205 protein-coding genes, 3 pseudogenes and 1 riboswitch (2 of these 209 only partly in view) are annotated in these 230,686 nt (G+C 63.1%); of the genes and pseudogenes, 81 read left to right on the top strand and 127 right to left on the bottom strand.

Features of this window, described 5'->3' with window-relative positions; genetic code table 11:
* The 15 genes and pseudogenes from AQ12_RS10085 to AQ12_RS10015 form a co-directional block, all read right to left on the bottom strand.
* Positions 1–974, bottom strand: partial view of a glutamate synthase-related protein gene (locus tag AQ12_RS10085; RefSeq protein WP_048439720.1) — the beginning only. The gene continues 3,757 nt to the left of window position 1, outside the view; only the first 974 of its 4,731 coding nucleotides appear in the window; it begins with the start codon at positions 972–974; its stop codon lies off the left edge, out of view.
* 138 nt (positions 975–1,112) lie between these two features.
* A complete protein-coding gene (locus AQ12_RS10080; protein ID WP_048439719.1) occupies positions 1,113–1,805 on the bottom strand; it encodes a transposase in 693 nt (230 codons plus the stop codon).
* A 30-nt stretch (positions 1,806–1,835) separates the two neighbouring features.
* The gene (locus tag AQ12_RS10075; protein WP_048439718.1) at positions 1,836–2,672 is read right to left on the bottom strand and encodes an SAM-dependent methyltransferase; all 837 of its coding nucleotides are present in this window, start codon (positions 2,670–2,672) and stop codon (positions 1,836–1,838) included.
* Entirely contained in the window at positions 2,669–3,226 is a 558-nt protein-coding gene (locus tag AQ12_RS10070; RefSeq protein ID WP_048439717.1) for a DUF1415 domain-containing protein, read from the bottom strand. Before AQ12_RS10070 ends, AQ12_RS10075 begins: the two co-directional genes overlap by 4 nt.
* Positions 3,219–3,866: a hypothetical protein gene (locus AQ12_RS10065; RefSeq protein ID WP_048439716.1), complete on the bottom strand. Its 648-nt coding sequence runs from the start codon at positions 3,864–3,866 to the stop codon at positions 3,219–3,221. The genes AQ12_RS10070 and AQ12_RS10065 overlap by 8 nt, the downstream gene beginning before the upstream one ends.
* A gap of 58 nt (positions 3,867–3,924) precedes the next feature.
* The gene (locus AQ12_RS10060) at positions 3,925–5,133 is read right to left on the bottom strand and encodes a CynX/NimT family MFS transporter (protein ID WP_048439715.1); all 1,209 of its coding nucleotides are present in this window, start codon (positions 5,131–5,133) and stop codon (positions 3,925–3,927) included.
* A 15-nt stretch (positions 5,134–5,148) separates the two neighbouring features.
* Positions 5,149–6,279 (bottom strand): deoxyguanosinetriphosphate triphosphohydrolase, encoded by a 1,131-nt coding sequence (locus AQ12_RS10055; RefSeq protein ID WP_048439714.1) that lies wholly within the window; start codon positions 6,277–6,279, stop codon positions 5,149–5,151.
* A gap of 12 nt (positions 6,280–6,291) precedes the next feature.
* Positions 6,292–7,398: a 3-dehydroquinate synthase gene (gene aroB / locus AQ12_RS10050; RefSeq protein WP_048439713.1), complete on the bottom strand. Its 1,107-nt coding sequence runs from the start codon at positions 7,396–7,398 to the stop codon at positions 6,292–6,294.
* 9 nt (positions 7,399–7,407) lie between these two features.
* Entirely contained in the window at positions 7,408–7,935 is a 528-nt protein-coding gene (locus AQ12_RS10045; protein ID WP_048439712.1) for a shikimate kinase, read from the bottom strand.
* Between the two features lie 12 nt (positions 7,936–7,947).
* Entirely contained in the window at positions 7,948–9,975 is a 2,028-nt protein-coding gene (locus AQ12_RS10040) for an Ig-like domain-containing protein (protein ID WP_048439711.1), read from the bottom strand.
* Positions 9,976–10,012: 37 nt separating this feature from the next.
* Positions 10,013–12,124, bottom strand: coding sequence for a type IV pilus secretin PilQ (gene pilQ / locus AQ12_RS10035; RefSeq protein WP_048439710.1), 2,112 nt, complete (start codon positions 12,122–12,124; stop codon positions 10,013–10,015).
* Positions 12,121–12,663 carry a pilus assembly protein PilP gene (locus AQ12_RS10030; RefSeq protein WP_048439709.1) on the bottom strand — a complete coding sequence of 181 codons (543 nt, stop codon included), beginning with the start codon at positions 12,661–12,663 and terminating at the stop codon, positions 12,121–12,123. Before AQ12_RS10030 ends, pilQ begins: the two co-directional genes overlap by 4 nt.
* Positions 12,660–13,337 carry a type 4a pilus biogenesis protein PilO gene (locus AQ12_RS10025; RefSeq protein WP_048439708.1) on the bottom strand — a complete coding sequence of 226 codons (678 nt, stop codon included), beginning with the start codon at positions 13,335–13,337 and terminating at the stop codon, positions 12,660–12,662. Before AQ12_RS10025 ends, AQ12_RS10030 begins: the two co-directional genes overlap by 4 nt.
* Positions 13,338–13,513: 176 nt before the next feature.
* Positions 13,514–14,119 (bottom strand): annotated as a pseudogene (locus AQ12_RS10020) (PilN domain-containing protein); the annotation flags it as partial.
* On the bottom strand, positions 14,116–15,195 hold the full coding sequence (locus AQ12_RS10015) for a pilus assembly protein PilM (RefSeq protein ID WP_048439707.1): 1,080 nt from the start codon (positions 15,193–15,195) through the stop codon (positions 14,116–14,118). The gene AQ12_RS10015 and the pseudogene AQ12_RS10020, both read right to left, overlap by 4 nt.
* Positions 15,196–15,488: 293 nt before the next feature.
* Between AQ12_RS10015 and AQ12_RS10010 the strand changes: the two genes are divergently transcribed.
* Positions 15,489–17,990, top strand: coding sequence for a penicillin-binding protein 1A (locus AQ12_RS10010; protein WP_048439706.1), 2,502 nt, complete (start codon positions 15,489–15,491; stop codon positions 17,988–17,990).
* A gap of 117 nt (positions 17,991–18,107) precedes the next feature.
* Here AQ12_RS10010 and cyaY read toward each other — a convergent pair whose 3' ends face one another.
* The gene (cyaY, locus tag AQ12_RS10005; protein ID WP_048439705.1) at positions 18,108–18,434 is read right to left on the bottom strand and encodes an iron donor protein CyaY; all 327 of its coding nucleotides are present in this window, start codon (positions 18,432–18,434) and stop codon (positions 18,108–18,110) included.
* Between the two features lie 12 nt (positions 18,435–18,446).
* On the opposite strand from cyaY, the gene AQ12_RS23530 reads away from it, so the two are divergent.
* Positions 18,447–18,683 carry a lipoprotein gene (locus tag AQ12_RS23530; RefSeq protein WP_048439704.1) on the top strand — a complete coding sequence of 79 codons (237 nt, stop codon included), beginning with the start codon at positions 18,447–18,449 and terminating at the stop codon, positions 18,681–18,683.
* Positions 18,680–19,978 carry a diaminopimelate decarboxylase gene (gene lysA, locus AQ12_RS09995; RefSeq protein ID WP_048439703.1) on the top strand — a complete coding sequence of 433 codons (1,299 nt, stop codon included), beginning with the start codon at positions 18,680–18,682 and terminating at the stop codon, positions 19,976–19,978. The genes AQ12_RS23530 and lysA overlap by 4 nt, the downstream gene beginning before the upstream one ends.
* On the opposite strand, the gene AQ12_RS09990 is transcribed toward lysA, so the two are convergent.
* Positions 19,914–20,579: a sulfite oxidase heme-binding subunit YedZ gene (locus AQ12_RS09990; protein ID WP_048439702.1), complete on the bottom strand. Its 666-nt coding sequence runs from the start codon at positions 20,577–20,579 to the stop codon at positions 19,914–19,916. The two genes, lysA and AQ12_RS09990, sit on opposite strands and share 65 nt — an antisense overlap.
* 126 nt (positions 20,580–20,705) lie before the next feature.
* On the opposite strand from AQ12_RS09990, the gene AQ12_RS09985 reads away from it, so the two are divergent.
* A complete protein-coding gene (locus AQ12_RS09985; protein WP_048439701.1) occupies positions 20,706–21,158 on the top strand; it encodes a CesT family type III secretion system chaperone in 453 nt (150 codons plus the stop codon).
* Positions 21,159–21,167: 9 nt separating this feature from the next.
* Positions 21,168–23,075 (top strand): hypothetical protein, encoded by a 1,908-nt coding sequence (locus AQ12_RS09980; protein ID WP_048439700.1) that lies wholly within the window; start codon positions 21,168–21,170, stop codon positions 23,073–23,075.
* Positions 23,076–23,106: 31 nt separating this feature from the next.
* Here the strand turns inward: AQ12_RS09980 and AQ12_RS09975 are convergent, their stop codons facing one another.
* Positions 23,107–24,321 carry a DUF4382 domain-containing protein gene (locus AQ12_RS09975; RefSeq protein WP_048439699.1) on the bottom strand — a complete coding sequence of 405 codons (1,215 nt, stop codon included), beginning with the start codon at positions 24,319–24,321 and terminating at the stop codon, positions 23,107–23,109.
* Positions 24,322–24,542: 221 nt separating this feature from the next.
* On the opposite strand from AQ12_RS09975, the gene AQ12_RS09970 reads away from it, so the two are divergent.
* Positions 24,543–25,187 carry a hypothetical protein gene (locus tag AQ12_RS09970; RefSeq protein WP_152682743.1) on the top strand — a complete coding sequence of 215 codons (645 nt, stop codon included), beginning with the start codon at positions 24,543–24,545 and terminating at the stop codon, positions 25,185–25,187.
* Positions 25,188–25,293: 106 nt separating this feature from the next.
* Entirely contained in the window at positions 25,294–26,715 is a 1,422-nt protein-coding gene (locus tag AQ12_RS22090; RefSeq protein WP_161799010.1) for a tetratricopeptide repeat protein, read from the top strand.
* A 7-nt stretch (positions 26,716–26,722) separates the two neighbouring features.
* Here the strand turns inward: AQ12_RS22090 and msrP are convergent, their stop codons facing one another.
* The 4 genes from msrP to AQ12_RS09945 form a co-directional block, all read right to left on the bottom strand.
* A complete protein-coding gene (gene msrP, locus AQ12_RS09960) occupies positions 26,723–27,721 on the bottom strand; it encodes a protein-methionine-sulfoxide reductase catalytic subunit MsrP (protein ID WP_048439807.1) in 999 nt (332 codons plus the stop codon).
* Between the two features lie 72 nt (positions 27,722–27,793).
* The gene (gene ccsB, locus AQ12_RS09955) at positions 27,794–29,137 is read right to left on the bottom strand and encodes a c-type cytochrome biogenesis protein CcsB (RefSeq protein WP_048439697.1); all 1,344 of its coding nucleotides are present in this window, start codon (positions 29,135–29,137) and stop codon (positions 27,794–27,796) included.
* Positions 29,134–31,251 carry a cytochrome c biogenesis protein ResB gene (locus AQ12_RS09950; protein ID WP_048439696.1) on the bottom strand — a complete coding sequence of 706 codons (2,118 nt, stop codon included), beginning with the start codon at positions 31,249–31,251 and terminating at the stop codon, positions 29,134–29,136. The genes ccsB and AQ12_RS09950 overlap by 4 nt, the downstream gene beginning before the upstream one ends.
* 82 nt (positions 31,252–31,333) lie before the next feature.
* Positions 31,334–32,011, bottom strand: a complete 678-nt coding sequence (locus AQ12_RS09945) for a cytochrome c (protein ID WP_048439695.1) — start codon at positions 32,009–32,011, stop codon at positions 31,334–31,336.
* Between the two features lie 85 nt (positions 32,012–32,096).
* On the opposite strand from AQ12_RS09945, the gene yihA reads away from it, so the two are divergent.
* Positions 32,097–32,840, top strand: coding sequence for a ribosome biogenesis GTP-binding protein YihA/YsxC (gene yihA, locus AQ12_RS09940; RefSeq protein ID WP_048439694.1), 744 nt, complete (start codon positions 32,097–32,099; stop codon positions 32,838–32,840).
* Entirely contained in the window at positions 32,837–33,733 is an 897-nt protein-coding gene (locus tag AQ12_RS09935) for an alpha/beta fold hydrolase (protein WP_048439693.1), read from the top strand. Before yihA ends, AQ12_RS09935 begins: the two co-directional genes overlap by 4 nt.
* Here the strand turns inward: AQ12_RS09935 and AQ12_RS09930 are convergent.
* Positions 33,727–34,590 carry a lipid A biosynthesis acyltransferase gene (locus AQ12_RS09930; RefSeq protein WP_255352448.1) on the bottom strand — a complete coding sequence of 288 codons (864 nt, stop codon included), beginning with the start codon at positions 34,588–34,590 and terminating at the stop codon, positions 33,727–33,729. The genes AQ12_RS09935 and AQ12_RS09930 overlap by 7 nt on opposite strands.
* On the bottom strand, positions 34,587–35,432 hold the full coding sequence (locus tag AQ12_RS09925) for a lysophospholipid acyltransferase family protein (protein ID WP_048439691.1): 846 nt from the start codon (positions 35,430–35,432) through the stop codon (positions 34,587–34,589). Before AQ12_RS09925 ends, AQ12_RS09930 begins: the two co-directional genes overlap by 4 nt.
* A 155-nt stretch (positions 35,433–35,587) precedes the next feature.
* On the opposite strand from AQ12_RS09925, the gene metK reads away from it, so the two are divergent.
* Positions 35,588–36,769, top strand: coding sequence for a methionine adenosyltransferase (gene metK, locus AQ12_RS09920; protein WP_048439690.1), 1,182 nt, complete (start codon positions 35,588–35,590; stop codon positions 36,767–36,769).
* Between the two features lie 169 nt (positions 36,770–36,938).
* On the opposite strand, the gene AQ12_RS09915 is transcribed toward metK, so the two are convergent.
* Complete coding sequence (locus AQ12_RS09915; RefSeq protein WP_048439689.1) at positions 36,939–37,823, bottom strand: hypothetical protein; 885 nt, start codon at positions 37,821–37,823, stop codon at positions 36,939–36,941.
* A gap of 10 nt (positions 37,824–37,833) precedes the next feature.
* Positions 37,834–38,280 (bottom strand): hypothetical protein, encoded by a 447-nt coding sequence (locus AQ12_RS09910; RefSeq protein WP_152682742.1) that lies wholly within the window; start codon positions 38,278–38,280, stop codon positions 37,834–37,836.
* 176 nt (positions 38,281–38,456) lie between these two features.
* On the opposite strand from AQ12_RS09910, the gene AQ12_RS09905 reads away from it, so the two are divergent.
* Positions 38,457–39,008, top strand: a complete 552-nt coding sequence (locus AQ12_RS09905) for a PA2169 family four-helix-bundle protein (RefSeq protein WP_053076655.1) — start codon at positions 38,457–38,459, stop codon at positions 39,006–39,008.
* Between the two features lie 18 nt (positions 39,009–39,026).
* Complete coding sequence (ligD, locus tag AQ12_RS09900) at positions 39,027–41,588, top strand: DNA ligase D (RefSeq protein WP_048439687.1); 2,562 nt, start codon at positions 39,027–39,029, stop codon at positions 41,586–41,588.
* Positions 41,589–41,625: 37 nt separating this feature from the next.
* On the opposite strand, the gene AQ12_RS09895 is transcribed toward ligD, so the two are convergent.
* The 8 genes from AQ12_RS09895 to glmS form a co-directional block, all read right to left on the bottom strand.
* Complete coding sequence (locus tag AQ12_RS09895) at positions 41,626–42,399, bottom strand: DUF4198 domain-containing protein (RefSeq protein WP_161799009.1); 774 nt, start codon at positions 42,397–42,399, stop codon at positions 41,626–41,628.
* A gap of 144 nt (positions 42,400–42,543) precedes the next feature.
* On the bottom strand, positions 42,544–42,819 hold the full coding sequence (locus tag AQ12_RS09890; protein WP_152682741.1) for a hypothetical protein: 276 nt from the start codon (positions 42,817–42,819) through the stop codon (positions 42,544–42,546).
* 18 nt (positions 42,820–42,837) lie between these two features.
* Entirely contained in the window at positions 42,838–44,388 is a 1,551-nt protein-coding gene (locus AQ12_RS09885; RefSeq protein WP_053076654.1) for a DUF4331 domain-containing protein, read from the bottom strand.
* 135 nt (positions 44,389–44,523) lie between these two features.
* A complete protein-coding gene (locus AQ12_RS09880; RefSeq protein WP_048439684.1) occupies positions 44,524–46,743 on the bottom strand; it encodes a TonB-dependent receptor in 2,220 nt (739 codons plus the stop codon).
* A 95-nt stretch (positions 46,744–46,838) separates the two neighbouring features.
* Positions 46,839–48,248 carry an MFS transporter gene (locus tag AQ12_RS09875; protein ID WP_048439683.1) on the bottom strand — a complete coding sequence of 470 codons (1,410 nt, stop codon included), beginning with the start codon at positions 48,246–48,248 and terminating at the stop codon, positions 46,839–46,841.
* Positions 48,249–48,289: 41 nt separating this feature from the next.
* A complete protein-coding gene (locus AQ12_RS09870; protein ID WP_048439682.1) occupies positions 48,290–53,560 on the bottom strand; it encodes an AAA family ATPase in 5,271 nt (1,756 codons plus the stop codon).
* Positions 53,557–58,722 (bottom strand): AAA family ATPase, encoded by a 5,166-nt coding sequence (locus AQ12_RS09865; RefSeq protein ID WP_369799010.1) that lies wholly within the window; start codon positions 58,720–58,722, stop codon positions 53,557–53,559. The genes AQ12_RS09870 and AQ12_RS09865 overlap by 4 nt, the downstream gene beginning before the upstream one ends.
* A 225-nt stretch (positions 58,723–58,947) precedes the next feature.
* Complete coding sequence (gene glmS / locus AQ12_RS09860) at positions 58,948–60,798, bottom strand: glutamine--fructose-6-phosphate transaminase (isomerizing) (protein WP_048439681.1); 1,851 nt, start codon at positions 60,796–60,798, stop codon at positions 58,948–58,950.
* A gap of 121 nt (positions 60,799–60,919) precedes the next feature.
* Between glmS and AQ12_RS09855 the strand changes: the two genes are divergently transcribed.
* Positions 60,920–61,429, top strand: a complete 510-nt coding sequence (locus AQ12_RS09855; RefSeq protein ID WP_048439680.1) for an Lrp/AsnC family transcriptional regulator — start codon at positions 60,920–60,922, stop codon at positions 61,427–61,429.
* Positions 61,430–61,433: 4 nt separating this feature from the next.
* On the opposite strand, the gene glmU is transcribed toward AQ12_RS09855, so the two are convergent.
* Positions 61,434–62,840: a bifunctional UDP-N-acetylglucosamine diphosphorylase/glucosamine-1-phosphate N-acetyltransferase GlmU gene (gene glmU / locus AQ12_RS09850; RefSeq protein WP_048439679.1), complete on the bottom strand. Its 1,407-nt coding sequence runs from the start codon at positions 62,838–62,840 to the stop codon at positions 61,434–61,436.
* A 67-nt stretch (positions 62,841–62,907) separates the two neighbouring features.
* Here glmU and AQ12_RS09845 point away from each other — a divergent pair, with 67 nt between their 5' ends.
* Positions 62,908–63,726, top strand: a complete 819-nt coding sequence (locus AQ12_RS09845) for a DUF6279 family lipoprotein (RefSeq protein WP_238587692.1) — start codon at positions 62,908–62,910, stop codon at positions 63,724–63,726.
* A gap of 45 nt (positions 63,727–63,771) precedes the next feature.
* Here the strand turns inward: AQ12_RS09845 and AQ12_RS22740 are convergent, their stop codons facing one another.
* From AQ12_RS22740 to AQ12_RS22085, 4 genes are all read right to left on the bottom strand, one after another.
* Positions 63,772–63,960, bottom strand: a complete 189-nt coding sequence (locus tag AQ12_RS22740) for a hypothetical protein (protein ID WP_152682740.1) — start codon at positions 63,958–63,960, stop codon at positions 63,772–63,774.
* Between the two features lie 134 nt (positions 63,961–64,094).
* A complete protein-coding gene (locus AQ12_RS09840) occupies positions 64,095–65,084 on the bottom strand; it encodes an MBL fold metallo-hydrolase (protein ID WP_048439677.1) in 990 nt (329 codons plus the stop codon).
* A 60-nt stretch (positions 65,085–65,144) separates the two neighbouring features.
* Positions 65,145–65,741, bottom strand: a complete 597-nt coding sequence (locus AQ12_RS09835) for a TetR/AcrR family transcriptional regulator (protein WP_048439676.1) — start codon at positions 65,739–65,741, stop codon at positions 65,145–65,147.
* Between the two features lie 30 nt (positions 65,742–65,771).
* Positions 65,772–66,251 carry a DUF2917 domain-containing protein gene (locus AQ12_RS22085; protein WP_053076651.1) on the bottom strand — a complete coding sequence of 160 codons (480 nt, stop codon included), beginning with the start codon at positions 66,249–66,251 and terminating at the stop codon, positions 65,772–65,774.
* A gap of 146 nt (positions 66,252–66,397) precedes the next feature.
* Between AQ12_RS22085 and AQ12_RS09825 the strand changes: the two genes are divergently transcribed.
* Positions 66,398–67,378: a LysR substrate-binding domain-containing protein gene (locus AQ12_RS09825; protein WP_048439675.1), complete on the top strand. Its 981-nt coding sequence runs from the start codon at positions 66,398–66,400 to the stop codon at positions 67,376–67,378.
* Positions 67,379–67,390: 12 nt separating this feature from the next.
* On the opposite strand, the gene AQ12_RS09820 is transcribed toward AQ12_RS09825, so the two are convergent.
* On the bottom strand, positions 67,391–67,978 hold the full coding sequence (locus AQ12_RS09820; RefSeq protein WP_048439674.1) for a 5-formyltetrahydrofolate cyclo-ligase: 588 nt from the start codon (positions 67,976–67,978) through the stop codon (positions 67,391–67,393).
* A 9-nt stretch (positions 67,979–67,987) separates the two neighbouring features.
* On the opposite strand from AQ12_RS09820, the gene AQ12_RS09815 reads away from it, so the two are divergent.
* From AQ12_RS09815 to AQ12_RS09800, 4 genes are all read left to right on the top strand, one after another.
* On the top strand, positions 67,988–69,979 hold the full coding sequence (locus AQ12_RS09815) for a lytic transglycosylase domain-containing protein (RefSeq protein WP_048439673.1): 1,992 nt from the start codon (positions 67,988–67,990) through the stop codon (positions 69,977–69,979).
* Positions 69,976–70,491, top strand: a complete 516-nt coding sequence (locus AQ12_RS09810; RefSeq protein WP_048439672.1) for an MgtC/SapB family protein — start codon at positions 69,976–69,978, stop codon at positions 70,489–70,491. The genes AQ12_RS09815 and AQ12_RS09810 overlap by 4 nt, the downstream gene beginning before the upstream one ends.
* A 76-nt stretch (positions 70,492–70,567) precedes the next feature.
* Positions 70,568–71,251, top strand: a complete 684-nt coding sequence (locus tag AQ12_RS09805; protein ID WP_048439671.1) for a glutathione S-transferase family protein — start codon at positions 70,568–70,570, stop codon at positions 71,249–71,251.
* Between the two features lie 45 nt (positions 71,252–71,296).
* Positions 71,297–72,547: a multifunctional CCA addition/repair protein gene (locus AQ12_RS09800; protein ID WP_048439670.1), complete on the top strand. Its 1,251-nt coding sequence runs from the start codon at positions 71,297–71,299 to the stop codon at positions 72,545–72,547.
* On the opposite strand, the gene AQ12_RS09795 is transcribed toward AQ12_RS09800, so the two are convergent.
* From AQ12_RS09795 to AQ12_RS09785, 3 genes are read right to left on the bottom strand one after another with little or no spacing between them, the layout of a single operon-like run.
* Complete coding sequence (locus AQ12_RS09795; protein ID WP_048439669.1) at positions 72,520–73,443, bottom strand: ROK family protein; 924 nt, start codon at positions 73,441–73,443, stop codon at positions 72,520–72,522. The two genes, AQ12_RS09800 and AQ12_RS09795, sit on opposite strands and share 28 nt — an antisense overlap.
* Positions 73,443–73,637 (bottom strand): DUF2905 domain-containing protein, encoded by a 195-nt coding sequence (locus AQ12_RS09790; RefSeq protein WP_048439668.1) that lies wholly within the window; start codon positions 73,635–73,637, stop codon positions 73,443–73,445. The genes AQ12_RS09795 and AQ12_RS09790 overlap by 1 nt, the downstream gene beginning before the upstream one ends.
* Positions 73,638–73,657: 20 nt before the next feature.
* On the bottom strand, positions 73,658–74,707 hold the full coding sequence (locus tag AQ12_RS09785; RefSeq protein WP_369799007.1) for a class I SAM-dependent methyltransferase: 1,050 nt from the start codon (positions 74,705–74,707) through the stop codon (positions 73,658–73,660).
* A gap of 62 nt (positions 74,708–74,769) precedes the next feature.
* Here AQ12_RS09785 and AQ12_RS09780 point away from each other — a divergent pair, with 62 nt between their 5' ends.
* Entirely contained in the window at positions 74,770–75,555 is a 786-nt protein-coding gene (locus tag AQ12_RS09780; protein WP_048439666.1) for an SDR family oxidoreductase, read from the top strand.
* A gap of 24 nt (positions 75,556–75,579) precedes the next feature.
* Positions 75,580–75,948, top strand: a complete 369-nt coding sequence (locus AQ12_RS09775; RefSeq protein ID WP_048439665.1) for a dihydroneopterin aldolase — start codon at positions 75,580–75,582, stop codon at positions 75,946–75,948.
* A 4-nt stretch (positions 75,949–75,952) separates the two neighbouring features.
* Here the strand turns inward: AQ12_RS09775 and AQ12_RS09770 are convergent, their stop codons facing one another.
* The 34 genes from AQ12_RS09770 to AQ12_RS09610 all read right to left on the bottom strand — a co-directional run bounded on the left by AQ12_RS09770 (position 75,953) and on the right by AQ12_RS09610 (position 120,674).
* Positions 75,953–78,082, bottom strand: a complete 2,130-nt coding sequence (locus AQ12_RS09770; RefSeq protein WP_238587691.1) for an HlyD family efflux transporter periplasmic adaptor subunit — start codon at positions 78,080–78,082, stop codon at positions 75,953–75,955.
* Positions 78,067–79,416: an efflux RND transporter periplasmic adaptor subunit gene (locus AQ12_RS09765; protein ID WP_053076650.1), complete on the bottom strand. Its 1,350-nt coding sequence runs from the start codon at positions 79,414–79,416 to the stop codon at positions 78,067–78,069. The genes AQ12_RS09770 and AQ12_RS09765 overlap by 16 nt, the downstream gene beginning before the upstream one ends.
* A gap of 1 nt (position 79,417) precedes the next feature.
* Positions 79,418–80,233, bottom strand: a complete 816-nt coding sequence (locus AQ12_RS09760; RefSeq protein WP_082151509.1) for an efflux RND transporter periplasmic adaptor subunit — start codon at positions 80,231–80,233, stop codon at positions 79,418–79,420.
* A 40-nt stretch (positions 80,234–80,273) separates the two neighbouring features.
* Positions 80,274–82,178 (bottom strand): TolC family protein, encoded by a 1,905-nt coding sequence (locus AQ12_RS09755; protein WP_082151508.1) that lies wholly within the window; start codon positions 82,176–82,178, stop codon positions 80,274–80,276.
* 159 nt (positions 82,179–82,337) lie between these two features.
* Positions 82,338–90,341, bottom strand: coding sequence for a tandem-95 repeat protein (locus AQ12_RS22080; protein WP_053076649.1), 8,004 nt, complete (start codon positions 90,339–90,341; stop codon positions 82,338–82,340).
* A gap of 108 nt (positions 90,342–90,449) precedes the next feature.
* On the bottom strand, positions 90,450–96,347 hold the full coding sequence (locus tag AQ12_RS09745; protein WP_048439663.1) for a hypothetical protein: 5,898 nt from the start codon (positions 96,345–96,347) through the stop codon (positions 90,450–90,452).
* A 658-nt stretch (positions 96,348–97,005) separates the two neighbouring features.
* Positions 97,006–98,367 (bottom strand): type III secretion system ATPase SctN, encoded by a 1,362-nt coding sequence (gene sctN, locus AQ12_RS09740; RefSeq protein ID WP_048439662.1) that lies wholly within the window; start codon positions 98,365–98,367, stop codon positions 97,006–97,008.
* A complete protein-coding gene (locus AQ12_RS09735; RefSeq protein WP_053076648.1) occupies positions 98,364–99,209 on the bottom strand; it encodes an HrpE/YscL family type III secretion apparatus protein in 846 nt (281 codons plus the stop codon). The genes sctN and AQ12_RS09735 overlap by 4 nt, the downstream gene beginning before the upstream one ends.
* On the bottom strand, positions 99,179–99,859 hold the full coding sequence (locus AQ12_RS22075) for a SctK family type III secretion system sorting platform protein (protein WP_053076647.1): 681 nt from the start codon (positions 99,857–99,859) through the stop codon (positions 99,179–99,181). The genes AQ12_RS09735 and AQ12_RS22075 overlap by 31 nt, the downstream gene beginning before the upstream one ends.
* Entirely contained in the window at positions 99,856–100,668 is an 813-nt protein-coding gene (sctJ, locus tag AQ12_RS09730) for a type III secretion system inner membrane ring lipoprotein SctJ (protein WP_053076646.1), read from the bottom strand. The genes AQ12_RS22075 and sctJ overlap by 4 nt, the downstream gene beginning before the upstream one ends.
* Positions 100,665–101,108, bottom strand: coding sequence for a type III secretion system inner rod subunit SctI (sctI, locus tag AQ12_RS09725; RefSeq protein WP_048439661.1), 444 nt, complete (start codon positions 101,106–101,108; stop codon positions 100,665–100,667). The genes sctJ and sctI overlap by 4 nt, the downstream gene beginning before the upstream one ends.
* A gap of 82 nt (positions 101,109–101,190) precedes the next feature.
* Entirely contained in the window at positions 101,191–101,688 is a 498-nt protein-coding gene (locus tag AQ12_RS09720; RefSeq protein ID WP_048439660.1) for a M48 family metallopeptidase, read from the bottom strand.
* Positions 101,685–102,071 (bottom strand): hypothetical protein, encoded by a 387-nt coding sequence (locus AQ12_RS09715; protein WP_048439659.1) that lies wholly within the window; start codon positions 102,069–102,071, stop codon positions 101,685–101,687. The genes AQ12_RS09720 and AQ12_RS09715 overlap by 4 nt, the downstream gene beginning before the upstream one ends.
* Positions 102,072–102,238: 167 nt before the next feature.
* Complete coding sequence (locus AQ12_RS09710; protein ID WP_048439658.1) at positions 102,239–103,480, bottom strand: hypothetical protein; 1,242 nt, start codon at positions 103,478–103,480, stop codon at positions 102,239–102,241.
* 31 nt (positions 103,481–103,511) lie between these two features.
* Positions 103,512–104,759 (bottom strand): hypothetical protein, encoded by a 1,248-nt coding sequence (locus AQ12_RS09705; RefSeq protein ID WP_048439657.1) that lies wholly within the window; start codon positions 104,757–104,759, stop codon positions 103,512–103,514.
* A 2-nt stretch (positions 104,760–104,761) separates the two neighbouring features.
* Positions 104,762–105,295, bottom strand: coding sequence for a hypothetical protein (locus AQ12_RS09700; RefSeq protein ID WP_048439656.1), 534 nt, complete (start codon positions 105,293–105,295; stop codon positions 104,762–104,764).
* A gap of 5 nt (positions 105,296–105,300) precedes the next feature.
* The gene (locus AQ12_RS09695) at positions 105,301–105,903 is read right to left on the bottom strand and encodes a hypothetical protein (RefSeq protein WP_048439655.1); all 603 of its coding nucleotides are present in this window, start codon (positions 105,901–105,903) and stop codon (positions 105,301–105,303) included.
* Between the two features lie 17 nt (positions 105,904–105,920).
* Positions 105,921–106,694: a hypothetical protein gene (locus AQ12_RS09690; RefSeq protein ID WP_152682739.1), complete on the bottom strand. Its 774-nt coding sequence runs from the start codon at positions 106,692–106,694 to the stop codon at positions 105,921–105,923.
* A 20-nt stretch (positions 106,695–106,714) separates the two neighbouring features.
* Complete coding sequence (locus AQ12_RS09685) at positions 106,715–107,494, bottom strand: hypothetical protein (RefSeq protein WP_152682738.1); 780 nt, start codon at positions 107,492–107,494, stop codon at positions 106,715–106,717.
* Between the two features lie 3 nt (positions 107,495–107,497).
* Positions 107,498–108,340 carry a hypothetical protein gene (locus tag AQ12_RS09680; RefSeq protein ID WP_048439652.1) on the bottom strand — a complete coding sequence of 281 codons (843 nt, stop codon included), beginning with the start codon at positions 108,338–108,340 and terminating at the stop codon, positions 107,498–107,500.
* A gap of 17 nt (positions 108,341–108,357) precedes the next feature.
* Positions 108,358–108,654 (bottom strand): hypothetical protein, encoded by a 297-nt coding sequence (locus tag AQ12_RS09675; RefSeq protein WP_152682737.1) that lies wholly within the window; start codon positions 108,652–108,654, stop codon positions 108,358–108,360.
* A gap of 83 nt (positions 108,655–108,737) precedes the next feature.
* Entirely contained in the window at positions 108,738–110,255 is a 1,518-nt protein-coding gene (locus AQ12_RS22975) for a hypothetical protein (protein ID WP_048439650.1), read from the bottom strand.
* Between the two features lie 16 nt (positions 110,256–110,271).
* Positions 110,272–112,239 (bottom strand): GNAT family N-acetyltransferase, encoded by a 1,968-nt coding sequence (locus AQ12_RS09665; RefSeq protein ID WP_048439649.1) that lies wholly within the window; start codon positions 112,237–112,239, stop codon positions 110,272–110,274.
* Entirely contained in the window at positions 112,236–114,044 is a 1,809-nt protein-coding gene (gene sctC, locus AQ12_RS09660) for a type III secretion system outer membrane ring subunit SctC (protein ID WP_053076645.1), read from the bottom strand. Before sctC ends, AQ12_RS09665 begins: the two co-directional genes overlap by 4 nt.
* Positions 114,045–114,054: 10 nt before the next feature.
* Positions 114,055–114,453 (bottom strand): CesT family type III secretion system chaperone, encoded by a 399-nt coding sequence (locus tag AQ12_RS09655; RefSeq protein WP_048439648.1) that lies wholly within the window; start codon positions 114,451–114,453, stop codon positions 114,055–114,057.
* Positions 114,446–115,525, bottom strand: coding sequence for a type III secretion system export apparatus subunit SctU (gene sctU / locus AQ12_RS09650; RefSeq protein ID WP_048439647.1), 1,080 nt, complete (start codon positions 115,523–115,525; stop codon positions 114,446–114,448). Before sctU ends, AQ12_RS09655 begins: the two co-directional genes overlap by 8 nt.
* Positions 115,522–116,313 carry a type III secretion system export apparatus subunit SctT gene (gene sctT / locus AQ12_RS09645; RefSeq protein WP_048439795.1) on the bottom strand — a complete coding sequence of 264 codons (792 nt, stop codon included), beginning with the start codon at positions 116,311–116,313 and terminating at the stop codon, positions 115,522–115,524. Before sctT ends, sctU begins: the two co-directional genes overlap by 4 nt.
* 17 nt (positions 116,314–116,330) lie before the next feature.
* The gene (sctS, locus tag AQ12_RS09640) at positions 116,331–116,600 is read right to left on the bottom strand and encodes a type III secretion system export apparatus subunit SctS (protein ID WP_048439646.1); all 270 of its coding nucleotides are present in this window, start codon (positions 116,598–116,600) and stop codon (positions 116,331–116,333) included.
* A 10-nt stretch (positions 116,601–116,610) separates the two neighbouring features.
* Complete coding sequence (gene sctR, locus AQ12_RS09635) at positions 116,611–117,261, bottom strand: type III secretion system export apparatus subunit SctR (protein WP_048439645.1); 651 nt, start codon at positions 117,259–117,261, stop codon at positions 116,611–116,613.
* A gap of 4 nt (positions 117,262–117,265) precedes the next feature.
* Complete coding sequence (sctQ, locus tag AQ12_RS09630; protein ID WP_048439644.1) at positions 117,266–118,282, bottom strand: type III secretion system cytoplasmic ring protein SctQ; 1,017 nt, start codon at positions 118,280–118,282, stop codon at positions 117,266–117,268.
* Positions 118,279–118,815 carry a type III secretion HpaP family protein gene (locus AQ12_RS09625; protein WP_048439643.1) on the bottom strand — a complete coding sequence of 179 codons (537 nt, stop codon included), beginning with the start codon at positions 118,813–118,815 and terminating at the stop codon, positions 118,279–118,281. The genes sctQ and AQ12_RS09625 overlap by 4 nt, the downstream gene beginning before the upstream one ends.
* A gap of 1 nt (position 118,816) precedes the next feature.
* Positions 118,817–119,317 (bottom strand): YscO family type III secretion system apparatus protein, encoded by a 501-nt coding sequence (locus AQ12_RS09620; RefSeq protein WP_048439642.1) that lies wholly within the window; start codon positions 119,315–119,317, stop codon positions 118,817–118,819.
* 11 nt (positions 119,318–119,328) lie between these two features.
* Entirely contained in the window at positions 119,329–120,099 is a 771-nt protein-coding gene (locus tag AQ12_RS09615; RefSeq protein WP_238587690.1) for an RNA polymerase sigma factor, read from the bottom strand.
* Positions 120,100–120,176: 77 nt separating this feature from the next.
* Positions 120,177–120,674: a hypothetical protein gene (locus AQ12_RS09610; RefSeq protein ID WP_048439641.1), complete on the bottom strand. Its 498-nt coding sequence runs from the start codon at positions 120,672–120,674 to the stop codon at positions 120,177–120,179.
* A 140-nt stretch (positions 120,675–120,814) separates the two neighbouring features.
* Here AQ12_RS09610 and AQ12_RS09605 point away from each other — a divergent pair, with 140 nt between their 5' ends.
* From AQ12_RS09605 to AQ12_RS09565, 9 genes are read left to right on the top strand one after another with little or no spacing between them, the layout of a single operon-like run.
* Positions 120,815–122,011, top strand: coding sequence for a hypothetical protein (locus AQ12_RS09605; protein ID WP_048439640.1), 1,197 nt, complete (start codon positions 120,815–120,817; stop codon positions 122,009–122,011).
* The gene (locus AQ12_RS09600) at positions 122,001–122,309 is read left to right on the top strand and encodes a TyeA family type III secretion system gatekeeper subunit (protein WP_048439639.1); all 309 of its coding nucleotides are present in this window, start codon (positions 122,001–122,003) and stop codon (positions 122,307–122,309) included. The genes AQ12_RS09605 and AQ12_RS09600 overlap by 11 nt, the downstream gene beginning before the upstream one ends.
* Positions 122,309–122,692 carry a hypothetical protein gene (locus AQ12_RS09595; RefSeq protein WP_048439638.1) on the top strand — a complete coding sequence of 128 codons (384 nt, stop codon included), beginning with the start codon at positions 122,309–122,311 and terminating at the stop codon, positions 122,690–122,692. Before AQ12_RS09600 ends, AQ12_RS09595 begins: the two co-directional genes overlap by 1 nt.
* Before the next feature lie 9 nt (positions 122,693–122,701).
* Positions 122,702–123,103 (top strand): hypothetical protein, encoded by a 402-nt coding sequence (locus AQ12_RS09590; RefSeq protein WP_048439637.1) that lies wholly within the window; start codon positions 122,702–122,704, stop codon positions 123,101–123,103.
* 3 nt (positions 123,104–123,106) lie between these two features.
* On the top strand, positions 123,107–123,457 hold the full coding sequence (locus AQ12_RS09585) for a M48 family metallopeptidase (RefSeq protein WP_048439636.1): 351 nt from the start codon (positions 123,107–123,109) through the stop codon (positions 123,455–123,457).
* Positions 123,458–123,460: 3 nt separating this feature from the next.
* Entirely contained in the window at positions 123,461–125,572 is a 2,112-nt protein-coding gene (sctV, locus tag AQ12_RS09580; RefSeq protein ID WP_048439635.1) for a type III secretion system export apparatus subunit SctV, read from the top strand.
* A 57-nt stretch (positions 125,573–125,629) separates the two neighbouring features.
* Entirely contained in the window at positions 125,630–127,054 is a 1,425-nt protein-coding gene (gene sctD / locus AQ12_RS09575) for a type III secretion system inner membrane ring subunit SctD (protein WP_152682735.1), read from the top strand.
* A gap of 31 nt (positions 127,055–127,085) precedes the next feature.
* A complete protein-coding gene (locus tag AQ12_RS09570) occupies positions 127,086–127,319 on the top strand; it encodes a hypothetical protein (RefSeq protein WP_048439633.1) in 234 nt (77 codons plus the stop codon).
* Positions 127,320–127,373: 54 nt separating this feature from the next.
* Positions 127,374–127,598, top strand: coding sequence for a hypothetical protein (locus tag AQ12_RS09565; protein WP_048439632.1), 225 nt, complete (start codon positions 127,374–127,376; stop codon positions 127,596–127,598).
* Positions 127,599–127,752: 154 nt separating this feature from the next.
* Here AQ12_RS09565 and AQ12_RS22070 read toward each other — a convergent pair whose 3' ends face one another.
* The 5 genes from AQ12_RS22070 to AQ12_RS09540 form a co-directional block, all read right to left on the bottom strand.
* Positions 127,753–128,541, bottom strand: a complete 789-nt coding sequence (locus AQ12_RS22070) for a response regulator transcription factor (protein ID WP_161799008.1) — start codon at positions 128,539–128,541, stop codon at positions 127,753–127,755.
* Positions 128,542–128,740: 199 nt separating this feature from the next.
* Entirely contained in the window at positions 128,741–129,196 is a 456-nt protein-coding gene (locus tag AQ12_RS09555; RefSeq protein ID WP_048439631.1) for a type III secretion system chaperone, read from the bottom strand.
* 71 nt (positions 129,197–129,267) lie between these two features.
* On the bottom strand, positions 129,268–134,607 hold the full coding sequence (locus tag AQ12_RS09550) for an AAA family ATPase (RefSeq protein WP_048439630.1): 5,340 nt from the start codon (positions 134,605–134,607) through the stop codon (positions 129,268–129,270).
* 110 nt (positions 134,608–134,717) lie between these two features.
* Positions 134,718–136,163, bottom strand: coding sequence for a sensor histidine kinase (locus AQ12_RS22060; protein ID WP_161799007.1), 1,446 nt, complete (start codon positions 136,161–136,163; stop codon positions 134,718–134,720).
* 160 nt (positions 136,164–136,323) lie between these two features.
* The gene (locus AQ12_RS09540) at positions 136,324–137,523 is read right to left on the bottom strand and encodes an ATP-binding protein (RefSeq protein WP_238587689.1); all 1,200 of its coding nucleotides are present in this window, start codon (positions 137,521–137,523) and stop codon (positions 136,324–136,326) included.
* 365 nt (positions 137,524–137,888) lie between these two features.
* Between AQ12_RS09540 and AQ12_RS09535 the strand changes: the two genes are divergently transcribed.
* Genes AQ12_RS09535 through AQ12_RS09525 form a run of 3 tightly spaced genes read left to right on the top strand, consistent with a single transcriptional unit; the run spans position 137,889 to position 140,787 of the window.
* On the top strand, positions 137,889–139,541 hold the full coding sequence (locus tag AQ12_RS09535; protein ID WP_161799006.1) for a hybrid sensor histidine kinase/response regulator: 1,653 nt from the start codon (positions 137,889–137,891) through the stop codon (positions 139,539–139,541).
* Position 139,542: 1 nt separating this feature from the next.
* Positions 139,543–140,205 (top strand): response regulator transcription factor, encoded by a 663-nt coding sequence (locus AQ12_RS09530; protein ID WP_048439628.1) that lies wholly within the window; start codon positions 139,543–139,545, stop codon positions 140,203–140,205.
* A gap of 57 nt (positions 140,206–140,262) precedes the next feature.
* A complete protein-coding gene (locus AQ12_RS09525; protein ID WP_048439627.1) occupies positions 140,263–140,787 on the top strand; it encodes a gamma carbonic anhydrase family protein in 525 nt (174 codons plus the stop codon).
* 170 nt (positions 140,788–140,957) lie between these two features.
* On the opposite strand, the pseudogene AQ12_RS09520 reads toward AQ12_RS09525, so the two are convergent.
* The 3 genes and pseudogenes from AQ12_RS09520 to ttcA all read right to left on the bottom strand — a co-directional run.
* Positions 140,958–141,347: pseudogene (locus AQ12_RS09520) on the bottom strand (transposase); the annotation flags it as partial.
* A gap of 306 nt (positions 141,348–141,653) precedes the next feature.
* Positions 141,654–141,986, bottom strand: coding sequence for a hypothetical protein (locus AQ12_RS09515; RefSeq protein WP_152682734.1), 333 nt, complete (start codon positions 141,984–141,986; stop codon positions 141,654–141,656).
* Between the two features lie 427 nt (positions 141,987–142,413).
* Positions 142,414–143,274: pseudogene (gene ttcA, locus AQ12_RS09510) on the bottom strand (tRNA 2-thiocytidine(32) synthetase TtcA); the annotation flags it as partial.
* 42 nt (positions 143,275–143,316) lie between these two features.
* Between ttcA and AQ12_RS09505 the strand changes: the two are divergent.
* The 4 genes from AQ12_RS09505 (at position 143,317) to AQ12_RS09490 (ending at position 147,582) form a co-directional block, all read left to right on the top strand.
* Positions 143,317–143,913 (top strand): DUF4136 domain-containing protein, encoded by a 597-nt coding sequence (locus AQ12_RS09505; protein ID WP_048439625.1) that lies wholly within the window; start codon positions 143,317–143,319, stop codon positions 143,911–143,913.
* A 67-nt stretch (positions 143,914–143,980) separates the two neighbouring features.
* A complete protein-coding gene (locus AQ12_RS09500; protein ID WP_048439624.1) occupies positions 143,981–144,625 on the top strand; it encodes a histidine phosphatase family protein in 645 nt (214 codons plus the stop codon).
* Positions 144,594–145,796 carry a DSD1 family PLP-dependent enzyme gene (locus AQ12_RS09495; protein WP_048439623.1) on the top strand — a complete coding sequence of 401 codons (1,203 nt, stop codon included), beginning with the start codon at positions 144,594–144,596 and terminating at the stop codon, positions 145,794–145,796. Before AQ12_RS09500 ends, AQ12_RS09495 begins: the two co-directional genes overlap by 32 nt.
* Before the next feature lie 19 nt (positions 145,797–145,815).
* Complete coding sequence (locus AQ12_RS09490) at positions 145,816–147,582, top strand: lysoplasmalogenase family protein (RefSeq protein ID WP_082151500.1); 1,767 nt, start codon at positions 145,816–145,818, stop codon at positions 147,580–147,582.
* Positions 147,583–147,672: 90 nt separating this feature from the next.
* On the opposite strand, the gene ruvB is transcribed toward AQ12_RS09490, so the two are convergent.
* The 5 genes from ruvB to AQ12_RS09465 are packed head-to-tail and all read right to left on the bottom strand — an operon-like array spanning position 147,673 to position 154,510.
* On the bottom strand, positions 147,673–148,731 hold the full coding sequence (gene ruvB / locus AQ12_RS09485) for a Holliday junction branch migration DNA helicase RuvB (RefSeq protein WP_048439622.1): 1,059 nt from the start codon (positions 148,729–148,731) through the stop codon (positions 147,673–147,675).
* A 15-nt stretch (positions 148,732–148,746) separates the two neighbouring features.
* The gene (ruvA, locus tag AQ12_RS09480; protein WP_048439621.1) at positions 148,747–149,322 is read right to left on the bottom strand and encodes a Holliday junction branch migration protein RuvA; all 576 of its coding nucleotides are present in this window, start codon (positions 149,320–149,322) and stop codon (positions 148,747–148,749) included.
* Positions 149,323–149,356: 34 nt separating this feature from the next.
* Positions 149,357–150,016 (bottom strand): response regulator transcription factor, encoded by a 660-nt coding sequence (locus tag AQ12_RS09475; RefSeq protein WP_048439620.1) that lies wholly within the window; start codon positions 150,014–150,016, stop codon positions 149,357–149,359.
* Between the two features lie 40 nt (positions 150,017–150,056).
* Positions 150,057–152,273, bottom strand: coding sequence for an ATP-binding protein (locus AQ12_RS09470; protein ID WP_161799004.1), 2,217 nt, complete (start codon positions 152,271–152,273; stop codon positions 150,057–150,059).
* The gene (locus tag AQ12_RS09465) at positions 152,270–154,510 is read right to left on the bottom strand and encodes a sensor histidine kinase (RefSeq protein WP_152682733.1); all 2,241 of its coding nucleotides are present in this window, start codon (positions 154,508–154,510) and stop codon (positions 152,270–152,272) included. Before AQ12_RS09465 ends, AQ12_RS09470 begins: the two co-directional genes overlap by 4 nt.
* On the opposite strand from AQ12_RS09465, the gene AQ12_RS09460 reads away from it, so the two are divergent.
* Together AQ12_RS09460 and ybeY are read left to right on the top strand one after the other, a co-directional pair.
* Positions 154,496–155,431, top strand: coding sequence for a PhoH family protein (locus tag AQ12_RS09460; protein WP_048439617.1), 936 nt, complete (start codon positions 154,496–154,498; stop codon positions 155,429–155,431). The genes AQ12_RS09465 and AQ12_RS09460 overlap by 15 nt on opposite strands.
* 2 nt (positions 155,432–155,433) lie before the next feature.
* Positions 155,434–155,883, top strand: coding sequence for an rRNA maturation RNase YbeY (gene ybeY / locus AQ12_RS09455; RefSeq protein WP_048439616.1), 450 nt, complete (start codon positions 155,434–155,436; stop codon positions 155,881–155,883).
* 3 nt (positions 155,884–155,886) lie between these two features.
* Here the strand turns inward: ybeY and dtd are convergent, their stop codons facing one another.
* Complete coding sequence (gene dtd / locus AQ12_RS09450) at positions 155,887–156,327, bottom strand: D-aminoacyl-tRNA deacylase (protein WP_048439615.1); 441 nt, start codon at positions 156,325–156,327, stop codon at positions 155,887–155,889.
* A 162-nt stretch (positions 156,328–156,489) separates the two neighbouring features.
* Between dtd and AQ12_RS09445 the strand changes: the two genes are divergently transcribed.
* Complete coding sequence (locus AQ12_RS09445; RefSeq protein WP_238587688.1) at positions 156,490–157,140, top strand: ankyrin repeat domain-containing protein; 651 nt, start codon at positions 156,490–156,492, stop codon at positions 157,138–157,140.
* A gap of 21 nt (positions 157,141–157,161) precedes the next feature.
* Here AQ12_RS09445 and tyrS read toward each other — a convergent pair whose 3' ends face one another.
* Complete coding sequence (tyrS, locus tag AQ12_RS09440; RefSeq protein WP_048439613.1) at positions 157,162–158,394, bottom strand: tyrosine--tRNA ligase; 1,233 nt, start codon at positions 158,392–158,394, stop codon at positions 157,162–157,164.
* A 115-nt stretch (positions 158,395–158,509) separates the two neighbouring features.
* Between tyrS and AQ12_RS09435 the strand changes: the two genes are divergently transcribed.
* Positions 158,510–159,865, top strand: a complete 1,356-nt coding sequence (locus tag AQ12_RS09435) for a M23 family metallopeptidase (RefSeq protein WP_048439612.1) — start codon at positions 158,510–158,512, stop codon at positions 159,863–159,865.
* 38 nt (positions 159,866–159,903) lie between these two features.
* Positions 159,904–161,010, top strand: a complete 1,107-nt coding sequence (locus tag AQ12_RS09430) for an anhydro-N-acetylmuramic acid kinase (protein WP_048439611.1) — start codon at positions 159,904–159,906, stop codon at positions 161,008–161,010.
* Positions 161,011–161,022: 12 nt separating this feature from the next.
* On the opposite strand, the gene erpA is transcribed toward AQ12_RS09430, so the two are convergent.
* The 5 genes from erpA to rplM all read right to left on the bottom strand — a co-directional run bounded on the left by erpA (position 161,023) and on the right by rplM (position 163,514).
* A complete protein-coding gene (erpA, locus tag AQ12_RS09425; protein ID WP_048439610.1) occupies positions 161,023–161,388 on the bottom strand; it encodes an iron-sulfur cluster insertion protein ErpA in 366 nt (121 codons plus the stop codon).
* Positions 161,389–161,449: 61 nt separating this feature from the next.
* Positions 161,450–161,842 (bottom strand): polymer-forming cytoskeletal protein, encoded by a 393-nt coding sequence (locus AQ12_RS09420; RefSeq protein WP_048439609.1) that lies wholly within the window; start codon positions 161,840–161,842, stop codon positions 161,450–161,452.
* A gap of 22 nt (positions 161,843–161,864) precedes the next feature.
* Entirely contained in the window at positions 161,865–162,572 is a 708-nt protein-coding gene (locus AQ12_RS09415) for a DUF6776 family protein (RefSeq protein WP_048439608.1), read from the bottom strand.
* A 97-nt stretch (positions 162,573–162,669) separates the two neighbouring features.
* Positions 162,670–163,062 carry a 30S ribosomal protein S9 gene (gene rpsI, locus AQ12_RS09410; RefSeq protein ID WP_048439607.1) on the bottom strand — a complete coding sequence of 131 codons (393 nt, stop codon included), beginning with the start codon at positions 163,060–163,062 and terminating at the stop codon, positions 162,670–162,672.
* On the bottom strand, positions 163,059–163,514 hold the full coding sequence (gene rplM, locus AQ12_RS09405; protein WP_048439606.1) for a 50S ribosomal protein L13: 456 nt from the start codon (positions 163,512–163,514) through the stop codon (positions 163,059–163,061). The genes rpsI and rplM overlap by 4 nt, the downstream gene beginning before the upstream one ends.
* 206 nt (positions 163,515–163,720) lie before the next feature.
* Between rplM and AQ12_RS09400 the strand changes: the two genes are divergently transcribed.
* From AQ12_RS09400 to AQ12_RS09375, 6 genes are all read left to right on the top strand, one after another.
* Positions 163,721–164,644 (top strand): 23S rRNA (adenine(2030)-N(6))-methyltransferase RlmJ, encoded by a 924-nt coding sequence (locus AQ12_RS09400; protein WP_048439605.1) that lies wholly within the window; start codon positions 163,721–163,723, stop codon positions 164,642–164,644.
* Between the two features lie 63 nt (positions 164,645–164,707).
* Entirely contained in the window at positions 164,708–165,724 is a 1,017-nt protein-coding gene (gene paaA / locus AQ12_RS09395; protein ID WP_048439604.1) for a 1,2-phenylacetyl-CoA epoxidase subunit PaaA, read from the top strand.
* Positions 165,721–166,011: a 1,2-phenylacetyl-CoA epoxidase subunit PaaB gene (gene paaB, locus AQ12_RS09390; RefSeq protein ID WP_048439603.1), complete on the top strand. Its 291-nt coding sequence runs from the start codon at positions 165,721–165,723 to the stop codon at positions 166,009–166,011. Before paaA ends, paaB begins: the two co-directional genes overlap by 4 nt.
* Positions 166,011–166,811, top strand: a complete 801-nt coding sequence (gene paaC, locus AQ12_RS09385; RefSeq protein WP_048439602.1) for a 1,2-phenylacetyl-CoA epoxidase subunit PaaC — start codon at positions 166,011–166,013, stop codon at positions 166,809–166,811. The genes paaB and paaC overlap by 1 nt, the downstream gene beginning before the upstream one ends.
* Positions 166,805–167,314, top strand: a complete 510-nt coding sequence (gene paaD, locus AQ12_RS09380) for a 1,2-phenylacetyl-CoA epoxidase subunit PaaD (RefSeq protein WP_202967493.1) — start codon at positions 166,805–166,807, stop codon at positions 167,312–167,314. Before paaC ends, paaD begins: the two co-directional genes overlap by 7 nt.
* Positions 167,315–167,324: 10 nt before the next feature.
* The gene (locus AQ12_RS09375) at positions 167,325–168,419 is read left to right on the top strand and encodes a 2Fe-2S iron-sulfur cluster-binding protein (RefSeq protein WP_048439601.1); all 1,095 of its coding nucleotides are present in this window, start codon (positions 167,325–167,327) and stop codon (positions 168,417–168,419) included.
* 12 nt (positions 168,420–168,431) lie between these two features.
* Here the strand turns inward: AQ12_RS09375 and AQ12_RS09370 are convergent, their stop codons facing one another.
* The 5 genes from AQ12_RS09370 to ahcY form a co-directional block, all read right to left on the bottom strand.
* On the bottom strand, positions 168,432–169,040 hold the full coding sequence (locus AQ12_RS09370) for a hypothetical protein (protein ID WP_152682732.1): 609 nt from the start codon (positions 169,038–169,040) through the stop codon (positions 168,432–168,434).
* Positions 169,041–169,116: 76 nt separating this feature from the next.
* A complete protein-coding gene (locus tag AQ12_RS22450) occupies positions 169,117–169,668 on the bottom strand; it encodes a septal ring lytic transglycosylase RlpA family protein (protein WP_238587687.1) in 552 nt (183 codons plus the stop codon).
* The gene (gene metF, locus AQ12_RS09360; RefSeq protein ID WP_048439600.1) at positions 169,665–170,495 is read right to left on the bottom strand and encodes a methylenetetrahydrofolate reductase [NAD(P)H]; all 831 of its coding nucleotides are present in this window, start codon (positions 170,493–170,495) and stop codon (positions 169,665–169,667) included. Before metF ends, AQ12_RS22450 begins: the two co-directional genes overlap by 4 nt.
* A gap of 13 nt (positions 170,496–170,508) precedes the next feature.
* A complete protein-coding gene (locus AQ12_RS09355) occupies positions 170,509–171,252 on the bottom strand; it encodes a TlyA family RNA methyltransferase (RefSeq protein ID WP_048439599.1) in 744 nt (247 codons plus the stop codon).
* Positions 171,253–171,353: 101 nt separating this feature from the next.
* Complete coding sequence (gene ahcY, locus AQ12_RS09350) at positions 171,354–172,781, bottom strand: adenosylhomocysteinase (RefSeq protein WP_048439598.1); 1,428 nt, start codon at positions 172,779–172,781, stop codon at positions 171,354–171,356.
* Between the two features lie 60 nt (positions 172,782–172,841).
* Positions 172,842–172,911, bottom strand: a riboswitch (S-adenosyl-L-homocysteine riboswitch).
* Between the two features lie 45 nt (positions 172,912–172,956).
* On the opposite strand from ahcY, the gene AQ12_RS09345 reads away from it, so the two are divergent.
* From AQ12_RS09345 to AQ12_RS09325, 5 genes are all read left to right on the top strand, one after another.
* On the top strand, positions 172,957–173,511 hold the full coding sequence (locus AQ12_RS09345; protein WP_048439597.1) for a hypothetical protein: 555 nt from the start codon (positions 172,957–172,959) through the stop codon (positions 173,509–173,511).
* A gap of 97 nt (positions 173,512–173,608) precedes the next feature.
* Positions 173,609–173,923, top strand: coding sequence for a hypothetical protein (locus AQ12_RS09340; RefSeq protein ID WP_048439596.1), 315 nt, complete (start codon positions 173,609–173,611; stop codon positions 173,921–173,923).
* A gap of 55 nt (positions 173,924–173,978) precedes the next feature.
* Entirely contained in the window at positions 173,979–175,073 is a 1,095-nt protein-coding gene (locus tag AQ12_RS09335; protein WP_082151496.1) for an ATP-dependent DNA ligase, read from the top strand.
* A gap of 81 nt (positions 175,074–175,154) precedes the next feature.
* Complete coding sequence (locus tag AQ12_RS09330) at positions 175,155–176,789, top strand: peptide chain release factor 3 (protein ID WP_048439594.1); 1,635 nt, start codon at positions 175,155–175,157, stop codon at positions 176,787–176,789.
* 21 nt (positions 176,790–176,810) lie between these two features.
* Positions 176,811–177,623 carry an HAD-IIB family hydrolase gene (locus AQ12_RS09325; RefSeq protein WP_048439593.1) on the top strand — a complete coding sequence of 271 codons (813 nt, stop codon included), beginning with the start codon at positions 176,811–176,813 and terminating at the stop codon, positions 177,621–177,623.
* Positions 177,624–177,648: 25 nt separating this feature from the next.
* Here AQ12_RS09325 and AQ12_RS09320 read toward each other — a convergent pair whose 3' ends face one another.
* The gene (locus tag AQ12_RS09320) at positions 177,649–178,611 is read right to left on the bottom strand and encodes a tripartite tricarboxylate transporter substrate binding protein (RefSeq protein ID WP_048439592.1); all 963 of its coding nucleotides are present in this window, start codon (positions 178,609–178,611) and stop codon (positions 177,649–177,651) included.
* 113 nt (positions 178,612–178,724) lie between these two features.
* Here AQ12_RS09320 and AQ12_RS09315 point away from each other — a divergent pair, with 113 nt between their 5' ends.
* From AQ12_RS09315 to AQ12_RS09300, 4 genes are all read left to right on the top strand, one after another.
* The gene (locus tag AQ12_RS09315) at positions 178,725–179,444 is read left to right on the top strand and encodes a FadR/GntR family transcriptional regulator (protein WP_048439591.1); all 720 of its coding nucleotides are present in this window, start codon (positions 178,725–178,727) and stop codon (positions 179,442–179,444) included.
* A gap of 116 nt (positions 179,445–179,560) precedes the next feature.
* Positions 179,561–180,511, top strand: coding sequence for a dihydrodipicolinate synthase family protein (locus tag AQ12_RS09310; protein ID WP_048439590.1), 951 nt, complete (start codon positions 179,561–179,563; stop codon positions 180,509–180,511).
* 44 nt (positions 180,512–180,555) lie between these two features.
* Positions 180,556–181,473 carry a 2-hydroxyacid dehydrogenase gene (locus AQ12_RS09305; RefSeq protein WP_238587686.1) on the top strand — a complete coding sequence of 306 codons (918 nt, stop codon included), beginning with the start codon at positions 180,556–180,558 and terminating at the stop codon, positions 181,471–181,473.
* A 21-nt stretch (positions 181,474–181,494) separates the two neighbouring features.
* Complete coding sequence (locus AQ12_RS09300; RefSeq protein ID WP_048439588.1) at positions 181,495–182,481, top strand: tripartite tricarboxylate transporter substrate binding protein; 987 nt, start codon at positions 181,495–181,497, stop codon at positions 182,479–182,481.
* Between the two features lie 14 nt (positions 182,482–182,495).
* Here the strand turns inward: AQ12_RS09300 and uvrA are convergent, their stop codons facing one another.
* Entirely contained in the window at positions 182,496–188,231 is a 5,736-nt protein-coding gene (uvrA, locus tag AQ12_RS09295; RefSeq protein WP_048439587.1) for an excinuclease ABC subunit UvrA, read from the bottom strand.
* A gap of 142 nt (positions 188,232–188,373) precedes the next feature.
* Between uvrA and AQ12_RS09290 the strand changes: the two genes are divergently transcribed.
* Complete coding sequence (locus tag AQ12_RS09290; RefSeq protein ID WP_048439586.1) at positions 188,374–189,486, top strand: ABC transporter substrate-binding protein; 1,113 nt, start codon at positions 188,374–188,376, stop codon at positions 189,484–189,486.
* A 142-nt stretch (positions 189,487–189,628) separates the two neighbouring features.
* Here AQ12_RS09290 and AQ12_RS23135 read toward each other — a convergent pair whose 3' ends face one another.
* Positions 189,629–189,793 carry a hypothetical protein gene (locus AQ12_RS23135; protein WP_193387969.1) on the bottom strand — a complete coding sequence of 55 codons (165 nt, stop codon included), beginning with the start codon at positions 189,791–189,793 and terminating at the stop codon, positions 189,629–189,631.
* Between the two features lie 42 nt (positions 189,794–189,835).
* Entirely contained in the window at positions 189,836–191,494 is a 1,659-nt protein-coding gene (locus tag AQ12_RS09285; RefSeq protein WP_048439585.1) for an MFS transporter, read from the bottom strand.
* Positions 191,495–191,760: 266 nt separating this feature from the next.
* Here AQ12_RS09285 and AQ12_RS09280 point away from each other — a divergent pair, with 266 nt between their 5' ends.
* A complete protein-coding gene (locus tag AQ12_RS09280) occupies positions 191,761–192,288 on the top strand; it encodes a pyridoxamine 5'-phosphate oxidase family protein (RefSeq protein WP_048439584.1) in 528 nt (175 codons plus the stop codon).
* Positions 192,289–192,468: 180 nt separating this feature from the next.
* On the opposite strand, the gene AQ12_RS09275 is transcribed toward AQ12_RS09280, so the two are convergent.
* From AQ12_RS09275 to AQ12_RS09230, 11 genes are read right to left on the bottom strand one after another with little or no spacing between them, the layout of a single operon-like run.
* A complete protein-coding gene (locus AQ12_RS09275; protein WP_048439583.1) occupies positions 192,469–193,095 on the bottom strand; it encodes a 2-hydroxychromene-2-carboxylate isomerase in 627 nt (208 codons plus the stop codon).
* Positions 193,092–193,316: a DUF1289 domain-containing protein gene (locus AQ12_RS22445; RefSeq protein ID WP_082151495.1), complete on the bottom strand. Its 225-nt coding sequence runs from the start codon at positions 193,314–193,316 to the stop codon at positions 193,092–193,094. Before AQ12_RS22445 ends, AQ12_RS09275 begins: the two co-directional genes overlap by 4 nt.
* Positions 193,316–193,831, bottom strand: a complete 516-nt coding sequence (locus AQ12_RS09270) for a YbaK/EbsC family protein (RefSeq protein ID WP_048439582.1) — start codon at positions 193,829–193,831, stop codon at positions 193,316–193,318. Before AQ12_RS09270 ends, AQ12_RS22445 begins: the two co-directional genes overlap by 1 nt.
* Before the next feature lie 36 nt (positions 193,832–193,867).
* Entirely contained in the window at positions 193,868–194,776 is a 909-nt protein-coding gene (locus AQ12_RS09265) for a hydroxymethylglutaryl-CoA lyase (RefSeq protein ID WP_048439784.1), read from the bottom strand.
* 7 nt (positions 194,777–194,783) lie between these two features.
* Positions 194,784–195,704 (bottom strand): glyoxylate/hydroxypyruvate reductase A, encoded by a 921-nt coding sequence (locus AQ12_RS09260; protein ID WP_048439783.1) that lies wholly within the window; start codon positions 195,702–195,704, stop codon positions 194,784–194,786.
* Between the two features lie 35 nt (positions 195,705–195,739).
* Positions 195,740–197,758 carry an acetyl/propionyl/methylcrotonyl-CoA carboxylase subunit alpha gene (locus AQ12_RS09255; RefSeq protein WP_048439581.1) on the bottom strand — a complete coding sequence of 673 codons (2,019 nt, stop codon included), beginning with the start codon at positions 197,756–197,758 and terminating at the stop codon, positions 195,740–195,742.
* The gene (locus AQ12_RS09250) at positions 197,759–198,379 is read right to left on the bottom strand and encodes a DUF4126 domain-containing protein (RefSeq protein ID WP_048439580.1); all 621 of its coding nucleotides are present in this window, start codon (positions 198,377–198,379) and stop codon (positions 197,759–197,761) included.
* A 39-nt stretch (positions 198,380–198,418) separates the two neighbouring features.
* Positions 198,419–199,201 (bottom strand): enoyl-CoA hydratase/isomerase family protein, encoded by a 783-nt coding sequence (locus AQ12_RS09245; RefSeq protein ID WP_048439579.1) that lies wholly within the window; start codon positions 199,199–199,201, stop codon positions 198,419–198,421.
* A gap of 32 nt (positions 199,202–199,233) precedes the next feature.
* The gene (locus AQ12_RS09240) at positions 199,234–200,367 is read right to left on the bottom strand and encodes an acyl-CoA dehydrogenase family protein (protein WP_048439578.1); all 1,134 of its coding nucleotides are present in this window, start codon (positions 200,365–200,367) and stop codon (positions 199,234–199,236) included.
* Complete coding sequence (locus AQ12_RS09235) at positions 200,364–200,564, bottom strand: type II toxin-antitoxin system VapB family antitoxin (RefSeq protein WP_048439577.1); 201 nt, start codon at positions 200,562–200,564, stop codon at positions 200,364–200,366. Before AQ12_RS09235 ends, AQ12_RS09240 begins: the two co-directional genes overlap by 4 nt.
* 36 nt (positions 200,565–200,600) lie before the next feature.
* Positions 200,601–202,208: a carboxyl transferase domain-containing protein gene (locus AQ12_RS09230; protein WP_048439576.1), complete on the bottom strand. Its 1,608-nt coding sequence runs from the start codon at positions 202,206–202,208 to the stop codon at positions 200,601–200,603.
* A 120-nt stretch (positions 202,209–202,328) separates the two neighbouring features.
* On the opposite strand from AQ12_RS09230, the gene AQ12_RS09225 reads away from it, so the two are divergent.
* Together AQ12_RS09225 and AQ12_RS09220 are read left to right on the top strand one after the other, a co-directional pair.
* A complete protein-coding gene (locus AQ12_RS09225; RefSeq protein WP_048439782.1) occupies positions 202,329–203,360 on the top strand; it encodes an AraC family transcriptional regulator in 1,032 nt (343 codons plus the stop codon).
* An 18-nt stretch (positions 203,361–203,378) separates the two neighbouring features.
* A complete protein-coding gene (locus AQ12_RS09220; protein ID WP_048439575.1) occupies positions 203,379–205,163 on the top strand; it encodes a peptide ABC transporter substrate-binding protein in 1,785 nt (594 codons plus the stop codon).
* A gap of 97 nt (positions 205,164–205,260) precedes the next feature.
* Here AQ12_RS09220 and AQ12_RS09215 read toward each other — a convergent pair whose 3' ends face one another.
* Together AQ12_RS09215 and AQ12_RS09210 are read right to left on the bottom strand one after the other, a co-directional pair.
* On the bottom strand, positions 205,261–206,052 hold the full coding sequence (locus AQ12_RS09215) for a hydroxyacylglutathione hydrolase (RefSeq protein ID WP_048439574.1): 792 nt from the start codon (positions 206,050–206,052) through the stop codon (positions 205,261–205,263).
* Complete coding sequence (locus AQ12_RS09210; RefSeq protein WP_048439573.1) at positions 206,049–207,212, bottom strand: zinc-binding dehydrogenase; 1,164 nt, start codon at positions 207,210–207,212, stop codon at positions 206,049–206,051. The genes AQ12_RS09215 and AQ12_RS09210 overlap by 4 nt, the downstream gene beginning before the upstream one ends.
* A gap of 131 nt (positions 207,213–207,343) precedes the next feature.
* Between AQ12_RS09210 and AQ12_RS09205 the strand changes: the two genes are divergently transcribed.
* Together AQ12_RS09205 and AQ12_RS09200 are read left to right on the top strand one after the other, a co-directional pair.
* Complete coding sequence (locus AQ12_RS09205; protein WP_048439572.1) at positions 207,344–208,219, top strand: SDR family oxidoreductase; 876 nt, start codon at positions 207,344–207,346, stop codon at positions 208,217–208,219.
* Positions 208,216–209,730 carry an NAD(P)/FAD-dependent oxidoreductase gene (locus AQ12_RS09200; RefSeq protein WP_048439571.1) on the top strand — a complete coding sequence of 505 codons (1,515 nt, stop codon included), beginning with the start codon at positions 208,216–208,218 and terminating at the stop codon, positions 209,728–209,730. The genes AQ12_RS09205 and AQ12_RS09200 overlap by 4 nt, the downstream gene beginning before the upstream one ends.
* On the opposite strand, the gene AQ12_RS09195 is transcribed toward AQ12_RS09200, so the two are convergent.
* On the bottom strand, positions 209,727–210,626 hold the full coding sequence (locus tag AQ12_RS09195) for a MerR family transcriptional regulator (protein ID WP_053076636.1): 900 nt from the start codon (positions 210,624–210,626) through the stop codon (positions 209,727–209,729). The two genes, AQ12_RS09200 and AQ12_RS09195, sit on opposite strands and share 4 nt — an antisense overlap.
* Positions 210,627–210,872: 246 nt before the next feature.
* Here AQ12_RS09195 and AQ12_RS09190 point away from each other — a divergent pair, with 246 nt between their 5' ends.
* Genes AQ12_RS09190 through AQ12_RS09155 form a run of 8 tightly spaced genes read left to right on the top strand, consistent with a single transcriptional unit; the run spans position 210,873 to position 217,687 of the window.
* Positions 210,873–212,159 carry an NAD(P)/FAD-dependent oxidoreductase gene (locus tag AQ12_RS09190; protein WP_048439570.1) on the top strand — a complete coding sequence of 429 codons (1,287 nt, stop codon included), beginning with the start codon at positions 210,873–210,875 and terminating at the stop codon, positions 212,157–212,159.
* Positions 212,156–212,893: a DUF1365 domain-containing protein gene (locus tag AQ12_RS09185; protein ID WP_048439569.1), complete on the top strand. Its 738-nt coding sequence runs from the start codon at positions 212,156–212,158 to the stop codon at positions 212,891–212,893. The genes AQ12_RS09190 and AQ12_RS09185 overlap by 4 nt, the downstream gene beginning before the upstream one ends.
* Positions 212,893–214,107: a cyclopropane-fatty-acyl-phospholipid synthase family protein gene (locus tag AQ12_RS09180; protein ID WP_048439568.1), complete on the top strand. Its 1,215-nt coding sequence runs from the start codon at positions 212,893–212,895 to the stop codon at positions 214,105–214,107. The genes AQ12_RS09185 and AQ12_RS09180 overlap by 1 nt, the downstream gene beginning before the upstream one ends.
* The gene (locus AQ12_RS09175) at positions 214,107–214,616 is read left to right on the top strand and encodes a chalcone isomerase family protein (protein WP_161799003.1); all 510 of its coding nucleotides are present in this window, start codon (positions 214,107–214,109) and stop codon (positions 214,614–214,616) included. Before AQ12_RS09180 ends, AQ12_RS09175 begins: the two co-directional genes overlap by 1 nt.
* A complete protein-coding gene (locus AQ12_RS09170) occupies positions 214,613–215,875 on the top strand; it encodes an MFS transporter (protein WP_048439567.1) in 1,263 nt (420 codons plus the stop codon). The genes AQ12_RS09175 and AQ12_RS09170 overlap by 4 nt, the downstream gene beginning before the upstream one ends.
* Positions 215,872–216,426, top strand: coding sequence for a DUF3833 domain-containing protein (locus AQ12_RS09165; protein ID WP_048439566.1), 555 nt, complete (start codon positions 215,872–215,874; stop codon positions 216,424–216,426). The genes AQ12_RS09170 and AQ12_RS09165 overlap by 4 nt, the downstream gene beginning before the upstream one ends.
* On the top strand, positions 216,423–217,229 hold the full coding sequence (locus tag AQ12_RS09160) for an SDR family oxidoreductase (RefSeq protein WP_048439565.1): 807 nt from the start codon (positions 216,423–216,425) through the stop codon (positions 217,227–217,229). Before AQ12_RS09165 ends, AQ12_RS09160 begins: the two co-directional genes overlap by 4 nt.
* The gene (locus tag AQ12_RS09155) at positions 217,226–217,687 is read left to right on the top strand and encodes a nuclear transport factor 2 family protein (protein WP_238587685.1); all 462 of its coding nucleotides are present in this window, start codon (positions 217,226–217,228) and stop codon (positions 217,685–217,687) included. Before AQ12_RS09160 ends, AQ12_RS09155 begins: the two co-directional genes overlap by 4 nt.
* 24 nt (positions 217,688–217,711) lie before the next feature.
* Here the strand turns inward: AQ12_RS09155 and AQ12_RS09150 are convergent, their stop codons facing one another.
* Positions 217,712–218,323: a glutathione S-transferase family protein gene (locus tag AQ12_RS09150; protein WP_048439564.1), complete on the bottom strand. Its 612-nt coding sequence runs from the start codon at positions 218,321–218,323 to the stop codon at positions 217,712–217,714.
* Between the two features lie 55 nt (positions 218,324–218,378).
* On the opposite strand from AQ12_RS09150, the gene AQ12_RS09145 reads away from it, so the two are divergent.
* A complete protein-coding gene (locus AQ12_RS09145; RefSeq protein ID WP_048439563.1) occupies positions 218,379–219,188 on the top strand; it encodes a serine protease in 810 nt (269 codons plus the stop codon).
* A 158-nt stretch (positions 219,189–219,346) separates the two neighbouring features.
* Entirely contained in the window at positions 219,347–219,583 is a 237-nt protein-coding gene (locus tag AQ12_RS09140; RefSeq protein WP_048439562.1) for a hypothetical protein, read from the top strand.
* A gap of 21 nt (positions 219,584–219,604) precedes the next feature.
* On the opposite strand, the gene AQ12_RS09135 is transcribed toward AQ12_RS09140, so the two are convergent.
* Positions 219,605–220,768, bottom strand: coding sequence for an alanine--glyoxylate aminotransferase family protein (locus AQ12_RS09135; protein ID WP_048439561.1), 1,164 nt, complete (start codon positions 220,766–220,768; stop codon positions 219,605–219,607).
* Positions 220,769–220,912: 144 nt separating this feature from the next.
* Here AQ12_RS09135 and AQ12_RS09130 point away from each other — a divergent pair, with 144 nt between their 5' ends.
* The 7 genes from AQ12_RS09130 to AQ12_RS09105 all read left to right on the top strand — a co-directional run bounded on the left by AQ12_RS09130 (position 220,913) and on the right by AQ12_RS09105 (position 226,476).
* On the top strand, positions 220,913–221,686 hold the full coding sequence (locus AQ12_RS09130; RefSeq protein ID WP_048439560.1) for a ferredoxin--NADP reductase: 774 nt from the start codon (positions 220,913–220,915) through the stop codon (positions 221,684–221,686).
* A gap of 25 nt (positions 221,687–221,711) precedes the next feature.
* Positions 221,712–222,677, top strand: a complete 966-nt coding sequence (locus tag AQ12_RS09125) for a CvpA family protein (protein ID WP_238587684.1) — start codon at positions 221,712–221,714, stop codon at positions 222,675–222,677.
* A 4-nt stretch (positions 222,678–222,681) separates the two neighbouring features.
* Positions 222,682–224,112 (top strand): DHA2 family efflux MFS transporter permease subunit, encoded by a 1,431-nt coding sequence (locus AQ12_RS09120; protein WP_048439559.1) that lies wholly within the window; start codon positions 222,682–222,684, stop codon positions 224,110–224,112.
* A gap of 75 nt (positions 224,113–224,187) precedes the next feature.
* Positions 224,188–224,808, top strand: a complete 621-nt coding sequence (locus AQ12_RS09115) for a hypothetical protein (protein WP_082151492.1) — start codon at positions 224,188–224,190, stop codon at positions 224,806–224,808.
* Between the two features lie 158 nt (positions 224,809–224,966).
* Complete coding sequence (locus AQ12_RS22970) at positions 224,967–225,119, top strand: hypothetical protein (protein WP_161799002.1); 153 nt, start codon at positions 224,967–224,969, stop codon at positions 225,117–225,119.
* A gap of 248 nt (positions 225,120–225,367) precedes the next feature.
* Entirely contained in the window at positions 225,368–225,634 is a 267-nt protein-coding gene (locus AQ12_RS23130; RefSeq protein ID WP_048439558.1) for a hypothetical protein, read from the top strand.
* Between the two features lie 149 nt (positions 225,635–225,783).
* Entirely contained in the window at positions 225,784–226,476 is a 693-nt protein-coding gene (locus AQ12_RS09105) for a glutathione S-transferase family protein (RefSeq protein WP_048439776.1), read from the top strand.
* Between the two features lie 159 nt (positions 226,477–226,635).
* Here AQ12_RS09105 and AQ12_RS09100 read toward each other — a convergent pair whose 3' ends face one another.
* Positions 226,636–227,589 (bottom strand): aldo/keto reductase, encoded by a 954-nt coding sequence (locus tag AQ12_RS09100; RefSeq protein WP_048439557.1) that lies wholly within the window; start codon positions 227,587–227,589, stop codon positions 226,636–226,638.
* A gap of 184 nt (positions 227,590–227,773) precedes the next feature.
* Here AQ12_RS09100 and AQ12_RS09095 point away from each other — a divergent pair, with 184 nt between their 5' ends.
* Positions 227,774–228,076: a hypothetical protein gene (locus AQ12_RS09095; protein ID WP_048439556.1), complete on the top strand. Its 303-nt coding sequence runs from the start codon at positions 227,774–227,776 to the stop codon at positions 228,074–228,076.
* On the opposite strand, the gene AQ12_RS09090 is transcribed toward AQ12_RS09095, so the two are convergent.
* The 4 genes from AQ12_RS09090 to AQ12_RS09075 form a co-directional block, all read right to left on the bottom strand.
* The gene (locus tag AQ12_RS09090) at positions 228,077–228,739 is read right to left on the bottom strand and encodes an HAD family phosphatase (protein ID WP_048439775.1); all 663 of its coding nucleotides are present in this window, start codon (positions 228,737–228,739) and stop codon (positions 228,077–228,079) included.
* A gap of 5 nt (positions 228,740–228,744) precedes the next feature.
* Positions 228,745–229,098 carry a YchJ family metal-binding protein gene (locus tag AQ12_RS09085; protein ID WP_048439774.1) on the bottom strand — a complete coding sequence of 118 codons (354 nt, stop codon included), beginning with the start codon at positions 229,096–229,098 and terminating at the stop codon, positions 228,745–228,747.
* Positions 229,059–230,186 carry an acyl-CoA dehydrogenase family protein gene (locus AQ12_RS09080; RefSeq protein ID WP_048439773.1) on the bottom strand — a complete coding sequence of 376 codons (1,128 nt, stop codon included), beginning with the start codon at positions 230,184–230,186 and terminating at the stop codon, positions 229,059–229,061. The genes AQ12_RS09085 and AQ12_RS09080 overlap by 40 nt, the downstream gene beginning before the upstream one ends.
* Before the next feature lie 114 nt (positions 230,187–230,300).
* Positions 230,301–230,686, bottom strand: partial view of an acetyl-CoA C-acyltransferase gene (locus AQ12_RS09075; RefSeq protein WP_048439555.1) — the end only. It continues 796 nt past the right edge of the window; 386 of the gene's 1,182 nt are visible here — the last part of the coding sequence; its start codon lies off the right edge, out of view; its stop codon occupies positions 230,301–230,303.

Genomic DNA, 230,686 nt, shown 5'->3' with positions numbered 1-230,686 from the left:
ATCACGGCCTGGCTGATCGGGTAGCCGGCCATCGTGAGCAGTTCGAGACAGTTGTCGAATGTGGCGGTATCGGACTGGCTGGCGAAGCTGATGGGATAGAGCTTCTTCAGGTCGGGGCCGAGCACCGGCGACGACATCACGCCTTCGCGTGCCTTCATCCAGTTGTAGTTGCCCTTGACGGTGTTGATTTCGCCGTTGTGGGCGACATAACGATAGGGGTGGGCAAGCGGCCACTCGGGGAAAGTGTTGGTCGAAAAACGCTGGTGCACGAGGCCCAGCGCCGAAACGCAGCGCACGTCTTTCAGGTCGAGGTAGTAGGTTCCGACCTGGTCTGCGAGCAGCAGGCCCTTGTAGACCACGGTGCGGCTGGACATGCTGGGAACGTAGTATTCCTTGCTGTGCTTGAGCTTGAGGTTCTGGATGGCGGCGCTGGCGGTCTTGCGGATCACATAGAGCTTGCGCTCCAGCGCGTCCTGCACGATCACGTCGTGGCCGCGTCCGATGAACACCTGGCGCAGGATGGGTTCCTTCTTGCGGACGGCAGGCGACATCGGCATCTCGCGATCGACCGGCACATCGCGCCAGCCGAGCAGCACCTGGCCTTCGGCCTTGATCGCGCGCTCCATCTCCTGCTCGCAGGCCATGCGCGAGGCATGTTCCTTGGGCAGGAAGATCATGCCGACACCGTATTCACCGGGCGGCGGCAAGTTGACACCCTGCTTGGCCATTTCTTCGCGGTACAGCGCGTCGGGCAACTGGATCAGGATGCCGGCGCCATCGCCCATCAGCTTGTCGGCGCCCACCGCGCCGCGGTGGTCCAGGTTCTCAAGAATCTTGAGACCTTGCTGCACGATGGAGTGGCTCTTTTCGCCCTTGATGTGGGCCACAAAGCCGACACCGCACGCGTCATGTTCGTCCGCGCCTGAATACAGGCCGTGTTCTTGCAAGTACTTGATCTCTGCGTCCGTAGTCATGGCGCACTCCTGCTCGGGTTCTCTAGGGTTTTCGAGAATACCGCACCGCAGCATGATCGCCAAACAAATTAATTGGGGTCAGATTCCAATTAATTTGGTTGCACAGGTCGATGAATTTAATCGGGGACAGATTGATGCCTACTGCCGTTTGAGCGTAGGCCTGCCCGCCTGTCCGCGGCTGACTCGTCGCTCGGTCCGGCGTTGAAGATCGGCCACGTAGTCGGCCTCGCCCAATGCCCAGCCTCGCAGCGCCGAGTCAGTGAGTGCAGACTGCTGTTGGTTGCTGATTCCTGATGCGACGAGTTGACCGTAAGCTGCCTCTCGCGAAAAAGGCGTGTTTCCCAACTCCCAGTAGAGCGGGTGAGGTGTGATGAGCTTGTCGCTGCGCAAGCCGACATAGTGCGCGTGGCTGGACCACGGATACGCCGCCGGCGAAATCTCCATCCCGGCCCTGACCGGATTCAGGTCGATATAGACCATGCATGCCAGCAGGTAGCGCTCGGCCTGTATGAGGGTCGAGCGATACCGCCCTTCCCACAATGTCCCGGTGCGCGCCTGACGCTGGTTGAAGTAGCGCACATATCGCCGCCCGACCGCCTGCATCATCTGCGGGATGCCTTCGGTGGTTTCCGGGGTTGCCAGCAAGTGGAAGTGATTGCTCATCAACACGTACGAGTGGATCGCCACGTCCAGTTTGCGAGCATGTTCATCGAGCATCGCCAGCAGCGTCTCGTAATCCGCCGTCGCAGCAAATATCGCCTGGCGATTGTTGCCCCGCTGGATGATGTGGTGCGGATAGCCGGGGACGGTCAATCGGGGAAGGCGGGCCATCGAATCAAATTAATTGGAATCTGACCCCAATTATGGGAGTCCGGGGTAGCGCAGGGGCTCCAGGCCTTGCAGGCCGAATTCGGCCAGCACTGCTCGCAGGCGTTCGGCGGCGCTGCGCTTTTTCTGGCCGGTGCGGCGCGCGAGGATCAGCTCGTTCTTCATGCTGTGTTCCCAACCGACCAGCTCGGTCACGGTGACCTGGTAGCCGGATGCTTCAAGGTACAGGCAGCGCAGGACGTTGGTCAGCTGGCTTCCGAGTTCTCGGGTGTGCAGTGGATGGCGCCATAGCTCCGCGAGAGGGGTGCGTGAGAGCGCCGACGCCTTGTCCTGCCGCAGCACGCCCGCGATCTCGGCCTGGCAACACGGCACCAGCACCATGAACCGCGCGTGCTTTCGCAGGCCGAAAGCAATCGCGTCATCGGTGGCCGTGTCGCATGCGTGCAGTGCCGTGACGACATCGATCGAGTCGGGTAGCGCAGCGGCATCGGCCGCATCAGCAGCACTGATGTTGAGGAACGCCATGCGATCGAACCCCAGCTTCTCGGCCAGCGCCTGCGACTTCTGAACCAGGTCGGGTCGCGTTTCGATGCCGTAGATGAACCCATCCGTGCGCTGCTTGAAAAACAGGTCGTACAGGATGAAGCCCAGGTACGACTTGCCAGCGCCATGGTCTGCCAGCGTCGGGGCCGAACCACTTTCTGCCGCTTCAACCAGCAGCTTCTCGATGAACTGGTAGAGGTGATAAACCTGCTTGAGCTTGCGGCGCGAGTCCTGGTTGATCTTTCCTTCACGCGTGAGGATGTGCAGCTCCTTGAGCAGCTCCACCGATTGACCCGGCCGAAGCTCGAGTTGGGCTTCTGGTTTCATTCGTGCGGTCCTACGTCCAGTGCCGCCCAACCATCGGCACCAAGCTTTTTCATCGTTTGCATGTTGGTGTCGTAGATGGAGGCTGCATCCGGGAATGCCTCCACCGCGCGATCGATGCTGGTCTCACGCAGCAAGTGCAGCACGGGGTAAGGCGAGCGATTGGTGAAGTTGGTCACGTCATCTGCCTGCGTGCCGGCGAACTGGTAGTGCGGATGGAAGCTCGCCAGCTGGATCTCGCCATCCAGCCTGCGCTTTCGCAGCAGCCGTTCGGCGGAGCCGACAAAGTCGTTGAAGTCCAGAAAGTCATGCAGCATGTACGGCGCGATAAGCAGTGTGGTTTCGCGCACCGACGGATCGGTCGCTAGTAGCGCGTCAAGCTCTGCACCGAGGTCACCAAGCAGCTCGCCCGTATCGCGCGCAGTGCTCACCGCATAGTGAACCTGCTCCTTCACATGCACTGCCTTGGCGAAGGGGCACAGGTTCAGCCCGATGACTGCACGCTCCAGCCAGTTGCGCGTGTCGCGCACCACCGACCCGGCAGCAGGTTCATGCAAAACGGCTCGCCTCGCCGACGATCAGCTTTGCCAGTTCGTCCAGCACATCGACCTTGATCTTGTCGGCCGGCCAGGTGGTGTTGATGATGTCGAAGCCGTTGGCATTGAGCACCCGGAACGCAAGCTGGCCCTTGTCGTGATCGGGTGTCACGGTGACGTTGCCACGCGTTTCGGTGATGTAGTTGAAACGAATCGCCTGCAAGGTGTTCTTCTCGGGGTGCCGCACTTCCTTGCGCTCATGCTCCACCATGCCCGAGGCGAGGCGGGATTCCACTCGTTGAAGGTCGGGCGGGAAATTGACCATCACCTGCCCGCCCACCGGTTTGCCGACCTGCGGCACCACACGCCAACCCATCGCGATGTAGCTGCAGACCTCACGGTCGCGCAGCATCTTCTTGCGCGAATCGACCCGGAAATCGACGAACTTCATCGCGGGCCACGGCGTCTTGCCGTCGAGCGTGAAGCGCGGTGCATTGGGCTCTATGACATTGAGCTGGCGGGCCAGGTCTTGCACGTACTGAAGCGTGAACCGGCAGGCCTGCTCCGCCAGATTCGTGTTTTCCTCAAGGCCGGTCTGTACCTGCGTCTGCTGGGTCTGCAGCGCCTTGGCTTGTGTCTTGAGCTGGTTGAGGAAGGTCACGGCGTTCTGGGGACTGGGAGTGGCCGCAATTTTACGTGGCGAGCGCACCGACACCGATTCATTCGGTGTGATGTTTTTGCAAAAGCCGTCCGACCATGAATGCCGTGGCGATGCCCGCAAATGCACATCCAGCCGTAACCAGCCAGCTCCAGGTCCAGCCACCCACCCGCATCGCGACCCACGCCACTGCCGGCGGCCCCAGGAACTGCCCGAACGCCGACCACTGCTGCATCCAGCCCATCGTCGTGGAGATGGTGCGCTCGCCCGGCGACACCCGAACGGCCAGCGAGAACAGCGTGCCGGGGATCAAGCCGCCGATCATTGAAAACAGCAGCACCCCGGCAAAGCGGATCAGCGCCACCACTGCCGGGTCGCCAGGCAGTGCGGCAAACGTCAGGAAGCCGCCTGCGGCCATGGCCAGAAAGCCGGCATACAGCAAACGCTGGGGCTTGATACCCCGATGCAAAAGGCGCCCGGCAGCAACATTGCCAACGATATTGACCGCCGCCGCAAACGCCGTGGCCGCACCTGCGAGCGCTGGTGCGAGTCCGCCCTGCGTGTAGACCGACGGCAGGAATCCGATCACCGCCAGCCACTGGCTGGAATAGAACGCAAAGCTCAGGGCCATGAGCCACGGGCCTTGCGCCGACAGCGTGATTCGCAGGCGCTGCGGCCACCCGTTCCTGCCTGGCGATTCATCGGGCCTGTCCGCGATGTCATCTGCGGGGATCACCAGCCAGAGCCAGGCGCACATGGCCGCAGAGATCGCCCCCAGCAAGACCCACCACGCGTGCCAGCCGATCCACGCTATCGCCAGCGGCCCGAACAGGAGCGCCATCGCCGTGCCGATCGGCATGTAAGCACCCCAAAGGCCGAGTGAAAGCGTGATGCGCGACGGATCCACCAGGCGGCGGATGAGCCCCGGCGCGGGCATCGACGCCAGCAAGAATCCAAAGCCTTCTGCGGCACGCAACACCATGAGCGTTGCGGTGTCGGTCGCACCGGCACCCAGGAGACTGGCGACCGAAACGATAGCCAGCCCCCACACCATCGTGCGCTTCGTGCCCAGCTGATCGGCTGCGAGGCCCACCAGCAATCCGAGCGTCATTCCGGCCAGTTGCACCAGCGACAGCAGGAAGCCCGCTTCGACCAGCGTCACGCCCAGCGTCTCCTGCAGCACAGGCAACGCCGTGGGCAACTTGCCCACGTGAAGCGCCGCGCTCACCCCGCCGAGCACCACGAGGATCGCGGGATCTATCTTTCGCATCCGGCGTTCAAACTGTCATGCGATCAACTTGCGGCCGGTCACCCGCTCGTGTTCGCGGGCGGCAAACCGGTCGGTCATGCCTGCGATGTAGTCAGCGACCGCGCGCGGAAGATCGGCTCGCGAAGTGAAGTCGGCGGGCATGCGGCTGGGGTCTTCGAGGTAGGCGGAAAAGAGTTCGCGCACGACCTGCTTGGCCTGCCCTGTGGTCGTCATCACCTGCGGATGCCGATACAGGTTGTGCAGCAGGAATCGCTTGAGCGCGGCAGACTGCTCGCGCATGGCTGCGCTGAAGTTGACCAGTGCCTTGCTCGCGCGCGCCTGGTCCGCCGTTCCAGGCGCCTGCGTGTCGATAGCCGCCCGCGTGCAGTCGATCACGTCATAAACCTGCGCACTCAACATGCGACGGATCGATTCATAAAGCAGGCGACGGCCCTGCAGATCGGGAAACTCCCTGGCCGTGGCCCAGCGATATTGCTCGAACAGCGGCACTTCGCCGAGTTGCTCGATGGTGATGAGCCCCGAGCGCACGCCATCGTCGATGTCATGGGCGTTGTAGGCGATCTCGTCGGCCAGGTTGCACAGCTGCGCCTCCAGGCTGGGCTGGCTGCGATCGAGAAAGCGCCGACCCACGCCGTTCGGCTCTGCGGCTTCAAGCTGCTGCGCATTGACGCGCGAGCAGTGCTTGAGGATGCCCTCGCGCGTTTCGAACGTGAGGTTCAGTCCGTTGAACGACGGATAGCGCTCTTCCAGTTCATCGACCACACGCAGGCTCTGCAGGTTGTGCTCGAAGCCGCCCTTCCCGGCCATGCAATCGTCCAGCGCGTCCTGGCCCGCATGGCCGAAAGGCGTGTGCCCCAGGTCGTGCGCCAGCGCAATCGCCTCCACCAGGTCTTCATTCAAGTGCAAGGCGCGTGCGATCGAGCGAGCCAGCTGCGCCACTTCGAGCGAATGGGTGAGGCGCGTGCGAAACAGGTCGCCCTCGTGGTTGAGGAACACCTGCGTTTTGTAGACGAGCCGCCGGAACGCGGTCGAGTGCACGATGCGGTCGCGGTCGCGCTGGAATTCGGTGCGGGTGGGCGCCGCGCTCTCGGGGTAACGACGCCCGCGCGACTGCGCGGGGTCACATGCGTAGCGGGCCAGTGTCATCGCCTTGCCCGATCAGGCAACGCAGCACTGCTCGATCACCTGGCGCACCATGGCGTCAGGTGCCGGGCGCATCACCGCGCTGCCCGGCTTGTCGATCACGACGAAACGGATCTCGCCCGCTTCGGTCTTCTTGTCCACCTGCATCAGCTCCAGGTAACGGTCGGCGCCAAGCGCGGGGCCGGTGATGGGCAGGCCGGCCGCCTGGACGATGCGCGTGATGCGATCCACCAGCGCGGAGTCGATCAGGCCCAGCTGCTGCGACAGATGCGACGCCATCACCATGCCGCAACCCACGGCTTCACCGTGCAGCCATTGGCCGTAGCCCATGCCCGCCTCGATGGCGTGCCCGAAGGTGTGACCAAAATTGAGGATGGCGCGCAGGCCCGCCTCGCGTTCGTCCTGGCCCACGACCCAGGCCTTGATCTCGCAGCTGCGGCGCACCGCATGAGCCAGCAGTGCTGGATCGCGACTCATCAGGCCTTGCATGTTGGCTTCGATCCAGTCGAGGAACGCCATGTCGGCGATGGGACCGTACTTGATGATTTCAGCCAGCCCCGCACTGAACTCGCGGGCAGGCAAGGTGGCCAGCGTATCGAGGTCGCACACCACCAGGCGCGGCTGGTAGAACGCACCGATCATGTTCTTTCCCAGCGTGTGGTTGATCGCCGTCTTGCCACCGACTGACGAATCGACCTGCGCGAGCAACGTGGTCGCAACTTGCACGAAGGGAACGCCGCGCATGTAGCAGGCCGCTGCAAATCCGGTCATGTCTCCGACCACGCCGCCGCCGAGTGCGTAGAGCACCGTCTTGCGATCGGATGCTGTTTGCAGCAGTTCGTCGAAGATCAGGTTGAGGGTCTGCCAGTTCTTGTGCGCTTCGCCGTCTGGAAGTTGCAGGACATCAATGGTCTGGTGCTTGCCCGCAATCGCGCGACTGAGCGCCTGCGCGTAGAGCGGCGCGACGGTCGTGTTGGTGACGATGAGGGCGTGGGCTGAAGACGGCACGCCAGCCCAGGTGGACGCCGTGCCGATCAGGCCGGTGCCGATGCGAATCGGGTAACTGCGGTCGCCCAAATCGATGGGGACTTCGTGAAAAACGTTGCTCGTGGCCGGTGTCATCCGGCGAGTTTAAGGGTGGTCGGGTACCACGCCTGCGAGTTCGAGTTGCATGAGGATCATATTGACGAGCGTAGCGACCGAGGGGCGTCCGGTTTCGATCACGAAGTGCGCGGTCTCGCGATAGAGCGGATCGCGCTCTGCCTGCAAGGTGCGCAGCTTCACCATCGGGTCGCTCACCTGCAGCAGCGGGCGATTCTTGTCATGCCGCACACGCCTGTAGATTTCCTCGGGTGAGGAGTGAAGGTAGATCACATGACCGGATTCGCGCAGCACCTTGCGATTGGCGGCTCGAAGGACAGCGCCTCCACCGGTGGCGAGAACGCAATTGCCCCTGGTCGCCAGATCGCGGATCGTGCTTTCTTCGACATCCCGAAACGCAGCTTCGCCCTCACGGGCGAAGTATTCGCGAATCGAGCAGCCCAGAAGCTGCTCGATCACGTGGTCACTGTCGTTGAAGGGTACTCCGAGCCGCCGGGCGAGTTGCCGCCCGACGGTGGATTTACCGGACCCTGGCAGGCCGACGAGTGTGAGGAGCACCCGTCAGGCTCGTCAGTTCGGGCTGTTGCAGGAAGACGCGCCGTACGGAGCGGTAAGGAACGAGCCTCCGGCTTCATCGTCGCCAATGACGTACGAGGTGATGAAACTGCGCTCCACGCTGCCTTGCGAACCCGCCACGTTGGTCGTTCCACGGATGCGGTAGTGCAGCCAGGTCGCGTAGCGCTGCGAGTACTCGACCTTGATCAGCAGGATGCCGCTGGCGTTGGTCGTATTACCTGCGACATAGGACAGGATGATGTCCGAGCGACGGGGCTCCAGCGTTTCCTGGCCAAAACTGTCTCTGCTGGTATTGGTGTTGTCGCCCGCATCGACGAAGCCGTTGCGGTTGCGGTCTTCGTTGATGCAACTGACTCGTGAGCCGTAGTCGGCGGGCGTTATCGTCTTATTCGGAACATAGCCTTCCGGATCGAGAGTAGGTTCCAGGAAGCTATGAGACTGAGCGAACAGGCCCTTTCCATAGTGGGTGATATCCAGCGAGATATCGACCAGCGCATTGGGGACCGCGCGACCCGCCGCGTCGGCAACCGTCACCACGAACTGCTTGATGTAGGTGCCGTCACCCTTGGTCAACAGGTTGTCGTTGCCGATCGAGACAGCCAGCGCCTGTGCGGCGATCGTCAGCCTTGCCGTAACCGGGGGCCTCGGTCCGCAGCCAGGAGCGACGAAGTCCTTGTCGTCGTAGCACGCCGTGATGGTGATGCCGTCGGTAGGGCTGCCCGTCGATCCGGGAATGAATGCGGCAGTGGCCACGCCGGATGCGTTGGTGTAGACGGTCGATGTACCCGTGCTGATGGTGGAGTCAGTTGACCCCAGGCCGGTGCTGGTGATGAAGAATCGAACACGCACGTTGGGGATGGGCTCGTTCGCGGCGGTGAGGGCCAGGAATCGCAGCTGACTCTGGCTGGCCGTACTGCCGGAGGTGTTCGGCGCCAGGACATTCGGAGATGCAGCCAGCGAAGGCACCGCACCGAACGGAATCACGGCGTTGGGAATCACGTTGCTCGCGCCGACCTGGGCGGACGTCTGCTTGGTAATGCCGCTCGCAGCGGCGCGCACGATGTAGCTTCCGGCGACCGCAGGCGCGGTGAACGACAGCACGACCGTACCGGTAGCGTCGGTGTTGCCGCTGCGCCCGTTGATCGATGCGATATCGCCGCTGAAACTGACGGTTTTACCGGTGATGGGCGATCCGGCCGAATCGGTCAGTCGCGCCGTGACCGTCGATGCGGCTCCCTGCGCCAGAACCGGTGGGCTCATGGTCAGTTCGAGCTGCGATCCAACGATCTGGAAGCTGGTTTGCTTGACGATTCCGTTCACGGTGACGGTCACAGTCACTGCGCGGTCGTTCTTGTCGGAGCCGATGGAGATCGTGCCGGTGAATTCCCCCTGCGCGTTGGTCACGGTGCCACCCGGCACATAGACGGTATTGGCATCAGTCGCGACAGTAACCGTAGCACCAGGCACCACGTTGTTGTTGGCGTCGACCGCAACCACCGTCAGCTTGACCGTCGATGCACCCGAATTGGGCAAGGTCGACCTGTCCAGCAGCAATGCAAAGTTCGTCACGCGGCTGGTCGCCGTGTCCGAAGAACCCAGCGGTACCGAGAACGAGAGGCTGGTGCTGACCGTCGCCGTGCCGACGACGGTTTCGGCCTTCAAAGTGCCTGCGCCCGCCGAGGTGGAACTCGCTGGCAGGATCTGCACGGTGGCAACGCCGTTGGCATCGGTCAGTGCCGTGCCGCCCGCGGGGACGAAACGTGCAAGGCCGCCTTCCTGCGTGAATGTCACAACCTGCCCGGCAATGGGGGTGCCGCTCGAGTTGCGGACGGTCGCGCGCGCCGAGACGGTGGTGATGTTGTTGACAACTGTGGTCGAAGCGCCCGCTGCAGTCTGCAGTTCAAGCGTGATCGTCGGTTGTGCGGAGGTTCCGCCACCGGGGGTCGTGCCACTGGAGCCACCACCGCCGCCGCAGGCAGCCAGGACGGCGGCAATGAATACCCCGACCAGCAGTTTCAACATTTGAATCATTTCGGTTACTTCCTCTTCCTGGTTTGTATTAGCGGCCGGCCGTGCGGTCCGCAATCATTTTTGGCGTGATGAATACCAGCATTTCCTGCTTGTTCGAGGTGCGCGACTTCGACTTGAACGCGTTGCCCAGAACCGGGATGTCACCCAGCAACGGCACCTTGGCTTCGGTCTCGGATTCGGTCAGCTCGAAAATGCCGCCAATCACCACCGTGCCGCCGTTTTCGACGAGCACCTGGGTCTTGATGTGCTTGGTATTGATCGCAATGCCCGCCGCTGTTGTTTCACCACGGCTGTCCTTGCTCACGTCCAAGTCGAGAATGATATTTCCCTCGGGAGTGATCTGAGGTGTCACTTCAAGTTTGAGCGTGGCCTTGCGGAAAGATACCGATGTTGCGCCACTGGATGTTGCTTGCTGGTAAGGAAATTCCGTACCCTGCTCGATGATTGCCTTGGTCTGGTCGGCCGTCACGATGCGCGGGCTGGAAACCAGCCGCCCCTTGCCGTCGGCTTCAAGCGCAGACAGCTCCAGGTTCAGGAAGCGGTTGGCCGCCGAGCTGAAAAGCGAGATGGCAAAGCTCGATGCGCTGAAGCCGCCTTGTCCCGCTGCCGGCAGGTTCACGAATGTCGTGTTGTTGGTGTCCAGCGTCGCCGAACTCTCGCCTGTGGTTCCGCTCACCGCGTTGTAGGTTCCGCCCAGCGCGATGCGGTTTCCACCGCCCACACCGTAGCCTGCATCGCCCCCGCGCAAGCCGCGCAGGTCACTGCCGCCCAGGCGCACACCCAGCGACTTGCCGAACGTGTCCGAGGCTTCGACGATGCGCGCTTCGATCAGCACCTGCCGCACGGCGATGTCGAGCTTGCCGATCAGTTCCTGCACAGCCTCCAGCCGCGCCGAAATGTCGGTGACAAAGATCTGGTTGGTGCGTGGCTCGGCGATGACGCTGCCTCGTGTGCTCAGGATCCGTGCGGCGCCTGTGCCGGCCGTGATCTGCGCTGCGATGTCCGCGGCCTTCGTGTAATTGAGCTGGAACGATTGCGTGCGCACCGGCTCCAGGCTCTGGATGGCAACACGCGATTCGAGATCGAGCTTTTCCTTGGCAGCGATTTCATCCTTGGGTGCGATCCAGATCACGTTGCCCTGCTTGCGCATGCCCAGGCCCTTGGCCTGCAGCACGATATCGAGTGCCTGGTCCCACGGCACATCTTTCAGGCGCAGCGTGACGGAACCGGTCACAGAGTCGGACGTCACGATGTTGAAGTTGGTGAAATCGGCGATCACCTGCAGCAACGAACGCACTTCGATGTTCTGGAAGTTCAGCGACAGCTTTTCACCATTGAAGCCGACGCCCTGCGTCAGCTTGCCGGGATCGACCTTGACCTGGCGCACTTCAACCACGAACTGGTTGTCGCTCTGGTAGGCCGAATGTTCCCAGGCACCGCGCGGCTCGATGACCACGCGAACCCGGTCGCCCTGCTGGAAGGTGGTGACCGATTGCACGGGCGTGCCGAAGTCCGACACGTCCAGGCGGCGGCGCAGGCCCTCGGGCAGCGTCGACTTCAGGAATTCGACCACCAGGCTCTGGCCTTGCTGGCGAATGTCCACACCCACCTGGTTGTTCGGCAGTGCGACGATCACGCGGCCCGAGCTGTCGGTGCCACGGCGGAAGTCGAGGTCACGGATCGGCTGTGTTTCGGCGTTGCGGCTTTCGGCGAAGGCCGGCTGCGCCGCAGGGGCGGGGCTGGCCGTGGCGGTGCCGTCGAGCACCACCAGCAGCGACTTGCCCTGCAGCTGCGCGCGATAGGTCGCTGCGGTTTTCAGGTTCAGCACGACGCGTGTGCGGTCACCCGACTGCACCACGTTGACCGAACGCACATTGCCCTGGTTGATTTCGACAGTAGATCGACCCATGCCGTTGGTGGCATTGGGAATGTCGAGCGCGACTCTCGCCGGCGCCTGGATAGCGAAGCCCGCAGGGACCGCCTGCAGCGGCTGCGAGAAATCGATCCTCACAACTTCCACACCGCCCTGGATGGAGCTGGTCACGGCTTCGACCACCGTCTGGGCCCAGGCCCCGCTGGCGGCGAGAAGCAATCCCGCTACCGCGATCGCCCGTTGCCACTGGTTCCGGTTCTTGTTCATTTCGACCTCTCTTGCAATTGCAGTGTCGCTGTGCGCTCTATCCATTCACCCGCGGCGTCCTGCACGATTTCGCGCAGCGTCACCTCGGTTTCGCCCACTTTCACGATCTTTCCGTAGTTCTGGCCCAGGTAATTGCCCGGGCGCACCTGGTACAGCAGGTTGTCGACCTTCACGAGCGCAACCGGCAGGCCTTCCTTCATGAGGGTGCCGACCATGGACATCGCATCCAGCGGGAAGGCTTCAAGCGGCTCCTTGCGGCGGGCCAGTTCCGGCGCGACCAGCGCAGCGTTGGACGTGGACTGCGCCGATTCACGCTTGAGTGCCTGCGTGAGCTTCTGGTTGCTGAAGGGATCGGTCGCCGCTTCCTGCGTGTACGCCTGGGGTGTGAATTTCTTGGGCTCGGGAATGGGTTGCACGCGCGGCTTGGTCAAGGCGCGCTGCTGGTTCATCCATTCCTGCAGTTCTTCCTGACCGGAAGATCCGCACCCGGCGACCGCGAGGGCCAGCGCTAGCGCGGCCGTGATTCGGATGGTGCTCATTTCTTCGGCGCTCCCGGGGCTGGCGCTGCCTTGCGCTGCGCGGCGACCTCATCCTGGTCGAGATAGCGGAAGGTCTTGGCGGTTGCATCCATGACCAGCGTCCCATCCCTGCCGGGAACCACGCTCAAGTTGTTCAGGGTAACGATGCGCGAGAGATTGGCGATGTCGGACGCAAAGGAGCCGACATCATGGAAGCGGCCCGTCACGCGCAATGCGATCGGAAGCTCTGCGTAATATTCCTTGACGCTCACGCTGCCCGGGCGAAACAGGTCGAAGGCCAGGCTGCGGCCCAGGCCCGCCTGGTTGATGTCGGACAACAGCGCGTCCATTTCGGCCTTGCTGGGCAACTGCTTTTCAAGCTGGGTCACGTACTGCTGGACCTGCTCGCGCTGCTTGCGAAGCGCTTCGAGGTTCACGGCTTCGGTCAGCTTCTTCTGGTAGTCCGCCCGCAGCGCCACTTCCTTGGCTCGCTCGGCGTCGAGTTCGTCATTGACGCCGCTCAGCCACGCGAACCACAGTGCGCCGACGATCAGCGACATCAGTGCAAGGCAAAGAAGCGCGCGTGGAAGCAGCGGCCACGACGAAGGATCGTCCGGGCTCAGGCCGCGGAACTGGCGAACAAGCGCCTGCTGCATGGCAGCGGTATCGATCTTGGGTACCTGTTTGGTGGCCATGGCGATCAGGGTTTGACGGGTGCGGAACTACCTGCCGCGGGCCGGGCAGAAGCTGCTGCCACAGGAGGGGTCACAGCGACAGGTGCAGCGACAGGCACGCCGACAACCGGCGCTGACGGAGCGGCTGCAATCGCACCCGAAGCGGCGAAGCCGGGGCCCCCTGCAACAGCCGGCGCTGCGCCAGAAGCGCCACTGGCCGGCGCACCGGCCTTGGCAGCCTCGCTGGAGCGCAGCAGTCTTGCGCGCATGGTGAACGCCGATACGCGGCGGTTCTCGCGAGGACTGAGGGCCACGCTGGCGGCAGTAATTTCAATGAGGTCAGGTCTTGTGAGCCAGGCGCTCTTGTTGCCCAGGTTGCGCAGCAGTTCCGAGACGCGCTCGTTGGACTGGGCCATGCCCTGGATGGTGACGATCTGGTTCTCCTGCTTGACGCTGGTGACGTATACGCCGTCGGGCAGCTGGCCCACCAGTTCGTTGAGCAGGTGAACCGGCATGTTGCGGTCTGCCTGAAGATCTTCCACCGCCTGCTGGCGCGCGCGAAGGGCAGCGATTTCGGCCTGCAGGTTGGCAATGTCCTTGATCTGGGCTTCGAGCCGCTTGATTTCGGTCTGCAAGGTCAGGTTGCGGTTTTGCTGGCCGGAGATCTGCGCTGCGTACCAGAGGTAGATCGCGCCTGCGATCACGCCACCGGCCACGGCAGACGCGCCTAGCGCGGCATAAAACGCTTCGCGCCGGCGCTTGCGGGCCGCCTCGCGGTGCGGGAGTAGGTTGATCAGGATCACTGCAGGAACCTCCGCATGGCCAGGCCGCACGATGTGAGGTAGGAAGGCGCTTCACGCCGCATCTTCTTTTCGCGCACGCCATCGCCGACCTTCATGCCTTCGAAGGGGTTGGCCAGATTGCACGGGAAAGATGTCTGCATGGTGACCGCGTCGGTCAGGCCGGGCAGTGCTGCCGAGCCGCCGGCCAGCATGATGTAGTCCACCCGGTTGTGCGGTGTGCTCGTGAAGAAGAACTGCAGGGCGCGGGCGACTTCCTGGGCCATGCCTTCAACAAACGGCTTGAGCACGCCGCTGTCGTAGTCTTCGGGCAGGTCGCCGTTTCGCTTCTTGCCCTCGGCCTCTTCGGGAGAAAACCCGTACTGGCGCACGATGAGCTGGGTGAGCTGGGCACCGCCGAAGGCCTGGTCGCGGTCGTAAAGCACTTCGTCGTTACGGATGACCTGCATGCTGGTGGTGAAGGCGCCGACTTCAAACAGCGCCACCATGGTGTCCACGCCCTGGTTGGGCAGTGCCTGGATCAGGCGGCCGGCAGCGAGCCGCGATGAATAGGACTCCACATCGATGATCATGGGCTTGAGGCCCGCCGCCTCGGCCAGACCCTGGCGGTCCTGCACTTTTTCCTTGCGGGAAGCGGCGATGAGCACTTCAACATCGCCTTGCGAGCTGGTGCTGGGCCCGACGACGCAAAAGTCGAGGCTGACCTCATCAAGGGAAAACGGGATGTACTGGTTGGCTTCGGCCTCGACCTGGACTTCGAGCTCCTGCTCGCTCAGGCCGCCGGGCAGCACGATCTTCTTGGTGATGACCGCTGACGGCGGCAACGCCATCGCAACATTTCGGGTGCGTGTGCCGCTCTTTTTGACGACGCGGCGCATGGCCTCGGCCACTTCCTCGAACTTCTCGACGTTGCCGTCGGTGATCCAGCCGCGTTCGAGCGGCTCAATGGCGCAGCGTTCAAGGATGAGGGTTCCCTCCTTGTCGCGGGACAACTCGACCAGCTTGACGCTGGATGAGCTGATGTCCAAGCCCAGCAAGGGCGCCGGCTGCCGGCTAAACAACGAACTCAAGGCGCTCAATTAGGTCTCCTGTAACGCCGTGCATGAAGGCGTAACAAACTTAAGATTTCACTTCAATGCTAGCAGTAACGTCCTTGTCCCGCAAAGGAATTTTCCGTTTTGACCCCCTCGCAGCGTTGCCAAAAAAAGACGTGCTGACCTGCGATACTTCGCCCGAAGCAGGCGCCGGACACGTCGCAACAAGAGACGGCTTGCGCTGCCACGGAATCCCTTGAAGAGCGGTCCGCAAGAAAGCAGTGCGCCCCTCTGTCTCATTTTTATAATGGTCGCCAGCGACGCTTCCTGGAACCCCAATGCCTCCTGAATCCTCCGATGAGACCGGCGCGTCGAATCCCAAGCCTCGCTCCCGCCCGCCCCGCGCGCCATTGACCGGCTGGAAACGCGTACTGCTGCGCCTGATGCTGTGGACCGGCGGGCTCGCGCTTGCGGCTGGGTCGTCGATTGCCATCATCATCGGCGTCGCCCTGGCCGTCGCGTATCCGAATCTTCCCGATATCTCCGACCTGTCCGATTACCGGCCCAAGCTGCCCCTGCGGGTCTTTTCGGCCGAGGGCGTGCTGATCGGCGAATTCGGCGAAGAGCGCCGCAACCTCACGCCTATCGCCCAGATTCCCAAGGTCATGAAAGACGCGGTTCTGGCCATCGAGGACTCTCGGTTCTATTCGCACGGTGGCGTGGACTACCGGGGCCTCTTGCGGGCAGCGCTGGCCAACCTGGGTCGCGTGAAGAGCCAGGGCGCCTCCACCATCACCATGCAGGTGGCACGAAATGTTTACCTTTCGTCCGAAAAGACCTTCACCCGCAAGTTGTATGAGGTGCTGCTGACCTTCAAGCTCGAGCACGCGCTCAGCAAGGACCAGATCCTGGAGATCTACATGAACCAGATCTTTCTGGGCAACCGGGCCTACGGGTTTGCGGCTGCAGCCGATGCCTATTACGGCAAGGCGATGAAAGACCTGACCATTGCAGAGGCCGCCATGCTGGCAGGCCTGCCCAAGGCGCCGTCTGCCTACAACCCCATCAGCAACCCCACCCGGGCTCGGGCGCGGCAGCTCTACATCATCGAGCGCATGCAGGAAAACGGCTACATCACGGCCGAGGAAGCGATCGAAGCCAAGAAGCAGGAACTGAAGATCCGCTCGGGCATGGACAACACCAAGGTTCACGCCGAGTACATCGCCGAGACCGTGCGCCAGCTGGTTTATGCCCAGTACGGCGATGAGGCCTACACCCGCGGGCTGAACGTCTTCACCACCGTCAAGGCCGAAGAGCAGGACGTGGCGTACAAGGCGCTGCGCAAGGGCATCATGGACTACGAGCGCCGGCAGATCTACCGCGGCCCGGAAGAATTCATCGACCTGCCCGAGGGCTCCAAAGAGGCCGAGGAAGCCATCGACGATGCGCTGGCCGAGCACCCGGACAATGGCGATGTCGTGTCTGCGGTGGTGCTGGAAGCCACGCCCAAACGGATCATCGCCGTGCGCCTGAACAGCGACCGGATCGAAATCACCGGCGAGGGCCTTCGCCCCGCGCAATCCGGGCTGTCCGATAAGGCGCCCCCCAAGATCAAGCTGCGGCGCGGCGCGGTGGTCCGGGTCGTCAAGACGCCCAAGGGCACCTGGGAAATCACGCAACTGCCCGAGGTGGAAGGCGCATTTGTCGCGCTCGACCCGCGAGACGGCGCGATTCGGGCTTTGGTCGGCGGGTTCGACTTCAACAAGAACAAGTTCAACCACGTGACGCAGGCCTGGCGGCAGCCGGGCTCGTCGTTCAAACCTTTCATTTACTCCGCAGCGCTTGAAAAGGGCTTCACGCCCTCAACGGTCGTCAACGACGCGCCGCTGTTCTTCGACGCCGGCGTGACGGGCGGACAACCCTGGGAGCCCAAGAACTACGACGGCAAGTTCGAGGGGCCTATGCAGCTGCACACCGCGCTGGCCAAATCCAAGAACATGGTGTCGATCCGGGTCCTGCAGGCGGTCGGCACCCAGAACGCCCAGGACTGGATCAGCCGGTTCGGCTTCGATGCCGACAAGCATCCGCCCTACCTCACCATGGCGCTGGGTGCCGGCGCCGTCACGCCCATGCAGATGGCCACGGCCTATGCCGTCTTTGCCAACGGCGGCTACCGCGTGAACCCCTGGCTCATCACCAAGATCACAGACCAGCGCGGCAAGGCCATCGTCGAAAGCCAGCCGCCGCTGCCCAATGAATCCGTGCGCGCCATCGACGCCCGCAACGCCTTCATCATGAGCCGGCTGCTGCAGGAGATCACACGGTCCGGCACGGCTGCGCGGGCGCAAGCCACGCTCAAGCGGGTGGACCTGTACGGCAAGACCGGCACGACCAACGACTCCATCGACACCTGGTTCGCTGGCTACCAGCCAACCATTGCCGCCGTGGTCTGGATGGGCTACGACACGCCGCGATCCCTGGGAGACCGGGAGACCGGAGGTGGCCTGAGCCTGCCGGTCTGGATCACCTTCATGGAGACTGCGCTCAAGGGCGTGGCCGTGATGGAGCCGACTGCCCCCGAGGGCGTCGTCAACATGGGCGGCGAGTGGTACTACGAGGAATACGCGCGTGGCGGCGGTGTGAGCAGCCTGGGCGGCGCGTCCGTGGAGGGCGCGGCGCCTGCCGCCCCGAACGGAGCGCCTGCATCGCCTGGGGTGCCTGGGGCGCCAGCGGCCCCCCAGGACAAGAGCCTCATGAATTCCGATGGCCTGCCGCCGAGCCGCCCGCCCACGTCGCCAACGGACGAGCGCAAGAGCATCCTCGATCTGTTCAGGAACTAAAGGCAGTCATTGCGGACTTGATCCGCAATCCATCGTTGATCAAGCGCCGCGTCCGCTTCGCGGTGGATGCCGGATCGGGGTCCGGCATGACAGCCGAACAGCCGTGAGGCGCCTTGATCAAGCGAAGTCGAGTTCCGATCCAGCCTGCTCGCTGGCATAGCGGGCGAGGTTGGCAAAGAACTCGCCATTGCCCTTGGTGTCCATCCAGTTCGCGCCGTCGAACTTGTAGTGAAAGCCGCCGGCCCGGGCGGCCATCCACACCTCCTGCAACGGCTTTTGCAGGTTCACGATGATTTGCGTGCCGTTCGGAAAGGTCATCGTCACCATGCCACCGACCCGCTGGTTGTCGATATCGGCGTCCGATTCGTCATTGATCCGGTCGCACGCAGCTTCGAGGCGGGCCAGCAGCGCTTCGGCGCGATCCATGTATTCAGAGTCGGTCATTACAATTTCACAATGCTCCATGTTTCCCAAATTCTAGTGAGCGCCCGCTTGCGGCGCGTTGGCCTTGCTGCCGCTGTGGTCGCAATGCTCGCCGCTTGCGGCCAGAAAGGTCCCCTCTTCCTGCCGACCGGTGAGAGCGCGCAAGGTCGCGCCACCCTGCCGCAGATCATCAATCCCCAGGGGCCGGCGGCTGCAGCTTCTGCGCCGAACACACCGACGGGCACTGCCAACCCGGCACCCCGCCCATGAGCCAGTCAACCACGTCGCAGCACCACCTCCCCGGCCACCCGCACTTCCAGACCCGCGACGGGGAATTGTTCGCCGAGGATGTTTCGCTGGCGGGACTCGCCCGCGAGCACGGCACGCCCCTTTTTGTTTATTCGAAGTCGTCGATGCTGGAGGCGCTCGCGGCCTATCAGCGCGGCTTTGCGGGACGCAAGGCGAAGATCTGCTACGCGATGAAGGCCAACTCCTCGCTGGGCATCCTCCAGGTTTTCGCGCAGGCCGGGTGCGGCTTTGACATCGTCTCGGGCGGCGAACTCGAGCGCGTGCTGGCCGTGGGTGCCAAAGGCAGCGACATCATCTTATCCGGCGTGGGCAAGACGCGCGCCGAAATGCGCCGCGCGCTCGAAGTCGGCATCGGCTGCTTCAACGTCGAGAGCGAAGGCGAACTCGAAGTGCTCAACGAAGTCGCGATCAGTCTTGGCCAGGTGGCGCCCGTCAGTATTCGCGTCAATCCCGACGTCGATCCCAAGACCCATCCCTACATCTCCACCGGGCTCAAAGGCAACAAGTTCGGCGTGGCGCATGAGCGCACTGTCGCAACTTACCAGCGCGCTGCCTCGTTGCCAGGCCTGAAGGTCGTGGGTATCGACTGCCACATCGGCTCGCAGATCACCGATGAAAGCCCTTACCTCGATGCGATGGATCGCGTGCTCGACCTCGTGCAGGCCATCGAGGCGGCAGGCATCGCGCTGCAGCACATCGACTTCGGCGGCGGCCTGGGCATCAGCTACAACGGCGACCAGCCACCTGCCGCCGATGCGCTGTGGGCCAAGCTCCTGGCCAAGCTCGATGCGCGCGGCTTCGGCGACCGGCACTTCATGATCGAGCCGGGCCGTTCGCTGGTGGGCAATGCCGGCGTGTGCGTGACCGAAGTGCTGTACCTCAAGCCCGGTGAGCACAAGAACTTCTGCATCGTCGACGCAGCCATGAACGACTTGCCGCGACCCGCGATGTATCAGGCCTTTCATGCCGTGGTGCCGGTGAAGTCGGGCGATGCGCCGGCGCACACCTGGGACATCGTCGGCCCGGTCTGCGAAAGCGGCGACTGGATCGCTCGTGACCGCCTGCTGCACGTTCGACCGGGCGACCTGCTGGCCGTGATGTCAGCAGGTGCGTATTGCATGAGCATGGCCAGCAACTACAACACGCGTGGACGCGCAGCTGAAGTGCTGGTCGATGGCGCGAAGTCCTGGCTTATCCGCGAGCGCGAGACCGCGCAGGACCAGATGCGCCCCGAGCGCCTCGTACCTTCAACCTGAAGTAGTGAACGACGCGCCATCCAAGCAGCACAGCGAGGATGGCCGCGTACACGGCAACTTCTGCGAAGTCGTTCTTGCCCGCACGCATCCAGAAGAAGTGCAGGATCGAAAGACCTGCAATCACATAGACGAGCTTGTGAAGCATCTGCCAGCGGCGCGCGCCCATCGCTTTCACGGCCTTGTTCAATGAGGTCAGCGCCAGCGGCGTGAGCAGCAAAAACGCCGCGAACCCGACCAGGATGAACGGGCGCTTCGCGATGTCTTTGGCGATATCGCCCACATCGAGCTGCATGTCGAACACCGCGTAGCCCAGCAGGTGCATGAACGCATAGAAATAAACGAAGAGTCCGACCATCCGGCGAAAACGCGCGAGCGCAGGCGTGCCGGTGATGACACGTAGCGGCGTCACAGCGAGCGTGAGGCAGAGGAACCTGAGTGTCCAGTCGCCGAGCGAGCGGATGAGGTGCTCGGCAGGGTTGGCGCCGAGGTTGTCGGTGACGGCTGCATAGACGAGCCAGGCGAAGGGCAACAGCGATGCCATGAACAGCACCGGCTTGGCGGCCGGATGCATGAGGGCCTTGGAAACGCGGGGCAGATGCATGAGGGGTTGGTCCTTGGGAGTATCCGACTTTAGTCGGTGCGAAGCTGCTTTCCTTACCGGGCCGGCAAGCGCAATGGAACGCTATGGAACGCGGCGTTACCAACTGGCAGTCCTCAAGGAAATGCCGTGACCACCACCACCGCCAACACCTACAACGAGTTGATTCATGCGTTCGCAGCGCACGTCGGCCTGGATGGCAGCTTGCTCGCCAAAACCCAGGAACTGGTGATCGACGACCTGCTCGTCGGCCTGGCCTGCGAGGGTACGCAGGAGATGGGCGACCTCCTGTATTTCGTCAACCTGGGGGCACCATCGCCTGAAAGTGCGCCTGCTGTGTATCGCACTTTGCTGCATGCCAACAACATGTGGGCCGGCACAGGCGGGGCCACGCTGGGGGTGCAGGCCGATACCGGCGACGTCATCCTCGCAGGGCGCATCGACTTGAATGAAGTCACGGCCCAGGGGCTTGCCGCGATGCTCGATGGGTTTGCCGACACAGGCCAATTCTGGAAGAGATTCGTCGCCGGAGAAGTCGATCTGGGTGAAGAGACCACCATGCCAGTGGGCATGCGAGTCTGAGAGGCCGCCATGAACGCCAGCAACGACAACTTCCGCCTGCACCCAGGGCTCAGGCCCACTGTCGGCATAGCCGATGTCAGGAGCGTTTCGCTCCACGACATTCATGCGCCTGCGCCCGACGATGTCGTGCAGGCTCCACAAGCCAGCGGACTGCGCGGCAGGCAGATCAGGATCGGCGACGGCGTGGCTCGCAACCAGACCCTCAGCCTCGGACAAAAAGCGTGGACTTTCTTCAAGACGGCCATGAAGCCCATTGGCTTCGTCGTGGCCGCACCCCTGGTCGGCTCCCTGGTTGTCGCCCTGGGCGCAGCGGTGGTGGTGGTGAAGTCGGTCAATCTGGTCGGACGGCTGGCCAACCAGTACATCTTCGAGCCTCGGGCGGAGCGCAAGTATCGCCAGGCCAACCGCGCGTTGATCACCGAGCTTGAAAAACCGCGTCCAGGCAGTGTGCTCCAACGAACAGGGATCGCATCCAGCCTGCACATGCATGCGATCAAAAACGGCGACCGCCTCTCAAGAGAAGAGATCGAAAAGCTGGTTGCGATGGGCGAAAACATCGCCGCTGCGTTGCAGCACAGCGATGGCAGCTTGCCGCTGTTCTTCAATGGCTTCCCCGTCACCTCCAACACCTACACGACGCGCGCGCTCGCCTGGTACCTGATGGCAACCGCCGCCAGCCAGGACCTGGACCGCAAGGAAGATGGCCTCTTCGCCAAGACCAGCGACATGGTGAGCGCTGGCTCCATCCTGTTGAAGGACCCGGGCGGGAAGATCTACAACTTCAAGAACAGCGCGCCGACTTCCTGCTCGCGCATGTCCACGCATTTCGCCGAACGCACACTGCCCGGCGAGAAGCACAAGGCGCTCGGATTCATTCCGACCGGCAAGCCGCGCCAGCGCGGTATCGAAGACTACGCGAGCAAGCTGCCCGGCGAGGGCGGCTCGATGCTGTTCGACAGGCTGCAAGATGACGTGCTGTTCATCAAGATCGAGGAAGGAGGATGCCCCCCCTACTTCCAGCAGGAACCGGGTCAGGGCGTGCTGGCGCCTCTTGCGGGCATCTGCCGCTTCTTTCATGCGCTTGATCGCAATGTGGACCACAGCATCAGTTTCGCCACCACCAAACTGATTCCACCTTCCAGCGACCGCGTGGTGCGGCAGGAGCACCTGCACAAGGGCGCACTCAAGGCCACGGTCGACAACGAATTCAACTGCCTTGTTCAGGATGCCATCGCCAACGGAATCATCCAGGACGATGCGAAAGCGATCGGCAAGTCGGCTCACAGGTTCGGCCTGCCCTATGTGAATCAGGCGATCAGGCAAATTCGCGAACAGGCACTCAGGCTTGAGGCTGCGGGAACGGATGCAACTCGTTGCCAGGCTGTGATCCGCCAATGCGACGCCGCGCTTGCGCTGACGAGCAACGAAGCAGCCAAGGCAGGCGTCGACCGGGGGATCGAGCGCAAGGCCTTTGAAGTGCACATCACCCTGCCGGACTTCGGCCCAGGGAAAGAAGGAATCAGTGCGCCAATCGTCCCGCCGTCACCGGGCACCCCAGAGGGTGCCGCGTTCAGGTCGATGACTGCGGCGAACCTGGCGTTCACGCAGTTCAGGAAGAGAAGCAGCCGCGAGCTTGCCGAGACAGTCGTTCGCGCAACCGGGGACTTCGCCGCCTACAAAGCGACCGGAAGTCGCAACTCGCATGTCGACCGCGAGTCGTGGGCTTTCAGGCGCCAGCTGGCCATCAACCTGAAGCCTTCAAACTTCAGACAGTTTCTGGCCTGGCTGCCTGTCGAACAATACGCCAGCTTCAGCGCCGACCTGCGCTCCCTCAACCTGATCGAGGAAAGCAAGTTGGTCGCCCGAAGACTGGAGGAGGTGCAGGTGGACATTCCCCCTCCACCTCCGCTGCCATAAGAACAAAGAGGCGATGACCGGAACTTCCGGATCAGTAGCCGAAGTTCACCGTGACAGCCGAGCTTGCGCTCACGTCAGCTGGCTTGTCCTGCGTCGCGCGGCCGGGTGCCTGGATCTGGATCGTGTACTTGCCCGCACCTGCAGTGTCCGCCGTCCAGGTCAGTGCTGAGCCGGCAGCGTACGCAGCCTTCACAGGCGCAGCAACCGGCACACGGAACTGGTAGCTCGCCAGGAGACCATCGACCGGCTTGCTCGCCACTTCGATCGTCGGCCCACCCGTCAGTGCCTGCAGGGCGCGCGCGGTTGCGTCGGTGACCAACACCGGCGGTATCGCAGTCCCTGAGGTGACCACGCCGCCAATATCAGCCATCGTGCTCGTCGGCAAGGTGATCGCCGTGGTCGGGGTGCTCACGACCGTGGGTGTCGAGCCGCTCGGAACACCGGTGACGACGCCGGTTGCATGGGCATCCGACGTGATCACCAGCGTATAGGTCCCGATCGGCAGGTACGGAAGCGCGAAATTGCCGGTGGCGTCCGGTGTGGTGGAGCGAACGGTGACACCGTTTTGCTGCGCGGCCACGGTCGTCTTGGCGAGCGGCAGGGTCGTGGCGACCGCACCCTGGATGGTCGAGCTGGTGACGCGCGGCAGCACCGTCATCACGGGCTTGAGGATGTACTGCCCCGAGTTGCCTGCCTTCACGACCGACTTGCAGGCGTCGAAGTCAAGCACGAGGTCCGCTGTCTGACCGGAGGCCACGACGAAGTTCGCCTGCAGCTTCAGGCCGCTTTGCTGTCCGCTTGGCGTGGTGAGCGCAGTCACGGCGCCACCCGTCGGCTGGACAGCGTTGGCCGTGGCGTTCGTTCCTGAGTTAGCCGACAACACCAGCCGGATCTGCGAATACGAACCGGCTGCGAGTTGGGTGCTGCCCAGTTCCTCCAGCGCGCCATTGGTGAGCGCAAGCAGGTCGACCCGCCTGGGCGTGGCCAGCGTGATTTCGGCCCAGCCGGTGTCAGCGTCAGCAGCCGACGAACTCTGGTGGACGCGGACTTTCTCGACCGTGACCCACACATGGTCATAGCCACAGGACGGCGCATCGGTGAGCGCGACCCGCAGGGTTCCATCGGCAGCAGCGCTGCTGCCGCCTCCGCCGCCCCCGCCGCAGGCGGCCAGGACAGCCGCCGCAACCGCTGCAGCAGACCATTGCAGACCACGCACCCACCGCACTTTTGTGTTTTCGAATTCCATGACAACTCCATGTGTAGGGTCGCGATGGTGGGGGCAATGCCTGAGGCGCAGATTGCCGGATGTCACAAGACGATTCCGGCAGGAACAAGAGAGTGTTGCTTGCTTACAAGTGTCACGACGGCGAGCTACTTTCGCGCACGCCAACCTCTTGATTCAAGTCAAAGCGCGTCAACCCGCTCCACAGGAAGATGACTTTCGATACAAACGAAATGGAGACCACCATGACCCTTCAAGGCTTTTCGTCACCGATGCCCCTGGCGAGGATCGGCCTCGCCGCCCTGCTGCTCTCGGGTTGCGCGAGCGCGCCGCCCTCGGCCCAGCGCTACGTGCCGCCGCCGGTCGGCGCCACGGTCGAATACCGGATGGTCAACACGGGCAGTTTTGGCAGCACCAGCGGCCCGCTGATCATGAAAGTCTCCGAGGCCCCGTACGAAGGCCGCATGCTGCGCAGGTACGACACACCCAGCGGCTGGACACTGCAAAGCCCCCAGGCAGGCACCGTGGCCGCGTTCAATCCGCAGGGCCAGCCGTTGATGCGATACAACCCGCCGCTGGACTTCAACTTCCCGTTCTTCGTCGGCAAGACCTGGGCGGTGGACCACGAACTCACGGTTGGCGCCAGCAACAAGATGCCGATGAAGACTTCATGGAAGGTCGAAGCTTATGAAGACATCACCGTACCGGCCGGCACCTTCAAGGCGTGGCGGGTTGTGATGACCGACAACTTCGGCTTCCGGCAGACCAACTGGTCGATGCCCGACACGGTCGGCATGTTTGCCAAGCGCATCTCAGAGCGTCCACGCGGGCATCCACAAGGCGAAGGCACGCAGGTGCTGGAGATGACGAAGCTGCCTGCCGTGCGATAGGCGGGGCGGGCTCGCGCCCCAAAAATCCCGAGAATAGCTTAGGTCCGTTCGCAGCAATCTCTGGTAGCCTGCCCCACGCATCGACCCAACAATGGAGCGCACGGACATGGGCACACCCACAATCGAGCACGCGGAGGCCGGGAAAACCGGATGGGTGGGCCATTTCCATCGAGCCAAGGGGTGGGTCGTCGCCGTTGCCGGTGTCGGCGCCGTACTCAGTGGGCTTGTGGGCTACTACACCACCTACAAGACTGTTGCGGGCAAGCCGGAGACATCAGCCACGGTAACCCCGCCGGCCGCAGCCGCTGTCAATCCGCTGTCGGTCGCAGTGCTGCCGTTCAGCAACCTCACCGGCGATCCGGCGCAGAGCTACGTGGCTGATGGGCTCACGGCCAGCGTGACAGCCGACCTCGCGCGCATCCGCGATGCGTTCATCGTCAACGTCGCGACCGCGGCCGCTGCGGTGAAGGATAAATCCGCTACCGCGCAACAGGTGGGTCGTGAGCTCGGCGTGCGCTTCGTGTTGCAAGGCTCGGTGCAGCGCTCGTCAGACACGCTGCGCATCAGCGCCCAGCTGGCCGACACGCAATCGAATGCGCAGCTATGGACCGAGACCTTCGAAGGCCGCTCCAACGACTTGTTTGCGCTGCAGGACCAGGTGACCACGCGCATCGGCAACAGCATCGGGCGCGAGATGGTCATCGTGTCGGCCCGTGACAGCCAGATGCAAAAAGGCAGCACGCCCAAGGTGGCCGACCTGATGCTTCGCGCGATGGCGCTGCGCCTCAATCCCAGGACGCCGGATTTCTTTCCCAAGGTGCAGGCAGCGTGGCGCGATGTACTGGCGCTGGAGCCAAACAACCCGTCGGCCATGAGCGCCCTCGCAGCCTCCCTCGGCCTGCAGGCGCAGTACTTCAGCCATACCCTGGCTCCGGCGGCCCGCGAACCGCAGTTCCAGGAGTCACGCCGCCTCGCGCTGGCGGCGAAACTCATCGATCCTGACAACGCGCTCGTCTATGTGGCCCTCGCCATGTACGCGGAGGCACATGACGACTATCCCGGACAACTCCAGGCATCGGAAACCTACCTGGCGCTCTCCCCGAAGGAGCCCCTCGCCCATAACCTGCTGGGCCACACACTGGCCTTCGGCGGGCAGTACGAGAAGGCGCGCGATCTGCTGCTCAAGGGCATCGCCCTGGACCCGAAGCACCCCATCGACCAGCTCGCCTTCAACCTGGGATGGGTCAGCTTCATGATGGGCGACGATGACGCCTGCATCGGGTACTTCAGGCGGGTGGTCGAGAACAATCCGACCTTCTTCGACGCCCATGGCTGGATGGCGATGGCATATACCCGCAAGGGCGACGCGCCAAGGGCGAAAGAGGCCGCCGAAGCGCTGATGAAGGTGGACCCGAAGCGCAGCTTCCAGACGCGCCGCAAACCCATGGCATCAGCGCCACCCGATTACCGGAAGTTCTACGACGAGGTGTACCTGCCTGTCGGCCGGAAGGCGGGCGTGGTCGCGTGAAGGGTGACTAGAAATTCTTCTTCAAATCCATGCCCGCGTACATCTGTCCCACCTGCGCCTCATAGCCGTTGAACATCAGCGTCTTGTGCTTTTTGGCAAACAGGCCCGCGCCATCGCCGATGCGGCGCTCGGTGGCTTGCGACCAGCGCGGGTGATCCACGTTTGGGTTCACGTTGCTGTAGAAGCCGTACTCGTTGGCCGCTGACTTGTTCCAGGCGGTCTTCGGCTCGCGGTCGGTGAAGCGGATGCGCACGATGCTCTTGGCGCTCTTGAAGCCGTACTTCCACGGCACGACCAGCCGCACCGGGGCGCCGTTCTGGTTCGGCAGCACTTCGCCATACATGCCGAAGGTGAGAAGGGTGAGTGGGTTCATCGCTTCATCCAGGCGCAGCGCTTCCACATACGGCCAATCGAGCACGCGCGAGTTGATGCCCGGCATCGTCGCCTTGTCGGCCAGCGTGATGAACTCGACGTACTTCGCGTTGCCCAGAGGCTCGACCTTTTCGATCAGCTTGGCCATCGAATAGCCGACCCAGGGGATCACCATCGACCAACCCTCGACGCAGCGCATGCGATAGATGCGCTCCTCCTGCGCACTCAGCTTGATCAGGTCTTCAATCTGGTACTTCGCCGGCTTCTTCACCAGCCCGTCAACTTCGACGACCCAGGGTTTGGTCTTGAGCGTGTGGGCGTTCTCGGCAGGATCGGACTTGTCGGTGCCGAACTCGTAGTAGTTGTTGTAGGTCGAGGCGTCCTTGTAGTCGGTCACCTTTTCCATCGTCGCGGCGCCGGCGACTGCCGACTTGCCGCCTGGCAATGCGCCAAGCTTGTTGGGTCGCACGGTCTGCGCGAACGCTTCACGCGAGGCCCAGGTCGCCAAGGCGGCGCCAGCGACACCCGTCGCCATCAGCCGCAGGAGCTCGCGCCGGTTCTGGTAGGCCGAGATCGGCGTGATCTCGCTGGATACCGGGTGGATGAATCCGTTGTCGTGGCTCTTGATCAGCATCATGGTTTCCTTGTACTTGCCGTTGGTCTAAGTACGCACGGCATTCTTACAAGGATTCAGAATCCCTGCCGGCTACAACGTTCCGTAGCTATGCAGCCCCGACAGGAACATGTTCACGCCCAGGAAAGCAAACGTCGTCACTGCGAGCCCGGCCAGCGCCCACCAGGCAGACACGGTCCCGCGCAGCCCCTTCATGAGCCGCATGTGCAGCCAGGCCGCGTAGTTGAGCCAGACGATCAGCGCCCAGGTCTCCTTGGGGTCCCAGCTCCAGTAGCCGCCCCATGCTTCGGCGGCCCAGAGCGCGCCCAGCACGGTGGCGATGGTGAAGAACGCAAATCCGACCGCGATCGACTTGTACATCACGTCGTCGAGGATTTCGAACGAAGGCAGCCGTGCGGCGATTCGGCGGCGGCCCAGCAGGATGCCCGCGGCAATCAAGGACGAAATCAGCGCATAGCCGACCCAGTAGCTGCCGCCCGCCTCTGCGATACCACGCTGGCGGAATGCGATCGGCACGAAGCACAGCGCAAAGCCGAGCAGCCACAAAGGCGTGAGCTTGCGCCACTGCGTCTCGGTGGCTTGCTGCTTGATGAGGTAGGCGAATGCAACCATCGCCGCCAGCGAAAACGTGCCGTAGCCCACGAAGTTGGCAGGCACATGCAGCTTCATCCACCAGCTCTTCAGGGCCGGAACCAGTGGCTGGATTTCATGCGCCTCGCGCACGACCGTGTACCAGAGCAGGAAGCCGACGGCGGCACTGACCACCAGCATCACGAACGCGCCCAGCGACCGCGTGTCGTACTGGTCTTCAAAGTACAGGTAGAACGTGGTCGTCATCCAGCAGAACATGACGAAGACTTCGTAGAGGTTGCTGACCGGGATGTGCCCGACGTCGGCGCCGATCAGGTAGCTTTCGTACCAGCGAACCATCGTGCCGATAAGCGCCATGCCCACCGCAGCCCACGCGATGCGCGAGCCCAACCGTTCCATCGTGGCGCTCTCGCGCGGCGCAACCATGCCAATCCAGTAGAAGACGGTGCTCATGAAGAACAGCACGCTCATCCACAGGATGGCCGACTGGCTCGACAAAAAGTACTTCAGCCAGAACACGGTTTCGGCGCGCGCGAGGTTGCCGTCATAAGCCGCGATGGCCAGCAGCGAAAAGCTGGCAACCACCAGCATGAGCGAACGAAGCGGCCGCCAGAACCAGCCGACCCAGATGGCCGCCGGGACCGTGCCGATGAGAATGCCCTTCTCATAGACATCCATGTACGCCGCATATCGGGTGAAGGCAAAGAGGCCGCCCGCGATCACCAGCGCAGCAAACACCCAGTCGAACCAGTTGCGGCGCGACAGGAAGCTGTCGTTCAGGGAGATGGTGGTCGCGGAGGTCGTCGTTGAGGTAGCGGTGTTCATGGCTGGAGCCCCAATAGTTTTTGCTTGAGCCGGTCGAACTCGCGGTCGGTATCCATCATCTTGCGGTTGCTCGACAGCGCCATGCTGGCCTGAGTTTGCCCGTCCCGCTCGGACAACCAGATCCAGACCCGGCGCTCCCGAACATAAAGCATTGCGAATACCCCCAGTATCAACAGTGCGCATCCGAGGTAAACGATGTTCTTGCCCGGGCCGCGCGTCACCTGGAACACACTGGCCTGGACCTGCGTGAAGTCTTTGAGCTGGAAAGCCATCGGCACCGGATAAGCCTGTGCGTCACTGAGCGCGAGCACGGCCTGGTTCATGAAGCCCTGTGTCTTTTCGTTGGGTTCGAGCGGCTTTTGTCCCGAACGTTCACGCGACAGCTGCGCCAGTTCGAACAGCGCGCCGTTGAGGATTCGCACCAGCACCTCGCCGGCCCGGTTGCGTTCTGCTTCCGGAACGTTGGCTTCCATGAAGTCAGAGATCGCCTGCAGGCCGCCCGTGGGTTTGCCAGTTGCCGGCTGGCCGTCACCGGCAAACAGGCCGAGCGCCTTGCCCGCCGACGCTGCAAGCTGCGCCTGCAGTTCAGGGCGCGATGAATCGGTCGCCTTGGCCGAATAGCGCTTCACCGCGAGGTCGCGCATCCCGGGATCGGACAGCGCGGCGCGCAGCTGCACAAAGCCATCGATAGCGCCCTGGTCGTCGGCTGGGACGCGCAGATACCGAAACTGCTCGGCCGGTGTGTCGCGCACGCCCATGAGGTAGACGGGCACGCCATCGCCCATGTCCACCGGAAGCATGTAGTTGTGGAATTCGCGGGCCTGCCCCGCGCCGTCGCGCAGCTTGTAGCTGATGCTCGGGCCGACGTTGCGCAATTCTTTCTTCGTCGCCGTCTTGTTGGCGGCGCCCATGCGCGATTCGAGCGATGAGCGCAGGTCAACCTTGCGCGCATCAGCGCCACTGGCACTGTTGCCGCCGAAATTCTCGACATTGATGACACGCAGGCCGGTGTACTCCAGCGTCATCTTGTCTGCGCCTTCGCCGGGGCCTTTGGTGAGCTGCGAGGTACCGCCGATCACGCCTTCGATCTCGAACGGCTTGGCGCCGACGTGGATAGGCACGGACTTGAGTTTGACGCTGGAGCCGCCGTCATCAAAGCTGGATTGGTAGATCTCGATGCCGCGATGGCTGGCCGGATGGTTCACCTCGACGCGCGCAGGGATCTTTTCACCCGTCTCGCGGTCGTGGATCACGATCTCGCTGGCGAACAGCTTGGGCATGCCGGTGGAGTAGTGCTCGACGATGAACTTCTTGAGTTCGATCGAAAACGGCAGCTCCTGCAGCACGATGCCATCGGACTGGTTCAGGATGGCAGTGCCGGACTGCGTGCCTTCGGCCACCAGCAGGTTGCCGCGAAAGGTGGGATTGGTCGCCGGCAGCCGGTGCTCGGGCTTCACATCGGCGATCATGCCGCCGCCGGCATAGGGCGTGATTCCGCCGAAGAACATCTGGGCTCGCACGATCAGGTCGCCATCGAGCAGGCCGCCCAGGCACACCAGAACGATCGCGCTGTGCGCAGCGATGTAACCCAGCTTGTTGGCAGCACCGGCCTTGGCCGCCACCATCCAGCCGTTGTCGCGCGCCTGCAGCTTGACCTTCCAGCCGCCGCCGGCCAGCGTGGCCCCGATGCGCCGTGCGGCCGTTTCGGTCGGCTCCGTGCCCAGCGCTGCCTGCGCGCGATGGTGGAAAGCCTGCAGGCTCTGCTCGCGCAGGTTCTCCTTGTAGGCCTTGAGGTCGGAAACGATCTTGGGTGTGTTGCGCGCAATGCAAAGCGAAGTGCTGATCACCAGGAATGCCAGGATCAGCAGGAACCACCAGGCGCTGTAGACCGCATTGAGCTTGAGTGCCAGAAACAGCTCGGCCCAGAACGGCCCGAACTGGTTGACGTAGTTCGTGAGGGGTTCGGCCTGCTTGAGCACCGTGCCGATGACCGACGCGATGCAGATGACTGTCAGCAGCGAGATCGAAAACCGCATGGACGACAGCAACTCCACGGCGGTCCGCAATGCTTGCGATCCGGTGCGAATCTGGAGGCCCTGGGTGGAGACAGTCATCGGCTCTGGTGGTGAAATCGAAAAAAAGGCGGGCCCTCCACGGAGGCGCCCGCCTTTTTAGGTCTGGTTGGCGGCGCTTAGTTCAACGCAAGCCGGCGATGTAGTCAGACACCGCGCGAATTTCGCGGTCGTTCATGCGGGCGGCGATCAGCTTCATCTGGACGCTGTTGGGACGCTGGCCGTCACGGAAGCCCTTGAGCTGGGCATCGGTGTAGTCGGCATGCTGGCCAGACAGGCGCGGGAACTGCGCAGGGATGCCGGCGCCATTAGGGCTGTGGCAACCGGCACAGGCTGCGACCTGGCGATCGGGGATGCCGCCGCGGTAGATGCGCTCGCCCAGCGTGACGAGTTCCTTGTCCTTGGCGAAACCGGCCTTGCCCTTTTGCGAACCTGCCCAGTAAGCGATGTTCTTCATGTCCGCATCGGTCAACTGCGACGCCATCGGCTGCATGATTGCGTTGGGACGCTTGCCGGCCTTGAATTCCTGCAATTGCTTCAGGAGGTATTCGGGGTGTTGCTGCGCCAGCTTCGGGTTGACCGGAATCCCCGAGTTACCGTCGGCGCCGTGGCACGACGCGCAAACCGCTGCGTACTTGGCGCTGCCGGCATTGAGGTCTGGCTTGGCGGAGACAGGCGCTGCAGGAACTGCAGGGGCCGCCGGCGCAGCGGAAGCAGCGGGTGCGGCCGGAGCAGCTTGTGCGAAGACGGCGACAGGGGCTGCCAGCAAGGCGGCCAGTAGCAGGGAAGCGAGCGACTTCATATTCTTGGGGATCGTTTGGTGGCGCAAAACCTCAAGATTCTACAATGCGCTCTCGGGTTTCCCCGCGAACAAGCCAAGGCCCCCCATGACATCCGCACCGGGCAAGCCCGCCGGCACCAAACCATCCACTGCGCCAGCGGCCTCTCCAGAGGCCCTGGCACTGGGCTGGATGCACACCGCGCGCTTTCTCACCACAGCGCCCACACTTGAATTCCTGCCGCCTGCCAGCGTGCCGGAGATCGCCTTTGTCGGCCGATCCAACGCCGGCAAGTCGACCTGCATCAATACGCTGACCCAGCAAAAGCGCCTGGCATTCGCATCCAAGACGCCCGGCCGCACCCAGAGCATCAACCTGTTCACCCTGGGCAAGCAGGGCGTGACCGACGCGATCCTGGCCGATTTGCCCGGCTACGGCTACGCGGCGGTTCCAAAGCAGGACAAGCTTCGCTGGCAGCGCGTGATGGCGAACTACCTGGTCACCCGCGAGAACCTCACCGGCGTCGTCCTGCTGGTGGACCCGCGCCACGGGGTGACGGAACTCGACGACATCCTGCTGGAAGTGATACGCCCGCGCGTCGAGGAGGGCCTGAAATTCCTGCTCGTGCTGACCAAGGCCGACAAGCTCAATCGGGCCGAGCAGAACAAGGCCCTGTCGATCGCGCGCCTGCAGGCCGGCGGCGGAGAAGTGAAACTTTTTTCCGCCCTCAAGAAGCAGGGCGTGGGCGAGACCGCCCTCTTGCTATCGCAGTGGGCGCACGCAGCGCCGGCCGCGTCGGCACCCGACGCTCCTGCCACAAGCCCTGAACCAGACGAGGAGTCAGCGCCTTGATCGAAAAATTCCAGCAGGACCTGCCAAACGGCATCACCCTCAGCTGCCGCGTAACTGGCGCGCGAGGCCGACCGGTGATGATGTTCCTGCATGGTTTTCCAGAAGCGGCCTTCGTCTGGGACGAAATCCTGGAGCACTTCGCCCGGCCCGAAAACGGCGGCTACCGCTGCGTTGCGCCTAACCTGCGCGGCTATGAGCAGTCGAGTCAACCCACCGACATCAAGCTTTATCGCGCGAAGTACCTCGTGCAGGACATCGCAGCCCTGATAGCGATAGAGGGCTCGCCGGTCGAATGCCTGATCGCTCACGACTGGGGCGGCGCAGTGGCATGGAATCTCGCCAACCAGATGCCCGAACTGACGAAGCGGCTGGCCATCATCAATTCTCCGCATCCCAACACGTTTGCGCGCGAACTCGCCACCAACCCCAAGCAGCAGGCCGCCAGCGCCTACATGAATTTCCTGATTCGGCCCGACGCCGAACAACTGCTGCGCGCCGACGGATACAAGCGCCTGTTCAAGTTCTTCGTGAGTGGCGGCGATGCCGCCTGGCTTACCGAAGACGTGAAGCAGCAATACCGTGACATCTGGGACGCGAGCCTTTCCGGCGGGTGCAATTACTACCGGGCATCGCCGATTCGCCCGCCCAGCGAGACCGATCCTGGCGCCGCCGGCATCTCGCTACCCCGCGAAATGGGGACGATCGATCTTCCGACCCTGGTGCTCTGGGGCATGGACGACGTCGCGCTGGGGCCTGAACTCATTGAAGGACTCGGCGACTACATCGCCGATCTCACACTTGAAAGAGTCGAAGGCGTCGGCCACTGGATCATCCACGAGCGGCCCGCCTTTGTCGCCGACCGGCTGCAGCAATTTCTGGCCCGGGATCAGTAGAGCGCCGGCTCGCCCGGCGGTCGGGTCTTGAACCGCTTGTGCACCCAGTAGTACTGCTCGGGCATGGTGTCGATATAGCCTTGCAATCGCTCGTTCATGAGCGCCGTGTCAGCCTTGAGGTCGCCCGACGGGAAGTCAGGCCATGACGGCATGACACGCACTTCGTAGCCTTGCGGCGTCAGCCTCGTGGTCACCGGCACGACCTTCGCGCGACCGAGCTTCGCGAAGCGGGACAGCGAAGGAACGGTCGCAGCAGGCACGCCGTAGAACGGCACGAAGATCGATTCTTCCGGCCCGAAATTCATGTCGGGCAGCAGGTACAGCGGCTCGCCCGCGCGAAGTGAGGCGACGATCGCTTTCACCCCCTCGGCGCGGCTGAACAACCGTCCCGAACCGTAACGCTTGCGGCCCTGCAAAATCCACCGATCCAGCACCTGGTTGCTCTGGCCGGTGTAGATGGTGGTGAAGCCGCGCTGCAGTTGCTGCGTGAGCGCAGTCCAGCCCGCATCCAGCCCGACGAAGTGCGGCGCAAAGATCACCACCGGATCCTGGCCTTCAAACTCCTGCAGCGCGCCGACGATCTTCAGCCGCTCGCGTGCCAGCTGTGAATCGCCATGCCAAAGCCAGCTGCGATCGAGCCAGGCCTGCGCAAAGGCGACAAACACCCGTGGCACCAGCGCGGCCCGCGCAGCAGGCGTCATCGCCGGAAACACGGTTGCCAGGTTGACCCGGACCACACGCCGCCGCGGGATCACCACAGCGTACAAAAACCATCCGAGCAGCCAGCCGAGCGCGCGAATCCAGGCCAGCGGAAAGTGCGCGAGCAAGCGCATGAAAAGGACGCCCAGCGTGCTCAAGGGCGCACTCCGGCGGCGACGTCGCCAGCGCCGTCACGCGGCTGCTTGTAGCGAGCGTAGCCCCAGAGATACTGCTGCGGGCATTCGCGAATGAGGTTTTCCATCTCAGTGTTCACCTGCGCCGCGGCTTCGGTGGCGTCTCGAGACAATTCACCTGCAAACGGACGGACATGCGCGGTGTAGCCACGACCCCAGGACAGGCGCTCGGCCCACACCAGGAGCACCGTTGCGCCGGTCTGCTGGGCGAGCCGCGCGGACAGCGTCATCGTATAAGCGTCGCGGCCGAAGAACGGCGCCCACACGCCCATGCCTTCGGGCGGCACCTGGTCGGGCAACAGCCCCACGACCTCGCCCGCCTTCAAGGCCCTGAGCATCTGCCGCACGCCGGCCAGCGTGGTGGGAGCAGTGGCCAGTCGTCCCCGCCCGCGTGCCGTGTCGACGAGTTCGCGCAACCAGGCCTTGCGCGCGGGCCGATAAAGGACGGTGATGGCCCCATGCAGGACCGCAAAACTTTGCGCAGCGACTTCGAAGCAACCCAGGTGCGGCGTCAGGAGCACGACGCCCTTGCCCGTTGCCTGCGCCGCCCGGATGTGCTCATCGCCTTCCCAGCTGACGTGAATCGGGGGACCGAACCACAGGCGCGGCAACTCGGTCACGAGCTTGCCCGATTCGGCGACGGCGCCCAGCACCTCTCGCGTGCTGTAACCTGCCTGGTGAGCGTTTGCCATGAACCGGCGCCGATAGGTAGGCGATGCGAGCCACGACAACCAGCCGATCACGGTGCCGATGACGTGGAGCACTGGCAGTGGCAGTAGCGAAAGGGCGCGGAACAGGGTTTTCACAAACGTTTAAAATCCGCTCGTCGCCGAGTTATGAACTACTTGCAGGGCGACATTAAAAGAATTCTGCTAAAGCGTTCGCCCCAAGCTCCGGCGAGAAAGGCAACGCGCCTTTGGCTCAAGGCACCGTGCCTTATCAACCCGTGGAGTTTATTCAAATGGCGAACGACTTTCTTTTCACTTCCGAATCTGTCTCTGAAGGACACCCCGACAAGGTGGCCGACCAGATCTCCGATGCGATTCTCGACGCGATCTTCACGCAGGACCCCCGCAGCCGCGTCGCGGCCGAGACCCTGACCAACACCGGCCTGGTGATCCTGGCCGGCGAAATCACAACCAACGCGCACGTCGACTACATCCAGGTCGCGCGCGACACCATCAAGCGCATCGGCTACGACAACACCGAATACGGCATCGACTACAAGGGTTGCGCCGTGATGGTCTGCTACGACAAGCAGTCCAACGATATCGCCCAGGGCGTGGACCACGCGAGCGACGATCACCTCAACATCGGCGCTGGCGACCAGGGCCTGATGTTCGGCTATGCCTGCGACGAAACGCCCGAGCTGATGCCCGCGCCTATCTATTACGCACACCGCCTCGTCGAGCGCCAGGCCCAGTTGCGCAAGGACGGCCGCCTGCCTTTCCTGCGTCCCGATGCCAAGAGCCAGGTCACGATGCGCTATGTCGATGGCAAGCCGCACAGCATCGACACCGTGGTCCTGTCGACCCAGCACAGCCCGGAGCAAAGCGATGGCAAGCACATGCTGCCCTCGTTCAATGAAGCCATCATCGAAGAGATCATCAAGCCAGTGCTCCCCAAGGAATGGCTCAAGGACACGCGCTACCTGATCAACCCCACAGGCCGTTTCGTCGTCGGCGGTCCCCAGGGCGATTGCGGCCTGACGGGTCGCAAGATCATTGTGGACACCTATGGCGGCGCATGCCCCCACGGCGGCGGCGCGTTCTCGGGCAAGGACCCGAGCAAGGTCGACCGCTCGGCAGCTTATGCAGCGCGTTACGTTGCCAAGAACATCGTCGCTGCGGGCATCGCGCGCCAGTGCCAGATCCAGGTCGCGTACGCGATTGGCGTGGCCAAGCCGATGAACGTGACGGTGTACACCGAAGGCACGGGCGTCATTCCTGATGAACAGATCGCCGCGCTGATCAATGATCACTTCGACCTGCGCCCCAAGGGCATCATCCAGATGCTCGACCTGCTGCGCCCGATCTACCAGAAGACCGCCGCCTACGGCCACTTCGGCCGCGAAGAGCCGGAGTTCACCTGGGAGCGCACGGACAAGGCTGCTGCTCTGCGCGCTGCGGCCGGGCTGAAGTAACAACGGCGGATGTCATGCCGGACTGGTTCCGGCATTCACCGCGCGGCGGCAACGGCCGTCGAAGTCATGGATTGCGGGTCAAGCCCGCAATGACAGCTTTTGTGGCTGTCATGCCGGACTCGATCCGGCATCCACCGCGAAGCGGCAGCTACGTCTGCGCGACCAGCCGTCAGTTGATCGCTGCCTGCTGCCGCTCGTGCTCGCCACGCTTGAGCGCCACATAGGTCGCGCGGTCCATCTCATGGAGCTGCCGTGCGTACCGCTCGGTGGCGTTGAACCAGCCCACGATCTTCTTGTCCAGGCGTTGGTCGGCCGGTGCCGACATGGCAGCCAGATGCGAGTCGATCGCGAGGTAGTAGCGCATCGCATTGCGCTCGATGGCCCCGCGCGTTCCGCCGATGTACACAGGCTGTCCGCTGGCGTCCCTGCCCGTCACCGTAAAGCCGATCTTGCTCGCACCCACGGTTGACAGGTAGCCTTGCATCGCGAGCTTGCCGGCAAAGCCGTAGCCATAGGAATAGCGCAGGTGCATGAAGGTCTTGCCTGAATCCAGCGGCACCGCTTCGACGGCGATCCGGTAGTCCTTGGTGCCGATCGGCCCCACAGGCGCGAGCAGGCGGCTTTCGAAGTAGTCGCTGGTCGCAGCGACCGGCCTGAGTGCGAAGTTGATGCGATACGCGTCCTGCACCGGCTGATCCACCTTGCGACCGATGCGCACATCCAGGTTCGCGCCGCTTGCGGTCCCGCTGGCGTGGCAATACTTGGTGTTGAACGGCAGGATCATGATCTCGCACCAGTCGTCCGGGTCTTTCAGAGCGGCGCGCACGGCGTCGAAGGGATGATCGAGCACTGCGTACACATCGCCCGTCAGCGAGTCCCCGCTTTCGGTGGAGTCGATGTACAAGGCCCGGCCATAACTGTTGCTGCGCAGTTGCTCCTTGAGCTCTGCGTGCTTCGCGCGCAACGAACCCGCGTCAGCGCTTGCATGCAACGAAACCAGCGCCAGCATGCATCCAGCCGCAACACCTGCGAGCGTTTTCGCCAGAGTTCTCATTTCCAGGTTCCTAGTGTTCTTCGAGCGAGTGCTCAAGGCTTTGCAGCACAGCTGCGCTGTCCAGCACCTGCTGCACGTCCAGCTGAACGCCGCCCATGAACAGGGAATGCGGCAGCACGAAGTAGAGAAAGCGTCCGCGCTCACCGAGGTCCAGGCACATGCGCATGCGCGGATTCGCCACCTGCTCCCACGCACGGATGAGGCGTGTGCGAACCAGGTTGTCGGTGCATTGCAGGTAGCGCAGCTTGTGATGGTTGTGCGCCAGGTTGATCGCATCGACATAGGTCGAGGCGGACTTGTTGCGCGTGTGGAAATTGGGTGTGAGGTCGACGGTGAGCGTGAGCGTGTGCCCATCGACTTCGAGCATGAAATTGCGCCCGATCAAGCTGTCGCTGCCCTCTCCGTATTTGTAGGCGAGGTGCAGGTGCGACGGGGTCTTGCGCAGTGCGTGCTTCATGAAGCACATGATCGACACAGACATCGATCGCCAGGTGTAGGACAAGCATGGATTCACCTGTGGGGCGCGCCCCGTCGCGCTTCTCCTACAACCACTTTCCAGATCCGCCGACTCCTTCCACACGCGCCGAGCCCAAAGATCAGCACCTCACAAATTGCACAGCACAAGGAGCAACCATGGCCGCAGAAGACAAAGATTTCAACCTCCACTCCACCAGCGAAGGCACCGGCGCTGCCTCGGCACTCGGCTCAGCGCAGGTCGCAGGCAACAACACCGGCGACAAGGGCGACGTGATTGACGTGCTGCAGGACCTCGCGGAGTGCTCCCATGACGGCGAGTACGGCTTTCGCGCTTGCGCCGAACAGGCCGAGCGCTCCGACCTCAAGTCATTCTTCCTGCAGCGTGCCGACGAATGCCGCGCGGCAGCAGCCGAACTCAACGACCAGATTCGCACGCTCGGCGGCAACACCGCTGATCACGGCACGGCCGCCGCCGCGCTGCATCGCGGCTGGGTTGCTGTGAAGGCAACGCTCTCGACCTACGACGACAAGGCCGTGCTGGAAGAGTGCGAAAAGGGCGAAGACAACGCCAAGGCCCGTTACACGAACGCCATGAAAAAGCCGCTGCCCGGCCCGATCAAGGCCATCGTCGAACGCCAGCTGCAAGGCGTCCAGCGCAACCACGATCAGGTCAGGCAGATGCGCGACCAGGCGCGCGCTGCGTCCTGAGCCTAGGATTGAAAGCAGATGCTGCTCACCCCTTCCAAGGGCTCTGAAGCGGCATCCAGCGCCCTGAAGGCCTACCGCGACAAGCGCAACTTCGACGCGACGCCCGAGCCTGCTGACGGCGGCATTGCCAACGAGGCCGGGCGCGCATTCGTCATCCAGAAGCACTGGGCTTCGCGACTGCACTACGACCTGCGCCTGGAGCTGGGCGGCACCATGAAGAGTTGGGCCGTTCCCAAGGGGCCCAGCTACGATGCTGCCGACAAGCGGATGGCCGTCCATGTCGAGGACCACCCGATTTCGTACAACAGCTTCGAAGGCGAAATCCCCAAAGGCAACTACGGCGCGGGCAAGGTCATCATCTGGGACAAGGGCACCTGGACCCCGCTGGAAGACCCCGAACAGGGTTATCGCGACGGCAAGCTCAAGTTCGAGATGCACGGTCACAAGATGCACGGGCGCTGGACCCTGATTCGCATCAAGGGCAGGGGAAATGACCGGCAGGAGCCCTGGTTGCTCATCAAGGAAAAGGATGAACATGTGCGCCCTTCGTCCGAATTCAGTGTGGTCGATGAAATGCCGGACAGCGTGAAGTCACTGCCGCAGGCTGCGCCGCAGTCAGTGCCGCAGCCAGTGCAGTCTTACGGCCCACCTGCCGGTGCGAAGAAAGCGCCGTTTCCGAAGACGCTGCAACCGCAACTCGCCACGCTGGTGGACAAGCCGCCCGCTGACCCCGACAACTGGGTGTTCGAGATCAAGTTCGACGGCTACCGGATGCTCACCCGCGCCGAAAGCGGCAAGGTGCAGCTCTTCACGCGCAACGGCAACGACTGGACGCACAAGCTGCCGCATCTGGAGCAGGCACTCAAGGACATGGACCTGCCCGACGGCTGGTACGACGGCGAAATCATCATGCCGGGCGAAGCGGGGCCCGCCAACTTCCAGGCACTGCAGGGCAGCTTCGAGTCAGCGCGCACCGCCGGCATCGTCTACTACCTGTTCGATCTGCCGTGGTGCGCGGGCTACGACCTGCGCGAAGTGCCACTGGTGGAACGCCGCGCCGTGCTCCAGCGCATCGTGGAACGCAAGCCTCACCGCAATGTGCGGTTCAGCGCGGTGTTCGATTCGCCTCCTGGCGAGATCGTGGCGTCCGCTTGCAAGCTCGGGCTCGAAGGCGTCATCGCCAAACGCAAGGACTCGGCCTATGTGCTTCGCCGCTCCAGCGACTGGATCAAGCTCAAGTGCGGCCAGCGCCAGGAATTCGTGATTGGCGGATGGACCGACCCCAAGGGATCACGCGCAGGCATCGGCTCGCTGCTGCTCGGCGTGCATGACAAGGGCGGCAAGCTGAAGTACGCGGGCAACGTCGGCACGGGTTTCAGCGATGCCACCTTGCGGGACCTGCGGCAAAAGCTCGACGCACTGCAGGCCGATGCGCCGCCGTTCGCGCCCGATCCTGAACTGCCACGTCATGCGCACTGGGTCAGCCCGGAGCTGATCTGCGAAGTGGCGTTCGCCGAGTGGACCCAGAGCGGGCGGGTGCGTCACTCGGTATTTCACGGCCTGAGGACCGACAAGCCCGTCGACCAGATCGAGCGCGAGGAGCCGCAGCACAAGGCATCCGTGGACAGGCCCGCGAAGGCCTCCCGCGCGTCAGCGTCTTCACCTTCGCAGACCGCCGCCGCCCTGCCGTCCAGCTTGCGCGTCAGCAACCCCGACCGCGTGATCGACGTTCAGTCCGGCACGACCAAGATCGAGCTGGTGCGCTACTACAACCTCGTTGCGCCGTTGATGATGGAGCACCTCAAGGGCCGTCCGGTATCACTCGTGCGCGCTCCCAAGGGCATAGGCGGCGAGCTGTTTTTCCAGAAACATTCAGAGCGCTACAAGATGCCCGGCATCCAGGAGCTGCCCCGCTCGCTCGTTCCTGAACATGCGCCGATGCTGGAAGTGGCGCAGCCGCTGGGCCTGTTGTCAGCAGCGCAAATGAACGTCATCGAGTTCCACACCTGGAACGGCGTGAAGACGGCGATCGGCAAGCCCGACCGCATGACGTTCGACCTGGACCCCGGCGAAGGCGTGAGCTGGAAGCAAGTGCAGGAAGCCGCGCATCTGGTGCACGCTTTCCTGACCGAACTGAAGCTCCCCGCTTTCCTCAAGACCAGCGGCGGCAAGGGCCTGCATGTGGTCGTGCCGCTGAAAAGGCAGTTCGACTGGGACACAGTCAAGAGCTTTTCGCAGGCTGTGGTGCAACATCTAGCACGCACGCTGCCCGACCGGTTCGTCGCCAAAAGCGGCGGCAGCAACCGCATCGGCAAGATCTTTATCGACTACCTGCGCAACGGTTTTGGCGCAACCACCGTCGCAGCATGGTCAGCGAGATCGCGTCCGGGCCTGGGTATCTCTGTGCCTGTGCGCTGGGATGAGCTTGACGGCCTCACCAGCGGCGCGCACTGGACGGTGCGCACCGTCCACACACGCCTGGATCAAGGCAATGCACCGTGGTCCGAGTACGCATCCAGCAGTGCTGCACTCGCTTGGGCGATGAAGGCGCTGGGCTTCAAACCAGGAAACGCGGCCTGAGTGCCCAGACGCTTGCCAGAGACACCACGCGTCGCCATCAGTTGCGCAGTGCGAACGTCAGGTTGCCCCAGTAGCTGTCCCAGTCGTCTTCCCGTGAATCGCGTGCGGGCACCATGTGCACCACGCTCGCCATCCACGTCCCGGGCCAGGGCGGCGTGAACTGCACCTTGCCATCGGCATCGGTGACGGTGCGCACGATGGTCACCTGTCCATGGTCCTTGCTCCAGAATTTGAGCAGCGCGCCATGCAGCGGTTTGCTGTCGAAGAAGACCTGGAATGCGAGCGGCTTGCGGGACACCTGCACATGCGGATCGGCCATCGGCACGATCTCCAGCATCTGCCCGGTGCGGCGAGAAAAAGTTGCATCGGACTGCGCGCCCGCCTGCACCAGCACCTTCACGTTCCTGCGATATCGCTCGCGGCCCGGTGTGGTTGCGGTGCCAGACGCCTCGCGTGCTCTCGCGATGAAGTCCAGGCCCTCCTCGCGCAGGTAGGCGTGAAACTTGTCGGCGGACAGCGTGATGCGGCTCGGGTGCGAATCCATCGCGATGAGCTGCGTGCCGGCCCTTGTGATCGGCACATTGAATGTTCCTGTGGGAGCGCCTGCCGGAATGCGCGCGCCGAGATCGGTCACTCCTGCTGCGTTGTAGCTGCGAAGCGATGCCACAAGGTCTCTCGAAAAGCCCACCGGGTCCCCGTAGAAGTTTTCTCCCACGGCGAGTGTGAGTGACACGGGCGTGCCCACTGCCGGCGAGAACCGGTCGGGCAGCATCCAGAATTCGTGCGCTTGCGCTGCGAGATGAACAGCCATCAGCGCCATTGCACCGACGAGGGCTGCTATCCGTGTCCTTGTGCGTTCAGAAATTTGCATGCGTGCTCTTGATCGTTCAAGTCAAAAAGCGCCGGTGAATGCACAGGTGCAATCAACGGCGCTGGGGCTTTCAATCAGCTGCGATCAGGGCGATGGCTCGGCCGTCTCGCTCACCGGAAGCACCGCGTCACCGACCAGGACAGGCGAGCCGGTTTCATTGGTGCTGCCCGAGATCAGGCCGCTGATATAGGCGATCAGGCTATCGACGCTGGACTGCGCCGACTGCGGGATGTCGGTTGTAGGCGCTGGCGGTGGGGTCGTGACCCCGCCGTCATCGCCGCCGCCGCTGCTGCCGCAGCCCGCGAGGGCAACGACTGCAGCGCATGCGGCCAACGCAAGCCGTGGTGTGGATCTGGACATGATGTTCTTGCCTTTCGTTTATGGGAACACCGCACCGGCGGCAGGCGCCGGGTTGAAGTTGCCGTTGATTGGCGTCGTGAGGTACGGGAACGTCGTGCCGTAGTTGGCCGCTGTCTTGCGCACGCCGTCGGTCAATGCAAGGCCGCCAGCGGGCGCGTCAGAGGGCTTGCAACCCACCTTGAGGCTGTCGTTGGCGCCGGTGAGCACGCACAGCGCTCCCATTGCAACGCGCAGCGACACATCCACCACGTCATCCGCAGGGCGGCGACCATTCGGGAAGCCTGCGAGGTCTCCACCGGCAACGCCCAGTGCGTTCTGCATGGCAGGCGCAGTCGGGGCAATCGATGTGTTCAGGCGCAGCATCTCAGAGGCAACCACGTTCTTGGGCTGGTTCACGCCCTCGATGCCCTTGAGGAACGCCGTGACCAGGTCGGTGCGCGGGAAGTTCGTCGGCGCCTTGGCGGACGGGAAGAGCAACTCGATCAGCGCAGGCAATGCAGGGTTGGTGACGTAGTCGATGAACTGGCCGTCGCCTGTCGGTTTGGACGCATTGAACTTGTCCTTGTCCGAAAGACCGATCACCACTTCATTGACCAGTGGCATGCCCAGGCGCGAGACCTGTGCCCATGCGCCGCCTTCCTTGCTCGCCTTGTTCAGGCCAGTGGCAGGTGCGGCATTGATGAGGCGTGCCTGGCGGACGCTGGCGGTGGTGTACGCACTGATGACCGGGTCGGCGGATGTGGCAACGCAGTCGATGGGCAGTTCCATCGCGATGGTGCTCACGCTCTTGCCTTCAAGGTCGTTGTTGTTGCCGCCGACTTCAGGCCCGAGCGGGTTCAGGTTGATGAGGTCGAACACCTTGCCGATCGCAATGTAGAACGGCTCCTTGCGCTGGCCGACGAACACCTTGCCGGGTGTGGCGCAGCCAGGGATGGCGACGTTGTAGACGTGCTGCGCGGCGTAGTTGGCGTAGCCGTTCGGGAAGGACTTTTCGCCGATGTTGTCCACCGGCTTGTCGAAGGTGGTGGCGCCGCCGCTGCTGGCTGCCACCGATGTGCGCGCACCGGTGCGGCGGTTGCCGCGCACGAGGTCGATCGTGAACGTTTCGCGCACATTGAGCGAAGCAGGGTTCACGCCGGTGATAGTGCCACTGTTGATGAGCGGGATCTTCGTGGCCTTGCCGCCGACGGTGAGGGCCGTGTCCTTGGGCGTGCTGGTGAAGCGGAACTGGAAGGTCATGTCCTCGACCGCATCGCCGTTGTTGTCGATGTGGATTTCGTACAGGCCGTTCGGGTTGAACTGGTAGTAGTTCGGGCCGCCCTGCGGGTCCTGGAACGGAATGTAGTTGGCCAGCAGCGTCACGAAATTCTGGCGGCCCGATTCGTAACTGCGGAACATGTAGAAGTCGGTGGCGTCGGTCTGCGGCTGCCCCGCGATGAAGGGCGCTTCCCGGTGGCTCGATGCCATCGCTCCCGTGGTAACGCCAAAGGTCAGCGCAAGGCTGACGCTCAATGCAAGCCTGGAAAGGGACGGGCGCTGCGTGCCTCGACCGTATGCGGTTTCGCTCATGGGTGCTCCTGAATAAGGGTGAACACAACGAGGGCGATTGCCCCCGAGCCATGAGTACGCGGGTAGTTCCGCGTCGGTTTCGCTTTGGTTTGTAGGACGCGACGCCGTCGTGAACGGCCTGTGCCTTGCTGAGCTTTAGAACTTCGCGTCGAGGCTGACGCCCAGCACCCTTCGCGATTCGGGGCCCACGAACTGCATGTACGAGCGGTTGTCGCCCGTTGCAAAAGCGATGAGGTTACCGCTGCGGTACGTCGGGCTGAACTTGTCGAACAGGTTGCGGGCGTAGAGGGTCAACCCGACCTTGTCGTCGGCAGTGCGTACGCCAAACCGGGCACCCACGATGGTGGTTGCAGCCAGGTTGCGGGCGGGATCGGTCCGGTCGAACACCTTCTCGGAGGTGTACACCACATCACCGCCGAGCGAACCGCGCATCGAAGCCAGGGGAAAGCGGTAGTCGAACGCCAGCGTCGCGCGAACCTTGGGCGTGCCACCGGCCTGGTCGCCACCCGCATCGCGGGTGCATCCGGCAGGCGATCCCATGGCGCATTCCACCAGGAACCCCGATCCCAACTTGGCAACCGTGTAGGCCAGCCCGCCGTTGACAGTGAGCGCACTGGTGGGGTTGCCGTAGAAGTTGAGGGTCGCGCCGCGGCTTGCGAGCTTGGGCGCATTGGTAAAGATGAAGGCGACCGCAGCCGGGTCCCAGATCGTGGCCTGGTAATCCTTGATGTTCATGGCATACGCAGAGACGTTCACCCCGAGCCGGCCATCGAAAAACATGTTCTTCAGGCCAGCTTCCAGCATGGTGGGAATCTCTGCGCGCACCACCAGCGGTACCCTGATATTGGTGGCGTTGTGATTGACCGCGGGGGCCTTGTAGCCGTGCACATAGGTGAGGTAGGCCATGCGGCTGGGATCGAAGTCGTACTGCACGCCGGCGCGCCATGACGTGTAGTTATCCGCCGAGTCCCCGGTGACGGGAAGAAGCCGGGCCGGGGTGAGCGCTGCAACCGCGCCAGGAGACAAGGTGCCGGTTCGGGCAGTCGAGGCTTCTTCGCGTCCGATGCGTGCGCCCAGGTTCACCGACAGCGCCTTGTTGAACTTGTAAGTCCCCTGTCCAAACACGGCAGTGCTGATGTTCTCGCCGCTGACCAGGTTGCGCGTGCCCAGCTTGTACGGCGCCAGCGTGAGCACGTTGCTGATGTCCTGGTTGATGCGGCCCTTGAAGTAATAGGCGCCCGCCACGAAGTTGCCCCATTCGTAGTCCGGCGACGCAATGCGCAGTTCCTGGCTGACGTTGTGATAGGTCTTGAGTTCGGGCTGCGTGTAGTCCGGCGCGCGCACGCTCACCATGTCGTAGTCCGCGCCGGAAAGGTCGTTCTTCACGTCTCGCACGGCAGTCACGGACGTCAGGCGGTAGTTGCCGATCGCCCAGTCAACCTGCGCAGCGTAGCCCCCGACGCGGGTCGTGTTGCCGTTCTGGCCCGGGACTGCGCAGACGTCCGTGTTGTCCGGCCGTATCGTGACCCCGCATGCGCTCGAAGCCGTGGTCAGCAGCGAGCCGGGAGTCGACTGGTAAATGGTCCACAGCCCGCCTCCGTGAAGCGTCTTTTCAGATTGGTCCGCGCTCAGGTTGACGGTGACGTCGCTCGTGGGCTTCCAGAGCAGGCGCAATCGCGCGTTCGTCTTGCGCGGGCTGTCCCAGGCGCCATCGAACAGGTTGCGGGTGCTTCGCGGGTCGTCCTGCACGGTGCCGGACAGGCGCAAGGCCAGCACGTCGCTGAGTGGCACGTTGATCGCTGCCTGCACCGACTTGCCGTGACGGGTCTGCGCATCGAGGCGCACCACGCTCTCGAACTTTCTCGTGTTGGGTGCCTTCGTGACGATATTGATGATGCCGGCCGACGAATTCTTGCCGAACAAGGTTCCCTGCGGTCCTTCCAGCACCTCGACCCGCTCCACATCGAACAGGTTGGGCGGGAAGTCGCCGGCACCCGAGAGTGAAACGCCGTCCACCAGGATGCCCACGCTGCCTTCGGCGGTGAGCGAAAAAGACGTTCCGCCAAAACCGCGTATGCGAAAACCTGCGATCGACGCGTCGAGCGTGGGGATAGCCCGGGTCAAGTCCTGGACGGTGGAAATATTTTGCTGGTCCAGCTGCTGGGACTGGATGACAGTGGCCGTCGCAGGCACGTCCTGCAACCGCTCTTCGCGCTTGTTGACCGTGATCGTCACCACCCCCAGCGACGGGACCGGTCCCGATGGCGGTGGCGGGACGGTCTGCGCCGATACGGCGTGCGCGACAGCGCTCATCACGAACCCGCCAACAATCGCTGTCTTGCTCCTCGTGGCCATGCGAAATCTCCGTTTCATTCGAGAGTTGTTGTGTCTGACCACGGTACTGTCCGGCCTATTGACTTGTCAACCTGCTCATCAATGGGATAGCCCCACTATCGGGTTTTCACCGGCAGGAGCGCAAAAGCGGAGAGCACGAGGACCACCAGCGCAGCGGCCCAGATCATCCGGTAGCCGCCGGTTGCAGAAAATACGACGCTCGCCACGATGGGGCCCATCACCTGCCCCAGATTGATGGCGAACTGGCCGATCCCCATGTCGCGCCCGGCATGGTCCTTGTTGGGGAGCACGTCGATGAGCAGGGCCTGGTCCACCACGAGAAAGGTCCCCACTGCCATGCCGGCCAGCACGGTCTGCACGTAGAGCGCAGTCAGGGTGGGCCAGAACAGGGGCACGATCATCGAGGCCGCAAAAAGAAACGAAGCGCCGATGACAAAGGGCCGCCTGCGCATGATCCGGTCTGACCATCGACCCGTGATCACCATGGCAAGCAAGGTCCCGGGAAACGTGACGAGGTGCATGATCGCGACCGTTTTGGCGGCCTCCGCAGCACTGAGTGCAGGCTGTATGTACGACTGCAGCATGTACACGCTGTACACCGCGCTGGTCGACCAGCCGACCATCACGAGAACCCGCGCGACCCACACCCACCGGAAGTCTGGACTGCGCAAGGCGTGTGTGAACGACAGCAGGTGTTGCCGGGCGCTCACGGCCTGCTGGCGCATGGCGCTCGATGGGAGATCGCGCGACACCATCACGAACGACGCCGAGAACACGAACAGGGCGACCGCAAAGGCCAGGTAGCTGCCTACGCCGAACTTTCCGAACAGGGCGCCGGCGGTGACCGTGCCAAGCATGAATCCGACCAACAAGCCGACTCCTGCGACGGCGGACATCAGCCCGCGCTGCGCAGCCGGCATCCTGTCCGCGACAGTCGCCGCGAGCGGGCTCATGACCACGTTGCTTCCCACCTGGGTCACGACCCACGCCAGCAGCAGTTGCACGATGGACGTCGAGTATTTCATCCCGATCAAACCTGCCAGCGTCATGGCCGCTCCAACCAGGATCCAGGGCGCGCGGCGGCCCCAGCGTGATCGCGTGCGGTCGGATACGACGCCTATCAATGGCTGCATCAGCATCGTCGCTGCGAATGCGATGGACTTGAGCATCGAGAGGTTGCCTGCCTTGGCCGTCTCATACGCTGCCAGGGCGTCCAGCAAGCGCTGCTGCTCGGCGGTTGCTTTCGCGGCGCCTGCTGCGATCTGTGCCTTCAGTGCCACGAGTTCCTGAAGATTGACCGAAGCCATCGCGCCTGCAAAGAACTGCGCGAACTCGATCTGTTGCACATGCAGCGGGATCAGCACGCTGCCCACACCACCCCACAGCGCCGAGCCAGCCAGCGCGACAAGGCCGTAGGCGATCATGTAGCGGCGCATGTCCCGGCCGCGCTCGTAGGTAAAGGCATGCGACTGGTCAGGCGCAGCGGCGTTGTCGATCGTGTTCATGGGGATTCCAGACATTGAAGTGCGCCGCTCAGGTCCGTAACCTAGACCTGGAGCGGCAGATCGATGATGAAAGTCGCACCGCGTCCCGGGCCGTCGCTGTGGACGGCGAGCTTGCCGCCCATCTCTGCAGCAGCCACCGCGCTGCTGTGCAAGCCGAAGCCATGGCCGCTGGCACGAGTGGTGAACCCGTGGGCGAAGAGCCGAGGGAGGTTTTCGGGTGCAATGCCCTCGCCCGTGTCATGCACGGTGATGCGCAGGCGTTTGCCGTCCTGGGCCTGTGCAAGCCCGATGCCCAGGGTGAGCTGGCGCGCTGGCGCAGGCACGCGCTCCATCGCCTGCGCCGCATTGCGGATCAGGTTCATCAGGATCTGCACCAGCCGCTGCTTGTCCAGCGCAGAGGCGGGCACATCCTCGTACTGGCGCACCACCGCAGTGCCGCTGCGGCTGATGGTCTCGGCGCTCAGGTGCAAGGCTTTCTCGATCAGCTCCTGCGGCTGCGTCATCTCCAGCACGCTGGAAGGTCCGGCGTGCGCCTGTTGGGTGGCCACCACGTAGATGATGTGATCCACGCCCAGGGAAAGACGATCGAGGTCGCCCAGCGCCTGTTCCCGCTCCGAGCGAAGCGCTCCCACGAGCTGGTTCAGGTAGGGCCACAGCTGCTTGCCGCGAGGGTCGGTTTCGATGAAGCCGGACAGGTCGTGCTCGTGTTCGTTGATCAATTCGACAGCGCGGGTGAGGCCCTCGATCCTGGAGTTGCCCAGCGTGTTTCGCAGGACGTCAGTCGAAACGTTGATGCTATTGAGCACGTTGCCCACGTTGTGCAGCACGTTGTTGGCGATCTCGGCCATGCCGGCGCGCCGCGCAGTGGTGACGAGCTGGGCCTGCGTGTCCTCCAGTTCGCGGGTGCGTGCCTGCACCCGCTGCTCCAGGCTTTCATAAAGCTGGGCGTTGGCCAGCGACACGGCGAGTTGCCCGGCGACGAGCATCACCGCGTCCAGCCGCTTCGCATTGAATGCCGCCGCACCGAGCCGGTTTTCCAGCAGGAGCATCCCGCGGGCGAGCCCCTGGCTTGCGATGGGGACCAGTAGCAGCGAACACACCGGCACGCCCGCGAAATACGGGTCTCGCGCAAACCGGTCATCGCGCAGCGCGTCGTCCACCACGAGCGCCTCGCCGGTGCGCTGCGCATAAGCGAAGGCCGACAGCGGCAACAGTCCGCATTCGGCGGCCTGCGCCACGGGCATCGAGGGCTGGTCGAGCGCGTGAGACAGCAACCACCACTGCCCCTCGTTGCATGACAGGACCAGGACTTTACTGGCCCCGCTCAGGGCAGCCAGCACCTCGCTGACCCGGGCAGTGAGCCGCTCCAGGCTGGTCTCGGAACTGAGCGCCTGCGACGCCCGCAGCACGCCCACCAGATCCAGCACATCCGATGAGACGGCGCCGCTGCTCTGGATGGAATGTCCCGCGCTGCTACCAAGCTGCGACGTAAGGCTGCGAGCCGGCGCCTGCAAAAAAGAATGCGCGCGCTGCATCTGGTCGACCTTGGCCTTCGCACCCCACGCCGCGTAATGGTCACGCGCCCTCGCCAGCAAACCACGGCCAGTGCCGGTCATTGCCCGGTCCAGGTGGAACAGTCCTGCGCGTTCGGTGATCAGCGCCCGGTGCCACGGCCGCTGGCGGCTCTCGGCTTCAACAACGGCCGCATCAAAGGTGGTTGCTGCCTTCCAGAAGTCGCCCATCGCCCAGGCCTGCTCGGCATCCACCAGCAGCGACAGGTGCAGGAAGTTGTAGGGCTGGTCTGCAGCGCGGCCTGCCAGCCAGTTGCGCAGGGATTCAAGCTCGGCGATCTCTGCGTCGGTGCCCGCGTCGCCGCGCTGCATCTGCCACGCCAGCGCCAGCGCGACGAACAGAACGCTGTGCGCAGTCCGATACTGACCGAAATTCACCCCCTGCATTCCTGCCATCGCGTCAGGCCCGTACCGCTTCAGTCCGGCCAGGTCACCGGCGATCAAGGCCAGGAAGGCGCGGTGCGGCAAGAAGTGCATGAACGGGAGATGGCCTGCGCTTGCCTTGAACGCCTGTTCATTGAACTGCTCGTCGTCCAGGCTGGCCAGCGCGCGCGTCTGTCCGAGCAGGGCTCGCATCAGTTGCCTCTCGCCCATGTGCAGCCCCCCGGCAAGGCCGTTGCCGGCGCGTCGACACAGGGCAAGCCCCTCTTCTACCTGGGCTTCACAACGCTCCAGCGTTGACGCGGCGTCCAGCAGTACGGTGCATCGTGCAAAATTAAAATAGCACGCAAAACTGGCGTCTCCCTTTGCTTGCATGACTTCAAACGCGCGCGCAGCATGGTCGAGCGCATTTTCAAGAGGCTCGAACCACGGACATACGCTGCTGGCAAACAGGTATCGCGCGGTCGCCGTGCGCACCTCGAAGCCCAGTGCTTCACCCACAGCAATCAGGTGGCGGGACATGTTGTACCCGGTTCGATAGGCTTGCCGGACCCCAATCACCATATTGCCTATATTGCCCATGCAGCCCACCAGCTCCGCACAAGGGCCATGCTCGGCCCAATAGCGCTGCGCCTCCAGCAGTACCCAGGCTTGCGCATTCAAGTCCCTGGTAGAGACGGTCGAGCCCACGATTCGGCCGAACAACTTGTAGATGCCCAGCAGCCGCCGGTCCGTGGTCTGCGCTCGCCTCGAATGATCCAGCTGACTGTCCTGGCTGACCCACTCATCCAGGGCGTCCAGCCGCTGCTCCCTGTCGGGATGGCTGAAGTCCGCCGGCACGTGCACCCCCAATTTCGCCAGCAACCGTACGGCCAGCGCGATCGCCTGGTGCGCACGGCCGCGCATGTCCAGGCTCTTGATCTGCAGGCAGGCCGCTTCGATCAGGTCGAGCGGGTCCTGCACGCGCGACTCGATGCTGGCATAGAGAACATCGGCCTCGTCCGTACGGCCAAGGGAGTACAGGGCGCAATGGCGCGCCGTGTCGATCTCGCGTCGCAGCGCCGCGTCGCGAGGGTCATCAACGGCCGCGAACAACGCGCAGGCGGCCGCCAGGTAGCGTTCGGCCAGCAGGTAGGTCGCCGCGCTCGCGAAGGCTCGCGCAAGGCCGTGGAACAGGTGCGCGGCGCGCCGCTGCTCTTCGGGTTCATCCAGCAGGTCCACACAGGCCATGTACTGCTGGGCCGCCTCGCTTTCGAAGCCCCGGCCGTGCGCCAGTCGCCTCGCCATCGCGAGCTGGCGCTGGCCGCGCAGCGCGTGGTCCATCGCGCCCAGCATCGCCTGCTGCACGCGGTCATGCCGGAAGTTCACGGTGTTGTGCCCGCCCGTCTGGTCTGCCACCAGCAAGCCATCTTCCAGCGGGGCCTGCAGTCGGTGCAGGAGCTCACCACCGGTCAGTCCGACGGCGGCACACACCAGCTGGTCTTCCACCGCACTGCCCAGGCAGCTTATGAATTCCAGCAGCTCGCGCGAGGCCGCTGGCAGCCGGCTGATGCGCGCGGCCAGCAGGTCCACCACGTTGCCCCGGCCGATGAAGCGGCGCACCTTGACTTCGTCCCACTGCCAGCCCGATTCGGACAGGCGCAGCACGCCGTCACTTCGCAGTGCATTGATCATCTCGACCGTGTCGAACGGGTTGCCGCCTGTGAGCACGTTCAGGTCTTCGGCCAGCTTGCGGGCCTGCTCAGGCGCCAGCCGCAGCATCTGCCCGGCCAGCTCGCTCATGCCGGCCAAAGTGAGGTTGGCCAGCGCTATGCGCAGTGGTGGCCGGGCAAGCTGCTGCCACCGCACGAGCATGTTCGCCAGGTGGTGGTCTGCATCGACCTCGCCAGAACGATAGGCCCCGACCAGGAGCACGCCTCGCAGCTGCGGGTCCAGCATCAGGCGTTCGAAAACCCGCAGCGAAATGTCGCCGGCCCATTGCAGGTCGTCCACCACCACGACAAGCGGACACTCGGGTGAAGCGATCGCCAGGAGCAGGTCCAGCATGGCTTGCTGCAGTCGCAGTTCCGCCTGGCGTGGGTCAACCTCCGGCACTTCGGCCTGGGGCCCCAGCAACAGCGCAAATTCGGGTGACGCCAGGGTGACCAGGCCGGCATGGCGGCCCAGCCTTTGCAGGATGCGCTGCCGCTGGTCTTCTACCTTGTCGCCGGACTGGGTGAGCAGCAGGCGTCCCAGCGATCGCAAGGCCTGCGTCAGGGCCCCCGTCGCAGACCCGTCCTTCTGGTACTGGTCAAACTTGCCGTAAACGAACCAGCCGCCGGCTGCGGCCACGACGGGCCTGAGTTCGTCGATCAGCGCGTTCTTGCCCACACCGGCAGGGCCATCGATCAACACCGTGCGACCCGGTACTTGCATCGATTCGGCAAAGGCGTCCAGCAGCACGGCCCGCTCGACGTCGCGACCGACCAGCCGGGCTGGCGCCGTCAGCCGCGCTGGAAAATCGCGCTCGCCCAGTTCGAAGACGCCGCTGCGCCCCTGTTCAAGCTCGCCTCGCAAACGCTGCAGGTCGTGCAACAAGCCCTCGGCGCTCTGGAAGCGATGCTCCGGCGCCTTCGCGAGCAGCCGCAAGATGATGTTCGACAGCCCGCGAGGTACACGCGCATCGACCTGCCGCGGCGCCACGGGCTCTCGCACCAGATGGTCATGAATCAGTTGCAGTGGGTCAGCTTGCCCAAATGGCGGACGGCCGGTTGACAACTCATAAAGCGTCGCACCCAGCGCGTACAGGTCAGCGCGCTGGTCCACCGCGCGGCCGGTGCGCCCGGTCTGCTCCGGCGCCATGTAGCTCAGCGTGCCCACGACCTGGCTGTTCGGCTCCACGGCAAGATGTTGTCCAGCGGGCACCGCCAGGTCGAAGTCGATCAACAAGGCCCGCCCCGACGCGCACAACACGATGTTCGCCGGGTTGATATCGCGGTGTATGACCCCGGCCCGGTGAACGCCGGCCAGCGTGCGTGCCAGTTCACACGCCAGCGACAGGACCGTGTCGATGTCCAGCGGTGCGGCTTGCAGCGCCTGCGCAAGGCTGATCCCGCCGCAATCGCGCAGGGCCAGGATGTCGGCGCCATGCGCCCCGGGGTCCAGCTGGACGACGCCCTCGATACCTTCCAGCCGCATGAGCAACTTCTTTTCGTTGCGCAGGCGCTGCGCAGCCAATGGACCCAGGTGTTGCTTCCAGATCACACGGCCAGCCGCCGATCCGTCCGCCGAACGAACGATGCGCGTCGACGCACTTCCATACAGAGTCTCGTCGGGTCCATCGCCGTCTGTGGGCAGGGCAGTGATCGCGTACAGGGTCACGGCAATTCGATAGTGAAGGTCGCTCCGCGTCCCGGCCCGTCGCTGTGCACCATGAGTTTTCCACCCATCTCCTCGACTGCCACCGCACTGCTGTGCAGGCCAAAGCCATGGCCGCTGGCGCGTGTCGTGAAGCCGTGCGCAAATATCCGCGTGAGGTTCTCGGGCGCGATGCCCTCGCCGGCGTCCTGCACACTCAGGCGCAGGCGCGCAACGCCTTCGACGTCGGCCCGTGCAACGCCAAGTGTGAGCCGGCGCGCCGTGGCAGGCCCGGTTTCCATGGCCTGCGCCGCGTTGCCGATCAGATTCACCAGCACCTGTACCAGCCGCTGCTTGTCCAGCGCCGAGGCAGGCACTTCTTCGTAACGGCGCACGACCTCGATCTTGCAGCGATTGATGGTCCCTGCGCTCAGTTGCAGCGCTTTTTCGATCAGCTCCTGCGGCTGCGTCATCTCCACCACGCTCGACGGTCCGGCGTGCGCCTGCTGGGTGGCCACCACATAGATGATGTGATCCACGCCCAGCGACAGCCGGTCAAGATCGCTCAGGGCCTGTTCCCGCTCCGCGCGAAGCGCCCCCACGAGCTGGTTCAGGTAGGGCCACAGCTGCTTGCCGCGAGGGTCGGTTTCGATGAAGCGGGACAGGTCGTGCTCATGCTCATTGATCAACTCGACTGCGCGTGTGAGGCCGTCGACTCTTGATCTGGCAAGGGTGCCGCGCAGGACGTCGGCCGAGACGTTGATGCTGTTGAGCACATTGCCCACGTTGTGCAGCACGTTGTTGGCGATCTCGGCCATGCCGGCGCGCCGCGCGGTCGCTACCAGCTGGGCTTGCGTTTCCTGAAGCTCGCGGGTGCGCGCCTGCACCCGCTGCTCCAGGTTTTCATAAAGCTGGGCATTGCCCAGCGACACCGCCAGCTGCCCGGCGATGAGCATCACCGCGTCAAGCCGCTGCGAATTGAAGGCAGCCGCACCGAGCCTGTTTTCCAGCAAAAGCATGCCCCGCGCAGCCGCCTGTCCGGCGATCGGCACCAGCAGCAGCGAGCACACCGGCAGGCCGGCAAAGTACGGGTCGCGCGAAAACCGGTCGTCGCTGGTGGCGTCGTCCACGATGAGGGCCTGGCCGGTTCGCTGCGCATACGCAAAGGCCGACAGGGGCAGCAATCCCTGCTGCACGGCCTGCGTCACCAGCATCGACGGCTGGGTCGGCGCGTGCGACAAAAGCCACCACTGATCCTCGTTGAACGACAGCACCAGGACCTTGGTCGCGCCACTCAATGAAGCCAGCACCTCGCCGACCCGGGCCGTGAGCCGCTCCAGGCTGGTCTCTGAACTGAGGGCCTGGGACGCCTGCAGCACGCCCACCAGATCCAGCGTGTCCGGCGACACGGATGCGCTACTTTTGATCGATTGGCCCGGATTGCTACCCCTTTGCGAGGTCAGGCTACGCGCTGGTGGCTGCAAAAAGGCATGCTCGCGCTGCAGCTTCTTCACCTTGCCCATGGCACCCCACGCCTGGTAATGGTCGCGCGCCCTGGTCAGCAGGTGACGCCCGGCGCCGATGACTCCGGCGGCCAGGTTGAACAGGCCTGCGCGTTCGGTGATGAGGGCCTGATGCCAGGGTCGCTGACGGGTGTCGGCTTCGAGCACCGCATCATCGAAGGTGATGGCCGCTTTCCACAGGTCGCCGAGCGCCCACGCCTGTTCTGCTTCGACGAGCCGCAGCAGATGCAGGAAGTTGTAGGGCTGGTCGGTCGCGCGCGCCGCCAACCAGCTGCGCCACGACTCCAGTTCTTCGAGCAGGGGCTGCGCCTCTACGGCCGAAAGGTCGCCCACCTGAACTCGCCAGGCCCGCGCCAGGGCAATGCACAGGTACGAATGCATGGCCCGGAAACCGGCATGGATACCGTGCTCATGTGTCATGACGTTCTCGGCACGACGCACGAGTTCGTGGACTTCGCCTGATATCAGTGCCAGAAACACGTGGCCGCGAAGGATGTGCAAGGGCGACATCTGACCGATGTTCGCCATGAAGGTCTGCTCATTGAACTGCTCATCGTCCAGGCTGTTGAGAGCCCTGGTTTGTCCGCGCAGCGCGCGCAGGGTCTGCTTCTCGCAGGCATGAATCGCCGACGCCAGCGAGTTTCCGGTGCGTCGACAGATCGCCAGGCCGATATCGACCCTGGCATCGCAAATATCAAGCGTGCGCGTGACTTCCAGCGACAGCACATAGACCGGAATATTGAAGTAGCTCCCGAAAGAGGCGTCGGGGCCGACCTGCGCAACCTCGAAGGCTCGCGTTGCGTGTTCGAGGGCGTTTTCGAGCGGCTCGAACCAGGGACAGCTGCGACCGGAAAACAGGAACCTTGCCGTCGCGGTCTGCGCGTCGAAACCAAGCGCCTGACCCACGGTGATGACATGGCGCGAGGCCTCGTATGCCGTTCGGTAGTCCTGTCGCCTGGCAATCAGCATGCTGCCCAGATTGCCGAGGCATCCCACCAGATCGGCACTCGGACCGTGTTCGTCCCACAAGCGCTGACTCTCCAAGAGCAGCCAGGTGTACGCATTCGCGTCCGCAGCATAGTTTGCAGAACCCACCATCCGGGCCAGCAACTTGTGGATGCCCAGCAATCGGGGATCGTGCGGCTGCGCTCTTTTTGAATGATCGATCTGGCCGTCCTGCCTGATCCATTCACGCAGTGCGTCCAGCCGTTGCTCGGTGGCCGGGTCGGCATAGTCTGGCGGCACATGCAGCCCCAGTTGCTCCAGCAGGCTGCGGCCCAGCAACATGCCATCGACCATGCGTGCACGCATGTCCAGGCTTTTCATCTGCAGGCAGCAGGACTCCACCAGATCGAGCGGCACCCTCGTGCGAGCCTGGATCCTGTCAAACAGAGGGTCGGACTCCTTCACCCGCCCCATCCCATACAGCACGCGATGACGCGCCACATCGATCGCCAGGCGCAGCGCTTCGTCACCGGGTTCGTCAAGGGCGGCCAGCAAACCTTCAGCCGCCGCCATGTAGCGTTCGGCGAGCAGGTAGGCACCCGTACTGGCCAGCACCTGCCCAAGACCATGGAGCAGATGCGCAGCGCGCCTTTGCTCTTCGGGCTCATTGAGCAGGCCGAGACACGCCAGGTACTGTTGGGCCGCTTCGCTCGCATGGGCTGGCTCGAGCGCCAGTCGCCGGGCCATTGCCGCCTGGCGGCTGGCGCGCTGCGAATCGTCCATTGCGCCCAGCATCGCCTGCTGCACCCGGTCATGCCGAAAACGCACGCTGACCTGCCCGCCCGTCCGGTCTTCGACCAGCAAGCCGTCTTCCAGCGGTGCGCGCAGCCGCGATTGCAGTTCGTCATCGCTGAGCCCAATGGCGACGCAGAGCAACCTGATTTCGACCGCACTGTCCAGGCAGCTCATGAATTCGAGCAGCTCACGCGAGGCAGCTGGCAAACGGCTGATGCGCGCGGCCAGCAGGTCCACGACATTGCCCCGTCCGACGTAGCTGCGCACCTTGGCGTCGTCCCAGGTCCAGCCGGACTCGCCCAGCATCAGCAACCCGTCAGCGCGCAAGGCGTTGATCATTTCTACCGTGTCAAATGGGTTACCGCCGGTGAGCACGCTCAGCGCATCGGCCAGACCACGCGATGGCACAGGCGCCAGCCGCAACATATTGCCGATCATTTCGCTCACGCCGGCTGAGGTCAGGTTGGCCAGTGTGATCTGCAACGGCGGCGGGGCATGCTGTTGCCAACGCGCGAGCATCGGTGACAGAACATGTGCGGCATCGACCTCTTCCGGCCGGTAGATGCCCACCAGCAGCAACCCGCGCAATTGCAGGTCCGTCATCACGCGCTCGAAGACCCCCAGCGAAAACGAGCCCGCCCACTGAAGATCGTCCACCACGAAGACCAGCGGACACGCCGGTGACGCCACCGCCGCAAGCAGGTCCAATATGCCCTGCTGAAGTTGCGACTCCGCCTGTCGGGGCTCCACCTCCGGCACATCGCCAGGGGTTCCCAACAACAGCGCCAGCTCGGGTGACGCCGCCGCGATCAGCCCCACGTTGCGGCCTACGCTGTGCAGGATCTTCTGGCGCAGGTCGGCCACCTTCTCCGCCGACTGGGTCAGCAGCAGTCGGCCCAACGCCCGCAAGGCCTGGGTGAGAGCCCCTGCCGCGGACGCATCTCGCTGGTATTGGTCGAACTTTCCATAGACGAACCAGCCCCCAGCCTCTGCCACCACAGGCCGTAGTTCATTGACCAGCGCACTCTTGCCCGCACCAGTAGGGCCGTCGATCAACACGGTATGCCCGGGCGTGAGCATCGCATTGGCAAAAGCGGTCTGCAAGGCAGTCCGCTCGGCATCCCTGGCTACCAGCCGGACCGGCGCGACCAGTCGGGCCGGAAAATCCCGTTCGCCCAGCGCAAAGACGCCGCTGTGTCCCTGATGGAGCTCGCTGCGCAGCCGCTGCAGATCGTGCAGAAGGCCCTCGGCACTCTGGTAGCGCTGCTCCGGCGCCTTGGCCAGCAGGCGCACGATGATGTTGGACAAGCCATGCGGAATGCGCGCATCGACCTGCCACGGCGGCCTGGGTTCGCGCACCAGGTGGTCGTGAATCAGCTTGAGCGCGTCGGCTTGCTGGAACGGCGGGTGGCCGGTAGCCAGTTCATAAAGGGTGGCGCCCAGCGCATACAAATCGGCTCTCTGGTCTACTGCACGGCCGGTGCGCCCGGTCTGCTCCGGCGCCATATAGGCCAGGGTGCCCACGAGATGTCCGTCCGGCTCAACGTCCTGCTGGTGCGTGGCAAGCACCGCCAGGTCGAAGTCGATCAACACAGCCTGGCCGGTTGTGCACAGCAGGATGTTCGCTGGATTGATATCGCGGTGGATGACGCCTGCGCGGTGAACACCGGCAAGGGCGTGTGCCAGTTGGCACGCCAGCGACAGGACGGTGTCCATCGCAAATCTGCCCGGCTCCAGCGCCCGCGCATGCGCATGCGCATGCGCAAGGCTGATTCCGCCGCAATCGCGCAGGAAAAGAAAGTCTGCGGCGTTCGTCCCCTGGGCCAGCTGGACGACCCCTTCGATGCCATCGAGCCGCCTGAGCAAGCTCTTCTCGTTGCACATGCGCTGCGCTGCAAGAGCGCCTAGATATTCCTTCCTGATCCAGCGTCCTGCGGCCGACCCTTCTGCACAACGGACGATGCGTGTCGACGGACTTTCGTAAAGCGTCTCGTCTGGCCCGGCGCCATCAGAGAGCGCGGAATTGATCGCGATGGACGAAATGACAACTCCGGGCTGGAAGAGTTAAAACTGATCACTAGCGTACTCCAGCTCATCCGGCGTCGCAATCGCGTCAAACGCGATATGCACCTGTTACATCTGACCGGCTCACTCCACCGTCACGCTTTTAGCCAGGTTGCGCGGCTTGTCCACATCCGTTCCCCTTGCGCACGCCGTGTGATAGGCCAGCAGCTGCAGCGGCACCACATGCAGCATCGGGCTGAGCGGGCCGTAGTTCTCGGGCATGCGGATGACGTGGATGCCCTCTTCGCTTTCGATGCGGGTGTCGGCGTCGGCCAGCACATAAAGCACGCCGCCGCGCGCGCGCACTTCCTGCATGTTGCTCTTGAGCTTTTCAAGCAGGGCATCGTTGGGTGCCACGGTGACGACCGGCATTTCGCTGGTGACGAGCGCGAGCGGTCCATGTTTGAGCTCACCGGCTGCATACGCCTCCGCGTGGATGTAGGTAATCTCCTTGAGCTTGAGCGCGCCTTCCAGTGCAATGGGGTAGTGCAGGCCGCGACCCAGGAACAGCGCGTTTTCCTTGTTGGCGAAGTCTTCGGACCAGCTGATGATCTGCGGCTCCAGCGCGAGCACCGCCGAGAGCGCAGCAGGCAGATGCCGCATCGCTTTCAGGTGCTGCGCCTCCTGCTCTTCGCTGAGCAAGCCCTTGACCTGCGCGAGGACGAGCGTCAGCAGGAACAGTCCCGCGAGTTGCGTCGTGAAGGCCTTGGTCGATGCCACGCCGATCTCGGCGCCGGCACGCGTCACATACGACAACTGGCACTCGCGCACCATCGCCGAAGTGGACACATTGCAGATGGTCAGCGTCTTTGTCATGCCGTGGCCTTGCGCATGGCGCAGCGCGGCGAGGGTGTCTGCGGTTTCGCCCGACTGGCTGATCGTCACGACCAGGGTCCTGGGGTTGGGCACCGAATCGCGGTAACGGTATTCGCTGGCGATCTCGACCTGCGTGGGAATCTTCGCGATGCTTTCCAGCCAGTACTTGGCCGTGCAGCCGCTGTAGTAGCTCGTGCCGCACGCCAGGATCAGCACCGAATCGACTTCCTTGAAGACACGCAGGGCGCCGTCTCCAAACAGTTCGGGAACGATGCCGTGCACGCCTTCAAGCGTGTCTGCCACCGCGCGCGGCTGCTCGAAAATCTCCTTTTGCATGTAGTGGCGATAGGGGCCGAGTTCTGCCGCGCCGCTGTGCGCGTTCACGGTTTTCACTTCGCGCGTCACCGGCTTGTGCGACTTGTCCACCACCCAGTACTTGCCCAGCTGCACGTCGATGACGTCGCCCTCTTCCAGGTACAGGATCTGGTCGGTCACCCCTGCCAGCGCCATCGCATCGCTGGCCAGGAAGTTCTCGCCGCCTTCCTTGCCCACACCCAGGATCAGCGGTGAACCGGCACGCGCGCCGATGACACGGTGCGGCTCGTCCTTGCAGAACACGGCGATCGCGTAAGCGCCGTGCAGTTGGCCGACAGCCGCCTTCACCGCCTCGAACAGGTCGCCGTCATACAGGCTGTCCACCAGGTGGCAGATCACTTCGGTGTCGGTCTGGCTCGCGAACTCGTAGCCCTTGGCCTTGAGCGCGTTGCGCAGCTCGACATAGTTTTCGATGATGCCGTTGTGCACGAGCGCGATACGGCCTGGCCTGCTGCTCGCATCCTTGCCCGGGCCATGACTGAAATGCGGGTGCGCGTTGTGAACCGCCGGGACGCCGTGCGTGGCCCAACGGGTGTGGGCAATGCCGGTTGTGCCTTCGACGTGCTCGTCGCGCGTCTGCTCGATCAGGGTTGCGACACGGTCCGTGCTGCGCGCGCGCTTGAGGCCACCGGCATGGACGGCCACGCCGCAGGAGTCATAGCCCCGGTACTCCAGGCGCTGCAGGCCCTGCACGAGGATGGGGACGATATTGCGGGTTGAGACGGCGCCGACGATGCCACACATGTTGAGAACTCCTGGATTGAGGCGGCAACTGTAGGCTCGCGGCAAAGAAATATGTGATCTGAATAGTGGATTACATGGAATCCAATTTCATCGCTGCTCTACTGCAGAATATAATTTCAAAATGTCAAATAATTCGGAATCAACGATTGTTCTGGATGGTACCGACATCGCGCTGTTGAACCAGCTGCAGCTGGACGCGTCGCTGACCAACCAGGACCTCGCACGCCGGGTCCATGTCTCGCCTCCGACCTGCCTGAGACGCGTCAAGCGCCTCCACGATGCGGGATTCATCGAACGCCAGATCGCCGTCCTGAATGCAGACAGGCTCGCGCCGCAGCTGGGTCACGGCCTGCAGGCGGTCGTCGAAATCACGCTGGAGCGACAGGGGCAGGAACAACTCGAAGCGTTCGAAGCGCGGGTGATCCAGGACGACGCGGTGCAGCAGTGCTACCGCGTCTCTCCCGGCCCGGATTTCATCCTGATCGTGTTTGCGCACGACATGCCGGGCTACCTCGCGCTCACGCAGCGGCTGTTCACCAGCGACGCCAATGTGCGCAACGTCAAGGCGTTCTTCTCGGTACGCCGCGCCAAGTTTTTGCCGCGCATGCAGCTCACGCCCGGCAACGCGTAAAGACTCAGGACGGCTTGGGCGGTTTGGTCGGCCGCTTCCAGTTGCTGATGCTCACCTGCTTGCCGCGCGCCACAGACAGCGTGCCGGGTTCGGTGTCCTTGGTGATGGTCGAGCCGCCGCCCACGGTGCCGCCACGGCCGATCCTGACCGGTGCGACCAGCACGCAGTTGCTACCGATGTGCACGTCGTCTTCGATCACGGTCTGGCGCTTGTTGGCACCGTCGTAATTGGCGGTGATGGAACCCGCGCCGTAGTTCACGCGCTCGCCAACAGTGGAGTCGCCGATGTAGGCGAGGTGGTTGGCTTTCGAGCCTTGGCCCATCGTGGCATTCTTGATCTCCACGAAATTGCCGATGTGCACATCGGCTGCCAGGTTTGCACCGGGACGCAGTCGCGCGAACGGGCCGATCAATGCGCCGGCGCCGATGGCCACACCCGCGCTCTCGCCATCGATGTGCGTGAACGGATGGATCCTGGTGCCCGCGCCTATCGTCGCATTCGCAATCACGCAGTTCGCGCCAATCCGCACGCCCTCGCCCAGCGTGACCGAGCCCTCGAAAATGCAATTGACGTCGATCTCCACGTCCTGCGCGCAATCGAGCGAGCCGCGCACATCGAAGCGTGCCGGGTCTGCAATGCGAACGCCCGCTTCCATCATCGCGCGCGCCTTGCGCAACTGGTAGGCGCGCTCAAGTTCCGCGAGTTGCAGCGGGCTGTTGACGCCATCGACTTCGACCTTGTCTGCGGCCTTCACCGCGACCACGCCCGCGCCATCGTGCACCGCCATGCCGACGATGTCGGTGAGGTAGTACTCACCCTGCGCGTTATCGTTGGTCAGCTGGCCCAACCAGCGCTTGAGCATCGCGCTCGGCACAGCCATGAAGCCGGTGTAGACCTCGTGGATCTCGCGTTGCACGGCGCTCGCATCCTTGTGCTCGACGATGGCCTGCACCGCCTCGCCCTTGCGCAGGATTCGTCCGTAGCCTGTGGGGTCGGGCATGTCCACGGTGAGCAATGCAAGGTGCTTGCCGTCGCACGCATCGACGAGCGACTGCAAGGTGCCCGGCTGGATCAAGGGAACATCGCCGTTGAGGATGAGCGTGGTGCCGTCATCGGGCAACTGGGGCACGGCCTGCTGCACCGCGTGACCCGTTCCCAGCTGTGGCTCCTGCCGGGCGAATGCCACAGTCTGGAGTCCTGCCGCATGGGCCCAGCCGGTGACAGCCGCCTCGACCTCATCAGCGCCATTGCCTGTGATGAAGACAAGTTTCCGGGCCGCCAGCGGCTTCACGCTGTCCATCACATGGGCCAGCAGTGCACGACCGGCCAATCGGTGCAACACTTTGGGCAACCGGCTTTTCATGCGGGTTCCCTTGCCCGCAGCCATGATCACAACATCGATCGAACTCATGCATATTCCTTGTCGCTGGAACCTTGCGTCCAGGCTTGCCCGGATTATCGGGGGGCTGGTGCTCGCCATGGGGCTTGCCTCGTGCAGCGCCATCAAGCTGGGCTACAACAATGTCGATGAAATCCTGTATTGGTGGATCGACAGCTACATCGACCTGACCAACGTGCAGGACACACGCGTTCGCGAAGACCTGGACCGCCTGCACCTGTGGCATCGGCAGCGCGAATTGCCCGTGATCGCCGACACCCTGCGCGCACTGGAGCCCGTGATTGCACAGGACATGTCGCCGGCACAGGCCTGCGCCTATGTGCCGGCGATCCGCGAGCGCGTCAACGCTGTGCTGGACCGGGCCGAACCCGCGATCACCACCTTTGCAATCGGCATCGCGCCCGATCAGTTCACCCATCTGCAGGGCAAGTTCGAGCGCGTGAACCGGGATTACGAAAACGACTGGATCCAGAAGGACGCGGCGTCCCGCAAGGAAAAGCGGTACGAGCAGATGCTCGATCGCGGCGAAATGGTTTACGGCCGGCTGGACGATGCGCAAAAGGCGCTGCTGCGAGCGAGCATCGACAAGTCGATCTTCGATCCGGTCCGCGCCCTGGCTGAGCGCAAGCGCAGGCAGCAGGACGTGCTGCAGACCTTGCGCCGGGCAGCCACCCAGCCGGTGAACCTGGAGGCAGCGCGGCTGCAGGTTCGCGGCTACCTGCGGCGCTTGCAGGCTTCGCCAGATGCTTCATGGCGCGCGTACGAGCAAGGCCTCATCAACGAGAGCTGCGCCATGCTTTCCGCGCTGCACAACAGCACAAACGCCGCACAGCGGGAGTCCGCGGTACGGCGTCTGAGGGCCTGGCAGCGCGACCTTCGGGAGCTGGCCGCGCAATGATCCGGGCGAGGACCCGGGCGATGGACTGCAACAAGCCCCAGTGGCTCAGCGCACCTCGCCTGATTGCGCGATACGCGCAGCGCTAGCGCGAAAACCAGTGTCAGAGCCGTCGCCCAACTGGCGACTGCCGTGCCAAGGCGATTGACCGCTGGCCGCCTGCTGCTGCTTTTGCTCGTCGGAAATGCGCCGGGGCTGCTGCTGCAGCACGCCTGGCCTGCCGTTTTTTGGGGACATCTGAAAGCTCCTGGATGAGTCAGCGCCTCAAACTGGGGCGCTTTTCGGGGAGCTTAGGAGCCGGCATCGAGCCGGCGTGTCAGCGACCGTGCGACCGGCATGTCAGCGCCGGCCTACAGCACCAAAACCGCGCGTCAGGCCTGCAGCGCCGCCCACATTTCCTTGTCGCGATCAGCCGTCCAGATGCGTGGGTTCTTGATGCCTTTGGCTTCGTCGTAGGCGCGGCTCACGTCGAATGGCAGGCAGTGCTCATAGATGAACACATGGCCGAAGATCGGGTCCATGCTCTTGCGGGTGTGGGCCATCGCGGACTTCAGGTCCATGTTGGCGGCGGCGGCCTCTTTAGCCGCTGCAAAGAGCGTCTCGACCCAGCGCTTGGTGTAGTCGAGTGCCTTGTTGACATCGGCTGCACCCTTCATCGCCTCGCCGCGACCGGGGACGATGGCTTCGGCGCGAAGCACACGCAGCGCTTCCAGCGTGGCAGGCCACTCTTGAAGGTGCGCATCGCCGGTATAGACACCTGCTTCGTATTCGACCAGGTCGCCAGAAAAAAGAACCTTTTCTTCTTCAACCCATGCAATCGTGTCGCCGCGCGTGTGGCCCGGGCCTGGATGCCAGATCTGGACCTGGACGCCGCCGAGGTCCACCGTCAGCTTGCCGGGCACCTCGCCCTTCACCGGATTGCCGCCACCGATCACCATGGTCGGCCAGGTGAGGCCCGGCACGCTTTCGGCATTGCGAAACAGACGCGGAAAGCGCTCCATCTCCGACTGCATGTCTTCCTTGCCGCGCTCGATGATGAGGTCCAGCGTTCCCTGGCTGGCAATGATTTCGGTCGCGCCTTCTGCGACGTACGCACTGGCGCCGAGCACGCGCACCGCGTGGTAGTGCGTCAGCAGCACGTACTTGATCGGCTTGTCGCTCACTTCGCGGATGCGGGCGATCAGGTCCTGCGCCATCGCAGGGGTCGCGGTGGCGTCGCTCACCATGATGAATTTCTCGCCGATGATCACGCCCGAGTTGGGGTCGCCCTCGGCGGTGTAAGCCCAGCAATGCGCGCTGAGTTGCTCGAACGTGATCTTCTTGTCGGCCAGGTCGGCCTGGCTGGCGAATGCTTTGGACATAACGATTCCTCGGGTTACTTCACCAATCGTAATCAATTACGGATGGTTGAATTGGCGCGCTCAGGCAAGGCCCTTGTCGAGCAGCGCAACCACCTCTTCAGCAAAGTCCGCATAGCTGAGCGGCCCGCCGGGGCGCAGCCAGGTGAAGGTCCAGTTGATCATGCCGAACAGCATCATGGTCACCGGTGTCTGGTTTGTCGGCGTCACCCGATCGGGATAAGCGCGGCGCAGGAAACGGGTGACGGCAGATACGACATCGCGTTGCCGGTTCAGGATCAGGTCGCGTTGCACCTCACCGAGAAACTTGGTGTCGCTCAGAAGCGCCACATGCCGCGTTGCCGAAGTCTGGTACTCAACCAGGAAGCTGCGGATCAGTTCATGCAAGGCTGCGCGGTCGTCAAGGTTACGCCGCTGCGCCGTGGCCTCGGCCTGCCCGATCACCGCCAGCAGGCGCTGGGTGTATCGGTCGAGCAGGTCGAACAGGATCGCTTCCTTGCTTTCGTAGTAGTGATAGAGGCGCGCCTTGGAAGTGCCGCTCGCAGCCGCGATGTCGTTCATGCTCGCGGCCGGGTAGCTCTTGTCGGCAAAGCACTGCGCGGCGATGTCGAGGATTTCGTCTCGCTTGAGTTCGTGCTGTGAAGACCTGGGCCGCGCCATGCGGACGATTATGCGGGTGCGAAAGCCGATCTATGCGGGCGCAAAGACCGTGCCCCACGCCAGCGCTGCAACACCTGCGGCCAGTCGCGCCAGTGCACGTCCACCGAACGAGACGGCCACGCGCAGGTCGGCCAGCGGCTGCGTCACCGCGCTGATGCGTGGCGCCGTGGCGCGCACAGGCGCAGGCAGCGGCTCCCAGCTGAAATAGGAAGGTGAGCGGTGCGTCCAGTTGGACGACTCGACCACCAGGCGCTCGCCGGCTCGCACGCGAAGCGTCTGGCCGGTCGACACGAAATGGTCGCCCGACTGGTTGCCCGCGCCGTTGTGAGGGCCGTCCCACGTCACCCAGACCTGCCCGTGCGCAACCTTGAAGGTGCCTGCTTCGCGCGGCTGGAGCGTGATGGCGCGGCCATGCGAAAGCTTCCAGGTGCCGGGCAGGGAAGCAGCGGCCGATTGTTGCGTGGATTGTTGCGCGAATCGTGGCGTTTGGGGGCGGGTTTGCAGCTCCATGGTTTCTCTCCGGGGTTCGCCGATCTGGCTGGTTTTGGCAATGAATGATCGGCGAACCCGGCTTGGCAGTCCAATGAAATGCGGCTACGCTATTGATTCCGTAAACGCATCAATCGACAGAACGCTACTGACACAGATTGGCATCGATGCAGCACTCCCAGACCCACCTTCGCACCCGCCCGATATCGGCGGGACACCTGCGCGCTTTCGAGGCGGTCGCACGTCACCTGAACTTCCGCGCGGCGTCCGAGGAAATGGCGCTGACCCAGTCCGCCGTGAGCCGGCAGATCCAGGCACTCGAAGAAGAAGTCGGGGTGGCCCTGTTCCTGCGCCACACGCGCGCGGTCGAACTCACGAGCGCCGGCGCGCTCCTGCTGCTGGCCGTCACGCAGGCGCTGCCGCGCATTGACGCGGCCGTCCGGCAGATCCGGCAAACCGCAGGACGACGCGCTGTGGCACTCACCACCTTCGCGTCGTTCGCCTCGATGTGGCTGATCCCCCGGCTGGAGCAGTTCCAGCGCGACAACCCCGACATCGACATCCGCATCGACGCCTCCGACCAGGTGCATGACCTTGAAACTTCAGATGTGGATATGGCCCTGCGCTACGGGCCGATGGCTGCCATGCCGCCGAGTGCCATTCGCATGTTCGGCGAGCAACTCACGCCGGTGGCCAGTCCGTGGCTGCTCAAGGGCGCACCGCTCAAAAAGCCCGGTGACCTGACCCAATTCACGCTGATCGAGGCCGGCGATGCGCATCACACGCACCTCGAATGGCTGACCTGGCGCCGCTGGTTCGACGAGCACAACCTGCCCAAGCTGCAACCCAAGCGCTGGCTTTACTTCAACTACGCCTACCAGATGGTGCAAGCCGCACTCACGGGCCAGGGGGTGGTGCTGGCGCGCCTGCCGATGATTGCCGAGTCGCTGGCCAACGGCGACCTGGTCGAGCCCTTGCCCCACCACCGCATGGATTCACCGATGGCGTACTGGCTCGTGGTGGGACCGCGCAGCAGCAGCCGGCCCGAGATCAAGGCGTTCATCGAATGGCTGCTGCTGCAGAGCAAGGCCACGCGCGAAACGATTGGGGAAGTGCCCGATCCGGACACGGTCGATCACATCGACTGATCAATCGCCCGCTCAGGAGATCGGCCAGACCACGCCGTTGTCGTTCAGGATCGCGTCCAGCGGCATGTCGTGCGGTTCGGGCTCGAAGTCGTCGATGAAGCCTTGCGTGAAGCCCAGCCCAACCGTGAACGGCCTGGGTTCCAGCGTGGCCAGTGTGCGATCGTAGAAGCCGCCGCCGTAGCCCAGCCGATACCCGCCTGTGCTGTACCCGACGCAGGGCACGAACAGCAACGTCGGCACGATGACTTCGGTGTCTTTTGGCTTCGGAATGCCGTAGGCATCCTCTTCCATGTAACAGCCCGGGAACCATGCGTGGAACTTCAAGGTCCCATGCAGCTTGTCGACGACCGGCAGGCCGATGCGGCGGGGCTGCGGCTCATCGAGCAGCTCGCCGTCTTCCTTCCATCGGTGCAACGCAGGCAAGGGATCGAACTCACCCTTGATCGGCCAGTACGCACCGATCACGATGTCGGGACGATTGACGAGCCAGATGCGCATGACGCGCTGCAGGAGATCGCAGCGTTCCATGCGGTCGGTCATGGCGAGGCGCTGTTCGAGCAGCGACTTGCGTAAAGCCCTTTTTTCCTGTGACTTGTCCATAATCGTCCAATGAGATTGCCAAGAATTCTGACACTGATCGCCATTACATTGGCGTGCACCGGCGCACAAGCCCAGGCCCGGGGTGACGACGTCATCCTCGAAATGAACCAGGCCTTCCAGAAACGCGACCGTGCGCGCCTGGCCCAGTTGCTACCCGCTGCCCGCGGACACGCACTCGAACCCTGGGCCGCCTACTGGGAACTGCGGGCCCGCCTGGACACCGCGACTGCGCAGGAGATCCAGGACTTCCACACGCGTTTCGCGGGCACCTACCAGGAAGACCGCCTGCGCAACGACTGGCTGCTGCTGCTGGGCCAGCGCCGCGACTGGACCACCTTCGCGGCTGAACACCCCAAGTTCCGCATGAACGATGACCGCGAGGTGCGCTGCTACGCGCTGCTGGTGCAACACCTGCGTGAAGGTGCTGCGGCACCCGCGACGCTGGCCGATGAAGTGCGCCGCAACTGGCTGGCCGCGCGCGACGCCGATGACGGCTGCACGCTAGCTGCATCGCGCATGATTGGCGAAGCCGGCAGCAGGCGGATGACCCTTGATGACGCCTGGCGCAAGGCGCGCCTGTCGGTCGAGAACAATCGCGCCAAGGCGGCAGCCGCTGCGGTTGAAATTGCATCGCCCGAATCGCTGGGACTGTTTAACGAGATGATGGCGAGTCCGTCGAAATTCCTCTCGACCAAGGTCACGGCGGTGCGCAAGGCACGCAAGGAATTGATCACGCTGGCGCTCATCCGCCTGGCAGCTTCTGACGCCGACGGCGCCGCGCGCCAGCTCGACAGCAAGTGGGGTCCGCAGCTGTCGCCCGAAGAGCGCAACTGGATCCTGGGCGTGATCGGCAAGCTGCAGGCGCAGCGTTTGTCGATGGATGCGATGGAGCACTTCTCCAATGTCTCGCGCGACAGCGACCTCACCGACGACATGCTGCAGTGGAAGGTGCGCGCGGCGCTGCGCGCTTCGCCCCGGCCCCAGTGGCCCGCGGTGCTGGGCGCTGTCAACAGCATGAGCGAGGAAGCACGGGCAGAGCCGACCTGGGCTTACTGGAAGGCGCGCGCACTGCTCGCGCAGGGCAGCGAAGCCAACCGCGCCGAGGCGCAGCGCATCTTGCAATCGATCGCATCGGTGCGCGGCTTTTATGAAATGCTGGCGCTCGAAGAGCTGGGACAAAAGATCAGCGTGCCCGCACGGCCCGCGCCGCTTGCACCAGAAGAGAAAGAGGCAGCTCGCCTGAACGCCAGCCTCAATCGCGCAGTGATGGCGATCAAGCTGGGCATCCGCCCCGAAGGTGTGCGCGAGTGGAACTACGCAACCAACCTGGCCAAGCCCGGCGGCATGGCCGAGCGCGAGCTGCTGGCTGCTGCGCAGTTCGCCTGCGAACGCGAGGTCTGGGACCGCTGCATCAACACCAGCGAGCGCACCCGCACCGAGTTCGACGTGGACCAGCGCTTTCCGATGCCGTTTCGCGATTCGGTGGTCAGGCGCGCCCGCGAGATCAACCTGGACCCCGCCTACGTCTATGGCCTGATCCGCCAGGAAAGCCGCTTCATCATGGATGCGCGATCGCATGTCGGCGCGTCGGGGCTGATGCAGGTGATGCCGGCGACAGCGCGCTGGACGGCCAGGCGCCTGGGCATGAATACGTTCACCATCGAGCAGCTCAACGAGCGCGAGACCAACATCGCGATCGGGACGGGCTATCTCAAGATCGTGCTCGATGATTTCGAGGGCTCGATGCCATTGGCCGCAGCGGCCTACAACGCAGGCCCTGGGCGGCCGCGCAACTGGCGCAACGGTCCGGTGCTCGAAGCAGCAATCTGGGCGGAGAACGTGCCTTTTAACGAGACACGCGACTACGTGAAGAAAGTCGTGTCCAACGCCACGCTCTATGCGGCGGTGCTGACAGGCCAGCCGCAGTCGCTGAAAGCGCGGCTGGGCACCATCGGCCCGCGCGATGCGGCGCGGGCCGAGCCCAATCGCGAAATTCCATGAGCTGGTGGGATCGTGTCTGGGCGACCGTGATTTCGGAGTTCTCGGATCTTCCTGATGCCGAGGATCTGACGCGGCTGGTGTTGCGCCTGAGCCTGGCTGCGATTCTGGGTGCGTTGCTGGGCTTCCAGCGCGAAACGTCCGGCAAGGCGGCAGGGCTTCGCACGCACATGCTGGTCGCGCTGGGCTCTGCGCTTTTCGTGCTGATGCCCATGCAGGCGGGCATGGAAATGGACTCGCTTTCGCGTGTGATGCAAGGCGTGATTGCCGGCGTCGGATTTCTCTGCGCCGGAACGATCATGAAGCGCGACGAAGACGACCGGGTGCATGGCCTCACGACGGCGGCGGGCCTGTGGATGACGTGTGCAATCGGCATTGCCGCCGGCGCGGGACGCGAAATGACGGCAGTGCTCAGCACCTTGCTGGCACTGTCGATCCTCCTGATGGAAAAGCCGATCCAGCGCGCGCTGGGCAGACGCGGACACAAGACCCCCGAACCGGCTGCCGATAGCTGAGCATCAATTCCGGCTTTTTTTGCATCAATGATCGGAAGGCACGCCGTTAGCATGCGAGCTTCCTGCAGGAGAAACCATGCTCAAGCTCTACGTCGGCAACAAGAACTATTCGTCCTGGTCCATGCGCCCCTGGGTGCTGCTCAAGCAGGCAGGCATCCCGTTCGAAGAGGTGATGGTCTATTTCGACTCTTTCGACCGCGACTCGGTCTTCAAGGAAACCATCAACGCAATCAGTCCTGCCGGACGCGTGCCGGTGCTGGTCGATGACGGGTTCGCGGTATGGGACACGCTGTCGATCGCAGAGTACGTGGCGGAGAAATTTCCGGAAAAAAATGTCTGGCCGAAAGATGCGAAGGCACGAGCCCGGGCTCGCAGCGTGTGCGCGGAGATGCATTCGGGCTTCTCGGCGCTACGCGGCAAATGCCCGATGAACATCGAGGCGCAATTGCCGCAGATCGGCGCGCTGGTGTGGCGCGACCACGCCGATTTGCGAAACGACGTACAGCGCATCGTGACCATGTGGTCCGGTCTTCTTGAAGCGTCCAAAGGCCCGATGCTGTTTGGCGAGTTCTCCAACGCCGATGCGTACTTCGCGCCGGTGTGCATGCGCATCAAGAACTACGCATTGCCCGTGCCCGGCCACATCACGGACTATGTCCGCAGGGTCTGCGCATTGCCGGGCGTGAAGGCGTGGATGGACGATGCCCTGGCTGAAAAGAAGTTCGTCGATTTCGACGAACCGTATCGCACGGCGCGCTGACGGCAAACGCAAGGCAAAGCAAGACATGGCACTACACTGCCGACCATGAAAATCTACAGGGTCGGCGGCGCCGTCCGGGATGCCCTGCTGGGCTTGCCGGTGAGTGACCACGACTGGGTGGTCGTCGGTGCTTCGCCGCAGGAAATGATCTCGCTGGGCTACCTGCCCGTGGGCAAGGACTTCCCGGTCTTTCTTCACCCGCAAACGCGCGAAGAGTACGCACTCGCGCGCACCGAACGCAAGACGGCGCGCGGCTATCACGGCTTTGCCTTTCACGCGGAACCCGATGTGACGGTCGAGCAGGACCTGGGTCGGCGCGACCTCACGGTCAACGCGATTGCGCAGGATGAATCGGGCACGCTGATCGACCCGTACGACGGACAGGCAGACGTGAGGCGCCGCGTGTTTCGCCACGTCACCGAAGCCTTTCGCGAAGACCCGGTTCGCATCCTTCGCGTGGCTCGCCTGTCTGCGCGATTTGCGGACTTCACCATTGCACCCGAGACGATGACCCTGATGCGCGAGATGGTGCAGGCCGGCGAGGTCGATGCCCTCGTGCCCGAACGCGTGTGGCAGGAAATGGCGCGCGGCCTGATGGAGGCAACTCCGTCGCGCATGTTCGAGACGCTGCGCGCCTGCGGCGCACTCGTGCGGCTGCTGCCCGAAGTCGATTGCCTATGGGGCGTGCCGCAGCGCGCCGAATACCACCCTGAAGTCGATACCGGTGTTCACCTCATGATGGTGCTGGACATGAGCGCGCGCCTTGCCGCCTCATTGCCGGTGCGCTTTGCCTGCCTCACCCACGACCTGGGCAAGGGCACCACGCCCGCAGACGTTCTGCCCAAGCACATCGGCCACGAGATCCGCAGTGCGAAGCTGCTCAAAGGCGTATGCGAACGCCTGCGCGTGCCGGTCGAGTGCCGCGAACTGGCCGATGTGGTCGCGCGCGAGCACGGCAACATTCATCGCAGCGGCGAATTCAATGCGGCTGCCATCGTGCGGCTGCTCGAGCGCTGCGACGCGTTTCGCAAGCCCCTGCGGTTCGAGGCGATCTTGCTGGCCTGCGAATGCGATGCGCGTGGGCGAGGCGGTCTCTCGGAGTCGCCCTACCCCCAGCGCAAGCGACTGATGGCCGCATTGGCTGCGGCGCAATCGGTACAGACGCACGAGGTCGCAGCGCAAGCGCAACTGCTCGGGCGCAAGGGACCGCAGGTAGGCGAGATGATCCAGAAGGCGCGGATTGCGGCCGTTGCCACTGCGCCTGAAATTCAGACCAGCAGCGCCAGCGCCGCGTAATCGCCGACGCGATCGGACAGCCCCGCCGCCACCAGTTCACATCCGTCGGTGAGCGCGGGCAACTTGCCGCGCACCTGTGACTGCAACCGCGGCAACAGGTAGTCGATGTTGTTGTTGAACACGCTTCCACCCAGACTGATCCGCTGCAGGTCGAGCGTGACGGTGAGGTTGTAGAGCGCGCGGCCGAGCACACGGCACAAATCATCGACGATGACCTGCGATGGCACGTCGCCTGACTGCGCCTTTCCCAGCAGCGTGGCCGCGTCCTGGCTGAAGCGGCGCTCAATCGCACTGCCCGCGACGAGCGCCTCCACGTCGCCGATATTGCCGCAGCCGCAAAGTGCGTCGTCGTTGTCCGAGACGAACATGTGACCCGCATGGCCTGCATTGCCGTTCTTGCCGCGCAGCACATGGCCGTCGACGCACAGGCCCATGCCGATGCCCGTGCTCCAGGTGACATAGGCGCAGTGATCGAAGCCCTGCAATGCGCCCCAGCGCCGCTCGGCTTCCAGCGCGCCTATGCAGTCGTTCTCGACCCGCAGATCGTCGAATCGCTTGCGAAGGGGCGCTTCAAGCAGCGCGGTCTCCCAAGTGTTGGGCAAGCCGCGCTCGGGCCCGCGCAATCCGCCGCAGATGTTGGGCGCGGCAAGCTCCAGCAAGCCATCTCGCAGGACGAAGGGACCGCATGACGCCACCCCTGCCTGCCTGACCTCATGGGCCGGCACGCCCATCTCCGCGCAAGCCTCATCGACCATGCGAAGCACCTGCATGGCAAGGGCATCGTTGTTGCCGGTCTTGGCTGTCGGTTCACTGCGCCTGGCATGCAGTTCCAGGCCGTCGCCGCGGTTGAGGCTCACGGCGACCTTGGTGCCTCCGATATCGATGCAGGCCCTCATCAGAATGCCTTGGAGATGAAGCCCGCCACCAGACTGAGCAGGATGGTGGTCGTGAGCGGAATGAACCAGTCGCGCCCGAACAGCTTGAACCGGAAGTCACCGGGCAACTTGCCAAACCCCATGCGCTGCAGCAACGGGCTGAACCAGTTGATGAGCATCAATGCCAGGAAAATGACGATGATCCAGCGAATCATCTGGCGAGTTTACGGGTGGATCACAGCGTGTGGGTGCGATCGCCTTCGCGAAAGCCGAGCGCGTCCCAAAACTCGCCGCGATGAAAACCGATGACCTTGAACAACTCGCCCATTTCATGCTCGGTGATGAGACGCTGCCCCGCGATACGCTCTGCCAGCGGTGCTTGCGCCAGCAGGGGCACGATGCCGCAATTGATGAGAAAACGCGCCTGCGTCGTGTAGCCCAGCGTCTGCAGGCCCGACTCGCCAGCAGCGACTGCGAGCTCGGTGAAGTTGACATGCGCCGTGATGTCTTTCAGGCCGAGTTCAAGCAGCGGATTGGCATCGGCCATGTGAGCCTTGTGGCACATCAACGTGCCCATGTGGCGCTGCGGATGGTAGTACTCGCGCTCGGAAAATCCGTAGTCGATGAAGAACGCCGCGCCTTGCACCAGGCGGTCACCCAGGGTGCGGATGAATGCGTCAGCCTGCGGGTGGATTTCAGTGAGGTAGTCATGCTCGCCTTCGATTTCTGTCGGTGGTCGCAGCGTGGTGGGCCTATCCATGAACTGGAGCGCGCCTTCTACAAGCCCTACACCCCGCTCGAACCATTGCCCTGCCGCCCGCGCGAGCAGCTTCACCGGCATCGCATCGAGCACTTCGTTGCCGACGACGATTGCCTCCATTCGTTCGGGCAACTCGCTGACCCAGCGCACCTTGGCGCCGAACGCGACGAGCCTGGCCCGCTGGCGATCCCGCAGCGAAGATGACAACTCGACGATGGTGTACCGGGTGACCTTGTCGCCAAGCGCCTCCAGCAATTGCACCGCCAGCGCCCCCGAACCTGCGCCGAACTCCCAGACTTCGCGGGTGCCGGTCGCCTGCATCGCGTCCAGGACTTGCGCCGCCAATGCTTGCCCGAACAGCGGACTCATCTCGGGCGCGGTCACAAAGTCGCTGCCCGATGCCGGCATCGCGCCGAACTTGCGGGAGTCGTTGGCGTAATAGCCCAGGCCCGGTGCGTAGAGCGCGAGTGCCATGAAGCGGTCGAAGGGCAACCACCCGCCGGCTCGGCCGATTGCGGTTTCCACCAGGGCCCCCAGGGCGGTCGTTAAACTGTTTGCTTGCGAAGTCACCCAACGATTGTCCCCGAATGAGCGAACCCCTTGCGCCCCGAACCGTGCTCGTGACCGGCTCTGCCAGACGGCTGGGCCGCGAAGTCGTGCTGGCGCTGGCGGCTGCAGGTTGGCGGGTCGCGGTTCACCACCGCGGATCGCCCGATGAGGCACAAGCCACCGTCACCGATGCGCGTCGCCATTCGGCAGATGACGCCCACATCGAAGCCTTCCGGGCCGACCTTGACGATGAAGTGCAGGCCCGCAACCTGGTGCCGCAGGTGGTTGCACATTTCGGCTCGCTCGATGCGGTGGTGAACAACGCGTCGATGTTCGAGCACGACGGGTTCGCAAGCTTCAGCTATGACGCGCTCGCTGCCCACATGCGCAGCAACGCCGGTGCGCCGGTCGTGCTCGCCCAGGCGCTGCACGAGCATGTCATGGCGCGAAAGGGAGCAGCCGGCGCGTCCGTGGTGGTCAACATGCTCGACCAGAAGCTTTGGAACCAGAACCCCGACTTCGTGAGCTACACACTGTCCAAGGCCGCGCTGGAGGCGGCCAACACGATGCTTGCCATCGCGCTGGCACCCCATGTGCGCGTGGTGGGCGTCGCACCGGGGCTGACGATCACCAGCCACATGCTCTCGCAGGAAAAATTCGAGGCACTGCACAAGCTGTCGCCGCTGGGCAAGTCTTCGACTGTGGCCGATGTGGTCGCCACGGTGAAGTTCGCGCTGGAAACCTCGTCTGTCACCGGCACGACACTGCTGGTCGACGGCGGCCAGCACCTCATGAAATTTGAACGTGATTTTTCGCTCATGTGAGCTGATGAAAGCAAACGCCCCACCATGAACCAGGCTGGCTCACAGACTCTCGCCCTCACCGGCCTGTGCTTCGACGCAGCGCTGGGCATTCTCGACCACGAGAAGACCGCACCGCAGCCGATCCGTGTCGATGCCGAACTCAACCTCGGACCGCAACCGCTGCTGCCGCGCGATGACGACATCAGCCATGTGCTTGACTATCGCAAGGTGCGCAAGATCATCATCGACGAATGCACCGCCGAGCACGTGAACCTGCTCGAAAGCCTGATTGGCAAGCTGGCGCATCGGCTGATGCAGTTGCCGGGTGTTGTCGGTGTGCGCGTGAAGATCGCCAAGCTGGAAATATTCGACGACTGCGAAGTCGCCATCCGCGTCGAATCGGGGCTTTGGTGAGCGCCTAGAAGCCGCTCTCGCGAATCAGGACTGACGCGGCGTGATCGAACACGCCATGCAGAAGGGACTGCGGCGATCCGGAAATCGAAGCGGTACACAGCGCCATCTGCTGGCGCGGTGGCGCCTCTTCCAGCGCAATACGAACGCGGTACAGGCCGTCGCGCACGACGCGCTCGCCGTTGCGCTCATCAGTGCGCGGCAGCGTGACAATGGGTCCGCCAGAGGTCGCGTCCAACATGGAATACGCAAGTGAGGCGGTGCGCGATGTGTCGACCTGAAGCACCTTGCCATTGATCGCGCGAAGGCCCACGTACACCTTGGCCCTGTCGCCGGGCCGGATGCGCGCCACGTCTTCCTCAGCCACAAAAATTTCCGCGTTCCACTGGCTGGTGTCAATCAGCACTGCCAGCGGCTGGCGATGCTGCACCCACACGCCCAACTTCACCTGCGGGTCGATGTCGGCCAGCTTGCCGGCGAACGGGGCGACCAGTTGCATGCGCGATTGCTCGCTGCTGAACACGCTGGCTTCGGCCAGGAAGCGCTCACGTTCCGATTCGAGGATGGCGCGGCGCTCTTCGCCGTCCTTCACGCCTGCCAGGCCCAGCAGTTCCTGTGCGCGCGCATCGGCCGAGGCCTGCGCCCGATTCACGCCGCTGCGCAGGTCCGGCGCGGCCAGCGCAAACAGCAAATCGCCTTCGGCGACCTGCGTGCGTGCGGGCATGGACTTGACCTGGCCGGCCTTGGGTGAAAACACCAGATGCTGCCGCACCGCGCGCACGACGCCCGTGCCCTGCACCGCGGTATGCCACGGAAGCAGCAGCACCAGCAGAACGATCAGCGCTGCGAGTCCGGCCATCCACTTGCGCCTCGCGGTCACGCTTTCGCGCTGCACCCACCACGCCTTCAGTTCCAGGTAGATCGGACGGGCAATGAACCACCCCAGTTCGACCGCCATCAACGCGATGCCCAGCAGCTTGAAGAAGTAAAGGTAGACGAGGACCGCGATTCCGAGGAAGACGACGAACCGATAGGCCCAGGTGACCAAGGCAAATGCGATCAACCATCGACGCTGCGGCGCGGCAAGCGCCTCCGGCCACGGCGTTGCCAGGCCGAGCACCATGCGCCTAAGCCAGGCACGCGCGAAGTTACCGGCGCGCTCATGCAGATTCGGAAAGTTCAGCAGGTCGCAAAGAATGAAGTAACCATCGAACCGCATGAAAGGACTGGCGTTGATCGCGAGCGTCAGTACCCAGGAAGTCGTCGCCAGGAAGAACAGCGCCGTGCGAAGCGAACCATCGGGGGCCAGGCTCCAGAGCAGCGTCGCGAATCCCGCCAGAGCGAGCTCCGTCAAGATGCCCGCGCTGGCAATGGCCAGGCGCTGACGTGGGTTACTCAGTTTCCAGCTCTCGCTCGTGTCGGTGTAGAGCATCGGAAACATCACCACCATCGCCACGCCCATGTGCGCCACCCGCACGCCATAGCGTGTCGCGGTCAGGGCGTGCCCGAGTTCGTGCAACGTCTTGGCAAAGATGACCGCGAGCGTGAAGCCGAGTGCGCCGTGCCAGGTCAGGTGATCGACAAAGCTGCTTGCGAACGTGTCCCACTGGTGGAGCACGAGCGCCAGGCCCACCACGCTCGCCATCACGACCGCCATGACCATTGCAGACGAGAACAGCCAGCGAAGGTGCGGCAGCAGGCGTGCCAGCATGTCCTGGGGCCGCACCAGCGGGATGCGTACGAAGAGGTAGTTGTGCAGCAGCCACTGGCCGAAGCCTTTGACTTCTGCCTTCGCCCGCTCGCGCATCTGATCGACATCAGCAGCACCCGTGCCCTGCAAGAGGCCGTGCTGGCGCAGGAACATTTCGAGCGACTCGACATCGTCGGGCTGGACCTGCAACGTGGTTTCGCTCGATACCGATTGCGCGATTGCCGATGCGCTGCCTTCGTCCCAACGCGCCAGTATCTCGAAGTCCATCCATCCGATGCGAAAGAAGCGATTGGCGACGGGGTCCTGGATCATCCAGGCAGGTGAGCCATCGCGATTCTCGTCAGCGGGCAGCAACCGCAATTCTTCACGCAGCCGTCCAAATGCAGGACGCGCGATCAGTTGCTGCAGATTTACAGCCCGGTCCACTCGCGCACGGCAGCGATCGGTCGCCGCAAGAGGTAATACCCAAGCACCGTCCACTCGCCTGACACGCGCGCCGTGCCGCGAAGGCCGATGCGCGCGTGAGGGGTCGCCTGCTCGAAGCGGCCCCGCACCCGGTAAGACGACACGTTGGCCGGACTTTGCACCGGCTGGTAGCTTGTTTCCAGCAGCGTGGCCGACATGGGATTGAGCGGCTGGGTATGCAGAAAGAGGCGCATGGGCGCCCCGGGGTCGAGATTGATGGCATCGGCCACCGGCAACCACGCGAGCACCCCCGCATCGCGCGGATCGGCCAGTTGCATGATGCGTTCACCCGTTTGCACGGGGCGTCCGATCCAGTCGTTCGCATCGCCGAAGATCACGACGCCGTCGGCGGGCGCGCGTACGGTCACCCGTTCGAGCGTGCCGTCGATCAGCTCCAGTTCTGCTTCTTTTTCCTTGACGCGGCCATGCGCTGCGGCAAGGTCGCCCCGGCTCTTGGTGTCGTCAAACGCGCGTTGCTGCGCCAGCAGCGCATCGGCTCGGGCGGTCTGCAGGGCACGCGTCGCCACGGCTCGACGGCTTTCCAGTCCACGGTCATCGAGCGAGAACAGCCTGTCGCCGGCCTTGACCGAAGAGTTGGGCTGCACATGGAATGCGCCCACCACGCCATCTTGTGGCGAAGCAATCGCGACCGCGGACAGCGCAACCACTTCAGCGGGCGCAATTGCAGACAAACGCACGGGGATCAGCATGGCAAGCACAGCGATGGCCGCGATGGCGACCACCGAGCGCCGGCTGGTCACCCGTTTCACAAAGGATTTCCACGGTGCACGCGTGCGGGTGAGCGACTGTATGCAGTAGCCATAGGTTTCGTGGATGCGTTCGAAAAGGCCCAGGTCGCTCTCGCGCCAGGTATCGTCCCGTGCGTATATCGCCAGGCCGACGCGCGTGGAATCGTTGCCGTACAGATTGCAAACGAGCAGATGCTCAGGCAACCACTCCTGCCACCCGTCAACCAGCTCGGCTGGCGCTGCGGCGATCTCCATCAATTGAACGGCGGGTTTGTCGGCGATCGCGTTGGCCAGCTGTGTGATCCACACCGCATACGGTGTGTCGTCAGAGACGCTCACAAGGCCCGATGCATTGGCCAGCGCGAGCTTACCCAGCGCCGATACAGTAAAGAACGCGGCCTGCCTGTAGGGTGCAAGAACGCTCGTCTCGTTGACGATGGTGAAGCCAAGCGCCTGCGGCGTCAGGGCGCCGAACGCGCGCTTTTCCAGGTGGAGAAGGTCGCCAAGCGCAGGCACGCTGGCGCGCATGATCGCGCCACCGGTCATGTCAGCGCAGCGTGCTCAGCTGAGCCACGCCGCTCATGCCGGGGAGCAAGTCCGGGTAGGCCTGAGCGAGGACCGCTTCGATCTCGACCGTCTGGCTCACGGGATCGACACGGCTGTTGACGGCGTTCACGCGGGCCTCATAGGTTTTGCCCGTTTCGTCGATGGAAACACGCAGTGGCGCACCTTTCTGAACGCTCGCGAGCATCTTCGAAGGCAGGTTGAGTTTCAGGCGCAGGGGGCCGCTCTTGACCAGGTCTACCAGTGCGAGCCCCGGCGTCACGCTCATGTGGTTCTTGATATGGACCTTGGCCACACGGCCGGCCCAGGGCGCCTTGATCGTGCACTGACCGATCAGGGCTTCGTTCAGCTGGATCTGTCCCCGCGCCTTGTTCACGGCCGCGGATGCCAGTGCGACTTCAACCGCGCTGGCCTGCTCGAGGCCCTGCATGCGGACCTTGGCATCCATCGTTTCCTGCGCGGCGGTCAGTTCGGCTTGCGACATCTTCAGGCGTGCCTGGTGCTCTTCGCAGTCGAACGCGACGAGCGGCTGGCCCGCTGCAAACGGAACTCCGATGCTCGCGTTCAATTTGATGATGCGTGCGGTGGTCGGACTGGACAAGGTCGTTTCGAAATTGGCCACCAGCAACACACGCACCTGCTCGCTTCTCGCCGCACCCATTGCAGCGGTTGCAGCCGCTGCAGGTGGATCGTCCTGCGCTGCCCTGCCCTGCGCGGACTTGGGTTGCGCAGTCGCCGCAGCGGTGCACGCCATCAGCAGGCACAGGCAAAGGCGGGAAGCCACGGTGCGTGAAATCATGATCTTTCTTCTTTCAGGTGGGGCGCGTAGGCCCGTACGACTACGGCTTTTGTTGCGCGGCCGGCTCCATGGGGTCAACCCAGGTGCGCAAACGTTGCAGGTTGGATGTCATGGCAGCTGCGAGGGCTGCCTCGTAAGTGGCTTGACGTGAACTGGCAGGCAGGGTGACGTTATGTGTCGCCTCGCCGCGCACCTTGCCGGTGGTGTCGGTTGCCACGATGGCCCAGCTCACTTTTTCAAGGTCGCCGCTTTCGGTGCGCGAGAGCGTGAAGGTGAGCGGCATGCCCTTGTCATTCACTTCGATTTCATTGCGTTCGAGGAACTGCTTGACCTGAGCCGTCATTCGGACCTTGCCAACAGCATCGCCAACACCGGCCACAGTGACCGACACCATCGGCGCCTGAACGAAGAGATTGGAAGTCAGGGGCAGCGCGTCGGCCTCGACCGCCTTGATGTGGGCACGCACCCGCTCGGTCAAGGCAGCAAGGTCATCGCCCTCGAAGTTATCGGGCAGCGCATCGATACCTACCGAGCTGTACATGCGCGAGAACGCAACTTGCGCGGCGCCGTAGGCACTCATGCGCTGGTAGGCACCCAGCACGGCGCGCGCCTGCGTGCGCACGGCTTCGAGTTCACTGTCCAGGCGCGAGCTGACTGCGGCGCGGGTGTAGTCGGCCATGCGTTTGTCGACCTGCGCCGCGCTGTCCGCCAGGCGGTAGTCTTCGAGCGCAAGGCGGTAGCGCTCGGCGCTGATGCGTACCTGCGTCATGACGGCCATCGACAGGGCCATGCGGCGTGTCTGGTCGACGACTTCCTGTTGCTCCTTGCTGCGCTGGATGGCGGGAATCGAGAACAGCTTCATGAGGTTCCACGACAGGCGAATGCCGCCCTGGCTCCAGCTGTTGTTGTAGAGCAGGTTGTTGGTGTCGCGCTGGCTGCCGAAGTCCAGGCCCAGGTTGGGGAACACGCTGAGCATCTGCTTGCGCGCCTCGTCGCCAGTGATTCGCTTGCGGTAGTCTTCTTCGCGCAGCTCAGGGCGCTGCAGCAACGCCATCTCTTCAAGTTTGCGAATGTCCCGTGGCGCCGGCGGCAGCTTGCCTTGCGGCGAATCTGCCAGCGTGAAGTTCACGCCGGGCTCGACATTCATGAGCGCTGCCAGTTCGATCTTTGCGAACTCCAGATCCTGCCGGCGCTGGTTGAGCAACGTGATTGCATCGAGCAATGCGCGCTGGTAGGTCAGCGCCTGCACTGGGCTGATGAGTCGCTGCGTCTCGGCTTCGCGCGAGCGTCCCAACGCTGTGGTGGCGCGCTGCACGATGGCATCGGATTCAGCCAGCAGGCGCTGCGCACCGAGTGCACGCCAGTAGGAAATGCGCACGTCCTGGATCATGCTTTGCACGACCTTGCGGCGGCGCTCTTCGGCGATGAGGTACTGGTCGCCCTGCTGGCGGGCACGGTAATACGACACACCGAAGTCGAGCGCGTTCCACGAAAACTCGGCGCCACTGAGCGAATGGCGGCGCTCTTCAGACGTGGACGGGCGCAGCGACTGGATGCGGTCTTCAATGCCGATGCTGGTGCCGCCCGAGTCGTTGTTGCGCGTGCGGTAGCCGGCCGATGCGACCAGGCTGGGCAACATGTCGTTCATGGCCTGGTCAGCAACGCCCAGGGCGAGCGCCGACTCCATCTTCTTCAGGCGATAGTCCAGGTTGTACTTGAGCGTGCGCGCTGCCGCTTCTTCGAACGTGAGCGGACCGGAGATAGGCGCCTGGTTGACATGCATCTTCGACACATCGTCCTTGACGCGAGCAGTGACCTCATCTGGCGTTGCAAGCTTGGGCGTGACCGAGCAGGCACTCAGCACGACGAGCATTGACGCCATGGACGCGGCGATGGCCGTGCGAACGATGCGCGGGGATGCGGAGCAGGAATGGTTACGGTTCATTTGGTACCTGTAAAACCCCGAATTCGGGTTTGATCCACTTTGACAAAGATAAGAGTTGCGCCGCGAGGGCGCATCGGCCGGGGGACCTAAGACGAACGGCTTGGCAGTTGCTGTCTCAGGAGACTTCAGAAGGTTTCAGGAGTGTTCGGGCTCCATCGGCTACCTCGGGCCCGAGGGCCGCGCTGGTGCCGTGCGTTGATCGCGCTGGGTGGCGCGCTCGCCCGCTGTCCGAAGCGCATCACTTCCGCGCCGCAACTGCGATGTAAAACTTGCCGCTGCGCGCGGAGCTGTTGCGGGAGGCTTGACACCCTCAGCAGGCGCTGGTGCCTGGGTTGTAGCGGCCTCGGGCTTCGCGTCTGCGACGGACTTTTCGCCGGCACTTGATGCGATCTCCTGCTGCAACGGCGAGACGAATTCAGTCCGTGGAGCAGACAGTCCGAATGCATCGAACAGCGAGCTTCCCGACTCGGGGGCGCTGGCCATGTCGATTCCCAGGACGCGCATCTCTGCATCAAGTTGCGAAGCGCGTACGACAGGCTCGATGTAGGTCAGGTTCTCCCAGGACGTCACCTGGGCGTCCACGGTTGCGCGACTTGACCTGACCTCGGTGTACATGAGCTGGGTCTCAGCCACTGGCGCGGGCGGCGGCGACCCCTCGCCACCGGGCTTCACCTCGACCGTCACGGTCGCGGTTTCAGTCACGCCACCAGAGCTGACGGTGTAGCTGAAGGAATCGATTCCGCTGTAGCCGAGGTCCGGCTGGTAGCTCACCGTACCGTCCGCCGCGACGACCAGCTGCCCGTGCGAGGGGTTGGTATGGGCCGTCACGGTGCGGCCTGTGTCCTCGAACGAGTCAGCCTGTGCGCCACCGTCGCCGGTGAGTACGTTGAAGGTCAGTGCCTGGCCCGCGACCGTGCTCATGGTGTCGCCTGCGATGTCGGCCACTGCGTCAATCGTGATCGCGACCGCGTCGGCATCGGTGGCTGCACCATCGGTGGTCGAAACATTCAACGTGTCGGCGCCGTTGTAATCGGGTCGGGACGAATAACGCAGCGTTGCGAGCTTGTCGTTGATCTGGGCTGCGGTGCCGGTGATTTCCAGGGACCCGGTGCCATTGCCGGAAACACCCGCCAGCGCGGTGCTGCCACCTTCCACGGTGAGTGTGCCGTGCGCAACGGACAGCGTGCTGGTCAGCACGTCGCCATCGATGTCGGAGACGCTGATGTTGGAAATCACGAGCGAAGTGTCTTCGGTCGCGCTCAGTGACCCAGGCACGACTTGCATCGGCGCATGGTTCTGCGGCAGCGCCGGGGCCACAGTGATCGTGACGGCGGCAGTCTCGGTCACGCCGCCGGATGTCACGGTGTAGGTCAAGGTGACATCGCCGCTGAACCCTGCAGCTGGCGTGAAGCGCATAGCGCCGTCGCCATTGCCATTCAGGTTGCTGACCAGCGTACCGGCATCGGGGTTGCTGAGCTGGGTCACGTAGGCGACCGTTCTCCCCGCATCCTCAAAACTGTCAGCCACCGGATTGGCTGCAAACACATTGAAGGTGACGGGCGTAGACGCTGTCGTGTGGATCGCGTCTGGCGCGATGTCTTGTACCGCCTCCACGAGCAGAGCGAGCGTGCTCGAGGTGGTTGCGATGCCGTCGGTCGTGCTGACCGTCAGCGTGTCAGCCCCGTTGTAATCGGCGGTATTGGTATAGACCAGGTTGGCCAGTCGCGCATTGACGGAGGCGACACTGCCGCTGATCACCAGCGTGTTGGTACCGTTGCCTGAGGCGTCCTGACGATTGGCGCCCAGGCTCACGGTTCCGTGGAGCACGCTTACCGTTGTGGTGACGTTGGTGCTGTTGACATCGCCTACGCTGATCGTGGTGATGGCAAGTGGCGTGTCTTCCAGCGCTGTCAGCGAGGCCGGCACGTTCTGCGTCGGCGCTTCGTTAGGGGCTGGGTTGACGGTGACAGCCACCATGGCAGTTTCGGTCACGCCGCCGGAGGTGACAGTGTAGGTAAAGCCACCCTGGCCGCTGAAGCCCGGTGCAGGTGTGAATGTGATGTTGCCGGCCACCAGACTCACGGAGCCGTTGAGGGCGCCGCCCACTGCAGTCACGACTGGCGAGCCTTCGAAGCTGTCGGTGGCCAGCAGGCTGATCGCTGCGACCGTCAGGGCCGTGTCTTCATCGGTCATGAGCGTGTCGTCTGCGATATCCACGACCGGCGTCACGGTCAACGTGATCAGTTGCGTGCTGGTATTGCCGGCGTCATCGGTGATCGTCACGGTGAAGCTGTCGACTCCGTTGTAGTCCGCGTTGGGCGTATAGCTCCATCCGCCTGTTGCAGCATTGATGCTAGCGACGCCGTTGGACGCCGCCGTCGCCACGGCATAGACCGTGCCGTCGGCGAGGCCATCTGCATCGACGGCCACCAGCGTGTGGGTGATGGCGCCGCCGTCTTCGAAATTGGTGCCGCTTGTCCCTGCAGTGATTACCGTAGGATCGTCCACTGCTTTGACGGTGACCGTGACTGTCGCAGTTTCGGTGACACCGCCGGAAGTGACGGTGTAGGTGAAACTGCCCTGGCCATTGAAACCGGGTGCGGGTGTGAACGTGATGTTGCCGGCCACCAGGCTCACCGAGCCGTTGACGGCGCTGCCCACTGCAGTCACCACTGGCGAGCCTTCGAAACTGTCGTTGGCCAACAGGCTGGTCGCTGCTACCGTCACGGCCGTGTCTTCATCGGTCATGAGCGTGTCGTCTGCGATATCCACGACCGGCGTCACGGTCAACGAGATCAGTTGAGTGCTCGTATTGCCGGCGTCGTCCGTGATCGTCACGGTGAAGCTGTCGACTCCGTTGTAGTCCGCGTTGGGCGTGTAGCTCCATGCGCCTGTTGCCGCGTCGATGCTCGCAACACCGTTGGCCGCCGCCGTCTTCACGGCGTAGACCGTGCCGTCGCTGAGGCCATCCGCATCGGTGGCGATCAACACGTTGGCAATAGCCCCGCCGTCTTCGGCATGGCTGCCGCTCGTGCCGGCGATGACCACGGTCGGATCATTGACCGCATTGACGTTGACCGTCACCTTTGCTGTTTCAGTCACGCCACCAGAAGTCACCGTGTAGGTGAAGCTGCCCTGACCATTGAAGCCGGATGCAGGCGTGAAGGTGATGTTGCCAGCCACCAGGCCGACGGAGCCGTTGACGGCGCTGCCCACTGCAGTCACGACCGGCGAGCCTTCGAAACTGTCGTTGGCCAACAGGCGGGTCGCCGCCACCGTCACCGCCGCGTCTTCCTGGGTCGTCAGTGTGTCGTTGAAGGCATCCTTCACTGCACTCACAGCGATGGCAACGGTATCTGTCGCCCGGTTGGTGCCGTCCGTTGTCGTGATGCGCAATGTATCGGCACCGTTGTAGTCAGGCGTGTTGGCGTACACCAGATTCGCGAGGCGCGCATTGACTGAGGCGACGCTACCGCTGAGCACCAGGAAACTGGTGCCGCTGCCCGTGACGCCCGAACCATTGGCACCCACACTGACCGTACCGTGGAGCACGCGCACGGTGGTTTGAACCGTCGCACTGTCGGCGTCGGCCACACTGATCGTGCTGACTGCGAGTGGCGTGTCTTCAGGCGTCGTGAGCGTGTCAGGAACCTCCTGTGTCGGCGCAACCGTCTGTCCCGTCGCGACGTTGATGGTCACTGTCGCCGTCTCGCTGACACCGCCATGTGCTGCGGCAGAAGTGACGGTGTAGGTGAAGGAAACCGGCCCACTGAAACCCGCATTGGGCGTGAAACGCATGGTGCCGTCGCCATTGCCATTCACATCGGTGTTGAGCGTGCCTGCAGCAACGCTCAGGCCAGAGACCGAAGTGATGGCACGCCCAGCGTCTTCAAAGCTGTCAGCCGTCGGGTTGGCAGCAAACACATTGAAGGTCACCGGCGTGGCCGACGCCGTGTTGATCGTGTCGCCCTGGATATCCTTGAACGCCGTGACGGTGATGGCTACCGCGTCGGTCACAGTATCGGCGCCATCAGTGGTACTCACGCTGAGCGTGTCGCCACCGTTGTAGTCCGCAGCATTGGTGTAGGTCAGGCTCGCGAGGCGGCCGTTGACCTGCGTCAAGGTGCCCGAGATCGTGAGCGAGGCCGTACCGTTGTTCGAGACCAGGCCACCACTACCGCCGACACTGACAGTGCCATGCAGGACGTTGAGCGTCGTGGTGACGTTGTTGCCGTCGGTGTCACCAACACTGATCGTGGAGATGGAAAGCGGCGTGTCTTCGACCGCTGTCAGCGGGCCTGGAACTGTCTGCGTCGGCGCAACATTCGGTGCGTCGCTCACCGTGAGCGTCACCAGCGCCTCTTCAGTCACGCCACCGGAAGTCACCGTGTAGCTGAAAGTCACCTGGCCGCTGAACATTGCACCGGGCGTGAAGCGCATCGCGCCGTCGCCATTGCCATTCACGTTCCAGTCGAGCGTACCGGCGGCGGGATTACTGAGCGCCGTCACCGAGGTGACCCTGCGTCCCGCCGCGTCCTCGAAGCTGTCCGCCGCAGTCGGATTGGCGGAGAACACATTGAAATTCACCGGCGTGTCCATTGGCGTGCCAACGGTGTCGCTGAAGGCATCCTGCACCGCCGTCACTGTGATTGCGACCGTGTCGGTGACCGCATCCACGCTATCGGTGGTCCTCACCGTGAGCGTGTCTGCACCGTTGTAGTCGGGCGTGTTGGCATAGACCAGGGTGGAAAGCTGCGCATTGACCTGCGCCAACGTGCCGGAAATCGTGAGCGACGCCGTGCCGCTGTTCGATACGGTTCCACCGACGCCGGTGACGCTCACCGTGCCATGCAGCACGCTCACCGTGGTTGATACGCTCGCATGGCTGGTGTCATCGACGCCGATCCCACTGACAGCGAGCGGCGTGTCTTCGGCCGTCGACAGCGGGGCCGGCACGATCTGCGTCGGGGGGGTATTCACGATGAATGTCACCGTGGCCGTTTCAGTCAGTCCGGCAATCTGCTCGAATTCGGTGCCTCGCAGGTAGCCGGACTTGACCTGGTAGGTGAAGCTGGTGGTGCCGACGAATCCAGGATCGGGCGTGAACGTGTATTCGCCCGGCGCAGCGCCCGCCGTCAGCGTACCGTTGGCAGGCGATGTGACATCAATGATCTGCGCCTGCGGATCTTCGAACGAATCAGCAGTGGCTCCGCCGTCGCCGGTGAGGAAATTGAAGGTCCGCGACTCACCCGGCAGAAGGTGGATGGTGTCATTGGTCGCATCGCTGACAGGACGCACCTCGATATTGATCAGCGCAATCGCCTGCAATGGGCTGCCCGAGTTCTCGCCCTCAGGCAGCGCCGAGATCCTCAGGACCACATCACCGTAATAGTCCGGCGGCGGAGTAAAAACCAGACTGGCCAATGCGGCCTGCATCTGCGCTTCGGTACCGCTGATGTAGCCCAGCACATTGAGCGTATTGGTCGAAAGCCCGTCGCCGTTCTGGTCGATCAGATCAAAACTGAGCTGGAGATTTCCGTGGGCAACGCCGTCGGTCACGCTGATTGCGTTGGCCAGGTCAAATGCAAACGACGAGTCTTCATCCATGGCCACGCTCGCAGGCCCATCCAGAACAATGCGCTGAACCACGATGTTCACCGAGTCAGTGACTTCGCTTCCGGCATCGTTGACCACGATCGACAGCGTTGCCGCCGGGAAATGGCTTCCCGTCTGCGTGTAGGTCAGGGTGTCGAGCGTCGCCTGGATATCGACGAGGTCTCCGGTCAGCGTCAGCGTTGCACTGCCGTTGGCGCCTGCCGAAATCAGGGCTGTCCCGATGCCGGTCGTGACGTTGAGTGCGCCGTTATCAACCGTGAGCTCAACGCTTTGAACGTCGCCCTCGGGATCGGCGACGGTAATAAGGTCGACGCCATCAAACGCGTAGACCACGCCGAACGCTGCACGAACTGCATCAGGCGCCGTGATGACGGGCGGGTCGTTGAATTCGGTGACGTTCACCGTCACAACTGCGTCTTCATGCTCGCCGTAGGGGGTGTCGACTGTGTAGGTGAACGTCTCCGTGCCCATGAAGCCAGGGGCGAGCGTGAGTTCGATGTAGCCAGTGGCCGGATTGACGGCGACTGTGCCGTGCGCAGGATTCTGGAAACCCTGCGAGACACCCACCGTGTAGGCGACGTAGTCGGTGGTACCAAACGTGGCTGCACTGATGTTGACCCCGTCGAGCACGCCCAGGGACACCATGGGCGACCCTGCGACCAACGTGATCGACGTATCCGGTGTGTCCTCGGCGGGATCGACAGTCACTGCAATGTCAGCGCTGTCGGTCTGTCCATTGATATCGGTGGCATCGACTGTCACTGTGAACTGGCCGACGAAGTTGGCGACCGGCGTGATGCTCACTGTGGCAAGCCTGGCTTCGAGAGAGGTTTGGTCAGTATCGAAGATGGTCCACTTCACGACCGCACCAAGGGACTGAAAGGCGTCGAACGGGCCAGACAGGGACACCAAAGATGGATCGAAAGTAAACGACACATGATGGACGTCGTTGTCGGTGTCGGTCAGTGCAATGGCGTTGGCACCTGCCAGGGTGACGGTCGCGTCCTCGTCCATCTGGATGGTGCCGGGTACAACGATGACTGGTGGCGCGCCGATCACAGTCACAACGGCTGTCGCTGCCTCATCCACGCCGCCGGAACGCACGGTGTAATCGAAACTCGCAGGCCCGGTGAACCCGGCATCTGGCGTGAAAGTAACTTCACCACCTGATCCGATCGTCACGTTGCCACCGACAAAGTTGCTGACCGCCGTGATCACGGGCGTGGCCGAGAACGTGTCGTTCGCAAGCAGGTTGACAGTGAGTGACGCGGGCTTGGTGACCTGCAGATTCACATCCTCGACGATGTCGCCGACCGCTGTCACCTGGATCGGCACGGTGGCGGTTCCGGTCAGGTTCAGATCGGAAGTGGAGACGTCAATCGCGTCCGGTCCGTTGTAATCGGCATCAGGTGCATAGGCCAGCGATGCCAGCTTGTCGTTGATTTGCGCTGCGGTACCGGTGATGGTCATGGCATTGGTGCCGTCGCCGGAGACACCGCCCACATTGCCGCCCAACACACTCAGCGTTCCATGTGCAACGACCAGCGTAGTGGTCAGCGTGCCGCCCTGTGCGTCTTCGACCCTCAGTGCAGGTACACCGCGGGAAACGTCTTCATCCGTGGAAAGCGTGGTGAACGGGACCTCATGCGTGGGCGCGGTGTTCTGAAGCACCGTGATCGTCTTGGCGTCCGTGTCGGTCAAGACCAGATCGCTGGTAAAAATCTGCAGCGAGTCGGGGCCACTGTAGGCACTGCTGGGCGTGTAACTCAACGAAGCCAGCGTGCTATTGATTTGCGCGGCAGTGCCTGCAAGCTCCAGCGTGGCCGTGCCATCGCCCGACACAGCACCGGGAACATTTCCGCCAGCCACCGTGAGAGTGCCGTGTTGCACTGTGAGTGTCGAGGTGAGCGCATCACCATTGACATCATCGACGCTGAAACCTGGCAGTGCCAGCGGCATGTCGTTGTAAGTCGAGAAGGCGGCCACGGGCACCGTATTGACGGGCGCGGAGCCTGCACCGACCGTGACGGTGATGTCTCTGCGCCCGGTCTCGCTGGCCAGACTGGAACTGTCGTAGATGCCAATCGAAACGGTGGCCACGCCTTCAAAGCCAGCCGGTGGCGTGTATTGCAGGGTACCCAACCAGTTGGACATCGCAGAGAAGCTGGCACCCATGAGTGCGCCGGGGGTCACGCTTGAACGGCCGAACGGAGGTCCGAAGTCCATCGTCAGACTGCCTGCACTCACATTGATGCGCATGTAGCCCGAGGCGTCGTCCGGATCGGAAACGCCAATGCCAGAGAGAGCCAGCACACTGTCCTTGCCACCCGTGGCGGTCGTTGGTCCGGCAAAAACCGGTGCAGCGCCGGCTAGCGTACCGCTGAAGTCCGGTGCCGCCACGACACCCTTTTGGGCTTCCAAGGGCATCGACCGAAAAACGCTATCGGTGTGCGCGTCAGCGACAGAGGCGGCAACAGCCGCGTCGAACACGATTCGGGGCTCGAGAGCCAGTCGCGTGGCGACGCTTCGGATCAGACTTTTTTTCATCGGCGTACAGTAAGTGCTCGGTACTACGGGCGCATCAGACGTACGTATACGATGCGGAAACTACCTAGCTCGTGTTATTGGTCGGGGGCGATACGTCACCCTGCGTTATTACTGAAGGGCGGTGACCGATCCATCGCTTCGCAGTTCGATAGAACAGCTGAGACGAAGTGCCTCCCTGATCTTCTGGTTCTGAGCAGCCCGCTGAAGAGGCGAGTGGAGGGATTGCGAACTTGCCTCGGGGCTCCCGACCTCCGTGGGCGCAAGGGTCTTGAGGTAGGTGCGCATTTCCCTCAACACGTCGAGCTGCGATCGCAAGCGTGCAAGATACGGCGGCGGCTGGCTACCCGCAGCAACTGCGATGCCAGAGATGTCTGTCATGGCCGCTATCAGTAAACGCATCTCAGGGGTTTCGATTGCAGACCTCAGTTTTTTCTGATCCGCATCTCCGATTGCCGCCATGAACAGGCGACTACGGAGCAGTTGATCATTTCGAGCGTTGCCGGTCGTCCGAAATTTCACCCGCCCGGCATAGTCAAGCGCCTGGTCGAAGTCATTGCCGAGAATGCTCAGGATCATGTGCCCTGCGAGCTCAGCCTGCGCCTCGCTCTCCACCGTCTCGGCCAGGTGCTGCATTCCTAGTGTCCGTAACTGAACGACGAGCTGATCAGATTCCTCAGGGCTCAGCGCACCGACTTGCAAGTGAAGCCGCACCGCCAGTTCCAGTTTGCCGATCAACCGTTCATAGGGCTGTTTGTTCACCGTGCGGCCTATCGCCCGGCAATGCATCTCATAGCGCTCGAAGCTGGCGATCGCCTCGACCAGCGAGCGCACAAATTGACCCGGGCGGACTAACAGGCCGGCCTCATCAAGAGCTGCAGTTTCCGCTTCGCCAGAGGCAACTGCCGCCAGGTAAGCTTGCTGCGCGTTATCCGCTGTAGCAGCAGTGAATTCCTCGCTCGGTCGCAACTCGAATTCGGTACGCAAGGGAGCGCTCACTCGATGCTTGCCCGTTTGTGAGACTGACATCTCCAGTGTTGATCGAACATAGCCGCCAGCGGCCAACGGTACCTGCTGGCCGTTGTTGTCTGGAACGGTAAAGTTTTTTGGATCGGAGACGGTGTACACATAGCTGACCACCACCTCTCCAGGCTCCTGGCCGCCACGCCATTCGATTGCCAGCTTCATGTCGCCATCAACGCTGCCGGGCCTGCTGCCTGGAAGAGAAACGTGCATCGCCGCAGCCCGATCAAATGCCTCATGGCTACGCGCAAGCCCAAGAGCCGTCAATGTACGCATCTGCGCAGGGCTTCCTTCCTGCGAATTTCCCTCGTTTCGGGTCAAGTCAAACAGGCGCGAAGCGGCCTCCCCCGTGTGCGGCAACAACGGCTCGCGATCACCGTCCTGCACACCATAAGTGATGCGGGAGTCCCGCATGCTGTCATAGAGTTCAAGCGGGAGCTCGAAGCGTTGCTCCTTCGGATTGCCACCGCGGGCTCGAGCCAGAAACCCTGGTTTGCCGGAAGAAGAGAACACCCGTATTTTTTTTGGACTGCGTTCGCTCGCCAGTTGGGCCACCTGAGCCTTGAACATGTCCTCAACAGCGTTTTGCACCGGCTGCTCGGCCACGCCTGAAACGAGGCGGATCGATCCCTCGCCGAAATCAATGCCGACCGCTTCTCGAAGTGCCGCCCGTACATCAACTCTGGCGACCAGACTTGCATGGCGATCCAGCGCTGGATCGCCCGCGCCCAGGAAGCCGCGCACCGCCTGCTGAACAAGCATCAGTTGATTGACGAAACTCCGTGCTGCCTCTACCTGGGCGGCTGCATTGGTCGACAGTGCTGAGAGGTCGATGCGATTCAGATCGACAGTCGTTTGAGGCAATTCAAGTGCGTCCAGTACGCTACTTACCGCATTCAACCGGTTGGGGTCTGAGTTGCCGATGGCGGCGATGGCGAAATTCATGAGCTGCGCGCGCGTGCTCTCAACGCTGGTCGGCCCCGACTGTTCATCGGCTTTGTCAAAGACGCCCCACGCAGTAGCAATCTCGGGAACACGACTCCACGCGGCGGCAAGTGACTGCTGCGCCCTGGCAAAGTCATGCGCCTGTAGTGCCTCGGCGGCGGCCTCCATTTGCAACACATAGTCATTTGCCAGCATCGTCTTGCGAGCGCTGACGGCCTGCCCGAGCGTCGGACTGTCGTCCAGGGTGTAGTGCACGGCAGCCGCGAAGGATGCCAGCTGCGCGTCGTCGAGTTCGTCCGTGGACAAATCGGGCTGCGAAACAATTGCGTTTAGCTGACGCACGACACCCGCGACTGCCGTGTTGAACTCGTTGCCCGCATCGATTCCGTGCGCAGCGCAATGTGCATGACACTCCCGCATGGCATCGATGGCTGCGATGGCCTGCTTTGCGAATGTCTCCAGGTCATCTTCAGCGCGCAATGGCCTGGACATGAACTGCGCAGCCAGCGTTTGCCCTTTGCGTTGCGCTGCGCTTTTGGCGAGCGCCACGACATCGGCGTGCGAGGCTGGCGGCACCTGACCAGTCGGGCCGCTGTTACGGATCGCCAGCAATTCAGAGCTGGAAGCTCGCTCCAGCATGCTCACCAACTGTTCTTTCGACACAGCTCCGGTCGATAACCTGATGGCCATCGCGTCAACGGTCAGCGCGCGCTTGTCCTGCTCGCTGGGCTGCGTACTCGCGTTTGCCGAAGTCGACCTCAGAACATCATTCGCGGCTCGCATCCATTGCGCGTAGCCTGAACCTGCAGGCGTGGGTTCAAACTCGCCCGCTGTCATCAGCAGGGCCGCAAGCTCAAGCGTCAAAGGCGATCCGTTCCAACCCATGTTCACGCCGAGCCGATCTGCAGCTGACTGCTTGATCACTCCGACCAGCGGCCTCAAGAAGTTCCAGTCGATTTCTTCCGGTTTGGAGTTAAGCGGCCGCGAGAAGAATGTCCACAATCCCAACAGCTCGCGATCCGACATTGCGGCGAGCTGCGTAGCAACCAGGGCTTGCGGCTCACCAGCTGCGTCCATCCCCGGAGTCTTCGCAGAGCCCTCCTGCATCCTCAGGATCGCACCCCACGCAGCGCTATGGTCGACAACTTGCCCCGCCGGTGAAACGACTACCTGAGCGAACGTCTTCAACGCCTCGCCCAGGGTCAGCAGGGGCGGCGAAGCCTTGCGCGGGCTGAATGGATTCCTGAGCCAGTTCCTGACAGCGGAGCCGCTTCGCGGTTTCACGATCGGGGTGGATGAACCTGACACCGGAGTCGGCGTCGAACTCGACACGGAGGTAGAGGTCGACCTTGTCGGAGTCGATGAACCGCTGGCTCGGTAGCCGCTCGCCTCCGAATCGGAAACAACGGACGAGCCCGAGGCGACGGTCAAGCGCGAGCTGCGCGTGAGCGGGGTGCTTGGAGTGGATGCCTCAGCCGTGCTGCGCGATGCCCCGGTCAGGGACGGCGTCTGCGATACAACCGGGCTGGGTTCATCAACTTCCAGCGGTGGCGGTGGGGGTAGCTCCTCGTCGGGCACCAGGCTCTCCATCCGAGGCGGCGGCTCATCCGACAGCGGCGGTGGCGGTGGCGGCTCGTCATCCTCGCGCAGTTGCCTGCGCGTCCGGCTCGAACCCTGCGTAGCCGCTACCGGCGTCACAGGCCGCGATTGCACGCGCGGGCCCGGCGACGTGATCAACCGCTTGTTGATCAGCGCTGTGAACGAAATCGACACCGGGTCCGTGGTTCTCACGCCAAGTCGCCCAAGAGCCGAGCGCAACTGCAGCAGCTGTTCGCTGTTATAGGCCTGGCCCGTGAATTGGGTGCTCTGGATGGCAGCCTTCAGGCGCAATGCCAGCTGCTGCGCATTCTTCGAGGCAGACCGGGCCCCATCGGATTCACTAAATATCGGGACCAACGCGGTCACGCTCGACACGAATGCTGCCGGGTTCCGGTCTGCAGCGCCAGGTTCGGCCCACCAGTCGGATTCCGGCCACGCCGTGGTATCGGCAGCCACCGCAACCTTTGGCAGGTTCCGGGTGATTGCTGCCGCTCGGAACGCGACGAGCTCTTGCAGCGGCAGACTGGCGAGTGCTTGCAGCAAAAGGGCTCCGTCGAACCTGCGACCCGACAACGCGTGGGCGAGGGCGTAGTCTCTCTGCTCGACGACCCCGATTGTGGGAGTGGGAAAGTTCTTCACTTTCTCGATAACCAGCGCGGCGAGCGAGTCGCTCCGCTCGGCTGGTGTTAGCAAGTCAAGATTTGCCCGGAGTTGGGCGAGCTGCGGGCCGGTCAGATCCCCTAAACCCGCCTGCACGTAGGCGACCATTCGGGATTTTTCATCTTTGGAAGGGCGGTCCCAGTTGCTGATCAGCCGCATCGACTTCAAGCTGCTCTGGGTAGCGCCGGCTCGAGGCAGCGGCGCGGCCAGGTTGACAAGGCTCTTGGCAATCTGACCGGGCAACTTGCTGGCCCGTTCGGCCTCGATTTCCTTCATCGTCCTGGTTGGCGCGGCCTTGACTTCAGGGGTCAAAGGCGCTTTGGGCGTTGTCGGCCGGGGTTCGAGTTCCCATGCCTTGTCGAGGTCTCTCAGCGCCTGACCGCCCTTGCGCGCGAACGGGTCAGTCGGGTCGATCTTCAGCGGGGATGGCTTTTCGCGCGGCGGTGCGGCGGGCTTGCGCTGTGGCGTTGCTGCGGCCGTCGGACCCTTGCCAGATTGCGGCGCCTGCTGGACAGGGGTCGCCGGAACTTCTGCCGGGGCTGCGGTTTCCAAGAGCCCCTGCCCAGCAATTGTCTTGTCCAGATTGGCTGCCACATCCTGTTGAATCGCCCGGTGAACCTGACCAGACTTCACAAAGCAAACGCCTTGCGGATCGATCCCGACTCCACAGGCTCCCAGGGCCTGGCGCAGCTGAACGCTTGCGTCCGCCAGGCTGGCAAGTGGGCTTTCTGGCGGCGCGCCCGGCGCAACCGGGCCTGCGGCCCGGCCTGCAGCCAGCAAGTCATCTTGCAGCGCAATCAGCGAACCGAGCAGCACGGGCTGCTCCGTGATCACGGGCATCCGCTGGAGCAACGCCAGTGCGCCCTTCAACTCACGCGCTTGCGGCGTGCGCAAGACTGTCGCCAAATGCTTTCGGTCGCCCGGGTTCAGTCGCGTGATCGTGTGCTGCAGCCGTGCGCTGAAGAAGGCGGGCAGGAAGTCACGTGAACGTCCAAGGGGCGCCTGTTGCGCCGCCCGAGCTTGCGCGAACGTCTCCAGCGCTGCCGTGAGGTTTTCGGCTAGCAGCGCATCAACCATGCCGCTGGCGAGAACCTCCTGCTTGCGCTCCTGGATGACGTCGTCGATCGACCGCGGATCTGCCTTGAATTCAGTGAGAAACAGGCGCATGTCGCTGAGCTGCGAATCGGTCATTGCGTCATAGACAGCACGTGGACAGCTGTTCAACGCCTTCACAAGACCCGTCAACTGTCTGGTGAGAGTTTCAATATCCCGGTCAGTGAGTTCAAGTGCAGTTCGAAGCGTCTTCAGACGCTGCACGGCATCGCGCACCCCCTGGGCTCGATCGCATACTGCAGGAGCGATGCGTGATGCATCCCTGGCCAGATCAGCCGGGAGACCCAGCAAAGCAGAACGCAGCCCCATCGCCGAATCGATCAGCTTTTTTTCGTGTTCCCTGTAGAGCGGTGCAAGTGACGCTCTTGCGATCTCAAGCACAGACAGGCCTTGCAGCCGGAGCTGGTCAGGCACTGCATCCGTGCTCAGAATCTCCTGCAATTCAAATGTGATTCCAAACCGGGCGTCCGGTGCCAGGGCCTTGAAAAACGATTCAAGCGATGTCTGCTCTTGTGCTTCCCCATGGAGATGCACAAGGCTCTGCGCGATAAGCCGGTACGACACCTTCAGATTGCCGGGTGCGTCACCGAGTTCGGCCGCCACGCGCATGGCCTCCTCAAAGTTGGCGGGGCCATCGCTGGCTATCGCTGCTTTCAGGATATTGCGCAATTCAGCTGATTGATCGGGTGGCTGCTCGCTGTGTTGCGACGCAGAAGACGGTGTACCGTGCTGCGGGTCGTTGTTGCCGCCAGCGGCGCTGTTGTCAGAGCCAAAGCTGGAGTCGGAACCGCGGCCAGCGAAATCCGGACCCTGACCCGGCCGACTGTCGCGCTTGCCGTCACCGGATTCGCTGTTTCCCGGTTGTGACGACCAGGAACCTCGACCCTCGCCGGAGCTGCTGTCTCTGCCATCTCTCTGTCGGAACGGCAATTGAGGCTTTGCGGGCGTTGTGGTTGAAGGAGTGACAAAAACCTGGCCTGTACCGGGTGGCACCTGATCCGAGCCCGGCACCCGGGCCGCAAGTGGCGGCAAGGTTTGCGTCTGCCTTGGCGTTTGCGACGTTGGCCGTGGTGATGTGCTTCGCGTGGGCGCTTTGGGGGATTGCATGGCGGTCTTCCTCGGGACGACTGGATTGGTGGCAGGCACTTCGTGTGTAACACCCCGTTTGCCTTGGTTCCACCATTTCCCCCCTCCACCCAGACCTCGGTATGAGCAGATCGACGCACCTGATGGCGAGTCCATGCTCGCCGGAACTGGCCGTCGAGATCTTTTCGCCCCGCGCCTGACCGCCGCCCCGTCAGCAAAGCGAGTTCGCGCGGGGCCAAGTTCAGGCAGCCAGCGACCGCAGCTGCTGCAGCGTTTCTTCCCAGCCGACATACACGTCGGTTCTTTGCCTCAGGAAGTTGCGGATCGCCTCGTGCTTCTCGATGGCGATATCAGCAATGCGGTCAGAGCCTTTGCGGTATTCGCCAACCTTGAGCAGCAGCTCGATGTCCTGATATTTGGACATGAGTTCACGGATGGTTCCTGCGGCTTCGCGGTGCTGCGGCGAGATCAGCGCGTTCATCACGCGTGAAGCCGAGGCCAGCACATCGATCGCCGGATAGTGGTTCGCTGCGCCGAGTTTGCGCGACAAGATGATGTGGCCGTCCAGGATGGACCGGGTTTCATCGGCGACCGGCTCGGTCATGTCGTCGCCTTCGACCAGCACCGTGTACATGGCGGTGATCGAGCCCTTTTCGTTCATGCCGGCGCGCTCCATGAGCCTGGGCAGCGTCGCAAACACGCTGGGAGGGAAACCGCGACGTGTGGGCGGCTCGCCGGCGGCCAGACCAATCTCGCGCTGCGCACGCGCGAAACGGGTGACCGAGTCCATGAGCAGCAGCACCTTCAGTCCCTGGTCACGGAAGTACTCGGCGATTGCGGTTGCGACGAAGGCCGCGCGGGCTCTCTCCATCGCCGACTTGTCGGAAGTTGCGCAGACGATGACGGAGCGCTTCATGCCCTCCTCGCCCAGTTCGTGCTCCAGAAATTCGCGCACTTCACGGCCGCGTTCGCCGATCAGCGCAACGACCGTCACATCGACATCCGCACCTTTGACGAGCATGCCCATGAGCGTGGACTTGCCGCCGCCCGCAGCAGCGAAAATGCCCATGCGCTGGCCTTCACCACAGGTGAGCAGCCCGTCGAGCGCGCGCACGCCCAGCGATAGCGGCATGTCGATCAGCCGCCGCTTCATGGGGTCGGGCGCGTCCGCATACACGGGGTAGTGGGCCATCGCCGGAAGCGGGCCCTTGGTGTCTTCATCGAGCGGTTGTCCCAGGCCATCGAGCACGCGGCCCAGCAGTGCGCGGCCCACCGGAACCACTTGCTCCTTGCCGGTCGGTATGACTTCGGTATCGCCCGAGATGCCGTGGGTGCCGGTCGAAGGCATCAGCAGCGCCGTGCCCTTGGCAAAGCCCACCACTTCGGCAAGCGTTTCCTGCCCGTCGATCGGGTTGCGCAGGATGCAGACCTCGCCGATCTTCACAGAGGGCACCACGGCCTTCACGATCGTGCCGACCACCTGTATGACGCGCCCGCGCATCTTGACGGTGGTGGTCTGGCCGACTGCGTCATGCAGCAGCCGCGCGATGTAGTCGAGTTCGCGCGCGCTGCGCCGAACGTCGTCAAGGCTGGGGGTTGTCATCGCGCAGCGCCCAGGGGAGGCGCACGAGCCACGGGGCTGTCGTACGTATCGTCGTCGGTGCCATCTTCCTTGTATTCGTCGTCGTATTCGACTTCGCCCTCTTGGCTCTGTTCGCTATCCCCGCCCTCTCTGTCCTCTTCCACGTATTCCTGCGCCTCGTACACCTGCGCCTCGTCGTCAGCAATGTCTTGCGACGTCTGGACCGCTTTGTCCTGTGCTTGCGAATCCTGCTGCGCGAACACCGTTGACAGCGCCTCGCGCAACATCTCGACCTGACCGGTGAGGCTTGCTTCGACGATGCCGATTTCAGACTCAACCACGCAGGCATCAAGGCCCAGTTTCGAATCGGGATGGATCTCGATGTGCAGGATGCTCGGGTAGATTTTTTGCAGCTCGCCGACCTGGCTGCGCAGGTACTCGACTTGCGCCGGGTTCACGTGCAGCGACAGATGCTTCTGGCTGCGAACCAGGTCCAGGCAGTTTTTCACCACGGTGGTGACCCGCTGGCGGTCGTCGAAGTCGCTCACGACCTTGCGCACCGCATCGAGCACCAGATCGACCATCTGTGTTTCGACCTTGCCGAAGTACTCGACCGTCTGGCTCACGATTTCGACGATGCTGCCGCTTTGCTCCAGCTTGGCCTCTTCATTGCCTTCGGCGTAGCCGCGCTGACGCTCCGCTTCGTACGCATCCTTGGCCGACGAGATGATTTCTTCCCTCTGGTTCTTCGCATCGGCCAGCGCGCGCTCGGCTTCCTTGAAGGCCCAGAAATCCTTGGCCTTGATGATCTTGCCCGCTGCGTCGGGGCGGCTCAGGTCCGCATAGTCGCGAATGATGAACACCAGCGTGTCTCCAGGGTTGAGAGAACGGAAATGACAAGACGCGACGCGAGCGCGCCGTCTATCGCTTCCACTTCCTTGTAGCTGCCGGCGGGCAGCTTGAGCATGAATCGTCTGGCGATGGCGGTGTGCCAGCGCTTGCTGGCCGCGACGATCCACGCGTGGCCCAGATGCTCCGCTGTTGTCGTTTCGGGGCTGTGTCCGGCGTCGGCGTGAAAGGGCAGCAAACTGGCCCGGGTCAGCGCGAATTCGTGCGCTTCACTGGAAAGCCACTCGCGCCACCGGATCACCTCGACGCGCGACAGCGCGCGGCGAACGCGCGGTCCCACGATGGCGGCCGACACGTGCCGTGCCAGCCGATCGAGTTGCGGCCGGTCGAGCAGCGCAACGGGCCACTCAGGTTGCATCGTTTCCAGGCAGGGCTCGGCGCCGACCCGCTCCAGGATGTGCTGCGACAAATGGCGCCTGGCCCTTTCGCACTTCCACAGGGCGTCACCTGCCGGTTGCGCAAAGAAATCCGGACGGCGCGAATCATCGATGTAGTCGGCCGGGTTCTGGTTGAAGGTGCAGATCGCGCGAATCAGCTGGGCATGCGAGCCCACCTGACGCGCCAGCCGCTGTGCTTCAACCGAGGTCCCGGCGATGGCGCTCATGCGGCACCCGGCTCCATGCGCTCGCCGTCGCCGTCAGCCTCGGCCGTCTCACGGTCGGCGCGGCGCTTGCTCTGCATGCGCCACACCGCAAAGGCCGTGATGCAAAGCACCGAGAGCGCAACCAAGAGGTAGCACACCCACAGCCAAATCGATGACCCATTGGATCTGGCGGCGACTTGTTTGGCAGTCGCAGGCGGCGGCGCTGCGGGGCCGGAGGCGACCAGCACCACGCTCACCTTCTCGACCGAAAGACCCGGGATGCTGCTGGCGACCAGACGCTTGATCTGCGGCACCGACTCTTCCAGGTTCACGGTACGACGATGTTTGACAAACACGCCGGCAGACGATGGCAGCGATGCCTCGCCGCCGGTGCTGCGCTCGGGCAGGACCACATGCACGCGAGCACGCAGTACGCCATCGACCTGCGAGATGGTTTCCGACAATTCCTGCGAGAGCGCCCAGAGGTAGCGCGCGCGTTCTTCGAGCGGAGACGAGATCAACCCCTCTTTGCGGAACACATCGCCCATCGTTGCACGGCGCTCGCGGGGCATGCCTTCTGCGCTGAGGATCTGGATGGCCTGGGCGACCTTGTCCTTGTCCACCATGAGATTGACAACGCCGTCCTTGCCGGGAATCTTCTGGACCTTGATGTCGGATTCGCTCAGCACGGCGACGAGCTCGTTGGCTTCGCGCTCGTTCATGTTGGACAGCAGCTCGACCGAGCCGCCGCAGCCGACGAGCGCCGTCACGAGCAGGGCGGCCGCGAGCCGCGCCACCTTTGAAAACAGCGGGCGGTCGGAATTGATCATTGGAGTTTGGTGACCTGGTCGATGTGCTGGACCGCCTTGGAAATGCCCTTGCTGATCAGGTCCACCTGCATCGAGGTTTCGAACAGCTGGAACTGCATGCGCAAGAGATGGTGCGGCGCGACCCTGGACGATTCGAGATTGATCATCTTGTCGATCTCCATCGCCTTGGACTTGTAATTCTTGCCAGCCGAATCCATCGACTTGAGGATCTGGTCGCCAATTGAATTGCCGGGCCGCGTGGACGCGGAGACCTCAGTGACGGCAGTCGTTGAAGCGGGCGGCGTGGGGGCTACAGGCGGAGCCGCCTGCGTCTGCTGGGTGGAGAGCAAGTCCGAAAGACGCGCTGCGTCGCTCTCGGAAACGCTGCGAATCACGGGGGAATCAACCCAGCCCGATGGGGATGTCGCCTGCGCGATCACGGAAATCATGTCACCAGCCATTTGGGATCTCCTTACTTCTACATCTCTTGGTAACCGGGTCGGAGATTTCTATCCACGTTTTGTCGTAAAGATTTTTCCCGGCTCAGAAAATCTGCGGCTTGCGAACTTGCGAGACGAGCGGGCTGCGTTCGACGGGCTCGGCCCGGCCTGACCAGTGCGGCATGAGCTGCGTGGGGCTGATGCTGCCCTTGTCCAGGATCAGGAGTTTGCTGGCCATGCGCACATGGGGTTGTGCGTCGCCGCCTTCTTGGGACACGACCGCAGCCAGCACCTTTTGCGCCTGGGAAACTTCGCCTGCCGTCTGCAGCGCGAGTCCCAGGAAGGCCATCAACTCCGCATCATCCGGATGCTGCTTGAGCCCCTGGTCACGCAGGATCACAACGGCTTTCTCAGGACGCTGCGCCGCGAGCTCGACCATCGCCAGGCCGATGAAGGGAAGATTGCTGTCGGGGCGCAGCAGCAGCAGCGACTCGAACAAGGCACGCGAGGCCGCAAGCTGCCCCGTCTGGGTGCCGATGAAGCCAATCTCGGCGACCAACCGCATGGCGTCGCGGTCAAGCGGAAGGTTACCTGCGCTCATTGCACAGCCACTTGGCGAAGCTCAAGCAAAGCCGTCGCCCGTTCCAGTGTCTCGGTCTTGCCGTCGCGCCGCGCCACGGCTGCCATGGACTTCAACAAATCGACCGCGTCGTCCTGCCGGCCCATGAGGCCCATGCACTCGATCATCTGGAAGGCCGGGCCATCATCGTCGGGCGCGAGCTCCATGACCTTCGCGAATTTCTGTACCGCTTCTTCATAACAGCCCGTCTTGCGAAAGCAGATGGCGGATGCGAGCAGGAACTTCGGCTCGTCTGGCCGGTACATGCTGATAAGCGCCAGCAGCACGTTGGCCTGATCGAAGCGGCCCTGCTCGGTCAACATATAGACCCGTGCATACAGGCTGTTGGCCTGCGCTTCGTTCATGGTTCCCTTGAGCGGGAGCGTCCTCGCCACAGCGGCAAACGCATGGGCAGCCGGGGCCTCAGGCCGAGGCCCGCCCGAGACGGCGGGACCGGGCGAAGTGCTGGACGAAGCGCCGGAAGCGGCAAAAGCATTCTGTGAGTTGTGATTCACGGCGCACCCCTGGAGTGTCAGAACCTGTTGGCCGCCGCTTTGGCGTGGTCCGCGCTGGATTGAGACAGGCTGCTTGCCGCTGAGACAGCATCGCTGGCAGAACGTCCGAGGGAGCTTGCGCCCGACTCATAGTCCTGCATCTGCGAGGACGCGACATCAATTTGCGCCTGCTTCAAGGCCTGCTCGTTTTTGAGCAAGTCGGCGTCATATTGATCAGATGAAGCGTCCATCGATGTGACGCCAGTCGTGCCCTGGCTGATCGACTGCGTCACCGGGGTGATCACTCGCGTGCCAGCCAGCCAGCGTTCTCCGGACTCATGAGGCCGGCTTGCAGCTTTGTTCAGCTGGATCTGACGCAGTTCTCCTGCGCGATCCATGGCGCCCTTGCTTTCGTCCAGTGGGGTCTTTCGGGCTTGTACCAACGAGACATTCTGGCCTTCACGTGCGAAGTTGTCTTCCCATCGGGCCTTCTCTGCCTGCTTGGTGTTGATCTGTACATCGAGCGCGTCGACCTCAGCGCGTGCCTGAGCCCTTGCCTGTGAACCCCGCGGAGCGCTGTTGTTCCTTCCGGCTGCAGCAAGGCTGTCGTACCTCAAACCTGCAACTTCTTGATCGAGGTCGTCGACCTTCTGTCTGGCGGTTGCCTGCCGGGCCTCCGCCTTCTTGAGATACGAGCCGAGTCCTTCATGATGGTCGAGGCGGGTCTTCTCGGCAATCTTGTGGTCAATCAGCGCATCGTTGGCCTTGCCGCTCGCAAGACTCGACTTGAAGGACTTGGCCGTCATTCCTACGCCGATGCCCCCGCCTGCAGCGTTCAACGCACCGGCCGCCATATCGCCTGCTGCCTTGGTGGTTCGAGATGTGTGTTCCTTTTTCGCTGCAGCGTCGGCCTTGTCCTTCTTCTCTTCTTCCATCACCAGTCGTTCGCGCCGTCTGCCGACCCTCTGCCTGTTCTGGTCGTTTTCAATCTGCTGGGCGAGTGCCGCAACCATCAGCAATGTCGCCTGGACATCACCCTCCACCGACGACAGATCGGGACTCTGCAAGTTGTCACGATCCGGCGGCGGCATTCCGCTGGTCGGGGGTGCAAGCCGGTACGCGCCTGGATACGGCGCGACGATGCCGGCGAAAGCGTTCTGGTCGATCGGCCCGGCCGCGGCCAGTTTGTCGAGCGCAGTCTCTGCGGCCTTGCCAAGCCTGGAGGTATCAACCTCATAGCGGCCCGTGGTGGTGGTGTAAATCTTGTTGAACTCAGTCATGATCTTTCCTTTTATTCAAACCGTGACGCGCTCAAGCGCTCAGGCGCCTGGAGATGTCCTGGGAAGCCTCGTGCTGATCCCCCACGATTTCGAGCCTGCGCTTGCCGTTTTCTTCATAAGCTTCCATCCGCTTTCGCATGCCCGAAAGGTGCAGTTCCCAACGGCCTTGCTGATCGTTCGACCTGGCCTCGACCAGTTGAGCCTGATTGCGGGCGTCGTCACCGACCTTCTGCGCGTCGGCAACCTCAATCGCGTTTTGTCCCTGCTTGATGGCGACACCGCCCGAAGAAATATCGACACCGCCACCCACAAGCTCGGCGGCCTGCTCCAGGCGTTGAACGGCCACTGAAGATTTCTTGGCCTTGTCGGCTGCGTTCAAGGCCTTCGCGGTCTTATCGAGCAGGTCAATCGTCTTGCTTGCATTTCTGAACGACATGACGCCGCCCGCCACCGACAGCGCGATCATCAGGCCCATGGCGGCCACGCTCCAGCCCTGCTTGTAGTCCTCAAAAACGGACTCCTCCATGACCAGTGCGCCCGGCTTGGCATTCCACATCGGGTTCTGGTCTGTGATGACATCGCCTTTGTAGTTGATGTATTGGCCGGCGTCGTTTTTGCGAATCACCACCAGTGTTCCGTCGGCCTCCTGCTGATCGGTGATCTGCTGGATCAAGCCGTCGAAGTTCAACTGCAAAGCCCGCTCTTTACCCGTGGGCGAGGTGAAGGTCGTGCCCTGGTCCGCAGCGATCAGGGTGCCCAGATCGCCGATGGCGACCAGCAAGCCCATCACCGCGCCCGCAGCGACGAAGCCACCAGCGACAGCGCCTACACCGGTCGCAACCAATACTGCTGCGCCGATAATGCCGGCGATCCCGCCGATGACGCCCAGAATCGCCTTGGCATAGGCCCAGTCCTTGTTTTCGGCCTGCTTGGCCTCCGCTTCCTTGAGCTTGGCGACAGCCGAGTCGAACAGCTTTTTGGCCTGTGCAAGAAATTCTTCTTTCTGGCTCATCGAGAGCGCGATACCGAACTTGCTCGCCTTGTTTTGTTCCGCACTCAGCAAGGTGTCGACCAGGCCCTGGGTCATGGTCGGATCGTCGTCTGCACCTGGCGCGCTCAACTGCATCATCAAGCTGGTGAGAAAGTTCTTCTCGGTGACCGGCACGTTTGACGAGCTGATCAGCTTGTCCCAGGTTGCTGCACCATTGGGGCCTGCAGGCGGCGGCGCCGCCGGTGACCTGGAAACCGGCGCGGGGGTCGAGGGGCTAATGGCAGTCATGCTTATTCCTTCAGGCTAGACGCCAGTTGGGTGGCGCCAGTTGTTTTGGGGGTGGGCGCAGCGGGTTCAGAGGCCTGACGGAGAAACTCCAGCATCGCTTCTGCCCGATCTGCCAGGGGCTGCAGCTTCTTGTTCGGCCGGGCATGACGTATCGCGTGTTCGAGGTTCTCTCGGGCCAACTCGCGATTGCCCAGCGCGAGATTGCATTCGGCCGAGCGCATCGCCGGCAAGGGGTCGGTCAGGTCGAGCAGCGTGGAAACGCCGTGATAGGTCAGCGCATCCTTGAAGCGACCCAGCTTCTGCAAACATGATCCAGCACCATCGTAGTAGCGCTTGTCCACATGGTTCACGATGATCAGATGCAGAAAAATCGGAAGCGCTTCTTCGAACTTGCCTTCGTTGTACAGGTCGTAGGCTGCGGCGTACAGGGCGCGCGGCGATGGAAGCTTGTCGCCCACCAGTGCTTCCAGCGTCTGACCCGAAATCAGGTAGGCCAGCAGTTCCTCGGGCTCGATGGGATTGTGTGTGGCGGGCATCTTGTCTATCCCCCCCAGTTGCCAACGATGGTCTGCTGCTGCTTCTTCTCGTTGTCGGTACCCGCGGAGATGAAGGACATGGAATCGGTGCGCCGGTTGTTGACGTTGGTAAACACCAGCTGCAGCTGCTGACTCAATCCGTTGTAATTGGTGACAGAGAGCTGCAGGTTTTCCGCGACCTTGCCCATGCTCTCCTTATTGCCAACCAGGCGATACATGCCGGCGTGGTTTGGATCTGCCTGGAACACCAGTGGCTTATCGCTTGCGTCGGTGCCGCCCGCGGCCTTGAATCGATCGGCCAGGGCGCGAACCGTGGCTTCGGATGCGTTGTCCAGAAAAATGTAGGGCGTGGTCGTGTCCTTGAGCGTTCCGAGACCACTGTTCGTCATCTGTGAAAGCGCATTGGCTTCGCGCATCTTGTCGGCGAGTTCCTTGATCTGAGCTGACGACAGATTGATCCACAGACGCTGGGCATCGGCCAGTTCGCGGAATTCGTACTGGAGGCGCTCGGTCGGATCCTTGATTTCGTCAGGATTGAGGTTGTTCCAGTAGTCCTGGTAGGTTGTTACCACTGGAATGTTGAGTACAGGATTGAGGCTGGTTGCCATGTGGCTGCTCCTTGGCGTTAGATATTGCGCGTGACGCCCTGCATCTGACGGCGCTTGAGTTTGATGAGCTCGCTGACCCCGAGCTCATGAACGGACTTTTCAGCGACCAGCTTTTGCACGGTGTTCTGCAGATCCAGGGACACCAGGGTGCTCTTGTCCGCAGCGGTGCGAATGGCGTCTTTGATGTCGGCGACCTGGGCTGCGGTCAAGGTGCCCAGCGGATAAGGAGTAACGCGCGTTAACTCCTGGATTTCGTACAAACCCGTGACCGGGTTTTGGAGCTTCCCGAACGGAATTCCGTCGCGGGAAAAATAGGCAATCCCAGATGCAACGGTTGATGGGTCCGCTTTCAGTTCAGCCAGCGTGCGATTTACTGTTACGACGTTATCGCCCGCCGTCAACAAGTTTCCGTAACCCCAGCCCAAAACGTCGGGATTTTTATAGTCCACATACCATTGAGTACCCGTCACCGGGAAGACCACGCCTGCTTGAATGAGCTTCTGCTTGACCGTGAAGCCTGGGCTCGGGTTCCAATAGTCAAGGGTTGCCAGCTCATACTGCTCTTTCAGAAAAACGAGATCCGCTGCAGACCTCCTGACTTCGTCCATCGCGACGTTGAGGTTGTCTCCGGCCGCCAGCGCGAGCTGCAGGTTCTTGGACATGAGACCTGCAATGCGGTCGTACTCACCGGTGAGAGGGTCTGCCTCCACGCGCTCGATTTTCCAGGCCGCGGCGAGCTGGGACGACGAGATCGTGATGTCCGTCCCGTTCATGATTGCAGTGGTTGACATGATTCAGGTTCTCCGTGCGTCTAGCTTCTGAGGTTTCGAGCCACCCCGTCGGCGTCCTCGGCTTTGAGCTTGATGAGCTCGCTTACGGCGAGTTCATGAATGCTCTTTTGTGAGACCAGCTTTTGCACGGTGTTCTGCAGATCCAGGGAAACCAGCGTAGCCTTGTCTGCGACATCGCGCACCGAGTCCTTGAACTTGTCGAGATGCCCTTGCGAAAACGGCTTCAAAGGAAAGCTGGCTGTATCGGAAATCCTGTAAAGCTGATACTGGCCATTGACATCGAGAGCACGCGTAAAGAGCGTGAAGTCATCTCCCGTAAGAAAAGCTGAACCCGGCGGGTAGTTGTCAGGATTCGCCAGTACGTTTTCGATGGTTTGGTCGATTCGGTTTATTTCGCCAAGAGTCAATCGTGCGTCGGCGGGCGGCGGTGCGCTCGGCCCCAGACTGCCTTGTACTTGCGCCACTATTCCCTGGTTGCCCGTTGCAGAAAAATCCACACCCGCATCGACGAGTTTCAGCAATTCGTCATCGCCCATTGCGTTCCAACCGGCCAGATCTTTCTGGTATACGGCCTGCAGCTCCACCAGCTTTATCGCTGATTGCCTGACTTCGTCCATGGCGATGTGCAGGTTTTCGCCTGCGGCAAGCGCCAGCTGAAGGTTCTTGGACATGAGCCCTGCATTGCGGTCGTACTCGCCGGTCAGCGGGTCGGCCTCAACCCGCGCGATCTTCCAGGGCGTGGACAGCTGGGACGACCTGATCGTGATGTCCGTCCCATTCATGACTGCGGTTGTGGACATGGATCACTCCTGCTTGGGGCTGGACGGATTCGCGCGAACTTCTGCAGGAGTTCGGTTGGCCTTGAAGTTGTCGAACAGGTCTCGCTCTCGCTGACGCTCGACGAGCTGCTTTTCGTAGTCAACGCTGGTGTCGCGCTGCTTGTCCTGCTTTGCCACGTCGGCGACCTTGTCACGGGCGCTCAGCTCTTTCAGCAGACGTTGCTCGAACTCGCTACTTTCTACTGCCAGCGCGCCAGGCAGGGTGAGCGTCTTCTCCAGTGCCGCCACATTGACCAGCAAGCTGCCAGCAACTGCCGTGCGCAAGCCCGCGAGATCGGCGGTGCTTGCGGTGAGTGCTTCTTCTTTCTTATAGAGGGTGTAGACCTTGCGCGCATTGCCGGTGCCCGATGTTCGCACTTCGACGCCATTGGCATCAGCGGCGGTCGTGAGCGTCGCCGCTTCGGCTGCAGCCTTCTGCGTCGGTGTGGCGATCTGTTTGGTTCCCGCGATCGCAGCGCCGTTGGCGTCGAACGTAGCGACCGTGATGTAGTAACTCTTCTCCGTCGCAAGCGTGACACCCAAAGTGGAGAGCTGGGCCTTGGTCGCCTCGCCCGCGGCAAGGGTGCCGCCAAGCACTATGCCTTTGCCGTCAGACATGGTCTGCAGGCTGTCCAAAAGCTTTTTTATTGACAGCAGCCTTGCACGATCGGCGAGCTGGTCTTTCGCTGACGCGATGGACTCCCGTCGGGCGCCCATGACGCCTTCCTGCGTGAGGCCGAGCATTGCCTTCACATACGCCGAAGGATCACCCCCTTCTGCGGAAGAAAACGCTGCGACCCGATCGAACGAGATGGACTGAATTGACATGTGGTGCTCTCCGGTTTTCAGATCATGTCGCGCATGCGCGTGCGGCGGGTTGGCGGTCGGGCAGTCACGGCGTTCTGCTTGCCGTGCAGTGCCTCATGGATTCGTTGGACGGTGGCGGCAGCTTCGGCCTCGACCTGGAGTCCTGCTGCATCGCCCGCGACCCGCTTGAGGTGCGCCAGCGCTGCGCGCGGATCGAATTTCATTTCGGCAAAACGGCGCTCGGATTCGGCGAGCGCCTCCTCGGCCTCACGAATGATGCGATTGCCATTGGCGATCACTTCATCGATTTCCCGGCTCATTCGATCTTTTTTCATTTCCACGGCTCCTGGAGAAAGTCGTTGCGCACATTGAATGGGTAACGAAATATCAGATGCGGTTCCATGTCACCGCTTGCGATTCATATCTTTGAAATGACTTCCGTCAGCTGCGGAATGTTCACCAGCTCGAGACGCGCCTGCTGCGCCATCAACTGCGCACCGATTGCCTCTGCCACTTTCTCTTCGCGTTGCTCTCGCAGTGGCGCGGGCAAGGCGCCAGGCGATTCCGTCGAAGGCTGCGTCGATGCTTCGAGCACGACTTCAAACGGGTCCATGTCGGTCGGTGCGAGTTCTGCAGCCTGGGGCGGTTGGGTGACTTGCACGGTGGCAGCCGACGCCGTGCTGACTTCCGCCGCCAAAGCCCCTACCGAGGCGAGCGCCTGCACGTCGATGCTTGCGTCTTGCGCCGCTGCGGGTTGAGTCGCCGCAGTTTGCTTTGCCGCAGCCTGTGTCTTGGGGACCTCAGACGGCGCCGAGGTCGTTGCGCTCGTTGCGCTCGTTGCGCTCGTTGCGCTCGTTGCGCTCGTTGCGCTCGTTGCGGTCGTTGCGGGCGTTGCCTGTGGCCACTGCACGGGCAACACGGGCTGAGCGACTTGCGGTGGCGCAACACTCGCGACTGCGGTCGTTTTATCCCCTGAATCTTTCTCGCGCACCGCTGCGGCACGGCTGGCGTCTTGTGCGAGTTCCTGTTTGTGCAAAAGCGCCGCCTGCGCACCATCAAGACCCAGCGCCTTTCGCTTGAGTACGCGCGCCTGCAACTGCGAAGGCGTGAGCACCGGACCTGCGGCCGCTTGCCCAACAGCCGTCTGGGCTGGCGCAAGCGCAGGCTCAGGCTCCGGATTGACGACCTTGGCCTGCGCAGGGACACCGACAGAGGCAGCCGATGGATCCTTGCCGGCCGGGCCAGATTGCATCCCAGCCGAGGCTGGCGTCGAAGTTGCAGCGACGGGAGCAGTTTCCTTGTCGGCATGGCCGGATTTCGCAGAGGACGGCGCTACCGCTGCAGGTGCATCAGGTGCAGCGTCTGCGGTGGCTGTAGCGGGTGTGCCAGGTGCAGTGGCTGCGGCAGGTGCAGTGACCAGGTCGCCTGCGCCGACAACTCGACCCGGTGCCTGGGTATCACCTCGCGTCGAGTGTGCCGCCTTGCCTGAATGTCCGCTGCCACTAATCACGGCAAGATTCCCAGACCAGGTGCCGGTCCCGGTCATCGGAGCGGGCTGCGCTGCTGGCACTGCAAGGGTGCTACCGGACGGGGCTGGGGTTTCATTCGTCGGCTTTGCAACGGGCGACTCTGCTGGCTGCGTTGCCCCCAACGAACCCACCATCTCCTCTGCAATCAGCTCTTGCCTGACTTCGCTCAACTGCGCTTCCAGCCGTGCCACGGAAGCAGGCGAAGGCATCACCGCTTCCTTGGCCGCCTCGGCACGGATCTGGCCCACGAGTGAATCGGCCTGCTGGAAGTTGTCCATCAACCTGCGCATGTCCTCCATCTGCACCGCAAACCGCGCAGCATCAGTGCTGACGTCGCGCAGAACCCCATCAGGGCCGACCTGCAACGCAGGTGTGAGCACCGGCAAGGTTTGATTCACTTTGATCAACGCGTGTCTCCCGTCTTCATGTCGCCCGGTCTGCACCGGACGTTGCGCCTGCCTGCTGGGCCGGCGCGGACTCTTCGCCAAATCGCAATCCCGAATTCGTGCGTTCGCAAAATTCGACCAGCCGCCGCATCCCTTCGTCTTCACTCATGGGCGCGGCAGAAAGCATCACGAACGAGCGATCACTGTCAGGCGCGGCAGCGCGCACGTCCATCAGACGAAAGCCTTGTTTGCGCAGCACGCGCAGTGACCGTTCGTTATCGTCGTAAGCAGATGAAAGCAAGAGCTCCACGCCGTTGCGCCAGGCCAGCTCGCAACCCATTTCCACGGCAGGACTGCAAAGGCCCAGGCCCTGGTAATCGGCACCAATCCAGTAGCACAGGAATGCCGTCTTTTCCCATAAGCGCAGGTCGACGTAGCCGACGAATCCGAGCTGACGATGCACGATGGCGTAGGCGGCGGAACCGTCTTCCAGCCGCTTCTCGATCCACGCCTTGCCGTCTTCACCATCGGCCAACGCAGGCAGCGCGGTCATCACCGGTATCGACGGATCGCGAATCTGGCACAGCAGCATGGGCGCGTGGTCGATGTGGAGAGGATCGAGCACCAGTGGTGATTCAGCGCTGCCATGCTGCACACGCCACGGCGCCTTGAAGGTCGCAAGGCGTGCGGTGATGCGGTCGCGGATCGCAACTGATTCCTTGTGTCCCGCGTGCAGCATCAGCGCGCGCGCGCAGGCAGCGAGCGCTTCGTCGAAGCCACCGAGCTGCTCCAGGCAACGGGCTCGTGCAGCCACATCAGCGGCCAATGCGTAACCCTGCTCCTCCAGTGCCCGCAGTGCCGATTGCGCCAGGTCAGGGCGTGAGCAAGCCAGCGCGAGATGACCCGCTGCGCGAAGCAGCACTGCATCCTCGCCAATCCAGGGGTTGTCGGTCAGGAGGCCTTCCAGCCACGAACCGATTGCCTTCCTGACAGGCGGACTCGCAGCGACCACGCGGGGCACGAGCACATCCCACGCGGCACGCAAAAGCGCGGGGTCGTGCGCTGACAGTTGCAAAACAGACAACGCCGCTTCGATGTCGCCTTCGGATGCCAGGGCACGCACGGCACGCGCCCGGCTCGCCCGGCTCGATTGCAGCGCCGGTGCAAACGGCTCGCACAGCGACGACAGCTCGATGGCATCGGGCAGCCCCTGTGCTACCAGCTGCACGGCCTCGCCATGACGCGTGCGAATCGTGACGGCTTTCGCATCGAGGCGATGAACCTGCTGACCCAGCCAGTGAAAGTTGACCGGCGGCGAATCGGATCGCACTTCACCGCGTTGTGTGGAGGTCTCGCGAATGTCTGCAAGGCTGGCCCAGCCTGGCGCGCGCGTCAGCACCAGGCATCCCTGCGGGGCCCAGGCAAATGCATCGTGGAGAAACTGCCAGTACCCCACAGGCATCGAGAACATCGCGCTGGGCAGGCCGGTTGCATGCGCGCGCACAGTTGCATCCATCCAGTCTTCGTACCGGCCGACCTCGAGTGTCTGCCACTCCTGCTTGCCCGGCTCGCCGCCCCAGACCTGGGTTTTACCGTGATGCGCCAGAAGCAGGTCCTGCTGCAGCCGCCCGGGCAGATCGCCTGCCAGCAGCAACACGGGGCCATCAGGCTTCCATCGGGTGCGGGCCGGCCAGTACAGCTCGGCGGGCGAGGTGCCGATCGACCATGCGGGTGCATAGGCGCCTGCGCGTTCACCGTCGGGGAGCTTGCCGGCCCCGACACAAGGCACGTAGCGCACGGGACGGTGCGAAAAACGCGCGATCGATTCCAGCCGCTGCCTCAGCCACCATGCGTCCAGCCGACGCCACGGTTCGAGGTCCACGACCGACAGGCACGCGGCCGTGCTGCCGCTCGCGAACACAGCGCCTGCGCGGTCGGCAAGCTCTGCGACAGCAGCTGCCCACCCGGGTCCGTGGCCGTCTGCGTTCAGCGCTCGCGCTGTCATTGCCCACCCGCACCGGTTTCGACACTCCTGAGCCTGCGCTCGATGGACATGCCGCGCGCAACCGCGCTGTCTTCCACCAGGGAACCCACGGTGTCTGCCAGGCGCTGCACGGGTGGCTTCACCGGCTGCGGGCTGGCCAGTTGGTTCGCCAATGCGGCGGCCTCTTCCATCCGGCTTGAAACCACCCTTGGGGTGATGAGGAACATGCGCTCGCGCTTTTCGACATTGGCAACCGTCTTGCTGAAGAACACGCCCACGCCCGGCACATCGCCCAGCACGGGAACCTGGTCCTTCTGGCGCATGTTCTGTTCGCTGTTGAAGCCGCCTATCAGCAGGCTCTCGTTTTCTCCAACCAGTGCCTGCGTGCCGATGACGCTGCGCCGCACGGTCGGCAGCGTGCCGACCTTGGTGTCCTGGATCGATCCGTCTTCTATGTCGACCACCAGCTGTATCGAGCGCATGCCGGCCACCAGGACGATGCGCGGCGTGACTCGCAGAGTGACGCCTACCGATACAGGCGTCACGGTCGCCACGCGCTCACCCGAGGTCTGTATATAGAAGGTATCGGACAGGTCGATGAGCGCTCCCATGTTGTCCTGCGTGAGGATGAAAGGCCGCGACACGATGCGTGCACTGCCCTTTCCTTCCATCACCTTGATGCGCGTCATCAGGAAGTTGCCGGCCTCCGCGATGATGGTGGACGGATTGACGTTCGCGCCGCGAATCAGGGTCAGCGTCGTCCCGTCGGGCGCGGCTGCCGGCGTGCCGAAGCCGCCCGAGATATTGCCCTTGCGCGCATTCCAGTCCACGCCAAGATCCGCCATGCTGGAGGTATTCACATCGACGATGGCCGCCTCGATTTCGATCAGGCTGCTGGGCACATCGAGCATCTCGATCAGCTCGCGGTAGATGGGTGCGTTCTGCGGCTTGTCCTTGATGATGATTGCATTGAGCCTGGTGTCGGACTGGATCACCGCGCGGTCTGCCGGACGCGAACCGTCTGCAGGCTTCGAATTCTTGGGCGCAGCCGAGGGCGGTGCAGCCGGATCGGGGCCGTCGGACACCAGCGGCTTGAGCACATTGCGCGGCTGGCCCGCCGCAGACACCTCCGTGGCGAGCGCGCCAGAGCTCTGCCCCGGCCCTTCGCCCAGCAGGTTTCGCAGCATGGTTGCGACGCCGGGCGTCACGATCTGCTTGTCGCGGTACAGGATGGTGCGGTCATCGACGGCGGCGTGCTTGAGCCGGAAGACCAGCACCTGCTGCTCGGCCAACGGATCGGGAAAGTCGGCAAGCGCGCGCGCGATACGCTCGACATACGAGCGCGGCCCAGACACCATGACGGCGCTGCGCTCATCGACATCACCCCAGCCGAAGCGCGGCTCCAGGATGCCCATCTCTGCGAATGCCTTCTTCAGCGCCGCCCCGGACATGCCCTTGGTGGGCAACAGCCGTGTGACACGTTCACTGGCGCGGCCGATGTACAGCACACCCGCGTGGTAATACCAGGTCAGCCCGTTCGCCGCGCTCAACTGGTTGAGGAACTCAGTCGGTGTGTTGGCGGAGGCACGGCCCGTGACTGCGGCCAGGCTGTCAGACAGCGACGTCTCCAGTCGAAGCTGCAAGCCAAACGTCCTGGCGAAGCTGGCGAGGATGCGATCGAGCTGCTGATCCCTGCCGATATAGCTGAACGGGCTCTCGGGCCAGGGCGCCGTCTCGGCCTGAAGCGGAAGCGCCGCTGCCGCGAGCGAACACGCCACGACAAGGGAGCCCAAGCGGTGACTGGCGAATCGAATGAGCGCGTGCATGACTTGACTCCTAGAGCACGCCAAAAAAGGCGCGCCAAGTGGTAAGCGCATCGAGAAACTTCCCGAGCGCACTTTCAAATTCGTCTGCCGACGCCGATGCGCCGACTCTTTGCTGCAAGAGCAGCCTGTCCTGTTCAGGGGACAGCACCAGGTACTCAGCAAAAAGCGGGTCGCGGCCGGCCGCCGCAGACAGCGCGTTGAGCAGCATGTCGTCGGCCATCGCCTGCGATGTCGGCAACTCACGCAGCTGCGCCTCCAGCACCAGGTCGCCACGCGGCCCGGGATGCAGCAGCACGCGCATGTTGCCGTCGAACACCAGCGCCACAGCGCCGTCGGACCGCGCAGGCCCCGGGTCCAGCCGCGCACGCAAGAGATATCCGGCGAAGCCGGCGTGGTTGGTACTAGCCATCGAAGGTCTCCTCGGATTCGTCGAGCCTGCGCTGCTCGGCCATCCGGCGCAGCGCAAGCAACAGCTCCGCGACGGGCTCGATGAATTCGGTCGGTATGTACTGGCCCAGGTGCGCCTTGCTCAAAAGCGCGCGAGCCAGCGGAATGTTCTGCATCACCGGGATGCCCTCTTCTTCGGCGACGCGCTTGATCGCCTCTGCGATGCTGCCTTCACCCTTGCTGACCACGATTGGCAATGGCGTCTCGCCCTCTTCGTAGTACAGGGCGACCGCGACGTGCGTGGGATTGGTCACGACGACATTGGCTTTGCGGGTGTTCTCCACCATCTCGCCCATCGCGATCTCGCGCGCCATCTCCTTGCGATGCCCCTTCATGTGGGGGTCGCCTTCCATCTGCTTGTATTCCTGCTTGATCTCGTCCATGGACATCATCAGGCCCTTGCGATAGCTGTAGCGCTGCCAGGCGAGGTCGAAGACCGCAATGACGGCAAAGCAGATGAATGTGTTGATCGTGAGCACAGTCATCATTTCGCCGAGCGCGAGGCCTGCCGCCCCGATGCCTGCCAACGGAATCTTGACCATCGTGTCGATCGAATCGCGAATCACGAAGAACACAAGAAAGCCCAGGAACAGGACCTTCAGGCACGACTTGATGAACTCGACGAAGTTCTTCATCGTGAACATCTGCTTGAGGTTGGCTACCGGATCGAGCCGCTCGCCTTTGGGAATAAGCGCCTTGAACGAGATGAGCATGCCCGTCTGCAACGCCTCGGCGAAGACGCCGACTGCGACGACGATCAGCAGGTAGGGCACCAGCAGTTCAACGCCGATGCGGGTGAGCGCGCCCATCGCCAACGAGACCGCGTCCTTGAAGTCCATGCCGTGCAGCTGTCCCGGCAGCGCCATCATCTGGCCCAGCTTCTTGAAGATGTCATCCGACATCAGCAGCGTGTAGCCAAACAGCGCCCCGATGAGCAGGGCCTGCGTGAAGTCCTTGCTCTTGGCGACCTGACCGTCTTCGCGCGACTTGCGAATCTTGTGGTCGGTGGGTTGTTCGGTCTTCTCGCTGCTCATGGCTTGCCGACTCCCGGAATGATGGCGAACACGGTGCGGTTCGCCTCTCTGATGGTTTCCAGGAGGGTCTGGTGGGTGTAGTCGAAGAGCACGACCGCATACACCGCAAAGACCAGCATCGCGATGCCGCTCTTGACGGGCATCGCCAGAAAGAACACCTGCAGCTGCGGCACAAAGCGGCTGACGATTGCCATTCCGGCTTCGGCCAGGAACATGCAAAAGATCACCGGCGCTCCCAGCAGCACGGCCAGCATCATGAAGCGGTCGAGCAGCTTCAGCGCGAGCATCGTGGCCTCGGGTGAGAACCGCGGCCACCAGCCGAACACGGGCCAGATGCGGTAGCTGTCGTACACCACATTGAGGATCAGCAGGAAGCCACCGATCACGAACAGGAATGTCACCACCGCCTGGTTGAAAAGCTGGCCGAGTGGCGAGGTTTCGTGGCCCGACAGCGGATTGAGCGTCTGCGCAATCGTGGCGCCGCGCTGCGTGTCGCACAGGTCGCCCATCGCTTCAACAGCCCACAGCGGCACGGCGAGTACGAAGCCGATCGCGATGCCGATCAGCACTTCCTTGAGGATGATTCCCAGGATGGTGACGCCCTCACGCTCTACCGCAACGCCATCGACCAGCGTGGGCGCCAGGAACATGGCGAAGCTGCCGATCGCGCCCAGACGCAGCGTCATGGGCAACGACTCACGCGAGAGCAAGGGCAGTATGGTGAACACTGCAAGAAACCGCGGCAACGCAAAACCAACGGCCTTCAGGTTCACGAAGAGCCAGGACATGATGTCCGGGTATGCGTTCATCGCACCAGCTGCGGGAAGGTGTCGAACAACAACACGGTGTAGTTGAAGATCTCGCCGCCGACCCATCGCGCAGTGAGGAAGATCGTGATGCCGACGGCAATCAGCTTGATCGCGAACGACAAGGTCTGTTCCTGGATCTGCGTGAGCGCCTGGAACAGGCTGAACAGGGTGCCGACCACCGATGCCACCACGATGGGCGGCAGCGAAAGCCACAGCACCAGCAGCAGCGCCCGGACGACGTGGCTCACGATATCGACGACTTCCATGACGGCTCCCCTAGATTCGATAGGTCAGGACCATGCCGTGCAGCAGCCTGGACCATCCATCGACCATGACAAATAGAAACAGCTTGAGCGGCAGCGTGATCGTTGCGGGCGAAACCATCATCATTCCAAGGGCCATGAGGATGTTCGACACCACCAGGTCGATCACGATGAAGGGCAGAAAGAGCAGGAACCCGATCTCGAATGCAGCAGTGAGCTCGGTCACGACAAACGCGGGCACCAGGATCAGCAGGTCGGTGTGGCGAACTTCATCGGCCATCTTGGGTGGCCAGATGCGCTTGGCCTGGGCCACGAAGAAGTCGCGCTGCTCGGTCTTGGTGTTGGCCAGCAGGAACTTGCGCATCGGCTCGGCGCCGCGCCTGGCCGCAGCGACCATGGCGCTCGCGCTTTTCGTCGAATTGGGTTCGGCCTCGACCGCATCAGCGATCTCGTAGCCGATGGGCGCCATGATGAACACAGTGAGCATCAGCGCCATTGCATAGAGCACGATGTTCGGCGGTGATTGCTGAACGCCCAGCGCATTGCGCACCAGCGACAGCACGATTGCGATCTTCAGGAACGACGTGGTCGTGACGAAGACCAGCGGCACCAGTCCCAGCATCGCAAGCGACGCTGTGAGGACGATCGGGTCGTAGCCGCCCATTTGACTACTTCGCCTCGAGGCTGAAGTTCAGCACCGACACGCCCACGCGGCCTTCGATGTCCACGAGTTCGCCGTTGCCAATCAGTCGGCCGTTGGCACGAATGCTCACGGTGCTTTTCGGGTCGCGTCCCAGATTGAAGAGATAGCCGGGCTGAAGGCTGCGCAGGTCCCCCAGCGATATCTCGCGTTCACCCAGGTCGAAGGTGAGGCGCACCGGCACATCGTCGATGAGGCCGCTGGAGGCAGCCACGGAGTCGTCAACATCAGCCATCATTTCCCTTACTCCTTGAAGAACTTCAAGTTCATTTCCGGCGAGGCTGCACAAAACCCCGAGCCTTGGACCCACCAGCACCATCAGCCTGTTGTCCTGCGACAGCAGACATTCATCGAGCAACACCACATCGTGGAGAGCGACGCTGCGAAGCGCGCTCGCCGAAAGGTCAACCCATCCGGCCACCAGGCTCAGGCGCACCGGAAGCTCTTTCCAGTCGTCTTCATTCGCGATGGCTGGCTGATCGCGCAGCTCGGTTGCGAGAAAGCGGCTGGCGGTAGCGTCCAGCAGAAGCTCGCCTGCCAGTTCATGGTCCCGCGACCAGGCTCGCCACTCGCAAGCCTCCAGATCGAGCCGGGCAGGCCTTGCGTCGACGGAGACGATTCGCAGGCTCTTGCGCGTTGCGTTCTCCACGACCGAGGCCAGGCCGGAGGCGGTGCATTCGAGCGCGGCGAGCAGGACGGCAAGCGGCCACTGCGCTGGCGATGTTCCCGGCATGGAGAGGTTCGCCAGCATGTCGAGCGAGGCATGGGCGATGCCGATGAAAACGCGAGCACCTCCCCAGTCGCACTCGACGAAGCGATCGGACGGCGCGTTCGGACGGCTCGCACGAATGTCGAACATCCAGTCGTCGTCGAGCCAGAACGCTTCCATCGGCGCGCGACGTCTGCACAGCACGTTCCGGCTGCTCAAGGTGTCGCGCGAGATGGTCGGCAGGCGCAGCGGGCGAGACAGAGGCGCCTGGGTCATTGCGAGTCCTTCAACCAGTTGCATTCGGCGGTGATCGAGCTGTCTTTGGTGAAGATCACGAGTTCAAGCTCGCGGTCCAGGCGCGCGCCCAGGTCGCTCGCCAGTCCCGGCAGCTTTCGCCCGAGCCAGTCAGAGACGCGGTTGCTGCCACAGGTGAATTCGATGCGCAGCCGGCCGTTCGATTCGCAAAGGCGTACTGCGGTCTCCGGCAGGATGGCCTCGCGGAGCACGACCCGCACTTCGCGTGCGCTGTGCAGCCCCGTGCCGGCCCAGATATGCGCGATCTCGGCGCCGATTTCTTCGGTGTCGGCGAAAGGGATGTGATGCATACCCTGAAGCGGACCGACGGCCATCGCTTCCTCAAGATGCCGGTGCCGTCCTTGACCGTGGCCCTTATGCATGAGCGACTCGAACCGCGAGATGTCCCGGTTGTCCACGGCGCCCGCAGGCCGCGACGTCCCCGACGCCGCGCCGCCTTCGCCGACCTCCAGGTACAGCGGACCCAGGTCCACGTTGCGGGAGCGGCTGGACATCTCAGGCTTCCTCCGTGCTCTCTTCCAGCGCCATGGCCAGGGAGCGCTTGCCCGGGAACTCTTCAAGTTCAAGTTCGGCCAACCGCTCTGCCTGTATCTCGGCCTCCTGGCGCTGATGCTCGGAAAGATCCATGAATTTCTGTGTGGCGCGCGCCGCGAAACGCCATGCGGCGGTTGCTTCGTCGAACGCTTCACGACGCTTCAAGCGCTGGGTCTGCGCGTCCTGGACGGATTGCTCGTCGACCTTGGCCGCCTCCTTCATGGTGTCGACCTCGTAGCGAAGCTCGTCCAGGTCACGCACAACCACGATGCGCTCGCACACGTCCTTGTAGAGCGAGCGCTCACGCTCGACTCGCTCGAGGTCGCGCTGCTGCTGCAGGTCGCGCGCCTGCTTCAGCAGCTCGGCGGCGTGTTCGAATTGCTGCTTGCTGCGCCACATATCCGATTCGCGGCAGTCCTGGCGGATTCGCTTGATGCGCAGCAGCCCGTTGATGACGTCCATGGCGGCTTCCTTCAGGCAGCCGCCAGGTAGCCCGCCGTGCGAAGGTGTTCACGCACGGCAGCGCGCCCGCGCGACACGCGGCTGCGCACGGTACCGACCGGCACGTTCAATTCATCAGCCGCTTCCTCGTAACTCATGTCGTCGATCGCCACGAGTGTGAGTGCATGCGCCATCTCCTGCGGCATCCGGGCCATCGCCTCGGAGACGAGTTCCAGGCCCTGGCGCTGGCTCATGCTCTCGCAAGGCTGCACCTCCAGGGACTCGTGCCGCTCCAGGACGTCATCGGTCTCGAACCGGTGGCGGTGCTGCGGCGCCCGGCTGACATGGTTACGAACCAGGTTGGTGGCGATGCCGAAGATCCAGGTGGAGATCTCGGCCTCGCCGCGATAGCTCGTGAAGCTCAAGGAGGCTTCCACGAAGGCCTGCTGTGCGATATCTGCCGCATCGTCGGGATGACCGACCCGCTTCAAGACAAAGTAGTAGAGCGAAGCGCTGTATTCGCGCACCAGATCGCGAAAGAGCACTTCCTTGTCGATCGCGACCGGTTGCGGCGCCAACGCCGGGGCGACTGCACCAGCGCTGATAAACACATTGGAGGGGCGCGCGCCGGGGCTCTCGGTCAGCGTGAAGACGCGCGCCTTGATCGCCGACTGCGCGGCCTTGGCTGCTTTTGCCGCCGCGCGGCCGGCGCGTGCTTCGGAGCAGCCGCGGGCCCGCTGTGGCGACCTGCGCGATTGCGGCTCCAGAAAATAAGCCATCTGCGGAATGTTGAGCGTTTGCATGATCGAACTCTCCTGTGCATCAACTTTGCGCGGATAGCTCGTCTTTGGCTTCAGCCAAGCGCCCTAGTTCCGGTGGCCTAATCCATTGGTCTCGGGGAGCCTTCTGTAGGTCTTGCAAAAATCCCGGACATCGTCGCCTGGCCCGTGCCATCGCCGGCTTCGGACGCGCAGAACTTGCCCTGCAGCAGGGTTTCCCGCCACACCAGCGCCTGCGCAGCGACCGAACGCACCACCGTTGCCAGCCAGCTGGCGCTGGTGTGGGCGCCGAAGCGCGCCTCGACGCACAGGACGACGGTCTGGCGGCTGGGATTGAATCCAAAGCGAAGGGCCGGCTGGTTCCATGTCATGAGCTGCACTGTCAGCAGGCTCTCATACACACTCACCCGGTTGCGCATGTCGATTGCGCCCAGCTCCGCGATAAGCAGGAAACTGTCGCGCCCATCCTGGAATGCCGTCTCGAACAACACATCGGCAAAGTCCACGCTGAAACCCTGGCCGAGCGCGTCGCAATCCTGCACGCCAAGATCCAAACTCGCATTGCGACATAACTGTTCGAATTCGAGCAAGTTCGTCATCGCCACCCCATCCTTTTATTGCGCACGAATACCGTGTCGAATCCTGAGTGGCATGGGCATGAATTTGGTTCCATCTGGAACCATCCGCGCCCACCGGTTACTCAATTGAAGTCCACAACCAGCAGTCCCTGTAACCGCCAATGTCCAGCAACCTCAGGATTTCAGGTCACATCGCACCAGGGCCGGCCATCGCCGAATCCCAGGCAGCGAACGCGCGGGCCAGCGGGACATGGCGCGGCCAGGCATTCACACTCGCGCCGGCCGGTGCTGCCAAGGCTGCGACGCAGGCCCACGAGTCGGCCATGCAGTCGCTGGCAACCACGCAGAGCCGCGATCTCTCCTCGCGTCGGGTCGCCGCGGAAGCGGCTTTCAAAAGAATGCCTGCCGGTGAAGTTCTCCAGCGCGCAAGCACCATGGGAGTGGACCTGCGCCGGGTTCGATCGGGGGCACGCGACATCCTGAGTGGCAACCAGGGCGCCGCCCGAGGCGGCCGGTCCGGATCGGCGGCTCGCTACATGTCACTCCAGCTGGCTGCTGCCTCCATGGAGGACAACATCTCGGAAGAGGCCGCAACGGCGATGCTGACGCCGGTCAAAAGCCAGGCCCATACGCCACAGGACTTTTCTGAACTCCTGCGCCACAGCGCCAACGACGACGAGGAGTTCCAGCACTTCCTGGAGGACATCCTCTCCGGCCTGGACATCACGGCCGATGACGCGAAAGAGCTGGGCGACAAGCTCAAGCAAGCACGCAACGACGACGAGAAGCTGATGAAGCTCCTCGCAAAAGTGCAGAACCTGCCGCAGCCTCCACGTGAGACGAGCGCGATCGAGCGGGAGCGCATCCGCCAGCGCATTCACGACGAGTTGCGCGAGTTCGAACGCTCCAACGAGGGCGCGATGGTGCTGGCCAGCTTCAACGCCGCGCCGGTGGCCGCAACGACCGCAGAACCTGCGAGCTTCCTGGACACCTACACCGAGCTGGTCACCGTGCCGCGCACATTCGCAGGCGCACTCAAGGTGCTGCTGCAGCGTCACCGCATCGACACACTCGAAGCCCTGTTGTCCGACCTGAAGAAGGCACTGGGTGACGACCTGAGCGCCGCGACGCCGTCACACGACACGAGACGCCTGGGCGCCGTATTGACCGACCTGGGCAACATGGTGCTGTCTTCAAGCCTCATCGAAAGCGTGGCCGAACTGGTTGACCTGATGCGCCGGATTGAACGCAAGCAGGAAGAAAAGAACAGGCGGTGTGAGCGCGAGGAGCATGAGAACGACGTAGGCGATGAGCCGGCGCGCGCCTTGAACAGCCATGGGGGCCGCGATGAACGCTGAAGTCAAGGCTATCGATGCCAACCTGCTCCTGGGCAGGCTCGTCGAAATGATCGACGGCAGCAGTGCCCTGGCGATGCAGTTCGACCGGCTGGCGCGCGACCTGCAGATCGAGGAAGGCGAGCCGAAGATCATTTTTCTCTCGGGTGTCAAAAAGATTTTCCGCGAGCTTCCCGAAAAAGCTTTCAACGACAAGAACGCCCGGCTTGCGATGGTTGACGCCGTACAGGACGCGCTCGACGCCGCGATCGATGCCGAGGAAGAAATGCTGGATAACAAAGACGACGAAGGGGGGCGCTGATGGATTGGGTCTCGCACGCTGTAAACGCCTTCGGACATTCCGTCGGACTGGAAAATCTGTCGCTCGACGACGATGGCTGCGCGCTTTTCGAACTGGAGCCGGGCGGAAAGCTCTGGCTTCACGATCTCGATGCGGCCGGCGGCGATGAAGTGCTGGTCGTTCTGGCCAGCCCGCTCCCTGCGCCTGCAGGCACGAGCGCACGGCAGGCGCTTCGCTTGGCCGATTTCCGCGTCAACCCATCGTGGCAGACGCAGCTTTCGGTGCGAGGCCCGGACCTTGTCGTCACGCTGCGCATGCCGCGTCACTCTTTCATGCTGAGCGCCCTGGAAGAAGCGGTCGAGTCGCTCTTCAGCTTCCACGAGCGCGTGGCTCAGGGGTCCTGAGGAAAAGCCATGGCGACCCGCATACAACCCCACATCACGCCGTTCCCGATGGACCGGGGGATCGACAAGATCCTGCACCTGATCGAAGACGAAAAGGTCGATGGCGCCACGGCAGGCGACATTGCGCCCGCGTTCTCGCCTGTCAAGCCGCGGCTGGAGCAACTCTACGCCCTGCCTAACCTGGAAGACTACCTCGCCAGCCAGCTGTCGCCCCTGATGGATGAGGCGGGGCTGCTGATGCCAAACAGGTTCAACCGGGCTTTGCGCGATGGCGAGGAGGAACTGAAGGAAGACGAGGAAGAAGACCCGCGCCGGGCTCGCATCCTGCGCGCGGCACGCAGGCTCCTGGGCGACCAGGTCGCGCTTCGCGAGCTGGTCAAGATGTACCAGATGGCATTGCTCAAGGGCTAGCTGATGAAACGACTGAACAAGGATTCACTCGAAGTCATGCGGCTTCTGGGTCATGTATTCCTGCTGCACGGACGCCCCGACCAGGCGCTGGTGATGCTGCGCGCCGTCTGCCTGCTCGCGCCCGACGACCTTCGCGCCCTGCGTTCGCTCGCACTTGCGGCCATTCGCGCAGGCCAGGCTGGAGAGGCACTGCGCACGCTCGACAAATTGCGCGACAGCGGCGATCCCTCACCGGTCGTTCATCTGCTGCAAGGCCAGGCTTTCACTGCAACGGGTCGCCATGCCGATGCAGAGCGGGCCTTCGATCAGTTCCATGCGGCACGAGCCGCCGAAAAAACAACCGTCAGGGCCTGAACCATGGGTTTCAAAAAACCAAGCCTGCAGCGCATCGTCGAAGTCATCATCAGCCGCAATGACCTCGTCCTCGCGGCGCTGATCGTCTGCATCATCTTCATGATGATCCTGCCACTGCCGACCTGGCTGGTGGATGCGCTCATCGCAGTGAACATGTGCATCTCGGCGATCCTGCTGATGGTGGCGATGTACTTGCCCAGTCCGCTTGCGTTCTCGTCGTTTCCCTCGGTGCTGCTGATCACCACGCTCTTTCGGCTGGCCATCGGGATCGCGACGACGCGGCTGATCCTGCTGCAGGCCGATGCGGGCCACATCGTCTACACATTCGGCAACTTCGTGGTGGGCGGCAACCTCGTCGTCGGCCTGGTGGTGTTCCTGATCCTGACCATCGTGCAGTTCGTGGTGATCACCAAGGGCGCAGAGCGGGTGGCCGAAGTCGGTGCGCGCTTCTCGCTGGACGCCATGCCGGGCAAGCAGATGTCCATCGACGGCGATGTGCGCGCCGGCACCATCGACATGGACGAAGCCCGCCGCCGCCGCACGCTCGTCGAGAAAGAAAGCCAGCTCTATGGCTCCATGGACGGTGCCATGAAGTTCGTCAAGGGCGATGCGATTGCCGGGCTGATCATCGTGGCGGTCAACCTGCTCGGCGGCATCCTGATCGGCACGATGCAGCGCGGCATGTCAGCCGGCGATGCCATGCGGGTCTATTCGATCCTCACGATCGGCGATGGCCTCATCTCGCAGATTCCGGCGCTGTTCATCTCGATCGCCGCGGGCATGATCGTGACGCGCGTGACGACCGGCGACGGTCCGTCAAACGTCGGTCGAGACATTGGCGCGCAGTTGCTGGCGCAGCCCAAGGCCCTGATGATCGGTACCGTGGTCATGATCGGGTTCGGCCTGATTCCCGGCATGCCGACGATGACATTCCTGACGCTCGCACTCGTGATCGGCACGCTGGGCTACACGCTGTACAAGGGCGAGACACAGGTGGTCGATGCCAAGACGGGCAAGATCACGACGGTCCCGGCCATCGACCTGACCAACTCGAAGTCCAACGCCGCCGCCAAATCCAAGCCTGGCGATGCGGACAACTTCCAGCCGACAGTGCCGCTCATGGTGGATGTGAACGCTGATCTGGAAAAGGTCTTCTCGGCCGCGCTGCTCAATGACGAGCTGATCAAGGTGCGGCGTGCGCTTTACTTCGACCTGGGCGTTGTGTTCCCTGGCTTGCAGCTGCGATTCAACGACCAGTTGCCTCCCGAGGCCTATTCGATCCTGGTCGGTGAGATTCCGGTGTCACAAGGGCGCCTGCGTGCCGACCATCTGTTCGTGCGCGAGAGTGTCGACAACCTCAGCGCCATGCTCGTTCCCTTCGAGACCGACAAGAAGTTCCTGCCCAACCTGCCCACGGTCTGGACACCTGCGCACCTCAAGCCCCAGCTCACGAAGGCGGGCATCCCGTTCCTGGAACCCACCCAGATGCTGAGTTATCACATTGCATTCGTTCTGCGAAAGCACGCGGCCGAATTCATCGGCATCCAGGAGACACGATCCATCCTGGCCGAGATGGAGGGCAAGTTTGCGGAACTTGGCAAGGAAATCACGCGCGTCATGCCAATCCACAAGATCGCGGAGATCCTGCAACGACTGGTGTCGGAAGAAATCTCCATCCGGAACGTGCGAACCGTCATGGAAGCACTGGTCGAATGGGGCCAGAAGGAAAAGGACCCCGTGCTGTTGGCCGAGTACGTCCGCATGGCGCTGCGCCGGTACATCAGCCACAAATATTCAGCCGGGCAGAACATGCTGCCCGCCTACCTGCTGTCACCCGCGATCGAGGACGAACTGCGCGCCGCCATCCGCCAGACCTCGGCAGGCTCGTACCTCGCGCTCGACCCGACTGCGTCCAAACGGATCACGAGTGCCATCAAGCTGGCCGTTGGCGATCCGTCGGCCGCGGCGCAGCGGCCCGTGCTGCTCACCTCGATGGATATCCGCCGATACATGCGCAAGTTGCTGGAGCAGGACCTCGGCGACCTGCCGGTGCTGTCCTACCAGGAATTGACCCAGGAAATCAACATCCAGCCGCTGGCGCGCATAGAGGCGTGATGCAGCACACCCATCAGCATTGACCATCTAACGGCATTGAACGACAGGCAGGCGATCATGGACAACCACACTGAACTTTCCGCGCAAGCCGAGCCCCTGGAGCTGCGGGTCCTCCACGGACCCCAAGCGGGTAGCACTTTGCCGATCGAGCACGGCACCACTTACACGCTCGGATCGGCCGACAGCTGCGCAGTGTTGCTCGCAGGCACGCAGATCGAAGGCGAGCACGTTGGCCTCACCGTCGACGGCGATGGAATCGCAGTCACCACCATGGATGGCAAAGTCACGACGATCGACCGCGACGAGGTGCATGACGGCCAGGTCATGCCGCTTGGTACTGTCCTGCGCCTGGGTCGCGTCAAGCTGACAGTGGACAGCGTCGATGCCCCCTGGCCCCAGGAAGAGGCACTGGAAGAGCCGGATCCCGTCGTCGCCCCGCAGACCGACCCGGAACAAGAAGCTCAGGAAGAAGTTGAGCAGGAGGCGTCTGACGCGGTGAATACGTCACTGGCTTCCAGGCCAGCCGTGTCGCGTCCGCGCAGTCTGGCTCCGGTGCTCATGCTGGGCGTCGCGGCCGCGCTGCTGGTGGGTGCTGCGGTGACAGCCTGGGTCAGCTCAGAAGCGGGCCCGGTCACCGCACAAGAAGAAGTCACTACGCCGATCACCAGACCCATCGCACTGGCACCCGCATCCGCTAGCGCTTCTGCACCCACGGCCGCGCCGACCTTGGACGTAGCCGCATTGACGCGCGAATTTCCCCAGGCCACGCTGACTGCGGCACGCGGCGCAGACGGTCGTTGGGTCCTGAGCGGCCGCATCCCCAGTGAGGAGGCCCGCGCCCGCCTGCGGCAGGTGGCCTCGGCGCTGCCGACCGCTCCAGATGTGCGGGTGATGCTCGACGGCGAGCGTATCGCCGCCGTCGCACAGTTTCTCCAGAAGCACCGCGTTGTAGGCGAGATGGAACTCAATGTGAATGCATCGGACACCGGCGCGCTACGCATTGGGGGTGCGGCGGCAACACGCGAAGGCCTGGCCGCAGTGGTGGATGCCGCGCGCAAGGAGCTGGCGGATGCAGCGCCCATGAACTTTGCGGTCGTGCTTCGGCCGGAGTTGCCGGGACGTTTCGAGGAACGGCTACGCAATGCCGGGCTGGCATCAAAGTTCAAGGTACTGTCGCGCGATCCAAAGCTGGAATTGCAGGCAGTGTTGACGGGAAATGAAGTGAGGGTATGGGAGAAGCTCTTTGAGGAATTCGTACGCGACTACGGCAACGTGCTCACGATCGTCGCCCAGGTCAAGCACGACCGAGAGATTGTGGAAGTGCATATCGAAACCGTTGTCGCCGGCGCGTTCCCGTATGTCGTGACGACCAGCGGCAAGCGCATCTCTCCCGGCGGCGTACTGGAGGGGCGCACGCTGGTTGCCATCCGCGACGGCGAACTTGTTTTCTCCGACGGCATGCGCGTGCGCTACGGAAATTGAACTCTCCGCCAATTCTGGTTACTCAATCAACATGAACGATCCCCATCTGCTCGAGCTGCATTCTGAATTGCAAGATGATGCAACCGGCAAGCGCCGCACCGAGGTGCTCGCCCAGCTACGGGAACTGCACAACGGCTGCCTGACTGCGCAGCGCGCGCTTTGCGACCGTGAAGTGTTCAAGCGCCTGGAGGCCTCGACGCTCGCGGTGTCGGCCGCCATACGAATCATCGAAACATTGCCGCAATCGGGCAATGGCCGGAACTAATGTCGACGGCCAGTCACTCATTTTCATACCCCAACCCACCACAGGAGAATTCTGATGGCACTCACCCTCAATGAAGTCGCAACAACTGCAGGTGCGATCATCGATCCGACCGAAGCGGAACTCGATGCGGCGTACGCACTGCTGGGTCCATCCTCAACGGCTGCGGATCTGCTGAAATTCCAGGCGCTTCTGGCCATCAACAGCACGCTGACGGCAGTCTTCAGCGCGGTCCTGAAAGAGCGCGCCGACACACTCAAAGGTGTCTGTCAGAAGTTCTGACTGAAGTCCGGTTCTCTGGGCTATCACCCCTCAGCGGCCGCACGCGCGGCCCTGCAGCTCGCTCGCGCACATGCATCACGCATGCTGCGTGATGCGACATCAAGTTCAATTGTCAGGATTTATACGGAGCCTGCAGAAAAGAGGCTCCGCCGCATCAGGCGTGGTGGCGGCCCTGCGAACGCGGCTCAATCAGCCATTCGCGCCAACCACGTTTGTTGGCGGCGGCAATGGCCTCAGCGCGGCTGTTGACTTCGAGCGCGCCGAGGATCGCGCCTACATGGCACTTGACAGTACCCATAGCCAGGTTCAGCTCGCGGCAGATCTGCTTGTTGGCCTTGCCATCGAGCAATTGGGCCAAGACGTCGATCTGGCGTGCTGTCAATCTCGCGCCGCGTAATGCCGCGGCGCGGCCTCGGGCAATCTGTTCCGGCGTGAGCGCGGGCTCGAGCGCCTGGCTTGTCGAATTGGGCTGGGCTGCCGGGATTGGCGTGCCTTCGGGCAACAACGCTTCTGCGGGGATATAGATGCCGCCGCCAAGAACGAAGCGAATGGCGTTGACGAACGCAGACCGACCTGCATTCTTGGGAAGGAAGCCACGCACGCCTTTGGCGAGAGCGCCTTGGACGGACTTCATGTCGTGCGTCGAGGAGACGACAACAACGCGGGCATGGGGGCAGTGCTGCATGAAGCTTTCAAGCGCCGACGAGCCGTGCAAGCCGGTCATGGCCAGATCGAGCAACACCAGGTCGATTTCAGGGCAACTGCGGAAGGTCTCGACAGCCGATACGAGCGTGTCCGCTTCGAGCACAGCGACGTCGTGGTCGACTGCTTCCACGCACATCTTCAGGCCACCCCGCACGAGGTGCTGCGCATCTGCGATCAACACGGTCAGCCCATCGAGGGCCGGTGAATTGGTTTGCGTTTCTGGAACGACTTCTTGCATGAACAACATTTGGCCCCCGACCTGCTGGCACACGACGTGAACAGGTCCGTCGTTTGTTGCTCCCCTAAAGCGAACAATACGGAGAACGAGGGTCCTGCGAATCAGACGATGGTCTTGGGTGGGGAGTCAGCGGGTTGTCTGCTGTCCGCTTGCGAGCACTTTTACCGCTTCTCACTGCTTTCCATCAAGTGAATTGGGCTCAACCCCGAATGAAATGGTCCATCATGCGGGGCGCCGCCTGCGATGCCGGGCTGCGCGCTTGCGACGGCGCTGTGCTCAGACGCCCCTGCCAGTCTTCGGCGGCCGCAACGAAAGCTTCGACCTGAGTGGCAAATGTCTGGGCGCTGGCCTGCTCGGCTTTTACGTTGTCGCATAGCACGATTTCACCGTGCAGCTCATCGACAGCCAGTGATGCGCCTGCCGTGGCTGTGCCGAACAGGTTGCCCTGCAGGAGTTGCGAATAGACGGCTTCCCGGCCGTCCGGCGGGATGGGACAAAGAACGCTGTAGAGATGCAACCCACCGGAAGCGTCTCGCTCCAGGTTCAACGCCGGCGCGCCTTCAATGGCCAGTCGCGCGCAACCGTGCGCGTCGAATCGCAGGTTCGGCAGGCCCAGCGTCAGGCCAAGGGATTGAATGAGTTGGTCGGCATCCATCAGTTTCTCCTGGTTTGTCACGGTTCGATCGAAAAGGCATCGACTCAGGAGTAAGTAACGCGTGCCTGCAATCAGTTCCAATCGAGCGGCAAGTCGAATGTGAAGGTTGCACCCATCCCGGGGCCATCGCTATGGGCCGCCAGGGTCGCCCCCATTTCCATGGCGGCCAATGCGCTGCTGTGCAAGCCAAAGCCATGCCCGGCCTTGCGGGTCGTGAACCCGTGGGCGAATATTCGGGTCAGGTTTTCTTGTGCGATGCCCTCGCCGTGGTCCCGCACGGTGATGAGCAGTCGCTCGACTTCTCCCCCGGCACCACTTTGGCTCGTGGTGACGCCCAGAGTCAGCCGTCGCTCAGGCGGGGGGAGTCTCTCCATCGCCTGCGCCGCATTGCCGATCAGGTTCACCAGTATCTGCAGCAGCCGCTGCCGGTCCAGTTCCAGCGCGGGCACCGGGTCGTAGCGGCGCTCGATGATCACTCCATAACGATCGATCGCCTCTGCGCTCAGGTGCAGAGCCTCCTCCAGCAGTTCGTGCGGCTGCGCGCTTTCCACCACGCTGGAAGGTCCTGCATGCGATTGCTGGTTGGCCACCACGTATGTGATGTGCTCTACGCTGCGCGACAGCCGGTCAAGATCCCCCAGCACGTCATCACGTTCGGTGCGAAGCGCTCCCACCAGCCCATTCAGGTAGCCTCGCAGCGCCTTCCCCCTCGGGTCGTGCCCCATGAAGTCCGCCAGGTCGTGTTCGTGCTCGTTCATGAGATCTACCGCGCGGGTCAACCCGTCGATGCGCGAATTGCCGATCGTTCGCCTGACGATGCTCGCTGAAACGTTGACGCTGTTGAGCACATTGCCCACGTTATGCAGGACGTTGTTGGCAATCTCTGCCATGCCGGCTTTTCTGGCGGTCGTCACGAGTTGCGCCTGTGTTTGCTCCAGTTCCCGGGTGCGCACCTGAACCCGCTGCTCAAGGCTTGCATACAGCTGCGCGTTGGCCAGCGAGACCGTCAGCTGTCCCGCGATGAGCATGACCGCATCAAGCCGCTGTGCATTGAATGCGGCGCGACCCAGGCGGTTTTCAAGCAACAACATCGAGCGCGCCGAGCCCTGGCTGGCGATCGGCGCGACCAGCAGCGAGCAAAGCGCGATGCCCGCGAAGTAAGGATCGCGCGCGAACCGGTCGTCGTGGGGCGCATCGTCAACCACGAGTGCTTCACCTGTGCGCTCGGCATATCCCACCGCCGAAACCGGCAGCAAGCCCTGCTCGCCCGCCTGCGTCATCGTGATCGATGCCTGTCCCGGTGCAGGGGCCAGCAGCCACCACTGGCCCTCGCTCCACGACAGCACCTGCACCTTGGTGGCCCCACTGAGCGCTGCCAGCACTTCGGTCACCCTCGCCATCAACCGCTCCAGGCTTGTCTCGGAGCTGAGCGCCTGCGACGCGCGCAACACGCCCATCAAGTCCAACGCGTCCGAAGACACGCCGTTGCTGTCCCTTGAAGAGCCGGTGCCCGCCCCTTCGCCGCTTTCGGACTGAGCCCTGCGATTGGCGGACTCGCCCGGACCGGGCGCGAGTGCCGATGCCGGGTTTTCACCCGGCACCTGCCCAAGCAGGAATGCGTGATCCCGCTCCAGCTGTGCAACCTTGACCTGCGCGCCCCACAAGCGATATCGATCGCACGCATCCCCGAGCAACTGACGGCCCGCGTGCGAGAGTCCGCGGTCCAGGTGAAACAGGCCCGCGCGTTCGAGGATCACGCATCGATGCCAGGGGCGGTCGCGCATTTCAGCCTGGACCACCGCAGCATCGAATGCCTCGGCGGCTCTCCACAAGTTGCCTGTGGCCCAAGCCTGTTCCGCTTCGACCAGGAGCTGCAAATGCAGGAAGTTATAGGGCTGGTCGGCCGCGCGGGCGGCAAGCCAGCTGCGACACATTTCCAGTTCGGCCAGCTGGGCCTGCTGCTTTTCGCCGGCAGGCTGCCCCTGCAGTTCCCAGGCCCGCGCCATCGCCACAAAGAAGTGGCCGTAGACGGTCATGTAGTAACCGGCCAGGTTTTCAAGGGTCGCCAGCCCCGCATCTGCATTTCGACTCAACTCGTGCGCATCGCCCATGATCAGCGCATGCATGGCACGGCACTCCGCCACGGCGTTTCTGACGAAAGGCAACCTGCCCATTCGGGCGAGAAAATCCGCTTCGTTATATTGCGCGTCGTCATAGCTGCCCGTCGGCTGCGTGAGCCCTCGAAGCGAGCGAAGCGCCTGCCGCAAGCTGGCATGGAGCGCGGCGGCATGAAGGTTTCCCGTGCGCTGGCACAGCGCGATGCCAGCATCCAGCTCCTCGAGGGTCGCGTCGATAGTGGGTGCGATCTCTACCAGGGCAGTGAAAAGGACCAGATGGCCATAGCACGCATAAGAGGCATCTCCACCATGCTGCAGGCCCTCGAACGCCAGGGTTGATTGCCGGAGCATCTCTTCGACCGGTTCCATCCAGTGACACGCATACGTCGCGTAGACGAACCGCGCTTCTGATGTCTGCGGCTCGTAGCCCATGGCCTGGCCGACCTGCAGTACATGGTGTGCCAGGCTGCATCCGGTTCGATAGTCCTGCCGGATGATCAACATGCCGCACAAACGTCCGAGACAGCTCACAAGTTCCGGACAGGTACCGTGCTCTGCCCAAAGCCGCTGGCATTGCAGTAGCAGCCACACGATGGCTTTGGTGTCGAAACGAACCAGCGCAGAGCGCACCGTGCGACCCAGCAGTTTGGCAATGCCCAGCAGGCGTGGGGCCTGGATCTGGGGGCGCGCTGCGGCCTGGACCTGGCTGTCGTGCAATATCCACTCACCCAGGGCACCAAGGCGCTGCTCCGTGTCAGGTGTGGCGTAACCCGGCGGCGCCTGCAGTCCAAGTTGCGCCAGAAGCTGCAGGCCCAGTTGCATCGACTCTTCCATCCGGCCGCGCATGTCGAGGCTTCGCATTTGAAGACATGCCGGTTCAACCAGCGCAAGCGGATCTGACACCCGAGCACGCACCGCGGCAAAGCAGGCATCTGCCTCGTCGAGGCACCCCAGGCAGTAAAGCGAGGCGTGGCGACTGGCATCGACCGTACCGCGCTGAAACGCATCTGCTGGGTCGTCGATTGCATCAAAAAGTGCACTGGCAGCCGCGAGGTATCGTTCGGCCAGAAGGTGAATCGCGGCTCTGGCGAGTTTCGCCGCCAGTGCGCAAAAGAGATTGGCCGCCTGACGCTGCTCATCAGGCTGGATGAGCTCGCCGACGCATGCGAGATATTGCTGCGCGGCTTCGCCAGCGTAGTTCATCTCGCCTGCAAGATGACGGGCCATTGCGAGCTGCCGCTGGGCGCGTCGAGCATCATTCATCGCCCCCAGCACAGCCTGCTGGACGCGATCATGGCGGAACTCCAGTATCTTCTGCTCGCCCAGCGTTGCCCTTGTGAGCAGGCCGTCGTCGAGCGCGGGTCGCGCACGCTCGTGAAGTTCGACGTCGCTGACGTTGACGGCAATGCGAAGCAACTGGAAATCCACTGCGTTGCCAAGGCAGCTCATGAACTCCAGAAGCTCACGTGAAGCCGGCGGCAGACGAGCGATGCGAGCGGCCAGCAGATCCACCAGATTGCCCTTGCCGACAAAGCGCCTGATGGCGTGTTCGTCCCAGTGCCAGCCATGCTCGCGCATGCCCAGCAGGCCGTCCCTGCGCAATGTGTTGACCATCTCCACCGTGTCGAGCGGATTGCCGCCTGTCAGCGCTCCGACGGCAGCGCCCAATCTTCTGGCCTCATCTTCCGGCAATCGAAGCATCTGCCCGACCAGGCCGGCAACCCCCTCCTCACCAAGGTTGTCGAGGGCGAGGTGGACTGGCCGTTGCGGTTGCTGGTTCCATCGCCGGATCATCGGTTCAAGAGCATGTTCTGCGTCAGCTTCAGCCCCCCGATACGCACCCACCAGCAACACACCACGCAACGAAGCGTCAGTCATAAGACTTTCAAAACCACGCAGCGACAACGCAGGAGCCCACTGCAGGTCATCCAGCACGATGACCAGCGGGCGCTCGGCAGATGCGATGGCTCCGAGCAGGTCTATGGTTGCCTGATGCAGCTGCAATTCGGCCTGGCGCGGATCGATCTCGGGCACTTCGGGCTGGGGACCGAGCAGCAGCGCGAATTCTGGAAGAACCCGGGTCATCACGCCAGCACGAACTCCCAGGCTCAACAGGATGCGCTTGCGATCCTCGGTCCAATTGGTGCCTGCCTGCGCCAGCAACATTCGGCCAAGCGCCCTCAACGCCTGGGTCATCACACCCGCCGTCGCGCCCTCGCGGTGGTACTGGTCAACTTTTCCATGGACGAACCAGCCGCCCGCGGCTGTCACGTCGGGACGAAGGCTGTTGATCAACGCGGTCTTGCCGACCCCCGCGGAACCCTCGATCAATACGGTGCGCTGGGAACCCACCCTCGCATTTGCAAGTGCGGCTCGCAGCGTGGCAAGTTCCGCATCGCGACCCACCAGTCGCGCCGGTGCGGCGATGCGCACGGCAAAATCGCGCTCCCCCAGTTCAAAGCTGCTGCTGCGTCCTTCGCCAATTTCCAGTCGCAGCCGCCTCAAGTCATGCAGCAGGCCGTCTGCGCTCTGGTATCGCTGCTCCGGGGTCTTCGCAAGCAAGCGCAAGACAATGTCAGAGAAGCCCTGTGGCACATGCGAATCGATGAGCGAGGGTGCGCTCGGCTCGCGCACGAGGTGGTCCCGAATCAGTTGTAGCGCATCGGCTCCCTCGAATGGCGGGCGGCCAGTGGCCATCTCATAGAGGCTAGCGCCAAGCGCATAAAGATCGGCGCGTTGATCGACAAGATGACCGGTGCGCCCCGTCTGCTCTGGAGCCAGGTAGCCCAAGGTGCCTACGATGCTCTCGATGCGGGTGGTCGCAGGACGCTGGCCCGCAAACATCGCCCTGTCGAAATCGATCAGAACGGGCTCCCCAGCGTTCGACAAAAGGATGTTGGAGGGGTTGATGTCACGATGGATGACGCCTGCTTGGTGCATGGCACCGACGGACTGCGCCAGTTTCGTGGCCAGCCGCAGGAGCAACGCCGGCTCGAGCGGTCCGCTGCCTAGCAGCTGGGTCAAAGGCACGCCACCGCAATCACGTAGAACCAATACATCGGGCGGGTGAGGGCCATCAGCCAGACGCACCACACCTTCTACATCGGCGAGACGAAGCAATACCAGTTTTTCGTCGCGAACCCGCTGGATCGCGTTGCTACCCAACGCGGACTTGCAGATGACACCCTCATTGCCAGCGCCATGCCGGACCACGCGGGTGGCCGAGCTCTCATGGAGAGTGCTGCCCTCTCCTTCGTCGCCTGCCCCCATCCAGGGGACCCTCAAGCCCTTCATGCATCGCGCTCCTATGCCTGAACCGACATCATGGGATCAAAGCAGGCCGCACGCTTATCCCCCGCCTGGCGCAATCATGGACCATCAGCGCGGGCGAAAGGCGCCAGCGCTCAAGACGGCGCGGGAAGCCGCAACACAAATGTCGCGCCCGTTCCCGGACCGTTGCTGAGAGCAGTGAGACTTCCACCCATTTCCTGCGCAGCAACCGCACAGCTGTTGAGCCCGAATCCGTGACCGTCTGCCTTGGTCGTGAAGCCGTGCGAGAAAATCCGCTCCAGGTTCTCGGCGGCAATGCCGCATCCGTGGTCGCGAATGCTCACCACGAACCAGCCCATTTCCTGCCGAACGCTAACGCCGACGGATCGTTCGCTCGCCGTTTCGTCCGTCGCCTGGCGCGCGTTATCGAACAGGTTCACCAGGATTTGCATCAGGCGAGTCTTGTCCAGTACCGCAACTTCCACCGGTGCGTAATTGCGTTCGATCTCCACGCCGTGGCGCGACATCGAAACTTCCTGCATGCGAAGCGCATCGTCCACGACATCGGCGATGCTCACCAGCTCGAGCAGCCGCCCGGACCCGGCGTAAGACTGCTGCATCGCAACCACGTTCTTGATGTGATCGACGCTGCCGCTCAGACGCTTGAGCTCGGCCAGCAACTGCATTTTTTCAGCACCCAGCGCGTCGGCAAGCTCACGCAGGTAACGGGGCAGGACGCGCCCCCTTCCACCGGGCGCAAAAAATGCCTCCAGGTCCCCGGCCTGATCGTTGAGCAGCTGCGCGAGATCGGCTATGCGTGACGCTGGCGACTGCGAAACCTGGGTAGACAAGACATGTGCCGAGACGTTGACGCTGGTCAGGACGTTGCCGACGTTGTGCAGCACGTTGGTCGCGATCTGCGCCATGCCGGCACGGCGCGCCTCCGTCAGCAACAGAGACTGCGCTTCAAGCAGTTGCTGCGTCTGCGCGGTGACCTTGCGCTCAAGCCGTTCATACAGCTGTGCGTTTTCAAGCGAGACTGCCAGCTGCCCGGCGATCATCATCACAGCATCGAGTCGCGCCGCACTGAACGCGTCCCGACTGCGGTTGTTTTCAAGTATGAGCATGGCCCGTGCTGCGCCCCTGTGCAGGATCGGGACGACCATCAGGGAGCAGCACGCCATGGACTGGAAGTACGAATCGCATGAGAAACGGCTGTCGGTGACGGCGTCCCCTACCAGCAGTGGACCGGCCGCCTGCTCCGCGCATCGCAATGCCGACAGGGGCACCCGATGCCCGGCTGCATCGACCCGAACCGACTCACCCAACCCGTCTTCGGCCTGCAGCACCCAGTCGTTGGCATCCTCGTCCCACAATGCCAGAACAACCCCGGTGGCGCCTACAACGCTTCCGAGCACCTTCTCGACACGAGCCCTCATTCGCGCGGCATCGCGCTCCGAACTGAGCGCCTGCGACGCGCGGAGCACCGCCAGCATGTCAGGCGACTCGGCACCGACGTTGCCAGGTGGCGCAGCAACCGCCAAAAACGGTGCAGTCCGCTCCTGAGCGAGATGAGGCACCGTGTTACTGCGGGATTGCTCTTGAATGTATGGCATGTCGTCGGAAGGTTGGCACAACGAAAAAAGCACAACTAAAGTGGAAGCAAAGTAGCACGCCAATGCACCGGTTACCAGCGGGCCGACACCCTCTTATACCGAAGCATAGTCAGCATGATGAGCCTCACCTTGGGACTGCTGTCGGCAGGGTGAAATAGACGGTGGTTCCTTGCTGCGGATGGGAGTCGGCCCAGGCCCGGCCGCCATGGCGCTCGATGATGCGCCCCACCGCAACCAGACCCACTCCGCTACCCGGAAAATCAGCTTCTTGATGGAGCCGCTTGAACTTGCGAAACAGGTCACCTGCCAGTGATTGATCGAATCCGCAGCCAGAGTCGCGAACAAAGAAGACCGAGTCGCCTTCGGGACTCGGGGTTGCGCCGAATGTGATGGCTGCCACTCCCTGGCGGCTCGTGAACTTCCACGCGTTGTCAATGAGGTGACCGAGCGCCAGTCGAATGAGTCTGGGATCTCCCCAGGCCCTGAGCCCATCCTGCACGCTGGTCGATACCTGTCGCTGCGGAAACCGCTCGCGCATTTCGACCATGAGCTCGCGCGCAAGCCGGGTCAAATCCAGCGGCTGACCGGACAGTTCGGCTGTTGCGATACCAGAGAGCGAGAGCACGCCGTTAATCAGTTCCTCTCCGTTGCGCACTCCAATGCGCAATTGCTCGAGATAAGTGGCGACCTTGTCGCCGCGGTGGCCGCGCAGTTCCTGAGAAAGCAATGTGCTGAGCATGCCAAGGGCCGCAAACGGAGAGCGCAGGTTCTGAGACACATTGGTCGCCACGATTTCCAGTTCCTGGTTACGCAGCCGCAGTTCAGCCGCTGCTTCCTGGACCTCGCGCAACACCCGCTCAAGTTTGGCCGAATGACTTGCCGCCTCGTGTGCGAGCCTGCGCTTGGCTGACAGGGCGCGTGCAATCTGCGTCACCTCGATCGGGTCGAACGGCTTCTTCAACACGAGGAGCCGGTCAGGTGCCCCTAGCCGTCCCAGCGCCTGCTCCAGCGGGTTGTCCGAGTAGGCAGTGCAAATGACAACCTGAAGTTCGGCGTCTACCTTCCAGAGTTCCTCGATCGTGCGCATGCCGTCCCAGCCCGTGGGCATGCGCATGTCCACGAACGCCAGCGCGTAAGGGCGACCCTCAAGGCTCGCAGCCTTCAGCAGGCGCAAGCCCTCTTCGCCACTGGAGGCGCAATCGAGTTCGAAGACTGAGCGCTGCACGGTAGTGGCACCGAACAGCACCCCTTCGGCTTCATCGAGCGATGCCGACCCGCGCATCGGAGTCAGGACCTTACGAAAGTCTTCGTGGATCGACGGCATGTCGTCGACAAGAAGTATTCGGCTAAAGCAATTGTTCATAGCGCACCGGTGAGGAGGTTGCAGGTTTAACACCTCCGCGCGCTGTCCGCCAGCAATTTTCAGCGAGCCCTATACGGAAGGATGGGTGACCGCTGCATGAAGCAGGAAGTGTGTATTTCTGGCCTTGTCTTCGCTAACCCCTATGCAAGAATGAACTCAAAGGGAGGTAGCCAGCGCAGACGTGTCCAGCGAACACGCTGCCGCAGTTTCACGGGCTTCTTTTAATGACCTCTTGGTTCGAATGTCAGCATCCTGAACAGGTCCGCATTGCGCAGACAGCGGCGATGGTGGGTCAGTTGCGGGGCAATGCTGCGTTCATCGCAATCATGATGGCGCTCGCGCTGACGATGCAGATACACGCCGGCTTCGGCTGGATAGCTGTGGCGTGGCAGGCGACCATGGCGGCAATCATGTGGAGCTCGCTGGCCAGCTGGAACCGGCTGCGCGACCGGGCACCCGCAGAAATCGCCTCGAAGCAGCGTATCCGCCGGCTTGCTGATTTAGCCGCCCTGTGTGGCTCGTGTTGGGCCGTCGGCCTCGTCGTGCGGGCTTCGCCCGAGCAGCCGCAACTGGCCTTGATGGGCGTCGCCACGTCGCTGATCTTTGCCACCCACGCAAGCGCGAACTGGTACTTCGCCCCATGGGCAGTAATTGCTTTTTCGGTGCCGCTGATTGCGGGCTCGATCTTTGTTTTCGTGGCCACCCAGGAACCGAGCGTCGCGCAGATCGGAATACTGCTTATTGCCCTTCACGCGTTCACGACGCTGTGGCTGCTGCGAAAAAACTGGGCCAACTTTGCGCATCTCACAGATCTGGACGTCGAGCGGAACCGGCTGTCGGCCATGCTGCAGGAACAAAAGGAGATCGCTGAAAGGGCCGTCCAGCTCAAGTCACGGTTCCTCGCTTCGGCAAGCCACGACCTGCGCCAACCCATGCATGCAATTTCGCTCTACCTGGACGGACTCGCCCGGATCGAATTGCCTGATCGCGCCCGCATGGTGATCGACGATGCGAGGGTGTGCGCGCACGACCTGATCGACATGTTCCGCTCGTTACTGGACATCTCCCGGCTAGACGCAGAACAGGCCATTCCCGCGCTCAGCATCTTCAGCGTCGCAGATGTGCTGTCCCGTGTCGAAAAGGAGTTCCTTCCGCTCGCAAGCGCGCGTGGTATTGCCCTGAAGGTGCGACCCTGCTCTGCCCATGCCTACAGCGACCCGGTGATGGTGGAGCGCATCGTGCTGAACTTCGTCAGCAATGCAGTGCGCTACACACCCAATGGCCGTGTGCTGGTGACTTGCCGGGTGCGCGGCAGTTCCTTGCGCCTTGCCGTGTATGACACAGGCAAAGGAATTCCCGAGTCCGAGCAGCAGGCGATCTTCGATGAGTTCAGGAGGCTGGACCCATCGCGCCCTCACGACCGGACCGGCGGCCTCGGACTTGGATTGGCGATCGTGCGACGCCTGGCGCTGGCGCTGCGCCTTCCAGTGACCGTGCGCTCGGCGCCCGACAAAGGCTCGATGTTTGCCGTAGACCTGCCGCTTAGCCACGTCTCGCGCGGTCGACCGGTTCAGGCAATCGCTGAACGGTCCCTCGCGGGCCGGCTCATTGTGCTCATCGACGACGAACAGTCCATCCTGCGGGCCGCCTCATTCATCTTGCAGGTTGCAGGCTGTGAGGTGATCTGCGCGCGGTCCGGCCAGGAAGCAACGCAACTGCTCGCCGACACGACCCGCGTGCCCGACGCCATCGTTTGCGACTATGAACTGAATGACGCGTGCAATGGCTCACAGGTCATTCGCAGGCTGAGGGAAGAATTCAATCTCGATATTCCGGCCGTTCTTGTCACAGGCAACACAGCTGGCGGGAGGGTGGAGACAGATGCAGGGGAGTTGGGTATAGGTGTGCTTTACAAACCATTAGAGGCTGCAGCACTGACTGGTTCGCTGGAAGAACTTCTGTTCGCAAAGGAGCGATGAGATGGACAAGATCGTATTGGTGGTTGACGACCATCCCCTGTTTCGCCGGGCACTCGTAAGCCTGGTCGAGGAGTCGCGGGCGTGCAGCGAGGTGATCGCAGCAGCCAGCGCCGAGGAGGGGTTGGCGCGCGTTCGAGAAACAAACGTGGACCTGATCCTGCTGGATCTGGGCTTGCCCGGCGCCGCCGGAGTTGACGCGATCAGTCTGTTCAGACGCGCTTCTGACGCAAAGATTGTCGTCGTGTCCGCATCCGAACATCGGCAGGAAATCGCCGCGGCGACCCGGGCTGGGGCCAGTACCGTCGTGTCCAAGAGTGTCTCGATGGAAACACTGCGGGACGTGGTGCACCGCGCTTTGACCGATTCGCTACCCGAGCAAAAGTGGATTCGTCCCGCAGGCTCGCTGTCGCTGGGCGACGATGTAGAGCGCGGGTTGACGGTGCGGCAGCAGGAGATCGCAACGCTTTTGATGGAGGGGCATTCCAACAAGGAAATCGGCATGCGCCTGAGCCTGGCCGAAATCACGGTCAAGACCCATCTGACAGCCATCTTCCGTTTGCTGGGTGTGGTCAACCGGACTCAGGCCGTCGTTGCGATTCGCAGACTGGGCATCGACTATGGCGCTGGCCGAAGCACAACTTCGCCGGGTGTCAGCGCGCATTGAAGATTTTTGGGGCTTTCGCGCGGTATTCTTGAATGCTCAAGAAACAAGGCATTCCTCATGGCCCTCTACCGGATTCGCGGCAAGTCTCCTGTCATTGCACCCAGCGCATTTGTCGCCAGCGAAGCAACGCTGGTTGGCGATGTAACCGTGGGTGAACACGCCAGCCTCTGGTTCGGTGCCATCGCCCGTGGCGACAACGAGCCGATTCACATTGGCGCCTCGAGCAACATCCAGGAGGGCGCCGTCCTGCATGCCGACCCCGGATACCCGCTCACGATTGGCGAAGGCGTGACAGTGGGGCACCAGGCCATGCTGCATGGCTGCACGATCGGAAACGGCTCGCTTGTCGGGATACAGGCTGTGGTGATGAATGGCGCCGTGATCGGCGCCAACAGCATCGTGGGTGCGGGCGCGGTTGTCACCGAGCGCAAGGTTTTTCCAGAGCGTTCGATGATCCTGGGTGCACCCGGAAAACTGGTGCGCGCGCTCACCGATGAAGAGGTTGCAGGTGTCGCAGCAGCGGCGCAAACCTATGTGAATCGTACCGTCGAATTCAAGGCTGAACTCGAACGTGTCGGCTAGGAGTCTGGGCGGCAGAACGGATTGACGAAGCGGTTATTACTCCCTCTCCCTCTGGGAGAGGGTTGGGGTGAGGGCACGGGTCGTTGAACTACGTGGAGCCGGTTTGGTTTTTCAGCGTTTTTGTGATCGGCCAGAACGATTTGGAAGGCGTACGGTGACCTTGCATGCCGTCAAGCAGTTCTCAAATTGCACATCCTGCGCAGATTCAATGCTGCGTTCAGCAGCTTCCACTCGGCTTGCACCCGATGCAGTCCGCGCAGGCTGAATTGCCTGAAGCCCAGCACGTTCTTGATCCATCCGTTGGGCGGCTCGGCGATCCACTTGCGTTTGCGGTAAGCCACTTTTGCTGAGTCGGTTTGCAGCTTCGCGGCCATCGCCGCCGTGTGCGGCTTGCCCGCAGGGTCAAAGTGCAACTGCTGCTTGCCTTCTCGCCCCAGCGCCACCACCAGCTCAGTAGGACCATCGGCACATTGCGCAAACACCGCTTCAGATCGATAGCCGGTGTCGGCCAGCGCGTGTGACGGGGCCGCACCCAGGTTGTCCTGCACGGCCTGCAACATCCTGGGCAACTCGCCCGCGCGCGTGAAGCGCAGTCAAGTCCAGTGCGTCGACCGTGTCGTTGATGAAGAAGGCCAAATGCCCCTCGGGCAGCCACTCGCGCATCGACGGCGGCAGCAAGAAATCTTGATCGGGCTCGTAGGGGATGTAGCTGGCGGGCATCAAAATTCAACGGCTTGACCAGCAGTGTCGATGACACTGACGCCGCTTGCCCTCACCCCAACCCTCTCCCAGAGGGAGAGGGAGTAATTCAAGTCCTTCTGCCGCCCAGACTCCTAGCAGGGCGTCCATTCAGGGCAGGCAAACATTCAACCTGCCCGGACACGCCACGGCAATTTCGAACCCTGCGGCTGGACTTGTTCCAGGATTTCCAGAACCGCCGCCTCCAGGGCGACCACTGGTTCATTGGGGCCGATCCTGCCAATTGGCGAGCGGGTTATCCAGTCGGTCAACAGATGACTGCGGCACGTAGGCGACAGGCTGACGGGCCGCTGCGCGTTGTCGCGAACAAATCGATCAATGATTGTTCGAAACTGCTCGAAGCGCTGCAACCCGTTGCGATCTGAAGTGAAGCTCCAGTAAGCAATCAGGAATTCGATGTCCGCGCCGTTGCTCATGCGGGTGAAGTAGTCGCGCAGCATCTGGCGCTCCAGCGGTTTGACCAGCGACTCCGGAATGGCCAACTGAACGCGCCTGGGACCAGCGTGGCCCGCGCGGATCCGAAGAAGAAATCCAGCCATCGACCTGGCGGCGCTGCACACGAGAAGCGCAACGGTTCGCACCGGTGCAGGAGCAACAACTCGAGTGGCGCGAATCGAGGCTGCCTGGGGTGCGTATGAGTGCCGGTTGAGATGCGGCATGGTCGTCCTCTTGATGTGAATGGCTGAATCCAGCTTATTCACTACATCACCCTCAAATAAGATACATAAGTATCCAAATAGAGGTGTGACTGGGCACGCCGGCGAGGCGGCTGCACCCCTGCGAGAACTACGGCGCCGTCACTGCAACCTGGATCGGAATGGTCAATGCGTTGAGCCGATCCTCAGCCGGCTCACTCGCCAGCCAGTTACTCATGTCGCCACTCTCGTCAGAGAGCCGGGCGCTGCCGAAGCCGGACAGCTTCGTATCCATGAGGTGACTCGGCACGACATGCGCCAGGGCGCGAAACATGTTGTCCACGCGTCCCGGGAACTTGCGGTCCCATTCAGTCAGCATGTCCTTCATGGCACGGCGCTGCAGGTTGGGCTGCGAGCCGCACAGGTCACACGGGATGATCGGAAACTGCATTGCCTCAGAGTAGGCCTTGATGTCTCTTTCCTTGCAGTAGGCAAGCGGCCTGATCACCACGTTTCGACCATCATCGGAAAGCAGCTTCGGAGGCATCGCCTTCATGGTGCCGCCGTGGAACATGTTCAGCAGCAGCGTCTCAAGAATGTCTTCACGGTGGTGACCCAGCGCGATCTTGGTCGCTCCGATTTCCTGCGCGGTGTTGTAGAGGATCCCGCGGCGCAACCTCGAGCACAGCGAGCAGGTCGTCTTGCCCTCGGGGATCTTGTCCTTGACGATCGAATAGGTGTCCTGTTCGATGATGCGAAACGGCACACCCAGGCGGGTGAGGTATTGCGGCAGGATGTGCGCAGGAAAATTGGGCTGCTTCTGGTCGAGGTTGACCGCAATCACCTCGAAGTCGATGGGCGCCACTTCGCGCAGGTACAGCAATGAGTCGAGCATCGTGTAGCTGTCGGCGCCGCCTGAGAGGCACGCCATCACGACGTCACCCTGTTCGATCATCTGGTAATGCACGACGGCCTCACCGGCCAGGCGCCGGATCCGCTTTCGCAGCTTGTTGAACTCGATTTCTTTCATGGCCCTTGCCCGGTGTTTGAGGAATTGTAGACAGCGGGACACAATGACAGTTCCCCAAGGCATGAACAGGGAACACCGCCCCTACGCAAGAGTCCTATCCGAACCATGAAACAACTGACGTTCAAACTGCTGGGACTTGTCACAATCGCCGCCGCATTGGCTGGTTGCGCCACAACGTTCGTTGTTGACAGCAACGTGCAGGCGTTCTCAACGCTGCAGGCCCTGCCGGCCTCACCGACGTACCGCTTCGAACGATTGCCGTCTCAACAGGAACCCGGTCAGGCCGAATTCGAGGCGCTCGCCGATGGCCCCCTCCACAAGGCCGGCCTTCGTCGCGACGACGCCAATGCCCGATACACCGTCCAGCTCACCGGTCGAACCCAGCGAATCGCCTCGCCATGGGCAGATCCGTGGGACTCGATCTGGGGTGGTGGTTTTGGCTGGGGCCGGCGCGGCCACTTCGGGCTGATGGGACGCATGGAGTCGCCCTGGTACCACCGCGAAGTGGCAATTGTGTTACGTGAACTTTCGACCAACAAGGTTGTGTTCGAAAGCCGCTCCGTCCACGATGGCCCGTGGATGGACAGCAAGAGCGTGTTCCCCGCCATGTTCGAAGCCGCGCTGCAGGGCTTTCCGCAGCCACCGGCAGGCCCGCGCAGGGTCGAGGTCAGCGTCGGCGCGCCGAGCCCGTCTGCCAAATAGGCAGGGCCGAACATTTGGGCACTTTTTAAGCTCACGAAACTTGTAACGCCTTCTAGAATGAAGGCGGATGGAAGCGACCCGAATCATTGCCGTGCGCCACGGGGAAACCTCGTGGAATGTGGACGCGCGCATCCAGGGCCAGATGGATATCGGCCTGAACGATACCGGGCGCTGGCAGGCCCGGCGAGTGGGTGAGGCATTGGCGAGCGAAGAGATTTCTGCCGTCTATTCCAGCGATCTGGGTCGTGCCCATCAGACCGCGCAGTCCATCGCTGAAGTCGCCGGTATCCCGGTGGTTCCCGATGAGGGCCTGCGCGAACGCGGCTTCGGCATGTTTGAAGGCAAGACCTTCAGCGAAATTCACGAAAGCTGGCCCGATCACGCGCACAACTGGCGCAAGCGCATCCCCGAGTGGGAGCCGCCCGAAGGTGGAGAGTCGCTGCTCAAGCTGCGCGAACGCGTCATGAAAACCATGCAGGCGCTGGCAGCACGGCACCCCGGTCAGCAAATCGTGGTCGTCGCCCATGGCGGAGTGCTGGATACTCTCTACCGGATAGCGACAGGCCAGGAAGTCAATTCACCGAGGACCTGGGAGCTTCCCAACGGGGCCATCAATCGCCTGTTGTGGACTCCCGAGGGATTCACCCTGGTCGGCTGGTCCGACACCCAGCACCTCGACGATGAAGCTTCCGACGAAAACACCAGTTTCTGAATCCCTGCTGGCCCTCGTGGGCCAGAGCGTCCAGGCCATTGATACGCCAGCGCTGGTCATCGACCTCGACGCGATGACGCGCAACCTGGCTCGCATGGCCGACTTCGCGCGCAAGCACGACGTGCGATGGCGGGCGCACGCCAAGATGCACAAGAGTTCTGCGATCGCCAGGCTGCAGATGCAGGCAGGCGCGGTTGGCGTGTGCGTGCAAAAAACGTCCGAAGCCGAAGCCATGGTGGCCGGCGGCGTGACCGACGTCTATATCAGCAATGAAGTGATCGCCCCGCACAAGCTCGCGCGCGTCGCGGGACTTGCGCACATGCTCGCAGCTGGCAACGGCAAGCTGTCCATTGCGGTGGACAGCATCGAAGGCGTGACGCGTCTTGCCACAGCGATGAACGACGCGCAAGGCCAGCACCCCAAAGGGCCAATCGCGACGATCGACGTGTTCGTTGAAATCGATGTCGGCCAGGGTCGCTGCGGTGTGACTCCTGGCGAAGCGGCGGTCGTGCTGGCACACGAAATTCGCAAGCACCCGGCCCTGCGTTTTGCGGGACTGCAGGCCTACCACGGCAAGGCGCAGCACCTGCGCGGCGCTCGCGAGCGCCGTGATGCGATTGCGGTGGTGGTGGACGATGTGGTGCACACCCGAAAGCTGATCGAAGCCGAAGGCATCCCGGTGGAACTGGTCACGGGTGCCGGAACGGGCAGCATGGTCTGCGAGGCCGCCAGCGGCGTCTATGGCGAACTGCAGTCCGGCTCGTTTCTCTTCATGGATGCCGATTACGCACAGAACGAAGGCGACCCGGCGCAGCCCAATTTCGAGCATGCATTGTTCGTCAAGACACAGGTGATGAGCACCTGCGCAACCCACGCCGTATGCGACGCCGGCCACAAGAGCCACGCCATCGACTCCGGTCTGCCGCGCGTGCATACCTTCGATTCGGAAGCAGCGCTGGAGTACAGCAACGGCGGCGATGAGCACGGCATCCTTCGTGCGGCCGGTGCCAACACCCGCCTTCCGGCACTGGGCCGATTCCTGTGGCTGATCCCTGGCCATTGCGACCCGACGGTGAATCTGCACGACGTGATGATCGGCGTGACGGGGGGGCTGCGCAGCGGCACGGTAGAACGCATCATCAGGGTTGACGCCCGGGGCGCCCTCACCTGAAAGCAGGACAATCGGGCGCATGAGCCCGAGTCAGATCATCGTCCTCGCCACGCCGGTTTTCTTCGGCCTGATCGCCATCGAATTCGCATGGGGCTGGTACCGCAAACGCAACACCTATCGCCTGAACGACGCGGTCAACAGCATCAGCCTGGGCATGCTCAGCCAGATCAGCGCCGTCTTCACGCGGCTGTTTCGGGTGGGCATCTACACCGCTGTGTACGGCGTGGTTTCCGTGTGGCACAACGAAGGCTTCTGGACAGCGTGGTACGGCTGGCTGCTCGCACTGGTCTTCTACGACTTCTGCTACTACTGGCTGCATCGCGCGGGACACGAAACAGCCGTCTTCTGGGCTGCGCACGTCGTGCATCACCAGAGCCAGGACTACAACCTTTCCACGGCCCTGCGTCAAACGAGTTCAGGTGCGCTTCTCGGCTGGCTTTTCTATGTCCCGATGGCGATCGCGGGCGTGCCGCCTCTCGTGTTCGGTGTGGTGGCGCTCATCGACCTGCTCTACCAGTTCTGGGTTCACACCGAGCATGTGCCCAGGCTCGGGTGGTTCGACCGCTGGTTCTGTTCGCCTTCCAACCACCGGGTGCATCACGCGGTCAATGACAGATACCTCGATCGAAATTACGGCGGGGTGCTGATCATCTGGGATCGCATCTTCGGCAGTTTCAAGGAGGAAGATGAAAAGTGCGTGTACGGCACGCGCAGCCCCCTGAACAGCTGGGACCCGCTGTGGTCCAACGCCGAGGTCTACTGGTCGCTGGCAAAAGATTCGTGGCATGCGCGCAGCTGGAAAGACAAACTGCTCGTCTGGATCAAGCCGCCCGGCTGGCGGCCCGCCGACGTGGCCGCACGTTTTCCCCGGGCACCTTTCGAGATCGCAAAGGTCGAGCGCTTTCATCCGGCGATGAGCAGGGCAGTCGTATGGTTCGGCGCAATCCAGTTCATCCTGCTGCTGCAGGGTGTGGCGCTTTTTCTCTGGCATGCAGACGGCATGCCGCTTTCACAATCGGCAGTCTGGCTGGCCGGACTGGCTGTGGGGCTTTGGGTGATAGGCGCGGTGATGCAGGGGCGGCTGACGATGATGCAGGCGCTGCTGATCGAGGTTTGTGCACTCGCGACCGTGACCAGTGCGCAGGACCTGGTCGAGTTGCACCGCGTCTTCAAGCCGCTCGCGATGCTGTTGGCAATTGCCTTCGTGGCCGACCGGATGAGCGTGCTCAGGCCCGGCGACCGGTTTGCGCAACTGCTGGTTGCCGGCCTCGCGTTCTCGCTCGCCGGCGACTGCCTGCTGATGTTTCCCGGCTTCTTCATCCCGGGACTGGTTGCATTCCTGATGGCGCATCTTTGCTACATCGCATTGTTCAAGCGGGGGATGCCGTGGTTCCCCGACAGGCGTGCGCTGGTGATCACCTTGGGCCTGGGTGCAGCGATGTATGCATTCCTTTTCAACAACCTGAACCCCGTGCTGAAGGTCGCAGTCGCGGCATATGTCATCGTGATCGCGCTGATGGCTGCGCAGGCGATCGGGCGTGCCGTGGTGCTGCGTGACCGCACATCGATTGCGGTTGCGATTGGCGCTGCGTTTTTCATGGTGAGCGATTCGCTGCTGGCGACCAACAAGTTTGCTTTTGCTTTTCCGATGGCGCAGTTTTTTGTGCTGGCGACCTATTACGTGGCGCAGGTGTTGATCGCGTGCAATTCAGCGCCGGTGGGGCAAGGGGCGAACTGCGAGGCAGCGCCTGCATCGATCATGGATGCCGGGTCGAGCCCGGCATGACAGCCTGCTTTATTCGTGGCGAGGAGCAGGCATGACAACGCGGTTGTCATTGCGGGCTTGACCCGCAATCCATCGGCCTGACCCCGCCGACTACTCGACGAACAGTTCGCCCGCCGCCTTGGGTGGGGCGACGCCCAGGTGACGATAAGCCGCCAGCGTCGCAATGCGTCCGCGTGGCGTTCGCTGCAGGTAACCCTGCTGGATCAGGTATGGCTCGATCACATCCTCGATGGTGTCGCGCTCCTCGCCGATGCTGGCCGCGATGTTGTCCAGCCCCACAGGCCCGCCATCAAAACGGTGGATCACAGCCTCCAGAAGTTTCCGGTCCATCAGGTCGAACCCCTGTGGATCGACATCCAGCATCGCCAGCGCCTTCTGTGCAATCTCCTGCGAGATGCGACCGGTGCCCTTCACATCCGCGTAGTCGCGCACACGACGAAGCAGCCGGTTTGCGATGCGGGGCGTGCCTCGTGAACGGCGGGCGATTTCAATTCCGCCCTCCTCGTCCAGCGGCGCCTTGAGAAGCCCGGCGCTTCGCGTGACGATGCGCGCCAGTTCTTCGGCCGTATAAAACTCCAGCCGCGCGACGATGCCGAAGCGGTCCCGCAAGGGATTGGTGAGCATGCCGGCGCGCGTGGTTGCGCCCACCAGCGTGAAGGGTTGCAGGTCGAGCTTGATGGAACGCGCCGCAGGCCCTTCGCCGATCATGATGTCGATCTGGTAATCCTCCAGCGCGGGGTAGAGGATTTCTTCGACGACCGGCGACAGACGATGAATCTCGTCGATGAAAAGCACATCGTTCTTTTCAAGGTTTGTCAGCAGCGCTGCCAGGTCCTTGGGCTTTTCAAGGACCGGCCCCGAGGTCTGGCGCAAATTCACGCCCAGCTCGTGCGCAATGATGTGCGACAGCGTCGTCTTGCCCAGCCCCGGCGGGCCGAACAGCAGCACATGGTCCATCGCCTCGCCGCGCATCTTCGCAGCGCCGACAAAGATTTCCAGCTGCTCACGAATCTTGGCCTGACCCACATATTCGTCGAGTAGCTTGGGTCGAAGCGCGCGCTCGACCGCCTCTTCGTTGGGCGAGGCAGGCGCAGCAGACACCACCCGGTTGGAGGGCGGCATCTGGAAGTCGTCGGTCTGGATGCTCACGTGAATCTCTCGCGCTTATCGGGCCAATGACTTCAGCGCGAGCTTGATACCTTCGCTCACGCCGACATCCTTGGGCAGCGCCTTCAGGCAAGCCGCTGCTTCCTTGTCGCTGTAGCCCAGCGCAACCAGCGCCTGCAGGATGTCCGTCTGCGCATCGCTGGTGGTGAATGTCGAGCCAGCTCCGATATCCGCGCCGAACTTGCCCTTGAGTTCGAGCAGCAGACGCTCGGCCGTCTTCTTGCCGATGCCCGGCACCTTGACCAGTCTCCCTGCATCCTGCGCAGTGACCGCTTGCGCGATGTCGCCCACGCTCATCCCGGACAAGACGGACAAGGCGGTACGGGGACCGACCCCTGAAATCTTGATCAACTGACGGAACGCCTCGCGCTCGCCGGCCGAACCAAACCCATACAGGATCTGCGCATCTTCGCGCACCACAAAGTGCGTGAGCAGGCTCACCTTCTCGCCAACATTGGGCAGGTTGTAGAACGTGCTCATGGGCACATCGACCTCATAGCCGACACCGTTGCAATCGACGAGCAGTTGCGGTGGATTCTTCTCGGCCAGCAGGCCCTGCAGGCGTCCGATCAAGTGCGGTTCCCAGTCATGGTTTTCAAATCGGCGATCACGGATTCACAAGACCGCGCCTGGCCGCCTCGAGCGCAGCCTCGGCGCGCGACGACACATTGAGCTTGCGATAGATCTGCTTGATGTAGTCGGCAATCGTGTGGCGCGACAGCCCGAACTGCAGCGCGATCTCGGGCATGGTGTAGCCCTTGGCGACCCGCTGCAGCACTTCGGTTTCGCGATCGGTGAGCCGCACCTCTTCTTCGAGCTGCTGGACGAGTCTGATCTGCCGTTGACCCGCGCCAGCGAAATGTCCGAGCACGCGGCGCGCGATCGGCGGCGAAAGCGGCGGCTCTCCCTGGCTCATCCTGAGCAACTGCGCGACCAGTGTGTCCTGCGGTTGCTCCTTGAGCAGATAGCCGAAGGCACCGGCCTGCAAGGCAGGAAAGAGATGGTCATCATCGTCGTAGATGGTGACGACCACAGGCAGTGCACTGGGCTGGTGCTGCCGCAGCGCCCTCACCACGTCGATGCCGCTGCCATCGGGCAAGCCGAGATCGACGAGCGCCAGGTCGAATGATTGCTGCCGAACCGCAACCAGTGCTTCATCACGCCGCGAAACCGCTGTGACCCGAAGCTGCGGAAATGCGGCGCGCGCGGTTTCGCCAAGCCAGGTGCGGATTTCCGGCAGGTCTTCGACGATCAACGCGTGCTGCATGCTTCGATGGTAGCGGATGCGCCACCGTATCAAGGCATCGTTACGCTTCCAGTGCCGACGGTTCCAGGGGCACCCGCACCTCGACGCGTGCGCCGCCAAGCTGCGACCGCGAAAAGCGGTGCTCCCCGTCTAGTTTGCGTGCGCGCCGTTCGATGCCCGGCAGGCCCAGCCCGGCCCCGGAAGTGGTTTTGATCCCCTGTCCGTCGTCGTCGATGCTCACCCTGGCGTCAGCACCATCCAGCGAGATGGCGACCCGGCAACGCGTGCCGCCGCTGTGACGGATGACGTTGGAGACCGACTCGCGAAGCACCTTGGCCAGCTGCACATGCAGGCGCGGCGCGAGCACCAGACCCTCTGGTGGCGCATCGGCCTGCCACTCCACTTCAAAGCCCGCAGCCTGAAGCCGCGAAACGATTTCGGCGCGCCAGTCCGACAAGGCGACGTCTGCGGCCACCGGCTTGCCCGCCATGCCCCGCACGCTCTGCCTCATTTCATCGAGTGCTTGCCGCGCGAGCATGGATGTTCCGTCGGCTGAGCCGACCTGCACCATCGTGAGCAATCGCGCGCCCAGGTCATCGTGCAGGTCCGATGCGATTCGCTGACGCTCCTGCTCGACTGCTTCGTAGGTCTGGCGCTGCTGCGCGAGGCCATGGTCGAGCAATTGCCACATCTGGCCCGTGAACCGTGCCTGTTCCTCAGTGAAGAGCTGGCGCCCACCGTGCGCCAGTGTCAGCAGCCACGCGCTGCGACCGCCGACATCGGGCACCAGCAGCTGCCTTCCTTCATCACGCACGGACACCGCTGCCGAAGCGCCCGCCCCTGCGAGCGAGACCCGAGCCATCCCCTGCGGCGCGAACACGCGTTCAAGAAGCATCCGCCACGCCTGGGCCGCGGCCAGTTCGCCCTGAAGCCCCGCATTCACCGCACCGATCAGGTCCGGCACGTAAGCCACCAACTGCGGCCGCGCCGAACTGCGCAAGCGTCCCAGCAGCCACTGCCGCGCCGGAAAGTAGAGCCAGCCGATCACCAGCAGCGTCAACGCAATCGCGGCTCCGGCATCCACGCGTAGCAACGCCACCAATGCCAGGTCGCTCAACACAACAAGCGTGCCCCCCAGGTACCAAAGCACGAGCGGCACCCACCAGCGCTCCAGTTCAAAAAGGTTCGCGCGACCGACGGACATGACCAGCCCGATGTACAGCAGCGGTATCGACACCCACCGGTAGCTCGTGCTGATGCCCTGCGCGCCATAGACGAACGACACGAGGAACGCGTACATCACGATGCTGAAGCTCACCACCGCAGACGCTCCGAGCCAGCGCGCCGCCGCACGGTGCACCGGGTCGCGCCGCCGCGAGAAGCCCTGCGTCACCGCCAGCGCGATCAGTGCTGCGCTGCTGACCACCAGCCACAGCTTGTAGCGAAGGGCCTGGCTGTCGGGCCACTGCGCCATGTTCAGGACCAGCAGCAGCACAAGGAAAGCTCCGCTCGCACGCGTCCACATCGCCGCTCGCGCCAGGGGCGAGGGGTAGTGCAACATCATCATGCAGAACGCCCATGCGGCAGTGAGCGACGTGCATCGCACGAACACCTGTCCGGCCTCCGCGAACCAGGGCGGCAACAGCCACAGGCGCCCAGCCACCACGGCCACTTCCGCAAGGCTCAGGAGCGCCATCACGCTGGCCAGCGCCAGGAACCTCGCGCCGACGCTGCCCGATCGATACAGACCGACTCCGACGCCCACCACGAACGGAATCACCCCGCACAGGAGCGGCACCCAGTACAGCCAGCCCAGCTCGGTCCACGAGCGTTCGCGCAGGGGCCGTTGCATCCACCGGCCATCGGCCGTCTGCACTTCGACCGCTGTCTCGCCGCGTTCCAGCGCCCCTTCCAGCATGGCCCAGGCCTGGTGCTGCAGGATAAAAAACCGGTCGAGGTCTTCCTGCCGCGAAAGCATGGAGGGGGCCTCGACCGCGACCAGGCTGTCGAGCCGCAGCTCCTGCACTGGCTTGCCCAAGGTCCGCAACGCAATGATGCGTTGTTCGGCATCAGCGCGCGCGGACACCTTGACAAGTCGGGACGGGCTGTAGGCCAGCAGCCCCTCACCCTGGGGATCGGGCGCGAGGCGCCAGCCGATGCTCGGTTCAGACAAGGCCGTGGTCGCCGACAACACGATCCAGAACGCGAGGAAGACAAGGCTTGCCCCCAACCACCGGCCGCGCCACTGCGCGGACCCCGCCACTGCTTCCACCGTCATCGCTTGACCTCCGTTGCAGACCAGCCAGTCCATCCATCACCTGGCAGCGCCGTCGCGGCCACAGGAATCTCCACCCGCACGCAAAGCCCGCCCAGGCTCGCAGGCTCCACGACGAGCACGCCGCCAAGCAGCCGGGCGCGCCGCTCGATACCTGGCAGCCCGTTGCCACGACTACCGCCTTCATTCGCCTCGATGCCATGACCATCGTCGCTCACTTCGAGTTCGAGCCGGACCGCACTGACCGCGATACGCACGCGGCACGTCTTTGCGCCGCTATGGCGGATCACATTCGACACCGCCTCGCGCAATACGCGGGTCAGCTGCATCTGCGCACGTGCTGGCAGCGCCATCCCCAGCGGCGGCTCATCGGCTGTCCACTGCGGTTCAACGCCAGCGGCGGCGAGTCGCGTCACGGCTTCGGCTCGCCAGTCTGCAAAGACATCGCTGGCAAGGGCGACCTGGCCGGTGAGTCCGCGCACCGACAGGCGCATTTCGTCGAGTGCTTCCCGAGCCAGTACAGCGACGCGCTCGGACCCGCTTGCCTGCGCGATGGTCAGGAGCTTCGCGCCCAGATCGTCGTGCAGGTCGGAGGCGATTCGCTGGCGCTCCTGTCTCGCGCCCCGGTCGAACGCCTCCCCCGACGCCAGTCCTTGCTGAACAAGATCGTGAATCTCGTTGGCACGCCTGAAGTCCGCCGGATTGAACAGGCGGCCGCCGCGCTCTGGCAGTTCCATCTCCAGTGCATCGAGGGGACCGCAGGCCGCGACGACCAGGCGCCTGCCCTCTTGCGCGATGCCGGATGTCGTACCTTCGGGCGCCACCGTCATTCGAGCCGGCTGGAACAGCGTGTCCCAGAGTTGCCGCCACCGCAGGTTGAGCGCGACGCTGTCGCCCTGGCCGTGCGTCACCACTTCAAGAATCTGCGGCAGGACATCGCGTGTGCCCGGCAACGCACCTTGTGACAGCCGACGCCAGAGCAGTTGCCTGACCGGGAAGTAGAGCCAGCCAGCCAGTGCAAGCGCCAGCGCAAAAGCGCTGTCGGCGCCCAGGTCGAGCATCACAACCAGCGCCAGGTCCATGGCAATCACAAGCAGGCCGCCCAGGAACCACAACCATGCGCGCGGCCACCAGGCTTCCAGCTTGAACAAGCCGACACGCGTGACCAGGGGGACCAGTCCCAGGAAGATGAGCGCCACCGTGCCCAGCCCGTAGTTCTGCGGGAGATTCACGACGTGCCCCGCCGCGCCGAACGCGTAGGCAACGAACACAGTGGACAGCCCCATGAAGAGCAGCAGCCCAAACCATTTCAGCTGCGCGCGCTGGCTCGCATCGGTGCGGCATGCACGCCACTGCAGGACAAAGAGAACGCCCAGCAGCGCAGCCACCAGCACGATCGGCAGCCGGAACGCCAGCGAGATCGTTGGAAGCCATTGAAACCCGTCGGCGGCGGTCGACAGCAACGCGACTGCGACCAGCACCCAGATCAACCAGTTGCCGCCGAGCCGGCGAGGATGAAGCCACAACAGGACGCAGAGCCCGCACTGAACCATGAAGGATGCAAAGTGCGATGCCACATGCAACTCAGGCCAGGCCTGCGGTGGCTGTGTCAGCAGGCGCGACCCCCAGGTGGAGGTGCACAGCATTCCGAAGGCATAACCAGCGCTAGCAATTGCATAGCACCAACTCGCGCTGCTCAAGGGCTGGTACACCCAGATGGCCAACCCCACCGACAGCGACAACAGGCCGACCAGCCACGGAAACCAGAAGCGCATGCCCAGCTCATCGATGCCGCGTGCATGGGGCGCGATGTTCGTCACGCCCTGGGCATGGTGGATCGACACCTGCGGCGACCGGACAATCTCCCACAGCCGCCTGTGCTCGGCGAAGAAGTGGTTGTGCACGGCGTATTCGTTATGGATGCCGGCGCTTTCGATGAGCAGGGTCGGCGTGATGGCAACCGAGACGCCGACAGCCGAAAGTGCCGTGACGCCCTGGAGTGCGGCTTGCGCGTGGCCCGCAGGGGAGCTGCCGACCGGCTGTGCGAGCACCTGGGCATTCGGCCCCGCCATGAAGCGCCAGCCGAGCGAAGGCTCCTGCAATGCGCGATAGAGCGCACCCACGGCGCAGACGGCGATCAGGATCGAGGCGAGCCACAGCCGCGCGGTACGGTTTGCGCCGACAATCAGCCCCTTGACCCCACCACCGCCCGGAAAGCCCATCCCTTGATTCTGCGACATTCGTTCACCCCGCCCAACAACAGCCGCCTGGCGCACCTCTGCGGGCCGATGGACGAGCACCTGCGCACGATAGAAATGGCACTGCAGGTGAAGATCGCCCACCGTCACGAGCAGTTCAAGATCGACGGCCACAAGGCCAAGGCGCAGCGCGCACTCGAAGTGCTGCAGGCCATGTATGAAATGGCGGGCCGGCCCATTGCAGCCGACAAGGTGCAGTTGATGGTCGCGGGCGACGAGGCTGTGGGCGATAACGAAGACGGATCACAAGTGCTGCACACCCGGCGCACGGACCTGAAGGCTCGCACACCGACCCAGAGCGTGTACCTGGACAACATCGCCCGACACGACATCACCCTGGCCATCGGGCCTGCGGGCACCGGCAAGACATATCTTGCAGTGGCTGCCGCAGTCGATGCGCTTGAGCGAAGTGCCGTCCAGCGAATCGTGCTGACCCGCCCCGCCGTGGAAGCGGGCGAGAAACTCGGGTTCCTGCCGGGTGACCTCACGCAGAAGGTTGATCCGTACCTGCGCCCTCTCTATGACGCGCTGTACGAGCTGATGGGATTCGATCGCGTGATGAAAGCCTTCGAGCGGCAGGCGCTAGAGGTTGCGCCGCTGGCCTTCATGCGCGGCCGCACGCTCAACAACGCATTCGTGATCCTTGACGAGGCGCAGAACACCACGCCCGAACAGATGAAGATGTTCCTGACACGTATCGGGTTCGGCTCCAAGTGCGTGGTCACAGGCGATGTGAGCCAGATCGACCTGCCCAAGGGACAGCTCTCGGGGCTCGTCGAGGCGGAACACATCCTCAAGCGGGTCAAGGGCATCGCGCACACCCGGTTCACCAGCGCCGATGTGGTTCGGCATCCGCTGGTGGCACGCATCGTCGATGCGTACGACAAGGCTCGCAAGTCCTGAACATGCACCTCAAGCTCGACCTCGTCCTGCAGTTCGGCAAGTTCCCCAATTCGGCGGCCCATCGCGCCCTGCTTCGCAAGGCGAAGGTGGTGTCGTGGATGGAGCCTGCGCTCAGGCATCCCGGTGAAATTGCAGTTCGTGTGGTCGGCGAGGACGAGGGCCGCGCCCTGAACCTGCAGTACAGGGGCCGCGACTACGCCACCAACGTGTTGACTTTCGAGTACGCACACGACGCATGGGTCGAAGCAGATCTGGTGCTTTGCGGGCCGGTGATCGAGCGTGAGGCGAGCGAACAAGGCAAGACCCTCGAAGAGCATTACGCCCATTTGCTCGTGCACGGAACCTTGCACGCGCAAGGTTATGACCACGAGGCTGACGAGCGCGCTGCGCTGGAAATGGAGACGCTGGAGATCCTCTTGCTCGGCTCCCTGGGATTTCGAAATCCGTATTGAAGGCTACGCGATCCGAAGTGGAATCGTGACGGGCCCGTCGTTGACCAGATGGACTTTCATGTCGGCAGCAAACTGACCGGTCTGGACGATGGGATGCGCCGCCCTGGCCCGCTCCACGAAAAGGTCGTAAAGCCGCCGGCCTTCTTCGGGCACGGCCGCGTTCGTGAAGCTCGGCCGATTGCCGCCGGTGGTGTCGGCAGCCAAGGTGAACTGGCTGACAACCAACAGGCCTCCCCCGACGTCCTGCACGCTCCGGTTCATTTTTCCGGCCTCGTCGCTGAAGATGCGCAGCTTGAGAATCTTGCTAAGGAGCTTGTCGCCCTGAAGTTCGCTGTCGCCTTGCTCGGCGCAGACGAACACCAAAAGCCCCGCGCCGATCTGTCCTATGGTGTTGCCGCCCACCACGACGCGGGCCTCTGTTACTCGCTGGATGAGGGCAATCACGTCGGGTCCTGTGTTTTGTCTGTTGATTCGGGTGGTTGCCCAGATTGTGCCGGGCTGCCTTGATCGCTAGCATGGTGCGCAAGACTCACCGGAGACCTGCTGATGTTTCGTCATATGTCATTGAACAGGGCGTGTGCCCTGATTGCCGCGTCGCTCCTTGGCATGACAGCCCTGACGGCGGTTCGAGCCCAGGTGGGACCGACGCCCAACGAAGCCAAGGCGTATACCGGACTGCATGCGGCAGCCCACCACGGCGACGTCGCGCAGATCGACAAGCTCGCCGCAGCGAAGGCAGACCTCAATGCGCGCGATTCGTTTGGCCGAACACCGGCTCATGTTGCGACGTTCGCCCGTCAGCGAGATGCACTCCGGGCGCTCGCCAGGGCGGGCGCCGACCTCAACCTGCTGGAACGCGACCGGTACGACTGCGTGACGATCGCTTCGGTCGCAGACGATGAAGACACCCTTCGCACGCTACTCTCCCTGGGCGCAAGCGCGAAGCAGGTCACAAGCCGGTACGACGGTTCCGCGCTGATTGCTGCGGCGCACCTGGGCCACGATGGTGTGGTGCGGCAGTTGATTGCAGCCGGTGCGCCGCTGGACCTCGTCAACAACCTGCACTGGACGGCGGTGATTGAATCCATCGTATTGGGCAATGGCGGGGCGCGCCATCAGGCGACGCTCAATGCGCTGATTGGCGCCGGAGCGAACCTTCAGCTAAAGGATCGCGAGGGAAAAACCCCGCTGCAGCTCGCGCAGGGGCGCGGTTATGCAGAAATGGTGCGGGCGCTGCAAAAGGCCGGGGCTCGCTGATCGCCGCAACGAAAACACACTTCAGCCCAGCGTGACCTTCGCAAATTTGCGTTTGCCGACCTGAACGACATAAGTGCCCGCGTCGAGCTTGAGCGCCTTGTCACTGATGACGGCAGAGTTCACGCGCACCCCGCCACCATCGATCAGCCGGCTGGCTTCACTGGCAGATGGCGCAAGACCTGCCTGCTTGAGCAGCTGTGCAATGCCTATCGGCGCGCCGGTCAATGAAACCTCATCGATTTCATCAGGGACCCCGCCCTTGCTGCGATTGGCGAAGTCCTGCTGGGCTGCGTCCGCCGCTTGTTCGCTGTGGAACCGCACGGTGATTTCTCGCGCCAGCATGACCTTGGCATCTTTCGGGTTGCGACCGCCCTGAACCTCAGCTTTCAGCTGCGCGATCTCGGATTCGCTGCGAAAGCTCAGCAGGGTGTACCAACGCCACATCAGCTCATCCGAAATGGAGAGCACCTTGGCGAACATGGTGTTCGCATCCTCGGTGATGCCGATGTAGTTGTTCTTGCTCTTGGACATCTTCTCGACGCCATCCAGACCCTCCAGCAGCGGCATGGTGAGGATGCACTGCGGCTCCTGGCCGTACTCCTGCTGCAGGTGACGCCCCATCAGGAGGTTGAATTTCTGGTCGGTGCCGCCGAGCTCGAGGTCGCTCCTGAGTGCTACCGAGTCGTAGCCTTGCATGAGCGGATACAGGAACTCATGAACGCTGATCGCGGTACCGGCCTTGAATCGGTCATGGAAATCGTTGCGCTCCATCATCCGCGCTACGGTGTACTTCGCTGCGAGCTGGATCATCCCGCGAGCGCCCAGGGGGTCGCTCCACTCGCTGTTGTAGCGAACTTCCGCCTTATCGACGTCCAGGACCACGCGAAGCTGATCGAAATAGGTCTTGGCGTTGGCTTCGATCTGCTCGCGGGTCAGCGGCGGGCGGGTGTTATTGCGCCCGGACGGGTCACCGATCGTGGTGGTGAAATCACCGATCAACGGAATGACGATATGGCCCAACTCTTGCAACTGCCGCATCTTGTTGAAGACAACCGTGTGACCCAGGTGAATATCCGGGGCAGTCGGGTCAAGGCCAAACTTGATTCGAAGCGGTGTCTTTGTGGCCTCGGAACGCGCCAGCTTGTTGAGCCAGTCATCTTCAGGGATGAGCTCTTCAGTACCGCGTAGAGTTATAGCTAAAGCTTCGCGGACCCGGTCCGTAACAGGAAATTTTGTAACAAGCGCTTGATTCATAAGGGTTTTTTTTGCCGCTGTAGGACAGCGCCTATATACTCGCGCCAGCTTTTGCGTTTTCCCGATTCTATTCGGCGCACCCCGTAGCAAATCCCCCAACAGCAGGAACAGCAGTTTGAAAATCGGTTTGATTGCCGCTGGTGAAAAGCTTTTGTCTCGCGCCGCACATGCGCTCGAACATCATCCCCGACACGTCACCGCAGCCGTCGCAGCACTGATGCTGTGCGCGGGCGGCGGCGCATTCGCCGTGGCCTCCGATGGAGCCGAAGACCAACCCGTCGTGCGGCAAGTCCTGGAGTCGGTCGTAGCCCTGCCCTTTGCGGACCAACTGAAGACACTGGACCTCCACGCCTTCAACCTGTATCGCACCGAGACCACCCGCGCCAACGACACGGTGGAATCGCTGCTGTCCCGTGCGGGCGTCGCGGACGCGCAAGCGCTGGGGTTCCTGCGATCCAACGACGCCTTCCGTACTCGCGTTCTTGGCGCTGCGGGACGCAACGTCACGGTAGAAGTCAACGATTCGCACGAACTGCAAAGGCTCACCGCGCGCTGGGCGACTGGCGAAGATGCGACTTTCAAGCGGCTCACCATCGAGAAGTCGGCAACGGGACAATTCGTGTCGCGCATCGAGATGGCACCGATGGTTGCTGCTGCCCGCATGGCCAGCGCAACGGTTCGCAGCTCGCTGTTTGCAGCCGCCGACGAGGCCGGCATTCCTGACAGCATCATCATCCAGCTGGTTGAAATTTTCGGCAGCGATATCGACTTCCATCGCGCGCTCAAGAGCGGCGACCGGTTGAACGTTGTGTATGAAGCCCTGGAAGCCGATGGAGAGCCGCTGCGCACCGGGCGCATCCTGTCGGCCGAGTTCGTGAACAAGGGCAAGGCCCATCAGGCGATGTGGTTCCAGGAAGCTGGCCGAAAGGGTGGCTACTACACGCTGGATGGCAAGAGCCTGGAGACTTCATTTCTGGCATCGCCGATGGAGTTCTCGCGCGTGACCAGTGGCTTTGCCATGCGCATGCACCCGATCCACAACACGTGGAAGGCTCACCTGGGCGTGGACTACGGTGCCGCGACGGGAACGCCTGTACGTACGGTAGGAGATGGTGTTGTCGAGTTCGCCGGACAACAAAACGGCTTTGGCAACGTGGTCATCATCAAGCACAACTCCAGCGCCGAGACGCTGTACGCCCACCTCAGCCGAATCGACGTGCGCAAGGGCCAGAAGGTCAACATTGGCGAGCGCGTCGGCGCTGTTGGCGCCACCGGTTGGGCCACCGGCCCGCACCTGCACTTCGAATTCCGCGTTGATGGCGCGCAGCGGGACCCGGTACAGATGGCCAAGCACAGTGTGTCGGTGCCGCTCTCGGCAGCAGCGCGCCCGGAATTTGATCGCCTCGCCCGCTCCATGGGCGCACAACTCGCAGCTGCGGGTTCGACGACGGCCGTGGCTCGGGCCAACTAGGGCGCTCACCGGGCCCGGACAGCGGCTACCATCGCCGCATGTCGGATCTCTTTATCGGACTCATGTCCGGCACTTCACTCGACGGGGTCGATGGTGTGCTGGCTGATTTCGCTTCCACGCCGCCCGTTGTCAGTCACCACACAACGGCGAGCTTTTCACCCGAATTGCACGACGAGTTGCTCGCGCTGAATTCAGCTGGCGAGAACGAGTTGCATCGAGCCGCGCTGGCGGCCAACGGTTTGATGCGCGTGTATTCACAGGTCGTGCATCAGTTGCTGGGCAACGCAGGACTGCCACCAGACGCGGTCACGGCCATTGGCGCGCACGGGCAGACCGTCCGCCACAGGCCGCAAGCGTTCGACGGCACGGGCTACACGCTTCAACTAGCACAGCCTGCGCTGCTGGCGGAGTTGACCGGGATCGATGTGGTCGCAGACTTCCGCTCGCGAGACGTGGCGGCAGGCGGCCAGGGCGCACCCCTGGCACCCTTTTTTCACCAGGCCTGGTTTGGCCGCACGCATGAGGCGACAGCGGTGCTCAATATCGGCGGCATATCGAATGTGACACTGCTGCGCCCGGAAACAGCGGTGACTGGATTCGATTGCGGGCCGGGCAATGCCCTGATGGACTTCATGGCAGTCAAACACCTGGGGCAGCCCTACGACGCACTTGGCGCGTGGGCAGCGACTGGAAAGGTGAATCAGCCCCTGCTCGACTCCATGCTGTCGGACCCGTATTTCGCCAAGCCCCCACCCAAAAGCACGGGTCGGGACCTTTTCAACATCGGCTGGCTGGAAAACATCACGCAGGGCCACACGATCTCACCCACCGACCTTCAGGCCACGCTGGCCGAATTGACGGCACGAACCTGCGCCATCGATGTGATGCGGGAACACAAGCAGACTTCGGAACTCGTGGTGTGCGGCGGTGGCGCATTCAACGACCACCTGATGCGCCGGCTGCAAGCACTGCTGCCCGGCACGCGTGTGGTGTCGAGCGCCAAGCGTGGACTGCCACCGTTGCAAGTCGAGGCCGCAGCGTTCGCCTGGCTGGCCCGAAAGTGCATGCGCCGCGAAAGCCTGGCCCTGCAAAGCACAACGGGCGCCCGAGGCGCCCGCGTGTTGGGTTGCATCTATCCGCGGTAACCGCGTGGCAGGTCAGGCCGAGAAGCTGGACCCACACCCGCAGGTGCTGCTGGCATTGGGGTTCTTGATCACAAACTGCGCGCCCTGCAGGTCTTCCTTGTAGTCGATCTCGGCGCCGTTGAGGTATTGGTAGCTCATCGCGTCGATCAAGAGCGAGACGCCGTTCTTCGTCATCACCGTATCGTCTTCGTTGGTGATTTCGTCAAACGTGAATCCGTATTGAAAGCCCGAACAGCCACCGCCCTGCACAAACACGCGCAGCTTGAGTTCGGGGTTGCCTTCTTCGGCGATCAGGTCAGCAACCTTGGCCGCCGCGCTGTCGGTGAAGACCAGCGGTGGGGGCATTTCGGTTTCGATGTTTTCGGCGACTGCGCTCATGGGGATACTCCGGTACGTTCTCTACCCGGCAATACTACAGCGATCTGGTCAGGAATTGGGGTCAGGCGGCCTTTGTCGCCAGCTTGAGTAAGGGCTTTTCGTCGCCCTCCAGCGGTGCCAGCAACCCCGAAATGATGGCTCCACGGTGCATTTCAAGCGCGCGGTAGTGCACTTCGCCCTTGATGTGGGCCTTGGGCTGCAGTTCCAGCAGTTCGAAGGCGTAGACCGGTCCGCGCACCGTCCCATTGATGATGACGTGGTCTGCGCGAATCTCACCTTCGACTACCGCCTGCTCGGAAATCACAAGGATGCTCGACTCATCCGACGTCGCGGTGATGTTGCCAAAGACCTCGCCATCGATCCGCAAGCCCTCTGTGAACTGGAGGTTGCCATCGATCCGGCTGCCTTGTGCGATGAGACTCTTGATGGGCGGCTGGGCTTTCTTTCCGAACATGTTTTTCTCCCGACAACGGTAGTTACAGCTTCACGCTCTGGACAGCACGGGTTGCCGCGCCCTCCATGACTCTTGCCGATACGTTTTTTACCACGGCTTGGTCCGGCAAAACGAGCAGGCCCTCGATGCGGCGATATTGTCTGAACTGCAACGGCTGGGCGCCGCCTGGCAGTTCCATCGTCCAGGGCTTGCCGTTGAGCAGTCCGGAGACAGTGATGTCCAGCCTGCCCCTGAATTCGGCTGCATTCTTGGATGGCTGCATGACCAGTATTTGCCACTTGAGTTGTGGTCCGCCGACCACCTCCGCATGGAGTCCGCGAATCGCAAGTCCCTCTGCGCCAGTACTGGGCAATAGGCGTTCGAAGAAACCCAGGTCATCGCGCAGCGCGCGGTTTTCAAGCTCCAGGGTCCGGATCTGCGCCGTGAGGCGCTCCTGGGTGGTTTTCTCTGCGGTAATCAGGCTCTGCGATGTATTGAGCACCGATTGGGCCTTGTCACGCTCTTCACGCAGCTTCGCCGCGTCGCCCCGCAAGCGCTGCAATTCTTCGCGGGCGCCGGTCTCCAGGCCCGCAATGCTTTTGCCAAATTCGAATGCCCAGAGGCTGATCGCTGCACAGAAGCCCAGCACGATGGCCACACCAGCCCACCGCAATGGCCAGGGCATTGCACTTCGGACAGCCATTCTTGGAGCGCTGATGGTCAGCCGTCTGCGCAGCAGCTTGAATCTCATCTCAGCAGTATAGGTTTGGCCGGACCCAAGAAAAAAGCCGCAACAAGCGAACTTGTGCGGCTTTGTTTCGGCTGTGGAGCCGAGACGGGCGTGCGGATTAGCGCTTGCTGAACTGCTTGCGGCGGCGTGCAGAGTGCAGGCCGACCTTCTTGCGTTCCACTTCGCGCGCGTCGCGCGTGACGAAGCCGGCTTGCGACAGCGCTGGCTTGAGCGCCGCGTCATAGTCGATCAAGGCACGCGTGATGCCGTGGCGCGTAGCACCAGCCTGGCCGGACTCGCCGCCGCCGTGCACGTTGACCTTGATGTCGAACGTTTCAACGTGGTTGGTCAGGAAAAGGGGTTGCTTCACGATCATGATGGACGTCTGGCGACCGAAGAAATCTTCGATGTCCTTGTCATTCACAGTGATCTTGCCGGTACCCTTTTTCATGAACACGCGGGCGACGCTGGACTTGCGGCGGCCGGTTCCATTGTTCCAATCACCGATCATGTTCTCGCTCCGATCTGGGCATCAGGAAGTTCCAGCACTTTGGGCTGCTGGGCTGAGTGAGGATGCTCTGCGCCGCCATACACCTTGAGTTTCTTGATCATGGCGTAACCGAGGGGACCCTTGGGCAGCATGCCCTTGACGGCCTTCTCGAGTGCGCGGCCGGGGTGCTTGGCCTGCATGTCGCGGAACGTGGTAGCAGTGATACCGCCCGGGTAACCCGAGTGACGGTAGTACACCTTGTCCTGGTTTTTTGTGCCGGTCACCTTGATCTGGGCGGCATTGATGATGACGATGAAGTCACCGGTATCGACGTGAGGCGTATAAATGGCCTTGTGTTTGCCGCGCAAACGGAGAGCAACTTCGCTGGCTACTCGTCCGAGGACCTTGTCGGTCGCGTCAATCACAAACCACTCGTGCGTCACGTCAGCGGGTTTTGCGCTGAACGTTTTCATGAGTCAATCTTTCGATTTTTTGGTTTGGAGGATTCTTTTCCACGGTCGGCGTTCCTCTGACGGGAATCTCTTAGGTGGGGTTACCCCGATCAAGGGGCCAATGCCGCGGAATCACAAGGCGCTGCAGAGCCCTCAATTATACGAAGAATCAACCACTTGGCGCAATGCGCAGGGGTCGGATGCAGGCGGGCGAGTAACATCAGCTCATGTTCAGTTACCGCCACGCCTTCCACGCCGGCAATCACGCCGATGTGCTCAAGCACATGGTGCTGATCGCCATCTTGCGCCACATGACCCAGAAAGACACCGGGTTCACAGTCATCGACACCCACGCCGGTGCGGGACTTTACCGGCTGGACGGAGACTATGCGGATACATCCGGCGAGTCTGCAGACGGCATCGTCAAACTGTTCTCCGCGCTGGCGCCCGCCAGGACTTCAGATGCCGCTATCAAGGATGTAGCACCCATCATTCAGGACTACATGGAGGCGATCGCAGCGTTCAATCCGGACGGGCGCCTGAAGATCTACCCTGGATCGCCCTTCATCGTCCAGTCAGAGCTGCGCCAGGAAGCGCGCGACAAGCTCAAACTGTTCGAAACGCATCCGACCGACAGCAAGGCGCTGGCTGCCAACATCGCCCAGTTGCAGGCTGGCCGCCAAGTCGCGGCAGCCCGGCAAGACGGGTTTGAGGGCCTCAAGGCATTCCTGCCACCACCGTCGCGGCGCGCGCTGGTCCTGATCGACCCCAGCTACGAAATCAAGACGGACTACCAGAAGGTCGCCACCTGCATCCAGGACAGCCTCAAGCGGTTTGCGACCGGAACCTATGCAGTCTGGTATCCGGTGATCCCGCGGCCCGAAGCGCATGACCTCCCCAAGCGACTGAAAACCCTCAGCAACCAGGCCGGCAAACCGTGGATTCACGCCACCCTGGCCATCGGCCAGGACGAAGAGCGCAACGTATCCGGCGACGAAGAAAAACGCGGACACGGTTTGACGGCCAGTGGCATGTTCGTCATCAACCCGCCTCACTCCCTCAAGCCCGCGCTGGCCGCTGCATTGCCGCAGCTGCTGCAGGTGCTGGGTCGCGGTCGCGGCAAGTCACAGGCGCTCGAATCAGGCGGTTGATTCCCGGGTTTCTCGGGGCCCAATTAGCCGACCGATCGGTCGGCTAATTGATATACTGCCTCGATGTACACCCAAGCGCTAGACCTGCCCGATCCGCAGCAGCGGCTGAAAGCTGTCGCACCGCCCGCCGAAGGGCTTGAGGCTGAACTGCAGCAGCAGTTCGACACGAAGATGGACCTCGACAGCAAGATCGAGCCTCAGGACTGGATGCCCGATGCGTATCGCAGGACGCTGGTGCGCCAGATCAGCCAGCACGCCCACAGCGAAATCATCGGGATGCAGCCCGAAGGCAACTGGATTTCGCGCGCCCCCTCACTCAAGCGCAAAGCCATCCTGATCGCCAAGGTGCAGGACGAGGGCGGCCACGGCCTTTATCTCTACTCTGCAGCCGAAACGCTCGGCACGAGTCGCGACCAGATGCTCGATGGGCTGCACAGCGGCAGGGCCAAGTACAGCTCGATCTTCAACTACCCCACGCTCACATGGGCCGACGTCGGCACCATCGGCTGGTTAGTCGATGGCGCTGCGATCATGAACCAGGTGCCCATCTGCCGCTGTTCATACGGACCGTACGCGCGCGCAATGATCCGCATCTGCAAGGAGGAGAGCTTCCACCAGCGCCAGGGTTTCGAAAGCCTGATGACACAGATGACGGGCACGCAGGCTCAGCGCGACATGGTGCAGGAATCGGTCAATCGCTGGTGGTGGCCGGTGCTCGCCATGTTCGGCCCGCCGGACGCCGACAGCCCCAACAGCGCGCAAGGCATGCGCTGGGGCATCAAGCGGATCAGCAATGACGACCTCCGGCAAAAGTTTGTCGACGCCACCGTGCCGCAGGCAAGGATTCTTGGTGTGACGCTTCCCGATCCCGACCTGAAGTGGAACGAGGAACGCGGCCAACACGACTACGGCGCGATCGATTGGGACGACTTCTGGGCGGTGGTCAATGGCAATGGCCCCTGCAACAAGGAACGCCTGGCGACGCGCGTCAAGGCGCATGAAGATGGGCAATGGGTCCGCGACGCCGCGATCGCCCATGCAAAGAAGCAAAAGGCGCGCGCACTGAAGGAAGCAGCATGAGCATCCACAACGAGTGGCCACTGTTCGAAGTCTTTGTGCGAAGCAAGCAGGGGCTCGAGCACAAGCACTGCGGCAGCTTGCACGCAGCCGACGCGCAGCAGGCGCTCCAGATGGCGCGCGATGTCTATACCCGGCGCATGGAAGGCGTGAGCATCTGGGTGGTTCCCTCGGCCCAGATCACCGCAAGCGAGCCCGACGACAAAGCCGAACTGTTCGAGCCGGCCAGCGACAAGATCTACCGGCATCCGAGCTTCTACGAGATTCCCGACGAAGTGGGACACATGTGATGACCTCGCCGACTGCACCTTCGGCACCGATCGAGTACCTGCTTCACCTGGCCGACAACGCCCTGGTACTGGGGCAGCGCAACGCCGAATGGTGCGGGCACGGCCCCATCCTCGAAGAAGACATTGCGATGGCCAACATCAGCCTGGACCTGATCGGCCAGTCGCGCATGTTGTACCAGCACGCGGCGTCGCTGCAGGGCGAAGGCATGACCGAGGACAAGCTCGCCTACTTTCGGGATTGCGCGCAGTACCGCAACTACACGCTGGTCGAACTGCCGCACCATGGTCCGTTGGCAGGAACTGCGGCGTCCGATCGCGACTACGCCACGACCATCGTGCGCAACTTTCTCTACAGCAGCCTGATGCTTCTCGTGTGGGACGCGCTGCAGCAATCCAGGGACTCGCAACTGGCGGCAATCGCTGGCAAAGCGGTGAAGGAAACGCGCTATCACGTGCGCCATTCACTCGACTGGCTTGTGAAATTCGGCGATGGCACGGACGAATCGCACGCACGCGCACAGGCTGCTCTTGACCACCTGTTCCCCTACACGCAGGAGTTCTGGACGCCCAGTGCGCTTGAGTCTCAAGCTGCCTCTGACGCAACGGGCGCGAGCGTCCAATCACTGCGAGCCCAATGGGATGCGAATGTCGATGCAGCGCTCGCTGAATCGACTCTGACCCGCCCAGCCGCCGGCGGTCATGTGACTCGCGGCAAGCAAGGCCTGCACTCCGAGCACTTGAGCTACCTGTTGGGCGAGATGCAAAGCCTGGCGCGGCAGCATCCCGAGGCGGTGTGGTGATCGCGGCGGATTTGTCGTTGGTTGACCGTGCATGGCAACTGCTGGAAACCATCCCCGACCCTGAAATCCCTGTCGTTTCAATCCGCGAGCTGGGCATCCTGCGCGAAATCAAAGAGCGCAGTGGATCGCTCGAAGTCGTGATCACACCGACCTACAGCGGCTGTCCCGCGATGGGACAGATTGAAGACGATGTTCGTGCCGCGCTCGCCGCCCATGACATGACTGCTACCGTCGTCCTGAAACTCGCGCCCGCCTGGACCACCGACTGGATCACGCCCGAGGCAAGCGAAAAATTGAAAGCCTACGGCATTGCGCCGCCGCAACTCGCGCACCACGGCAACGTCGTCAAGCTCATGCCCCAGCGTACGGCCACTGCGGTGCCGTGCCCCCATTGCGGCTCGACAGACACCACCGAGACCTCCCATTTCGGCTCGACGGCATGCAAGGCGCTCTACAAGTGCCTGGCCTGCATGGAGCCCTTCGACTACTTCAAGCCGTACTGACCCGCGACCGATGGCACTTCACTTTCATCCCCTCACGGTCAAGCGCGTGGCGCCAGACGCGGCCGGCTCTGCGGCGATCACTTTTGCAGTGCCGCTGCAACTGCGCGAGACATTCGATTTCAAGCCCGGTCAGTTCCTGACGCTTCGCGCCACGATCGAAGGCCGTGAGACCCGGCGCAGCTACTCCATCTGCAGCCCGCACCAGCGATTCGAAGACGCACTGGAAATCGACGTCGGCATCAAGCCGGTTGAAGGCGGAACTTTCTCTCCCTGGGCGATCCAGAACCTGGGCGAAGGCGCAAGCATTGAAGTGCTGCCTCCCGACGGCCGCTTCACCCCGCGCATGACCGGCGCCAGGCACCGCGTCGGCTTCGCGGCCGGCTCGGGCATCACGCCCATCCTGTCCATCATCGCGACAACGCTCGCCGCCGAACCTGGTTCGCGCTTCACGCTGGTGTACGGCAACCAGCGCACCAACACGATCATGTTCAACGAAGCACTGCAGGACCTGAAGGATCGTTACCCGGCCCGACTGTCTTTGATTCACATGCTGTCGCGCCAACCCCAGGAAATGGCACTCCTGAATGGTCGACTCGATGAGAACAAGGTCGCAGAACTTCTATCCGGACTGCTTCCAGCCGACAGCATCGATGAGGCATTCATCTGCGGCCCCGAGGGGATGATTGCCTGCGTCGAAAAAGCCCTCCGTGGTGGCGGCGTTTCGACGGATCGAATCCACAGCGAACGATTTTTCTCGTCCGACAACAGCGCGATCAGGCAGCCGAACCTGCCTCCTGCAGAAAAGCAACCCGGTCGCCTGCATGAAGGCCATAGCCTGCATGTGGTGCTCGATGGCAAGACCCATCACATGCAGATGAGTGGCCGTGACCATGTACTCGATGTGGCGCTCGATGCCGGCCTTGACTTGCCCTACTCCTGCCGTGGCGGCGTGTGTTGCACCTGCAGGGCACGCGTGCTCGAAGGCGAAGTCACGATGGACAAGAACTTCACCCTGGAGCAATGGGAGATTGACAAAGGCTTCGTGCTGACTTGCCAGGCCCGACCGGTCAGCCGCGAAGTGCGCGTGAGCTACGACGAGCGCTGAGCCCGCGCTGGTTCAGGAGCAGCGCGCGCGGTAGTTGGTTTCGAAGCGCTGCAACTCGGCCTTCTCGCCGTCGTTCAGATCGGTACGGGCTTTCTTGGTCACCAGGATGCGCTTGGACTCGCCGCACTGCTGCTCCTGGAGTTTCGTACGCTCGTGCGCCCGCTGCTGCGAGGCCTGCTCGACCTTCGCCAGCTGGCGCTTCTCGCCCCGCTCGCTCGCATAGCGAGTGCGCGCCTCGGCCTCGTTCTCGGCGCATTCGCGCTGGTAGTTCCGGCGCATCTCCGAGACAGTGCTCGAAGCGAGCCCACGTGCGGCCGCAGTGCGTAACGCGTCATGCAGACCGCTACAGCGCGGGCTCATGTACGTGATGTGATCGGGCGCTTCACCGATCGACGGCGGCGCTGGCTGGTAACGCAGTCCAGGCTCGGTGGGGCCGTAATACACAGGCGGTTGGCGACCGGCCGATGCCGACCCCGGATTGCTGAAGGAATAGCAAGGGCGATCCGACTGGATCATGGTGCCGTTGGGCATCCGGCACTGAAAACGCATCTGTAATGCTTGCGCCTGCGGTGCCAGAAATAGCCATACCGCAGCCAAGGCCCACAAATGGGCAAATCTCATTTTTCCCCTCCTCGCCTGTCGCTGATATTCAATGGTACCCATGCGACGATCGGGTCGGCGAAGCCACCGGCCCGACCTAGCGAATGGTGGGCGACTGGGACCGTGTGGAGGCTCGCGACAGACGACCCGATGCAAAGCTACGCTCGTCGGTTGCGGTGCCCTGCAAGACGGTGATCGCGACAGGCGGCGTGCCGCCACCCGGTTCGTGCAAGCCCAGAGCCGCCGCTGCAGCCTTGCTGAGGTCGATCACGCGGCGGGCCACGTGCGGACCCCGGTCGTTGACGCGCACGTCCACGATCTTGCCGCTGATGAGGTTGCGAACTCGCACAAGCGTGCCGAACGGAAGAAACGGATGCGCCGCCGTCAGCGCGTACATGTTGTACACCTCGCCGCTCGCCGTACGCCTTCCGTGAAAACGCGGGCCATACCAGGACGCGATGCCTCTGTGCACTTCAGGCCGATCGGCGACGATCGGTGCAGGAATCTCGGCCGTCACGACAGGAGCCTCGACCTCGACGGTTGTGGCAGCAGGAGCAGGAGCTACGGTCGCAGCGGGGTATTCCTCGGCCCAGCTCAGCTGGCTCGCGCCCGCAATCGCCATCGTCAGAAGCAAGGTCGTGCGTATCAAATCATCCCCAATCGTTTGCAAAGCTCAGCCGTAGCCGCGCTCTGGTTCATCGTATAAAAGTGCAGCCCCGGTGCTCCGCCTCGACGCAATTGCTCGCACAGCCCCGTCACGACGTCCAGGCCGAACGCCTTGATCGAAGCGGTGTCGTCGCCAAACGCTTGCAGTCGCAAGCGAATCCAGCGCGGAATCTCTGCGCCGCATGCATCCGAAAAACGCATCAGCTGCGTCGAACTCGTGATCGGCATGATCCCCGGCACGACGGGAATGTCAAGCTGAGCCTTACGCGCCTCATCCATGAAGCGGAAGTAAGCGTCTGCATTGAAGAAGTACTGCGTGATCGCGGAATCGGCGCCTGCGCGCACCTTTTGCGCGAACGCCTGCATATCAGAATCGGGCGATTTGGCCTGTGGATGCACTTCCGGATAGCAGGCTGCTTCGATGCGAAACGCATCGCCGGTTTCCTGGCGGATAAAGGCGATGAGATCGCTCGCATAGTGGAACTCGCCGCCCGCGCCGTAGCCGCTGGGCAGGTCACCGCGCAAGGCCACGAGGCGCTGGACGCCCATCGAACGCAGCTGCGTGAGTTCTTCGCGCACGCGATCGCGCGTCGCGCCAATGCAAGACAGGTGCGATGCGGCGGCCACGCCCTCATTCAGAATCTCTGCGACGGTGTCGAAAGTGCCTGTTTGCGTGGAGCCACCGGCACCGTATGTCACCGAGCAGAACTCGGGCTTGAGCCGGTACAACTCCTGGCGCACCGCGCGCAACTTCGCCGAACCTTCCGGCGTCTTCGGGGGAAAAAATTCCAGGCTGAGCGGAGCGTTCATCGCCTCCCTTTCATCAATCATTTTTTGTGGCGTGAACGAAGAACTCGCGGTTCCCGTCACCACCTGCAATCGGGCTCTCATGCCACGCCTTCACCTGCAACCCGAGGGATGCGCAGCAATCAGCGACGCGTTGCTTTACGAAGTCGTAGAGTGCTTTGTCCGTCACGATCCCGCCCTTGCCCACTTGCCCAGGCTGCAATTCGAATTGCGGCTTGACGAGAAACAGCAGCTCGCCGCCCTGCGCCATCAACGGCACAAGCGCCGGCAAAACCAGTGTGCTCGATATGAACGAGAGATCACCGACGACCAGATCAAACGGATCGTCGCCGGCGTCTTCACCCGACAGCTCTCGCGCGTTGACCTTCTCGATCGCGGTCACTCGCTCATCACTACGGATGTTGTCGTGCAACTGACCCTGTCCCACATCGACGCCAACCACATGCCGTGCGCCCTGGCGAAGCAGGCAGTCCGTGAAGCCGCCGGTGGACTGGCCGACATCGAGACACAACTTGCCCGTCACATCGATACCGCTCGCCTTCAGCGCGCCTTCAAGCTTGAGCCCACCGCGAGAAACATAGCGAGCCTCCGCGTCGTCGAGCAGCTCGATCTCGGCGTCGGCCGAAACCTCGTCGCCGTTCTTGACGACGGCCTTCCAGTCACCGCGGTCGCGCCAGCGCACGCCAGACGCGATCAGGCGCTGCGCCTGCGACCGTGAGGTCGCAAGGCCGCGCTCAACAAGGAGTTGATCAACACGCATGATTCAACGTGGTTGTCATGCCGGACTCGATCCGGCATCCAGACGGCTTTTGCTCAGGCGCCAGGTGGATTGCGGGTCGAGCCCGCAATGACACCATTCGATCAATAACGATACGAATCAGGCTTGTAAGGCCCGACCTTGGGCACGCCGATGTATTCGGCCTGCTCTTCAGACAGCTCGGTCAGCATCGCGCCGACCTTGGTCAGGTGCAGGCGCGCGACCTTCTCGTCCAGGTGCTTGGGCAGCACATAGACCTTGCCCACGTCGTACGAATCCTTGTGCGTGAACAGTTCGATCTGCGCGATGGTCTGGTTGGCGAACGAAGAGCTCATCACGAAGCTCGGGTGGCCCGTGCCGCAGCCGAGGTTCACCAGGCGGCCCTTGGCCAGCAGGATGATGCGCTTGCCGTCCGGGAAGATCACGTGATCGACTTGCGGCTTGATCTCTTCCCACTCGTGCTTTTCGACCGAAGCGATGTCGATCTCGTTGTCGAAGTGGCCGATGTTGCAGACGATGGCCTGGTCTTTCATCGCAGCCATGTGCTCATAGCGGATCACGTGCTTGTTGCCGGTGGCCGTCACGAAGATGTCGGCCTTGTCGGCGGCATATTCCATCGTCACGACCTTGAAGCCTTCCATTGCGGCCTGCAATGCGTTGATCGGGTCGATTTCGGTGACCCAGACCTGGGCCGACAGGGCGCGCAGCGCCTGTGCCGAACCCTTGCCCACGTCGCCGTAGCCGGCCACGACTGCGACCTTGCCGGCGATCATCACGTCGGTGGCGCGCTTGATGCCGTCGACCAGCGACTCGCGGCAGCCGTAGAGGTTGTCGAACTTGCTCTTGGTAACCGAATCATTGACGTTGATGGCGCGAAACAGCAGCGTGCCCTTGGCACTCATTTCCTTCAGGCGGTGCACGCCGGTGGTGGTCTCTTCGGTCACGCCAATGATTTCAGCGCCCTTGCGGCTGTACCAGGTCGGGTCCTGCGCGAGCTTGGCCTTGATCGAGGCAAACAGGTATGTCTCTTCTTCGCCGCTCGGATTGGCGATGAGCGATGCATCCTTTTCAGCTCGCTTGCCCAGGTGCATCAGCAGCGTTGCATCGCCGCCGTCGTCCAGGATCATGTTGGGGCCTTCGCCGGCCGTGCCCTTGGCGCCAAAGTCGAAGATGCGGTGGGTGTAATCCCAGTAGTCGGCGAGTGTCTCGCCCTTGATCGCGAAAACCGGCGTGCCACGGTCGGCGATGGCTGCGGCGGCATGGTCTTGCGTGGAGAAGATGTTGCACGATGCCCAGCGCACATTGGCGCCGAGCGCCTGCAGCGTCTCGATGAGCACGGCCGTCTGGATGGTCATGTGCAGCGAACCGGTGATGCGCGCGCCCTTGAGCGGCTGTGCCTTCGCGAATTCCTCGCGGATGGCCATCAGGCCAGGCATCTCGGTTTCGGCGATGCGGATTTCTTTTTTGCCCCAGGCAGCGAGGGACGGATCGGCGATGGCGCAATCTTGTGCGGGTTTGAGAACGGCGTTCATGTGTGGCTCCAGTTGAAAGAGATCAGCCACGGCCTGGAAAGGGGTCTCACCTCACAGAGCCGTGGGTGAGCGTCGTTGCGTAAGGATCCGAGCCTCACACCGCTGGGGTGCTGCAACGCTCCTCGGATTCGAGAGATTCTAACAACGGGTGCGTTGCCGGCGCTAGACTGGGGTCATGAAGGCATTCTGGGTTTTACTGTTGAGCCTGGCGATGGGAACTGCCGTGCTCGCGCAGGGCGCGGCCGCGCGACCTGCGGTCATCGACTCGCAGGCAGAGTGCACGGCGATGCAGGGAGCGTGGGTTCAGCGCAGCAGCTGGCAAAAGGCCTGCCAGACCTCGTGGGGCCGCACCGAATGCCTGCGGCTCGGTGGCCAGTGGTCTCCCATGGAAGCCGCACCGCTGGGCGGGGTGTGCTTTGCACCAGTGTCCGAATCTGCAGTCGCCCAGCAATGCGCGCAAACCGGCGGCAATTGGGGTCCCTCTGGCTCCCCGATGCCCTTTTGCCAACCCGGCACGGCAAGCGCCAAAGCCGCTCCCGTACGCAAGGCACCCGACGCCAACAAACTCTGCGACAGCCAGCGCGATTGCTCTTATGGGTGCGTCTATCACGGACCCAAGGTTGAGCCGGGCGCGGACGTCATGGGCCGCTGCCGGCCCACCAACGTGGTCAAGGGGTGCTCCGACCTGGTGGAAAAGGGGCGCCTGGCCGGACAGATTTGCGGTGGCTGAGTTTTGGGTAGACGGCATTTTTGTTAGCACTTTTTTATTGATATGGAGTGCTTTCAGGTTGCAAAATCGGCGGACCTATTCAACCCCGAGACGACTTTTGAAAACCAATTTCACGGCCCGATCCACCCACATCCGCCAACCAGTCCTTGCCAGCCCCAGACCACAAGGCCCCACCCTGGACGAGGCCAAAGAACGCCTGAAAATCCTGAGAGACCGACTGATCGCCCAGGAAACCCTGTGCACGGTGCTCTCCATGGTCTCCGGCACGCCGGGGAGCATGGCTGCAAGCGATCTGCAGGCGGCCCAAACGGTGCGCGACAGCATTCAGGAGCAGGTCATCACCCTCGAACACAACATCGAACGGGTCCAAAGCGGTCTCATCGACAAATCGAGGGTTTTTGAAGGGCTGTAGAGGGCTCGGCGGGTCGCTGCGCCGTCGTCGACCCGCAATGGCGATAGCATCCGCCATGACTTCTTCTTCCGCCTCGTTTCCAAAATCCCCGATCGAGCCCATGCTCGCCAAGGTCGCCCAGGAGCTGCCGCCAGAGGGCGCTTTCCTTTTTGAACCCAAATGGGACGGCTTCCGGGCCATCGTTTTTTCGGGTGCCGATGGCATTCATCTGCAAAGCCGCGACGGCAAGGCGCTCAACCGCTACTTCCCCGAACTCGAGCGCGCCCTGTCCGAGATGCTGCCCAAGGGCTGCGTGCTCGACGGCGAGATCGTCATCATGGCCAAACACGGCCTCGACTTCGACGCCCTGCAGCAGCGCGTGCATCCCGCGCCTTCGCGCATTGCACGGCTCGCGAAAGAAACGCCGTCTGCATTCATCGCCTTCGACCTGCTCGCTGCGGGCGGCAAGAGTGTGATGGCATTGCCGCAATCCGAACGGCGCACGCGCCTCGAACGCCTGATCGCCACCGCCAAACCACCGCTGTACCTCACGCCTATGACGCGCGACCGCGCAGTTGCGCAGCAATGGCTGGAGCAATTCGAAGGCGCTGGCCTTGACGGCGTGATGGCCAAGCCTGAAAGCTCGCCGTACCTGCCCGCCAAGCGCGCCATGTTCAAGATCAAGCACTCGCGCACGGCTGACTGCGTGGTCGCAGGTTTTCGCTGGTACAAGGAACGCGAGGACGCGGTGGGATCGCTGCTGCTGGGCCTGTACAACGATGCGGGCGTGCTCCAGCACGCAGGCGTCGCATCCGCATTCACGATGGACATGCGCGTGCAACTCGCCCTTGAACTGGCACCCCTGCGCAACGATGCGCTGGCTGACCACCCCTGGAAGGATTGGGGCGATCCACAGGCGCATGAAGCCAACCGGCTCCCTGGCGCGCAAAGCCGCTGGAGCGGTGGCAAGGACCTGCGCTGGGAGCCGCTTCGGCCCGAGCGCGTCTGCGAAGTCCAATACGATCACATGCAGGGCGATCGTTTCCGCCATGCGACCACCTTCGTTCGGTGGCGCGCCGACAAGCCGCCGCAGGATTGCCGCTATGACCAGCTGGAAGTCACGACGCCCTTTGAGCTGAGCCAGGTGTTCGCCGCGGCGCCCAAACGCTAGATCCGGTTAGACCGGCACAATATGGGCTTCTCGCGCCCGCCGCCCTCGCGGCCCGGCGCCAACGTTTTCCGGAGCCCTTCCTTGTCTGCCTCGCCCTACGCCGCCGAAACCCGGCGCCGCCGCACGTTCGCCATCATTTCCCACCCGGACGCGGGTAAGACCACGCTCACCGAAAAGCTCCTGCTGTTCTCGGGCGCGATCCAGATCGCCGGCTCGGTCAAGGCGCGCAAGGCGTCCCGCCACGCCACCTCCGACTGGATGGAAATCGAAAAGCAGCGCGGCATTTCGGTCGCCTCGTCGGTGATGCAGATGCTCTACCGCGACCACGTCATCAACCTGCTCGACACGCCCGGCCACAAGGACTTTTCGGAAGATACCTACCGCGTGCTCACCGCCGTCGACTCGGCGCTGATGGTGATCGATGCGGCCAACGGCGTTGAAGCGCAGACCCGGCGCCTGATCGAAGTCTGCCGCCAGCGCAACACGCCCATCATCACCTTCGTCAACAAGATGGACCGCGAAGTTCGTGAGCCCCTGGACATCCTCGATGAGGTCGAGCGCGAACTCGGCATGCCGTGCGTGCCTATGACCTGGCCGGTGGGCCAGGGCAAGAGCTTCGGCGGCATCATGAACCTGCGCACCAAGGCGATGACGGTGTTCGAGTCGGGCTCCGAACGCCTGCCGCAAGACTTCGAAACGATTCCGCTGTCCGAACGCGCCAAGCTCACCGAGCGCTTCGGCCGCGAATTCACCGACGCCGAGCAGAGCATGGAACTGGCGATCGGCGCGTCGCCCGAGTGGGACCACGAAGCGTTCCTCGCGGGCAAGCAGACGCCGGTCTTCTTCGGCTCCGGCGTGAACAATTTCGGTGTGATGGAAGTGCTGGAAGCGCTGGTCGATCTGGCTCCGTCGCCGCAACCGCGAACCAGCCAGCTGATGGTCAATCGCCAGCCCGTCATCAAGGAAATCCATCCGGAGGACGAAAACTTCGCGGGCGTCGTGTTCAAGGTGCAGGCCAACATGGACGCCAATCACCGTGACCGTATCGCATTCGTTCGCATGGCGTCGGGCAAGTACACACCGGGCATGAAGCTCAAGGTGCAGCGCACCGCGAAAGAGCTGCGGCCGACCTCTGTGGTGACCTTCCTGTCGCAGCGCCGCGAAGCCGTGGACGAGGCTTACGCGGGGGACATCATCGGCTTCACGACGCACGGCGGCGTGCAGCTGGGCGACACCATCACCGATGGCGCCAACCTGCAGTTCACAGGCCTGCCGTTCTTCGCGCCGGAACTGTTCATGACCGTCATCCTGAAGAACCCGCTTCGCACCAAGCAGTTGCAGCAAGGCCTTGCGCAGCTTGGCGAAGAAGGCGCGATCCAGGTGTTTCGCCCCGAGATTGGCGGCCCGATGTTGCTGGGCGCCGTCGGCCAACTGCAGTTTGAAGTCGTGCAGCACCGGCTCAAGGCCGAATACGACGCCGACATCCGGCTGGAGGGCAGCCAGTACACCGGTGCCCGCTGGATCACTGCCGATTCACCGGCCGAGTTGCGCGCATTCGTCGATGCCTACCCGCAGCGAATGGCGCTCGATGCGGCGAACACGCTCGCGTTCCTTTGCACGTCGCCCTACGACGTGCGCCTGGCCCAGGAGCGCTTCCCCAAAATCCACTTCCATCCGCTGCGCGAACACGCGGGTCTGGCGCTGCATAACAACTGATATTCGACCGTCAAGCCTCGCATGCTCAAGCTGATCGAATGGCCGGTTGTGGACCGGCGGCGCATCACCGGCGTCTTCACCGATATCGATGACACGCTGACCACCGAAGGCGTGGTGACGGGCGATGCCTTGCAGGCGCTTGCCGACCTGCACGCTGCGGGGATTCGCGTCGTTCCGATCACCGGGAGGCCGGTGGGCTGGAGCGAGCCGTTTGCGTTGCAGTGGCCGGTCGATGCGATCGTGGCTGAGAACGGTGCTGTCGCACTTCGCCCTCACCCCAGCCCTCTCCCAGAGGGAGAGGGAGCAGCGATGCGCCTCGAAAAAATCTACCAGCAGGACGTCGAACTGCGCACGAAGAACTACGCGCGCATGCAGGAAGTCGCGCAGCGAATCGTGGCCGAAGTGCCGGGCGCGACGATCTCTCGCGACAGCGCCGGCCGCGAAACCGACATCGCGATCGACCACAGCGAGTACACCCATCTGCCCCCGCATGGCATCGCTCAGGTTGTGAAGCTGATGGAACTCCATGGCATGAACGCCACGGTGAGTTCCATCCACATCAACGGCTGGTACGGTGACCACAACAAGCTCGCCGGCGCACGGTGGATCGTGCGCGAGCTCTACGGACGCGAGCTCGACGACGAGATCGACAACTGGGTCTACGTCGGCGACTCGACCAACGACGTGCTCATGTTCGAACACTTCCCCCACAGCGTAGGTGTCGCCAACATCCGGCGGTTCGAAGCGCAGCTTTCACACCCACCGAAATACATCACGCCGTCCGAGCGCGGCGCGGGCTTCGCCGAGGTCGCACGCGCGATCCTCGAACGATAGGCCTTACCCGTTCACCCACGCACGCTTACTGCGTCTTCAAAAGCCCGAGCTTTTCGACCAGCGCCTTCTCGCGCACAAACGTGTCCTGCGCGAACTTGAGGTAATCGCTGGAACTCATGTAGATCGGCACCATGTCGTACTTGGCCAGCGACTGCACGTAGCTCGGCTCTTCCATCGCCTTCTTGAAAGCATCGTGCAATCGCGCGACCACCTCGGGCGGTGTTCCGCGAGGCGCACCGATGCCGAACGGCGAGTTCTGCACGATGTCGATGCCCAGGTCTTTCAGCGTCGGCACGTCGGGATATTTCGGCAGGCGCTTGTCGCCCCAGGTGTTGAGCACGCGCACCTTGCCGGCTTCCACCAGCGGCGCCCAACCCGTCGAGTCGGCGCCTGCCATGAGCTGCCCGCCCATCAGGGCCTGGTTCAGGTCGGCATTGCCTTTGTAGGGGATGTGGTTGAGCTGGATACCCAGGCGCTGCGCGATCAGTTCGGTGGTGAGGTGCGGGCTTGTGAGCACACCGGTCGAGCCATAGCTCAGCTTGCCCGGGTTGGCCTTCGCGTACGCAACGAAATCCGCCCAGTTCTTGATCGGCCCATCGGTCGGAGCCACGATGCCGAAGGCATAACCCGTGACGTTGATGATGTAGCTGATGTCCTTGATCGGGTCCCAGGTGAGCTTGGTGGTGTACGGCAGCCGAAACACGCCCAGTGGAATCTGCGCCAGCGTGTAGCCGTCCGGTGGCGAAATCTGCAGGTTCTGCGCAGGCAGTGAGCCGCCCGCACCAGCCTTGTTTTCGATGATTACCTGCTGGCCGAGGTGTTTCGACGCGTTCTCCGCGAGCTGACGCATCGTGATGTCGGTCGGGCCGCCCGCCGGAAATGCGATCACCAGCTTGATCGGTCGCGAAGGAAACGCCTGCGCGAACGCGCTCAGCGAGGGGGCGGCCACGGCGGCGGCTGCCAGTTGAACGACTTGTCTGCGGCGCATGTTTTGTCTCCTGGACGGTATTGCTGTCGGCGTATTGCACCCCGTGTCACGGCGGGCATCAATACGGAATCACCCGCGTGCTGTCACCTGCGTTTGTAGAATGGCCCCGCCCCATGAACGCCATCGACCATCCTTCACCCATCGAGCGGCCTCGCCTGTCCGACACGGTTTATGGAGAACTGCTCGACGAGATCATGGCCGGGCGTTTCTCTGCGGGCGATCGCCTGCCGACCGAAAACCAGTTGGCCCAGCGGTTTGCCGTCTCCCGGCCCGTCGTGCGCGAGGCCTTGCAGCGCCTGCAATCCGACGGCGTGGTCATCGCCCGCCAAGGCTCGGGCACCTATGTGCAGCGAAGCCCGTCGCAGCGCGTGGCCGAACTCACCCAGCGCCAGAGCCTGCACGAAGTGCTGCAGGTGATGGAATTTCGCATGGCCATCGAAGAGCTGTCCGCCCGGCTGGCCGCGCGTCATCGCACCGAAGAGCAGATTCGCGAGATCGAGCGCGCACGTCGGGCGCTGAGCGATTCATTTGGCGAAGGCGGACTGGCCAAACAGGCAGATTTCGCCTTTCACCACGCCATTGCGGTGGCGTCGGGCAACGGGTTGCTGGTGGAAGCAATCGACCAGCTCAAGGACCGCGTCGTGAGCGGCATGAATGTCACGCTGTCCCTCACGCGCGAGGCGTCAGAAAAGCGTCGCGACCGGGTGCTGGACGAACACGACCGCATCGTCCACGCGATCCGGGTGGGCGATTCGGACAGCGCCGCCATCGCGATGCGCTACCACCTGGACCAGGCGCGAAACCGCCTGCTGGACCGCCAGCTGGATCGCTGAACACCAGACGCGGGCAAAGCCCTTCGAGCGCACGGGAATTTACAACTTCCATCAATATTGGTAAAGTTGTCAAACAAGTGGCAGACAGCCGCTTGCGCCCATCTGAAGGACCCCCCTTGAAAACCTCCCCCGTCACCAGCGCCGACTTGCGCGCCTCTGTTCTCGCAGTTCCGCCCATGCCGCGCAACGCCGATGGCTCGATCAACCCCGCCGCCAATCGTCAGCTGCTCGATCACCTTCGCGCCGGGCGCGTCACGACCTTCATGTACGGCGGCAACGCCAATTTCTACAACCTGGGCGTCGCCGAACTGGCACGCGTTGTCGATGCGCTTGAGCCGCTACTCGTAGAGCACGACTGGCTGATTCCGTCAGTCGGCGCTGACTTCGGCAAGGCAGCCGAACAGATCGACCTGCTGCGCGAGCGCGCCTTCCCCACCGCGATGGTGCTGCCGCTTCGCTTCCCCGCCAGCCCGGCCGGCGTGGCGAGCGGCATTGGCAAACTGGCTTCCCGCTACGGCCGGCCGGTGATCGCCTACGTCAAGGACGAGGGCTACATCGACAACGCCGACCTCGCGGCGCTGGTCCAGGAAGGCTCTGTCTGCGCGGTGAAGTACGCCATCGTCCGCGAAGACGCGCGCAAAGACCCGGTGCTGGCAGACCTGGTGAACCGGATGGGACCCGACCTCATCATCAGCGGCATTGGCGAGCGGCCGGTCATCGACCACTTCCGCACCTTCGGCTTGCGAGCTTTCACCTCCGGTTCGACCTGCGTGGCCCCGGCCCTGTCGAACAAGATTCGTGAAGCACTGCATGCTGGCGACGACCAGACCGCTGCGGCCACGCGCGAACTGTTCATTGCGCTCGAAGACGCACGCGACAAGTACTCGCCCATCCGCATCCTGCACGCAGCCGTCCAGATCGCGGGCATCGCTGCCACCGGACCCATCGGCGAATTCCTGTCCGTCATCGAGGATCCGAAAGTGCTGGCCCTGCTCAAGGGCGTGGCTGAAGAACTCCTGGCGCTGAACCGGGCCGAAGTGACACGCACCGAGCCGCTGGCCGTATGACGAGCACCTCTGCAAAACACCGCGTGCTTCTCGCGGGGCATGTCATGCCCGCACTGGAAGCGCAGCTGATGGACCTGTACGACTGCCGCGTGCTGAGCGACGAGACCGATCCGGCCGCATTCATCGCGCGCGAGGGTGACAGCTACGAGGCACTGGTCACCGCCAAGAACGGCGCTGACGCCGCGCTGATTGAATCGCTGCGCAACATCAAGGCCATCACACACTTTGGCGTGGGTTATGACAACGTCGATGTCGCAGCCGCCGCAAGGCGCGGCATTGCGGTCAGCAACACGCCCGATGTGCTCAATGACTGCGTCGCTGACCTGGCCATAGGCCTGCTGATTGACACGGTGCGAGGCCTGAGCGCCTCCGAGCGTTTCGTGCGGCGGGGCGACTGGCTTAAGGGGCAGTTTCCGTTGACCACGCGAATCAGCGGCAAGCGCCTGGGCATTGCCGGGCTCGGGCGCATAGGACGCACCATCGCCAGGCGCGCGCAGGGCTTCGACATGGACATCCGCTATTACTCGCGCAACCCGGTGGCCGGTGTGGAGTTCAAGCACGAGAAGTCACTGGTCGAACTTGCACGCTGGTGCGACTTCCTCGTCATCGCCGTCTCTGGTGGTGCGCCGACGCGGCATCTTGTCTCGGCGGACGTCATCGAAGCGCTCGGTCCCGATGGCTATCTGGTGAACATTTCGCGCGGCAGCGTCGTCGATGAGCTGGCGCTGCTCGACGCGCTCACCCAGAAGCGAATCGCCGGCGCGGGACTGGATGTCTTCACCGACGAACCCAAGGTGCCGCCCGCCTTCATGGAACTGGACAACGTCGTGCTGCTGCCCCACATGGCCAGCGGCACACGCGAAACGCGCAAGGGCATGGCCGACCTGGTGCTGCACAATCTTCAATCGCTTTTCGAGACGGGGCGACTGAAGACACCCGTGCCGGTGCCAGCAGGCAACTGACAAAAACCAAGGAGACAAAACATGAAATCTTCTCGCAGGCTTTTCAATGCGCTCGGCGCGCTCACCGTGGTGGCGCTTGCCGCCGCACCGCTGGCCGCACGCGCGCAGGCTGCATGGCCGAACCAGCCGATCAAGATCATCGTGCCCTTCCCCGCAGGCGGCGCATCCGACCAGATCGGTCGCATCATGGCCAAGGCCATCGGCGACGAACTCAAGGCAACAGTCGTGGTCGAAAACCGCTCGGGCGCCAACGGCAGCGTGGGCGCGACGGTGGTGGCCAAGTCAGCGCCTGACGGCTACACGCTGCTGGTGGGAAGCATCGGTGTCTTTGCGATCAACGCGGCGCTCTACAGCAAGCTGCCCTATGACCCGCTGAAAGATTTCGCACCGATCTCGGTGCTGGTGTCCACGCCCAACGTGATGGTGGTCCCTGCGACTTCACGTTTCAACACGGCGCAGGAACTCACCGCATTCCTGAAAGCGAACCCAGGCAAGCTGTCTTACGCATCGTCGGGCGCAGGCTCATCCGACCACCTGACGGCCGAGTTGTACAAAAAGCAGATCGGCGGCTTCGCGGTGCACATCCCGTATCGCGGCGGCGCGCCCGCCATGCAGGACATCATTGCCGGCCAGGCCGACTTCATGTTCAGCAACCTCGGCCCCGCCATGCCGTTCATCAAGGGCGGCAAGATGAAGGCGCTGATGCTCACTGCGGCCAACAAGACGCCGTTGTTGCCTGATGTGCCTACCGCAGCAATGACCGGCGCCAACGTCAACGTGACGAGCTGGCAGGCGATTGCAGCGCCCGCCGGCACGCCACCTGCCATCGTGCAACGCCTGAACCAGATCGCAGTCAAGGCGATGAGCGCGCCCGACGTGAAGGAACGCATGGCATCCCAGGCGTTCGACATCGTGGCCAACTCGCCCGCCGAATTCAGCGACTTCCTGGGCAAGGAAGTGGCGCGCTGGAAAGTCGCCGTCAAGGAATCGGGCGCTGGCCTGGACTGATCGGTCAGCCGGCTTCAGGCACGGGCCAACACCGGCGCGAGCGCAATGCCCGTCGGTGTTTTTTTCGCCACCACCTGTTCAGGAGTTGCTGCGGCAACAATCTTGCCGCCAGCCCTGCCGCCTTCGGGTCCCAGGTCGATGATCCAGTCTGATTCGGCGATCACATCCAGGTCATGTTCGATCACCACCACGCTGTGGCCGCCATCCACCAGCCGGTGCAGCACACGCGTGAGTTTTTCGACGTCGGCCATGTGCAGGCCCACCGTGGGTTCATCCAGCACATAGAGCGTGTGCGGCGGCTTCTGGCCGCGGCGCGTGATGTCGTCGCGCACCTTGGACAACTCGGTCACCAGCTTGATCCGCTGCGCCTCGCCGCCAGACAAGGTGGGTGATGGCTGGCCCAGCGTGAGATAGCCGAGCCCCACATCCTTGAGTAGTTGCAAGGGATGACTGATGTTGGTCATGGCCGCAAAGAACTCGACGGCCTCATCGACTTCCATCTGCAACACATCGCCAATGCTCTTGCCGCGCCATGTCACTGCAAGCGTCTCGGGGTTGAAGCGCGCGCCCCTGCATGATTCGCAAGGCACCTTCACATCGGGCAGGAAGCTCATGCCAATCGTTCGCAGCCCCTGACCCTCGCAGGTCGGGCAACGCCCTTCGCCGGTGTTGAACGAGAAGCGCCCCGGACCATAGCCGCGCGCCTTGGCTTCCAGCGTGTCGGCGAAGAGCCGCCTGATCGTGTCCCAGAAACCAATGTAGGTCGCGGGGCACGAACGCGGCGTCTTGCCGATGGGTGTCTGGTCCACTTCGAGCACGCGATCCACCACCTGGTAGCCGCTCAAGTCCTTGCAACCCACCCACACCGGGTGCTTGCCCTTGTCGTCAGCGTCGCGACCTGCCTTGGTCATGCGCTGCTGCACGGCGGCCTGAACGTTGTGCAGCAACACATCACGAGCCAGGGTCGATTTGCCCGAGCCGGAGACGCCGGTCACGGCGACCAGCCGATGCAGCGGCACATCCACATCGACGTTGTCCAGGTTGTGCAGATTGGCGCCGCGCAACTCCAGCTGCGGCGCATTGCGCTCGACAGCACGGCGCGCCTTCACCGGATGCCTCATGGCATGCAGCAGATAGCGCCCCGTCACGGACTCACTCTCGGCGGAAATATCGGCCGCAGAACCTTGCGCGATCACACGGCCGCCACGCTTGCCCGCGCTTGGGCCTATGTCGATGATGTGGTCGGCGCTTCGAATCGTCTCCTCGTCATGCTCCACGACGACCAGCGTGTTGCCCTTGTCGCCCAGCTTGTGCAAGGCGTTCAGCAGGATCTGGTTGTCGCGCGCGTGCAGGCCGATGGTCGGCTCGTCGAGCACGTAGCAAACGCCTTGCAGGTTCGAGCCGAGTTGTGCCGCAAGCCGGATGCGCTGCGCCTCGCCGCCGGACAGCGTGGGCGCGCCACGGTCGAGCGTGAGGTAACCCAGGCCGACTTCCTCCAGGAATTCGAGACGGCTGCGAATCTCGGGGATCAGGTCGCGCGAGATTCCCTCTTCGCGAACGCTCATCGCGCCTTGAACCTGCAGCGTCTCCACCCAGCGGCGCACATCGACGACCGAGAGTGCCGCAATATCAGCAATGCCCGTCTTGTCGAACTGCACATGGCGCGCCTGCACATTCAGGCGCGAACCGCGGCAGGTCGGGCAGGTCTCATCGGTCACGTCTTCGACCTCCGGCTCTGCAAATGTCTGCTCGCGGCCCTTGCTGTCGTCGTCGCGGATCGTGTCGTCGTACGCCTTGCGCTGGTCCTTGGTCAAGCGCACACCAGTGCCGACGCAATCGGGGCACCAGCCGTGCTTGCTGTTGTATGAAAACAGGCGCGGGTCCAGTTCCGGGTAGCTGGTGCTGCACACCGGGCACGCACGCTTGACCGAGTAGACCTCGATGGTTCCGATGTGGCTGTGCGTGCTTCCATTGATCATCGCGCTGCGCAGGCCGTCCAGCGGCGCGAGCACATGCAGCACGCCCTTGCCATGTTCGAGCGCTTCAGTGAGTTTCGCGCGAAGCAGCGACTCGTTGGCAGCCGTGATCTCCAGATCGCACACTGGCAATTCAATCGTGTGCTCCTTGAAGCGGTCGATGCGCGGAAAACCGGTGGTCGGCAGGAAGTTGCCGTCCACGCGCAGGTAGGGGTAGCCGCGCGGTCGCGCCCAGTCGGCCAGCTCGGTGTACACACCCTTGCGGTTGATCACCAGCGGCGCGAGCAGGCCGATGTGTTGCCCCTTGTATTTGCGCATCAACTGCGCGGCGATGCTGTCCGGTGTCTGCGGGCGCACCTCCGCGCCATCATTGACGCAATGCTGGATGCCCAGCTTCACGTAAAGCAGGCGCAGGAAATGCCACACCTCGGTTGTCGTGCCGACGGTGGACTTGCGCCCGCCGCGCGAGAGCCGCTGCTCGATCGCGACGGTCGGCGGAATGCCGTACACCGCATCGACCTCGGGCCGCCCCGCTGGTTGAACGATGCTGCGCGCGTACGCATTGAGCGACTCAAGATAGCGGCGCTGCCCTTCATTGAAAAGGATGTCGAAGGCCAGCGTGGACTTGCCCGAACCGGACACGCCGGTGATGACGCTGAACTTGTTGTGCGGGATATCGACCGACAGCGACTTGAGGTTGTGCTCGCGCGCGTTCACGATCTGGATGGCGCGCGGTGGTTCCACCACCTTGACATACTTCAGCGAAGGCTCCGACACATACGAACCCACACCGAGCGTCACGTCGTAATCGCGCAGGGCCTTGGCGGTGTGCGAAGTCGCGTGCAACCGTACTTCTTCCGGCGTTCCCTGCGCCACCAGCAGTCCTCCGCCCTCACCGCCTTCGGGTCCCAGGTCGATCAGCCAGTCGGCTGCGCGAATCACATCCAGGTTGTGCTCGATCACGATGATGGAGTTGCCGCCATCGAGCAACCGGCGCATCGCACGCATCAGCTTGGCGATGTCATCGAAGTGCAGGCCGGTGGTCGGCTCGTCGAACATGAACATCGTGCCGCGCCGTGCAACCAGTTGCCGGCTTGCGCTGGTCTTGCCTGCAGCGAGAAAGCCCGCGAGCTTCAGGCGCTGCGACTCACCGCCCGACAAGGTCGGCACCGGCTGGCCCAGCTTCACATATTCGAGACCCACATCGGCAATCGGTTGCAGCGTACGAATCACTTCACGGTCATTGGCGAAAAGCGAAGCCGCTTCACTGACCGTGAGGTCGAGAACATCCGCCACATTCATCACGCGGAAATTGGAATCTGACCCCAATTTTCTTTCGATGGTGACTTCGAGGATTTCGGGGCGGTAGCGCTTGCCGTCGCAGTCGGGGCAGCGCAGGTACACGTCGGACAGGAACTGCATCTCGACGTGCTCGAAGCCCGAGCCGCCGCAGGTGGCGCAGCGGCCGTCACCGGAGTTGAAGCTGAACTTGGAGCCGGTGTAGCCGCGCTGTTTCGCAAGCGGCGCGGTTGCAAAGATTTCGCGGATGGCATCCCATGCGCCGACATAGCTCACCGGATTGGATCGCGCAGTCTTGCCGATGGGCGACTGGTCCACGAAGACGACTTCGCTCAGGTGGTCGGCGCCGAGCAGCCGGTCGTGAAGGCCCGGTGTCTCGGTCGCCTTGCCGAAGTGGCGAATGAGCGCCGGTGCGAGCACGTCCTGGATCAGGCTGGACTTGCCTGATCCCGAAACACCGGTCACGCACACCAGGCGTTGCAACGGAAATTCAATGTCGAGATTCTTCAGGTTGTGCTCGCGCGCACCTTCGAGAATCAGGCGCGGTGTGGCGTCGGTGACCGCACGCTTGAAGCCCATGCCCACATGCTTGCGGGCGCCCAGGTACGCACCAGTCAGCGTGTCGGCGTTGCGCAGATCGCGCGTCGTTCCGTCGAACACGATCTGGCCGCCACGCTCACCTGGTCCCGGCCCCATGTCGATGATGCGGTCGGCTGCCACCATCACGGCCGGGTCGTGCTCCACCACCACCAGGGTGTTGCCTGCATCACGCAATCGCTTCATGGCCTCGGTGATGCGGTTCATGTCGCGCGGATGCAGGCCGATGCTGGGCTCGTCCAGCACGAACAGCGTATTGACGAGCGAGGTGCCCAGCGCCGTGGTCAGGTTGATGCGCTGCACTTCACCGCCCGACAGCGTGCGGCTTTGCCGGTCGAGCGTGAGATAGCCGATGCCGACATCGACGAGGTATTTCAGGCGCGTCGTGATCTCTTCATACAGCAGCTTGAGCGCCTGATGGTCGCCATGCCGGTCGGGGTTCAGGTCACTGCTGAGTGCCTCGTTGTGAACCAGCGGCGAATTGCTGTCGAAGAACCGTCGCACCCGGTCGATCGGCATCAGCATGAGGTCGTGCAGGCACAGACCCGGCAGCGCTTGCAGTTGCTCGCGCGTCCAGTCCACACCCACGGGCATGAATCGCTTCGATGGATCAAGCACCGAATCAGCGTCTTCCTTGCTGCCGATGCGCCAGAGCAGGCTTTCGGTTTTCAGCCGCGCGCCGCCGCAAGTCTCGCAGGGCGTGTAGCTGCGGTACTTGGACAGCAGCACACGGATGTGCATCTTGTACGCCTTGGTTTCCAGGTACTGGAAGAAGCGCTTGATGCCGTACCACTGCTTGTTCCAGTTGCCGTCCTTGAAGCCGGGCGTTCCATTGATGACCCAGCCTTTTTGCTCGGGCGTGAGCTTGTACCAGGGCGTGTCGCGTGGAATGCCTGCGGCCTCGGCATGACGCATCAGGTCGTCCTGCGCTTCGGCCCATGCGGGCGTCTGAATGGTCTTGATCGCGCCCGCGCGCAAGGTCAGCTTGTCGTTGGGAATGACCAGGCCGTAGTCCACCCCGATCACACGGCCGAAGCCACGGCAGACTTCGCAAGCCCCCACTGCCGAGTTGAACGAAAACATCGACGGAATCGGGTCGGCATAGCGGATATCGCTCTCGGGGCAATGCAGGCCGGTAGAAAACTTCCAGGTCTCGCTTTCCGTCTCCGAGATCGCCGCGTGTACCGACATGCGGCCCGCACCGCGTTTCAAGGCCACTTCAATCGCTTCGATCGCGCGAATCCGTTCGGTGCCCTGGACGCGAAAGCGGTCTGCCACCACATCGAGCACCTTGCGCGGCCCGGTAGGCGTTGCCACTTCGCGTTCTGCATGAACCCGCGTGAAGCCGCTTGCAGACAACCACTGCTCCTGCTCCTGGGCCGTGGTGCTGGCCGGAAGCTCGACAGGAAATGTCACCACCAGGCGCGGATCGCCCGCCCGCGCAGAACGCGCCATCAGCTCGGCATAGATCGTCTCGGGCGAGTCGTGGCGCACCGGCTGCGCGGTCTTGCTGTCGAACAGACGCCCGGCCCTGGCGAACAGCAGCTTCAGGTGATCGTTGAGCTCGGTCATCGTTCCCACGGTCGAGCGTGACGACCGCACCGGGTTGGTCTGGTCGATCGCGATCGCGGGCGGCACGCCGTCCACACGGTCCACCGCGGGCTTGTCCATGCGGTCCAGGAACTGGCGCGCATAGGCCGAGAAGGTCTCGACGTAGCGTCGCTGACCTTCTGCGTACAGGGTATCGAACACCAGGCTCGACTTCCCCGAGCCACTCGGGCCGGTCACCACGGTGAGTTCACCGGTGCGGATATCCAGATCGAGGTTCTTGAGGTTGTGCTGGCGGGCACCGCGGATGCGGATCAGTCCCTGGCTCATACGGAAGGCTTTCTGCAAGTGGGCCGAACATTCTAGGGACGATGGAGCGTCAGCATTTGTCATGTGGGTTCACAGACGTCTGTACAGGTCTCCAAAAGAGGCATTTCGTCTAACTTGAGCCGATAACTTGAGGAGACACTTCGTGAAACACTGGTATCGCACCGTCGGCGCCGTTGCGCTGGCAACCCTGCTGGCAAACGCCAACGCACAGATCGTCATCGGCCAGACCGCAGGGGTCACAGGCCCCGTCGGGGCCACGGTCAAGGAGGCCATCGAAGGCGCCCGCCTCATCATCGACAGCGTCAACGCCAAGGGCGGACTCAAGGGCGAGCAGATCGAGCTCATCACGCTGGACGACCGTTTTGACGTGAAGCAGGCGGCCGAAAATGCGCGCATCCTGATCCAGGACAAGAACGCGGTCGCGCTGTTCATGACCCGCGGCACACCCCATACCGAAGCCATCCTGCCGCTGCTGCAGACGCACGACCTCGCGCTGGTCGCACCGTCCACCGGCGCGATGCTGCTGCACTCCCCGGTCAACCGCCATGTGTTCAATGTGCGCTCGTCCTACCAGCGAGAGGCCGAAAAAGCCATCGAACACCTGCACACGCTGGGCATCGGACGCATCGCGGTCGTGCACGTCGATGACTCCTTCGGTCGCGATGGGCTCGAAGGCGCCACGAAGGGATTTCTGAAGGCCGGCATCAAGGCCGCTGCCGTCGTGAAGGCCGACCGCAACAAACCGGATTTCACGGCCATCGTGCCCGCCATCGTCCAGGCCAACGCCCAGGCCGTGATCTGGATCGGGACCGGTCAGGCGGTGTCGGACGGCGTCAAGGCCCTGCGCGCTGCTGGATCAGCGGCGCAGGTGGTCACTCTTTCCAACAATGCGTCGGGCGGCTTCATCAAGCTGCTGGGCACCGCCAGCAGGGGCGTGATCGTGACGCAGGTCTTCCCCAACGAACGCTCGTTCAGTTACCGGTTCGTGCAGGAAGCGTTGGCTCTGGCCAAGGAAAAGGGCGTGAAAGAGCTGTCTCCAGCCATGCTCGAAGGATTCGCAGCGGGCAAGGTATTGGTGGAGGCCCTGCGCCGCGCCGGCCCCAAACCGACGCGCGAGAAAGTGCTCGCAGCCCTCGAAAAAATGGAACGCTATGACCTGGGCGGCCTGGAAGTCGGCTATGGCCCGGCCGACCATACCGGCCTGGACTTTGCTGACCTGTCCATCATCGGCCTGGACGGCAAGTTCAAGCGTTAGGGGATGGATTGCGGATCAAGTCCGCAATGACAGTCAAGGGAACTGTCATGCCGGGCTCGACCCGGCATCCACCGCGAAGCGGCAACGCAGCACGAACAAAAAGGGCGCCACCAGGGCGCCCTTTTTACATCACAAGCGCGAACTATTTCGGCGCAGACGCTCCCGACGCCGGATGCGCCGGATCGGGTGCGTGGATGGCTTCGGTTCCGTGCTTCTCGCCACTCATGTCAATGCTGTCGCCACCTTTCATGATGACGTACATGGCCACCGCGGCGAACACGATGAAACCGACTACAAGCTTCCACATGACTGTCTCCTGAATATTTGTTGAACACGGGACATGCTGCGCTCAATCGTTGGCGTAGATGTCGACATCCTTGGTCTCCTTGATGAACAGCGTGCCGATGACGAAGGTCGCGGCAGCGATGATGATCGGGTACCAGAGGCCGTTGTACATGTTACCGGTCTGCGCCACGATGGCGAAGGCAGTCGTCGGCAGCAGGCCACCGAACCAGCCATTGCCGATGTGATACGGCAGGCTCATCGAGGTGTAGCGGATGCGCGTCGGGAACATCTCGACCAGCATCGCGGCGATCGGGCCATAGACCATCGTCACCAGGATCACGAGGTAGGTGAGGATAAGCACCACCAGGAACTTGTTCATCTTGGCGGGGTCGGCCTTGGTCGGGTATCCGGCTGCCTTCAGGTCGTCGGCCACCAGTTTCTTGAACTCGGCGTCCTTCTTCTTGACATCATCGGCGGCAAGACCCTTGCTGCTGTAGCCGGTGATGACCTGCTCGCCGATCTTGATCGACGCCACCGTGCCGGCCGGAGCGGCGACGTTTTCATAACTCACCGAAGCGCCTGCCAGCACCTGCTTGGCGATGTCGCACGAGCTGGTGAACTTGACGGTGCCGGTGGGGTTGAACTGGAACGAGCACTCGTTCGGGTCAGCCGTCACGACGACCTTGTTCTTGACTTGAGCGGCTGCGAGATCAGGATTGGCCGCCTTGGTCAGCGCGCCGAACACCGGGAAGTACGTCAGCGCGGCCAGCAGGCAACCGGCCATGATGATGGGCTTGCGGCCGATCTTGTCGGACAGCGAGCCGAACACGACAAAGAACGGCGTGCCGATCAGCAGCGACATCGCAACCAAAATGTTGGCCGTCGGGCCGTCGACCTTGAGCGCCTGCGTCATGAAGAACAGCGCGTAGAACTGGCCCGAATACCAGACCACCGCTTGTCCAGCCGTCAGGCCGACCAGCGCCAGGATCACGATCTTCAGGTTCTTCCACTCACCGAACGATTCGGTCAGCGGCGCCTTGGAAGTGCGGCCCTCGGCCTTCATCTTCTGGAACGCAGGCGACTCATTCATCGACAGGCGAATCCACACCGAGATGCCGAGCAGCAAGATGGAGCCGATGAACGGAACACGCCAGCCCCAGTCGGCAAAAGCAACCGGGCCGAGCAGCGTCTGCGTGCCCAGGATGACCATCAGCGACAGGAACAGGCCCAGCGTTGCAGTCGTCTGGATCCACGCCGTGTAAGCACCGCGCTTGCCGTGCGGCGAATGCTCGGCGACGTAAGTTGCTGCGCCGCCGTACTCACCGCCGAGCGCCAGGCCCTGCAGCAGGCGAAGCACGATCAGGATGATGGGCGCGGCGACACCGATGGTCGCGTAGGTGGGCAGGATGCCGACGATGAATGTGGACAGGCCCATGATCAGGATGGTGACCAGGAACGTGTACTTGCGTCCGATCATGTCGCCCAGGCGGCCGAAGAAGATCGCGCCGAACGGACGAACGATGAAGCCCGCCGCGAAAGCCAGCAGCGCGAAGATGAAGGCAGAGCCTGCATCCAGGCCCGAGAAGAACTGCTTGGCGATGATGGCTGCGAGCGAGCCATACAGATAGAAGTCGTACCACTCGAACACGGTACCCAGGGATGACGCGAAGATCACCTTTTTCTCTTCGGGCGTCATCGGCCTCGGGGCTATTGCTGCTGCCATTGCTTGTCTCCAATGATTCGCGTCCGGGTTGAACGCATGGGGACCGATTCTTGGGCCCCGCTCTGACCCACCTCTGACGCGAAACCAACACAGCCTTGCGCGAAACTGAACGCGCTCTGACGGATTAGGGTGAAACCCTCGCTTGCTGTTTCACGATGCGGCAAGTCAGCCAAATCTCACAGGCTGGGGCGTCCGCCGCCGACCGGCCGCATCGCCAGCGAAGCACAGGATGGTCCTTTGCAAAGTAATCAAAGCAAGGACAACGCATGAGCAACGACACGACCGGCAAGACTTTTCACGAAGCGCTGTGGACCCTGATCAAGGACACCCGTTTCGCGTTGGTGACGCACCGCCACCCGAACGGGCATCTGCACGCACACCCGCTGACGACGCAAAACCGCACGCTCGAACCGGGTGAGCCGCTTTACTTCTTCGTCTCCAGAAAGAGCGAGTTGGGCCAGCGCATCCAGGCTGATGGCAACGTCTGCGTGGCCTATGGAAACCTCAAGGACGATTCCTGGGTCTCAATCTCGGGCAACGCAACCGTCTCCGAAGACATGGCCAAGAAAAAGGAACTGTTCAACGCACTGGCCAAGGCCTGGTTCCCGGGCGGCTACGAAGACCCGGATCTTGAACTGATGAAGGTCGAGATCCTGGACGCCGAGTACTGGAACGTGCATGAAAGCAAGGTCACGCAGCTGCTGAAGATGGCGACCGCAGCTGTCACCGGCAACAAGCCTGAGATGGGCGAGCATCGCGAGATGCACAAGGATGCATCGGAATCAGTGCACTGAAGGCTGTCATGGCGTGGCCCCAAGGCTGTCATTGCGTTGAGGGCTGTCATCGCGGGGCCCAAGGCTGTCATCGCGGGGCCCAAGGCTGTCATTGCGGGCTTGACCCGCAATCCATCTTTATTCAAGCGCCGCGTCCGCTTCGCGGTGGATGCCGGATCAAGTCCGGCATGACAACCTGGTTTACGGTCGCGCGCGCTGTTGTTGCGGCAGGCGCGCGGCCGCGTCCCACTCGCGCTCAAACCATTCGTCACCGCTGAGATATGCCCGCAGCATCGGCAGTGCATCAAACCCCCAGAACACCTTACCGTCCACGATAAACGCAGGCACACCGAACAGACCGAGTTCAATGGCGCGATCGGTGTTCGCCTTCAGTTCGTCCTTGACGGATGCACCGGCTGGATCAAGCCGCGGCTGCAACGCGTTGCGCAAGGCTTCGAGACGCTGCGCGTCTGCTGCATCGGCCCCACCTCGCCACACGTGCCTGAAGATCGCCTCACAGTTGTAGCGATTGGGGCCGCAAGCAACAGCCAGGCGAAGCAAGGCCAACGGATTGAACGGATGCGCCTGCGGCATCTGCATCTCGATGCCGTTGCCATGCGCCAGCCACAAGACCTGCCGATACGTCCACTCCCGCTTGCCAGCGATTTCGGCCGGGCCCAATTGCCCATGATGCTTGAGCAGGCCCGCAAAGAGCACGGGCTTGTATTCAACGCTGTAGCTCAGGCCCTCCAGCGCCTGCGGCAGTTTCTCGAACGCGAGGTATGCGTACGGCGAAATGAAGTCAAGGTAGAACGTGATGTGCTTCATGGCGTTGGCAATCTCAGGGCAATGGTTTGCCACACCTGCTTTTTTTCATCAGCGGCCAAGCCACTCCAGGCGGCGATTTCATCCAGTGTGCGAAAGCAACCTTCACACCACTGCGTGACAGGGTCCATGCGACACACCGAGATACACGGCGAAGGCACTTCAACCAGGCCGCCATCAGCGACCAGCCTCGCACGCTCGGCCAGCAACCCAACGACGGACATCAACTGCCCTCGACCTGCTGCACGACATCGGCAACTGGCGCACCGGTCAGGCGCTCAAGGTCATGCGGCCTGAGCCTGAACACGCCGTGCGGATGACCCGCCGCCGCCCAGATCTCTTCAAACCGGAACAGCTCGCGATCGATCAAGGTCACCGGCGGTTGCGCATGGGCGACAGGCGATACCCCGCCGATGGAATAACCGGTCCTGCTCTTCACAAAATCCGCATCTGCGCGCCCCAGCTTGCCGCCATTGCCGACCAGCGCTTCCACCTTCTTCTCGTCCACGCGGCGGTCGCCCGAGGTGATGACGAGCACCGCCATGTCGTCTGACTTGCGACGAAAGATGATGCTCTTGGCAATCTGGCCCAGTTCGATGCCCAGCGCATCTGCCGCCTGCTGCGCCGTGCGCGCCGCATCGTCCAGCATCACCGGAGGATGCGGATGGCCCTTGTCCGACAGCGCGCGCGCCACGCGCTGCACGCCCTCGGGTAGCGAAGTCAATTCAGCACCGCACACAGTCGATCCCTCCACCCATCACAGCCATCACAGCCATCAGCCGGCCCGCTTGTTCAGGATCGCCGTCGATGCGCGCGAATTCGGCTTGCGCTGCAGGAAGTCGCTGATGTACTTGCCGGCGTCGATCAGCTTGTCCAGGTCGATGCCGGTCTCGATCCCCATGCCATGCAGCATGTAAACCACGTCCTCCGTCGCCACGTTGCCGGTCGCGCCCTTGGCGTACGGACAGCCGCCCAGGCCGGCTGACGAGGTGTCGTACTGCCACACGCCCATCTCCAGCGATGCGAGCGTATTGCCAATCGCCTGGCCATACGTGTCGTGATAGTGACCCGACACCTTGTCGAGCTCGTAATACTTGAGGGCGGCTTCAATCGCACGCTGCACCTTCACCGGCGTTCCGGTGCCGATCGTGTCGCAGACCACCACATGCTCGACGCCGATCTGCCTGAACAACCGCGCGACGAGTTCAACCCGCTCCGGTGCAATCTCGCCTTCGTAAGGACAGCCAACCGCACAAGAGATGGCGCCGCGCGTGTAGATGCCCTTTGCCTTTGCAGCCTCGATGACAGGCGCGAAGCGCTCGATGCTTTCCTCGATGGAGCAATTGATGTTGCGCTGGCTGAATGCCTGGCTGGCCGCGCCGAACACCGAAATCTCGTCGGGCCTGGTCAGCACTGCCGCTTCGAAACCCTTCATGTTGGGCGTGAGGACCGAGTAGCGAACGTCGGGCCGGCGCTCGATGCCCGCCATCACCTGCGCGTTGTCGGCCATCTGCGGCACCCACTTGGGCGACACGAAGCTGGTGACCTCGATGTCCTTGAGGCCCGCATCCTGCAGGCGATGCACAAGACCGATCTTGATTTCGGCAGGCACGGGTTGCTTTTCATTCTGCAGGCCGTCGCGCGGACCCACATCGACGAGCTTGACTCTGGACGGCAGTTTCATCATGGCGTCAGTATCCTCTTTGTAAATCAACCACGCCCGCGACAGGCTCTCCACGCTCGAGCGCCTGAATCTTGCCGGCGATCTGGGCAATGCTTTCATCGCGCAGCGTTCGGGCCGAGGTGTGCGGCGTGACCGTTATTTTCGGGTGGTGCCAGAAGGGGTGTTCCGCGGGCAAGGGCTCGGTGCGGAACACATCGAGCGCAGCGCCGGCGACGTGCCCGCTATCGAGGGCAGCGATCAGGTCCTCATCCACGACATGCGCACCACGCGCCACGTTGATGACGTAAGCACCGGGCATCAGCTTTGACAGGGTGCGCGCGTTGATGATGTCTCGCGTCTCGCTGGTCAGGGGCAGCAGGCACACCAGGATGCGCGTGGCCTGCAGGAAGTTGTCGAACTGATCTTCGCCCGCGAAGCACTGCACACCAGGCAACTCCCTGGGCGTGCGGCTCCAGCCCATGACGGGATAGTCGAATTGCTTCACCGCATTGGCGACAAGACTGCCGAGTACACCCAGCCCCATGACGCCGACCGGAAATTCCTCGCGCCGGCGCGGCTTGCGAAACGCCCACTCCGAGCGTCTGGCTGCGATCTCGATCACGTCGAGCTCGCGCACATGACGCGTGATGGCGTGGCAGACAAACTCGGCCATCTGCACGGCCATGCCGCCATCGTCGATCCGCACCAGCACAGCTTGCGGTGGCAGGCGAAGCTTGAGCAGTGCATCGACGCCCGCGCCGATATTGAAGATGCCCTTGATCTGCGGCTGCTCGTCCAGGAACTGCTGTGGCGGTGCCCACACCACCGCGTGATCGGCCTGCGGTGCGCCGGGTTGCCACTCGTGGATGTCGGCGCCCGGAAGTGCGGCGCTCAACCCCGCAATCCACGGAGCCGCCTTGGTGTTGGTGCAGCAAAAAGCGATACGCATGTTGTGGCTCACGGTGCTCCCAATGCTCGCGGACATCAGGAAATCCTGAGCAACTCTGCGCCTTCACTCACCTGGTCACCGGGTGAATACAAAAGCTCTGCGACGGTTCCGTCAGCCGGCGCTGCAATCGTGTGTTCCATCTTCATGGCTTCCATCACGGCCAGCGCCTGGCCCTTGCTGACCTTGTCGCCAGCCTTGACCGAGAACGACACGACCTTGCCCGGCATCGGCGCCGTGAGGCGCCCTGTCTCCGCATGGGCAACGCCTGCGTGCTCCAGCAGGTCGATCGCAAGAATCTGCGTAGCCGCCGACGGCGTGAACACATGGTTCATCTCGCCGCTGGCGTAGACCGACGCACGTGTTCGCTGGCCTGCAAACTGCACATCGATCTCTGCGTCGTCGCTCGTGAACACCAGCGCACCTGAAACATCGCCAGCCTTGAGCATGAGCGCGCCATCGTGCAGGTACGACAGTTGCGCCTTCACGGTCTCGCCATGAAACTCGAACTCGAACGGACGCAGGTTGATGCCATGCGAGCGCCAGCCGTCACGACGGCTGAAGGGGTCTGCGCCTGCCAGCGTCTTTTCCTGGAGCAGCGTACGCGCCACGGCGCATGCCACCGCCAGCGGCATTCCCAGCCGCTCCTGCTTGAAAAGCACCGCTTCCTCGCGTGGAATCAGCGCCGTGTCCAGGTCCGCCTGCGCAAACGACTTGCTGCCCACCACATGACGCAGGAACTGCACATTGGTCTGTATGCCCACGATGTGCGTCTGCGCCAGCGCCTCGTCCAGCCGCGCCAGTGCCTGCTCGCGCGTGGCACCATGCACGATGAGCTTGGCGATCATCGAGTCGTAGTACGGTGAAATCGCATCGCCTTCGCCGAAGCCTGTATCGATGCGTACCGGTGCGGGTTCATGAAAGCGTTCGGCATCGGCATTGCGACGGAACACCACATGCAAAGGCCAGCGCGCGACATCGAGGCGGCCGGTCGCCGGAAGAAAATTGTTGTCAGGACTCTCGGCGCAGATGCGTGCCTCGATCGCATGGCCGCTGATCTGCAGCTCTTCCTGCTTCATCGGCAGCGGCTCGCCTGACGCCACCCGCAATTGCCACTCGACGAGGTCCAGACCGGTGATGGCTTCCGTGACCGGATGCTCCACCTGCAGCCGGGTGTTCATCTCCATGAAGAAGAAATTCATCTCGCCACCGGCGCGCTGCTCGACGATGAACTCCACCGTGCCGGCGCCGACATAGTTGACGGCGCGCGCTGCGGCAACGGCCGCCTCGCCCATCTCCTTGCGCATCGCTTCGGTCATGCCGGGCGCCGGTGCTTCTTCCAGCACTTTCTGGTGACGCCGTTGCACCGAGCAATCGCGCTCGAACAGGTAAACGCAATTGCCCTGCGTATCGCCGAACACCTGGATCTCGATATGACGGGGGCGCTGGACGTACTTCTCCACCAGCACCGCATCGTCGCCGAAACTGTTGATGGCTTCGCGCTTGCACGACGCGAGCGCGGCCTGGAACTGTGCTGCGCTTTCGACGGCGCGCATGCCCTTTCCACCCCCGCCCGCGCTGGCCTTGATCAGCACCGGATAACCGATGCGATCAGCTTCCTGCTGCAGCATCTGCGGGTCCTGTCCTGCGCCGTGATAGCCCGGCACCAGCGGAACACCCGCCTTCTCCATGAGCTGCTTGGACTCGGCCTTCAGGCCCATCGCCTGGATCGCCGATGCGGGAGGGCCGATGAAGACCAGGCCGGCCTCTGCGCATGCCTTGGCAAACTCTTCGTTCTCGGACAGAAAGCCATAGCCCGGATGCACTGCCTGCGCGCCGGTTGCTTTTGCGGCTTCGATGATCCGCTCCCAGCGCAGGTAACTATCCTTGGGTGCGCTGCCGCCCAGATACACAGCCTCGTCGCAGGCCTTGACATGGCGCGCATCGGCATCGGCGTCGGAGTACACGGCCACCGTGCGAATGGCCAGGCGCTTCGCCGTTGCCGCAACGCGGCAGGCAATCTCGCCGCGGTTGGCGATCAGTATCTTTTTGAACATCTAGTTTCCTTGTGGAGCTGTGCTCCTGCGACCGCCAAAAAATTCGCGCAACCTCAAGATGACGACGCGCAGGAACTTCACCAACACGACGATCAACACCACCGCGAGCACCAGCGTCAGTACAAGCGCCACGGCAAAGATCACGGGATGCGTTGCGGAAAGCCAGAGCATGAAGACGACGAATGCATCCTCAGCGAACGACACGGCGATATTGGAGAACGGCTCGGGCGATGTGTTCACCGCAGCGCGTGTCGTGAGCTTGGCGGCATGGCTCGTCGCGGCAAGGCTGCCGCCGAGAATCGCCGCAATCCATCCCATCGCCTGGCCGTCGGCGCCCAGCGCTCCTGCCGCGAGCGCAGCGCCCGCAGGAATGCGAATGACGGTGTGCACGATGTCCCACATCGAATCGACCAGCGCAATCTTGTCGGCGAAGAATTCGATGAAGCACATGAAGCCGCTGGCCGCCAGCACACCGGGGTGCTGCAGCACCTGCAGACCGACAGGCAGGCCGACCCATCCCATATACCCGGCCGCGCCGACCAGAAACACCGCCGCGTACAACCGGATGCCACTGGCCCAGCCCAGCGCCGCAGCAAGCGCGAGCAGCTGGGGTGCATCCATGAGATGGCGAAGTGCGTCCACGTGCGTCAATCAAAGGGGTCAGGAAAGCAGCCAGCCCGGCTTGCGCTTTTGCAGGAACGACTGCACGCCTTCGCGGCCCTCGTCGCTGACGCGAATGTCGGCAATCGCCATGGCCGTGCGCTCGATCAGGCCGGCCGAAATATCGTGCCCCGCCACATCGTGGACCAACTGCTTGCACGCCTTCATGGCGCCAGGGCCGTTCTGCACCAGCATGCGGGCGATCTCATCGACCTTCGCGTCGAGCTTGTCGGCGGAAACGACTTCGTGCACGAAACCGATGCGATGGGCTTCGGCGGCGCTGAACCGTTCCGCCGTCAGGAAGTAGCGATGCGCCGCGCGCGCGCCCATCGCGCGAATGACATACGGGCTGATCGTGGCCGGAATCAAGCCGAGCCGCACTTCACTCAGGCAGAACTGCGCAACGTCGGACGCAACGGCGATGTCGCAAGCGGCCGCCAGGCCAGTGCCTCCGGCATAGACATCGCCCTGTATGCGCGCAATGGTCGGCTTGGGGCAGGTGTAGACCACGCGCAACATGCGCGCGAGTGCCTGCGCGTCGGCGATGTTTTCATCGCGCGTGTAGTCGGCCATGCGCTTCATCCAGTTCAGGTCTGCGCCTGCGCAAAATGCCGCGCCGCTGCCCGCCAGCACGATGCAGCGAACCTCGTCGCGCTCTGCCAGCGCCATGAACACAGCCGTGAGTTCGGCGATCACCTCTTCATTGAAGGCATTGCGAACTTCCGGGCGATTGACGGTGACGGTTGCGATGGAACGCGTGACGTCCAGGAGCAGATGTTTCATGGTGATTGCCTGATGAATGCCGGTTGATTGCTTCAGTAACGCTTGGCCACTTCTTCGAGCATGACCTCTGTCGCTCCACCGCCGATGGCCAGCACGCGCGCATCGCGCCACAGCCTTTCGATCGCGGTCTCGCGGATGTAGCCCATGCCGCCGTGGAACTGCTGGCAGGTCTGCACGACTTCATTGACGAGCTCACCCGTCAGCGCCTTGAGCATTGACACTTCCTGCACGATGTCGTGGCCCTGCGTGACGCTCCATGCGCAGTGGTACATGAACTGGCGTGCCGCGCGCGTCTTCGCGTCGAGCATGGACAGCCGCTGGCGTATCACCTGCTGGTCCCAGAGCTTCGCACCGAAAGCTTCACGCTGGCGCACATAGTCGATCGTGAGCTGCAACGCGCGCTGGCAGTGACCGACAGCCATCGCACCCAGGGCGATGCGTTCGGTCTGGAAGTTCTTCATCACCGAATAGAACCCCTTGCCCTCTTCGCCCAGGAGATTGCCCTGCGGGATGCGGACGTTGTCGAACACGAGCTCGGCCGTATCGGATGACAGCCAGCCGGTCTTCTTCAGCGCGCGGCCTACCGTGAACCCCGGAGTTCCCTTTTCGACAATGAACATCGACATGTCGCGTTTGCCCGGACCGGTTTTTGCGGCGACGAAATACAGATCGGCATGGACACCATTGGTGATGAACATCTTGGTGCCGTTCAGCACCCATTCATTGCCGTCGAGTTTGGCGCTGGTGCGAATACCGGCGACGTCCGACCCCGCGCCCGGCTCGGTGATGGCGACTGCCGTGATCAGCTCGCCGGCGATCACGCGCCTGAGGTACTTTTCTTTCTGCGCTGCCGATCCCGCGTGGTGCAGGTGCGGGCTGGCCATGTCGGTATGAACCAGCACGGTGATGATGAAGCCCGCGTAGGTCGATTGCGACAGCGCCTCGGCGAACACCAGGTTGGTCATCGCGTCGGAGTCAGCGCCGCCGTACGCCTCTTCGTACATCAGCCCGAACAGCCCCGCCTGGCCCATGCGCCGGAGCACATCGCGCGGAACCATCCCCGCTTCTTCCCATTTGTCGGCGTGCGGCTCGACCTCACGGGCGATGAACTTCGCGATCTGGTCGCGCAGCAGTTCGTGGTCGGGGTTGTCGTAGATGGTGGTCATGGGGTCACCGTTTGAGCGATAGGCTCGTCGTCACCGCTCCAACAAAGCTTGCCTCCCCATTTGAGAATCTCGCGACCTTGCGCCTGACGAACCAACAGCGCCAGTCCGGCCTCGACAGCCGCCTTCCTTGTTTTGAACTGTCCGTCACGCATGGCGCGCTCCATCAATTCGTCATCGATCTCAATACTTGTTCTCATAGGTCTCTTTGCGAGTTCTTTCGGGCAGGTGCCCTATCACATCCGGAACACACCAAACTTCGGCTCACCGATAGGCGCATGCAGCGACGCGGCCAGACCGAGCGCGAGCACTCGCCGGGTGTCTGCCGGGTCGATCACGCCGTCGTCCCAAAGCCGCGCGCTGGAGTAGTACGGATGCGACTGATGCGCGAACTGGTCGAGCAGGGGTTGCTTGAAGTTCGCTTCTTCTTCTGCGCTCCAGCTGCCGCCCTTGCCTTCGATGCCGTCGCGCTTGACGGTTGCAAGCACGCTGGCGGCCTGCTCGCCGCCCATGACCGAGATGCGCGCGTTGGGCCACATCCACAAAAAGCGCGGCGAGTAGGCGCGGCCGCACATGCCGTAGTTGCCGGCGCCAAAACTGCCCCCGATGATGATGGTGAACTTGGGCACCGTCGCCGTGGCAACGGCCGTCACCATCTTCGCGCCGTGCCGTGCAATGCCTTCTGCCTCGTACTTGCGCCCGACCATGAAGCCGGTGATGTTCTGCAGGAACACCAGCGGCACCTTGCGCTGGCAGCACAGCTCGATGAAGTGCGCGCCCTTTTGCGCCGACTCGGAAAACAGGATGCCGTTGTTGGCGATGATGCCGACCGGCATGCCTTCGATGTGCGCGAAGCCGCAGATCAGCGTCGCGCCAAAGCGCTGCTTGAACTCATGGAACTCCGAGCCATCGACCACGCGCGCGATGATCTCGCGCACGTCATAGGGCTTGCGCGTGTCCATGGGGACGACGCCGTAGATTTCCTGGGGGTCGTACTTCGGTGGGTGCGGCGGCCGCAGTTCAACCGGCATGTCGGTGCGGCGATGAAGCGTGGCAACCGCCTGCCGCGCGAGTGCCAGCGCGTGCATGTCGTTTTGCGCAAGGTGGTCGGCAACGCCCGACAAGCGCGTGTGCACATCGCCACCGCCGAGGTCTTCCGCCGAGACGATCTCCCCGATGGCCGCTTTCACCAGCGGCGGTCCACCCAGAAAAATCGTGCCCTGGTTCTTGACGATGATGGTCTCGTCGCTCATCGCCGGGACGTATGCGCCGCCTGCAGTGCACGACCCCATGACCACTGCGATCTGCGCCAGCCCTTGCGCCGAGAGATTGGCCTGGTTGTAGAAGATGCGCCCGAAGTGATCGCGGTCGGGAAACACGTCGTCCTGGTTGGGCAGGTTCGCGCCGCCGGAGTCCACCAGGTAGATGCATGGCAGGCGGTTCTGCTGGGCCACCTCCTGCGCGCGCAGGTGCTTTTTCACCGTCATGGGGTAATAGGTGCCGCCCTTCACCGTCGCGTCATTGCACACGATGATGCAATCGACGCCGCTGACGCGGCCGATGCCGGTGATGACGCCGGCGCATGGCGCATCGTCGTTGTACATGCCGTGCGCGGCGAGCGGTGACAGCTCCAGGAATGGCGTGCCGGGGTCCAGCAGCATCTGCACGCGGTCTCGCGGCAACAACTTGCCCCGTGAAACGTGCCGGGCGCGAGACGCTTCGCCACCACCGGCCGCCGCTTTCGCGACCTGTGTGTTCAGGTCTTCAACAAGCGCGCGCATGGCAGCCGCATTGGCCTGGAAGTCGGCGGACCGGGCGTTCAGTTGTGTCTCCAGCGCGGGCATGGGCGTCCTTTTTGTCTTGTCTGCGCATCCTAGCCGCTTGCCGACGCATGAGTGGACAAGCGGGTCGCAAATCGTGCCAACAAAGTCCAAGCCGGTTTGGATCTGCCCGACAATGCGCAAATGAACAAGCCGCGCCAGCCCGCCGCAGCGACACCCATGGCACTTGCCCGATGTATCGTGGCGGCCTACCAGCGGGCGGGCCGCCATCCGCAGGACGCCCTCAAGCTGGCACATATTGCGCCAGCGCAGCTCAAACTCCCGGATGCCCGGATCACCTCACACCAGATGGAAGTGCTGTCCGGCGCGGCCATGAAGGAACTCGACGACGAGGGCCTGGGTGCGTTCAGGCGCCCGCTGCCGTGGGGCAGCTACGGGATGCTGGCGAGGGCATCGCTCACGTCGCCGGACCTGGGCGTGGCGCTCAAGCGCTGGTGCCGCCATCACAGCCTGATCGCCGACGACATTCGCCTCAACCTGGTAGAGGCCAGCGCGGGTGCGGCCATCGTGATTGAAGAGCTCAAGCCGCCAGCGCCGGCACCCCAGCGCGAATTCAGCATCGTACATGTGCTGCGCAACATCCACGGCCTCGCGTGCTGGTATGTGGACTCGCGCATTCCATTGCAGGAGGCGAGTTTTCCGTTTGCGGCGCCACCGCATGTTGACGCCTACCGCCATATGTTTCCCGGCGGGCCGGTGAATTTCAATGCGGCCCACGCAGAGATCCGCTTCGATGCCCAGTACCTGGCGCTCCCGCTGCGCCGCGATGAGAAAGCATTGCGCCTGATGCTGCAACGCGCATTGCCGCTGACAGTGCTGCAGTACCGGCGCGACCGGCTGCTGGTCGAGCAGGTGCGCCAGGCCATGCTCTCGGACCCGACGACAGCCCACAACGCGCACGGCATTGCAGCCCACCTGAACATTTCGATCCGCACCTTGCATCGTCAGCTTGCCGAGCAGGGATCATCTCTCCAGGCGCTCAAGGATGAAGTGCGCTGCGACCGCGCCCGGGACCTGCTTCACCGCAGCGCCAGGCCGATCAAGCAGGTCGCGGCGGCGGTGGGTTTTTCCAGCGAGAAAAGCTTCATCCGCGCATTCCGCGACTGGACCGGGCAGACGCCTTCCGGGTATCGAAGCGACTATGCTCGCCCATGAACGAATCAAGGACACGACATGGATGAGCAGGGCTTGCGCCGATTGATCGACAAGGTGCGGGGGGGCGACATTTCCCGCCGCGACTTCGTGGTGCGCATGTCCGCGCTCGGTATTGCAGCGCCTTTGGCCGCGCAGATGCTCACGCATTCCGGCGCTGCGCATGCGCAACCGAAGGCAGCCGCCTGGACCCCGACGAAGCGCGGCGGCGGCGGGCCGCTCAAGCTGCTGTTCTGGCAAGGCCCGACACTGCTCAATCCGCATTTCGCAACCGGCACCAAGGACATCGAAGCGTGCCAGGTCTTCTATGAGTCCCTCGTCAATTTCGATCCCGAAGGCTTCATGGTTGCGGTGCTCGCGGCCGAGGTGCCGAGCGTTGCGAACGGCGGCGTTTCCAAAGACGGCCGCACCGTTACCTGGAAGCTCAAGCGCGGCGTGACATGGCACGACGGCCAGCCGTTCACCGCCGACGACGTGGTCTTCAACTGGGAGTACGGACGCGATCCCGCCACAGCGGCGGTGACCAGCGGTTCGATGACGGGCCTGTCGATGACCAAGGTCGATTCGCACACCGTGCGCGTGACCTTTGCGCAGCCGACGCCGTTCTGGGCCGTGCACGGCACACATGGACTGATTCCGAAACACCTGTTTGCGGCCTATGGCGGCACGAAGTCACGCGACGCACCCGCCAACCTGAAGCCCGTGGGCACCGGGCCCTACCGCTTCACCGAATTCAAGCCGGGCGACCTGGTGCGCGGCGAGCTGAATCCCAGCTACCACATGCCCAACCGTCCGTACTTCGACACCATCGAGTTGAAGGGCGGCGGCGATGCGTCGTCGGCCGCGCGTGCAGTGCTGCAAACGGGTGAGTACGACTTCGCATGGAACCTGCAGGTCGAAGATGAAGTGCTCAAGCGCATGGAAGACGGCGGCAAGGGCCGCGCGCACATCATGCAGACCGGCGATATCGAATTCCTGCAGATCAACCTGAGCGATCCGTGGCAGGAACTCGATGGCGAGCGCGCCAACCCGAAGAGCCGTCACTTCGCCTTTGCTGATGTGAACGTGCGACGCGCCGTCGCCTTGCTCGTCGATCGCAAGGGCATGCAGGACTTCATCTACGGGCGCACCGGCGTCGCCACCGGCAACTTCGTCAATGCGCCCGCGCGGTTCCGCTCACCGAACACGAAGTACGAATTCAACATCGACAAGGCCGGCGCGCTGCTCGATGCCGCGGGCTGGAAGAAAGGCGCGAACGGCCAGCGCGCGAAGGACGGGCGTGCGTTGAAGCTGGTGTTCCAGACATCCGTCAACGGCATCCGCCAAAAGGAGCAGGCCGTCATCAAGCAGGCGATGCAGAAAGCGGGCATTGACCTCGAACTCAAGGCCATCACGCCGGCGGTCTTCTTTTCGACCGACGTGGGCAACCCCGACACCAATGGCAAATTCTGGGCTGACCTGCAGATGTACACCGTGTCGATGGGCGCGCCCGATCCGCTCCGCCTGCTGGACCGCTTCGCGAGCTGGGAGATCGCGTCGAAAGCCAACAAGTGGCAGGGGCGAAATGCTTCGCGATTCAACAGCCCCGAGTTCGACAAGCTCTATCGATCAGCCGAGGTCGAGATGGACCCTGTCAAGCGCGCCGCCACCCTGATCGCGATGAACGACCTGGTCGCGCGCGAAGTGCCGGTGGTGCCGATGATCAGCAGGACGCGCGTGTCGGGTGTGGCCAACAAGCTGGTGACCTTCACCAGCCCGTGGGACAACGATCTGTCGTCGCTTCATAGCTGGCACCGTCAGGCTTAGGAAGGCTGTCATTGCGGACTTGATCCGCAATCCATGACTTCAACGGCCGTCGCCGCTGCGCGGGATGCCGGATCGGGTCCGGCATGACAGCATGCGTTCACCACGTGTTGCGCAACTCGCGCAACTTCGTGAACACGGTCTTCGCATCCGGCTGCTCGGGCAACTCGGGGAAATCCTCGCGCAGCTTCGCGATCACAGTCGGGTTGTCAAGCCTCATGAAGGTGTTGATGCGTCGTTCGTCGTCCAGCGTCGTCACCAACGAATTTGCAGGGTCCTGACCCTCCACTTGCGCCAGCATCGCAGCAGCCGCTTCATTACCCGGCTCGCGCGCCAGCGTGAAGCGCAGGTTGTTTTCCAGGTAGTCATGGCCCGGGAAGATGCGCGTGTTCGCGGGCAGGTTGCACAGCTGGTTGACGAAGGTCGCAAAGAGGTCGTTCACGTTGCCACCGTTGTGAACGTTGCCGGCCCCCGCGTTGAACAGCGTGTCGCCCGAAAAGAGCGCAGGCTCATCGGTGTGCGAACGCAGGCAGATGTGGCACATCGTGTGACCCGGCGTGTCCAGGCACTCGAGTTCCACATGCTTGCCGACCTTGATCACGTCGCCGGCCTGCACACCCCGATCGACGCCGGGAATCGTCTTTGCAGCGCGATGATGCGCAATGACTTTGGCGCCGGTTGCTGCCACCACCGCCGCATTGCCGCCAATGTGGTCGTGATGCTCATGCGTGTTGAGGATCTGCGTGATCTGCCAGCCTTTGATGCGCGCGGTCGCCAGCGTCTTTTCGTGATCGAGCGGATCGATGGCCAGCGCCTCGCCGGTGTCGGGGCATGCGACCAGGTAGTTGAAATTGCGCAGCGAGTTGGCCGTCCAGATGCGTTCGACGATCATTGTGCGGACCCTTTCGCGGCAGCCTTGTTCGGGTTGATCAGGTACTTGGTGCCGGTGGCACGCCGGCCGTAGACCGCGATCTCGCCTAGCTGCAAGGCCTCTTCGAGCGAAATCTCCTTGGTGTAGTGGCTGGCAAAAGTCGTCTTCAATTCGTCCACGACACGCTGGCGCAGTGCCTGCCTCTCCTGCGCGCTGATCTTCATCAGGAACGGGAACAGCAGCCATCCGCCCATGCCCCAGGTCATCCCGAAATTGCGGTTGAACTCCGTCGGCCCGGTGTCCAGGCTGCCGTACAGATACACCTGCTTGTGCGTGTTCGAGCCGTAGCGGCTGTATTCCTTGCTGGTGCGATTGATGGCCGCTTCCATCGCAGTGAGGATCAGGCCCGCAAGCTTGCCGCCGCCGGTTGCATCGAAGGCCAGCGTCGCACCCGTCGCAGCGATGGCTGCGGTGAGGTCTTCCAGGAAGGTCGGCGATGTCGTCACGCAGACATACTGCGCGCCTTGCGATTGCAGCAACGCCCGCTGCTCCTCGCTGCGCACGATGTTCACCAGCGGTATGCCGTCTTTCGCGCAGACCTTCGCGAGCATCTGGCCCAGGTTGGACGCTGCTGCGGTATGCACGAGCGCCTTGTGCCCTTCGCGCCGCATCGTCTCGACCATGCCAAGCGACGTGAGCGGATTGACGAAGCACGATGCGCCCTCTGCCGGCGTCGTGCCTGCGGGCAATTCCAGGCACTGGTCCGCTTTCACTGTGCGGTACTGCGAGTACATCGCACCACCGAGCAGGCCGACGGTCTTGCCCATCAGCGCACGGGCCGCGGGTGCATCGCCAGTCGCGATCACGACTCCCGCGCCTTCGTTGCCCACGGGCATGGCCTCGCCCACGCGCGCCGCCATGGCCTTGCGCGCGCGCTCGGGAACGTCGGCAGTCACCACGGGCCTTGCTGCAGAACCACTGGCCCGTGCGGTAGACATGTCGGCAGCGCCGAAGAGCAATCCGATGTCCGACGGGTTGATGGGCGTTGCCTCGACGCGCACGACGACTTCATCGGCGGCAGGAGGCGGCGTCGGCACGTCGGCCAGCGAGAGCTGCAAGAGGCCGTCGGCTGTGATCAGGGATTGAAGCTGCAGGCCGCTGGGGAGTGTGCTTGTATTCATGGCGTCTTTCGGAAAATCGAAAATGACTCTAGCACCAAGGCGGGCGATCGGTGGCCCCCAGGCGACATGGCCCGTGACAAGGCGGGCGCTTTTGCCTATCCTGCGGCATCACCGACGTGGGGAGCTCCATCATGAAGATCAAACCCGGCATGGTCGCCGCGATCACAGGCGCGGGATCAGGTATCGGGCTTGCACTGGCACTGGAGCTCGCGCGCCGCGGCTGCGTCGTGGCGCTCTCTGACATCGACCGCGATCGCCTCGAACAGGCTGCCGTGCAGGTACGGGCCCTGGGCGCGAGCGCAACGACCACGCAACTCGATGTGGCCGATCGCGACGCGGTGTTTGCATGGGCCGCCGACACCGTCAATGCGCTTGGCGGCGTCCACATGATCTTCAACAACGCGGGTGTCGCTCTCACGGCCATGGCCGAGACCACGCAGCCGGTCGATTTCGAATGGCTGATGGGCATCAATTTCTGGGGCGTCGTCCACGGCACGCAGGCATTCCTGCCGCGCCTGCGCGCCACCGGCGAAGGTCACATCGTCAATATCTCCAGCGTGTTCGGCTTGATGGCGATGCCCACGCAAGGGGCCTACAACGCGAGCAAGTTCGCAGTGCGCGGGTTCACCGAGGCCTTGCGAATGGAGCTGGAACTCGAAGGACAGATGCTGGGCGCGACCTGCATTCACCCCGGCGGCGTGGCGACGAACATTGCGCTTTCCGGCCGTGTGGATGAGGGCTTCGTGCGCAGCTCGGGCATTCGGGCGCAGGCTCACCGCGACCTGGGCCACAGCATGATCCAGGTCACGACACCGGAGTCTGCTGCGCGGCAGATCATTGCGGGCGTGGAGCGCAATGCGGCCCGGGTCGTCGTCGGCGCCGATGCCCGCTTCATGGACTGGTGTGTTCGCATCTTCGGGTCGCGCTATCGCTGGCTGGTGTTGAAGAAGGTTCGAACGCTTCCCGCTTTTGCCGAACGCGAACGTCGCAAGGTGAAGACTTCATGAGGCCCGATGCGGGCGGCGCTGCACAGGGCGCGTTCTTCGATGTGATCGTGATCGGCGCCGGCCTGTCCGGCATCGCCGCCGCCCACCACCTTCAAACGCTGTGCCCTTCTCGCAGCTTTGCCATCCTGGAGGGCCGTGATGCCATCGGCGGAACCTGGGACCTGTTTCGCTATCCCGGCATCCGTTCCGATTCGGACATGTCGACATTGGGATACAGCTTCAGGCCCTGGACCAGCGATGCATCGTTCGCGTCTGGTCCCGCCATCCGCGACTACGTACAGGCGGCGGCCAGGCAGGAGGGCATCGAGCAACACATCCGCTTCGGCCATCGGGTGACCGCCGCCAACTGGGACTCCCACGCAGCTCGTTGGACCGTGCAGGTCACCGCCACTGCGGGCGAAGGCAACACGCAGCTTTCGATGACTTGCCGTTTTCTCTTTTTCTGCAGCGGGTATTACGACTACGACAAGGGCCATGCGCCCGAATGGCCCGGACGCGACACTTTCAGGGGCGAAATAGTCCATCCACAGCATTGGCCGGCCGCGCTCGACTGGCGTGGCAAGGCAGTCGTGGTCATCGGCAGCGGCGCGACGGCGATCACGCTGGTGCCCGAGCTGGCGCGTGACGCAGCACACGTCACCATGGTGCAACGCTCGCCCACCTACATCATTGCCCTGCCTGCGCTCGACAGCGTTGGCGCAAGATTGCGCATGCTCCTGCCGGCAGGCACGGCGTATCGCCTGGTGCGCTGGAAGAACATCGCGGCGGCCATGCTCTTTTACGGCTACTCCCGCTGGCGACCGGAGCGGGTGAAGGCGCTCATCGCGCGGGGTGCCCGCCACTTCCTGGGCGCTTCGTTCGATGTCGAGCGCCACCTGTCGCCCGCCTACAAGCCCTGGGACCAGCGCCTGTGCGTTGCGCCGGACGCGGATTTCTTCCGTGCGATCAGGTCGGGCAAGGCGTCCATCGTCACGGCGGCGATGCAAGCGTTCACGCCGCGCGGGATACGTACCTCCCAGGGACAAGAGATCGAGGCTGACGTGATCGTGACGGCCACCGGTTTGCAATTGAAGGTCCTGGGCGGCGCGCGGCTCACCCTGGATGGCATGGCGGTCGATCCGTCGAAGAGCGTGATGTACCGCGGCACGATGTACAGCGGCGTGCCCAACCTTGCAGTGGCATCGGGCTACACCAATGCGTCATGGACGCTCAAGTGCGAACTTTCAGCGCGGTATGTCTGCCGCCTGCTCAACCGGATGCAATCGAAGGGACAAGATGTCTGCGTCGCCCGTTACGAGGGGGCGAGTCAAGACACGCAGCCGGCCATCGGCCTCACGTCCGGCTATATCCAGCGCTCGGTCGCGCTGCTGCCCCGCCAGGGCCTGAAAAGCCCGTGGCGCATGTACCAGAACTACCTGCTCGACCTGGCTACGCTCAGGTTCTCACGCCTGAGCGACGGCGCACTCACATTCAGCACCGCGCCCAAGTCGAACGCTCCGGTTTCACATTAGCGCGGCGGCAGGCCGAAGTCGTCGGCCAGATAGTCGCCAATGCGCATGGCGTCCACGACGAAACGCACGCCGGGAATCGCCTTCTTGCGAAGCACCGGATGACTGCCGCCCACCCAGATCTTCACGCCCAGCCCCAGCCGGCCGCGCAGGTCCTGCAGGCCCCGCACGACCTGGGCGGAGCTTGTCGCAGGTGAAAAACTCAGGCCCACAATGGCGGCCTTGTACGCCTTCGCACCGGAGACGATCTGCTCGACCGGCAGCCGGATGCCCAGCGACACGGTGGGGCATCCCTGCAGTGCAAACATGGCCTGCGCCATCAACAGGCCCAGGCCGTGATGCTCTTGCGGAAAGGTCGTCAGCAGCACTGTGGGTGCCTCGGGCCGGATCGGAGTTTCGATGGCGTCGATCGCTGAACGGACCACGTGCTGGACCGTCGCGGAGAACAGGTGTTCTTCGTGGATCTCGATCTCGCCCGCCACCCACGCGCTGCCGATCACCAGGTTCATCGCCGGAAGTTCCTCGCCGGCGAATCGGCTCAGCCCGAGGCGGGCCAGCCGGGTTTCGAGCTCGTGTCGAAGGGCCTCCGCGTCGTGGGCCCGCAAGAGGCTGACCAATTGAGCGGCGCTGCCGGAACGGTCGGGTTCAGGTTCGCGTTCGGCTCCTGCGGCCCAGGACGCATCGAGCAGCGTTGCGCCATCGACCAGCAGCTTGCCCGGCCGGTGCCCCTGATCCATGAGGCGACGCACCATGCGCAGTTTCTGCACCTGATCGTCCGGGTACGTCCGTTCGCCGCGCTCGTCGCGCAGGGGCGCCGGAAATCCGTACCGCCGCTCCCATATGCGCAGCGTCGCACGGGGCAGCGCGGTATCGCGCTCGACCTCGGCAATGGATCTCAAGGCAACAGGGGGACTCAAGGGAAGCCGCATTTCAGCGCTCGACATAACCGCCAGTTTTGTTCGATGCGGCCGGACATCTGAACGTCATTGCGCCGCGTATAGGTGGGAGGGGACCAAGGTCGTCCAATTTATTGTAGTATGACAAACAGTTAGTCTAATTGAAGTAACGGACTTTTCCAAAACCATGAACTCACTTTCCATTTCGCTGCGCGTTGCCCTGGCGACCACGCATGGACGCATCGCCCCATGAGAGTCGCCGTCGTCGGTAGCGGGGTCGCAGGCCTTTGCGCAGCACACGCCCTGGCCGGCAAGGCCGATGTCACGCTGTTCGAGGCGGGCAAATACTTTGGAGGTCACGCCAACACCGTTGACGTCACGATCGACGGCATCACCCATGGCGTGGACACCGGCTTTCTCGTCTACAACGAGCGCACCTATCCCGGGCTCATCCGTCTCTTCGGCCAGCTGGGGGTCGAGACGGCGCCGTCGGACATGTCTTTTTCGGTGCAAGTGCCGCAAGCGTTCGGGCACGAGCCCCTGGAATGGAGCGGCGTCTCGCTGGACACGGTGTTTTGCCAGAGGCCGAACATGGTCCGGCCACGCTTTTGGAGAATGCTGCGCGACCTGCTGCGCTTCAACTCGCTGGCCACGGCGATGGCGCAAGCGGGCCATGATCCCGGCCAGTCGCTGGAAGAGTTTCTCGCGCAACACCGCTTCTCCACCGAGTTTCGCGACTGGTACCTGCTGCCGATGATCGGCTGCATCTGGAGCAGCCCGGGCGAGCAGATGCTGCGTTTTCCGGTGGGAACGCTGGTGCGGTTTTGCCACAACCACGGGCTCCTGCAAATTGCCAATCGCCCGCAGTGGTTCACCGTGAAGGGCGGCTCGCGCGAATATGTGCGCCGCATCGTTGCAGGCATCCAGGACAAACGCCTGGAAACGCCGGTGCTGGCCATCGAACGCGACAACGGGTTTGCGCGCGTGACGACCCGGCACGGCACCGAAATCTTCGACCGCCTTGTGCTTGCGACGCATCCTGACCAGTCGCTGGCAATGCTCAAGGACGCAACGCGCGACGAGCGCGAAGTCCTGGGTGCCATCCGCTACCAGCCCAATCGCGCCGTGCTTCACACCGATGTGTCGGTGCTGCCGCGCAATCCGCGTGCCTGGGCGGCATGGAACTATGAAAGTGGCGAGTCGGGTGACGGCACGCATGTGTGCCTGCACTACCTCATCAACAAATTGCAGCCGCTTCCGTGGGAGCGGCCGGTGGTTGTTTCGCTCAATCCCTTGCGCCCGATCGACCCGGCACAGGTGATTGCCGAGATCGAGTACGACCATCCCGTGTTTGACGCAGCGGCAGTCGCAGCCCAGTCTCGCCTGGTCGAGTTGCAGGGTCAGCGTGGCGCGTGGTTCTGCGGCGCATGGACAGCCAATGGCTTCCATGAAGACGGCCTGGTTTCCGGCCAGGAAGCCGCCAAGTCACTGCTGGTGCGCAGGCGCATCCAGGAAGCTGCCGGGGCAGACGCATGAACCAGCCGATGGTCGGGTTCGGCACGGTGCGCCACATCCGCTTGCGGCCGGTGGTGAACGCCTTTGCCTACTCGACCTTTTTCCTGATGCTGCCGATGCGCACGCTGCACGCGAAGCCAGGCGCTGCTGGCGCACTGGCCCACAACCGCGCGGGGCTGGTGAGCTTTCATGACAGCGACCACGGTGACGGGCGCGCGAATTCTCTGCAGTGGATAGACGAGATGCTGGCACAGCACGGCGTCCATGACGCCAACGGTGAAGCGTGGCTGCACTGCTATCCGCGCGTGCTGGGCTACGCGTTCAAGCCGGTGAGCTTCTGGTATTGCCACACGGCCCAGGGCGCGCTGCGCGCGATCGTCGTGGAGGTGAACAACACCTTTGGCGAGCGCCACTGCTACGTGCTCGACGAGCCCGCCTGGGGTCGCGAGCTGCAGGCGACCAAGGCGTTTCACGTTTCGCCCTTTTGCAGGGTCGAGGGCACCTACCGCTTCCGCTTTTTCCTGAACCTGGAAAGCCGGCGAACCCTGGCGCGCATCGATCACGACACCGACGAAGGCCCGTTGCTGCGCACCAGCGTGGGTGGCGTGCTCAAGCCCGCTACCAAAAGAGTTCTGTACGAGGCGCTCTGGCGCCATCCCGTGATGACGCTTGCCGTCATCGCACGCATCCACTGGCAAGCGCTGCGGCTCTGGCTCGCACGCGTTCCCTTCGTTCCACACCCGGGGCATCCCTGATGAATACGACGACCTTCGGCCCGGCGCTGCTGCCGGCCGGCGCACCCACCTCCGCGAAGCTGGCGCTCCAGTTGCTGTCGCGCATTTCGCACGGCGCACTCGCCTTGCAGCTGCCCGACGGCACCATGCACCGCTTCGGACACGGCGAGCCGCACGCATCGGCAACGCTGCACAACTGGAATGTGTTCTCCGCGTCGTTCGCCAGCGGCGACATCGGCCTGGCCGAAAGCTATCTGGCCGGCGACTGGACCACGCCTTCGCTTCCCGGCCTGCTTGCGCTGCTGCTGCGCAACCGCCGCGAACTCGAAGATGTTGTCTACGGCAGCTGGATCGGCCGCCTTGCGCATCGGCTGCGACATCTTCGCAACCGCAACAGCAAGAGTGGCAGCCGCCGCAACATCGAAGCGCACTACGACCTGGGCAACGCGTTCTACAAGCTGTGGCTCGACGAGTCGATGAACTATTCATCGGCCCTGTTCGAAGGCGACGACACCCGCAGCATGCCCGATGCGCAAGCAGCGAAAGTGCGTCGCACCTTGTCGATGGCCGGCGTGAAAGCGGGTGACCGCGTGCTGGAAATCGGCTGCGGCTGGGGCGCGCTGGCCGAGATGGCGGCAGGCGAGTTCGGCGCCAACATCACCGGGGTCACGCTGTCGCACGAGCAGCTTGCCTATGCCCGCGACCGGCTCGCGACTGCAGGTCTTTCGCAGCGCGCAGACTTGCGGCTGCAAGACTATCGCGACATCGCCGATGCGCCGTTCGATGCGATCTGCTCGGTGGAAATGCTCGAAGCGGTCGGGCGTGAATACTGGCCCACCTACTTTTCCAACATGGCGCGCCTGCTCAAGCCCGGTGGCCGCGCCTGCATCCAGTCCATCGTGATGGACGATGCGCTCTGGCCGCGCTACATCCGTGGCACCGACTTCATCCAGCAATACATCTTTCCGGGCGGCTGCCTGCCCTGCCGAAGCGAGGTTGCGCGCCACGCTGCGCGCGCCGGCCTGGAAATCGTTGACGAGTTCGCTTTCGGCCTGGACTACGCCCGCACGCTTGCTTTCTGGCGGGAGCGTTTCGCACGCCAGCAAGCCGCGGTTCTTCAACTGGGATTCGACGACCACTTCATACGGCTATGGGACTTCTATCTTTCGTACTGCGAGGCGGCGTTTTCCGAGCGCAGCACCGACGTCGTGCAGTTCACGTTGCAGCGGCGCTAGTGCTGTGCGGCGCAGCGGCCGCGCAATCGCAAACGCTGCACCCGGCGCTGGGCCAGGTCATGCCCGATGCACGGCTGGCTGGCCAGGGCCGGCTGACCCGCTGGGGCTTTGCAGGTTATGACGCGCGACTGTGGGTTGCCCCCGGCTTCACCGCATCGCAGTTTGATCGCCATGCCTTCACACTGGAGCTGGCTTACCTGCGCGCGTTTCGCTCCAGCGATATCGTGCGCACGTCGATGGAACTGATCCAGCGTTCAGGCACCCTCGATGCAGCGAAGGCCTCGCGCTGGCGTTCGCAACTCGCATCGGTTTTCCCGGACGTGACGCCAGGCGACCGCATTGCCGGCGTCTACAAACCAGGGCTCCCCGCGCAGATCTTCGTCAACGACAAGGCCGCCGGCACCCTGGCCGATGTCGAACTCGCCCGCGCCTTCTTCGGCATCTGGCTCTTGCCGACAACGTCGGAGCCGGGGCTGCGTCAATCGCTGCTCGGAGACACGGCGCGATGACTGAGGTCGGCGTCGTGCGCGACGGTTGGCGCTATGGCCTGTTGGGCCTGCCTCTCGCGTTCGTCGCGCTGCCGCTTTACGTGCAGTTGCCCAATCATTACGGGCGCGAGTTCGGCGTGTCGCTCGCCGCGCTGGGTGCGGTGCTGCTGGGCGCAAGGCTCTTCGATGCGTTCCTTGATCCGTGGATCGGCCGCGTGATCGACCGCCTCTTCGCACGCTCCTCACGCGCCGTGGTGATTGCCGGCGCAGCAGCGGCAGGCGTGCTCGCACTGGGCTTCGTGCTGCTGTTTTTTCCGCCGGTGCGAGGACAGACCCAGTTGCTTGCCTGGGCATCGATGGCGCTGCTCGTCACCTATGCGGGCTTCAGTGTGCTCACGATTGCGCACCAGTCGTGGGGCGCGATGCTGGGCGGCGATGAAGCCCAGCGCAGCCGGGTGGTGGCGTGGCGCGAGGGTTTCGGTCTGATCGGCGTACTGGTCGCGTCTGCCTTGCCTCTGCTGGCGGGGCTGCCGGTCTCCGCGTTCGTGTTGGCGGTCGCACTGGCTGCCGGTTGCTGGGCGTGGGCATCGTCGCGGCATCCGAGGCCCTCGGCTGCTGCGCACCATGGCGCCGCGGTCAGCTGGCTCCAGCCGCTGCGGCACCGAAGCTTTCGCACGCTGCTGGGCGTGTTCCTGCTGAACGGCATCGCGTCTGCGATTCCCGCGACGCTGGTGCTGTTCTTCGTGCAGGACAGGTTGCAGGCTCCTCGCACTTATGAGCCCCTGTTCCTGGGCATCTACTTTCTGGCAGCGGCGCTATCGATTCCTTTGTGGCTTCGCATGGTGGCGCAGTGGGGTCTGGCACGCAGCTGGCTGGGCGCGATGGTGCTGGCGCTGGTTGTGTTCACTGGGGCTGCGACGCTGGGTGCGGGCGATACCGCCGCGTTCTTCGCGGTCTGCGCGCTGTCGGGTTTTGCACTGGGCGCCGACCTGTCGATGCCGGGTGCGATGCTGGCCGGCGTGATCGCACAAGCAGGCGAACGCGGACGCGGCGAAGGCGCGTTCTTCGGCTGGTGGAATTTCGCGACCAAGCTCAATCTCGCACTCGCAGCCGGCATCGCGCTTCCCCTGCTCGCCCTTGCGGGTTACGCGCCCGGCGAACGCTCGGAGCAGGCGCTGTGGGCGCTCACGACGGCCTATTGCCTGGTGCCCTGCGTTCTCAAGCTGGCCGCCGCCACGCTTCTGTATTTCACCGTCATCCGACCCGGAGCCAACCCATGACCGCCCACCTTCTTTCCCGACGCACGCTTGTGTTCGCAGGCGCAGCGGGCACCGCCCTCGCCGTGAGCGGATGCGCCACGCCCGAGGTCGCCGAGTACGCCGCCGAGCGGCCTGTGCTGGACCTCAAGACCTACTTCAACGGACGCGTGCAGGGCTGGGGCATCTTCACCGATCGCTCGGGCAAGGTCGTCAAGCGCTTCGACGTCATCATGGACTGCAAGTGGCAGGGCGACGAAGGCGTGCTCGACGAAGATTTCACTTATTCCGATGGTACGAAGCAGCGCCGTATCTGGAAGCTCACGAAGCTCGCTGACGGCCGCTACACCGGCCGCGCAGATGATGTGATCGGGCAGGCGCAGGGGGTTGCACGCGGCAATGCGCTGCGCTGGAACTACGTGCTGGCCTTGCCCGTCGACGGCAAGGTCTGGCACGTCGACATGGATGACTGGATGTACCTGATGGACGACAAGGTCATGCTCAATCGCACGACCATGAGCAAGTTCGGCGTCCGGCTCGGCGAGGTCACGCTGTCGTTCACACGTCTGCCATGACACCCGCCCGCACCAGGCGATTTGCGCTTTTTGCGCCGATGAATCCGCGTCTGGACGATTGGGCTGGCAAGCGCGTCTGGATCGTCGGCGGGTCCACCGGAATCGGGCTTGCGACCGCCCAGGCGTTGCACGCGGCGGGGGCGACCGTTTATGTTTCAGCACGCAAGGCGCAGGCGCTGGGTGAATTCATCACTGCACATCCTGGCGCTGTCGCACTGCCACTGGACGTGTGCGATCGCGATGCCGTCCGAACCTGTGCGCAGCAGGCATTGCAGCTCGGCCCGCTCGACCTGGTGATGTACTGCGCAGGCCTCTACAAGCCCATGCAGGCAATGGATTTCAATCTCGACGACATGGTCAAGCACCAGGAGACGAACTACGTCGGCGCGCTGAACGTGCTGGATGCCGTGCTGCCGTCCATCATCAAGGCCGGACATGGACATCTGAGTCTGGTGTCGAGCGTCGCCGGCTATCGCGGCCTGCCCAAGAGCCTCGCGTACGGACCGACCAAGGCCGCGTTGATTCACCTGGCCGAGGTGCTGCACCTGGACTTGCAGCCGCGCGGTATCGGCGTGAGCGTGGTGAACCCCGGGTTCGTGGATACACCCCTGACTGCACAAAACGACTTCAAGATGCCGGCGCTCATCACCACTGCGCAGGCGGCGCATCTCATCCTGAGAGGCTGGGCCGACGGAAAATTCGAGATCCACTTTCCAGCGCGCTTCACATGGCCGCTCAAACTGCTGGCGATGCTTCCGTTTCGCGCTTACCGTGCACTGGTCAGGAAGGGAACGGGACTGTGAACGACAACCACGACACCATGAATATCGACCACGAAGCGCACGTCCGGCGGATTGCCGGCTTCTTTGAGAATTTCGCACCGGCTGACCTCGACCGGCTTGCAGGGACCTACACCGGCGATGCGTATTTCAAGGACCCGTTCAACGAAGTGCACGGCATTGCCGACATCCGCCGCGTGTACGCCCACATGTTCGAAGCGCTGCACGAGCCCCGCTTCGTGATCGTCAGCCGGATGGCCGCCGACAACGCATGCTGGCTGGTCTGGGAATTCAGGTTTCGCTTCAAGTCGTACCGCGAGAGCGAAACACAGGTCGTGCGAGGCGCCTCTCACCTGCTGCTAGACAGCCAGGGGCTGATCCGGTCACACCGCGACTACTGGGATGCCGCCGAAGAGCTTTACGAAAAGCTGCCGGTTGTGGGGGGCCTGATGCGCTGGCTGAAAAGAAAGATGCGGACCTGAGGGCCGCACCCGACACCATCGCGCTCAGGCAGCCATCACGCGCTGGACGACAGGATCGGCTTCCATCCGCTTGCGCAGCGCCGCGACCCTGGGAAATCGTTCGATATCGACGCCGTCGCCCTTGAGCCAGCCCGCGAGCGTGAACAGGTACATGTCGCAGATCGAGAACTGCTCGCCCAGCACCCAGGGTCCCTTGAGCATCTCGCCTTCGATCATCTCGAAGCAGTCGCCCATGTTCTGCGGGACCTTCTTTTTCATCGCCTCGACTGCCGCGTCGTCATCCACCCAACGGTGGCCGCGGCGCAGGTGTGCGTGGGCGACGTGCACCGTGGCGCAGAGGTAGTTGTTGAATTCATTGACCTTGGCCATGAGGAAGGCATCGGCCAGGGGCGCCAGCTTCGCTTCGGGATGCGTCTGCGCGATGTACTGCAAGAGCGCGGGGGTTTCTGTCAGCGTGCCTTCGCTGGTGACCAGCGCCGGCACACGCCCTTTGGGATTGAGCTGCAGGTACTGCGGCGAGCGCTGCTCCTGTTTCACAAAATCCAGCCGCACTGTCTTGTAGTTGGCGCCGGCATATTCCAGCGCGAGGTGCGTGGCGAGAGCGCAGGTACTGGGGGCGTAGTAGAGAGTGAGCATAGACCTATGGTTGAGGAGTTGCAGAGGGCATGATAGGGGCAACCAAAGGCAATCCTTGATAGACCCGCTCCTGCTCACCACGGCCCGCATCGCCACCTTCGACGGCACGCGCGCGCTCACTGCGGCCACCGGCTTCTTCTTTCGTCGCGGCGATCGCCTGTACCTGGTCACCAGCCGCCACGTCCTGATCGACAAGCCCAGCCACCACCTCCCCGACCGGATCGAGATCACGCTGCACACCAGCGCCACCAACCTGTCGCAGGTGCAAGTGCAATCGATCCTGCTCTACCAGGGCGGCAAGAGCGTCTGGCATCAGGGCCGCGACGCTGGCAGCGAGATCGACGTCGCACTGATCGAGCTCGACCAGCAAGCCATGCCGCCGACCGTGGAGCTGTACGCATTCACCCCCGAACACCTGCAGCGCGACCTGGAAGCGGTTGAAGTCGGCGCGCCGCTCCTCATGGCGGGCTTTCCACTGGGTTTCTATGACACCGTGCACTACCTGCCGGTGGTGCGACATGCAGCAGTGGCGTCGGCGTTCGGTGTCCGCTTCCAGGGGCAGGGCTACTTCCTGACCGATGCCCGCGCACACCGGGGCCTCAGTGGTGCGCCGGTGGTCATGCGCGATCGCATGGGGACGGGTCCGCTCAAGCACCGGCTGCTGGGCGTGCACGCATCTCGCATGGACATGGGCACGCGCGATCGCGTGGAAGACGAGTCGCTCGGATTGAATTGCGCCTGGTATGCCGACATCCTGATGACGCTGACCGAACCCCGGGCCGAGGCGATCCCCCGCGCGAGCCCCGGCCCCAGTGCAGCCCCAGTGGCAATGCCGGGAACCGACTCGCTGCCCCTGGCCGACTAGCGCGTCCGGGCTGTCAACAGGCGGTTTCGGGCCGGTTTCGGGCCGGTTTCAGGCGGTTCGTCGCGTCAGGCCGCAATCCATCGCAATCGGGTGGATGCGCAGGTCGCGGATTCGTACATTCACTCCATCGAGCCACCCCGGCTCTCCTGGAGGACAAGATGAATACCACCGCAAATATCACCACCCCACAACCGCTGATTTCGATCGCTTCGCGTGCAACCGCCGCACTTGGCGTGGTCTCTGTACTGGCGCTGGCCCTGATGGGAACAGCACAGGCCAGCCACGAAGCGGTGGACACCTGCACCGTGGCGCTTTCGCGCTCGACGCTCTACGTCACGTTGCCCAAGGTTGAAATCGTCGGTCGCCGCGACACGGCAACGGCACGCGGCGCGTGATGCGCGCCGCGCTCGCGCCGGTCAGACCGTCGCTGGTTGCGGCTTTTGTGCGGCGGTGATGCCGATGTGCCCCAGCGCATTCTCCAGCGAAGCCACCGTGCGATCGACGTTCTGCCATTTTTCGAGCCCGAACAGGCCGATGCGAAAGCTCATGAAGTCCGCACCCTCGTCGCACTGCAGCGGAACGCCTGCAGCCGTCTGCAAGCCCTCGGCCAGGAATTTGCGGCTGGACTGGATTTCAGGGTCGGTGGTGTAGCTCACCACCACACCGGGCGCCTTGAAGCCCTCGGCTGCCACACTGGGCAGTCCGCGCGACTCGAACAGGTTGCGCACCTTGCGGCCCAATTCTTCCTGCGCCGCCTTTATCCTTGCAAAACCGAGCGCCTTCGTCTCGACCATCGTGTCGCGCAGGCGTGTGAGCGCATCGGTTGGCATGGTGGCGTGGTACGCGTGGCCGCCGCCTTCGTAGGTTTCCATGATGCCCAGCCACTTCTTCAGGTCGCAGGCGAACGAAGAGCTGGTCGTGCCGTCGATCGCCTTGCGGGCACGCTCGCTCAGCATCACCATTGCACAGCACGGCGAGCTGCTCCAGCCTTTTTGCGGCGCGGAGATCAGCACATCGACGCTGGTGGCTTCCATGTCCACCCAGATCGCGCCCGATGCAATGCAATCGAGGACGAACAGGCCGCCGACTTCATGCACCGCGTCGCCAACGGCCTTGAGGTAGCCGTCCGGCAGCATCATCCCCGAGGCCGTCTCCACGTGAGGCGCAAAGACCACCGCGGGCTTCTTCTCGCGGATGGCAGCCTGCACTTCGGCGATGGGCGCCGGAACCCAGGGTGCCTGCGGTCCGCTGCCGGTGCGGCGAGCCTTGAGCACCGTGGATGAGGCGGGGATGTTCCCCATCTCGAAAATCTGGGTCCAGCGATAGCTGAACCACCCGTTGCGAATCACCAGCACGTCCTTGCCGCCGGCGAACTGGCGCGCCACGCTCTCCATGCCGAAGGTGCCGCTGCCGGGCACGAGCACGGCTGACTTCGCGTGGTAGACCTCCTTGAGGATCGCCGAAATGTCTTTCATCACGCCCTGGAAACTGCGTGACATGTGGTTGAGCGCGCGGTCGGTGTACACCACCGAAAATTCGAGCAGGCCTGTGGGGTCGACGTTGGGCAGGAGTCCGGGCATCGTGGTCTTTCGTGGTGTCGGGGAGGCCGGATCATTGGAAAAACGGCCGAAAAACAGCTTAGCACGGTGGGGCAATTCGGGCCTTGACCCGGGTCAAGGCCCGTGCCATGACTTAGGGCTTTCCCGAGTTGCGATAATCGGGGCATGAGTGCATTCAACGAAGAAAAAGTCCTCTCGGTCCACCACTGGACCGACAAGCTGTTCACGTTCAAGACCACCAGGGACGCTTCCCTGCGCTTTTCGAACGGCCATTTCACGATGATCGGCCTGCGCGTCAACGACAAGCCGCTGCTTCGCGCCTACAGCATCGTGAGCGCCAACTATGAAGATCACCTCGAATTCCTGTCGATCAAGGTGCCCGACGGCCCCCTGACATCGCGCCTGCAGCACATCAAGGTCGGCGACACCATCGTCGTGGGCCGCAAGCCCACCGGCACGCTGCTCATCGACTACCTCCTGCCCGGCAAGCGCCTGTTCCTGCTTTCCACCGGCACCGGCCTGGCCCCGTTCATGAGCATCGTCCGCGATCCCGCAACCTACGAGCGGTTCGAGCAGATCATCCTGGTCCACGGCGTCCGGCAAAAGGACGAGCTGGCCTATCACGAGCTGCTCGTCGAGCATCTTCCGGCGCATGAACTGATCGGCGACATGGTCAAGAGCCAGCTGCGCTACTACCCCACCGTGACGCGTGAGCCTTACATGCACATGGGCCGGATCACCGACCTGATCGAGACCGGCAAGATCTTTGCCGACCTGGACATGCCGGCGCTCAACCCGGTTGAAGATCGCGTCATGATCTGCGGCAGCCCCGGCATGCTGCGTGACCTGAAGACCATGCTGGAGGCAACCGGCTTCAAGGAAGGCAACACCTCCAGGCCGGGCGATTTCGTCATTGAACGCGCGTTCGCCGAGCAGTAAGCAGCGCACTGGCCGCGAAACCCCCGTGGCCGAGGTCAACCTGATCGACGCGCTCCTGGCTGCCATCGTCGCCCTGGGCATGTGGGGCGGCTTTCGTCGTGGCTTTGTCTTTGCCGCGCTGCACCTGGTGACGCTGGCCGCGTGTTTCGTCATTGCCTTTTTCGCCAACCCCATGGCAGTGGCGTGGATTCAAGAGGTTTACCCCCGCGCAGGTGTCTGGGCAGCGCCGGTCTCGTTCATCGCGATCTTCATCGTTGCCGAGTTGCTGATCGGCACGCTTGTGTCGCGCGGCGCCCGGACCTTGCCCACGAGGCTACATCCGCACCCGGTCAATCGCAGCCTTGGTGTTGTGCCTGGCGCATTGAACGGGCTGCTCAACGCAACGCTCGTGGCCCTGGTGCTCATGAGTGCGCCCATCCATGACGGCATCACCACAGCGACACAGGACAGCGCCGCCGCGAAGTGGCTGAGTGAACCCGCCCAGTGGATCGAGTCGCAAATCACGCCGATCTTCGAGCCGGCGATCACTCGCACACTACGGGCCCTCACAACCCAGCCAGAGCCCCACACACCGGTCAAGCTCAACTTCGCAGTGACATCGGCGTCGCCCCGGGCCGACCTGGAGGCGCGCATGCTGGAGCTGGTCAACGCAGAGCGCGCCAGGCAAGGGCTCAAGCCGCTGGTTGCAGACATTGATCTGCGTGAAGTCGCCCGTGCGCACAGCCGCGACATGCTGGCTCGCGGCTACTTCGCGCACACCACGCCCGAGGGCACAGACATGGTCGATCGCCTGCGCAAGGCGAAACTGCGGTACCTGGCTGCAGGTGAAAATCTCGCATTGGCGCCCAGCCTTGCGCGCGCGCACGACGGGCTCATGAACTCACCCGGCCACAGGGCCAACATCCTCAAGCCGCAGTTCGCCCGCGTCGGCATTGGCGTGCTGGACGGCGGGCGGCATGGCCTCATGATCACGCAGAATTTCCGAAACTGACCTGATGCCTGAGACTGTCCCTGCCGACGCCAGACGGTTTCTTCCGTGGGTGGTGGCCATCGTGCTCTTCATGGAGACGCTGGACACGACCATCGTCAATACGGCTGTCCCATCGATTGCAGCCGACCTTGGGGTGGAACCGCTCAGCCTGAAGGCCGTGGTGGCCAGCTACATCCTGAGCCTGGCCGTGTGCATACCCATCAGCGGATGGATGGCCGACCGCTTCGGCACACGGCGCGTGTTCTTCTCGGCGGTGTCGATTTTCACGATTGCATCGCTGCTGTGCGCCATCGCGCAGAACCCGCCGATGCTGGTGGCCGCCCGGCTGCTGCAGGGCGTGGGCGCAGCCATGATGATGCCGGTGGGACGCCTGACCATCATCCGCACCTTCAGCAAGGCGGAGTTGCTGCGCACCATGAATTTCGTCGTGATGCCGGCGCTGGTCGGGCCACTGCTCGGCCCAACGGTGGGCGGCCTCATCGTTCACTTTGCGTCGTGGCGCTACATCTTCCTGATCAACCTGCCTGTCGGACTGTTCGCGCTGGCGATGATCTGGCGCTACCTGCCGGACTTCAAGGCCGAGGCCCGGCGGCCGCTCGACGCCGTGGGGTTTGTGCTGTTCGGCTCGGGCATCGCGCTGCTGTCTTGGCTGCTTGAAATTTTCGGTGAACACACACTCGATTCGACATCGGCCATCGTGCTGCTGGTGATCGCGCTGTCGCTGCTGGGAGCCTACGGCCTGCATGCGTCGCGCATGGTGCATCCCCTGCTGCAACTTGGGCTCTTCAAGGTTCGCACGTTCCGCATCGCCGTCGCCGGCGGCTTCGTCACGCGCATCGGCATGAGCGGCATGCCGTTTTTGCTGCCGCTTCTGTATCAGTTGGGCATGGGCCTGCCCGCGTGGCAATCGGGCCTGCTCATGATGCCGCAGGCTGCTGCCGCCATCACGATGAAGTCGATGACGACGCGCATCCTCGGGCGGCTCGGGTACAGGGGCGTGCTCACCATCAACACCGTGCTCATCGGCCTGGCGATCGCGACGTTTTCGCTGGTCGGACCGGACACCCCGAAGCCACTGATCATTGCCCTGGCCCTGTGCCTGGGCGCATTCAACTCCCTGCAGTTCACCTCGATGAACACCCTGGCTTACGCCGATGTCGACGGGCCCGACACGAGCATGGCCAGCACGCTGGCCAGTTCGATCCAGCAACTGTCGATGAGTGTCGGGCTCGCCACCGGCTCGCTAGCGGCAGCGTGGTTCCTGGACGGGGTGTCGCAATCGAATCGCCCGCTCGTGCTGACGGCGCTCCACCACGCGTTTCTCGTGCTGGCCATCGTGACGGTGGTGTCGTCCATCGTCTTCTGGAAGCTGCGTCCGACCGATGGGGATGCGATCAGCAAGGGGCGGGTGAAAGTGGAAGAACCGTCGGGCTAGCCCCCGCGTCCTTGTGTTTATCAAATGCGATGCCATCTGCTTTGGCAGATGCACAAAGCTTTATCATCAGAGTCCATGCAATCAGGCCAACGCGACGTCGCCCAGATCCGTCTGGATAACGCGATGGCGTTGTTCGAGGAATTTGTCCACCACACGGTGAAACACCCCGATGCGGCGACGCTGCGCGGGCTCGAACGCCGGTTCGCGGAGCGATTGCAGATCCAGCCGAGCTACTGGAGCCAGATCAAGGGGCGCTCGCGCCAGATCGGCGAGCGGCTGGCACGCCAGTTCGAGCAACTGACGCACAAACCGGTTGGCTGGATGGACGTGACGCACGATGCTTCCGGCACGCGTCCATTGCCTGCATCCAGTCCCGCTCGGGTCGCCACCCCAGCCGCCGGCGAGAGCCCGCTGCCGCAGGATGACGACGAGCGATTCATCGTGGGACTGGTCCTGACCTACTACCGCCGCCATCCCCAGCGCGCCCGCACGCGCTTGCTCGACCTGCTGGGCGAGGTGTTGATGCCGGGGGCTGCAGGCGGTGCGCCGGCCGCCGCCACTGCTGTGACACCCGCATCACCCGTCGCTCCTGCTGCGCAAGGCCCTCGCCCTGCGGCACCCACCCCTTCAGACGATCCCTCATCGCTGTGGCAGCGCACCCAGCAAGGCGTCGCACCCCTCAAGCGCAAGCGCTGAACCCTGTCCGTCCATTTGCGGCTGTCGCACGCGTGCGACAGTGCCGCGGCATTGTGATAATTTCCACTTGCGCAAGATAATCAAGTGTTTATCATTTGCGCAAGTTGACGAAAAGCAGTCCCGTCGATGAGGCCCTCCCTCCAACAACGCCGCAGTCCATGACCCTCGCCGTATCCGTGTCCATCTCGCCAGCCGCCTCCAGCTTCACACGCGCATTGCGTGCAGCAGGCGTCCAGCGTCAGGGCACCGGCACCGGTCGACGTGCATTGCGAGAACTCATCCCCCGGGGCGACGCGCCTCCACCCTGCTGACCCTGGCAGGTGGCGCGAGCGGCCCGGTGGCAACTGCCCCCGGGCCGTTTTGTTTTGCGAGCCCGAATCTGGAGAAACAACTGATGAACATGATCCCGCCCAACCGCCTGTCCCAAATTTCCTTTGCCGTCCTGAAGTCGCGAGCCGCCCGTGCCGGCGCTTACACCCGCCTTCGAACTTATGGCCCATGAAACCAGGCCGTCCGCACGCCATCCCTGAACGGCGCGGCGGCCACCCCGGAGATTGAAATGATCAAGACCTTGCCCTGGGCTGCCGGCGATGCGGCCCGCCCCCTGAGCGCCACGCTCCTTCATCTCGTGGCAGCCGTGTTGTACGCAGCCGGCGAGATGCTCACCCGTCATGCCACCCGCGTGACCACGGCCAAAGCCGTTCGCCATAGCCTGCCGCACACGGTCGAGTTCCACTCGTTCCACCGTGAAGCAGGCGCCCCGGAAGGCGCGTTGTATGTCAACGGCCAACTGGTGGGAGTGATTGAGGGCGTAACGCGCCTTTAAGCGCGCTCTCGAAATCACGGCGTCTCCAGGCGCGCTCTCGAAATAGTGCGCCTTTGATCGCCCTCTGGCGATTGCTCCCCTGCTGCCTGCCGAAATCTGGCAGCAGGGGCTGCATGCAAATCGCACAGGGAACTGCTATGTTTCCGCCGATGAACTCCACCCCCTCCCGCTTCACGCTCTACACCGGGCCCCTCAGCATGTTCGGCGCCAAGGCCCAGATCGCCGCGCTGGAAAAAGGCCTCGATTTCGACGTGGTGCCCGTGCACTTCGACTTCACGGCCGGCTACTCACCCAAGCACCCGGAAGTACTGCGGATCAATCCCAAACGACAGGTGCCGGTGCTGGTTCACGGCGACCTGGAAATCTTCGACTCCACGCAGATCTTCGAATACCTGGAGGACCTGCAACCTTCGCCCGCCCTGTGGCCCGCTGACATCCGCGAACGCGCACGGGCGCGGCTTCTCGAACATCAGTCCGACGAGGTCTACTTTCCGCACATCATCAGGCTCATGGGGCTGGAAGACGACCTGCAGGGCGAAGCCGCCCAGGCTGCGATTGCTGCCGCGAGCGATTTCTACGGACGCATCGAATCGCAGTTGCAACATCGCGCGTTCCTTGCGGGCGACGCACTCTCATTCGCAGATATTGCTTTTTACATGGCCGCACTGTTTGGCGAGCGCAAAGGTGCACCGATCAATGCGACCACACCGCGGCTGCTGGCGTGGCGCGACCGGATGACGGCACGCCCGGCAGTGCGCGCCGTGGTGGGCCCGATGGCGAACTGGCTGAGGGACGCGGGCCGGCCAGTCCCGGCCTTTCTTGGCGAACTTCTGTTCTCCTGAACGGCTACTTGCCATGCCAGCCCCGAGATCCGGTCCGCAGAGGAAATTGATCCGGCATCTGCCGCGACGCAGCGACAGCGCGCGATCGAAGGTGAATTGCGGGTCAAGCCCGCAATGACAGCAACGCGCGACGTCCAGGGACGCCCGGGCTCGGTGCGATTACTCCGCGCTCGCGCGATCGAGCAAAGCCATCGTCTGCGCATCCAGCGTGAGCTGCGCAGCCTGCACAAGCTCCTCGAGCTGCTCGACCTTGCTGGCACTGGCGATAGGCGCGGTGATGCCCGGCTGCGCCATGTTCCAGGCGATGGCCACACGCGCTGGCGTGCTGTTGGTGCGCTGTGCCGCTTCGTCCAGCGCCGAGAGAATTTTCAGGCCCCTCTCGTTGAGGTACTTGCTGACGGTATTGGTGCCCCGCTTGCTCTTGCTGGAGTCATCGGTGCTTCGGTACTTGCCCGTGAGAAAACCTGCTGCGAGTGCATAGAAATTGATGACACCGATCTCTTCCTTCACGCACAGCGGCTGCAGCTCGCCTTCGAAGACGGCGCGGTCGTACAGGTTGTAGAGCGGCTGCAGGCTCTCGAAACGCGGCAGGCCCCTGGCCTTGCTGATCGCGAGCGATTCAGCCAGGCGATCGGCGGTGTAGTTGGAAGCGCCGATCGCGCGAACCTTGCCCTCATCGATCAGCTTTGCGAACGCCTCCAGCGTGGCCTCCAGCGGCGTCTCCGTGTCATCTCGGTGCGCCTGGTACAGATCGATGTGGTCCAGGTTCAGGCGCCGCAGTGAATCTTCGACCGCCTCGCGAATGCGTTTTGGGGCAAGGCCTATCTTTCCGTCGCCCATGTCCATGCCGACCTTGGTTGCAATCACCACCTTGTCGCGGCGTCCACCCTGCTTGAGCCAGCGGCCGATCACGGCTTCCGACTCGCCGCCCGAGTGATCTGGCGCCCAGCGCGAATAGACATCGGCCGTGTCGATGAAGTTGAAGCCGGCATCAACCCAGGCATCGAGTATCGAAAACGAGGTGGCTTCGTCGGCGGTCCAGCCAAATACGTTTCCGCCCAGGCAAAGTGGCGAAACCATGAGGCCCGATCGGCCCAGGGGGCGGTTGTTCATTGCAATGACTCCTTGTTGCGAACCATTCTAGGGATGGCCGCCCACAGCTGTGGGAAAGCCGCCGCCCGTCGCCGCGTTGTCAACGGACTCGCTGTGCGCGCCGCCTCCTACAGATCGTCCGGGTCCCCAGGCAGAGGATCTATCTCAAGGGATGCCATTCGCGTCCTTAACCTGGAGCAACCGAATGAAATCCCTCATCATTTGCGCGGCGCTTGCAGTTGCCGCCCCGGTCATGGCGCAGAACCTGGTGGCACGTCAAGGTGACGATTCGATCCGCCTTGCAGACTCACCTTGTGCAAGCGAGGTCGTCCTGGAAAAAATCCCCGAGCAGTTCCACTCCCAGCTCATGCAGGCGACTGCAACGGTTGACGGCCACACGTTCTCTGCGTGCTGGCGCAAGGCCGGCGCTGCCGCTCACCTCATCTATGAAGACGGCGACCAGGGCATCGTTCCGCTGTCAGACATGAAGCCGGAGCTGTCGGCCTGATCAAAGCAGGGCCGGCAGCTCTGACATGCGCGTGAAGATCAGTGACGCGCCAGCACGCCGCAGGGCCGCTGGTGCATCGTGTCCAGCTTCGTGCGGGCTATAACCGAACACGGTCGCACCGGCAGCGACGCCTGCGGTGACGCCAGTCACGGTGTCTTCGATCACCACACATCGCGACGGCGAAACACCAATAGCCCGCGCAGCGGCCAGGTACACATCCGGTGCGGGTTTGGATCGGGGCATTTCATGACCGCTGAAAATGCGGCCGCCGAACCAGGGCATCAGGCCGCACTTGTCCAGCTGCAATTCGACCTTGAAGCGATCGGCGCCTGAAGCGCAGGCAATGCGGCCCTCCAGCAATGCGTGTATGGATGACACCGCCAGCACCGCACCGTCAATCGCCTTCAGGTCACGTGACAGTGCGGCATTGCGCCGCGCGCGAAACTGGCTCACCCACTGATCGTTGATCGACTGGCCCGTGTGCCTTTCGATCAGCGCACTCTCATCCTTGACCGCCTTGCCCACGAAGATGTGCATGCACTCGGCAAGGGACAGCGTCCAGCCCAGCTCTTGCAACATGTCGCGCAAAACCGTATTCGTGATGGTCTCGCTGTCCACCAGCACGCCATCGCAATCGAATAGAGCGCCGTCAAATCGTGTCATCTGGTTCACCGTATATCGCCGTCCAGGTAATACCAGCGGCCGTCTTCCCGCACGAAGCGGCTGCGCTCGTGCAACCGGATCGCACGTCCGCCCGCGACGCGGCTGCGCGCGACGAATTCGACCTCGGCGTGTGTGTCGTCGATCAACTTGTAGTCGCGCACGTCAAGACCGAGCCACTTGACGCCCGTATCCAGTTGCAGGTCGGCGGGGCGGGTCGAAGGATGCCAGGTCGCCAGCAACCAATCGCGATCCAGCGCCTCGAAGGCGGCATAGCGCGAGCGCATGAGCGCCTGGGCATCCGCGGGCCACTCGCGCTCAGTCACAGCGCGCGCTGGATGATGATCTTCTGCACATCGGATGTGCCTTCGTAAATCTGGCAGACCCGCACATCTCGCCAGATTCGCTCGACCGGGAAGTCGCTGACGTAGCCATAGCCGCCCAGCGTCTGGATGGCCGCGCTGCAGACCTGCTCGGCCATCTCGCTGGCAAACAGCTTGGCCATCGCCGCTTCCTTCAGGCACGGCCGGCCCGCATCGCGCAGCGCCGCCGCATGCCAGATCATCTGGCGCGCGACCTCGATCTGCGTCGCGCAATCGGCCAGCCGGAAGCCGACCGCCTGGTGATTGATGATCGCTGTGCCGAAGCTCTGCCGTTCCTTGGCGTACGCCACTGCCACATCGAACGCGCTGCGCGCCATGCCGACGCTTTGCGCCGCGATGCCGATGCGACCGCCCTCCAGCGCGGACAGGGCGATGCGGTAGCCCTCGCCTTCCTGCCCGATCAGGTTTTCGGCCGGGATGCGGCAGTTGTCGAAATTGATCTGCGCGGTGTCGCTGGAATGCTGGCCTATCTTGTCTTCGAGCCGCGCGACCAGGTAGCCGGGCGTGTCGGTGGGCACCAGGAAAGCGCTCATCCCCTTCTTGCCTGCGCCCTTGTCGGTCACCGCAATGACGATAGCGAGATGTCCGTTCTTGCCGCTGGTGATGAACTGCTTGACGCCGTTGATGACGTAGCCGTCACCCTCTTTCACCGCAGTGGTTCGTAGCGCCGATGCATCGCTGCCCACGTGCGGCTCGGTCAGGCAGAAAGCGCCGAGCAACTCGCCCTGCGCGAGTCGGGTGAGCCAGTGCTTTTTTTGCGCGTCATTGCCGTAACGCATCAGGATCGCGTTGACAGGGCAGTTGGTGACCGAGATCGCGGTGCTGGTGCCGCCATCGCCTGCGGCAATCTCTTCGAGCACCAGCGCGAGCGTCACGTAGTCGAGGTCGGCACCACCGAATTCCTCAGGCACGCAGATGCCGTAGGCGCCCAAGGCCGCAAGGCCCTGATGCGCGTCATGCGGGAAGTGATGCTCCTTGTCCCAGCGTGCGGCGTTGGGCCACAGCTGCTCCTGGGCGAATGCGCGAACCGCATCGCGGATCATTTCCTGGTCTTGGGTGAGCAGCATGGTGTACTGGTTTCCTTGGCTGTCATGCCGGAACTGATCCGGCATCCATGAATTCAGGAAGTGCTGGATTGCGGGTCGAGCCCGCAATGACGGCCTTCTGCTGTTTCAGCTTGTTTAAACCAGCTCGATCGCAACCGCAGTCGCTTCGCCGCCACCGATACACAGCGTCGCAATGCCGCGCTTGCCGCCGCGTGCCTTCAGCGCATGAATCAGCGTCACCATGATGCGGGCACCGGACGCACCGATGGGATGACCCAGCGCGCAGGCGCCGCCATTGACGTTCACGATGTCGTGGCCGATCTTCATCTCCGCCATCAGCGCCATCGGCACTACGGCGAATGCCTCGTTGACTTCCCACAGATCGACATCGCTGACCTTCCAGCCGGTTTTGGCAAGCAGCTTCTGTACTGCGCCCACCGGGGCTGTGGTGAACCAGCCCGGCTCCTGGGCGTGCATGGTGTGACCCACCAGGCGTGCAATCGGGCGGCCGCCGTATTTCG

It is taken from the genome of Caenimonas sp. SL110 (assembly GCF_001044395.1).
Classification (GTDB): domain Bacteria; phylum Pseudomonadota; class Gammaproteobacteria; order Burkholderiales; family Burkholderiaceae_C; genus Ramlibacter.
This window is presented reverse-complemented; position numbering and strand designations above follow the sequence as displayed.

Excerpts from the sequence above, each read along its gene's own strand:
- AQ12_RS09150 (WP_048439564.1), bottom strand. The coding sequence starts at position 218,323 with ATGCTCACTCTCTACTACGCCCCCAGTACCTGCGCTCTCGCCACGCAC.
- AQ12_RS09280 (WP_048439584.1), top strand. The coding sequence starts at position 191,761 with ATGAGCAACGACACGACCGGCAAGACTTTTCACGAAGCGCTGTGGACC.
- AQ12_RS09100 (WP_048439557.1), bottom strand. The coding sequence starts at position 227,589 with ATGAACAACCGCCCCCTGGGCCGATCGGGCCTCATGGTTTCGCCACTT.
- rplM (WP_048439606.1), bottom strand. The coding sequence starts at position 163,514 with ATGAAAACGTTCAGCGCAAAACCCGCTGACGTGACGCACGAGTGGTTT.
- AQ12_RS09325 (WP_048439593.1), top strand. The coding sequence starts at position 176,811 with ATGCTCAAGCTGATCGAATGGCCGGTTGTGGACCGGCGGCGCATCACC.
- AQ12_RS09140 (WP_048439562.1), top strand. The coding sequence starts at position 219,347 with ATGAATACCACCGCAAATATCACCACCCCACAACCGCTGATTTCGATC.
- AQ12_RS09835 (WP_048439676.1), bottom strand. The coding sequence starts at position 65,741 with ATGGCGCGGCCCAGGTCTTCACAGCACGAACTCAAGCGAGACGAAATC.
- AQ12_RS09780 (WP_048439666.1), top strand. The coding sequence starts at position 74,770 with ATGAGCGAACCCCTTGCGCCCCGAACCGTGCTCGTGACCGGCTCTGCC.
- AQ12_RS09210 (WP_048439573.1), bottom strand. The coding sequence starts at position 207,212 with ATGAATACAAGCACACTCCCCAGCGGCCTGCAGCTTCAATCCCTGATC.
- AQ12_RS09235 (WP_048439577.1), bottom strand. The coding sequence starts at position 200,564 with ATGAGAACAAGTATTGAGATCGATGACGAATTGATGGAGCGCGCCATG.
- AQ12_RS09230 (WP_048439576.1), bottom strand. The coding sequence starts at position 202,208 with ATGCCCGCGCTGGAGACACAACTGAACGCCCGGTCCGCCGACTTCCAG.
- rpsI (WP_048439607.1), bottom strand. The coding sequence starts at position 163,062 with ATGATCGGTGATTGGAACAATGGAACCGGCCGCCGCAAGTCCAGCGTC.
- AQ12_RS09335 (WP_082151496.1), top strand. The coding sequence starts at position 173,979 with ATGACTTCTTCTTCCGCCTCGTTTCCAAAATCCCCGATCGAGCCCATG.
- AQ12_RS23135 (WP_193387969.1), bottom strand. The coding sequence starts at position 189,793 with ATGTGGAAGCTTGTAGTCGGTTTCATCGTGTTCGCCGCGGTGGCCATG.
- metF (WP_048439600.1), bottom strand. The coding sequence starts at position 170,495 with ATGAACGCTCCGCTCAGCCTGGAATTTTTTCCCCCGAAGACGCCGGAA.
- AQ12_RS09475 (WP_048439620.1), bottom strand. The coding sequence starts at position 150,016 with ATGCAGCACGCGTTGATCGTCGAAGACCTGCCGGAAATCCGCACCTGG.
- AQ12_RS09465 (WP_152682733.1), bottom strand. The coding sequence starts at position 154,510 with ATGTCGCAGAATCAAGGGATGGGCTTTCCGGGCGGTGGTGGGGTCAAG.
- AQ12_RS09910 (WP_152682742.1), bottom strand. The coding sequence starts at position 38,280 with ATGAAGCACGCACTGCGCAAGACCCCGTCGCACCTGCACCTCGCCTAC.
- AQ12_RS09400 (WP_048439605.1), top strand. The coding sequence starts at position 163,721 with ATGTTCAGTTACCGCCACGCCTTCCACGCCGGCAATCACGCCGATGTG.
- AQ12_RS09355 (WP_048439599.1), bottom strand. The coding sequence starts at position 171,252 with ATGCGTGTTGATCAACTCCTTGTTGAGCGCGGCCTTGCGACCTCACGG.
- AQ12_RS09765 (WP_053076650.1), bottom strand. The coding sequence starts at position 79,416 with ATGACCGGTGGCGCGATCATGCGCGCCAGCGTGCCTGCGCTTGGCGAC.
- AQ12_RS09555 (WP_048439631.1), bottom strand. The coding sequence starts at position 129,196 with ATGGATGCCGACCAACTCATTCAATCCCTTGGCCTGACGCTGGGCCTG.
- msrP (WP_048439807.1), bottom strand. The coding sequence starts at position 27,721 with ATGCTGATCAAGAGCCACGACAACGGATTCATCCACCCGGTATCCAGC.
- AQ12_RS09240 (WP_048439578.1), bottom strand. The coding sequence starts at position 200,367 with ATGACCACCATCTACGACAACCCCGACCACGAACTGCTGCGCGACCAG.
- AQ12_RS09710 (WP_048439658.1), bottom strand. The coding sequence starts at position 103,480 with ATGACTGAGTTCAACAAGATTTACACCACCACCACGGGCCGCTATGAG.
- sctI (WP_048439661.1), bottom strand. The coding sequence starts at position 101,108 with ATGGCTGGTGACATGATTTCCGTGATCGCGCAGGCGACATCCCCATCG.
- AQ12_RS09530 (WP_048439628.1), top strand. The coding sequence starts at position 139,543 with ATGGACAAGATCGTATTGGTGGTTGACGACCATCCCCTGTTTCGCCGG.
- AQ12_RS09810 (WP_048439672.1), top strand. The coding sequence starts at position 69,976 with ATGAGCTGGTGGGATCGTGTCTGGGCGACCGTGATTTCGGAGTTCTCG.
- AQ12_RS10010 (WP_048439706.1), top strand. The coding sequence starts at position 15,489 with ATGCCTCCTGAATCCTCCGATGAGACCGGCGCGTCGAATCCCAAGCCT.
- AQ12_RS09755 (WP_082151508.1), bottom strand. The coding sequence starts at position 82,178 with ATGAACCGTAACCATTCCTGCTCCGCATCCCCGCGCATCGTTCGCACG.
- AQ12_RS09915 (WP_048439689.1), bottom strand. The coding sequence starts at position 37,823 with ATGAGAACTCTGGCGAAAACGCTCGCAGGTGTTGCGGCTGGATGCATG.
- AQ12_RS09680 (WP_048439652.1), bottom strand. The coding sequence starts at position 108,340 with ATGTCAATTCAGTCCATCTCGTTCGATCGGGTCGCAGCGTTTTCTTCC.
- AQ12_RS09845 (WP_238587692.1), top strand. The coding sequence starts at position 62,908 with ATGGGGCTTGCCTCGTGCAGCGCCATCAAGCTGGGCTACAACAATGTC.
- AQ12_RS09500 (WP_048439624.1), top strand. The coding sequence starts at position 143,981 with ATGGAAGCGACCCGAATCATTGCCGTGCGCCACGGGGAAACCTCGTGG.
- AQ12_RS09795 (WP_048439669.1), bottom strand. The coding sequence starts at position 73,443 with ATGAGGGCCTGCATCGATATCGGAGGCACCAAGGTCGCCGTGAGCCTC.
- AQ12_RS09375 (WP_048439601.1), top strand. The coding sequence starts at position 167,325 with ATGGCACTTCACTTTCATCCCCTCACGGTCAAGCGCGTGGCGCCAGAC.
- AQ12_RS09705 (WP_048439657.1), bottom strand. The coding sequence starts at position 104,759 with ATGACTGCCATTAGCCCCTCGACCCCCGCGCCGGTTTCCAGGTCACCG.
- AQ12_RS09905 (WP_053076655.1), top strand. The coding sequence starts at position 38,457 with ATGGCCGCAGAAGACAAAGATTTCAACCTCCACTCCACCAGCGAAGGC.
- paaC (WP_048439602.1), top strand. The coding sequence starts at position 166,011 with ATGACCTCGCCGACTGCACCTTCGGCACCGATCGAGTACCTGCTTCAC.
- AQ12_RS09115 (WP_082151492.1), top strand. The coding sequence starts at position 224,188 with ATGCAATCAGGCCAACGCGACGTCGCCCAGATCCGTCTGGATAACGCG.
- AQ12_RS09950 (WP_048439696.1), bottom strand. The coding sequence starts at position 31,251 with ATGACTGTCTCCACCCAGGGCCTCCAGATTCGCACCGGATCGCAAGCA.
- AQ12_RS09250 (WP_048439580.1), bottom strand. The coding sequence starts at position 198,379 with ATGGATGCACCCCAGCTGCTCGCGCTTGCTGCGGCGCTGGGCTGGGCC.
- AQ12_RS09080 (WP_048439773.1), bottom strand. The coding sequence starts at position 230,186 with ATGCTGCTCACCCAAGACCAGGAAATGATCCGCGATGCGGTTCGCGCA.
- AQ12_RS09605 (WP_048439640.1), top strand. The coding sequence starts at position 120,815 with ATGTCCAGCAACCTCAGGATTTCAGGTCACATCGCACCAGGGCCGGCC.
- AQ12_RS09180 (WP_048439568.1), top strand. The coding sequence starts at position 212,893 with ATGAATACGACGACCTTCGGCCCGGCGCTGCTGCCGGCCGGCGCACCC.
- AQ12_RS09245 (WP_048439579.1), bottom strand. The coding sequence starts at position 199,201 with ATGAAACATCTGCTCCTGGACGTCACGCGTTCCATCGCAACCGTCACC.
- sctC (WP_053076645.1), bottom strand. The coding sequence starts at position 114,044 with ATGCACGCGCTCATTCGATTCGCCAGTCACCGCTTGGGCTCCCTTGTC.
- AQ12_RS09220 (WP_048439575.1), top strand. The coding sequence starts at position 203,379 with ATGGATGAGCAGGGCTTGCGCCGATTGATCGACAAGGTGCGGGGGGGC.
- AQ12_RS09690 (WP_152682739.1), bottom strand. The coding sequence starts at position 106,694 with ATGTCAACCACTGCAATCATGAACGGGACGGACATCACGATCTCGTCG.
- uvrA (WP_048439587.1), bottom strand. The coding sequence starts at position 188,231 with ATGAGCCAGGGACTGATCCGCATCCGCGGTGCCCGCCAGCACAACCTC.
- AQ12_RS09215 (WP_048439574.1), bottom strand. The coding sequence starts at position 206,052 with ATGATCGTCGAACGCATCTGGACGGCCAACTCGCTGCGCAATTTCAAC.
- sctN (WP_048439662.1), bottom strand. The coding sequence starts at position 98,367 with ATGACAACCCCCAGCCTTGACGACGTTCGGCGCAGCGCGCGCGAACTC.
- AQ12_RS09875 (WP_048439683.1), bottom strand. The coding sequence starts at position 48,248 with ATGAACACGATCGACAACGCCGCTGCGCCTGACCAGTCGCATGCCTTT.
- AQ12_RS09980 (WP_048439700.1), top strand. The coding sequence starts at position 21,168 with ATGAACGCCAGCAACGACAACTTCCGCCTGCACCCAGGGCTCAGGCCC.
- AQ12_RS09515 (WP_152682734.1), bottom strand. The coding sequence starts at position 141,986 with ATGCTGCGCGACTACTTCACCCGCATGAGCAACGGCGCGGACATCGAA.
- AQ12_RS09565 (WP_048439632.1), top strand. The coding sequence starts at position 127,374 with ATGGCACTCACCCTCAATGAAGTCGCAACAACTGCAGGTGCGATCATC.
- AQ12_RS09160 (WP_048439565.1), top strand. The coding sequence starts at position 216,423 with ATGACACCCGCCCGCACCAGGCGATTTGCGCTTTTTGCGCCGATGAAT.
- AQ12_RS22080 (WP_053076649.1), bottom strand. The coding sequence starts at position 90,341 with ATGAAAAAAAGTCTGATCCGAAGCGTCGCCACGCGACTGGCTCTCGAG.
- aroB (WP_048439713.1), bottom strand. The coding sequence starts at position 7,398 with ATGACACCGGCCACGAGCAACGTTTTTCACGAAGTCCCCATCGATTTG.
- AQ12_RS09420 (WP_048439609.1), bottom strand. The coding sequence starts at position 161,842 with ATGTTCGGAAAGAAAGCCCAGCCGCCCATCAAGAGTCTCATCGCACAA.
- yihA (WP_048439694.1), top strand. The coding sequence starts at position 32,097 with ATGACATCCGCACCGGGCAAGCCCGCCGGCACCAAACCATCCACTGCG.
- sctR (WP_048439645.1), bottom strand. The coding sequence starts at position 117,261 with ATGGGCGGCTACGACCCGATCGTCCTCACAGCGTCGCTTGCGATGCTG.
- AQ12_RS09490 (WP_082151500.1), top strand. The coding sequence starts at position 145,816 with ATGAGCCCGAGTCAGATCATCGTCCTCGCCACGCCGGTTTTCTTCGGC.
- ccsB (WP_048439697.1), bottom strand. The coding sequence starts at position 29,137 with ATGAACACCGCTACCTCAACGACGACCTCCGCGACCACCATCTCCCTG.
- AQ12_RS22090 (WP_161799010.1), top strand. The coding sequence starts at position 25,294 with ATGGGCACACCCACAATCGAGCACGCGGAGGCCGGGAAAACCGGATGG.
- AQ12_RS09820 (WP_048439674.1), bottom strand. The coding sequence starts at position 67,978 with ATGGACAAGTCACAGGAAAAAAGGGCTTTACGCAAGTCGCTGCTCGAA.
- sctD (WP_152682735.1), top strand. The coding sequence starts at position 125,630 with ATGGACAACCACACTGAACTTTCCGCGCAAGCCGAGCCCCTGGAGCTG.
- AQ12_RS09895 (WP_161799009.1), bottom strand. The coding sequence starts at position 42,399 with ATGGCTGTTCATCTCGCAGCGCAAGCGCACGAATTCTGGATGCTGCCC.
- sctJ (WP_053076646.1), bottom strand. The coding sequence starts at position 100,668 with ATGATCAATTCCGACCGCCCGCTGTTTTCAAAGGTGGCGCGGCTCGCG.
- metK (WP_048439690.1), top strand. The coding sequence starts at position 35,588 with ATGGCGAACGACTTTCTTTTCACTTCCGAATCTGTCTCTGAAGGACAC.
- AQ12_RS09370 (WP_152682732.1), bottom strand. The coding sequence starts at position 169,040 with ATGAGATTTGCCCATTTGTGGGCCTTGGCTGCGGTATGGCTATTTCTG.
- glmU (WP_048439679.1), bottom strand. The coding sequence starts at position 62,840 with ATGAGTTCGATCGATGTTGTGATCATGGCTGCGGGCAAGGGAACCCGC.
- AQ12_RS09665 (WP_048439649.1), bottom strand. The coding sequence starts at position 112,239 with ATGACAGCGCGAGCGCTGAACGCAGACGGCCACGGACCCGGGTGGGCA.
- AQ12_RS09535 (WP_161799006.1), top strand. The coding sequence starts at position 137,889 with ATGATGGCGCTCGCGCTGACGATGCAGATACACGCCGGCTTCGGCTGG.
- AQ12_RS22070 (WP_161799008.1), bottom strand. The coding sequence starts at position 128,541 with ATGCAAGAAGTCGTTCCAGAAACGCAAACCAATTCACCGGCCCTCGAT.
- paaA (WP_048439604.1), top strand. The coding sequence starts at position 164,708 with ATGTACACCCAAGCGCTAGACCTGCCCGATCCGCAGCAGCGGCTGAAA.
- lysA (WP_048439703.1), top strand. The coding sequence starts at position 18,680 with ATGAGCCAGTCAACCACGTCGCAGCACCACCTCCCCGGCCACCCGCAC.
- AQ12_RS09695 (WP_048439655.1), bottom strand. The coding sequence starts at position 105,903 with ATGGCAACCAGCCTCAATCCTGTACTCAACATTCCAGTGGTAACAACC.
- AQ12_RS09165 (WP_048439566.1), top strand. The coding sequence starts at position 215,872 with ATGACCGCCCACCTTCTTTCCCGACGCACGCTTGTGTTCGCAGGCGCA.
- AQ12_RS09890 (WP_152682741.1), bottom strand. The coding sequence starts at position 42,819 with ATGTCCAGATCCACACCACGGCTTGCGTTGGCCGCATGCGCTGCAGTC.
- AQ12_RS09885 (WP_053076654.1), bottom strand. The coding sequence starts at position 44,388 with ATGAGCGAAACCGCATACGGTCGAGGCACGCAGCGCCCGTCCCTTTCC.
- AQ12_RS23130 (WP_048439558.1), top strand. The coding sequence starts at position 225,368 with ATGATCAAGACCTTGCCCTGGGCTGCCGGCGATGCGGCCCGCCCCCTG.
- AQ12_RS09880 (WP_048439684.1), bottom strand. The coding sequence starts at position 46,743 with ATGGCCACGAGGAGCAAGACAGCGATTGTTGGCGGGTTCGTGATGAGC.
- AQ12_RS09615 (WP_238587690.1), bottom strand. The coding sequence starts at position 120,099 with ATGCAAACGCTCAACATTCCGCAGATGGCTTATTTTCTGGAGCCGCAA.
- AQ12_RS09185 (WP_048439569.1), top strand. The coding sequence starts at position 212,156 with ATGAACCAGCCGATGGTCGGGTTCGGCACGGTGCGCCACATCCGCTTG.
- AQ12_RS09610 (WP_048439641.1), bottom strand. The coding sequence starts at position 120,674 with ATGACGAACTTGCTCGAATTCGAACAGTTATGTCGCAATGCGAGTTTG.
- AQ12_RS09470 (WP_161799004.1), bottom strand. The coding sequence starts at position 152,273 with ATGACGGTGGAAGCAGTGGCGGGGTCCGCGCAGTGGCGCGGCCGGTGG.
- AQ12_RS09970 (WP_152682743.1), top strand. The coding sequence starts at position 24,543 with ATGACCCTTCAAGGCTTTTCGTCACCGATGCCCCTGGCGAGGATCGGC.
- AQ12_RS09675 (WP_152682737.1), bottom strand. The coding sequence starts at position 108,654 with ATGAAAAAAGATCGAATGAGCCGGGAAATCGATGAAGTGATCGCCAAT.
- AQ12_RS09595 (WP_048439638.1), top strand. The coding sequence starts at position 122,309 with ATGGATTGGGTCTCGCACGCTGTAAACGCCTTCGGACATTCCGTCGGA.
- AQ12_RS10080 (WP_048439719.1), bottom strand. The coding sequence starts at position 1,805 with ATGGCCCGCCTTCCCCGATTGACCGTCCCCGGCTATCCGCACCACATC.
- AQ12_RS09320 (WP_048439592.1), bottom strand. The coding sequence starts at position 178,611 with ATGCGCCGCAGACAAGTCGTTCAACTGGCAGCCGCCGCCGTGGCCGCC.
- sctV (WP_048439635.1), top strand. The coding sequence starts at position 123,461 with ATGGGTTTCAAAAAACCAAGCCTGCAGCGCATCGTCGAAGTCATCATC.
- AQ12_RS09135 (WP_048439561.1), bottom strand. The coding sequence starts at position 220,768 with ATGCCCGGACTCCTGCCCAACGTCGACCCCACAGGCCTGCTCGAATTT.
- AQ12_RS09775 (WP_048439665.1), top strand. The coding sequence starts at position 75,580 with ATGAACCAGGCTGGCTCACAGACTCTCGCCCTCACCGGCCTGTGCTTC.
- AQ12_RS09505 (WP_048439625.1), top strand. The coding sequence starts at position 143,317 with ATGAAACAACTGACGTTCAAACTGCTGGGACTTGTCACAATCGCCGCC.
- ligD (WP_048439687.1), top strand. The coding sequence starts at position 39,027 with ATGCTGCTCACCCCTTCCAAGGGCTCTGAAGCGGCATCCAGCGCCCTG.
- AQ12_RS09190 (WP_048439570.1), top strand. The coding sequence starts at position 210,873 with ATGAGAGTCGCCGTCGTCGGTAGCGGGGTCGCAGGCCTTTGCGCAGCA.
- AQ12_RS09720 (WP_048439660.1), bottom strand. The coding sequence starts at position 101,688 with ATGAGCGCAGGTAACCTTCCGCTTGACCGCGACGCCATGCGGTTGGTC.
- AQ12_RS09275 (WP_048439583.1), bottom strand. The coding sequence starts at position 193,095 with ATGAAGCACATCACGTTCTACCTTGACTTCATTTCGCCGTACGCATAC.
- AQ12_RS22075 (WP_053076647.1), bottom strand. The coding sequence starts at position 99,859 with ATGAGCGCCATCGCCGGGACCTCGGTTGAAGCACAGCGGCTGGCGCGT.
- ahcY (WP_048439598.1), bottom strand. The coding sequence starts at position 172,781 with ATGAACGCCGTTCTCAAACCCGCACAAGATTGCGCCATCGCCGATCCG.
- AQ12_RS09600 (WP_048439639.1), top strand. The coding sequence starts at position 122,001 with ATGAACGCTGAAGTCAAGGCTATCGATGCCAACCTGCTCCTGGGCAGG.
- AQ12_RS09805 (WP_048439671.1), top strand. The coding sequence starts at position 70,568 with ATGCTCAAGCTCTACGTCGGCAACAAGAACTATTCGTCCTGGTCCATG.
- AQ12_RS09265 (WP_048439784.1), bottom strand. The coding sequence starts at position 194,776 with ATGAAACTGCCGTCCAGAGTCAAGCTCGTCGATGTGGGTCCGCGCGAC.
- AQ12_RS09815 (WP_048439673.1), top strand. The coding sequence starts at position 67,988 with ATGAGATTGCCAAGAATTCTGACACTGATCGCCATTACATTGGCGTGC.
- AQ12_RS09840 (WP_048439677.1), bottom strand. The coding sequence starts at position 65,084 with ATGTCCAAAGCATTCGCCAGCCAGGCCGACCTGGCCGACAAGAAGATC.
- AQ12_RS09130 (WP_048439560.1), top strand. The coding sequence starts at position 220,913 with ATGAGTGCATTCAACGAAGAAAAAGTCCTCTCGGTCCACCACTGGACC.
- AQ12_RS09305 (WP_238587686.1), top strand. The coding sequence starts at position 180,556 with ATGCCCGCACTGGAAGCGCAGCTGATGGACCTGTACGACTGCCGCGTG.
- pilQ (WP_048439710.1), bottom strand. The coding sequence starts at position 12,124 with ATGAACAAGAACCGGAACCAGTGGCAACGGGCGATCGCGGTAGCGGGA.
- cyaY (WP_048439705.1), bottom strand. The coding sequence starts at position 18,434 with ATGACCGACTCTGAATACATGGATCGCGCCGAAGCGCTGCTGGCCCGC.
- AQ12_RS10025 (WP_048439708.1), bottom strand. The coding sequence starts at position 13,337 with ATGGCCACCAAACAGGTACCCAAGATCGATACCGCTGCCATGCAGCAG.
- AQ12_RS09300 (WP_048439588.1), top strand. The coding sequence starts at position 181,495 with ATGAAATCTTCTCGCAGGCTTTTCAATGCGCTCGGCGCGCTCACCGTG.
- AQ12_RS09585 (WP_048439636.1), top strand. The coding sequence starts at position 123,107 with ATGAAACGACTGAACAAGGATTCACTCGAAGTCATGCGGCTTCTGGGT.
- AQ12_RS09105 (WP_048439776.1), top strand. The coding sequence starts at position 225,784 with ATGAACTCCACCCCCTCCCGCTTCACGCTCTACACCGGGCCCCTCAGC.
- sctS (WP_048439646.1), bottom strand. The coding sequence starts at position 116,600 with ATGGAAGTCGTCGATATCGTGAGCCACGTCGTCCGGGCGCTGCTGCTG.
- sctU (WP_048439647.1), bottom strand. The coding sequence starts at position 115,525 with ATGAGCAGCGAGAAGACCGAACAACCCACCGACCACAAGATTCGCAAG.
- AQ12_RS09685 (WP_152682738.1), bottom strand. The coding sequence starts at position 107,494 with ATGTCCACAACCGCAGTCATGAATGGGACGGACATCACGATCAGGTCG.
- AQ12_RS09120 (WP_048439559.1), top strand. The coding sequence starts at position 222,682 with ATGCCTGAGACTGTCCCTGCCGACGCCAGACGGTTTCTTCCGTGGGTG.
- AQ12_RS09285 (WP_048439585.1), bottom strand. The coding sequence starts at position 191,494 with ATGGCAGCAGCAATAGCCCCGAGGCCGATGACGCCCGAAGAGAAAAAG.
- sctT (WP_048439795.1), bottom strand. The coding sequence starts at position 116,313 with ATGTCCTGGCTCTTCGTGAACCTGAAGGCCGTTGGTTTTGCGTTGCCG.
- AQ12_RS10040 (WP_048439711.1), bottom strand. The coding sequence starts at position 9,975 with ATGTTGAAACTGCTGGTCGGGGTATTCATTGCCGCCGTCCTGGCTGCC.
- AQ12_RS09345 (WP_048439597.1), top strand. The coding sequence starts at position 172,957 with ATGAAGGCATTCTGGGTTTTACTGTTGAGCCTGGCGATGGGAACTGCC.
- ybeY (WP_048439616.1), top strand. The coding sequence starts at position 155,434 with ATGCACCTCAAGCTCGACCTCGTCCTGCAGTTCGGCAAGTTCCCCAAT.
- erpA (WP_048439610.1), bottom strand. The coding sequence starts at position 161,388 with ATGAGCGCAGTCGCCGAAAACATCGAAACCGAAATGCCCCCACCGCTG.
- glmS (WP_048439681.1), bottom strand. The coding sequence starts at position 60,798 with ATGTGTGGCATCGTCGGCGCCGTCTCAACCCGCAATATCGTCCCCATC.
- AQ12_RS23530 (WP_048439704.1), top strand. The coding sequence starts at position 18,447 with ATGCTCCATGTTTCCCAAATTCTAGTGAGCGCCCGCTTGCGGCGCGTT.
- AQ12_RS09550 (WP_048439630.1), bottom strand. The coding sequence starts at position 134,607 with ATGAAGGGCTTGAGGGTCCCCTGGATGGGGGCAGGCGACGAAGGAGAG.
- AQ12_RS09415 (WP_048439608.1), bottom strand. The coding sequence starts at position 162,572 with ATGAGATTCAAGCTGCTGCGCAGACGGCTGACCATCAGCGCTCCAAGA.
- AQ12_RS09525 (WP_048439627.1), top strand. The coding sequence starts at position 140,263 with ATGGCCCTCTACCGGATTCGCGGCAAGTCTCCTGTCATTGCACCCAGC.
- AQ12_RS10075 (WP_048439718.1), bottom strand. The coding sequence starts at position 2,672 with ATGAAACCAGAAGCCCAACTCGAGCTTCGGCCGGGTCAATCGGTGGAG.
- AQ12_RS09095 (WP_048439556.1), top strand. The coding sequence starts at position 227,774 with ATGAAATCCCTCATCATTTGCGCGGCGCTTGCAGTTGCCGCCCCGGTC.
- AQ12_RS09315 (WP_048439591.1), top strand. The coding sequence starts at position 178,725 with ATGAACGCCATCGACCATCCTTCACCCATCGAGCGGCCTCGCCTGTCC.
- AQ12_RS09225 (WP_048439782.1), top strand. The coding sequence starts at position 202,329 with ATGAACAAGCCGCGCCAGCCCGCCGCAGCGACACCCATGGCACTTGCC.
- paaB (WP_048439603.1), top strand. The coding sequence starts at position 165,721 with ATGAGCATCCACAACGAGTGGCCACTGTTCGAAGTCTTTGTGCGAAGC.
- AQ12_RS09255 (WP_048439581.1), bottom strand. The coding sequence starts at position 197,758 with ATGTTCAAAAAGATACTGATCGCCAACCGCGGCGAGATTGCCTGCCGC.
- AQ12_RS09445 (WP_238587688.1), top strand. The coding sequence starts at position 156,490 with ATGACAGCCCTGACGGCGGTTCGAGCCCAGGTGGGACCGACGCCCAAC.
- AQ12_RS09430 (WP_048439611.1), top strand. The coding sequence starts at position 159,904 with ATGTCGGATCTCTTTATCGGACTCATGTCCGGCACTTCACTCGACGGG.
- AQ12_RS09975 (WP_048439699.1), bottom strand. The coding sequence starts at position 24,321 with ATGGAATTCGAAAACACAAAAGTGCGGTGGGTGCGTGGTCTGCAATGG.
- AQ12_RS09620 (WP_048439642.1), bottom strand. The coding sequence starts at position 119,317 with ATGGACGTCATCAACGGGCTGCTGCGCATCAAGCGAATCCGCCAGGAC.
- AQ12_RS09590 (WP_048439637.1), top strand. The coding sequence starts at position 122,702 with ATGGCGACCCGCATACAACCCCACATCACGCCGTTCCCGATGGACCGG.
- AQ12_RS22085 (WP_053076651.1), bottom strand. The coding sequence starts at position 66,251 with ATGGAGCTGCAAACCCGCCCCCAAACGCCACGATTCGCGCAACAATCC.
- AQ12_RS22740 (WP_152682740.1), bottom strand. The coding sequence starts at position 63,960 with ATGTCCCCAAAAAACGGCAGGCCAGGCGTGCTGCAGCAGCAGCCCCGG.
- AQ12_RS09205 (WP_048439572.1), top strand. The coding sequence starts at position 207,344 with ATGAAGATCAAACCCGGCATGGTCGCCGCGATCACAGGCGCGGGATCA.
- AQ12_RS09540 (WP_238587689.1), bottom strand. The coding sequence starts at position 137,523 with ATGCCGTCGATCCACGAAGACTTTCGTAAGGTCCTGACTCCGATGCGC.
- AQ12_RS09495 (WP_048439623.1), top strand. The coding sequence starts at position 144,594 with ATGAAGCTTCCGACGAAAACACCAGTTTCTGAATCCCTGCTGGCCCTC.
- tyrS (WP_048439613.1), bottom strand. The coding sequence starts at position 158,394 with ATGAATCAAGCGCTTGTTACAAAATTTCCTGTTACGGACCGGGTCCGC.
- AQ12_RS10055 (WP_048439714.1), bottom strand. The coding sequence starts at position 6,279 with ATGACACTGGCCCGCTACGCATGTGACCCCGCGCAGTCGCGCGGGCGT.
- AQ12_RS09825 (WP_048439675.1), top strand. The coding sequence starts at position 66,398 with ATGCAGCACTCCCAGACCCACCTTCGCACCCGCCCGATATCGGCGGGA.
- AQ12_RS22445 (WP_082151495.1), bottom strand. The coding sequence starts at position 193,316 with ATGTCCGTCGTTGGGTTGCTGGCCGAGCGTGCGAGGCTGGTCGCTGAT.
- AQ12_RS09700 (WP_048439656.1), bottom strand. The coding sequence starts at position 105,295 with ATGCCCGCCACACACAATCCCATCGAGCCCGAGGAACTGCTGGCCTAC.
- AQ12_RS10060 (WP_048439715.1), bottom strand. The coding sequence starts at position 5,133 with ATGCGAAAGATAGATCCCGCGATCCTCGTGGTGCTCGGCGGGGTGAGC.
- AQ12_RS09260 (WP_048439783.1), bottom strand. The coding sequence starts at position 195,704 with ATGCGTATCGCTTTTTGCTGCACCAACACCAAGGCGGCTCCGTGGATT.
- AQ12_RS09570 (WP_048439633.1), top strand. The coding sequence starts at position 127,086 with ATGAACGATCCCCATCTGCTCGAGCTGCATTCTGAATTGCAAGATGAT.
- AQ12_RS09200 (WP_048439571.1), top strand. The coding sequence starts at position 208,216 with ATGAGGCCCGATGCGGGCGGCGCTGCACAGGGCGCGTTCTTCGATGTG.
- AQ12_RS09945 (WP_048439695.1), bottom strand. The coding sequence starts at position 32,011 with ATGAAGTCGCTCGCTTCCCTGCTACTGGCCGCCTTGCTGGCAGCCCCT.
- sctQ (WP_048439644.1), bottom strand. The coding sequence starts at position 118,282 with ATGACCCAGGCGCCTCTGTCTCGCCCGCTGCGCCTGCCGACCATCTCG.
- AQ12_RS09090 (WP_048439775.1), bottom strand. The coding sequence starts at position 228,739 with ATGACACGATTTGACGGCGCTCTATTCGATTGCGATGGCGTGCTGGTG.
- AQ12_RS10030 (WP_048439709.1), bottom strand. The coding sequence starts at position 12,663 with ATGAGCACCATCCGAATCACGGCCGCGCTAGCGCTGGCCCTCGCGGTC.
- AQ12_RS09655 (WP_048439648.1), bottom strand. The coding sequence starts at position 114,453 with ATGGCTAGTACCAACCACGCCGGCTTCGCCGGATATCTCTTGCGTGCG.
- AQ12_RS09800 (WP_048439670.1), top strand. The coding sequence starts at position 71,297 with ATGAAAATCTACAGGGTCGGCGGCGCCGTCCGGGATGCCCTGCTGGGC.
- AQ12_RS09855 (WP_048439680.1), top strand. The coding sequence starts at position 60,920 with ATGTCAAATAATTCGGAATCAACGATTGTTCTGGATGGTACCGACATC.
- AQ12_RS22970 (WP_161799002.1), top strand. The coding sequence starts at position 224,967 with ATGACCCTCGCCGTATCCGTGTCCATCTCGCCAGCCGCCTCCAGCTTC.
- AQ12_RS09625 (WP_048439643.1), bottom strand. The coding sequence starts at position 118,815 with ATGTCCAGCCGCTCCCGCAACGTGGACCTGGGTCCGCTGTACCTGGAG.
- AQ12_RS09790 (WP_048439668.1), bottom strand. The coding sequence starts at position 73,637 with ATGATTCGCTGGATCATCGTCATTTTCCTGGCATTGATGCTCATCAAC.
- AQ12_RS09760 (WP_082151509.1), bottom strand. The coding sequence starts at position 80,233 with ATGATTTCACGCACCGTGGCTTCCCGCCTTTGCCTGTGCCTGCTGATG.
- AQ12_RS09170 (WP_048439567.1), top strand. The coding sequence starts at position 214,613 with ATGACTGAGGTCGGCGTCGTGCGCGACGGTTGGCGCTATGGCCTGTTG.
- AQ12_RS09990 (WP_048439702.1), bottom strand. The coding sequence starts at position 20,579 with ATGCATCTGCCCCGCGTTTCCAAGGCCCTCATGCATCCGGCCGCCAAG.
- AQ12_RS09715 (WP_048439659.1), bottom strand. The coding sequence starts at position 102,071 with ATGAACGAAGCGCAGGCCAACAGCCTGTATGCACGGGTCTATATGTTG.